This is a genomic window from Carnobacterium iners (assembly GCF_900177385.1).
Taxonomy (GTDB): domain Bacteria; phylum Bacillota; class Bacilli; order Lactobacillales; family Carnobacteriaceae; genus Carnobacterium_A; species Carnobacterium_A iners.
On sequence record NZ_FXBJ01000002.1, the window covers coordinates 173,015 to 403,700 of the forward strand.

The 230,686-nt window shown below is 34.5% G+C and carries 216 protein-coding genes, 1 tRNA gene, 1 other RNA gene, 8 pseudogenes, 1 riboswitch and 1 other annotated feature (2 of these 228 cut by a window edge); of the genes and pseudogenes, 45 read left to right on the forward strand and 181 right to left on the reverse strand.

Annotated elements, in window-relative coordinates:
* Positions 1–148: the 3' end of an MATE family efflux transporter gene (locus tag B9Y54_RS00995; RefSeq protein WP_085558573.1), read on the forward strand. 1,172 nt of this gene lie to the left of the window's left edge; 148 of the gene's 1,320 nt are visible here — the last part of the coding sequence; the start codon falls outside the window, past its left edge; its stop codon occupies positions 146–148.
* Between the two features lie 183 nt (positions 149–331).
* Here B9Y54_RS00995 and B9Y54_RS01000 read toward each other — a convergent pair whose 3' ends face one another.
* The 8 genes from B9Y54_RS01000 to sufC all read right to left on the reverse strand — a co-directional run bounded on the left by B9Y54_RS01000 (position 332) and on the right by sufC (position 8,634).
* Positions 332–1,321 (reverse strand): tRNA dihydrouridine synthase, encoded by a 990-nt coding sequence (locus tag B9Y54_RS01000; protein WP_085558574.1) that lies wholly within the window; start codon positions 1,319–1,321, stop codon positions 332–334.
* Between the two features lie 236 nt (positions 1,322–1,557).
* Entirely contained in the window at positions 1,558–2,286 is a 729-nt protein-coding gene (locus tag B9Y54_RS01005; RefSeq protein ID WP_085558575.1) for an HIRAN domain-containing protein, read from the reverse strand.
* Positions 2,280–3,137, reverse strand: coding sequence for a HipA domain-containing protein (locus B9Y54_RS01010; RefSeq protein WP_085558576.1), 858 nt, complete (start codon positions 3,135–3,137; stop codon positions 2,280–2,282). The genes B9Y54_RS01005 and B9Y54_RS01010 overlap by 7 nt, the downstream gene beginning before the upstream one ends.
* Positions 3,138–3,466: 329 nt before the next feature.
* Positions 3,467–4,861, reverse strand: coding sequence for a Fe-S cluster assembly protein SufB (gene sufB / locus B9Y54_RS01015; RefSeq protein ID WP_085558577.1), 1,395 nt, complete (start codon positions 4,859–4,861; stop codon positions 3,467–3,469).
* Positions 4,862–4,880: 19 nt separating this feature from the next.
* Positions 4,881–5,339: a Fe-S cluster assembly sulfur transfer protein SufU gene (gene sufU / locus B9Y54_RS01020; protein WP_085558578.1), complete on the reverse strand. Its 459-nt coding sequence runs from the start codon at positions 5,337–5,339 to the stop codon at positions 4,881–4,883.
* Entirely contained in the window at positions 5,326–6,561 is a 1,236-nt protein-coding gene (locus B9Y54_RS01025) for a cysteine desulfurase (RefSeq protein ID WP_090005120.1), read from the reverse strand. Before B9Y54_RS01025 ends, sufU begins: the two co-directional genes overlap by 14 nt.
* Positions 6,561–7,847 (reverse strand): Fe-S cluster assembly protein SufD, encoded by a 1,287-nt coding sequence (gene sufD, locus B9Y54_RS01030; RefSeq protein WP_085558580.1) that lies wholly within the window; start codon positions 7,845–7,847, stop codon positions 6,561–6,563. The genes B9Y54_RS01025 and sufD overlap by 1 nt, the downstream gene beginning before the upstream one ends.
* Positions 7,848–7,860: 13 nt before the next feature.
* Complete coding sequence (sufC, locus tag B9Y54_RS01035; RefSeq protein ID WP_085558581.1) at positions 7,861–8,634, reverse strand: Fe-S cluster assembly ATPase SufC; 774 nt, start codon at positions 8,632–8,634, stop codon at positions 7,861–7,863.
* Positions 8,635–8,854: 220 nt separating this feature from the next.
* Here sufC and B9Y54_RS01040 point away from each other — a divergent pair, with 220 nt between their 5' ends.
* Entirely contained in the window at positions 8,855–9,583 is a 729-nt protein-coding gene (locus tag B9Y54_RS01040) for a gamma-glutamyl-gamma-aminobutyrate hydrolase family protein (protein WP_085558582.1), read from the forward strand.
* A gap of 110 nt (positions 9,584–9,693) precedes the next feature.
* Here the strand turns inward: B9Y54_RS01040 and B9Y54_RS01045 are convergent, their stop codons facing one another.
* The 12 genes from B9Y54_RS01045 to B9Y54_RS01100 all read right to left on the reverse strand — a co-directional run bounded on the left by B9Y54_RS01045 (position 9,694) and on the right by B9Y54_RS01100 (position 19,653).
* Positions 9,694–10,521 carry a MetQ/NlpA family ABC transporter substrate-binding protein gene (locus B9Y54_RS01045; RefSeq protein ID WP_085558583.1) on the reverse strand — a complete coding sequence of 276 codons (828 nt, stop codon included), beginning with the start codon at positions 10,519–10,521 and terminating at the stop codon, positions 9,694–9,696.
* Positions 10,522–10,580: 59 nt separating this feature from the next.
* Positions 10,581–11,285 (reverse strand): methionine ABC transporter permease, encoded by a 705-nt coding sequence (locus tag B9Y54_RS01050; protein ID WP_085558584.1) that lies wholly within the window; start codon positions 11,283–11,285, stop codon positions 10,581–10,583.
* Positions 11,269–12,309, reverse strand: coding sequence for a methionine ABC transporter ATP-binding protein (locus B9Y54_RS01055; protein ID WP_085558585.1), 1,041 nt, complete (start codon positions 12,307–12,309; stop codon positions 11,269–11,271). The genes B9Y54_RS01050 and B9Y54_RS01055 overlap by 17 nt, the downstream gene beginning before the upstream one ends.
* Positions 12,310–12,381: 72 nt before the next feature.
* Positions 12,382–12,646: a binding site (T-box leader), on the reverse strand.
* Positions 12,647–12,700: 54 nt separating this feature from the next.
* On the reverse strand, positions 12,701–13,060 hold the full coding sequence (locus B9Y54_RS01060) for a glycine cleavage system H family protein (protein ID WP_085558586.1): 360 nt from the start codon (positions 13,058–13,060) through the stop codon (positions 12,701–12,703).
* 14 nt (positions 13,061–13,074) lie between these two features.
* Entirely contained in the window at positions 13,075–13,431 is a 357-nt protein-coding gene (locus tag B9Y54_RS01065) for an arsenate reductase family protein (protein WP_085558587.1), read from the reverse strand.
* Positions 13,432–13,477: 46 nt separating this feature from the next.
* On the reverse strand, positions 13,478–14,650 hold the full coding sequence (locus tag B9Y54_RS01070; protein ID WP_085558588.1) for an FtsW/RodA/SpoVE family cell cycle protein: 1,173 nt from the start codon (positions 14,648–14,650) through the stop codon (positions 13,478–13,480).
* Between the two features lie 142 nt (positions 14,651–14,792).
* A complete protein-coding gene (locus B9Y54_RS01075; protein WP_085558589.1) occupies positions 14,793–15,797 on the reverse strand; it encodes a YihY/virulence factor BrkB family protein in 1,005 nt (334 codons plus the stop codon).
* Between the two features lie 53 nt (positions 15,798–15,850).
* Positions 15,851–16,081: a DUF2969 family protein gene (locus tag B9Y54_RS01080; RefSeq protein ID WP_085558590.1), complete on the reverse strand. Its 231-nt coding sequence runs from the start codon at positions 16,079–16,081 to the stop codon at positions 15,851–15,853.
* 175 nt (positions 16,082–16,256) lie between these two features.
* The gene (gene deoC, locus B9Y54_RS01085) at positions 16,257–16,904 is read right to left on the reverse strand and encodes a deoxyribose-phosphate aldolase (RefSeq protein ID WP_085558591.1); all 648 of its coding nucleotides are present in this window, start codon (positions 16,902–16,904) and stop codon (positions 16,257–16,259) included.
* Positions 16,905–17,054: 150 nt separating this feature from the next.
* Entirely contained in the window at positions 17,055–17,984 is a 930-nt protein-coding gene (locus B9Y54_RS01090; protein ID WP_085558592.1) for a sugar-binding transcriptional regulator, read from the reverse strand.
* Positions 17,985–18,142: 158 nt separating this feature from the next.
* Entirely contained in the window at positions 18,143–19,258 is a 1,116-nt protein-coding gene (gene ald, locus B9Y54_RS01095) for an alanine dehydrogenase (protein WP_085558593.1), read from the reverse strand.
* Positions 19,259–19,455: 197 nt separating this feature from the next.
* Positions 19,456–19,653 carry a YwbE family protein gene (locus B9Y54_RS01100; protein ID WP_085558594.1) on the reverse strand — a complete coding sequence of 66 codons (198 nt, stop codon included), beginning with the start codon at positions 19,651–19,653 and terminating at the stop codon, positions 19,456–19,458.
* A 220-nt stretch (positions 19,654–19,873) separates the two neighbouring features.
* On the opposite strand from B9Y54_RS01100, the gene B9Y54_RS01105 reads away from it, so the two are divergent.
* Together B9Y54_RS01105 and B9Y54_RS01110 are read left to right on the forward strand one after the other, a co-directional pair.
* The gene (locus B9Y54_RS01105) at positions 19,874–20,848 is read left to right on the forward strand and encodes an acyltransferase family protein (RefSeq protein WP_085558595.1); all 975 of its coding nucleotides are present in this window, start codon (positions 19,874–19,876) and stop codon (positions 20,846–20,848) included.
* Positions 20,849–20,937: 89 nt separating this feature from the next.
* A complete protein-coding gene (locus tag B9Y54_RS01110; protein ID WP_085558596.1) occupies positions 20,938–21,540 on the forward strand; it encodes a nitroreductase family protein in 603 nt (200 codons plus the stop codon).
* Between the two features lie 103 nt (positions 21,541–21,643).
* Here the strand turns inward: B9Y54_RS01110 and B9Y54_RS01115 are convergent, their stop codons facing one another.
* Positions 21,644–23,284, reverse strand: a complete 1,641-nt coding sequence (locus B9Y54_RS01115) for a PucR family transcriptional regulator (RefSeq protein WP_085558597.1) — start codon at positions 23,282–23,284, stop codon at positions 21,644–21,646.
* A 204-nt stretch (positions 23,285–23,488) separates the two neighbouring features.
* Here B9Y54_RS01115 and B9Y54_RS12615 point away from each other — a divergent pair, with 204 nt between their 5' ends.
* Positions 23,489–23,830 carry a pyridoxal-phosphate-dependent aminotransferase family protein gene (locus B9Y54_RS12615; protein ID WP_234987770.1) on the forward strand — a complete coding sequence of 114 codons (342 nt, stop codon included), beginning with the start codon at positions 23,489–23,491 and terminating at the stop codon, positions 23,828–23,830.
* Between the two features lie 341 nt (positions 23,831–24,171).
* Here the strand turns inward: B9Y54_RS12615 and B9Y54_RS01125 are convergent, their stop codons facing one another.
* The 7 genes from B9Y54_RS01125 to srtB form a co-directional block, all read right to left on the reverse strand.
* Positions 24,172–24,906, reverse strand: coding sequence for an NAD-dependent protein deacylase (locus tag B9Y54_RS01125; RefSeq protein WP_085558598.1), 735 nt, complete (start codon positions 24,904–24,906; stop codon positions 24,172–24,174).
* A 172-nt stretch (positions 24,907–25,078) separates the two neighbouring features.
* On the reverse strand, positions 25,079–25,855 hold the full coding sequence (locus B9Y54_RS01130; RefSeq protein WP_085558599.1) for a hypothetical protein: 777 nt from the start codon (positions 25,853–25,855) through the stop codon (positions 25,079–25,081).
* 146 nt (positions 25,856–26,001) lie between these two features.
* Positions 26,002–26,364 (reverse strand): DUF1475 family protein, encoded by a 363-nt coding sequence (locus tag B9Y54_RS01135; RefSeq protein ID WP_085558600.1) that lies wholly within the window; start codon positions 26,362–26,364, stop codon positions 26,002–26,004.
* A 90-nt stretch (positions 26,365–26,454) separates the two neighbouring features.
* Positions 26,455–27,246, reverse strand: a complete 792-nt coding sequence (locus B9Y54_RS01140) for a GDSL-type esterase/lipase family protein (RefSeq protein ID WP_085558601.1) — start codon at positions 27,244–27,246, stop codon at positions 26,455–26,457.
* A gap of 23 nt (positions 27,247–27,269) precedes the next feature.
* Positions 27,270–28,271 carry an ABC transporter permease gene (locus tag B9Y54_RS01145; RefSeq protein WP_085558602.1) on the reverse strand — a complete coding sequence of 334 codons (1,002 nt, stop codon included), beginning with the start codon at positions 28,269–28,271 and terminating at the stop codon, positions 27,270–27,272.
* 12 nt (positions 28,272–28,283) lie between these two features.
* The gene (locus B9Y54_RS01150) at positions 28,284–29,195 is read right to left on the reverse strand and encodes an ABC transporter ATP-binding protein (protein ID WP_085558603.1); all 912 of its coding nucleotides are present in this window, start codon (positions 29,193–29,195) and stop codon (positions 28,284–28,286) included.
* A 133-nt stretch (positions 29,196–29,328) separates the two neighbouring features.
* Positions 29,329–30,078, reverse strand: a complete 750-nt coding sequence (gene srtB, locus B9Y54_RS01155; RefSeq protein WP_159446032.1) for a class B sortase — start codon at positions 30,076–30,078, stop codon at positions 29,329–29,331.
* A 132-nt stretch (positions 30,079–30,210) separates the two neighbouring features.
* Here srtB and B9Y54_RS01160 point away from each other — a divergent pair, with 132 nt between their 5' ends.
* Complete coding sequence (locus B9Y54_RS01160; protein ID WP_085558605.1) at positions 30,211–30,846, forward strand: fasciclin domain-containing protein; 636 nt, start codon at positions 30,211–30,213, stop codon at positions 30,844–30,846.
* Between the two features lie 209 nt (positions 30,847–31,055).
* Here the strand turns inward: B9Y54_RS01160 and ssrA are convergent.
* The 29 genes and pseudogenes from ssrA to clpP form a co-directional block, all read right to left on the reverse strand.
* Positions 31,056–31,422: a transfer-messenger RNA gene (gene ssrA / locus B9Y54_RS01165) on the reverse strand.
* A gap of 270 nt (positions 31,423–31,692) precedes the next feature.
* Positions 31,693–33,102 (reverse strand): ISLre2 family transposase, encoded by a 1,410-nt coding sequence (locus B9Y54_RS01170; protein WP_085558606.1) that lies wholly within the window; start codon positions 33,100–33,102, stop codon positions 31,693–31,695.
* 425 nt (positions 33,103–33,527) lie between these two features.
* Positions 33,528–34,811, reverse strand: coding sequence for an MFS transporter (locus B9Y54_RS01175; RefSeq protein WP_085558607.1), 1,284 nt, complete (start codon positions 34,809–34,811; stop codon positions 33,528–33,530).
* Between the two features lie 111 nt (positions 34,812–34,922).
* Positions 34,923–35,977, reverse strand: a pseudogene (allD, locus tag B9Y54_RS01180) (ureidoglycolate dehydrogenase).
* Positions 35,978–36,435: 458 nt separating this feature from the next.
* Positions 36,436–37,719: a group II intron reverse transcriptase/maturase gene (gene ltrA, locus B9Y54_RS01185; protein WP_085558608.1), complete on the reverse strand. Its 1,284-nt coding sequence runs from the start codon at positions 37,717–37,719 to the stop codon at positions 36,436–36,438.
* A 642-nt stretch (positions 37,720–38,361) separates the two neighbouring features.
* Entirely contained in the window at positions 38,362–39,138 is a 777-nt protein-coding gene (locus B9Y54_RS01195) for a Cof-type HAD-IIB family hydrolase (protein WP_085558610.1), read from the reverse strand.
* A gap of 33 nt (positions 39,139–39,171) precedes the next feature.
* Positions 39,172–39,846: a histidine phosphatase family protein gene (locus B9Y54_RS01200; RefSeq protein ID WP_085558611.1), complete on the reverse strand. Its 675-nt coding sequence runs from the start codon at positions 39,844–39,846 to the stop codon at positions 39,172–39,174.
* A gap of 106 nt (positions 39,847–39,952) precedes the next feature.
* Positions 39,953–41,932 carry a fructose-1,6-bisphosphatase gene (locus B9Y54_RS01205; protein ID WP_085558612.1) on the reverse strand — a complete coding sequence of 660 codons (1,980 nt, stop codon included), beginning with the start codon at positions 41,930–41,932 and terminating at the stop codon, positions 39,953–39,955.
* A gap of 155 nt (positions 41,933–42,087) precedes the next feature.
* Positions 42,088–42,561: a glutathione peroxidase gene (locus B9Y54_RS01210; protein WP_085558613.1), complete on the reverse strand. Its 474-nt coding sequence runs from the start codon at positions 42,559–42,561 to the stop codon at positions 42,088–42,090.
* A gap of 148 nt (positions 42,562–42,709) precedes the next feature.
* Positions 42,710–43,168 (reverse strand): SsrA-binding protein SmpB, encoded by a 459-nt coding sequence (gene smpB / locus B9Y54_RS01215; RefSeq protein WP_085558614.1) that lies wholly within the window; start codon positions 43,166–43,168, stop codon positions 42,710–42,712.
* A 20-nt stretch (positions 43,169–43,188) separates the two neighbouring features.
* Positions 43,189–45,591, reverse strand: coding sequence for a ribonuclease R (gene rnr / locus B9Y54_RS01220; protein ID WP_085558615.1), 2,403 nt, complete (start codon positions 45,589–45,591; stop codon positions 43,189–43,191).
* 5 nt (positions 45,592–45,596) lie between these two features.
* Entirely contained in the window at positions 45,597–46,352 is a 756-nt protein-coding gene (locus B9Y54_RS01225) for an alpha/beta hydrolase (protein WP_085558616.1), read from the reverse strand.
* A 209-nt stretch (positions 46,353–46,561) separates the two neighbouring features.
* Positions 46,562–47,485, reverse strand: coding sequence for an Mn/Fe ABC transporter substrate-binding lipoprotein EfaA (gene efaA, locus B9Y54_RS01230; protein ID WP_085558617.1), 924 nt, complete (start codon positions 47,483–47,485; stop codon positions 46,562–46,564).
* Positions 47,482–48,327: a metal ABC transporter permease gene (locus B9Y54_RS01235; protein WP_085558618.1), complete on the reverse strand. Its 846-nt coding sequence runs from the start codon at positions 48,325–48,327 to the stop codon at positions 47,482–47,484. Before B9Y54_RS01235 ends, efaA begins: the two co-directional genes overlap by 4 nt.
* A complete protein-coding gene (locus B9Y54_RS01240; RefSeq protein WP_085558619.1) occupies positions 48,327–49,061 on the reverse strand; it encodes a metal ABC transporter ATP-binding protein in 735 nt (244 codons plus the stop codon). The genes B9Y54_RS01235 and B9Y54_RS01240 overlap by 1 nt, the downstream gene beginning before the upstream one ends.
* 376 nt (positions 49,062–49,437) lie before the next feature.
* The gene (gene secG, locus B9Y54_RS01245) at positions 49,438–49,674 is read right to left on the reverse strand and encodes a preprotein translocase subunit SecG (protein WP_085558620.1); all 237 of its coding nucleotides are present in this window, start codon (positions 49,672–49,674) and stop codon (positions 49,438–49,440) included.
* Between the two features lie 205 nt (positions 49,675–49,879).
* Positions 49,880–50,392, reverse strand: coding sequence for a mannose/fructose/sorbose PTS transporter subunit IIB (locus B9Y54_RS01250; protein ID WP_085558621.1), 513 nt, complete (start codon positions 50,390–50,392; stop codon positions 49,880–49,882).
* 140 nt (positions 50,393–50,532) lie between these two features.
* Positions 50,533–53,366: pseudogene (locus tag B9Y54_RS01255) on the reverse strand (sigma-54-dependent transcriptional regulator).
* Positions 53,367–53,504: 138 nt separating this feature from the next.
* On the reverse strand, positions 53,505–54,362 hold the full coding sequence (locus B9Y54_RS12420; RefSeq protein ID WP_085558622.1) for a hypothetical protein: 858 nt from the start codon (positions 54,360–54,362) through the stop codon (positions 53,505–53,507).
* A 26-nt stretch (positions 54,363–54,388) separates the two neighbouring features.
* Positions 54,389–54,895 carry a DUF4145 domain-containing protein gene (locus B9Y54_RS01265; protein WP_159446033.1) on the reverse strand — a complete coding sequence of 169 codons (507 nt, stop codon included), beginning with the start codon at positions 54,893–54,895 and terminating at the stop codon, positions 54,389–54,391.
* Positions 54,896–55,077: 182 nt separating this feature from the next.
* Positions 55,078–56,373: a phosphopyruvate hydratase gene (gene eno, locus B9Y54_RS01270; protein WP_085558624.1), complete on the reverse strand. Its 1,296-nt coding sequence runs from the start codon at positions 56,371–56,373 to the stop codon at positions 55,078–55,080.
* A 301-nt stretch (positions 56,374–56,674) separates the two neighbouring features.
* A complete protein-coding gene (gpmI, locus tag B9Y54_RS01275) occupies positions 56,675–58,207 on the reverse strand; it encodes a 2,3-bisphosphoglycerate-independent phosphoglycerate mutase (RefSeq protein WP_085558625.1) in 1,533 nt (510 codons plus the stop codon).
* Positions 58,207–58,962, reverse strand: coding sequence for a triose-phosphate isomerase (gene tpiA, locus B9Y54_RS01280; RefSeq protein WP_085558626.1), 756 nt, complete (start codon positions 58,960–58,962; stop codon positions 58,207–58,209). Before tpiA ends, gpmI begins: the two co-directional genes overlap by 1 nt.
* Before the next feature lie 36 nt (positions 58,963–58,998).
* On the reverse strand, positions 58,999–60,183 hold the full coding sequence (locus B9Y54_RS01285) for a phosphoglycerate kinase (protein ID WP_085558627.1): 1,185 nt from the start codon (positions 60,181–60,183) through the stop codon (positions 58,999–59,001).
* Between the two features lie 87 nt (positions 60,184–60,270).
* A complete protein-coding gene (gap, locus tag B9Y54_RS01290) occupies positions 60,271–61,278 on the reverse strand; it encodes a type I glyceraldehyde-3-phosphate dehydrogenase (protein ID WP_085558628.1) in 1,008 nt (335 codons plus the stop codon).
* 39 nt (positions 61,279–61,317) lie between these two features.
* Complete coding sequence (locus tag B9Y54_RS01295; RefSeq protein ID WP_085558629.1) at positions 61,318–62,355, reverse strand: sugar-binding transcriptional regulator; 1,038 nt, start codon at positions 62,353–62,355, stop codon at positions 61,318–61,320.
* A gap of 349 nt (positions 62,356–62,704) precedes the next feature.
* Positions 62,705–63,490 carry a heliorhodopsin HeR gene (heR, locus tag B9Y54_RS01300; RefSeq protein ID WP_085558630.1) on the reverse strand — a complete coding sequence of 262 codons (786 nt, stop codon included), beginning with the start codon at positions 63,488–63,490 and terminating at the stop codon, positions 62,705–62,707.
* Positions 63,491–63,688: 198 nt separating this feature from the next.
* Positions 63,689–64,231, reverse strand: coding sequence for a thioredoxin domain-containing protein (locus B9Y54_RS01305; protein WP_085558631.1), 543 nt, complete (start codon positions 64,229–64,231; stop codon positions 63,689–63,691).
* Positions 64,232–64,385: 154 nt separating this feature from the next.
* Positions 64,386–64,982 (reverse strand): ATP-dependent Clp endopeptidase proteolytic subunit ClpP, encoded by a 597-nt coding sequence (clpP, locus tag B9Y54_RS01310; protein ID WP_085558632.1) that lies wholly within the window; start codon positions 64,980–64,982, stop codon positions 64,386–64,388.
* Between the two features lie 196 nt (positions 64,983–65,178).
* On the opposite strand from clpP, the gene B9Y54_RS01315 reads away from it, so the two are divergent.
* Positions 65,179–65,499, forward strand: a complete 321-nt coding sequence (locus B9Y54_RS01315; protein WP_085558633.1) for a DUF898 family protein — start codon at positions 65,179–65,181, stop codon at positions 65,497–65,499.
* Positions 65,500–65,531: 32 nt separating this feature from the next.
* Here B9Y54_RS01315 and B9Y54_RS12425 read toward each other — a convergent pair whose 3' ends face one another.
* Positions 65,532–66,044, reverse strand: coding sequence for a CPBP family intramembrane glutamic endopeptidase (locus B9Y54_RS12425; RefSeq protein ID WP_200805342.1), 513 nt, complete (start codon positions 66,042–66,044; stop codon positions 65,532–65,534).
* Positions 66,045–66,608: 564 nt separating this feature from the next.
* Positions 66,609–66,680: transfer RNA gene (locus tag B9Y54_RS01325), tRNA-Arg, on the reverse strand.
* 164 nt (positions 66,681–66,844) lie between these two features.
* On the opposite strand from B9Y54_RS01325, the gene rpoN reads away from it, so the two are divergent.
* Entirely contained in the window at positions 66,845–68,197 is a 1,353-nt protein-coding gene (rpoN, locus tag B9Y54_RS01330; protein WP_085558634.1) for an RNA polymerase factor sigma-54, read from the forward strand.
* A gap of 91 nt (positions 68,198–68,288) precedes the next feature.
* Here rpoN and whiA read toward each other — a convergent pair whose 3' ends face one another.
* From whiA to B9Y54_RS01475, 28 genes and pseudogenes are all read right to left on the reverse strand, one after another.
* Positions 68,289–69,233 carry a DNA-binding protein WhiA gene (gene whiA, locus B9Y54_RS01335; protein ID WP_085558635.1) on the reverse strand — a complete coding sequence of 315 codons (945 nt, stop codon included), beginning with the start codon at positions 69,231–69,233 and terminating at the stop codon, positions 68,289–68,291.
* Positions 69,234–69,270: 37 nt separating this feature from the next.
* The gene (locus B9Y54_RS01340; RefSeq protein WP_420836103.1) at positions 69,271–70,287 is read right to left on the reverse strand and encodes a gluconeogenesis factor YvcK family protein; all 1,017 of its coding nucleotides are present in this window, start codon (positions 70,285–70,287) and stop codon (positions 69,271–69,273) included.
* Positions 70,281–71,171 carry an RNase adapter RapZ gene (gene rapZ / locus B9Y54_RS01345; protein WP_085558637.1) on the reverse strand — a complete coding sequence of 297 codons (891 nt, stop codon included), beginning with the start codon at positions 71,169–71,171 and terminating at the stop codon, positions 70,281–70,283. Before rapZ ends, B9Y54_RS01340 begins: the two co-directional genes overlap by 7 nt.
* Before the next feature lie 151 nt (positions 71,172–71,322).
* Positions 71,323–73,050: a phospho-sugar mutase gene (locus tag B9Y54_RS01350; RefSeq protein ID WP_085558638.1), complete on the reverse strand. Its 1,728-nt coding sequence runs from the start codon at positions 73,048–73,050 to the stop codon at positions 71,323–71,325.
* A gap of 158 nt (positions 73,051–73,208) precedes the next feature.
* Positions 73,209–74,168: a thioredoxin-disulfide reductase gene (gene trxB, locus B9Y54_RS01355; RefSeq protein ID WP_085558639.1), complete on the reverse strand. Its 960-nt coding sequence runs from the start codon at positions 74,166–74,168 to the stop codon at positions 73,209–73,211.
* Between the two features lie 103 nt (positions 74,169–74,271).
* The gene (locus tag B9Y54_RS01360; RefSeq protein ID WP_085558640.1) at positions 74,272–74,703 is read right to left on the reverse strand and encodes a tetratricopeptide repeat protein; all 432 of its coding nucleotides are present in this window, start codon (positions 74,701–74,703) and stop codon (positions 74,272–74,274) included.
* A gap of 177 nt (positions 74,704–74,880) precedes the next feature.
* Entirely contained in the window at positions 74,881–75,783 is a 903-nt protein-coding gene (galU, locus tag B9Y54_RS01365; RefSeq protein WP_085558641.1) for a UTP--glucose-1-phosphate uridylyltransferase GalU, read from the reverse strand.
* A 45-nt stretch (positions 75,784–75,828) separates the two neighbouring features.
* The gene (locus B9Y54_RS01370; RefSeq protein ID WP_085558642.1) at positions 75,829–76,833 is read right to left on the reverse strand and encodes an NAD(P)H-dependent glycerol-3-phosphate dehydrogenase; all 1,005 of its coding nucleotides are present in this window, start codon (positions 76,831–76,833) and stop codon (positions 75,829–75,831) included.
* Positions 76,834–76,916: 83 nt separating this feature from the next.
* Positions 76,917–77,774, reverse strand: a complete 858-nt coding sequence (gene lgt, locus B9Y54_RS01375; protein ID WP_085558643.1) for a prolipoprotein diacylglyceryl transferase — start codon at positions 77,772–77,774, stop codon at positions 76,917–76,919.
* 16 nt (positions 77,775–77,790) lie between these two features.
* Complete coding sequence (gene hprK / locus B9Y54_RS01380) at positions 77,791–78,726, reverse strand: HPr(Ser) kinase/phosphatase (protein WP_085558644.1); 936 nt, start codon at positions 78,724–78,726, stop codon at positions 77,791–77,793.
* Between the two features lie 241 nt (positions 78,727–78,967).
* Positions 78,968–79,321, reverse strand: a complete 354-nt coding sequence (locus tag B9Y54_RS01385) for a phage holin family protein (protein ID WP_085558645.1) — start codon at positions 79,319–79,321, stop codon at positions 78,968–78,970.
* Positions 79,321–79,629 carry a PspC domain-containing protein gene (locus B9Y54_RS01390; RefSeq protein ID WP_085558646.1) on the reverse strand — a complete coding sequence of 103 codons (309 nt, stop codon included), beginning with the start codon at positions 79,627–79,629 and terminating at the stop codon, positions 79,321–79,323. Before B9Y54_RS01390 ends, B9Y54_RS01385 begins: the two co-directional genes overlap by 1 nt.
* Before the next feature lie 53 nt (positions 79,630–79,682).
* Complete coding sequence (gene liaX, locus B9Y54_RS01395; RefSeq protein ID WP_085558647.1) at positions 79,683–81,251, reverse strand: daptomycin-sensing surface protein LiaX; 1,569 nt, start codon at positions 81,249–81,251, stop codon at positions 79,683–79,685.
* A gap of 276 nt (positions 81,252–81,527) precedes the next feature.
* Entirely contained in the window at positions 81,528–84,383 is a 2,856-nt protein-coding gene (gene uvrA, locus B9Y54_RS01400; protein WP_085558648.1) for an excinuclease ABC subunit UvrA, read from the reverse strand.
* A gap of 158 nt (positions 84,384–84,541) precedes the next feature.
* A complete protein-coding gene (locus B9Y54_RS01405; RefSeq protein WP_085558649.1) occupies positions 84,542–85,174 on the reverse strand; it encodes an HD domain-containing protein in 633 nt (210 codons plus the stop codon).
* A gap of 104 nt (positions 85,175–85,278) precedes the next feature.
* Entirely contained in the window at positions 85,279–85,590 is a 312-nt protein-coding gene (locus B9Y54_RS01410) for an ArsR/SmtB family transcription factor (RefSeq protein WP_085558650.1), read from the reverse strand.
* A gap of 166 nt (positions 85,591–85,756) precedes the next feature.
* Positions 85,757–86,443 carry a phosphate signaling complex protein PhoU gene (gene phoU / locus B9Y54_RS01415; protein ID WP_085558651.1) on the reverse strand — a complete coding sequence of 229 codons (687 nt, stop codon included), beginning with the start codon at positions 86,441–86,443 and terminating at the stop codon, positions 85,757–85,759.
* A 49-nt stretch (positions 86,444–86,492) separates the two neighbouring features.
* Positions 86,493–87,257, reverse strand: coding sequence for a phosphate ABC transporter ATP-binding protein PstB (gene pstB / locus B9Y54_RS01420; RefSeq protein WP_085558652.1), 765 nt, complete (start codon positions 87,255–87,257; stop codon positions 86,493–86,495).
* 11 nt (positions 87,258–87,268) lie between these two features.
* A complete protein-coding gene (gene pstB / locus B9Y54_RS01425) occupies positions 87,269–88,075 on the reverse strand; it encodes a phosphate ABC transporter ATP-binding protein PstB (protein ID WP_085558653.1) in 807 nt (268 codons plus the stop codon).
* 40 nt (positions 88,076–88,115) lie between these two features.
* The gene (gene pstA / locus B9Y54_RS01430; RefSeq protein WP_085558654.1) at positions 88,116–89,000 is read right to left on the reverse strand and encodes a phosphate ABC transporter permease PstA; all 885 of its coding nucleotides are present in this window, start codon (positions 88,998–89,000) and stop codon (positions 88,116–88,118) included.
* Between the two features lies 1 nt (position 89,001).
* Positions 89,002–89,922 carry a phosphate ABC transporter permease subunit PstC gene (gene pstC, locus B9Y54_RS01435; RefSeq protein ID WP_085558655.1) on the reverse strand — a complete coding sequence of 307 codons (921 nt, stop codon included), beginning with the start codon at positions 89,920–89,922 and terminating at the stop codon, positions 89,002–89,004.
* An 86-nt stretch (positions 89,923–90,008) separates the two neighbouring features.
* Positions 90,009–90,899 carry a phosphate ABC transporter substrate-binding protein PstS family protein gene (locus tag B9Y54_RS01440; protein ID WP_085558656.1) on the reverse strand — a complete coding sequence of 297 codons (891 nt, stop codon included), beginning with the start codon at positions 90,897–90,899 and terminating at the stop codon, positions 90,009–90,011.
* A 423-nt stretch (positions 90,900–91,322) separates the two neighbouring features.
* A complete protein-coding gene (locus tag B9Y54_RS01450) occupies positions 91,323–91,601 on the reverse strand; it encodes a transposase (protein ID WP_159446035.1) in 279 nt (92 codons plus the stop codon).
* Positions 91,602–91,722: 121 nt separating this feature from the next.
* Complete coding sequence (gene tnpB, locus B9Y54_RS13235; RefSeq protein WP_234987772.1) at positions 91,723–91,953, reverse strand: transposase; 231 nt, start codon at positions 91,951–91,953, stop codon at positions 91,723–91,725.
* Positions 91,954–92,363: 410 nt separating this feature from the next.
* Positions 92,364–94,142 carry a two-component system histidine kinase PnpS gene (gene pnpS / locus B9Y54_RS01465; RefSeq protein ID WP_085558659.1) on the reverse strand — a complete coding sequence of 593 codons (1,779 nt, stop codon included), beginning with the start codon at positions 94,140–94,142 and terminating at the stop codon, positions 92,364–92,366.
* Positions 94,139–94,381 (reverse strand): annotated as a pseudogene (locus B9Y54_RS13100) (winged helix-turn-helix domain-containing protein); the annotation flags it as partial. The pseudogene B9Y54_RS13100 and the gene pnpS, both read right to left, overlap by 4 nt.
* A 113-nt stretch (positions 94,382–94,494) precedes the next feature.
* A pseudogene (locus B9Y54_RS13105) lies at positions 94,495–94,861 on the reverse strand (response regulator transcription factor); the annotation flags it as partial.
* Between the two features lie 49 nt (positions 94,862–94,910).
* A complete protein-coding gene (locus tag B9Y54_RS01475; RefSeq protein WP_085558661.1) occupies positions 94,911–96,089 on the reverse strand; it encodes a PDZ domain-containing protein in 1,179 nt (392 codons plus the stop codon).
* Between the two features lie 216 nt (positions 96,090–96,305).
* Here B9Y54_RS01475 and B9Y54_RS01480 point away from each other — a divergent pair, with 216 nt between their 5' ends.
* The gene (locus B9Y54_RS01480) at positions 96,306–97,412 is read left to right on the forward strand and encodes an IS4 family transposase (protein WP_085558662.1); all 1,107 of its coding nucleotides are present in this window, start codon (positions 96,306–96,308) and stop codon (positions 97,410–97,412) included.
* A 368-nt stretch (positions 97,413–97,780) separates the two neighbouring features.
* Here B9Y54_RS01480 and B9Y54_RS01485 read toward each other — a convergent pair whose 3' ends face one another.
* The 9 genes from B9Y54_RS01485 to B9Y54_RS01525 form a co-directional block, all read right to left on the reverse strand.
* The gene (locus tag B9Y54_RS01485) at positions 97,781–98,938 is read right to left on the reverse strand and encodes a C40 family peptidase (protein ID WP_085558663.1); all 1,158 of its coding nucleotides are present in this window, start codon (positions 98,936–98,938) and stop codon (positions 97,781–97,783) included.
* A 35-nt stretch (positions 98,939–98,973) separates the two neighbouring features.
* On the reverse strand, positions 98,974–99,861 hold the full coding sequence (gene ftsX / locus B9Y54_RS01490; protein WP_085558664.1) for a permease-like cell division protein FtsX: 888 nt from the start codon (positions 99,859–99,861) through the stop codon (positions 98,974–98,976).
* The gene (gene ftsE, locus B9Y54_RS01495; RefSeq protein ID WP_085560472.1) at positions 99,851–100,537 is read right to left on the reverse strand and encodes a cell division ATP-binding protein FtsE; all 687 of its coding nucleotides are present in this window, start codon (positions 100,535–100,537) and stop codon (positions 99,851–99,853) included. Before ftsE ends, ftsX begins: the two co-directional genes overlap by 11 nt.
* Before the next feature lie 413 nt (positions 100,538–100,950).
* A protein-coding gene (prfB, locus tag B9Y54_RS01500) for a peptide chain release factor 2 (RefSeq protein ID WP_143062521.1) occupies positions 100,951–102,061 on the reverse strand; the annotation gives its coding sequence in 2 pieces (ribosomal slippage) (positions 100,951–102,000 and positions 102,002–102,061; 1,110 coding nt in all).
* 86 nt (positions 102,062–102,147) lie between these two features.
* Positions 102,148–104,673 carry a preprotein translocase subunit SecA gene (secA, locus tag B9Y54_RS01505; protein WP_085558666.1) on the reverse strand — a complete coding sequence of 842 codons (2,526 nt, stop codon included), beginning with the start codon at positions 104,671–104,673 and terminating at the stop codon, positions 102,148–102,150.
* A gap of 360 nt (positions 104,674–105,033) precedes the next feature.
* Positions 105,034–105,594, reverse strand: coding sequence for a ribosome hibernation-promoting factor, HPF/YfiA family (hpf, locus tag B9Y54_RS01510; protein WP_085558667.1), 561 nt, complete (start codon positions 105,592–105,594; stop codon positions 105,034–105,036).
* Between the two features lie 134 nt (positions 105,595–105,728).
* Positions 105,729–106,430, reverse strand: a complete 702-nt coding sequence (locus tag B9Y54_RS01515) for a ComF family protein (protein ID WP_085558668.1) — start codon at positions 106,428–106,430, stop codon at positions 105,729–105,731.
* Positions 106,424–107,770, reverse strand: a complete 1,347-nt coding sequence (locus B9Y54_RS01520; RefSeq protein ID WP_085558669.1) for an ATP-dependent helicase ComFA — start codon at positions 107,768–107,770, stop codon at positions 106,424–106,426. The genes B9Y54_RS01515 and B9Y54_RS01520 overlap by 7 nt, the downstream gene beginning before the upstream one ends.
* A gap of 74 nt (positions 107,771–107,844) precedes the next feature.
* The gene (locus B9Y54_RS01525; protein WP_085558670.1) at positions 107,845–108,720 is read right to left on the reverse strand and encodes a DegV family protein; all 876 of its coding nucleotides are present in this window, start codon (positions 108,718–108,720) and stop codon (positions 107,845–107,847) included.
* A gap of 262 nt (positions 108,721–108,982) precedes the next feature.
* Between B9Y54_RS01525 and B9Y54_RS01530 the strand changes: the two genes are divergently transcribed.
* The 3 genes from B9Y54_RS01530 to B9Y54_RS01540 all read left to right on the forward strand — a co-directional run bounded on the left by B9Y54_RS01530 (position 108,983) and on the right by B9Y54_RS01540 (position 112,472).
* A complete protein-coding gene (locus tag B9Y54_RS01530; protein ID WP_090005185.1) occupies positions 108,983–109,621 on the forward strand; it encodes a YigZ family protein in 639 nt (212 codons plus the stop codon).
* Positions 109,622–109,767: 146 nt separating this feature from the next.
* Positions 109,768–111,177, forward strand: coding sequence for an ISLre2 family transposase (locus B9Y54_RS01535; protein WP_085558672.1), 1,410 nt, complete (start codon positions 109,768–109,770; stop codon positions 111,175–111,177).
* Positions 111,178–111,425: 248 nt separating this feature from the next.
* Positions 111,426–112,472: an LCP family protein gene (locus B9Y54_RS01540; protein ID WP_234987775.1), complete on the forward strand. Its 1,047-nt coding sequence runs from the start codon at positions 111,426–111,428 to the stop codon at positions 112,470–112,472.
* 47 nt (positions 112,473–112,519) lie between these two features.
* Here B9Y54_RS01540 and B9Y54_RS01545 read toward each other — a convergent pair whose 3' ends face one another.
* Positions 112,520–113,599 carry a glycosyltransferase family 4 protein gene (locus tag B9Y54_RS01545; RefSeq protein ID WP_338061327.1) on the reverse strand — a complete coding sequence of 360 codons (1,080 nt, stop codon included), beginning with the start codon at positions 113,597–113,599 and terminating at the stop codon, positions 112,520–112,522.
* Between the two features lie 137 nt (positions 113,600–113,736).
* On the opposite strand from B9Y54_RS01545, the gene B9Y54_RS01550 reads away from it, so the two are divergent.
* The gene (locus B9Y54_RS01550; protein ID WP_085558675.1) at positions 113,737–114,765 is read left to right on the forward strand and encodes an LCP family glycopolymer transferase; all 1,029 of its coding nucleotides are present in this window, start codon (positions 113,737–113,739) and stop codon (positions 114,763–114,765) included.
* Between the two features lie 69 nt (positions 114,766–114,834).
* On the opposite strand, the gene B9Y54_RS01555 is transcribed toward B9Y54_RS01550, so the two are convergent.
* The 8 genes from B9Y54_RS01555 to B9Y54_RS01590 all read right to left on the reverse strand — a co-directional run bounded on the left by B9Y54_RS01555 (position 114,835) and on the right by B9Y54_RS01590 (position 124,536).
* Positions 114,835–115,548: a GntR family transcriptional regulator gene (locus B9Y54_RS01555; RefSeq protein WP_085558676.1), complete on the reverse strand. Its 714-nt coding sequence runs from the start codon at positions 115,546–115,548 to the stop codon at positions 114,835–114,837.
* Between the two features lie 16 nt (positions 115,549–115,564).
* Complete coding sequence (locus tag B9Y54_RS01560) at positions 115,565–116,263, reverse strand: glucosamine-6-phosphate deaminase (protein ID WP_085558677.1); 699 nt, start codon at positions 116,261–116,263, stop codon at positions 115,565–115,567.
* A gap of 22 nt (positions 116,264–116,285) precedes the next feature.
* On the reverse strand, positions 116,286–117,416 hold the full coding sequence (gene nagA, locus B9Y54_RS01565; RefSeq protein ID WP_085558678.1) for an N-acetylglucosamine-6-phosphate deacetylase: 1,131 nt from the start codon (positions 117,414–117,416) through the stop codon (positions 116,286–116,288).
* 55 nt (positions 117,417–117,471) lie between these two features.
* On the reverse strand, positions 117,472–119,391 hold the full coding sequence (locus B9Y54_RS01570; protein ID WP_085558679.1) for an LTA synthase family protein: 1,920 nt from the start codon (positions 119,389–119,391) through the stop codon (positions 117,472–117,474).
* 39 nt (positions 119,392–119,430) lie between these two features.
* Positions 119,431–120,384, reverse strand: a complete 954-nt coding sequence (locus tag B9Y54_RS01575) for a glycosyltransferase family 2 protein (protein WP_085558680.1) — start codon at positions 120,382–120,384, stop codon at positions 119,431–119,433.
* A 39-nt stretch (positions 120,385–120,423) separates the two neighbouring features.
* On the reverse strand, positions 120,424–121,251 hold the full coding sequence (gene nadE, locus B9Y54_RS01580; protein ID WP_085558681.1) for an ammonia-dependent NAD(+) synthetase: 828 nt from the start codon (positions 121,249–121,251) through the stop codon (positions 120,424–120,426).
* Positions 121,252–121,489: 238 nt separating this feature from the next.
* Complete coding sequence (locus B9Y54_RS01585; RefSeq protein ID WP_085558682.1) at positions 121,490–122,899, reverse strand: ISLre2 family transposase; 1,410 nt, start codon at positions 122,897–122,899, stop codon at positions 121,490–121,492.
* Between the two features lie 179 nt (positions 122,900–123,078).
* Positions 123,079–124,536, reverse strand: a complete 1,458-nt coding sequence (locus B9Y54_RS01590) for a nicotinate phosphoribosyltransferase (RefSeq protein WP_085558683.1) — start codon at positions 124,534–124,536, stop codon at positions 123,079–123,081.
* Positions 124,537–124,807: 271 nt separating this feature from the next.
* On the opposite strand from B9Y54_RS01590, the gene B9Y54_RS01595 reads away from it, so the two are divergent.
* Entirely contained in the window at positions 124,808–125,386 is a 579-nt protein-coding gene (locus B9Y54_RS01595; RefSeq protein ID WP_085558684.1) for an NADPH-dependent FMN reductase, read from the forward strand.
* Positions 125,387–125,401: 15 nt separating this feature from the next.
* Positions 125,402–125,647 (forward strand): hypothetical protein, encoded by a 246-nt coding sequence (locus tag B9Y54_RS01600; protein WP_085558685.1) that lies wholly within the window; start codon positions 125,402–125,404, stop codon positions 125,645–125,647.
* Positions 125,648–125,705: 58 nt separating this feature from the next.
* Here the strand turns inward: B9Y54_RS01600 and B9Y54_RS12625 are convergent, their stop codons facing one another.
* Positions 125,706–126,647, reverse strand: coding sequence for an IS3 family transposase (locus tag B9Y54_RS12625; protein ID WP_338061328.1), 942 nt, complete (start codon positions 126,645–126,647; stop codon positions 125,706–125,708).
* A complete protein-coding gene (locus tag B9Y54_RS12630) occupies positions 126,560–127,144 on the reverse strand; it encodes a helix-turn-helix domain-containing protein (protein WP_234987777.1) in 585 nt (194 codons plus the stop codon). Before B9Y54_RS12630 ends, B9Y54_RS12625 begins: the two co-directional genes overlap by 88 nt.
* Here B9Y54_RS12630 and B9Y54_RS01610 point away from each other — a divergent pair.
* A complete protein-coding gene (locus B9Y54_RS01610; RefSeq protein WP_085558686.1) occupies positions 127,138–127,386 on the forward strand; it encodes a hypothetical protein in 249 nt (82 codons plus the stop codon). The genes B9Y54_RS12630 and B9Y54_RS01610 overlap by 7 nt on opposite strands.
* A 74-nt stretch (positions 127,387–127,460) precedes the next feature.
* Here B9Y54_RS01610 and B9Y54_RS01615 read toward each other — a convergent pair whose 3' ends face one another.
* Complete coding sequence (locus B9Y54_RS01615; protein ID WP_085558687.1) at positions 127,461–128,006, reverse strand: hypothetical protein; 546 nt, start codon at positions 128,004–128,006, stop codon at positions 127,461–127,463.
* 397 nt (positions 128,007–128,403) lie between these two features.
* On the opposite strand from B9Y54_RS01615, the gene B9Y54_RS12430 reads away from it, so the two are divergent.
* Positions 128,404–128,586 (forward strand): hypothetical protein, encoded by a 183-nt coding sequence (locus B9Y54_RS12430; protein ID WP_200805343.1) that lies wholly within the window; start codon positions 128,404–128,406, stop codon positions 128,584–128,586.
* Positions 128,587–128,945: 359 nt separating this feature from the next.
* On the opposite strand, the gene B9Y54_RS01625 is transcribed toward B9Y54_RS12430, so the two are convergent.
* From B9Y54_RS01625 to groES, 5 genes are all read right to left on the reverse strand, one after another.
* Positions 128,946–132,035, reverse strand: coding sequence for a type I restriction endonuclease subunit R (locus B9Y54_RS01625; RefSeq protein ID WP_085558688.1), 3,090 nt, complete (start codon positions 132,033–132,035; stop codon positions 128,946–128,948).
* Between the two features lie 14 nt (positions 132,036–132,049).
* The gene (locus B9Y54_RS01630) at positions 132,050–133,312 is read right to left on the reverse strand and encodes a restriction endonuclease subunit S (protein ID WP_085558689.1); all 1,263 of its coding nucleotides are present in this window, start codon (positions 133,310–133,312) and stop codon (positions 132,050–132,052) included.
* Positions 133,309–135,876, reverse strand: coding sequence for a type I restriction-modification system subunit M (locus tag B9Y54_RS01635; protein WP_085558690.1), 2,568 nt, complete (start codon positions 135,874–135,876; stop codon positions 133,309–133,311). Before B9Y54_RS01635 ends, B9Y54_RS01630 begins: the two co-directional genes overlap by 4 nt.
* 329 nt (positions 135,877–136,205) lie before the next feature.
* A complete protein-coding gene (gene groL / locus B9Y54_RS01640) occupies positions 136,206–137,828 on the reverse strand; it encodes a chaperonin GroEL (RefSeq protein ID WP_085558691.1) in 1,623 nt (540 codons plus the stop codon).
* A 377-nt stretch (positions 137,829–138,205) separates the two neighbouring features.
* Positions 138,206–138,490, reverse strand: coding sequence for a co-chaperone GroES (gene groES / locus B9Y54_RS01645; protein WP_085558692.1), 285 nt, complete (start codon positions 138,488–138,490; stop codon positions 138,206–138,208).
* Positions 138,491–138,826: 336 nt separating this feature from the next.
* Here groES and B9Y54_RS01650 point away from each other — a divergent pair, with 336 nt between their 5' ends.
* Together B9Y54_RS01650 and B9Y54_RS01655 are read left to right on the forward strand one after the other, a co-directional pair.
* Entirely contained in the window at positions 138,827–139,480 is a 654-nt protein-coding gene (locus B9Y54_RS01650) for a CPBP family intramembrane glutamic endopeptidase (RefSeq protein WP_085558693.1), read from the forward strand.
* Positions 139,481–139,517: 37 nt separating this feature from the next.
* Positions 139,518–139,724, forward strand: a complete 207-nt coding sequence (locus tag B9Y54_RS01655; protein ID WP_085558694.1) for a DUF4305 domain-containing protein — start codon at positions 139,518–139,520, stop codon at positions 139,722–139,724.
* 14 nt (positions 139,725–139,738) lie between these two features.
* On the opposite strand, the gene B9Y54_RS01660 is transcribed toward B9Y54_RS01655, so the two are convergent.
* Positions 139,739–140,395 carry a redox-sensing transcriptional repressor Rex gene (locus tag B9Y54_RS01660; RefSeq protein ID WP_085558695.1) on the reverse strand — a complete coding sequence of 219 codons (657 nt, stop codon included), beginning with the start codon at positions 140,393–140,395 and terminating at the stop codon, positions 139,739–139,741.
* A 290-nt stretch (positions 140,396–140,685) separates the two neighbouring features.
* Here B9Y54_RS01660 and B9Y54_RS01665 point away from each other — a divergent pair, with 290 nt between their 5' ends.
* Entirely contained in the window at positions 140,686–142,638 is a 1,953-nt protein-coding gene (locus B9Y54_RS01665; RefSeq protein ID WP_085558696.1) for an ABC-F family ATP-binding cassette domain-containing protein, read from the forward strand.
* Between the two features lie 41 nt (positions 142,639–142,679).
* Here the strand turns inward: B9Y54_RS01665 and tsaD are convergent, their stop codons facing one another.
* The 4 genes from tsaD to tsaB are packed head-to-tail and all read right to left on the reverse strand — an operon-like array spanning position 142,680 to position 145,530.
* On the reverse strand, positions 142,680–143,714 hold the full coding sequence (gene tsaD, locus B9Y54_RS01670) for a tRNA (adenosine(37)-N6)-threonylcarbamoyltransferase complex transferase subunit TsaD (protein WP_085558697.1): 1,035 nt from the start codon (positions 143,712–143,714) through the stop codon (positions 142,680–142,682).
* Between the two features lie 38 nt (positions 143,715–143,752).
* The gene (gene rimI, locus B9Y54_RS01675) at positions 143,753–144,229 is read right to left on the reverse strand and encodes a ribosomal protein S18-alanine N-acetyltransferase (RefSeq protein WP_085558698.1); all 477 of its coding nucleotides are present in this window, start codon (positions 144,227–144,229) and stop codon (positions 143,753–143,755) included.
* A gap of 7 nt (positions 144,230–144,236) precedes the next feature.
* The gene (gene rimI / locus B9Y54_RS01680; RefSeq protein WP_085558699.1) at positions 144,237–144,821 is read right to left on the reverse strand and encodes a ribosomal protein S18-alanine N-acetyltransferase; all 585 of its coding nucleotides are present in this window, start codon (positions 144,819–144,821) and stop codon (positions 144,237–144,239) included.
* Entirely contained in the window at positions 144,808–145,530 is a 723-nt protein-coding gene (tsaB, locus tag B9Y54_RS01685) for a tRNA (adenosine(37)-N6)-threonylcarbamoyltransferase complex dimerization subunit type 1 TsaB (protein ID WP_085558700.1), read from the reverse strand. Before tsaB ends, rimI (B9Y54_RS01680) begins: the two co-directional genes overlap by 14 nt.
* A 556-nt stretch (positions 145,531–146,086) precedes the next feature.
* On the opposite strand from tsaB, the gene B9Y54_RS01690 reads away from it, so the two are divergent.
* Complete coding sequence (locus tag B9Y54_RS01690; RefSeq protein ID WP_085558701.1) at positions 146,087–146,281, forward strand: CsbD family protein; 195 nt, start codon at positions 146,087–146,089, stop codon at positions 146,279–146,281.
* Between the two features lie 150 nt (positions 146,282–146,431).
* On the opposite strand, the gene B9Y54_RS01695 is transcribed toward B9Y54_RS01690, so the two are convergent.
* The 11 genes from B9Y54_RS01695 to pepF form a co-directional block, all read right to left on the reverse strand.
* Entirely contained in the window at positions 146,432–147,376 is a 945-nt protein-coding gene (locus tag B9Y54_RS01695; RefSeq protein WP_234987779.1) for an RluA family pseudouridine synthase, read from the reverse strand.
* Positions 147,377–147,558: 182 nt separating this feature from the next.
* Positions 147,559–148,551, reverse strand: a complete 993-nt coding sequence (locus B9Y54_RS01700; protein ID WP_085558702.1) for a LacI family DNA-binding transcriptional regulator — start codon at positions 148,549–148,551, stop codon at positions 147,559–147,561.
* A 25-nt stretch (positions 148,552–148,576) separates the two neighbouring features.
* The gene (locus B9Y54_RS01705; protein WP_085558703.1) at positions 148,577–149,635 is read right to left on the reverse strand and encodes an aldose epimerase family protein; all 1,059 of its coding nucleotides are present in this window, start codon (positions 149,633–149,635) and stop codon (positions 148,577–148,579) included.
* A 25-nt stretch (positions 149,636–149,660) separates the two neighbouring features.
* Positions 149,661–151,157, reverse strand: a complete 1,497-nt coding sequence (gene galT / locus B9Y54_RS01710; RefSeq protein WP_256205865.1) for a UDP-glucose--hexose-1-phosphate uridylyltransferase — start codon at positions 151,155–151,157, stop codon at positions 149,661–149,663.
* Positions 151,158–151,289: 132 nt separating this feature from the next.
* Entirely contained in the window at positions 151,290–152,453 is a 1,164-nt protein-coding gene (locus B9Y54_RS01715) for a galactokinase (protein WP_085558704.1), read from the reverse strand.
* A 208-nt stretch (positions 152,454–152,661) separates the two neighbouring features.
* Positions 152,662–153,267: a beta-galactosidase trimerization domain-containing protein gene (locus B9Y54_RS12990; RefSeq protein ID WP_276526129.1), complete on the reverse strand. Its 606-nt coding sequence runs from the start codon at positions 153,265–153,267 to the stop codon at positions 152,662–152,664.
* Between the two features lie 48 nt (positions 153,268–153,315).
* Positions 153,316–153,519, reverse strand: a complete 204-nt coding sequence (locus tag B9Y54_RS12995) for a hypothetical protein (RefSeq protein ID WP_276526128.1) — start codon at positions 153,517–153,519, stop codon at positions 153,316–153,318.
* A gap of 343 nt (positions 153,520–153,862) precedes the next feature.
* A complete protein-coding gene (locus B9Y54_RS13000) occupies positions 153,863–153,937 on the reverse strand; it encodes a hypothetical protein (RefSeq protein ID WP_276526130.1) in 75 nt (24 codons plus the stop codon).
* 113 nt (positions 153,938–154,050) lie between these two features.
* Complete coding sequence (locus B9Y54_RS13005) at positions 154,051–154,197, reverse strand: beta-galactosidase (protein WP_276526127.1); 147 nt, start codon at positions 154,195–154,197, stop codon at positions 154,051–154,053.
* Between the two features lie 369 nt (positions 154,198–154,566).
* Positions 154,567–155,250 (reverse strand): CAP domain-containing protein, encoded by a 684-nt coding sequence (locus B9Y54_RS01725; RefSeq protein ID WP_085558705.1) that lies wholly within the window; start codon positions 155,248–155,250, stop codon positions 154,567–154,569.
* A gap of 106 nt (positions 155,251–155,356) precedes the next feature.
* The gene (gene pepF, locus B9Y54_RS01730) at positions 155,357–157,168 is read right to left on the reverse strand and encodes an oligoendopeptidase F (protein WP_085558706.1); all 1,812 of its coding nucleotides are present in this window, start codon (positions 157,166–157,168) and stop codon (positions 155,357–155,359) included.
* A gap of 171 nt (positions 157,169–157,339) precedes the next feature.
* Between pepF and B9Y54_RS12635 the strand changes: the two are divergent.
* Positions 157,340–157,549 (forward strand): annotated as a pseudogene (locus B9Y54_RS12635) (transposase); the annotation flags it as partial.
* Between the two features lie 330 nt (positions 157,550–157,879).
* Complete coding sequence (locus tag B9Y54_RS01745; RefSeq protein ID WP_085558708.1) at positions 157,880–158,170, forward strand: hypothetical protein; 291 nt, start codon at positions 157,880–157,882, stop codon at positions 158,168–158,170.
* Between the two features lie 89 nt (positions 158,171–158,259).
* Here the strand turns inward: B9Y54_RS01745 and B9Y54_RS01750 are convergent, their stop codons facing one another.
* The 5 genes and pseudogenes from B9Y54_RS01750 to B9Y54_RS01775 all read right to left on the reverse strand — a co-directional run bounded on the left by B9Y54_RS01750 (position 158,260) and on the right by B9Y54_RS01775 (position 163,718).
* Complete coding sequence (locus B9Y54_RS01750; RefSeq protein ID WP_085558709.1) at positions 158,260–158,958, reverse strand: bacteriorhodopsin; 699 nt, start codon at positions 158,956–158,958, stop codon at positions 158,260–158,262.
* Positions 158,959–159,600: 642 nt separating this feature from the next.
* Positions 159,601–159,762: pseudogene (locus tag B9Y54_RS13110) on the reverse strand (transposase); the annotation flags it as partial.
* Positions 159,763–160,033: 271 nt separating this feature from the next.
* Positions 160,034–160,348, reverse strand: a complete 315-nt coding sequence (locus B9Y54_RS01760; RefSeq protein ID WP_085558711.1) for a hypothetical protein — start codon at positions 160,346–160,348, stop codon at positions 160,034–160,036.
* Between the two features lie 340 nt (positions 160,349–160,688).
* Positions 160,689–162,074 (reverse strand): annotated as a pseudogene (locus tag B9Y54_RS12640) (ISLre2 family transposase).
* Positions 162,075–162,308: 234 nt separating this feature from the next.
* Positions 162,309–163,718, reverse strand: a complete 1,410-nt coding sequence (locus B9Y54_RS01775; protein ID WP_085558714.1) for an ISLre2 family transposase — start codon at positions 163,716–163,718, stop codon at positions 162,309–162,311.
* Positions 163,719–164,014: 296 nt separating this feature from the next.
* On the opposite strand from B9Y54_RS01775, the gene B9Y54_RS01780 reads away from it, so the two are divergent.
* Complete coding sequence (locus B9Y54_RS01780) at positions 164,015–164,341, forward strand: hypothetical protein (protein WP_085558715.1); 327 nt, start codon at positions 164,015–164,017, stop codon at positions 164,339–164,341.
* 591 nt (positions 164,342–164,932) lie between these two features.
* Here B9Y54_RS01780 and B9Y54_RS01785 read toward each other — a convergent pair.
* The 4 genes from B9Y54_RS01785 to B9Y54_RS01800 form a co-directional block, all read right to left on the reverse strand.
* Positions 164,933–165,775 (reverse strand): DUF368 domain-containing protein, encoded by an 843-nt coding sequence (locus B9Y54_RS01785; RefSeq protein ID WP_085558716.1) that lies wholly within the window; start codon positions 165,773–165,775, stop codon positions 164,933–164,935.
* A 694-nt stretch (positions 165,776–166,469) separates the two neighbouring features.
* Positions 166,470–166,679, reverse strand: a complete 210-nt coding sequence (locus B9Y54_RS01790; RefSeq protein WP_085558717.1) for a hypothetical protein — start codon at positions 166,677–166,679, stop codon at positions 166,470–166,472.
* A 69-nt stretch (positions 166,680–166,748) separates the two neighbouring features.
* Positions 166,749–168,467 (reverse strand): hypothetical protein, encoded by a 1,719-nt coding sequence (locus tag B9Y54_RS01795; protein WP_085558718.1) that lies wholly within the window; start codon positions 168,465–168,467, stop codon positions 166,749–166,751.
* Between the two features lie 113 nt (positions 168,468–168,580).
* A complete protein-coding gene (locus tag B9Y54_RS01800) occupies positions 168,581–169,534 on the reverse strand; it encodes a glycosyltransferase family 2 protein (RefSeq protein WP_085558719.1) in 954 nt (317 codons plus the stop codon).
* Positions 169,535–169,921: 387 nt separating this feature from the next.
* Here B9Y54_RS01800 and B9Y54_RS01805 point away from each other — a divergent pair, with 387 nt between their 5' ends.
* Both B9Y54_RS01805 and B9Y54_RS01810 read left to right on the forward strand, forming a co-directional pair.
* Positions 169,922–170,494: a PepSY domain-containing protein gene (locus B9Y54_RS01805; protein ID WP_085558720.1), complete on the forward strand. Its 573-nt coding sequence runs from the start codon at positions 169,922–169,924 to the stop codon at positions 170,492–170,494.
* A 473-nt stretch (positions 170,495–170,967) separates the two neighbouring features.
* A complete protein-coding gene (locus B9Y54_RS01810; RefSeq protein WP_085558721.1) occupies positions 170,968–171,177 on the forward strand; it encodes a hypothetical protein in 210 nt (69 codons plus the stop codon).
* A 612-nt stretch (positions 171,178–171,789) separates the two neighbouring features.
* On the opposite strand, the gene B9Y54_RS01815 is transcribed toward B9Y54_RS01810, so the two are convergent.
* The gene (locus tag B9Y54_RS01815; RefSeq protein ID WP_085558722.1) at positions 171,790–172,029 is read right to left on the reverse strand and encodes a hypothetical protein; all 240 of its coding nucleotides are present in this window, start codon (positions 172,027–172,029) and stop codon (positions 171,790–171,792) included.
* Between the two features lie 588 nt (positions 172,030–172,617).
* On the opposite strand from B9Y54_RS01815, the gene B9Y54_RS12645 reads away from it, so the two are divergent.
* Both B9Y54_RS12645 and B9Y54_RS12650 read left to right on the forward strand, forming a co-directional pair.
* Complete coding sequence (locus B9Y54_RS12645) at positions 172,618–173,202, forward strand: helix-turn-helix domain-containing protein (RefSeq protein ID WP_234987777.1); 585 nt, start codon at positions 172,618–172,620, stop codon at positions 173,200–173,202.
* The gene (locus tag B9Y54_RS12650) at positions 173,172–174,056 is read left to right on the forward strand and encodes an IS3 family transposase (RefSeq protein WP_234987927.1); all 885 of its coding nucleotides are present in this window, start codon (positions 173,172–173,174) and stop codon (positions 174,054–174,056) included. Before B9Y54_RS12645 ends, B9Y54_RS12650 begins: the two co-directional genes overlap by 31 nt.
* A 114-nt stretch (positions 174,057–174,170) precedes the next feature.
* Here B9Y54_RS12650 and B9Y54_RS01825 read toward each other — a convergent pair whose 3' ends face one another.
* The 8 genes from B9Y54_RS01825 to B9Y54_RS01855 form a co-directional block, all read right to left on the reverse strand.
* Positions 174,171–174,584: a hypothetical protein gene (locus tag B9Y54_RS01825; protein WP_085558723.1), complete on the reverse strand. Its 414-nt coding sequence runs from the start codon at positions 174,582–174,584 to the stop codon at positions 174,171–174,173.
* Positions 174,585–174,753: 169 nt separating this feature from the next.
* Complete coding sequence (locus tag B9Y54_RS01830; protein ID WP_085558724.1) at positions 174,754–174,954, reverse strand: hypothetical protein; 201 nt, start codon at positions 174,952–174,954, stop codon at positions 174,754–174,756.
* Positions 174,955–174,982: 28 nt separating this feature from the next.
* The gene (locus B9Y54_RS12255) at positions 174,983–175,153 is read right to left on the reverse strand and encodes a hypothetical protein (protein ID WP_159446037.1); all 171 of its coding nucleotides are present in this window, start codon (positions 175,151–175,153) and stop codon (positions 174,983–174,985) included.
* 195 nt (positions 175,154–175,348) lie between these two features.
* Positions 175,349–175,696, reverse strand: a complete 348-nt coding sequence (locus tag B9Y54_RS01835; RefSeq protein ID WP_085558725.1) for a hypothetical protein — start codon at positions 175,694–175,696, stop codon at positions 175,349–175,351.
* A gap of 597 nt (positions 175,697–176,293) precedes the next feature.
* A complete protein-coding gene (locus B9Y54_RS01840) occupies positions 176,294–176,713 on the reverse strand; it encodes a helix-turn-helix domain-containing protein (RefSeq protein WP_085558726.1) in 420 nt (139 codons plus the stop codon).
* A 232-nt stretch (positions 176,714–176,945) separates the two neighbouring features.
* The gene (locus B9Y54_RS01845) at positions 176,946–177,476 is read right to left on the reverse strand and encodes a GNAT family N-acetyltransferase (protein WP_085558727.1); all 531 of its coding nucleotides are present in this window, start codon (positions 177,474–177,476) and stop codon (positions 176,946–176,948) included.
* Between the two features lie 140 nt (positions 177,477–177,616).
* Positions 177,617–178,231: a DUF2812 domain-containing protein gene (locus B9Y54_RS01850; RefSeq protein ID WP_085558728.1), complete on the reverse strand. Its 615-nt coding sequence runs from the start codon at positions 178,229–178,231 to the stop codon at positions 177,617–177,619.
* Positions 178,232–178,233: 2 nt separating this feature from the next.
* Positions 178,234–178,557 carry a PadR family transcriptional regulator gene (locus B9Y54_RS01855; RefSeq protein WP_085558729.1) on the reverse strand — a complete coding sequence of 108 codons (324 nt, stop codon included), beginning with the start codon at positions 178,555–178,557 and terminating at the stop codon, positions 178,234–178,236.
* Between the two features lie 501 nt (positions 178,558–179,058).
* Here B9Y54_RS01855 and B9Y54_RS01860 point away from each other — a divergent pair.
* The 8 genes from B9Y54_RS01860 (at position 179,059) to B9Y54_RS01895 (ending at position 186,496) form a co-directional block, all read left to right on the forward strand.
* Entirely contained in the window at positions 179,059–180,378 is a 1,320-nt protein-coding gene (locus B9Y54_RS01860; RefSeq protein WP_085558730.1) for an IS1380 family transposase, read from the forward strand.
* 465 nt (positions 180,379–180,843) lie between these two features.
* Positions 180,844–181,041, forward strand: a complete 198-nt coding sequence (locus B9Y54_RS01865) for a helix-turn-helix transcriptional regulator (protein ID WP_085558731.1) — start codon at positions 180,844–180,846, stop codon at positions 181,039–181,041.
* Between the two features lie 2 nt (positions 181,042–181,043).
* Positions 181,044–181,487 carry a hypothetical protein gene (locus tag B9Y54_RS01870; protein WP_085558732.1) on the forward strand — a complete coding sequence of 148 codons (444 nt, stop codon included), beginning with the start codon at positions 181,044–181,046 and terminating at the stop codon, positions 181,485–181,487.
* A gap of 151 nt (positions 181,488–181,638) precedes the next feature.
* Positions 181,639–182,765 (forward strand): IS3 family transposase gene (locus B9Y54_RS01875; RefSeq protein WP_090005180.1). Its coding sequence is split into 2 segments (ribosomal slippage): positions 181,639–181,888 and positions 181,888–182,765, totalling 1,128 coding nucleotides; the frame shifts between segments, so codons are not numbered across the junction.
* A 226-nt stretch (positions 182,766–182,991) separates the two neighbouring features.
* A complete protein-coding gene (locus B9Y54_RS01880; protein WP_085558733.1) occupies positions 182,992–183,420 on the forward strand; it encodes a helix-turn-helix domain-containing protein in 429 nt (142 codons plus the stop codon).
* Between the two features lie 309 nt (positions 183,421–183,729).
* Positions 183,730–183,996: a hypothetical protein gene (locus tag B9Y54_RS01885; RefSeq protein WP_085558734.1), complete on the forward strand. Its 267-nt coding sequence runs from the start codon at positions 183,730–183,732 to the stop codon at positions 183,994–183,996.
* A gap of 327 nt (positions 183,997–184,323) precedes the next feature.
* A complete protein-coding gene (locus B9Y54_RS01890) occupies positions 184,324–185,223 on the forward strand; it encodes an ABC transporter ATP-binding protein (protein WP_085558735.1) in 900 nt (299 codons plus the stop codon).
* The gene (locus B9Y54_RS01895) at positions 185,216–186,496 is read left to right on the forward strand and encodes an ABC transporter permease (RefSeq protein ID WP_085558736.1); all 1,281 of its coding nucleotides are present in this window, start codon (positions 185,216–185,218) and stop codon (positions 186,494–186,496) included. The genes B9Y54_RS01890 and B9Y54_RS01895 overlap by 8 nt, the downstream gene beginning before the upstream one ends.
* 148 nt (positions 186,497–186,644) lie before the next feature.
* On the opposite strand, the gene B9Y54_RS01900 is transcribed toward B9Y54_RS01895, so the two are convergent.
* Positions 186,645–186,974 carry a hypothetical protein gene (locus tag B9Y54_RS01900; RefSeq protein ID WP_085558737.1) on the reverse strand — a complete coding sequence of 110 codons (330 nt, stop codon included), beginning with the start codon at positions 186,972–186,974 and terminating at the stop codon, positions 186,645–186,647.
* A 461-nt stretch (positions 186,975–187,435) separates the two neighbouring features.
* On the opposite strand from B9Y54_RS01900, the gene B9Y54_RS01905 reads away from it, so the two are divergent.
* Entirely contained in the window at positions 187,436–187,741 is a 306-nt protein-coding gene (locus tag B9Y54_RS01905; protein WP_085558738.1) for a peptidylprolyl isomerase PrsA, read from the forward strand.
* A gap of 397 nt (positions 187,742–188,138) precedes the next feature.
* Here B9Y54_RS01905 and B9Y54_RS01910 read toward each other — a convergent pair whose 3' ends face one another.
* From B9Y54_RS01910 to B9Y54_RS01925, 4 genes are all read right to left on the reverse strand, one after another.
* A complete protein-coding gene (locus B9Y54_RS01910; protein WP_085558739.1) occupies positions 188,139–189,269 on the reverse strand; it encodes an ABC transporter permease in 1,131 nt (376 codons plus the stop codon).
* The gene (locus B9Y54_RS01915; protein WP_159446038.1) at positions 189,266–189,964 is read right to left on the reverse strand and encodes an ABC transporter ATP-binding protein; all 699 of its coding nucleotides are present in this window, start codon (positions 189,962–189,964) and stop codon (positions 189,266–189,268) included. The genes B9Y54_RS01910 and B9Y54_RS01915 overlap by 4 nt, the downstream gene beginning before the upstream one ends.
* A 96-nt stretch (positions 189,965–190,060) precedes the next feature.
* Positions 190,061–190,558 carry a helix-turn-helix domain-containing protein gene (locus B9Y54_RS01920; RefSeq protein WP_085558741.1) on the reverse strand — a complete coding sequence of 166 codons (498 nt, stop codon included), beginning with the start codon at positions 190,556–190,558 and terminating at the stop codon, positions 190,061–190,063.
* 89 nt (positions 190,559–190,647) lie between these two features.
* Complete coding sequence (locus tag B9Y54_RS01925) at positions 190,648–190,851, reverse strand: helix-turn-helix domain-containing protein (RefSeq protein ID WP_085558742.1); 204 nt, start codon at positions 190,849–190,851, stop codon at positions 190,648–190,650.
* 450 nt (positions 190,852–191,301) lie between these two features.
* Here B9Y54_RS01925 and B9Y54_RS12435 point away from each other — a divergent pair, with 450 nt between their 5' ends.
* Positions 191,302–191,445, forward strand: coding sequence for a hypothetical protein (locus tag B9Y54_RS12435; protein WP_177173761.1), 144 nt, complete (start codon positions 191,302–191,304; stop codon positions 191,443–191,445).
* A gap of 747 nt (positions 191,446–192,192) precedes the next feature.
* On the opposite strand, the gene B9Y54_RS01930 is transcribed toward B9Y54_RS12435, so the two are convergent.
* Positions 192,193–192,924 carry a DUF975 family protein gene (locus B9Y54_RS01930; RefSeq protein ID WP_420836107.1) on the reverse strand — a complete coding sequence of 244 codons (732 nt, stop codon included), beginning with the start codon at positions 192,922–192,924 and terminating at the stop codon, positions 192,193–192,195.
* 248 nt (positions 192,925–193,172) lie between these two features.
* Between B9Y54_RS01930 and B9Y54_RS01935 the strand changes: the two genes are divergently transcribed.
* Positions 193,173–194,363 carry an MFS transporter gene (locus B9Y54_RS01935; protein ID WP_085558744.1) on the forward strand — a complete coding sequence of 397 codons (1,191 nt, stop codon included), beginning with the start codon at positions 193,173–193,175 and terminating at the stop codon, positions 194,361–194,363.
* A 93-nt stretch (positions 194,364–194,456) separates the two neighbouring features.
* Here the strand turns inward: B9Y54_RS01935 and B9Y54_RS12655 are convergent, their stop codons facing one another.
* Positions 194,457–195,398, reverse strand: coding sequence for an IS3 family transposase (locus B9Y54_RS12655; RefSeq protein WP_338061328.1), 942 nt, complete (start codon positions 195,396–195,398; stop codon positions 194,457–194,459).
* Positions 195,311–195,895 carry a helix-turn-helix domain-containing protein gene (locus tag B9Y54_RS12660; protein ID WP_234987777.1) on the reverse strand — a complete coding sequence of 195 codons (585 nt, stop codon included), beginning with the start codon at positions 195,893–195,895 and terminating at the stop codon, positions 195,311–195,313. The genes B9Y54_RS12655 and B9Y54_RS12660 overlap by 88 nt, the downstream gene beginning before the upstream one ends.
* A gap of 81 nt (positions 195,896–195,976) precedes the next feature.
* Between B9Y54_RS12660 and B9Y54_RS01945 the strand changes: the two are divergent.
* A pseudogene (locus B9Y54_RS01945) lies at positions 195,977–196,663 on the forward strand (YjjG family noncanonical pyrimidine nucleotidase).
* Positions 196,664–197,060: 397 nt separating this feature from the next.
* A complete protein-coding gene (locus tag B9Y54_RS01950) occupies positions 197,061–197,435 on the forward strand; it encodes a hypothetical protein (protein WP_085558745.1) in 375 nt (124 codons plus the stop codon).
* On the opposite strand, the gene B9Y54_RS01955 is transcribed toward B9Y54_RS01950, so the two are convergent.
* Together B9Y54_RS01955 and B9Y54_RS01960 are read right to left on the reverse strand one after the other, a co-directional pair.
* Entirely contained in the window at positions 197,432–198,736 is a 1,305-nt protein-coding gene (locus tag B9Y54_RS01955; RefSeq protein WP_234987780.1) for a Y-family DNA polymerase, read from the reverse strand. The genes B9Y54_RS01950 and B9Y54_RS01955 overlap by 4 nt on opposite strands.
* 143 nt (positions 198,737–198,879) lie before the next feature.
* Positions 198,880–199,800, reverse strand: a complete 921-nt coding sequence (locus B9Y54_RS01960) for a 1-phosphofructokinase family hexose kinase (protein WP_085558746.1) — start codon at positions 199,798–199,800, stop codon at positions 198,880–198,882.
* Positions 199,801–200,203: 403 nt separating this feature from the next.
* Between B9Y54_RS01960 and glmS the strand changes: the two genes are divergently transcribed.
* Entirely contained in the window at positions 200,204–202,012 is a 1,809-nt protein-coding gene (glmS, locus tag B9Y54_RS01965) for a glutamine--fructose-6-phosphate transaminase (isomerizing) (RefSeq protein ID WP_085558747.1), read from the forward strand.
* Positions 202,013–202,611: 599 nt separating this feature from the next.
* Here glmS and B9Y54_RS01970 read toward each other — a convergent pair.
* From B9Y54_RS01970 to B9Y54_RS02015, 10 genes are all read right to left on the reverse strand, one after another.
* A complete protein-coding gene (locus tag B9Y54_RS01970) occupies positions 202,612–204,339 on the reverse strand; it encodes a Na+/H+ antiporter NhaC family protein (protein WP_085558748.1) in 1,728 nt (575 codons plus the stop codon).
* A 108-nt stretch (positions 204,340–204,447) separates the two neighbouring features.
* A riboswitch (Lysine riboswitch) is annotated at positions 204,448–204,630 on the reverse strand.
* Between the two features lie 108 nt (positions 204,631–204,738).
* Complete coding sequence (locus tag B9Y54_RS01975) at positions 204,739–204,984, reverse strand: type 1 periplasmic-binding domain-containing protein (protein ID WP_085558749.1); 246 nt, start codon at positions 204,982–204,984, stop codon at positions 204,739–204,741.
* Positions 204,985–205,052: 68 nt separating this feature from the next.
* The gene (locus B9Y54_RS01980; protein WP_159446039.1) at positions 205,053–205,295 is read right to left on the reverse strand and encodes a type 1 periplasmic-binding domain-containing protein; all 243 of its coding nucleotides are present in this window, start codon (positions 205,293–205,295) and stop codon (positions 205,053–205,055) included.
* Positions 205,296–205,387: 92 nt separating this feature from the next.
* Positions 205,388–205,498 (reverse strand): LacI family DNA-binding transcriptional regulator, encoded by a 111-nt coding sequence (locus B9Y54_RS13115; protein WP_159446040.1) that lies wholly within the window; start codon positions 205,496–205,498, stop codon positions 205,388–205,390.
* 891 nt (positions 205,499–206,389) lie between these two features.
* The gene (locus B9Y54_RS01990; protein ID WP_085558752.1) at positions 206,390–207,676 is read right to left on the reverse strand and encodes a hypothetical protein; all 1,287 of its coding nucleotides are present in this window, start codon (positions 207,674–207,676) and stop codon (positions 206,390–206,392) included.
* A 448-nt stretch (positions 207,677–208,124) separates the two neighbouring features.
* Positions 208,125–208,352 (reverse strand): hypothetical protein, encoded by a 228-nt coding sequence (locus B9Y54_RS01995; protein WP_085558753.1) that lies wholly within the window; start codon positions 208,350–208,352, stop codon positions 208,125–208,127.
* A gap of 18 nt (positions 208,353–208,370) precedes the next feature.
* Positions 208,371–208,958, reverse strand: coding sequence for an isochorismatase family protein (locus tag B9Y54_RS02000; RefSeq protein ID WP_085558754.1), 588 nt, complete (start codon positions 208,956–208,958; stop codon positions 208,371–208,373).
* Between the two features lie 294 nt (positions 208,959–209,252).
* Positions 209,253–209,486 (reverse strand): hypothetical protein, encoded by a 234-nt coding sequence (locus tag B9Y54_RS02005; protein ID WP_085558755.1) that lies wholly within the window; start codon positions 209,484–209,486, stop codon positions 209,253–209,255.
* Positions 209,487–210,111: 625 nt separating this feature from the next.
* Positions 210,112–210,354: a hypothetical protein gene (locus tag B9Y54_RS02010; RefSeq protein WP_085558756.1), complete on the reverse strand. Its 243-nt coding sequence runs from the start codon at positions 210,352–210,354 to the stop codon at positions 210,112–210,114.
* Positions 210,355–210,442: 88 nt separating this feature from the next.
* Positions 210,443–211,318 carry a DUF6671 family protein gene (locus tag B9Y54_RS02015; RefSeq protein ID WP_085558757.1) on the reverse strand — a complete coding sequence of 292 codons (876 nt, stop codon included), beginning with the start codon at positions 211,316–211,318 and terminating at the stop codon, positions 210,443–210,445.
* A 1,085-nt stretch (positions 211,319–212,403) separates the two neighbouring features.
* Between B9Y54_RS02015 and B9Y54_RS12440 the strand changes: the two genes are divergently transcribed.
* Positions 212,404–212,610, forward strand: a complete 207-nt coding sequence (locus B9Y54_RS12440) for a GNAT family N-acetyltransferase (protein ID WP_234987928.1) — start codon at positions 212,404–212,406, stop codon at positions 212,608–212,610.
* A gap of 314 nt (positions 212,611–212,924) precedes the next feature.
* On the opposite strand, the gene B9Y54_RS02025 is transcribed toward B9Y54_RS12440, so the two are convergent.
* Both B9Y54_RS02025 and B9Y54_RS02030 read right to left on the reverse strand, forming a co-directional pair.
* Positions 212,925–213,914 (reverse strand): metal ABC transporter substrate-binding protein, encoded by a 990-nt coding sequence (locus B9Y54_RS02025; RefSeq protein WP_085558758.1) that lies wholly within the window; start codon positions 213,912–213,914, stop codon positions 212,925–212,927.
* A 162-nt stretch (positions 213,915–214,076) separates the two neighbouring features.
* Positions 214,077–214,592 (reverse strand): methylated-DNA--[protein]-cysteine S-methyltransferase, encoded by a 516-nt coding sequence (locus tag B9Y54_RS02030; protein WP_085558759.1) that lies wholly within the window; start codon positions 214,590–214,592, stop codon positions 214,077–214,079.
* A 124-nt stretch (positions 214,593–214,716) separates the two neighbouring features.
* Between B9Y54_RS02030 and B9Y54_RS02035 the strand changes: the two genes are divergently transcribed.
* The gene (locus B9Y54_RS02035; protein WP_085558760.1) at positions 214,717–215,700 is read left to right on the forward strand and encodes a biotin--[acetyl-CoA-carboxylase] ligase; all 984 of its coding nucleotides are present in this window, start codon (positions 214,717–214,719) and stop codon (positions 215,698–215,700) included.
* 16 nt (positions 215,701–215,716) lie between these two features.
* The gene (locus B9Y54_RS02040; RefSeq protein ID WP_234987781.1) at positions 215,717–216,244 is read left to right on the forward strand and encodes a biotin transporter BioY; all 528 of its coding nucleotides are present in this window, start codon (positions 215,717–215,719) and stop codon (positions 216,242–216,244) included.
* Between the two features lie 121 nt (positions 216,245–216,365).
* On the opposite strand, the gene B9Y54_RS02045 is transcribed toward B9Y54_RS02040, so the two are convergent.
* From B9Y54_RS02045 to B9Y54_RS02105, 12 genes are all read right to left on the reverse strand, one after another.
* Complete coding sequence (locus B9Y54_RS02045; protein ID WP_085558761.1) at positions 216,366–217,577, reverse strand: amidohydrolase; 1,212 nt, start codon at positions 217,575–217,577, stop codon at positions 216,366–216,368.
* Positions 217,578–217,811: 234 nt separating this feature from the next.
* Positions 217,812–220,268 carry a heavy metal translocating P-type ATPase gene (locus B9Y54_RS02050; protein WP_085558762.1) on the reverse strand — a complete coding sequence of 819 codons (2,457 nt, stop codon included), beginning with the start codon at positions 220,266–220,268 and terminating at the stop codon, positions 217,812–217,814.
* Positions 220,269–220,292: 24 nt separating this feature from the next.
* Entirely contained in the window at positions 220,293–220,733 is a 441-nt protein-coding gene (locus B9Y54_RS02055; RefSeq protein WP_085558763.1) for a CopY/TcrY family copper transport repressor, read from the reverse strand.
* A 178-nt stretch (positions 220,734–220,911) separates the two neighbouring features.
* Positions 220,912–222,195: a group II intron reverse transcriptase/maturase gene (gene ltrA / locus B9Y54_RS02060; RefSeq protein ID WP_085558764.1), complete on the reverse strand. Its 1,284-nt coding sequence runs from the start codon at positions 222,193–222,195 to the stop codon at positions 220,912–220,914.
* 532 nt (positions 222,196–222,727) lie between these two features.
* Positions 222,728–223,819, reverse strand: coding sequence for a S66 family peptidase (locus tag B9Y54_RS02070; RefSeq protein WP_085558766.1), 1,092 nt, complete (start codon positions 223,817–223,819; stop codon positions 222,728–222,730).
* Positions 223,820–223,837: 18 nt separating this feature from the next.
* Positions 223,838–224,962, reverse strand: a complete 1,125-nt coding sequence (locus tag B9Y54_RS02075) for an NADH-dependent flavin oxidoreductase (RefSeq protein ID WP_085558767.1) — start codon at positions 224,960–224,962, stop codon at positions 223,838–223,840.
* A 90-nt stretch (positions 224,963–225,052) separates the two neighbouring features.
* Complete coding sequence (locus tag B9Y54_RS02080) at positions 225,053–225,799, reverse strand: peptide transporter (RefSeq protein ID WP_234987783.1); 747 nt, start codon at positions 225,797–225,799, stop codon at positions 225,053–225,055.
* A gap of 253 nt (positions 225,800–226,052) precedes the next feature.
* Positions 226,053–226,847 carry an ABC transporter permease family protein gene (locus B9Y54_RS02085; RefSeq protein ID WP_234987785.1) on the reverse strand — a complete coding sequence of 265 codons (795 nt, stop codon included), beginning with the start codon at positions 226,845–226,847 and terminating at the stop codon, positions 226,053–226,055.
* Between the two features lie 152 nt (positions 226,848–226,999).
* Positions 227,000–227,452, reverse strand: a complete 453-nt coding sequence (locus B9Y54_RS02090; RefSeq protein WP_085558768.1) for a threonine/serine exporter family protein — start codon at positions 227,450–227,452, stop codon at positions 227,000–227,002.
* Entirely contained in the window at positions 227,449–228,213 is a 765-nt protein-coding gene (locus tag B9Y54_RS02095; protein ID WP_085558769.1) for a threonine/serine exporter family protein, read from the reverse strand. Before B9Y54_RS02095 ends, B9Y54_RS02090 begins: the two co-directional genes overlap by 4 nt.
* A gap of 217 nt (positions 228,214–228,430) precedes the next feature.
* On the reverse strand, positions 228,431–229,786 hold the full coding sequence (gene glmM / locus B9Y54_RS02100; RefSeq protein WP_085558770.1) for a phosphoglucosamine mutase: 1,356 nt from the start codon (positions 229,784–229,786) through the stop codon (positions 228,431–228,433).
* A gap of 98 nt (positions 229,787–229,884) precedes the next feature.
* Positions 229,885–230,686 carry the 3' portion of a CdaR family protein gene (locus B9Y54_RS02105; RefSeq protein WP_085558771.1) on the reverse strand. Its footprint extends 338 nt past the window's final position, so 802 of the gene's 1,140 nt are visible here — the last part of the coding sequence; the start codon falls outside the window, past its right edge — the gene reads right to left on this strand; the stop codon is at positions 229,885–229,887.

Consider the following 230,686-nt stretch of genomic DNA (forward strand, 5'->3'; position numbering starts at 1 on the left):
TATTGTTCCTATCGTTCTAGTCGCGAGTTATTTTTGGACTATGACAGGTGTGTGGTTTGCATTTGTACTAACAGAATTGATTGTAACTGGGATAGTTATTTATTTAGATCGATTGAAAAATAAGTCAACCGTTAATCAAAAGAACTAAAAAATCAAAGAGATTTTAGTTCTTCTATAAGAAAAAAATAAATTCACCAATTACATTATTTCAACTATTTTAAAAAAGTATGGATATAAATTTTTGTATCCTTTATAAATCACCTCAAATGTGGCTTATATTGTTATACAAAAAAACCGAAGAAAATCAATATGATTTTCTTCGGTTTTTTTACTAATTTAATATTTTTTCGTTCTCCACAAGATACTTAGCTTCAAATTCGTCCAACAGGGCATGAACTTCAGCTGTTGTTTGAGTTTCCATTAATTGAACTCTTAAAGCACTTGCTCCTTTAAATTCACGGATGTAGATTTTAAAAAAGCGTCGCAGTGGCTTAAAAATACGTGTATCCGTTTCTGAAAACTGATCAAACAGATCTAAGTGCGTTCTGAATAAATCTAGCAATTCCTTTGGTCCATGCTCTCTTGGTTCTTTTTCAAAAGCAAATGGATTATGAAAAATTCCTCGTCCAATCATCACGCCATCAATCCCGTAACTTTCAGCTAGTTCCATGCCTGTTTTATAATCAGGAATGTCGCCATTAATCGTTATCAACGTCTGCGGTGCAATCTCATCACGTAGTTTTTTTATTTCTGGAATCAATTCCCAGTGCGCATCTACCTTACTCATCTCTCTTTTAGTGCGCAAGTGAATAGATAGATTAGCAATATCTTGTTTCAATAGATGAGTCAGCCAAGATTTGTATTCATCTACACTAGCCGCTCCTAATCTAGTCTTAACACTTACTGGAAGACCGCCTGCTTTGGCTGCTTCAATCAATTCCGCTGCAACTTCTGTCCGAAGAATCAATCCTGATCCTCTGCCATGTTTGAAAACATTAGGTACTGGGCAACCCATATTCAAATCTAGTCCACGAAATCCTAGTTCTGCCATACCAATACTCATCTCTCTGAAGAACTCAGGTTTATCTCCCCAGATATGAGCAACCATTGGCTGTTCGTCTTCTGTAAACGTTAAACGTCCACGGACACTTTCTTTACCTTCCGGGTGACAGTAACTTTCACTATTCGTAAACTCAGTAAAAAAAACATCGGGTTTTGCGGCTTTAGCAACGACATGGCGAAATACTACATCCGTCACATCTTCCATAGGTGCTAATACAAAAAATGGTCGCGGCAATTCTTGCCAAAAATTATCTTTCATTTTAAAATCCTTTCACATGACAAATTAAAAAAGCAGAATAAAATCTGCTTCTTATCTATTAATCTTTTGTTTTTATTTTAATTATCATAACAGAATAATGTAGTTTAATCTACAACTTTTTGGAAAGGTCAAGACCCTCTTGATTATGATTAGAAGCATATTTACTTGTTAATGAAAGTTAGCATAGTTGTCTATATTTTTAGTACCTGTAATAAAATTATTAACTTCAATTTATTTCAGCAATTTAATAAAACTTTTTCATGATAATCAGATAAAATCTTTTCATTCGCTAATCCTTTTATGAAAACTTTAACTTTATAATGAGATGGTGAATCTTCATTGAATTGGAATGTTAAATCATAATTCAATTTCTCCATTAAAATAGACTTAATAAAACTGGAATAAAAAGCGGGAACATATCCAATCTTATTTTTATTGTTTTTCAAAATATATACAGCATCTTGATCAAATTCATTATTTTCTTCAACTTCAAGTACTAGCTGATCCGATTGGCTTAATTTTTCTTTCTCTCCATGATATCTCCAGCCTCTAACAAAGAAGTCTAATTTAAACTGATGATTTGTATCATCAAATTGGATTGGCTGTACAAATTCATACAAATCTGAATTGACTGCACCTCCAGTAAGGCTTAACAAATCAAAGTCAGTACTGGTACCATTAATACCTAAATCACTTAAAACACTAACATAATCTTTTCTTTTCCTATCAGGTAGCCTTCTTGAAAAAGCGCTAAAAAGACTTTCAGAAAGATAAGTTTTATCAACATCTGGAAAGGTTGGGTGCAATCTATAGCCGTTTTCTAAAGCTTCTTCTAAACCTTTATTTATAGAATCAGTTTCATAGAAAAAAGAATATACTCCATCGGGATCTAAAGTCAAATTACCAATGTGAAACCAACTTCTAGTATTCACATCTTGCCATAAAAGGCACAGTTTATTTAACATAGTTTTTCTCCTCTCTCTAGCAAATTACTAATCGTTGAAATACGATAAATTATTAATTTGCTGACCAATTTTTTCCTTTCATTTGTCATTATATCTATTGGTATATCTTTGATACTCCTATATATTATATCATACGTACATTCTCTATACCTAGAAAAACACTTTCTGAAAAGCATTTCATTGTCTTTTATTAAAAATTTAAGTAATTCTTCAGATTTAGGTTTTCTCTTTCCATCTACAGTAAAAATTGATTTAGACTTATTTGTATATGCTTCAAAACGTTTCTTATCATTAAATAAATCTTTAACAGAAGCATCATCATATCCATTAAACATAGAAGATCCACAATCATATATTGGAGCCATAATTTTATTGTTTATTCTAGCTTTGCTTTCTAAAATTCCCCAATTTTCACAATGGCGATCTTGGTTAGCAATTAGATAATCAAATATACACATTGATACAAAATCATACTCTAAGCGAAAGCTTCGAACAATCTGTATAGCCGAATCTATTGTATAAGTCAGCAAGTTACCTATATCAAAATCTGGGCCAAAATAATCAACAGACTCTATATAATCAAAGTTACTGTACTTTTGTAAAAAAGATTTACTAATAATACCTTGACTATTATTATATATAGCAAATTCTGTTTTGGGCATATTAAGGTAAAAAACATTTGTACCTATTTTGTATGAAGCAACTTCTGCGTACATCTCCCCCACTATCTTTGGCTCTTTAAATAACCACTTGCTCTTATTTTCACATTTAGATTCAATTAACCATTTTTTCTCTCTTGTCCCTGTAGTCCAAGCTTCGTCTATCTCCCAATCAGAAACATCAATTATCAAATAAACCCCACCTCAAAAACAGTTTCTATGATACTAAATATATCATAGATAAAGACATAAATCATAATTCCCCATTAAATATATTTATACTATGCCAACATTTTTCTAGCTTGCATCAGTCTCTGGTAATAAAGCGTTTGGTCATATTTACAATAGTAATCTCAACTTTTAAGAGACGTAGTAAATTTTTCTTCTTTCATTTAGTTTAACATATTGAAATTTACTCCCTGAAAAAGATCTTGCTAGTTATAGAATTCTTTACTTTCTGAAAAAAATATAAAAAACGTAAAAAAGCTAAAAGTATTGACTAGTCAATACTTTTAGCTTTTTTACCCTACTGACCCTTCCATTTCATATGCAATCAATCGATTCAATTCTACTGCATACTCCATTGGCAATTCTTTAGAAAATGGTTCAACAAAGCCCATGATGATCATTTCGGTAGCTCGTTCTTCGGTTAAGCCACGACTCATCAAGTAATACAATTGCTCTTCTGATATTTTAGATACTTTAGCTTCGTGTTCTAATGACACATTGCCGTTGTGGATTTCATTATAAGGAATCGTATCTGATTTAGACAAGTCATCCATGATAATCGTATCGCATTCGATATGCGAAATCGATCCACCTGAGTTTTTACCAAAGGTCACTTGACCACGGTAGTTGACTTCGCCACCATCGTGCGCAATCGATTTTGAGACAATCGAACTAGAGGTGTTTGGTGCATTGTGAATCATCTTTGCACCAGTATCTTGGTTTTGCCCAGCGCCTGCCATCGCAATCGACAACATTGTCCCACGTGCACCATTCCCATTCAGAAAAACACTCGGGTACTTCATCGTTGTTTTCGCACCTAGGTTGCCATCGATCCATTCCATCGTACCCCCTGCATCGACTGTTGCTCTTTTGGTTACCAAGTTATACACGTTATCAGACCAGTTTTGAATCGTCGTATAGCGACAATACGCGTCCTTTTTAACGACAATCTCAACTACGGCTGCGTGTAAACTGCTAGAAGAAAACGTCGGAGCCGTACAGCCCTCAACATAATGAATACTGGCTCCTTCGTCGACAACGATTAACGTACGTTCGAATTGACCCATCGCTTCATCGTTGATTCTAAAATACATTTGTAATGGCACATCACAACGAACGCCTTTTGGCACATAAATAAACGTTCCACCTGACCAAGTTGCTGAGTTTAAAGCCGCTAATTTGTTGTCTGTTGGTGGTACAACCGTCGCAAAGTGTTCTTTAAAGATGTCGGCATATTCTTTTAAGGCCGTATCGGTATCGATAAAAACAATGCCCATTTTTTCGAATTCTTCTTTCATGTTATGGTACACCACTTCTGATTCGAATTGTGCACCCGCACCGGCTAAATACTTGCGTTCAGCTTCAGGAATCCCTAATCGTTCAAAGGTTTCTTTGATTTTTTCGGGTACATCTTCCCAATCACGTTCAGGTTTGTTGCTTGATTTTTTATAGTAGGTGATATTATCAAAATCAATACCGGATAAATCAGCGCCCCAAGTCGGCAGCTTTTGGCTTTGGTAGCGTTTGAAAGATTTTAATCGAAAATCAAGCATCCATTCTGGCTCTTCTTTACGAGCGGAGATGTCTCGAATAATCGCTTCTGAAATGCCCTTTCCGGTTGTATAAACCGACTCGATATCATCATGAAAACCATATTGGTACTCTTGTGTCTCTGGTACTTTACTCATCACTCAAACACCCCTTTCGTTAATCTCTCTCATTCATTTTAATTTCATTGGTTATAGCTAAGGCTTTTTCTAGACCTTTCCAGGCTAATGTTGCACAACGGATGCGGGCTGGAAATTTCACAACGCCACTCAAAATCGCTGCATCGCCTAAGTCATCCAAATTCCCTGGCTCTTTTCCTTGCACCAATAAAGAAAATTGGTCAACTAAAGCAAGTGCTTCTTTTGGCGTTTTACCTAGAACCACGTCAGTCATCATACTCGCACTAGCGGTACTAATCGTGCAGCCACTACCCGAAAAGCGAATCGCTTCAATTCGGTTATCGGCTAAATTTAATTGCAACTCAATCACATCCCCACACGTTGGATTGTTCATCTCAACTTGGTTGGTGGCATCTTCTAATGTGCCATGGTGATGCGGATGGCTAGAATGGTCTAAAATCACTTGTCGGTATAATTGATCTAATCTAGTTAAGGCCATAATTGAAAAACTCCTTTGCGGCTAAAATCGCTTTAACTAAGCTGTCACAATCGTCTTTAGTATTATATAGATAAATACTGGCTCGAGCGGTTGAAGACGCTCCTAGTTGCCTCATTAGCGGTTGAGTGCAATGATGGCCTGCTCGTACAGCAATTCCTTGCATATCTAACGCGGTTGCTAAGTCATGTGGGTGAAGATCGTCTACATTAAACGTTACTACCCCTGTGCGTATGCTATCATCTGTTGGTCCATAAACAACTAGACCAGGAATCGCACGTAGTTTCGGCAATAAATAAGTCACCAACTCAATTTCATAAGCATGAATCTTTTCCATACCTAATTGATTCAAATAATCGATTGCTGCAGCTAAACCGATTGCTCCGGCAATATTAGGTGTGCCAGCTTCAAATTTCCATGGCAACTCAGTCCAGGTACTTTCTTGATCATAAACAAAGTCAATCATTTCGCCACCATATTCAACTGGTTCCATGGCTTCTAGTAACGCACGTTTGCCGTATAAGACCCCAATACCGGTTGGTCCTAGCATTTTATGCCCACTAAAAGCATAGAAATCAACATCCAATTTAACGACATCAACGGCCATATGTGGCACAGCTTGTGCACCATCAACGACCATCACAGCTCCAACGCTATGAGCTAGTTGGGTCAGTTCGGCAATCGGATTAATACTGCCTAAGACATTTGAAACGTGTGTTAAGGCAACAATCTTCGTTTTATTGGTGATTTGTTCTTTTGCACTAGTTAAATCTAGTTGCCCATCTTTTGTTAACTCAATGTATTTTAGGGTGGCTTTCTTCTTTCTAGCCAGTTGTTGCCAAGGCACAATGTTCGAATGGTGCTCCATATAAGAAATCACAATTTCATCGCCTTCATTCACATTGGCTTCGCCATAACTTTTAGCGACCCAATTCAAACTAGTCGTCGCTCCTCTAGTAAACAACACTTCAGCGGTTTCTTTCGCATGGATAAATACTCGAACCGTTTCGCGGGCTGCTTCATATTGACTGGTAGCTCGTTCAGCCAACGTATGCACGCCACGGTGAACATTAGCATTAGCTGTTTTGTAATAGGTTTCAATGGCAGTTAAGACCGCTGTTGGCTTTTGACTGGTCGCAGCACTATCCAGATAAATTAAGGGTTCATCGTTCACCACTTGATTTAAAATTGGAAAATCTTTTTTTACCTCTTCACCTTGGAACATCATTTTAATAACTTCCCTTCAATCGTTTCCACTAAGCCATCACGAATTGTTTTTACTGGAATGGCAGCAATCACAGAACCTAAAAAGCCTCGCGTAACTAGACGTTCAGCGACATCTTTAGGAATGCCACGACTCATCAAGTAATACATTTCCTCTGGATCTAAACGCCCTACACTAGCTGCATGTCCAGCTGTTACGTCATTTTCGTCAATTAAAAGAATCGGATTCGCATCGCCACGCGCTTTATCTGACAGCATCAAAATGCGGCTTTCTTGTTGCGCATCGGCGCCTTTTGCGCCTTTAATAATATGTCCGATGCCGTTAAAGGTTAACGTCGCTTTTTCTAAGATGACACCATGTTGTAAAATATGACCAACAGAATGTCTGCCAAAGTTCGTCACACGTGTATCAATGGCTTGAATTTGTTTGCCCATACTAATGGCGACCACTTTTACTTCACTATGAGACCCTTCACCAATTAAATCAGAATCAAAGTCCGCAATTACATCGCCTTCGTTCATCACGCCAATTGCCCATTCAATGCGAGAATTGCCTAATAAATGACCGCGACGGTTGAAGTAAGTAGTCGTCTCTTTACCTAATTCATCTACTGCTGAAAATTTCACTTTAGCGCCTGGTTTAGTAATGACTTCTGCTACAATATTGGCGGCGTTTTTTTGGTCGCCGATTGTTTGGTATTTTTCAACATAGGTAAACTCACTATTGGTATCCGCATAAATCAACACGTGCTTGATTAAACTGTTAGTCTCTTTACTATTTTGCACGAATAAAGCTTCTAGCGGTTCTGTAATAACCACGTTTTTTGGTACATATAAAAAGATTCCACTGGTCATAAACGCCGCATGAAAAGCCGTTAGCTTGTCTTCATCTGGTTTAACCGCTAGTTGCATATACGCCGCTTCTACTAGTTCAGAGTGTTCTTCCATCGCTGTAAAAATATCTGTAAAGATAACCCCTTGTTCAATCAATTCCATCGGTAATTGTTCAAAAGCCGTTTGTATCCCGACTTGAACAATACGGGGAGCATCTGATTCTTCTGTTAAAAAGTCATTGGCTAAGAAAACCGGTTCTTCAACAAGGTTGAAATCTGGCACTTGCAAAAGTGGCCAGCGATTGTAGTGTACGCGTTCAATAATAGGCAAGTCTAATGAAGAAATCTTTTCTAAAGCCGCTAAACGCAACTTTAGCATCCAAGTTGGCTCGTTTTTCATCATAGAAAATATCCGGACGTCGCCAAGAGTCTCTTTAAAATCTAGTTCTTTCATATTGATTCCCTCCTTAGTCTTCATCTAATTCAAACTCAATACCCAATTCATCCCGAATGCCTTTATACCCTTCTGCTTCTAGACGTTTAGCTAGTTCTACTCCACCAGTTTTCACAATAATCCCATTCATCATCACGTGAACCACATCGGGCGTCACGTAATTTAATAAGCGCTGGTAATGGGTAATAATCAGTGCGCCAAATGACTCCCCGCGCATTGCGTTGATGCCTTTAGAAACCACTTTTAAGGCATCAATATCTAATCCTGAATCGATTTCATCTAGAATCGCAAATGTTGGTTCAATCATCATCATCTGTAAAATTTCATTACGCTTTTTCTCGCCACCAGAAAAGCCTTCATTTAAATAACGTTCAGCCATTTCTTCAGCCATATCTAAGACGTCCATTTTTTCATCCATTTTACGGATAAATTGCATAACCGGGATTTTATTGTCATCATCACGACGAGCATTAATCGCTGCTCTCATAAATTCTGCATTGGTGATACCGGCAATTTCACTTGGGTATTGCACCCCTAAAAATAAACCAGCTCTTGCCCGTTCATCAACGGCCATTTCTAAAACATTTTCGCCATCTAATAAAATTTCGCCTTTTGTTATCGTAAAACTAGGGTGTCCCATAATTGCCGCGGCTAACGTTGATTTACCCGTTCCGTTTGGCCCCATGATTGCGTGAATTTCATTGGTTTTTATCGTTAAGTCAACGCCTTTTAGTATTTCTTTATCTTCAATAGAAACATGTAAATTTTTAACTTCTAAAATAGCCATTATCAAAACTCCTTTATTCGCTTTATTTTATCTATCGTCTTTATCCCATTCTACTCCATTTTATCTGAACTATCATCCATACACAATAAAGTTCCAAGCAAACACCTTACTTTTTCTAACAAAATAAGGTAAACTAACTAAATAACCGCCTAAACAGTGCGGATTTTTTCAAAACAGATACTCCAATTATTTCCTTGAAATGAGAAAGAAGGTTGAACAGATGAACAAACCACTTATTGGTATTCCTGGAAATATTTTACGTGGACTTAACGAAACCAATGGACTGCCGATTACGTACACGCCACAAGGTTTTGTAGAGAGTATTCAAGCTGCAAAAGGCGTTCCTTTTGTTTTTCCAATTAGCTCACCAGAAGATGCTTCTTATTATATTGACCAAATCGACGGCTTATTATTGGCTGGTGGACAAGATGTTTCGCCTTCATTATCAGGCGAAGAACCTCATTTAAAATTAGAAGCTACTGAACCTGCTCGTGATACATTTGAAATGGCTTTGATAAAAGAAACACTCGCTCAGCACAAACCAATCTTAGCTATCTGCCGTGGGATGCAATTATTGAATGTTATGTATGGAGGGACACTTTACCAAGATTTATCTGATTACAAAGAACTGAGCGTTCAACATATCCAACAAACCTATTTTAATACAGGCTCTCACAGTGTGACGCTCAATCCAGAAAGTCAACTAGGTCAGATTTTCGGGTCAACTTATTTGGTTAATTCTTACCATCACCAAGCAATCAAAGAATTAGCAGACTCTTTTCAAGCCGTTGCTTGGAGCAAAGACAACTTAGTTGAAGGTTTTGAGTCAACAGATACAGAGCAAAGTATCGTGGCCGTCCAATGGCATCCTGAATTAATGTTAAAAGAAGATACTAAGATGCAGCGTATATTTACAGACTTTGTTAAAAAGGCGTCCGTTTCTTATTAAAATAAAAAATAGGCTAGTAAAACGATTTACTGTAGCGATTTCTTAAAAGTACATTTTAAGAGATTCATGCTACCGCTCGTTTACTAGCCTATTTTTTAATGGATTAACCTTTACTCTTTAACGGGTACAACTGCACCGTCCCATTCTTTGATAACGTAATCTTGCACTTCTTTTGATTTCAATACATCTACTAATTTTTTAATAGCTGGATTTTTAGCATCTTCTGAACGAACTGCTACAATATTTGCATACGGAGAACTGGTGCTTTCCAATGCTACTGAATCTTTAATTGGGTTAATATCTTGATCAACGGCAAAGTTTGAGTTGATTGCTACTAAATCGCCTTCTTCTTGTTGATACAGCGTTGTCATCAAAGCTGGATCGTTTTCGTATTCAAACTTCAAGTTTTTTGTGTTTTTATCGATATCATCAAAGGTAGCCGTCGTTGGTTCAACACCCTCTTTTAATGTAACCAATCCTTCATCTGCTAAGATACTAATGATACGACCCCAGTCAGATTGAACATTGCTTGTTAAAACCGTTGCGCCTTCTTTTAAATCAGCTAGGTTCTCATATTTTTTAGAGTACAAACCAAGTGGCTCAATGTGAATGGCACCAGCATCAACAAAATCAAAATCATTTTCAGCGACTGCGCTAGCAAAGAACGGGCGATGTTGGAAATAGTTGGCATCTAAGTCGCCTTCGTCTAAAGCAACGTTAGGCACAATGTAATCATTGTAAGTCGTGATATCTAAAGCTATGCCTTCTTTTTCTAAAAGGGGTTTAGCAAATTCTAGTATCTCTGCGTGAGGCACATTGCTAGCCCCAATTTTTATGACCGTTTCTTCACTTTCTTTTGCTGCATCATTCCCACATGCTGCTAGTGTTAAAGATAATCCTAAAGTTAAAATAGCTCCGTATACGATTGATTTTTTCATAATCTTTCTCCCCTTTTTCATTTTTATTTTTTTATAAGTCCTAATCCCTATCGGTATACTTATCGTTTATCGATTCGCTTAACAGCTCTATCGCCAATAAATTGAATGGTAAAAACGATGACTAAAATAATTAATGTTGCTGCTAACGTTACAGCTGGCTGATTTCTTTGGAAGCCGTCTAAGTAAGCTAGATTACCTAAGCCACCGGCACCAATGACTCCCGCCATCGCTGTATATCCAACTAATGAGATGGTTGTAACGGTCAAACCAGAAACAATAGATGGTAAACTTTCTGGAATGAGAACTTTGTAAATGATTTCCCATTTACTGGCTCCCATTGCTTCAGCCGCTTCAATCACGCCTTTATCTATTTCGCGAAACCCTATTTCAACTAATCGAGCATAGAATGGTGCCGAAGAAATAATTAACGCCGGTAAAGCAGCAATCGGGCCTATAATGGATCCAACTAATACTTTTGTGAAGGGCATGATCAAAACGATTAAAATAATAAACGGAATAGAACGAAAAACGTTTACCAAGAAAGCTACGATACTATAAAGCACTTTAGCATCTAGCGTTTCTTTACCGTTTGTTTCATATAATAGCAAACCAAGTAAGAGCCCTAATAAAAAGACAATGATAACTGAACCAATGGTCATTCCTAACGTTTGTCCGGTCGCTTTTTGCATCTTATCCCACTGAATATCTGAAAAGTCGATATATTGGTCTAGTATATTAGCTCCTAGTTTAAGACTCGACAACATGTTCAATCACCTCAACTCCTACTTTCATTTGGTCAAGTTGTTCAATTGCTTGCGAAATACTTAAAGGATCGCCCGTTAACTGAACATATAAAGAACCAATCGAACCTTTTTTAGCTTGTTGGATATTTCCTTGGATAATATTTAATTCTACGTTGTATTCACGTACAATTCTTGAAATAACTGGCATTCTAACTTGTTCTTCTTCAAATACAAGATGAATCAATTTGCCTTCTGGGTACTCTACTAGCATTTCTTCTAACACATCATCTGTCTCACCGCTATCTGGATTAGCGTCTTGACGGATAAATCGTTTTGTAATATCTTGTTGAGGTTTTTTAAAGACTTCTAATACTTCGCCTGATTCGACTACTCTTCCATCATCCATCACAGCGACTTTGTTGCAAATTTTTCTAACAACATGCATTTCGTGAGTAATTAAGACAATTGTTAAATTTAAACGTTTGTTAATAGCTACTAATAAATCTAGCACTTCATCGGTTGTTTGAGGGTCTAGCGCGCTTGTTGCTTCATCGCAAAGCAATAAGGTTGGTTCGTTAGCTAAAGCTCTAGCAATTCCTACACGTTGTTTTTGACCACCTGACAACTGAGACGGATAGGCTTGTTCTTTTCCTTCGAGTCCAACTAAACCTAATAATTCTTTGGCTTTAGCTTGTCGTTTAGCTTTGGGTATACCCGCAATTTCTAGCGGAAATAAAACATTTTCCATCACCGTTCTAGACCAGAGTAAGTTAAAGTGTTGAAAAATCATCCCAATTTTTTGGCGTTCTTTTCTTAAGTTTTTACCTTTTAATTCTGAAATGACATGACCATCAACGGTTACGGTTCCTTTTGTTGGAATTTCAAGTCCATTGAACATGCGAACCAAAGTACTTTTTCCTGCTCCAGAGTACCCAACAATGCCATAAATCTCACCGTCTTCAATCGATAAATCAACATGATTTACGGCTGTTAGAGTGCCTTCTTTTGTTTGGAATACTTTTTTTATATTCTTTAATTCGATCATTTATGATACCCCTCTCTAACTTATTAGGTAAATAAAAAAAACTCTCGCCCCTATATTAAGTCACCTACTTAATATAAGGACGAAAGTCATTGCTTTCGTGTTACCACCTTAATTCGTTAATTTATCACTAAATTAACCTCATCCAGTACTTAAGCTCATTGCAGCTAGTTATACTGTGGCACGTTATCGGGTGCTACCGGGATAAGCTTATGCAGATGCATTCACTCACTCTTAGCTCAAAGACCATCTTCGGTTCTACTCCCACTACCTCTTTTCAGCAAACGAGGCTCTCTAAAAATGTTTGTATGGAACGTACTCTTCTTATCATCGCTTTTGTTATGATATTGTCAATATTCTAACAGATGGTTTTTGTGCTGTCAACAATAATCGATTAATCGATTGTATCTGATAACGTATTAAAAACTGTTTCGTCTACGTCCGTTAATTCGACAATCCAATTGAATTCTTTATCCACACTATTTAATTTCTCGGGTTCATCTGCTAATGCTTTATGGTAAGAAACAACCTTTCCCGCAAGTGGAGACGTCAACTCAGTCACAGCTTTAGCACCTTCTAAATCAATTAAGGTCTCGTTTTGTTCTACTCTAGTCACATGAGAAAGGACCTCAATAAACATCACTTCACCTAGATCATCTTGCCCTTTTTCAGACAATCCAATCCGATAATTATTACCTGTTTTCAAAATCCATAACCCGTTTTCACTATACTTCATTTCTTGTACTTCCACCATGCTATTTTTCTCCTTTACTTTAGCCATTCTTTTTCGAAGTCTTCTTCGTTAAAGCCAAGCGTAATCTTACTACCGTCAGTTATTAATGGGCGTTTGATAAGCATACCGTCTGTTGATAATATTTCGGCTGCTGCTTCTATTGTCATATCTGATAAGTGGTCTTTTAAATTTAATTCACGGTACCGATTGCCTTTTCCGTTAAAAAAGCGACTAACGGGTAAATCAGATGCCGTCATCCACGCTATTAATTGTTCTTTTGAAGGAGGTTGTGCAATCATATCAATTGTCTGAAACTCAATTGCATTATTTTTTAACCATTTTCTACCTTTACGACAAGTTGAACACAATTTGTGTTCATAGAAATTTAACATCGTTAGTTGCTCCTCTACTTTTTCATTTCATTCTTTATTCTTCAACTTAAAATTCACTTTCATCTTCTGAGAACATATAGCTACGGTAATGATACCTCATTGACATTACTAAACCAACACCCATCATGTTTCCTAATAAAGCTGTCCCACCTTGCGAAATAAAGGGAAGTGGAATACCCGTTAAAGGCAACATCCCGATACCCATCCCGATATTTTCTAACACATGAAATAAAATCATCATAATCACACCTGTAGAAATATACGTATAAAACTCATTTTTTGTATCAAAACAAATACGGACCATTTGGTAAATCAATAAAAAATAAATAAAAATTAACGCTGTACTACCAATAAAGCCAAAATTTTCACCAATTGTCGAAAAAATCATATCAGATTCTCGCACAGGCACATATACTTCTGATACGCCAAATCCTTTACCAAAAACTTTACCTGAACCAATTGCTTTCATACTTTGAATCAACTGATAAGATGCATCGGCAGAATCTTGGTACGGATTAAGCCAAGAATCAATTCGAGCAAATTGATACGGTTTAAAACCAAAATTCAATAAAATCTCACGATTATTAGCAACGATAAACAATAGCCCTCCACCGGCGCCGGCTGTTGCAGCAAAAATGGGCAAGATAATTTTCCAAGTTATACCAGACATTAAAATAATCCCACCGATAATAGCCATAAAAACTAATGTTGTTCCTAAATCATTTTGCATTAGAATTAAGCCTAGTGGAATAATAGAAGTAAGTAATATTTTGCCTATCAATAGAAAATCTGCTTGTACAAAATGCTTCTCGTATTCACTATTGTGTTGCGTTACGACGCGTGCCAGCATTAAAATAAAAGCAATTTTCATGATTTCTGAAGGCTGAAAGGTTATCGGTCCAAATTTGAACCAACTTTTTGCTCCGGTAAAAGCTTCTGTCTGTCGATCATAAAAGAATAAGACTAAAACCAAGAGCAACAATCCTACTCCATAAGCAATCGGTGCTAGTTTCCATAGTTGCTCAGAATCAAACTGCATAGTAATAATAATCGCAATCGTTCCAATAATGTACCAAAGGACCTGCATAATCGTCGTTCGTATTCCTTTGCCTTCGATTAAGTAGGTAGTAGAAAAGAGAGTGGCTATACTGATAATGGATAATAATAGAATAGATAAAATGATACCGTAATCTATTTTTGATTCTTTCGTCTCATTCATACGTCAAAAATTCTCCTTGTCTGTTCATTCAACTAGTTAATCAATCTTTTTAGTTACTCATTCATTATATAAGAAATCAGCCACAAAAAAAAGGGGAGCAGGATAAACTCCAACTCCATTTTTTAAAATCATTGACTCTTTATCACAGTTCTATCTTCTCTTCATCTTTTTCTTGTTGTTGAACTATTTTGACCTTTACTAATTTTCCACGTTGTTTATTTGCTGAGTTCATCAGGCTATCTTCTTTTGTTTTCCCTTCTTCTTCGTCTTCTTTTTCTTTTTTGTATTCAGCGACTGTTTGGTCATTTTTATATTGGAAATAAATGACATTGATCAACGCACCTAATAAAAAGACAATAGCAGATAAATACAGCCACAGCATCAGAATAATGAATACTCCAAACGCCCCACTACCAGATGCCGCACCTCCAGCAACGGATACATAAAACGAAAATCCTTGCGATAAGACTAACCAGCCTAATGCAGAAAATATAGCACCAGGAATAGCATACTTGAAGGCTATTCCATGATTTGGTAGTAACGAATAAATCAATACTAGAACCACTAATAAAACAACTGATAGAATCAGCCATCTAAAACTGAGGATATCTTGAATTAACGTTAACTTAATATCAAAAAAATCTTCGATAAAACTCAGAATTTGCTCACCAAAGACAAAGGCAAACATGGTAACTCCTACCGCTCCAACAATAGCTAAATTAATAAGAAAAGAAACGACTCGAACAATGATAAAATTTGTTCTCTTTTCTACACCGTATACTTCATTTAACACCAATTGAGTGGCATTGAACGCTTTACTTGCTGACCATAAAGATGTGATTAAACCAATGGAAATCACCCCACCACGTGTCTGACTTAAAAAGCCTAGCAACATCGGCTGAACGATACGATAGATATCTGCTGGTAAAGCCGTTTCTAGATAAGGCAGTATGTCTGTTGCGCTAATTGGTAAAAAAGGGATGATATTCGCGACAACTAATAGAATAGGCGCAATTGAGAGTAAAATAAAATAAGCTAATTGTGCTGAATTAGGCGAAACTTGCGCTCTTTCCCAGTTTGGTTTTATCATTTCCAACCACGCTTTTGCTTTTGCTTTGAAAGAAGCCTCTTTTGGAATTGCTGTCACTGAACACCACACCTTTCTTGATTTGATTTTTAATCTTTAATGATTCTTTATTTTTATAGTTGGTGTAAATTATAATCCATTAACAGTTGATTGATGCCATCATCAATGGTTCTTGCTTTTGATTCAACACCAGCATTTGTAATGACGGTTACAGACTTGCCTTCTTCTTGTTGGATCAAGCCGATTAGTCGCTCCCCTGCTGATAGCGATAACTCTACAAAACCCTCTTTATTATTCGTTGTTTCTTTTATTTCTACTTCAATTTTTTTATTCCCTTTTGTCATAAATAAGCTCCTTTTAGTTGATTTCTCTTTTTCAGTATACCTTATTCTACTTAATTTTTCACTTCTCATCCATTACGGAAAATCAAAAAAACTGTGACACCCATCGCTAGATAAGTATCTCAGTTCTTTAAACTTCCTTAGTTAATGAAGCCCAATTATTTTTCAACCTATTATCCTATTCAGAAACGATTGCTACACCAGCACTTGCACCAATTCTTGTTGCTCCTGCTTTAACCATTGCTTCTAAATCAGCTTTTGAATGAATTCCGCCAGATGCTTTAACGCCAATTTTTTCTCCAACTGTTTTTCTCATTAATGTGATGTCTTCTTTTGTTGCTCCACCTGTTGAAAAACCAGTAGAAGTCTTCACGTAGTCTGTACCAGCTTTTACAGCTAGTTCACAAGCGCGTACTTTTTCTTCGTCTGTTAATAAGCACGTTTCAATAATAACTTTTACCAACGCTTTTCCCTTAGCCGCTTCAACCACTTTTTGAATATCGTTTAACACTTGATCGTCTTCATTAGATTTTAATGCGCCAATATTGATAACCATATCTACTTCAGTTGCGCCATTATTGATTGCATCTGTTGTTTCGTATACTTTTACATCCGTGGTATTTGCGCCTAATGGGAAACCAATAACGGTACACACATCAACCTCTGATCCCTTTAATTGTTTAGCTGCTTCTGCTACCCATGTTGGATTAACACAAACAGAATAGAAACCATATTCCTTAGCTTCTGCTGTTAATTTTAGGATTTCTTTTTTTGTTACGCCTGGTTTTAAAGCTGTGTGGTCGATTAGATTAGCTAGTTTATTCATTTGTTTTCCTCCTAATTTTTAAATCATTTTATTTAGTCGTCTTTCTTGAACATATGACCATTCGTTTATGAAATTACGTTCATTTACCAATAACCTCATTATATCTTAAATGCGACCAAATGTAAACGTTCCTATCGCAGGTTAGTTGGTTCATTCGTGTGGTTCATTCCACTTAAGAAGTTCTTTTGCAGTAAACTGATCAATCATTAAAATATTAGCATACTTTCCTTTTAGAGCCCCGTCGATAGCAGCTAATTTTCTATGTCCACCTGCTACTAGGATTGATTTTTCTTTATACCTTAGCTCTTCTAAATCAATCCCCATTGTACGACTGTTGATTTCTTGATCACTTATTTCCCCTTTTGCATCAAAAAAACGTGAACAAATATCACCAACTGCTTGTTTTTTTAAGCGCATCTTTTCATTTTCATCAAAATACCCTAATCTAAATAATAAAGCATTTTCACGTACCGTTCCTACTGTGAACAAGGCTACTGTTGCTTGTTTGCCCTTTTCAATGATGTAACGCATGTGTCGATCTTTTTCTACTAGTTTTTTAGTCGTAACATGATCAAATATAACTGGCAACAATAAATGTAACGGAGTTGTTTGAAAAGCAGCAGAGAATAGAGAAATGGTTTCATTAGCATACGTTTGAACATCCGAATGGCTTATCCCTCCTTTTAACTGCACAACTTCTACTCCGCTAACTTTTTTTGGCGTTAATTTTCTAGCGATTTCGTACATAGTCGTTCCCCAACTGACTCCTAAAATCGTCCCTTCTACAATGACTTCTTCTAGGTACTTTGCTGCAAAATGAGACAAATGCGCTGTAATCGTTTCGTAATAAGATTCTGGCGAAAAGATAACATGCACTTCTGCTAGCGAGTATTTTTCTTTTAGCGCTGCTTCTAAATGAGCCAAATCAAAAAAAGGGTCCACTATTTTTATTTGAACGTATCCTTTGTCTTTAGCCCTTTTTAATAAACGAGAAACTGTTGGTCTCGATATACCAAATTTTGTGCCAATCTCTTGTTGGCTATAGTCTGATTGATAATATAACTTAGCCACTTCAATCATTAGCTGTTCTTTTGACTCATTTTCTATACTAACCCTCCTCTCATGATTTCTTTTTATTCATTATAACGGATTTTATAAATTTGTGGAATAGGGGTCAGTTGAACCCATTCTCAGCAAAAAAGCTAAACCTATAATAGGCTTAGCTTTTTTTAGACTTATTATTTTTTAAAGAATGTACTTGCTTCAACAAATTCCATGTCTAAAGATTCAGCAACTTCTTTTTTCGTTACTTTATGGTTCATAACGTTTATTCCACCGTATACAGTAGGATTTTCTTGTGCTGCTAATTCAACACCTTTTCCGGCAATTTCTATTGCATAAGGGACTGTAACGTTCGTTAAAGCCATTGTCGATGTCTTTGAAACAGCGCCCGGCATATTTGCAACAGCATAGTGAAGCACACCATGACGTGTGTAAACAGGATTATCATGAGTCGTTACTTTATCAGCTGTTTCAATAATTCCGCCTTGATCGACTGCGATATCCACAATAACTGATCCAGCTTCCATTGTTTTAACCATTTCTTCTGTTACTAGTGTTGGTGCTTTAGAACCAGGGATCAATACAGCGCCGATAACTAAATCCGCTGTTTTAACTTGCTCTGCGATATTAAATTCATTTGACATTAATGTTGTAACTGAATTACCAAAGATATTGCCTAGGTCAGCTAGACGAGTAGGGTTTACATCTAAAATCGTTACATCAGCACCAAGGCCGACTGCCATTTTAGCTGCGTGCATTCCCGAAACGCCACCACCGATAATAACAACATTACCCGTTGAAACACCTGGTGTTCCACCCAATAACAGGCCTTTTCCGCCATGAGTATTTTCTAAGAATTGTGCCCCGATTTGAACAGCCATACGTCCAGCTACTTGACTCATTGGTGTTAATAGTGGCAATACGCCGTCTTTAGCCATTGTTTCATAACCAATTGCTGTTACGCCTGATTCAACTAATTTATCTGTTAATTCTTTAGCTGCTGCTAAATGTAGGTAAGTGAACAGAATTAAACCTTCACGGAAATAAACATATTCTTCAGGTAGAGGTTCTTTTACTTTAATAACCATCTCAGCTGCCCAAATATCTGCAGCACTTTTTAACATTTTTGCTCCTGCATCCACAAAAGCTTCGTCAGTGAAACCTGCTGTTTTCCCAGCTAACTCTTCAACAAAAACTTCATGTCCTGCTTCTACTAGGCCGTGAACTCCTGCTGGTGAAATAGCCACCCGATTTTCGTTGTTTTTGATTTCTTTAGGTATACCGATTTTCATAACAATTTTCCTCCTATTGGAAATACACTGAACTCAATTCGAACAGCTTTGTCTATCATTATACCGTTTAAATGGTTAAATGTGAAATGAAAGCCTCAATGATTTTTTGTGAAAAAGCTTTTAATCTCCTTGGTTAAAGCATCTAAAGATTTTTTTTTTTTTTGAAATAAGCTTAATGACTCCCTATATGAACTTAATTATTCTATAATTTTCTGTACTCTTCCGACTTGATCGTTTTCTTTTAACATCACTTTTATTCCATGAGGATGTTGTGCACTATTTGTCAAAATTCGCTTAACATGACCTCTCGTTAAAGTACCTGTTCGTTGGTCTTTTTTTAAGACAATATCAACTAATAAATCTAGTTTTATATTCGCTCTTTTCTTTCCGTCCATTTTTATTTCACTCCTCATTTTTATTGTTCTTATTTTTATTGTACCATAGTTATTTTTGTGTTTAAATTCTTGCTTTTATTTTACTTTCATCCTTTTTTTGTTCTTAATTACCCACTGTATTTTTTTCTTTTCATTTCTTTTTTTCCCCTTATTTTTATTTGCCTATTGAATTACTTTTCAAATAAGTTAAGATGTCTCATAAGAGAGAGGAGGACTAACTTTGGTATATAATCGAACAATTGACGTTATGAAAGGACTGGCGATTCTTTTTGTTATTTTTATCCATAGTTTAACAAATCAAACGGTACTAGATATCGGTGGACCTTTTTATATTCTGCAAGCCGTTCCTTTATTTCTTGTTATCGCAGGATTCAACAATACGATGTCCTATGAACGACATCATTCTGAAACGCTCATCGATTTATACCAACCGATTTTACTTTTAAAAAAATTAAATCGCATTCTATTGCCAGCAGTGCTAGCTTATTTGTTTCAACTAGTGATTGGTCCGTTTATTGGAGAAGAAGCTTCTATTTTCTTTTATTTGTTCGGTCGAGGTGGATTTGGCGGGTTTTTTATTTCCATTATGATTCAACTTATTTTCTTTTTGCCTTTTCTTTATTATCTTGCTAAAAGAAACCATCATCTTATGTTATTAATCAGTTTCTTAGTAAATTTAGGTTTTGAATTAGCTAGTGATATTCTAGACTTACCCCCATTTTTATATCGTTTATTTTTCTTTCGTTATCTATTCGCGATTGCTTTAGGTATTTGGTTTTACTTTATTCAACAAGATAAAAAAGCTTTAACTATCATTAAAATAGGTGCTTTTTTAAGCATTCTCTATCTTATCTTAGTTCATTATTTTGACTATAATGGATCTTTTTATTCATTCGATACTGCATGGAGAGGTCAAAATCCTCTAACTTTTTTCTATCCTTTATTCTTATTTCATTTAGGACTTACCTATCTGCCTAAGTTGAGATGGAATATCCTTTATGAAGGATTAGCGTGTTTAGGAAAACAGTCTTATCATATCTTTATTGTTCAAATGGTTTACTTTTGGGTTATTGCTTCCTATATTGATAAAACCCAATCCATATTAGTAATTGATTTAGCGAGTTGCTTAATAATTGGGAGTGCCTATTATCATCTCGAAAAATTTTATTTTCGTCATAAAAAACATTTGCGCTAGACTGTTACTACTAAGAGCTTAGATAGTTGCCTACTAAAAGAAAGCTGTTATACTAATTAGGTAAGTTCATCTAAGGAGGAATACAGTTTATGAATAATCAATACATTGATTTATTAAAAGAACGTCGCTCCATTTATGCGCTAGGTAAAAAGGTTTCCTTATCTAACGAACAAATCATGGAATTAGTCAAAAAAGCAATCAAAGAAAGCCCCTCTTCATTCAATTCACAAACTTCACGTGCAATTGTTTTGTTTGGAGACTCTCACGAAACGTTATGGGATTTAACGGAAGCTGCTTTGAAAGAAGTCATTCCTGAAAGACAAGATTTTGCTCCAACAGTTGGAAAATTAAATTCTTTTCGCGCTGGATATGGAACGATTTTATTCTTTGAAGAAATGAGCATTGTTAAAAATCTACAAGAACGATTTGCACTGTATGCCGATAACTTCCCAGTTTGGTCAGAACAAGCTTCTGGTATAGCGCAACACTCTGTCTGGACTACATTAGCAATCGAAAATATCGGCGCTAGCTTACAACACTATAACCCATTGATTGATGATGCTGTTCGCTCAGAATGGAACTTGTCTGCTAACTGGAAGTTACGTGCACAAATGCCATTTGGCTCCATTGAAGCACCTGCTCAAGATAAAGAATACATGAACGATGACGAGCGCGTTCTTTCATTTAATTAATTATCATGTAAAGAGCCAAACACTAGCTAATTAAAGTTAGTGCTTGGCTCTTTTTTTATTGTTTTTTTATATCAATGTATCCTTTTACTTAACTTGTAGAGTTCTAATTTGCAGTAGCATTATCTGAAAGTTCTAGAGCTAGTCTAAGTTTTAAAGATAAGTTTGGATTGTTAATAGGTGTTTCATAAATTTCTTCACATTTAATAATTCGATATTTAACGGTATTGCGATGAATAAATAATAACTTGGCCGTTAATGTAATATCGCATTGAGATTCTAAGTAAACTTTTAATGTTTTTCTTAGTTCTTTATCCATTTCACTAATTGGAAAAGCTAGTTTTTTCAAAGTTGTAACACAAAAATGCTCTACCTGTGCTATAGGTGTGTGTTCAATTAATTGATTAAAGCCTTTTGTTTGATAATAATGGACAATTTCAAGAGAATCAGTATTTAAAATAGTTTTACACGTTTCTAGTGCTTCTTGGTAAGAAAAATAAATAGAATTTATCTCGTTCACATCATTGCCAATTGAAAAATGAAGTGCAATAGGTAATTTATCTTTCAACTGATGATGGATAAGACAAAGCTTATTTTTTAGTTCGGATTCAGATTTTTGTAAAAGAATGCCATAATAAATAGTATCTTTAATTGGAAATAATAAGGCCTCTTCAAAATGATTGGCTACTTGCTTTTCCAACCATTCGTAGGTTAAGTGGTATTGATCTATTTCGAGCTCGTTACTGATTGTATTCAATTCTCTGTTTTCAAAATGAACAATAATAATTTTATAAGTGGTTGACTGAACTAGGCCATAATCTTTTCCATAATCTAACCAATTAATCGCTGTTTTCTTATTTTGATTTTCCTTTTTTATTAATTGAGAAAAAAAGGTTTCCCTCAATTGTAACTTGCTTTCTGTTATTTTCAAATTCTTATAAAGAGTGTGTAAAAGAACCGTATTGGCTTGTTCTATAGCAAACTGAGAAAAAGGATAAGGAATCTGATCAGCTTTGAAAATAACTAGTAAATAAGGGAAATAAGCATTTATCTGAATTGGAAAGACAGAAACAAGTAACTGATTGTCATTGTCTATTTCAAAAAGAAAAGTCGATTCTTTATTTGTATCCCGGATTTTTTTCAAATGAGGCGTCAGTTGTTGATGATTATAATTAGCAAAACTCAAGTGTTGTTGAAAATGCTTTGATTCAGCAATAATTTCTGTAAAAGGATTAACCATCATAACTGGCCGTTTTAAAATCATACCTAAATGACTAATCAATATTTTTAGGTCTGCTCCTTTAATCATCAAGTTAGAAAATTTCTTTTGAATATCCAGTGCGTAATACAATTTATCAGTTTGCTGATCCCAAACATAAGAAAGCAATTGATGAGAAATTCTTCCTAATCCCACAGTGCTTGGTATTTGTAGCAACGGGAAATTTAAATTATCCGCAAAGGTAATCACTTCTTCATCTAATTCACTAATAAATCTTCCTAATTTAATTCCAAGTCCAGCCACTGGTAATTCATTTAGCGATTGAATAAACGCACATAGCTTTTTGGGTTCACCTTTAAAGGCCATCGCTGTCGTTAATAACAACGTATGTTTTGACAAATACGAAGCAACGTCAGGTGCCTCAGAAATTTCAATTGTATAGACTTCTCTAGATAAATCTGCTTGTTTATTTAGAACTTGAATACTAGAAAAACTTGGTAATTCTAGTATTGTTTTAAGAGCCGTCATTTATTTCCCCCCATGCTTAAATACAATTAGATAAGATACGGTAACTTATCATTGATTATTTTTTGGATATTTTTTACTAAAGATAATGTGGGCTTTAGTTATTTTAGATAATGATAGCAATACTTACTGTACCATACACTAGTAGATAAAGAATTCAAATCATAAAAATAAAAGAAAGAGTTATCTATTCCAAAAAGAATTATTATGACTCCAGGACCTGTTGAAATAAGTCCTCGTGTTTTAAGACCCATGAGTATGCCTATTTCAGGACAATATGCCCCTGTATTTAGAGACATTATGGATGATGTCTCAGAATTATTGAAAAATGTGTTTAGAACAAAAAATATAACTATCTTTTCCATAAATGGAACAGCACGCTCAGGAATCGAGGCTGCCATGTTGGGGTTAGTCGAAGAGGGCGATTGGGTATTAATTCCAGCTTTTGGACGATTTTCTTATTTGCTAGTCGAATTTGCTAAGCGTGCGGGAGTAAATGTAAGATGCTCGAAAAAGACTGGGGAAAAACGTCTGAACCCAGCGAAGTGATTGCTGATAATAAAGAGTATCAACCGTAAATTGTGTAGAAGTCCCTGAAGGAGTCGATGAAGCTGCGGTACGTTCTACCTTACTAACCGATTTTGGTGTTGAGGTAGCAGGTTCGTTCAGACCTCTTGTAGGCAAAGCTTGGCGTATTTGCAACATAGTCTATAATAGCCGCAAGGAGAATGTTTTATTAACATTTAGCGGCCTTAGAAGCCTCACTAATTGTCAGCAACGCGCAAATCAACATTGGTAAAGTTGTCCTTGCTGCAATAGCTGTGTAACATTAAAATTGATACTATTTAAAGACAAAAGGCAAAAAAAAAGACCAAATAGATCTTTTTTCTTTAAATAGATAACTTCTTAAACGTCTTCCCAACCGATTCTTGAATAACCAAATCGATTGGTAAATCAATTGTTAAAGGTGTTTTATTGATGACAATGACTCGTTTGCCTGTAAAGTAATGAATTAAATTCTTAGCCGGATGAACGGTCAAAGATGTCCCTGCAATAATAAGCAAATCAGAACTAGCTATCAGTTCTTTTGCTCTTTCTAGAACTTCTGGCTTAATATTTTCACCAAATAAAACGACATCTGCTCGTATGATGCCGTTATCAATTGGACATCGGGGAATATTTTGTTCATCTTTTTGAATCTCTTTAGGCCCATATTCACGGCCGCATACCATACAATGAAAATGGCGATTATTGCCATGCAATTCAACAACTAACTTACTTCCAGCCGTTTGATGTAATCGGTCAACATTTTGTGTAATAATGCGGACATCTTTTGGTTTGTTTTCTAATGCAGCTAAATAAAGATGAGCAGCATTAGGTTCAGGTTTTATCCACTTCTTGTTTTTATTTGGTTGATTGAAAAACTTTTCGGGGTAATTTATCAAATAACGTTTGCTCATGACTCTTCTAGGATCTAACTTTTGCCTCTCCAGTTCAGTATAAGCCCCGTCATCAGAACGATAATCCGGTAGTCCACTTTCCGTCGATACTCCTGCTCCACCGAAAAAAGTAATGTGCTCAGCTTCGTTAATAAATTGTTGCAGCGTTCCTATCGGATCAGTCATTTCTCTTCCTCCATCTTAAATAGTAAAAATGCATGAAACTAAACGAGAGAGTAGGCTACCCACTTTCTTCAAGTCTACATGCATTTTTTCTTTCTTTATCTTTTCTTATAATTTATGTCTATATTGGTTTATTTCATCTTTACTAAGTCAACTCTTTAAACCTAAGAATAGTTTAGTCTCTCTTTATCAGCTTATATCCAATGAAGTAAATGGCTACTCCTACTATCACTGATAGATAGATAATTAGATTGTTTATCGCCAATTGGCTAAATAAAATTAACAATAGGATTATCGCGCTAAACAAGAATTGACTTGCTAGTAGTTCGTATCTTTTTACGGGGTTACCTTTATCGTCTTCAACTTTTTCTTTTGATAAAAACCAAAATAATACAAAAGATAGTCCCAATACAACAAGGCTAAATACATTAACAAGGCTTAAATAATCTGCCCTATTAAAAGTTAAATACCCCATAAAAAAGGTCTCTATTATAAATAATCCCAAACTAATTCCACTAGCTAGTAGAACTTTCTTACTTTTTTGTCTATTTATTAGAATTAAAGCCATTGCTAAGACGTAAACGAGTAAATAAATACTATTTTCATTATTAAAAGATAAATAGATACTAAGTCCTAACACCGAAAACAAATCAAAAAAGGTTTGGCTTTCGCCTGTTATGCCATTTACTATTCTCATAAGTAAAATAATCCAAAAGATTACTAAAAGTTGAATAGTTTCATAGTAAAATAAATTTAAACCAGAAAACGCAGCCGCTAGAAATGCTGAATAATCATGTTTGGGATCAAGTTCTCTAGAAAGTGACCAAGTTAAAAATACTCCACTTCCTACGTAGAGTCCTGATGAAATCTTTCCTATTAAAATCCAGCCTATAGCCGCTACGACTAATGACATGATTGCTATTAGCTGATTGGTTCTGTAATTGAAATCCATGTTTCTTCCTAATGTAAAAATAAAATCACTCCTTAATAAATCGATTATTCCCCAATTCTAGCTCATTGATAAAGAAAAGACTTTTTTATTTATTTGCTAAAATTATTTGTTTTTTCTATACTACTTTTACATCGCAAATTAAACAGTTATTTTTTTGTATTAGCCCATTTTTCGGTTATCATTTCTCTTTTGTTTCCCAAGAAAAATTTCGCCCAATCGCCATCGGCTTTATATAAATTAAATAAGATATACAAACTTGCCGTTAAGAATCCAAATAGTCCCATTAAAACGATCAACACACCAATTACTAATGGATTTTTTTCTCTAAATACAATCCATGTTGAAAAAATTAAGATTCCTGCAAAAAGATCAACTAAAGACATAATTCCCCAATTGTTGCTTAATAATGCTGGACCTTCTATTGAAAAATCACCATTTATAAAGACATTTCCCAAAGACAAAATCATTGCTAGTGCACACAAGTAATAAACAAATTTAATATATTTCATATTCTCTTTCCTTTCTAGCCCTTTACATAAGACCATTTGCTTAACGTTATAGGCAACTCTCTTACATTCTATCCTAAATTGCTATTCTTTTCATTTATTTATTATTTTATTAAGCACTTCTGCTATGACTTGATAACCCAATCCACTTGGATGAAATTCATCTATAGAAAGATAATCATCTAAATGATATTCAAATAATTCATACGTTGGTATATAAGCAAATTTAACATCTGAATTTACAATCACACGTGTTTCATAGTTCCATTCTAAAAGAAATATCGCTTTTTCTGGTTCTTCTTCGCTATAAGGATTATACAGTCCTATAAACGCTAATTGTGCGTCAGGATTGATTGTTCTAATTTCTTTTGTTATTGCTGCTAAATTTTCTTTGTAGCTTTTAAGTGCTTCCTCAAAAGCAAGAGTTAACGTTACACTATCCTCATATTCTAAGCGATTTAAATCATTTCCCCCAATAGAAAGAATGATCAAATTAGCGCCTAAAATACTCGCATTGTTCTCTCCGCTTTTAATAGATTTTACTAAGTCTGCACTTTCATAGCCAGGTATAGAACTATTTTTAACAGCTTTTTTTTCTTGCCCTTCTTTAGCGATTAAATCTAAGTATCTTCCTCCTATACCTAGTTCTTCTTCGTCTCCTATTCCAAATCCTATAGAATCGCCAAGAATAAGGATTTCAGAAGAGTCTGTTGGTATTTCATCACTTTCTTCAGGTAAACTTTGCATACTTTCCATTGGTTTTTCTGTTTGGTTTTCTTCTTCACTTTTGCTGACATTTACTGAGGCAACGAATCCCCCTATAAAAATAATCGATAAAGCTAACGAACTAACTAATATTAGTGGCCAAATGACTTTTTTAAACATACTGATTCTCCTTAATAGTCGATTTAAACGAGGACATCTTTGTGGTTAAATACAATGAAACTAATGATTAACGACAATAAGGCCCAGGCACTTAGTATCAGAACAGAAAAGTTTAAGCTCATCCCTTCAATAAGTTGATAAGATCCGGTTAAATAGCGCGTAAGATCTAAGTTTGTTACAAAGAAATATTTCACTAACTCCCATTCAGATAAGAAAAACTGTAGAAACTGACCACCAATTAAAGAGGCCATCAATATCCCTATCGCTGATGAGCTGTTATCAACTACAACCGATATCAATAGTGTGATGGACGCTACTACTGTAGACACAAACCATAATAAGGAATAAATCAATAACGTGTATTGGAATCGAGAGATTAGTATCGTTGAATTTGCATTTAACTCACCATTAACTAAACTAAAACCTGTCACGATGGGCTCACTAAAGCCCCACTGTTGAAAAAACAAATAGGAGATTAAAGTAGATAAAACGCCAATGATAAAAACTAAAAGTGTAGTCATCATGATAAGTGCAATATACTTACTCAATAATATTTTCCATCTAGGAACGGCTCTTGTGAGTAAGATCTTGATTGTTTTATTGGAAAATTCACTTGAAACTAAATCTGCGGCTAGAATAACAACTAAAAGAGGAATAAAGAGGATGATGCCTTGTTCAACAAATTGAACATTGAATTTAGAGGCCGTTGGAGTAATAGGGTTAATATCATTTTCGATAAAATAAGTTAATTGCTGAATTTCTCTATCGACAGATAATCTAACTTCCTTTGGGATAAATTCATTAGTACTGCGTTCTTCAAGATCATCAAGCCTTTGAGTAGTCAAACTTCTCCAATCATATTCCGCCCCGCCAGATTCTGCTTCAAATTTTTGGATATTCTGATCATAAGAATATTTTTGACCGTAGGCAAGTAAACTGATAAAAATTAAAAGTAAAAGAACAATTAGAATCATTTTTTTCTTTAGTAAAATTTTTGTTATCTCGTTTTGGACTAACGAAATCATATTATCACACCTTTACCCAATTTTATGTCTGTCTGTAAGTGTCAAAAAGAGATCTTCTAACGTTCTCTTTTTATTTTCAACATACTTAATCTCAAAACCTAGATCAAATAATGTTTTATTTATTTTTAAGAGCTTTTCTAAATCAACTAGCGCTGTTAATTTAGTTGCATTAATCGTTGAATCAACATCAAATCTTTTTTTAAGAACTAACTGGGCTTTTTCAGGATTATCTATTGTCCAAACAACTTCGCCAGTTGATAAAACTTCATCGATTGAGGTATTTCTAATAATCGTTCCGTTATTTATGATACTAACTCGGTCACACATCAATTGAACTTCACTAATTAAATGTGAAGAAATTAATACTGCAATACCTTTTTCTTTAGCTAATTTTTTTACGATTTCCCTAAACTCATGGATTCCTTGAGGATCAAGTCCATTCGTCGGTTCATCTAAAATTAATAAATTAGGTTTATGAATCAAAGCTTGGGCTAGGCCAACTCTTTGTTTCATTCCCATAGAATAGATAGCTACTTTATCATGGATACGTTCTCCCATACCAACTAATTCTACAGCTTCATCAATATCTTTTTTAGTCACATTTTTTGACATACTACCCAGTAATTCAAGATTTTTATAGCCACTCATATAGTCATAAAGATCAGGACCTTCTATAATACACCCTACATTAGACATCGCTTTTACAAAGTCTTTCTCAATAGAATGTCCGCAGATTGTTATCTCTCCTGAAGTCGGTTTTAATAAACCTACTATCATTCTTAAGGTCGTCGTTTTTCCAGAGCCATTTGGTCCTAAAAAAGCTAAGATTTCACCTTGTTTAATATCAAGATTAATCTCTTTTATAATTTGATTTTTCTTAATTTTTTTTGCTAAATTAGAAACCTTTAATACCGATATGTCCATAATAAGCCTCTTTTCAAAAATAATTTTATTTACATAATAAAGATTAGCCTAGAAGACAGCAGTATTTCCAAGTGTTACTATTAAGAATAAAAACGTGCAAACATATTGAGTGAAATAAGTCAGGATGATTAACCTACTCCGTTATTTCAACTGCATGAATAAAAAGTCTACCATCATTAACGTCATAATTACAAGTAACTAGCGTCAGTATATTATCTTCTGCAGAAACTGGCGTATCTAATGAGAAAATAGACTCATTTTTTAGCGTATCAATAAAATTGCTGAATTCATTGTCTTCAAATGTGACATTAATAAAATCAACGTTTGCATCAGAAGGATGTACTGAAAAAATTTTATATGTTCGTTTTGTAAATGGGTCACTAAAAATAAATTCAGAATGTTCAGATAAAAAATCTTCTGAAAGATAACGATCTAAATCTTTAAACATCTGTCCGTATTTAGCATAATGTCCATAAAGAATTGTATGTTTATCTAGACCCATACCAGCATTTCGATAATCCATAAAAATCGTACCTAAAACATCTTCTTCTTTGTAGAAATTATGCTTCAAATAATAGTCATTATCCTCTCCTCGTACAACTGGATAATCAATAGCTGTATCGGCAATGTTTAACCAACCCATGTAATCAGGATTAAGATCATAATATTTCGCAGCTTCATTTCTTACAAATAATCGGTTTTCTTCAGTAATTTTAGTAGTAGCCATTGTCTTTTTGACTTCTTTATCATTAGCAGTTGTTTGAACCAAAGCACTCTCTGGTACTTTAACGTCTTTGCGTTGAGCGGATACTACGTTGTAATAATAGAAGATTTGTACTAAAAGTAGGCTGGATAAAATCATGAGTCCATACTTTTTTTTCATATAGGTTCCTCCATTTTTTTTTTTTATTTTTGAGTTCATTTATTTTGACAGCGGTTTCGTCATAATGGTATTGTAACTTATGTAGACAGAGATAACAAAATATAAACACTGTCACAGAAGGAGATGGAAAAAATGAACAAGATTTCGAAGATTGCATTTTCTCTTGTCACTCTATTGTTACTATCGCCAATTTTTGCCGCAACTGCTAACGCAGCAGAACCTACAGAAGATGTAGTAGGTATCGCCCTCAGTAACCCTGATTTCAGTATCCTTGTCTCAGCCCTCCAAAAAGCAGAACTTGTTGACACCCTTAAAGGAGACGGCCCCTTCACTGTATTTGCACCAACTAATGCTGCATTCGAAAAATTATTAATGGAATTAGATATTACGGCAGACGAATTATTAGCACAACCTGATTTAGCAAAAGTTCTTACTTACCATGTAGTTTCTGGAAAAGTACTTGCTGGTGATTTAACTGATGGAATGACAGCACCAACAGTAAATGGTGAAGAATTAACATTTGATCTTTCAGCAGATCCAATGGTTAACAAATCTATGATTACTACAACAGATATCGAAGCAACAAATGGTGTCGTTCACGTTATTGATACGGTCTTAGTACCTTCAAACTTTGCATTACAAGAAGTTGCAATGGAAGAAGAGACGGTCGCAAAAACAGGCATTGAAAGCAACACAGCACTTCTTGTAGCTATGCTAGTTACAGCTAGTGCAATTGGCTTCGTAGTTTTCAAAAAGAAACAAGCATAAGTTAATTATTAAATAAATTTGTATCATTCATCTGATTATTAAAAAGCCTTCTAGAAAACTGTTTGTTTTCTAGAAGGCTTTTTTTATATATGAAATTCTATTTATCATAATGAGTTCTTATTTGGTAGACGTGAGATAAAAAAATAAGCCGTTAAAACGTGTTAAAGATGCTTTCGCATTAACGTTTTAACGACCTTATTTAATGAATAATATGGAGACGGCGGGAGTCGAACCCGCGTCCAAATATATCGGCACCTAGATGTCTACGCTCATAGTTATGTTACTTAAAGTTTCGCTTTGTATCAGCCACACAACCGGCATCATACTTTGCTAGTCTGATGATCTCTTCTAAAACTTGCAGACGGAAAGTTTTAGCGTATCCCACTAATTATAGGACCCTTGCTCGAGCACATGGGTGATGCCGAGAGGATCTACACTAAGCTGTTATTACGCAGCTAAAGCGTAAGAGTTATTATTGTTTTTAGCAGTTATTTTAACTGTAACGTTTTAACGTAGACGTAACCTACGAAGCGCAACCCAAGCTCGACCTATACCTGTCGAATCCGTAACGCCCCCGAATGGGAAGTGTATACAGAGAATGTAAAGTTACTTCTTGAATCCATTACTGATTAACTCTCACTGGTTAGTATAACATAAATTTAATTAAGTTGAAATAAAAACTACTAGATAGTTTGTGTCAAGTTTTTCTCGAGCGTCCTATTACCATGCTAGTTTAGACGTTTTATTCTTGTACACTCATCAGCTACCGCACGGCTACGCCGCTTGCTGGCCCATCTTTTGGGAGAAGGTTCCTAAAACCAGGAACCTTCTCCCAAAAGACAGGAATTAACGAAAACTTTTAATTAATTGTCCTATTGCTGATGAACGGGAGGCATATAACGGAATAGTCCCATTTTTTGCCCCGACTGACTGCCGTGTTTTCTCATGCAATAACGACGATAAACGAACCGTTTGGTTTAACTTACGTTGATTTCTCGCACTTCTATTTTGTTGGTGAAGATAGGCTTCACGCAAGGTGTGATTAAACATCCCTTGTTTTACCTTTACCATAGCTTCGCAACCTTCTGCGCTCCAATGCATTCCTCGCTTTTTCATACGAAAAGAGATACGTCGTTGATTGGACTCCATTGCGCCTAAACCTCTTGCGTCCTTCTGCGCTTGTTCTACTTTTTCGCGCCAATCGAAAATTCGATCCCAATTTCGTACTACATAGGTTCGAAATGTAGTCAGTTTTTCCACTGCAGAAGTTTCATCTAGCGTACTTTCATACGTATCCAACCAAATAGTTAACTGATCTAAATCATGCGTCTTTAATGCTTGTTTGACCTGCTGTTTAAAAATGGTAGTTTTCACGCCAAATGCACGGTTTAACCCTTGAAAAACATGATAAGAGTCTAGCTGATTTAAAACAGGGTAGTTCGATTGAGAAAAAGCTTCTTGGAATTTGTCTGCGGTATACCCTTGTCCGCCGTCACTATTTGTAATGATTTGAGCTTGTTGTAAGGCATAATGATTCGCTGTAAAGGCTTGAATCTCTGCCCAAAAACCAGCGGTTTTTTTAGTCGTCATAATGGCTTTGGGTTCCTTTAAAGAGACGCGTTTTCCATTTTTATTCCAGCCTTCATAAAGGATGGCATGACGAACTTCTAAGCTCTTTTTCTTTTTTGTCCCACGGACAAAAACTCCATCAGCCTCGGCATAAAGATAGTCTACCTTTTTTCCTTCCGGCAACTCAGCTGATTCTTCTAGTTCCAATACGCTCTCTTCATCTTCACGTGCTTGTGCGGATCCAACGCGTTTGAGAAGACTACCGACTGTTTGATGACTAATCGTAACAGCTGTCCATTCATTTAACATATCTGCAGTATCTCTATAAGTAACTTTACTCGCCAACTCTGCCACTTTTACTTCTACTAATGGACTATGGCGTTGATATTTCCGAATACCTAGCCAGTCATCTAGCGGATAATGATTTTGACTCTCTTGATCTATCATCAAGGTACGACAATAACGAACAGACCCAAAAATAAACTGAACGGTTTTCCAATCTTCTCGTTTCACTTTCCAACCTTCCTCTTGTTTCTGCTCTTTGATTACCTGATTGAGATGAGTGAAGACATCTCCTACTAATTCAGCGAATACTTCATACATACAGACTTGAATAGCTTCTTCTGTCTCTATTAAATTGCTTGAATCCTTTATTATTTGGTAAACCTTTGATATAATCTTATTCATAAGAAGGCCTCTTTCATTTATGTATTTGCCGCTCAAGCATACATTTATGATAGAACGTCTTCTTTCTTTTTGCTAGTAAAAAATAATAGTATCTCGAGAACTATTTTACACATACTACTAGATAGATACTTGCATTCTTTTCTTTTGATAAAATAAGTGATAAAGATTTAAAAACGATAAAAGATAGTAGCTATAGAATAGCTTAAAATTTATTTATCTACTTATTATAAAAATGACACATCTTTATTTATAAATTTCCCAATAATTTCTTTTGGCTCATTGTCAGGATCAAGAAAAAAATAACTCACCTGTTCAAATAAATAGATAATACAGTCTATCTACCTTTCTTAACAGAAGAAAATAAAAGATGAAAGATAAAAACCCTCATAAAAAAAGGGCTTTTATCTTTAAATTAATTTAACTTTTTAATTAAAAGCAGCGACTTCATCTTCTTTAACGAAGCTAAAGACAATCATTCCGATTACTAGTAGTGCAGCAGCTAGGTAGAAACCTAATTGCATTGAACCAAATTGGTCTGTAATCCAACCTGTTAAGAAAGGAGCAATAATTGAACTAGACATTCCGATAAAGTTATAAGCACTTAAAGCAGTAGATAAAGAACCTTTTGGTGCATTTTTAGCAACGAAAGCTACTAAAATAGGGTCTAATGCTAATTTACCAGTTAAACCATAAGCAATTAAAGCTACGATTAATAGTGTACGGTTTTCTACAAAAGCGATAGCAAAAATAGAAACCATTGCTACAGGAACTAACGTATAAACAAATATTTTTGTACGTTTGTATTTATCTGATAAACGAGCAAATAATAATGCTCCAGGGATAGAAGCCCAAGGAACTAAAGAAGAAATAAAACCAACGCTTGTTCCTTCAAATCCACGTTCAACTTGTAAAAATTGTGGCAACCATGTTAATACTACAAAGAATCCGTAAAGCGAAGTAAAACATAAAACAAATGTTAGTACAAGATTACGATTTCTAAAGATAGCGCCTAAGGATACTTTTTTAACAACTTCAGCAGGATCGTTGTCGCCAGCTGTATCATCAGCAGCTTTTTGATCTTCTGGACGAACAACTTTTTCTTTTAGAAGAAAAAAGAATAATAAACCTACGATAACAGTTGGAATTGCCATAATTTTAAATGGTAATGTCCAGTGCTCTCCATTTTCTAAAACTAATTTACTTGAAATTAAGAATCCGGCAGAAGTACCTAACGCCATACCGCTATTAATGATAGCATTTCCAAGTGTTAGGTTCTTTGTTGGAATTGCTTCAGTTGATAAGGCATATTGTGGACCGTAGTATGAACCTTGGCCTACACCTGTAAGAGCTCTAAAAATCATGAACATACCGAAACCTGAAACGATCCCACTAAATAAAGTTGCGATTCCCATAAAAACAAAACCGATAGCAATAACCATTTTTCTACCATACTTATCGCCTATTACTCCAAATGGAATTTGCGTAATTGCGTAAGTTAAGAAAAACACACTACTAACTAAGCCTAATTGTGCATTACTTAAATCAAATTCTTTAGCAATTTGCGGCATGATAGGATTTAAGATTGTTCTATCTGCATACATTAATACCCATCCGAAGAAGAAAAGGGCTACTGTTTTCCACCAATATTTGTCTGATACATAAGTTGCCCCATTAACTACTCTGGGCTTTGTTTTAGTTAATTGTTCCATTTCTTAATTCCTCCATATCTATGGTCTTGCTTAAAATAATTGCGTCTATCTATTTATCTATAAAAAGTTTATTTGGTACTATAAATCGAATAATCAAAAAAAATTTACCCGTTATCTTTCACTAAATGCATATGCTTTATCGTAATTATCAAAATGAATGGTCTCGCTTTTCAAATAACCATAAATTTCTTTAACAATAGGAATGCCATCTTCTGAATATTTTTCAGCAACAATATTCGACATCTTGTTCGGATAAAGAACTCGATCAAAACCTTTAGCTGGTTTAACCCGTATCTAGCTCTTCTACCATTTTGTTGATATTTTTTTAAAATTCTGGTAAATCAGTGAAAACTTGAATTGATTAAAATATGCAACTGTCCTAAATTACTACCAGCTGTAATATCCGTGTACATAGAAGAAACATTTTCACCAAATTGTAGTCCTAATAATGTACCAGATAAAATATCGACCATTATCATTAGCTCATAACCTTTTGGTCCGGCAATTGGCAATTGTCCTTTAACATTATGTGGGTCTGTTGTTGGTGCTCTATTTTCATCGACTGCCCAAGTAGTTGGGATATCTACGTTACGTGATCGTGCATCTAAGGTTTCCCCCTAAGCTTGAATCGTTGTTGCCATATCAAAAAAACTGGCTTATGCTTTGCTCTAGGTGCAGCAAGTACAACCGGATTTGCTTCGAAATAAGGTTCTGCGCCACCAAATGGAACGACCATTGGACCTGATTGACAAACAGATAAAGAGATTAGATTTTGTTCAACTGCTTGTTCTACAAAATGCGCCATTGTACCGCTATGACAAATTTGATGGACACCAACAACTCCAATATCCGTCTCTTTAGCCAACTTTATACCTTCTTTTAAGGCTTCATTCGCAGTTACGTGTCCTACACCATTATCTACTTCAAAAACTCCCGTACTTGGACCTATTTGATTGAATTTAAATTTAGGAGTAAGATTAATGCCACCTTTTGAGATTCGTTCAGCGTAGTAATCTACACGAACTGCTCCGTGGGAATGAATCCCATGTGTATCTGAAAAAACGAGTGTCTCTGCAACTCCATTAGCGTGTTCTTTAGAAAGTCCCGCTTTTTTCAAGTTTAGCTTAAATCAATTGATGTAAGTCTTTTTCTGTTACCTTAACCATCTCTAACTCAGCCATTAATTAGCCTACTTTCCATTTAATTTTTAGATTGTAGCTCTAGTTTTCTGACCAGACGTAGCATAATTACTCATAGCAACTAAATTTTTTCTGCTACTAGTGGTAAAAAAGAGTGTATAAAGTTCTATCTTTTTGCTTGACTTCTCTTTTTTTATTCCTCCTTTTGTTCAATCTTATTGAGATAAGCTATTTTTATTTTTCGAATTATTTTGCATATCCTTTATTGTAAGCACTTTTCAGCCTAATTGCATTGTGCAAATAAGCTAAATCATCAGAACGTTATTTGTTCTATTTAAACAAGTACTCGCTGAGTTGTGCCTCTTATTCTTATAGCAAAGAGTAATATTTCGTGTAGAATACACAATCGAGTAGGAGGAGCCTCACGGCTCCGACCTCTCACACCACCGTACGTACCGTTCGGTATACGGCGGTTCCATTTTATACTAAACATGTATTTTATCGTAATGCTCTACACAAGAGACTAGGCCAAATTGGGCAAGTCTCTTGTTTGTGATAGTCGTTGTTAAAATCCAAGAATAGGCAATACGTACGACACCCTTACTAGTGTGACTATTTTTATAGGCACTGTATTTGTCCATCCCTAATTTTATTAAGTTCTTTCGCCGATTCTTAGCTGTTTTCCATTTATGCCAAATACACATTCTGAGACGGACTCTCAAATGAGAGTCAATTTTCTTTAAAATGCTTTTCATTGAACCTATTTTATAGTAGTTTATCCACCCTCGAATCACTTGATTCAGTCGTTCCACTTGATATTTCGTATCAATACTCCAATTCTTACGTGTAAGTACTTTAAGTTTATATCGAAAGTTTTCTACTGAGATTTTATGTGGTTTCGCTTGATAGGTTTTCTTATTAAAATCTCGGTAAAAACCGAATCCTAAAAATTTCATTTCTGGATTATTTGGCTTCGTAATCTTAGATTTTGTACTATTGACAATCAATCCTAACTTTTCTTCGATAAATTTTGTAACGGAACGCATCACTCTTCTCGCTGACATTTCACTCTTAACCATAATGATACAATCATCAGCGTAACGAACGAAACGGAGGTTTCGTTTTTCCAGTTCCTTATCAAGTTCATTAAGCATGATATTGCTCAATAGCGGTGAAAGGTTCCCTCCTTGCGGAGTTCCAATGCTAGTATCTTGAATAATCCCATTAACTTGTACTCCACTGACAAGAAATTTACGAATCAGCGAAATTACATCTCCATCGGAGATTGTTCTAGAGACTAAATTCATCAATCGGTCATGTTGCACCGTATCAAAGAAACGTTCAAGATCGATATCAACAATCCAGTCATATCCTTCATTGAAGTACACTAACGCCTGATTAATCGCCATTTCAGCTTGACGGTTTGGTCGAAAACCGTAACTATAGTTACTAAAACCTTTATCGAATAAGGGAGTCAATACTTGTGCAATGGCTTGTTGAATCATACGGTCTTTAACTGTCGGGATTCCTAGTAAACGAACATCACCATTTGGTTTAGGAATCTCCACTCGAAGAACGGGTGAGGTTTGGTAGTTTCTTTGACGAATCTGAGCCATAACTTCTTCTTTGTTTCGAAGAAAATATATTCCTAGCTCGTCAATTGTCATGCCATCCACACCTGCGACACCTTTATTTCGTCTTACTTGTTCGAATGCTACAGTCAAATTCTCTTTATCTAAGATACGCTCAAGGATTTTTCTTTCATACATGTTTGTTATTTCCTTTCCTTCTCGTGAAGTCGGTATCCACTTTCTCGTCTTTTGACCAGCGGTCTATTTCCTCTTCCAATATTGATTTCCATAACGATAAAACGGTTCAGCCCTTCGCTCTGTCTAACTTTCACTAGCTGTCTTCACTACTACGGCTTCTGCTGACTTCTCCTGTCTCAGGCTTGTATCACTACAAGTTTTTGAAATAAGAACAGAAGACCTCCCCAGTTAAGGTGCGAACTCTTTCTCTCCATCTATCTGCCATATCTACATCACACGATTGATACATTAGCTATTGGACTTCAGCTTCTTTTGCAACCTTATCCTCGTGCACTGCCTCCTATATGATTTCTGTTCGTCAGACCAGAGATTTGCCTCGAGCTTCCTTCAGATTCCACCTCACGGTGGACACCCTTGCTTTTAGCTACATGCTTACCGCTAATCGGTCGCACTCAGGACTTTCACCTGTTAGAGTTTGCCCATGCTGGGCGAACAAAAAAAGGAGTAAAAAAATTACTCCAGTAGATAAACAGTTATTTTTAATTTTTTCTAATTCGTAAAAATATCCAGCTAACTACTTTTACTATCAGATTTTTTTGGCCTATGTTAAAGTACTTCTCTCTCTTTTGAATCGCAAGAACTCTAAATTAAATCAAAATAGGATAACCCTTCAATTATGCCACCTTTAGTATTTTCAGAAGTAACGTAACTAGCTTGTTCCTTCAAAGCAGGTAATCCATTGGCCATAACAATACTAAAATCGACGTGTTCAAGCATTTCAACATCATTTGACCCATCTCCAAATGCATAGGTAGTAAGGTGCTCTAAGTCCGTTTTCTTCATTAATTCTTTAATACCCGTAGCTTTAGAATTTCCTTTTGGGATAGTATCTATACTATAGGGCGTATTACGATAAAAAGATAATTCTGGAAATTGTTCTCTAAAATAAACATCTTCTATTGTATTTGTACTCAGAATTAGCGCCATTAGTATTTCTTCTGTTAAATGCAAAGAATGATCTATTAATGAAATAGGTGCATGAATAAACGCGTATGCTTCTTTTAAGGCAGTTGTTTGCCTAGTCGCTCGGATTTTATTCGCTGTGTAAAATGACAAAGCAAAATCTCGTTCTTGCGTAGCTTGTTTTAAACGCACAAGTGTATCCGTAGAAATACTACTACGGTATACTTCTTTTCCTTGATACACAATATATTGACCATTGAGAGCAATAAAAGAGTCAATGGTCGTTGACTCTAAAATAAATTGAATTTCTAGCGGGCTGCGACCTGTTGCGATAAAAGGGATATGTCCATTAGCTTGCATTTGCTCGAATGCCTTTACTACTTCAGGTTCAATTTTTGATTCCCTATTTAATAACGTACCGTCTAAATCAAAAAATACAAATGATTTTGGATTCACGTTTGTTGTCTCCTTTAAGATTTATGTGCTCTTTTATAAATCTCTGAAATGATCTACTTGGTTATAACTTTCTAAATGATAAAGGCCATCATAATAGCTTACTTTTGATACACTCGCATTCAATAGTGGCTGTGGAGCAACTAGCTCAGGGACTAACCCATTTAACATATAACGTATCGTATTGCCATGTGCTACAACTAATACCGTATCGCCAGTATCGCGATGTGTTTTGATTAACTCGATTAATCCTTTTTCAATCCGAGTCCAAAATTCAAGATAATTTTCAGCATGGTGATAAGGATCTGCTTTTTTTGTTGCATTCATTTGTTCAGGTACAGTAGCCTTTGACCACAGATCGCCAACTGTTGGATAGCCCATCACTTCATTAATACTAGCCCAGACCTCATCAACACCTTGAGCTTCAAATGAACCAAAGAATACTTCTCTAAACTCAGGCATAGCATGAACGATTAGATCATCAGCATCCTTGTTCTCTTCTAAAATAATACCAGCTGTTTCAATTGTCCGACTGAGGTCGCTAGAGTATACGGCATCAAATTTAACATTTGCTAAACCTTTCCCGCTTCTACGAACGTCTTCACTTCCTTTTTCAGTCAACTGAATGTTGCTCCACCCTTGCATTCTTCTATATAAATTCAGATAAGTTTCACCATGTCGAACAAAATAAAATGTGCATCCTTTACTCAAAAAAATCTCCTCCAGTTACTTACCATTTTCATGTTTTTTACATGTTATCATCTTCTATTGTACCAAAAACAACCACCTAGTGAACCTATTCAGTGAGTTTTGTCATTTAAGGTTTCTTTTTAATTTTTTGAAGAATTTCTCCTTCATAATAAGCCGTCAATAAAATCTTCAAATCTTTTACCTGTTCTGTCAAACGTCTACCGGTATCTGTTTCTCTCACTTTTTTGCGTTCCATCTCACGGTCGACAACTCGTCTTGTGGACACAATATCAAATTCATCTTCGATAGCGTGTTTAACCGAAGTAAATGGCTGATGAGAAACTAGTTGCATGCCAAATGAGTTATAGAGTAAAGTATAGCCTGCTAGACCCGTTGTATGTTGGTAGGCTTTAGAGAAACCACCATCTATAACAATCATGCGTCCTTCTGCTTTAATCGGATCTTCTCCCCGTTTTTCTTTTACCGGTGTGTGACCATTAATAATGTGTCCTTTAGTAGAATCTAAACCAAATTCATTTAATATATTTTCACATGTTGTGACATCATTACGCAAATTGTAATAAGGGTTTTTCTTTTCTTCATGGGTTTCTTTATCTTCAATATAATAGCGTTCAAACGTTGTCATTTGTTTTTTACCAAAAAGGGAAGATGATGCACCAGTCCATAAATACCAGATAATATCCAAATGTTTTTCTTTATTTTCTTTGTCTCTCGTCAAATAGCCCTTACGGAGTACTTCTTCAAATTTATCTAATAAAGCTTTACCACTATAGGTATTTTTCCGAATTTTAAATGACATAAAGCTTCCATCTTCATTCAAAGGGACACACCCATGAAACAATAAATTATCATTGTAGGTTAAATACATACTGCCTTTATTGTATAAATATGAAATATGTTTTTGAAGTCGCTCACTTGTTTTGAATGCATAGATTAATCTTTCTACAATACTTTCTTCTTCTTTGGTCAATTGATAGGGATTTTCTGGATCAATTGTCGGAAAATACGTATTCGTTAGTGGGTATATTTTCCTATTTATCGAAATCGTACCTTTTTCATAGTCAATTTTATCTAAAAGCATTCGATCATCCATCTTAAAATTTGGTTGCCTCTTAATAATGGCGCCTTCTAATTTAAATTGGATAATTGCAATAGCTTGGTGCATTTTTGTTATTTGCCTAATTTCTTCTTCAAAAAAATCAATTTCTTCTTTATCAATTTTTGGATAAAATCCTTCCGTTACTTCTTGCGTATATGTCATCTCTGCAAAAGTTAATAACTGTCGAAGTGAAATACCGTACGCATCTTCAATAATTTCAAGATTATTGTAACGAGCTGATATTCTGAGTACGTTCGCAATACAAACTGCTGAGCCACTAGCTGCTCCCATCCACAAAATATCGTGGTTCCCCCATTGTATATCGACAGAATGATGATCCATTAAGGTATCAATAATTTTATCAGGATAAGGACCTCTATCGTAAATATCTCCTACGACATGCAAATGATCTACGACTAAGCGTTGAATAAGATAAGAAATAGCTGTGATAAACTGTGGAGCTCGATCCAACGAGAGGATACTTTGAATAATTTCATTGTAATAATCTTCTTTATTAGGAAAACTAGTATCTTTAGATAACAACTCTTCAATGATATAAGCAAACTCAACAGGCAAAGCTTTTCTAACTTTCGAGCTGGTATATTTTGAAGCTACGTAGACACACAGTTCAATTAAACGGGATAAAGTCAGACGATACCACTCATCCATCTCTTGGGTTTCATCTATTGTTTCGCTTAAATTTTTTATTTTCTCTTCAGGGTAATAAATTAACGTCGCTAATGTATTTCTATCTTTTGTACTTAAGCGTTCACTAAAAACCTCATTAATCTTCTCCTTAATATTTCCTGATCCATTGCGTAAAACATGCTGAAATGCATCGTATTCTCCATGAATATCACTCAAAAAATGCTCTGTTCCTTTTGGTAAGTTCATGATGGCTTCTAAGTTAATGATTTCTGTTGTTGTTTCTCCGATTGTCGGGTATTCTTTAGCTAATAAATCTAAGTATTTATTTTTACTACTCATCATCATTCTCCTTTTAGATTTCTATGTATACCAGTTCATCTTATCATAAATCAACTGACTAAAACTAACCAGTTTAATCTTTTAAAAAAAGACACAAAACAACATTTAAAAGGCTGTTTTATATCTTTTGTTCAACTTAATAAATTATTTTGATCTTATTCAACATTCAAAATTGCTATAATTGAATCCTCTATTTTTTCAGGTTTAGTCATCGAACCAAATCGTTTAACAATTTCACCATCTTTACCAACAAGAAATTTAGTGAAGTTCCATTTAATTATTTTGTTGCCCGTTTGTTCAACCAAATACTTATATAAGGGACTAGCATCATTTCCATTAACTTTTATCTTTTCATGTAAAGGAAAAGATACATTGTAGGTCATCTGACAATGATCTGCAATTTCCTCGTTGGATAAAGGTTCTTGATTCATAAATTGGTTAGATGGAAAGCCTAACACAGTAAATCCAAGGTCATTGTATTTTTTATATAACTCTTCTAATCCTTCAAACTGAGGAGCAAAACCACACTTACTGGCCGTATTAACTATTAATAAAGGCTTGCCTTGATACTTACTAAGTGATACCTCTTCTCCGCCGATTTCTGTAACTGAATAATCATAAACTGACATAAGAACCCTTCTTTCTTTTATTACCTACTAAGTATACCAAACAGAAAATAAAAACACTCTCATAAAGCACTTTTAAAGTAGCCTTATTTTATAAAAAAATAGCCTAAACATCGTTACATGTCCAGACTACTTATCTTTTGATTCTATTTTATCTTTCTCTCAATGATCTTGCTAAATCACGTTTTTGGTCTTTACGTTTCAAATCTTCTCGTTTATCGTAATTTTTCTTCCCTTTTGCTACGCCAATCAACACTTTCGCATAGCCGTCTTTAAGATAAACTTTCAAAGGAACAAGTGTGTTTCCGCTCCCTTTCATTTCATTTTCTAGACGAGCTATTTGTTTTTTATGCATCAGCAATTTTCTCGTACGTAAAGGGTCGTGATTAAATTGATTGCCTTGTTCATAGGGGCTAATATGAACATTGTGTAAAAATATCTCTCCGTTACGAACTCGTGCAAAACCATCTTTTAAATTTATTCTAGCTGCTCTGATAGATTTTATTTCAGTCCCTTTTAAAACAATTCCAGCTTCAACTGTATCTAAAATAGTATAATCAAATCGTGCTTTTCTATTTTGAGCCAGCAGTTTCCCTTCTCCTTTTGGCATTTTTTTGCCTCCCTACTTGCTTAACTACGTTTCTTTTTAGGTTTGCCTTTTTTGGCAACATCTTTATAAAATGGTTTATTTTTCTTTTTATCAGTAGAATTAGTATTTTTACTATCTTTAGCTGGATAGCTTGTTTTTTTATTTAGTGGTCCTTTAGATTGTTTCTGTCTATCTGGTTTACGGTTTCCTGATTTCTTTTTATCTTTATCATCACTTTTTTTCAATTGTGTAAAAGAATCTGCTTTTGGTGCATCAGGATCTGGTATCAATTCAAAGTCAATTTCACGCGTTTCAGGGTTTGCTTTCGTTACTTTAATTTTGACTTTTTGGCCAATACGATAAACAACGCCTGTACGCTCTCCAACTAACAGCAGTTGTTCTTCAACATAGTTGTAATAGTCATCTTTCATATTAGAAATATGAACAAGACCTTCAACGGTATTTGGCAATTCAATGAATAAGCCAAATCTCAATACTGAACCAATAATTCCTGTAAATGTTTCGCCAACTTTGTCGACCATATATTCCGTTTTCTTCAATGCATCTGTTTCTCTTTCAGCATCTACGGCACGGCGTTCCATTTTAGAACTTTGAATCGCAATTTCGGGAAGAAGACTATTCCACTTATCTTTTTGATCTGATTCTGTACCATTTTCACTGTATGAACGAATCAAACGGTGTAAAATTAAATCAGGGTAACGTCTAATCGGTGACGTAAAGTGAGAATAATAATCAGCAGCTAGGCCGTAATGACCCAAGGGTTCAACATCGTATTTGGCTTGCTTCATACTACGCAACAGCATAGTTGAAATAACCGTTTCTTCAGGTTTACCTGCTACGCTTCTCAAAACTTTTTGCAGGCTTTTTGGTGAGATATTTTCACTTAGTCCTTTTACAGAAATACCAAAGGCAGTAACGAATTCCATAAATTTTTGCATCCGATCGCTATCTGGTTGTTCATGCACACGGTAAATCATTGGAACTTTTAGACGCGTGAAATGTTCTGACACTGTTTCGTTGGCCGCAAGCATGAAAGATTCTATGATGCGCTCGCCAATGCCTCTTTCGCGTAAAACAATATCTAACGGATGTCCTTGTGAATCAACAATGATTTTAGCTTCTGGAGATTCAAAATCAATCGCACCACGTGTTTTTCTACTGGCTTCTAGAATTTTATGCAAGTCAGCCATATTTTCAAACATCGGAATTAAATCTGCGTTTTCTTTACGCACTGCCTCATCTGTATCCATAATAATTTGATTAACTTGTGTATAACTCATGCGGCGATAAGAACGAATCACACTTTGGAAGACATCATGATTCACAACTTTACCGGTTGAATCTATTTCCATCTCACAACTCATTGCTAAGCGGTCTTCATTTGGATTCAAAGAACAAATACCATTTGATAAACGGTGTGGCAGCATAGGAATCACTCGATCGGTTAAGTAAACACTAGTAGCACGATCAAATGCCTCTTTATCTAACGGGCTGTCCTCGGTTACGTAATAAGAAACATCTGCAATATGAACACCTAATTTAAAATGGCCATTTGCTAATTTTTTAACGGTTACCGCATCATCTAAATCTTTAGCGTCTTCTCCATCGATTGTAACAACTATTTCATCACGTAAGTCACGGCGATTTTCCATATCTTTTTCAGTTATCTTGTCGGGCACTTCATTGGCTTGAGCCATCACTTCTTCTGGAAACTCGATTTGAATACCATGTTTATAGACAATCGTTAAAATATCAATGCCTGGATCATTTTTGTGTCCAACGATAGATTTAACAATACCTTGCATACTTCTCGGAAACTCTTTATCTGGATACAAAGTTAGCTCAACTAAAACAATCGCTCCATCAACTGGTTTAATGCCTTTTTCTTCAATAAATACTCTAAAATCAGTTAACTTTTTATCTTTTGGTTCAATGTAGCCATATAATCCAGTCTCATCAACGCCTTCTTGGGTATAAGCAAAGAACTCTCCAACTAATTGAGTGAATTTACGTTCGATAATCGCTTTAACACGGCCTTCAGCACCTTTATCAAACCACGGTTCTGCTGGGCGAGTAATTTCTATTGTCACAATATCTCCATCTAATGCAAAATTCGTTTGATTGTTAGGAATATAAATATCATTTTCTTCATCTTCAATCGATACAAACCCAAAACCGCGATCACTTGCTCGAAAAATACCAGATAAAACACCTGCTTTTTCAGCTAGTTTAAACTCGCCTTTTTTATTAAGAAAAACCGTTCCTTCACGCTCTATATCAGCTAAAGTTGAAACGAGCATTTTAAAATCAACCGAACTAGTCAGCTTCATTCCTTCACTTAATTCTTTTACTTTAAAAGCCATTTGATCTTGTTCGTTCATATATACCAAGATAGCCTCTTTTATTGTTTGATTATTTTTCATTCATTTTACTCTCCATTCCAATTTAAATCAGATAGGAAAAATAATACATCCTTTTCTAACTCTCTTCTGTCTACACCTACTGTGATGACATGTGTACTATTTTCATACCATTTAAAATCTATTTTTGCATGTATCAGTTTTTCTTTAAATTGCACCGCTATTTGCGGGTTGATTAATTCATCTTGGCCAGACTGAGCAATAAATATAGGCTTTATTATTTCTTGATAAGCTGGTTGCATCTCAGAAACCATTTCAGAAATTTCAGCTAATTGTTGATTAAGCTTTTCTTCAACTAACACCATCCGAGAGTCTATACCTTCGTTTGTTTGTCCCGCTTGCTTTTTCACATGCCTAACATATCGTAAAAAAGCTGGTCTCAAATTGCTTTCTTCATCATTTATTGTTGGCGAACTAAATGTTCCACTCGCTAAAATAGATTCTGATGTCATCATCTTGGTTGCTATGACCCCACCTAATGATAGACCAAAGACTGCAACGTATTGGTATCCTTTTCCAGCTAAAAATTGTAAGGCATCTTTTGCATCTTGAATCCAGTCTGCAGTAGTCGCTGTCAAGATATCTTCTGGATCAAGTGTACCATGTCCTTTAAACATCGGTGCATATACTGTATAGTTTTCTTTTTCTAAAGCGCGCCCCATCATTCTAACATCATTTGGACTACCTGTATAAGCATGCATCAATAAAACTGCTTTAGGCCCTTTTTCAAAAAAAAACGGTTGCGGCAGTATTTGTTTGGCCATCGTGAAAATCTCCCCCTGTGATATTTCCTATTACTTTCTATTTTACTTTATATTTACCTATTTTCATACCCATACACTACCGAAACATCTATTTACTCCTGACTTCTATCTATTATTCTTATTTTTTTTAATCTAAATAAAAAACTAATGCAATAAAACCATATAAATGGTCCCATCACATTAGTTTTCTCTCAAATCTTACAATCATTTTATTTATTTAGACCTTCGTGAATTTTTGTTAGATTCCATTCCATCATATCATAGTAACTGTCTCCATTTTCTCCTTCTTTTGCAACGGAATCAGTAAAAAGCGTTTCATAAATTGGAACTCCTGTTTCTTTTGAAACACTTTGCATGCTCCGGTTATCAACACTTGTTTCTACAAATAATGATGGGACCTTGCTCTCTCTAATAGTATCAATGATTGTACTCATTTGTTCTGGTGTTCCTTGGCTATCTGTATTGATTTCCCAGATATAATCACCAGTCACCCCATAAGCGGCTGAGAAGTACTTAAAGGCACCTTCACTAGTAACCAATAATTTTTGATCTTCAGGGATATCTTCAAATTCTTTTTTTGCTTTAGTATCTAATGCTGTTAATTTTTCAATATAGGCATCTGAATTGTTTTGATAGTCTGCTTTATTATCTGGATCTTTTTCCATCAAAACTTCAGTAATATTTTTAACGTACTGAATGCCGTTACTAATATCTAACCACGCATGAGGATCTTGTTCAGATTCTTGCCCCGCAGAAGTTAGAAACATTGGCTGAACTCCTTCGCTTGTAGAAAAATAATCTTCTCCTTCAATTTTCTTAGACGTTTCCATCAAGTTAACAAACCAGCCATCTCCACCAGTTTCCAAGTTCAAACCATTATAAAAAATAACGTCTGAATCTGTTGATTTTTCAATATCTGCAGGAAGTACTTCGTACTGATGGGGGTCTGTACCGACTGGAACAATACTGTGTAACTCAATATTATCGCCTGCTACATTTTTAATCATATCCGCTAAGATAGAGTTTGTCGCGACAACTTGTAGTTTGCCACTTTCTACTGCTTCGTCATTTCCACAAGCTGCTATGAAAACTACCAACGTTAATAAAGCTAAAATTAATTTTATTTTTTTCATTTTATAGCCTTCCTTCTCTTAATAAGTAAATTTTGTTTTGGTGAAAATAAGAATGCAATAATAAAGAATATAGTTGTTGTCAAGACGATCGCAGCACCTGAAGCTAAATTATATGAATAGCTTAAGAATAGGCCAACAACCGAACTGATTACACCGATTGTAGAAGCAATTAAAATCATAACAGATAGTCTATTTGATAATAAATAAGCTGTTGCTGCAGGTGTAATTAACATCGCTACCACTAAAATAGTACCAACTGTCTGTAAAGCTGAAACAGCTACTAGTGTAAGTAATAGCATTAATGTGTAATGGATAACTTGCGTTTTCAATCCATAAGCTTGTGACATCACTGGGTCAAACGAACTAACAAGTAGTTCTTTATAAAAAACAATCACAAATAAAATAACAATGATAGCAATAATCACAGTAATAATCATATCGCTTTGTGTTATAGCTAAGACGTTACCGAATAAAATATGGTATAAATCGGTTGAACTTTTTGCAAAAGAAATCGCAATAATACCGGCTGCAAAAAAGGAACTGAAGACAATTCCGATAGCGGTATCGCTTTTTAATTTACTGTGCTGAGTAACTAAGGCAATCATTACTGCCGCAAATAAACCGAATACCGTTGCTCCAATAAAGTAGTTTACTCCTACAATATATGAAACAGCTACACCAGGAAGGACCGCATGTGATATCGCATCCCCCATTAATGACATCCCTCTTAAAATGATGAAGCACCCAATCACTCCTGATACGACTCCAATAACGATTGACGTAAATAACGCATTTTGTAAAAATTGATACTTTGTTAAGCCTTCTATAAAGTTAGCAATCATTAATCATTGACCCCCTTGATCATTAAGTCTCCCATAGAATCCCCATAGGCTGCTTTGATATTTGCAGTTGTAAATGATTTAGAAATAGGACCATAACTAATCAATTCTTGATTTAAAATAATTAAATCATCAAAATAAGTTGTTACTTTACTTAAGTCATGGTGAACAACAACAATCGTTTTGCCTTCATCTCTTAATTTTTTAAGTAAATCAATAATCACTTTTTCACTATTCATATCAATACCAACAAATGGTTCGTCTAAAAAAATAATATCAGCTTCTTGAGCTAGAGCACGTGCAATAAAGACCCGTTGCAATTGTCCACCAGATAGTTCACCAATTTGACGATTTCCAAATTCTTCCATTTTAACTTGCTTAAGACTTTCTATTACTTTTTGCTTTTCTTTTTCTTTCGGACGATGAAAAAGACCAAGTTTAGGAAATGTTCCTAATAAAACTGTTTCACTTACTTTTATAGGAAAAGTTAAATCAATGGTATTTCTTTGTTCCACATATGCAATGTTTTTCCTCACATTATTTAAAGGTTGATTATTCACGGTTGTCACACCAGAATTTTTTTTAACTAAATCCATCATGCCTTTAATTAGTGTTGATTTTCCGGCTCCATTAGGTCCGATGATTCCAGTTATAGCTTTTTCTCTAATTGTGAGCGATACGTCAGAAAGTGCTGGTTCATCTTGGTAAGTAACGGTTAAATTTTTTAATTCAATCATGTTGTAACGACCTCTCTTTTTGTTCAGTTAATTATTTATAAGTTCAGAAAAAAATTAAGGTGTGCCTAAACCTCGTTTAAAGTATAACTAAATAGAGTAGTTTTAGCAACCTTTTTTGTTTAAATAATCGATAATTCTTACTAATTATAGCTACCACATCCCTAATTCAAATGGGATTCGACTTGTAAGCGGATACTTTTTTATCAATATACTAATTGCTTATCCATTGAATTTCTTATGTATTTTTATTTATTTTTCAAAAAAATAAAAAGGCTTAGTAACAGATTATTTTCAATCTACTACCAAGACCTTTTTTAATTTTATTTTTTTAAATAAAAAATTACCCACGATTTACTGGGTAACTTGACGTATTTATTTAACCAACTGATAAATAAGCCAATAGTAGTGCTATTACAAAAAAGGCAATTCCTAAAACAACGGTTACTCGTTGTAAAACAGCTTCAAAACCGCGTGCTTTTTGTTTGCCGAATAATTGTTCTGCTCCACCAGTAAACGCGCTAGCTGCATTATTTGTTTTAGTCGGTTGCATCACAATCACAATGATAAGTAGAACTGATACTATAAGTTCAGCAATTAAAAATGTATCGTACACGTTTAATGCCCTCCTGTCTAACGTTTCTCTTGCAACTTACTTTAACATAATGAACACTAAATTACCAGAAGAGTTTAGCCGTTCATCCTATTTAAAATAGAATGAACGGCTTTCTTAAATCTGGCCCAACGAATCTATCTCCTACTCAACTTTATTTGACTTGTATCTTTTTCTACTGTTTATTCTAGTACAGGATTCTAATTAATTAATTGTTTTTGAATTCACAGCATATTTTCTTTTTTAAAAGATCCATCATATGAGTTTTGCTATCAGATACAACTTTTCTAATTTCTAATTCAATTCCTTGTTTATTTAAATAATTAAAATCTTCAATATCTTTTGCGTTTACAGCAACAGCATTTGTAATCATTTTTTTTCCAGCAGAAAAACTCATTCCTCCAATATTAACAGAAGGAATTTTAACCCCACCTTCTACAACTCTTTTTACATCATGTGGATTTGTGAATAATAACATTGCTTTAAAAACATCAAATTGTGGATCTTGATAAATAGCAATCATCTTATCTATTGTTATGACATTAGCCGTCCCACCGGGAGGTGCTGCATGTTTTAATAGCGTTTTTCTTAATGTATCTTTTGCAACTTCATCACTTATCACTAATATACGATTAATTTTCAGCGTTTTTGTCCAAACTGTTGCCACTTGACCATGAATCAAACGATCATCAATTCGTACTAAACGAATATCCATTACCATAATCAACCATCCTTATCTTTAGTCCATTGAATTACTCACCATGGACGACACTCTTTTTAGCGTTATTAAGAAGTTTAGTCACTGGGTGAAAAATAGACAGTTCTAAATGACTCGAATCATTTAGAACGTCTATTTTACCTTTACTCTTCTAATTGTTTATCAAAGATTTTTAAAATATAAAAAATTTCTGAGTCAGGAATAACAAGATTTAATTTTGTTTTCACCATTGCGTTTGCTTCTAGTACAGCATCAAGGTAAAGATTATCTTCTTGATATTCTTCTTGTAAGGAAAGTGTATCATTTAGTAGTACCCGTTCAAGCACACCAGCTATATGCATAATTAGCCCTATCTTTAGACTATTGCAAAATGATTGTTTCCTATTTACTTCTATTATTTCGCTGTATTCCCACAGAATAGAAATTAGTTTCTTAGGATTTAAAAACGTAAAGTACGTTCCTAGATAGTCTTCACACAATTCTTTCGTATCTATCGACTCAACTAAACTTAATTCCTCGTCTTGACTATCTAAGACCACTTGCTTAATCCGTTCTTTTCCAAAAGATTGAAACAGTTCTTCCAAGGAAAGGTGAGGAACTTGAATCGTAGGCTTACTTACTCCAGCAGTAGCTAAGATGTGGTACTTTTCTGCTATCTTCTTGACCGTTGAATCCATATCTAATAAAGAGATAGAAATCACTTCAATGTCTTCATCTATAAATGTCGCTAGTAATTCTTCAACACGTTGTTTAATGATAACCGCAGTACCTTCTCCAGTCGAACAAATCGTAATAATGGCTTTAGGCTGATAGGTTTTTATTGTTACATCATCCTCTTTAGAAGAATGAGGATACTCTAAAAAATTGCTGTATCCTCTAAAATTTTTGAGTGTATCATAAATCTCATCTAATGAACTATCCATTAATGATATTTTTCTAGCCGCTTCTAATACAACTGGTGTTGTAACCATATCTATCGTTTTGATAGGAACATCCATTTCTCGCATTAACTTATTGCCAAAAGTCGTTAACGAACCCATATCTACTAACAATAAGACACCATTGCCTTCATTGACACGTTGGACAGCCTCTTGTACCATGCTGTAAACACGATGAGGAGACATCTCTAATGGCATATCTACTGCAACAATATTTTGGACATTTAATAACTTTGTCACGACTTGAACCATACTTGTTGCTGTACTTCTCCCATGAGCAGCTACAATAATTCCTACTTGGCCAATTAAATTTTGCTCTCTTAAAGAAACCAATAACATCGTCAAGTACCAACATTCTACTTCAGGAACGATAATCTGATATTTCGTTTTGATATGATCTTTGATCATCAACGCAACTGAGTACTCTTTTTTATAACTAGAAATCAAGTTTTCTAGTTCTTTATTTGTTTTAGTTTGTACAACGCCTTCTTTAGAACGCTTAATAAAGGAACTCAAATGCAAGCTCATCGCATATAAGAAATTATCTTTAAAATGATAATTTAAATACTCTTCTGCCATAGCACGAATTTCTTTCGTTAAAGTAATAATTTCTTGATCAACGATATCCTTTAAACTTTTTTCATTATCAAAATTTAATTTATTGGTTTTGTAAAATGACTTTAAATGCAAGTTAATATCTGTTGTAATAAAATTTTCGATATTTTCTGCATTTACACCTTCCGCTTTCAATAAAGCTGCTTTGTCTCCTATAATTTCATATAAATTAAAAGGTAGTTCATAAGCATCTTTTTCTAAAATATAAACAGAATTATCCGGTTGTAAAATCAATCTAGGCTCTAAGTAATTAGAAATTTCATTTAACTCTTCACGATGTTTGGCTAGATTAATCAAACCATCTTGAATAATAGGGGTCAAGTCATCCATCACAATTAAAACTTCATTATGATTATCCATACTATTTAAGAAGCCTTTGGCACAAGCTAATTGAACATTTGATTTTAACTGACCGACGTTTCCATAAGTCACACTACCTAATAAAGCTTTTACAACATTCTCATCTACTACAATACGCTTGTTGATTCTTTTAGCTTCAATAGATAAAAGTAATTTTACTAATTGGACACGTTCCTTGGCTGGACGATCATTAAACGAAGGAAGTTGAATAGTTATCGGTATACGACGGACAAAGGTTTTTAATAACGCAGAGTCAGGATCTTCTGTTGTGGCACAAATAATACGAACATTAGCTGTTAGGCGCTCTTCGGTATCGCCCATTCGTTGGAACGTTCCGTTATCCATAAAATAAAAGAGCATTTCTTGACCTTCTGGTGGTAGGCGATGAATTTCATCTAAGAACAACATATTTTTATCTGCTTTAACAAGCAAACCATCTTTGTCTTCGGTTGCTCCTGTATAAGATCCCTTAGCATGCCCGAATAAATGCGACATTAATAATTGTGGGTTCTGAGAATAATCAGCACAGTTAAAAATAATCATAGATTTAGTTTGGTCAATAACGCTTTTTGACTGAGAATATTCATACATTGCATTCGCAAAAAATGTTTTCCCTGAACCAGTGGGACCGATTATCAGGCTATTTAGCCCTTTAGGCGGATAAAATATTGCTGCTTTTGCTTGTTCCATCTGGTTTTTTAAACTACCATTTGAGCCAATCATATAATCGAATAAAGTCTTATCTGATTTATTTTTTATTTTTTTTATAGATTTATCTTTTTTTTCGTCAACCAACGTACGTTCTTTATAAGATTTTACTTTTGTAGTTAATGGTTTCCAAACTAAACAAGTCTTATCTACATATCTGACAGGTCGACCACTAATTTTTATTATTTTTCTTCCCGAACTAATTCATTTAGTTCCTTACTAACATTGTTACGAATAATATCTAACTCTTCCGCAATTTCGAGAGTCGTTAAACCATTGCCAAATTCGATTTCTTCTTTAGTTAACCGTTCTGTATTTTTTTTAACATAGTGATAAATCAAATCTTTGCGCTTCATCTATTCACCGCCTTTTTCTATTATCCATACGAGTATACCACATTATAAATTCATACACTATTTTAATAGTGTATGAATAAAAAAACCTTCGTTGTTCGGAATGAGTCCGCCAATAAAGATTCTTTAAGTTCGTTCCTATCACTTACTAAACTTTACTCTTTTATTTAATAATTTAGCTTGTAGTTTAGTAGCATTTGCAAAATTACTCAATGCTTTTCTTTGAATCTCATCTAGTAATTCATAATCAATGGTTATGATTTTCTTTGATAAAAAAGCATACTGTTCATTAATATCAGAACTTGCTTCACTAAGTTTATCTCTGAACAGTATTATTTCCGGAGTTACTCGTTTTAGATTCTTAATTTCTTTAAGTATGTTGTCTATCTTTTTTTTAATTTCTAAGGTCATTTTTTCATTCTTTTTTTTAGTGCCTTTTCCAATCATATACGCCCCAGCCCCACCGACAGCCCAACCTATTGGTCCTGTTAGCCCAACAACTAAAGAACCCAATCCTATTCCACCACCGCCAGCTACTAGTGCTCCGCCACCAAGCCAAGCTAAAGCTGCGTTAGTTGCTGCTGCTCCAGATAATGCGCTGATAGCTGTTCCTGTAGAAGCAACACCAAAAGTAGTGGCTGAAGCCATTAAAATATTAGCTCCTAATACTCCAACAACTGCTCCCGTACCCGTAACTGCAGCTGCAGATTTGATTACCTTTTCATCTATTTTCTTTATCTCTTTTTCTAACGTTTGTAGCTCAAATGTAAAATCTTTTAAACTTGATTCTGTAGATTCAATAGTGATACTAATTTCATCAGGAGTGTTTCTAAATAAATTATAATAATTAACACACCTTAAAATAGTATGATACAATTTTTGTTTATTTTCATAAATTTCTTGAGCAATTAAATTAACCTCTTCTACTACTATTTCATACTGTTCAACAGTTTTATAGTGTAATTTCTCATAAATCACTCGCTCTTCTTTTCCTAACATGATTAAAAGCACCTCCCTTTAGTCTATTATGTTCTAAAAAATGAATCACATTCTGCTATTTCAGTATAATTAAATTCACAATCTTCGATTGAAACAGCTTTTAGTTTAAGGTAATCCGTTAGTCCATCTTCTTTAACATAAGGAGCTTGTATTTTGATACCAGTCTTTTGATCATACCACCACTTTGTAAATTCAAAAAAATCAGATAATGTATCTTCTAATTCTAACTTAGTAATTATGTGGTCTTCATGTTTAGCTTTGTTCCCTTTTCTTCTTAAACGATGCATCGTATCTACAATAGACGAATCTAGCTCCATTCTCTTAGGAATTTCATTGATAGCGCAATACAATTTATTGTAATTTTCCTTTTCGAATGCTTCTATCTTAAAAACAAATTGCTTAAGCATTTTTTCTAATAGGCTTATTGCCTCTCTAGTTTGTAAGGAATAGTTATTTGGGTGTATCTCCATTTCTCTAATACTTTTAAATAAGTCAGGAAATGCCTCTTTTAAAAAGATATAATTTGAATCCACGTTCTCACTACCTTTCAAATTTACTCCTGATAAAGTTAGTATATCATACAATCAGTGGGCTAAATACATAATAAAAAAACCTTCGTTGTTCGGAATGGGTCCGACCAACAAAGGTTTCATTTTTTTGCTTTTTAGTTTGTAAATAGACGTTAAATGGGTTAACTTCTATTTACTTAAATCGCTTATTTTTTTAAGTTGTAGAAAGCTTTTAGTCCACCATAAACAGCTAGGTCGCCTAATTGATCTTCAATACGTAACAATTGGTTGTATTTTGCAATACGGTCTGTACGTGAAAGTGATCCAGTTTTAATTTGACCAGCATTTGTTGCAACAGCGATATCAGCAATTGTTGAATCTTCTGTTTCACCAGAACGGTGAGAAACTACTGCTGTATAACCAGCTTTTTTAGCCATTTCAATAGCATCAAATGTTTCAGTTAATGTACCGATTTGGTTAACTTTGATAAGGATTGAGTTTGAAACGCCCATCTCAATTGCTTTAGCTAATTTTTCAGGGTTTGTAACAAAGATATCATCTCCAACGATTTGAACTTTATCGCCTAAAACATCCGTTAATTTCTTAGTTCCTTCCCAGTCATTTTCATCTAAGCCATCTTCAATAGAGATGATTGGGTATTTAGCAACTAAGTCTTCATAAATTTTGATCATTTCGTCAGCTGTTTTTTCACCTTCGCCTGAATCTGCTAAGTCATAAACACCTTTGTCTTTGTTGTAGAATTCTGAAGAAGCAGCATCCATAGCAAGAACAATATCTTCACCAGGTTTGTAGCCAGCTTTTTTGATTGCTTCGATAATAACTTCAAAGCCTTCTTCGTTTGATTTCAAGTTAGGAGCAAATCCACCCTCGTCACCAACAGAAGTTGCTAAACCTTTTTCTTTTAAGATACCAGCTAATGCATGGAAAACTTCTGCTCCCATACGTAGAGCTTCTTTAAATGTTGGCGCTCCCACAGGCATAATCATGAACTCTTGGAAGTCAATACTGTTGTTAGCATGTGATCCACCATTAATAATGTTCATCATTGGTGTTGGCAATGTTTTAGCATTAAATCCACCTAAATATTGGTATAAAGGAAGGTCTAAGAAATCAGCAGCAGCGCGTGCAACGGCAATAGAAACACCTAAAATAGCATTTGCTCCCAATTTTTCTTTGTTTGGTGTGCCATCTAATTCAATCATTGTTTTATCGATTGCCATTTGATCGCGTACGTCAAATCCTAAGATAGCTTCTGAAATAATGTTATTTACATTATCAACGGCTTTAGTAACACCTTTGCCAAGGTAACGATTTTTGTCTCCATCACGTAATTCGATTGCTTCGTGCTCACCAGTTGATGCGCCTGAAGGAACCATTCCACGGCCAAATGCTCCGCTTTCTGTGTAAACTTCTACTTCGATTGTTGGGTTTCCTCGTGAATCTAGTACTTCGCGAGCTAAAATATCTGTAATAAATGGCATTTATATTACTCTCCTTTGAGTTTCAATATTTTTGACCTAGGACGTTATTGTCCATGGCTTCATTCTAATTATATTTTACCTAAGATGCAATGATTTTCAATCGATTCTGCCTATTCATTATTTTCTATAAATTATCTGATTCAACTTCATACTTTATCCTCAACAGGATCTGCAGGCTCTTGTTAATTTTACTCATATAAAATCTACCGTGAATCATTTTTTTACGTTGATTTGCGCAAATCAACAGATAAAACAATAGAATAGGTTTCATCAGTTTCTATTTTACATCAAAACTAACAAATTATGGGTTAATTATTAAACTTTCTCCAGTCATTTCTACTGGTTTTTCAATGTTTAATAAATCTAGCATTGTTGGAGCAATATCTGCTAATCTTCCGCCCTCACGTAATGTAACACCTTTTTTCGTTACAATTACGGGTACAGGTACCGTTGTATGAGCAGTGTGTGGATTTCCTTCTGGAGTAAGCATTGTATCTGCATTACCATGATCTGCAAAGATAATAGCATAGCCGCCTTTAGCAACGATGGCATCAACAATACGTCCTAGATTTTCATCCACTGCTTCAATTGCTTTAATTGTTGGTTCTAGCATGCCTGAGTGACCTACCATGTCTGGATTAGCAAAGTTCAAGATGATTGCATCAGATTGGTCTGCTTCAATATCAGCCACTAATGCATCTGTCACTTCGTAAGCACTCATTTCAGGTTTCAAGTCATACGTTTCTACTTTAGGGGAAGGAATTAAAATGCGGTTTTCTCCCGGGAACTCTTCATTACGACCACCATTCATAAAGAATGTAACATGTGGGTATTTTTCTGTCTCTGCAATACGCAATTGTTTCAAACCTTTGTCAGAAAGAACTTCTCCAATTACATTGTTCATTGGAATTGGTGCAAATGCAACTTCAGCTTTGATGCTTGGGTTGTATAAAGTCATTGTAACAAATTTAACATTTTGAGCTCTAACGCCACGTTCAAAGTGTTCCCACTCGTCATTTGTGAAAGCATTAGATAATTGGATAGCACGATCTGGTCGGAAGTTGAAAAAGATGATAGCGTCGTTACTTTTTACATTTGCTACGGGCTTGCCGTCTTTTTCAATCACTGTTGGAAGAACAAACTCATCAAATTTCTCTGATGCATAGCTTGTTTGAACAGCTTCCATCGCACTAGTTGCTTTAACACCTTCGCCATGAGCGATAGCATTGTAAGCTTTTTCGACACGTTCCCAGCGCTTATCTCTATCCATTGCATAAAAGCGTCCGGAAACTGTTGCAATTTCACCTGCTCCAATTTCTTGCATGGCTTTTTCTAATTGCTCTACGTAGCCAATTCCTGAATTAGGCGCTACATCGCGTCCATCAAGAAAAGCATGAACGTAAATATTGCGTACGCCTTTTTCTTTTGCTGTTTTGATTAAAGAAATCAAGTGGTTGATGTGACTATGCACACCACCGTCAGACAATAATCCAAATAAATGTAAATCAGATTGGTTTTCAATCGTATGATTCATCGCTCCACTTAAAACTGGATTTACTTGGAAATCACCATCTTCGATTGCCTTATCAATACGAGTTAAGCTTTGGTAAACAATGCGTCCAGCACCAATATTGGTATGTCCAACTTCTGAATTCCCCATTTGGCCTGCTGGAAGACCTACGTCTAGACCAGAAGCTTTTAATTGATTGTGAGGATAAATATCCATGTAGCGATCAAAATTAGGTTTTTTAGCTTGCGCTACCGCATTACCCATGACTTCGTTACGCCATCCAAGTCCATCAAGAATAATGATGGCTACTGGTGATTTTTTCATTATTTAATTGCCCCCAATAATGCTAAGAAAGAATCTGGTTCTAAGCTAGCTCCACCGACTAGTGCTCCATCAATATCTGATTGAGCCATGTATTCAGCGATATTTTCAGGTTTCACACTGCCACCGTATTGGATACGGACTGCTTCAGCTGCTTCTTTAGAAACTTCTTTAGCGATCGTTTCGCGAATAACAGAACATGTATCATTTGCATCTTTAGATGTAGATGATTTACCTGTTCCAATTGCCCAGATAGGCTCGTAAGCAAGAACAGATTTAGCAACTTGCTCCTTTGTTAAACCAGCAATTGCTGCTACGATTTGTTGGCTTACCCATTCATTTGTTTGTCCAGCTTTACGTTGTTCTAACGTTTCACCACAACAAATAATTGGTGTCATACCATTGTTGAAAATAGCATGAGCTTTTTTGTTAACGTCTTCGTTTGTTTCATGGAAATACTCACGACGTTCTGAGTGTCCGATGATCACATAGTCTACTCCGATATCATTTAATGCTGCTGGACTTGTCTCTCCAGTAAAAGCACCTGAATTTTCGAAATAAGCATTTTGAGCTGCAATTCTTAATTCTGTGCCTTTAGCAGCATTTACTAATTCATGTAAAAATAAAGTAGGAGCTCCAATAACAGAGTCCACTTTTTCTGCTGAAGAAATGTTTGACTTAACTGCTTCAACAAATGCTAAAGCTTCTGAAGCTGTTTTATTTAATTTCCAGTTGCCAGCTATAATTGGTTTACGCATAAAAAATAACTTCCTTTCATCTAGCTAAAAACTATCTTATTTGTTAGAGATTGATGATACTCCTGGTAATTCTTTGCCCTCAAGATATTCAAGAGATGCTCCGCCACCAGTAGAAATATGAGTGAATTGATCAGCAAAACCAAGTTCCATAGCTGCTGCTGCAGAATCTCCGCCACCAATAATTGTTGTTGCATCTGTTAAGTTTGCAATAGCTTCACACACACCAATTGTACCGTTAGCAAAGTTTGTCATTTCAAATACGCCCATTGGTCCGTTCCATACAACTGTTTTAGCACCTTGTAATTCTTTAGTGAATAATTCAATTGTTTTTGGCCCAATGTCTAGTCCCATTTGATCATTTGGAATTGCTTCATGAACTTCATTAGCAACATCATTACTAAACTCAGGAGCTGTGATTGAGTCAACCGGCAAAATTAATTTGTCGCCGCCTTTTTCAATAAGAGTCTTAGCTAATTCAATTTTATCTTCCTCAACTAATGACTTACCGATTTCAATTCCTTTAGCAGCGTAGAATGTATAAGTCATTCCTCCACCAATAAGAACTTTATCCGCTTTATCTAATAAGTTTTCAATAACTCCAATTTTATCACTAACTTTTGCGCCGCCTAAAATAGCAATAAAAGGACGTTGTGGTTCATCAACTGCACCACCGATAAACTTGATTTCTTTATCCATTAAGAACCCAGCAGCTGTTTCAAGATTAGAAGCAACTCCAACGTTTGAAGCATGTGTTCTGTGGGCTGTACCGAATGCATCGTTGACGAATACGTCACCTAGGCTAGCCCAGTACTTACCAAGTTCAGCGTCGTTTTTGCTTTCTTTCTTGCCATCAATGTCTTCAAAACGAGTGTTTTCGAATAATAAGACTTCGCCATTTGCTAATGAAGCAACAGCATCTTCTAATTCTTTGCCACGAGTTTCAGGTACGAAGGTTACTTCTTTACCTAATAATTCGCTCAAACGCTCTGCAATAGGACGCAATGTTTTATCTGCTTTGTCTTCTTCTGTTTTCACTTTACCTAAATGAGAGAAAAGAATAACTTTTCCACCTTGTTCAATAATGTATTGAATCGTTGGTAAAGCAGCTTGGATACGGTTATCATTCGTGATTTTACCGTCTTTCATTGGCACGTTGAAATCAGCACGGACCAGTACTTTTTTATCTTTTAATTCTAAATCTGTTACAACTTTTTTTACCATTGAGATCCTCCTCAATTCTACTAATTTATTCAAAAATAAAAACAGGGAAGCGCGCAGCTCCCCCGCTTATCAAAACGTCTTTATTAATTATTTGCTCAATTTAGCGAAATACTCTAACGTACGAATTAATTGTGCAGTATATGACATTTCATTGTCATACCAAGAAACAGTTTTAACTAATTGCTTGTCTCCAACGGTCATAACTTTTGTTTGAGTTGCATCATATAATGAACCAAATGTCATGCCTAAAACGTCTGAAGAAACGATTGGGTCTTCAGTGTAACCATAAGACTCGTTTGATGCTGCTTTCATAGCTGCGTCAACTTCTTCAACTGTTACAGTTTTTTCTAAAACAGTGATTAATTCTGTTAATGAACCAGCCGGTACAGGCACACGTTGCGCTGCTCCATCTAATTTACCTTTTAATTCAGGAATAACTAAACCAATTGCTTTAGCAGCTCCAGTTGTATTAGGAACGATGTTAGCTGCTGCTGCACGAGCACGACGGAAGTCGCCACCAGCGTGTGGAGCATCTAATGTATTTTGGTCACCTGTATAAGCGTGAATTGTAGTCATTAAACCTTGAACAATTCCATATTTGTCATTTAGTACTTGAGCCATAGGTGCTAAACAGTTCGTTGTACATGAAGCTCCAGAAATAACTGTTTCAGAACCGTCAAGAATTTCGTGGTTTACATTGTAAACGATTGTTTTCATGTCGCCTGATGCAGGTGCAGAGATTACAACTTTTTTAGCTCCTGCTTTTAAGTGTAATTCAGCTTTTTCTTGAGAATTGAAGAAGCCAGTACATTCTAAAACGATTTCTACGCCTAATTCTCCCCATGGAAGTTCTTCAGGGTTACGGTTGCTTAAAACTTTTACGTCTTTGCCGTTAACATTGAATGCGCCATCTTTAACTTCAACTTCACCATTGAAACGTCCTTGTGTTGTATCATATTTCAACAAGTGAGCCAACATGTTTGCATCTGTTAAATCGTTGATTGCTACTACTTCCATACCTTCTACTTCTTGAATGCGACGGAATGCAAGACGACCAATACGTCCAAAACCATTAATACCTACTTTAACTGTCATAACTAAATTTCCTCCTTTAGGAATCGTAAAAAATTTATTTTAAAGGGTTATCCCTCTTAAAATCTGATTGGCGGCACCTTCGTCTGTGATTAACCACGTTTGGGAAGGTACATTTTTCATATGTGCTTCAATCGCCTTGGCTTTAGAATTTCCTCCTGCAACTGCGATCACACTTGGTATTCGTGTAAGATCTTTTGATTGCATACCAATACGTGGGATTTTATAAACAACTTCCCCATTCTGGTTATAGAATTCTCCGAAAGCTTCACCAACTGCTGCTTTGTTTTTAATCAGAGCTAGAACTTCTTTGCTCATACCTCTGCGCTTTGCCATATGTGTTGCATCTCCAATACTATAGAGAACACAGTTAGCTTGTTCCACCAGATCTAGCGTTTTTTTGATCTCTGGTTCTTTTAAGAGCGGCTTGTACGTTTCTTCGCTCACTTGTTCTGGTACATATAAAACACGGTTTTTCCCACCAGTTCTCTTAGCCATCTGTGCACTAACAGCGTTAGCTTGGATTTCTACTGACTCACCTAGTCCACCTCTAGCTGGTACAAACAATAATTTACGGTGGTAGGAAAGACTTCCATCCATATGATTCGCAACTTCTGCCATTGTTGTTCCGCCCATAACAGCAATGATGTTCATTCCTTCAGGTAATAATACCTTCAACGAATCCATTGTTGCGCGTCCTAACTCATCTTGAACCTTGGGCTGCTCCTCAACATTTCCAGAAACAATTACACAATGTTCTATCTTAAAATAGGTGGCTAATTGATTTTCTTTCTCTCGCATCCCCAATAATTGGCCCATTATCTGATCTAAATCATGGTATACACTTTCTCCACTTACGGTTAGCTGCATGCCTACTTTAGATGTTTTAATTAAGCCCTGTCTTTTCAATGCGTCTACTTCAGTTCTTAGTACACGCTCAGTAATATCCATTTTGTCGGCCAGCACTCTACGCCCAATAGGACCTAGTAAATAAACATTGCGCAAAATTTGATACCGTCTCCTCAGCGTATCCATAATGTCCGGTGTAACTTTTTCTACGATAGACAATATATCCTGCATGAGTTCCCTCTTTCTCAGTGGGTCAATTAACGACCACGTGAGTCGCCGGGCGACCCTTGTTGACTAAAAAAACAAGAGATTTAAGTGAAACAAGACATTCAGTTAACTGTATGCTCTACTCTTGTTTTCCACTGCAGTCTAAAAATGTGCACTGCTTTTATTCCTTACTTCTACCATTATATCATCTAGTCTTTTTAGTTTCAAGCTTTAAGGGGCAAACCAAGGAATATTATTCGCATTTTTTTACCTCACTCTAAAGAATGAATAGTAACAATATTGTTTGAATAAAAATAAAACCGCTCAGCAGACATCGTCTATTGAGTGGTTTTATTTTTATTATTTTAGACTCTTAACCAGGCTGCATAACTCCTGCAAACGCTAACCATGCTAATACAGATTTAGCAACTAAACTTAAAATGATGTAGGCACGTTCTCCATAAAGATAATTTTTCCAGGGACCGACTTTTTTATACTGTAAAATCATATTTACTGGAAACAGATTAAAGAAAACAAAATAGGTTCCTGCTAAAGCATAAACGAACCAAGGAACTTCTGATGGATCAGCATTTCCGAATGCGTACAATAAAATAACTATCCATGGAACGAAACCGGCAATTGTTCCAAAAATAAACGACTTCCAATCTGTTGACTTTCTGTAGTAAGTCATTTCCTCCATGACTAAACCGAATAGATTCATCGTGGCATTAAGAACAAACATTAAAATAAGTGATCCAATGTCATATACACCAAACAACATCGCTATTAAAATAATCATTAATGACGAACTAATCGCATATTCATACCATCTAAAGCGATTCATATTTCTTTCTAAATCTTTATTGTATATTTTATTTCCCCAAGGCGTCACAATAATAAAATGTGCTAGTGCAGAGATAAATAAAAATAAAGAGACCATTATCCCGAATGGAGCACTAAAAAGTTCTTTTTCTTCAGTTAACAATCTCATCTGAGTTGTATCAAATGTAAGGAAATAAGAGCGAATAGGAATCTTAAAATCAGCAATTCGATCAATAAAAATAGCAAATCCAAGCATTAAGCTCCCTTGGACTAAATGCAATAACCCCATAATAATGTTAAATCTTTTTAACGATTTGAAATCTATTACTTTAGCCATTAAAACCACCCCTTTTTTTAGTTAAACTAGAAATTTCATTTTGCTATTCTAGTTTACTATATTTCTTCTTTGTACACGCTTATTATACGCTTTTTCTATAAATATAACTATTTATATGCTTAGTTATTTAAAATTCTTGTCTTCTTTTTCATAACTAATGAGGTTATTTAGCTTGTATTTATTGATTAACCTATCCGATTATTTATTAGCTGAATTTAATTCATTCTCAATTAAGATCTGCAGTTCATCTACTGTAATATGTTCATCAAAAACTTCATCCCCGATAAAAACTGATGGAACTAACTCTACGTTAGCTCGAACGGCTTCTTCAATAATACTAGCTATTTCTTTTTCATTTGGCTGTATCGTTAAACCGCGTTTTTCTTCAACGTAAGCTGCAATTTCATCCATACTGTTTAAGTTGCCCCATTCGCCTTGTTTCTCATAAAAGTAATCTATTTCTTTTAAAGCGACTTCAGGAGTAGAGTAATCTAGATAACGATGAACGACGTTTCCTTTTCTCAAATGAGGTGTCTCCTTATTATAATGCTTAATGATTCGTTGCACTTTTCCTTCTTCTACATATTTAGCCAAGAGCTCCTTCGAATCATCATGCCATTTCTTACAAAAAGGACAACTTACGTTAATAAATTCAATAACTTTAACTGGTGCGTTAGCGTCTCCAATTTTCAATCCATAAACAGTCTCTACTTCTTTTGCTTTTATTTTGCTAGTATCCATTATAAAATCCCCTTTACTCTTTAGTACTTCACAGTATAAAGAAAATTTGACACAAGTGTTACCATTTTGAATTATCTTCTTAAAATTGATTTTATTTCTTTTCGCAAAACGAAAGAAGATGAGGCTTGTTGTCTCCCCATCTTCTCTATTATTCTTATCCTTTTAAATCTGCACTGTTTTCCATAATTTCGTCAATCAATCCGTATGCCTTAGAATCTTCAGCCGACATGTAGTTATCGCGATCTGTATCGCGTTCAATAACTTCAATCGGTTGTCCAGTACGCTCAGATAAAATTTGGTTTAAACGTGCTCGTGTTTTCAAAATATGACGTGCAGCAATTTCAATTTCTGTCGCTTGTCCTTGTGCTCCACCAAGTGGTTGGTGAATCATTACTTCAGCATTTGGTAATGCATAACGTTTCCCTTTAGTTCCAGCTGTTAATAAGAAGCTTCCCATTGAAGCAGCCATTCCCATTGCGATTGTTTGAACATCTGCTTTAATAAAGTTCATTGTATCGTAAATAGCAAATCCAGCTGTTACGCTTCCTCCTGGAGAGTTAATATAAATATAAATATCTTTTTCAGGGTCTTGTGCATCTAAGAATAATAGTTGAGCGATTACTGAGTTTGCTACATCATCATTGATTTCTCCACTTAACATAATGATACGATCTTTTAATAGACGAGAATAGATGTCGTATGCACGCTCACCTCTTGATGATTGTTCTATTACTGTAGGGATTAAATTCATAACTTGTTTCCTCCTTAAAATGGTATTCTTTTGTATTGTAACATAAACTTGTTTCAGTCTTGCTATTTTGTATTTTACTCTTTTGGTCAACTAAGGTCAAATAATAGAATTAGTTCATAAAAAAGTAGCGTTATTAATTATTATGGGTACAATTAAAGCACACTCACGTGAACTAATTAGTGAAAGGAGATTAAACATGGAGACGAGAAAAAATACTAACTCTTATTTTGACGGAGGATTACTTAGTTTTATCGGATGGAATCTTCTAGGATTAACTGTCACTGTACTTACATTAGGGATTTGCTATCCTTGGGCATTATGTATGGTTTATGGTTGGAAAATCAATCATACTGTTATAGAAGGAAAAAGAATGAAGTTTGTCGGTTCAGCAGTTGGATTATTTGGGCATTGGATTAAGTGGGTGTTATTGTCTATCGTTACTTTAGGTATCTATAGTTTTTGGGTTTCTATCAAACTAGAGGACTGGAAAGTAAGAAACACACTATTTTTAAATTAAATAAAATAGATTATTTCATTGGACTTGCTTATTTATAGCAAGTCTCTTTTATTTTTTTCTATAAACATTGTACGATTATAGAGTAATCCTAAAATGACAGATACGATTAGTTCGATGATAAAAACTAAAAATACTTTCCAATTTAAATTTAGTTGTAAATAGCCTTCGCTGCTTATGTAAACAGCTAACCCAATACATCCATTGAACCATGCATGACTTAAAATACAGAGAAATAAGTTTTTTGTGTATTTATAAATTGTCGTAAATGTGAAAGATAAAATCACTCCTAAAAATAAATATAATCCAAATGGTATGGCACTTTGTGGAGTCCCCTTTATTGCCCATAATGGTAGATGCCATATACTCCAAATAATCCCAACAATTATAACAGATGGAAAATAACTAACTATTTTTTCTAATTTAGGTTGTAAATACCCACGCCAACCTAATTCCTCAAGTCCACCTCCAATAATAAAAATTGGAAAGTTAAGGAGCATATAAAAAATGAATATTGACTCCTTTATCCCAAACGCAATCCAAACCATAAAGAAACGTCAAATGATATAAAATCCAAATATTAACCACGATTTTCTATCTATTTTCCTGTCAAAAATGAATTTTAAAAAAGATTTTTTGTTAGACTCTTTATTGAACGTTTGATAAATGATATAAGAGCTAAAGGCAGGTCCTAACCCACCAATTAACATGGGGATATAAAACAAAGGTTCACCGTACCAAAGAGCATTAAAATATCTATTGCTATAATAATAATTAGCCAAGACAACCAAGTTATAGAAAAAGTATATAGTAGAAAAAGTCCAATTTTCTTTAGCGAATGATTTGTTTGTTCCATATTTTAGCACTCCTTTAACTACTCGCGATTCCTTACAACTATTTTCTAGATTATAGTAAAATTCCATACGTAAAAGGTGCCTATTTTCAAATTCCACTATGTTTTTCTAACTATCCATTGATTAGTTAGATTAATAAAAATAAAAAAGCACCTACTGCCATAGAAGATGAAAAACTTCGACAATAGATGTTTTTATGGGAATTAGATAGTATAATTAAAAAAAACTGTTAAATCAGTATTTATACGTCTTAATAAATGCCTCCTGAGGGAATCGAACCCCCATCTCAAGAACCGGAATCTTACGTGCTATCCATTACACCAAGGAGACAAATTAACCAAGCCTAACCAATTCATTTTAGCTGATATCTCGTTAAAAAACAAGGGCTTTAGCTAACCTATTCTTTTTCCAACTCTGACATTAGATAAAAAATACACTCATTCTTTGTGTTACAATACTAGTATACCTACAATCTTATCAAAGGAGGCCGCTACATGAATTTTGAACAATCTTTTTCTCAACAACAAAATCAAGTTCAAAAAATGGCCATGACACAACAACTCCAACAATCTATCCAAATGTTACAATACAATCAAGAAGATTTATTGAATTTCTTAAACCAAAAAGCTTTAGGAAACCCTTTAATTGAAGTAAGTGTTCCTCAAGAGCGACTAATTGAAAATTTCCCAACTACTATTGCCTATAATCCGGACGATGATGAAACGAATTATATGAATCAAATTCCCGATACCTACTTGTCTTTATTTGAATACATTTATGAACAAATCCATTTAACCATGCGTGATACCCGGTTAAGGGAATTAGTTATCTGGCTAAGTGAATATTTAGATACTAATGGCTATTTAACCATTACCTTAGAAGAAGCTGAACGGTTAACAAAAGCTCAACCTCTTCAAATTCTTGATGCACTTGTTTTACTCCAACAGTTAGAACCAGGTGGTGTTGGAGCTAGAAATTTACAAGAGTGCCTAATGCTTCAAACAGAACGCCATGAAGATGCGCCAAATATGGCTTATATTATTTTAGAAGAAGAATTTGATCTTTTCACAAATCGCAAGTGGAAGGAAATTACCAGAAAATTAGATGTCTCATTAAATGAAATACAACGCATCTTTGATTTCATTCAAACACTAACTCCTTATCCAGGTGCATTGTTTAATGGAGAAAAAGAACAATTTCTTAAACCAGATCTTTTTGTTGAAGTAGATTCTAAAGAACTAAAAGTGATTTCTGTTAAATCCGGACTGCCTGTTATTGCATTTCAATCTTCTTACTACGAAGATATGATACAAGTAAAAGATAAAGATGTTACTCACTTTATTAAAGAAAAACAAGCTGAATATGACTGGCTCCAACGCAGTCTTACACAAAGAGGCGATACGATTTTACGTGTTGGAACAGCTATTGTAAAAAAACAAAAAGGATTCTTTATTTTACCAGATCATCCTGTCCAACCCTTGACATTGAAAGATATCGCAACTGAACTCGAGATACATGAATCAACAGTTAGTCGTTCAATTAATGATAAATATTTAGAAACAACTTTTGGTATTTTTGAATTGAAACATTTTTTTACGAATGCATTAAATGTCCTAGCAACAGAGGAATCAACCTCAGAACAGTCTGAATTAGTTTCTACGAATGAAGTTAAAAAGAAATTAATATATTTTATCGATTCTGAAAACAAGCGAAAACCTTTATCCGATCAAAAGTTAACTGAACTACTAGCAAAAGACGGAGTCGAAATATCTCGCAGAACAGTTGCTAAATATCGTGAAGCTCTTTTAATTCCAACCTCTCTTAAACGAAAACGCTTTGAAGAGTAACAAGCTTTTTTAAAACAACATAAATACCTACAATCTGAGTATCCTACACAGTTCGTGGGTATTTTTTGCTCTTTAAAGTTTAAAGTAAGCATTAATGACTTGCAGTAGGTTGGTTTCTTAATTTTTCTGCTATCTCATTTAATCTGCGTAAACGGTGATTAATACCTGACTTGCTGATTTGACCGCTGGGAATCATTTCTCCTAGTTCCTTTAAAGAAACTTCAGGAGACTGAAGCCTTGCTAAAGCAATTTCTTGTAATTTAGCAGGCAGTTTGTCTAATCCCATGACATCATCAATGTACTTGATGCTTTCTATTTGCTTACTAGCTGCATCAATTACTTTATTTAAATTAGCGTTCTCACAATTTACTAAACGATTAACAGAGTTTCGCATATCTCGAACAATTCGCACGTCTTCAAATTTCAGCATCCCACTCGTCGCGCCTATGAGCGCCAGAAAATCAGCTATCTTTTCACCCTCTTTTAAATAAGTAATGAATCCATTGCGTCTTTCTAATGTTCGAGCATTCATATCAAAATAATTCATCATTTGACAGATATCATCATTGTGCTCGGTATAATTAGAATAAATTTCTAAATGGTACCGGCTAGTCTCTGGATTATTAACTGATCCACCGGCTAAAAAAGATCCTCTCAAATAAGAACGCATTTTTTGAGAGTTCGTCATAATCTCTTCCGGAACATGGCTGTGTATAATCATCCCATCCATAATAGATAAATCAGATAAAACTGTTTGTGTTCCTCTTTTTAGTCTTACAACGTAAACATTGTTTTTCTTTAATTTCATTTTTCGTCGAACTAGCAATTCACTTTCAACAGAAAAATGATCTTTCAGCAAAATATAAATTCTTCTTGCGATTGCCGCATTCTCTGTTTGGATATTTAATACAAATTTTTTATTTACTAAACTAACTGTTCCATTCATTCGAATTAACGCTGCTAGTTCAGCTCTAGCATGCTCGCGATGAACTTCTAATTGAGTTAACTCTTTTTTAACTTCTGAAGCATAAGACAACTATATCCGCCTCCTTTAACTTTCATTAGCAAATTCGTTAAGCTTTGGCATAGCGAATACGATTTGTTTCATAAGCTAATTTAAATAATTCTTCTACTACTTTTTCCCCATCGTGAAAAACTCCTTCGTCTCTGAATAAGAGAAAATTATCCGAAATAACACGTGGGATTTCTTTAGATAAGCCAGTAAAATTATGTGAAACTTGTACTAAGTACTCTTCGTATTTTACATAATTCACATAGTCTTTAGGGACGTGTTCAGTATTAACCAATACGGTATCTATGAACCTTTTCCCTAAATGTTTGTGCAGCACATCCACATGGTCTGAGTCTGTAAAGTTTTCTGTTTCGCCTAACTGAGTCATGATATTACAAATATAAACAACTTCAGCTTTCGTATCTACGACAGCTTGCCCCAAATCACCAATCATTAAATTAGGTAAAATACTTGTAAATAAACTACCTGGACCTAATACGACCATATCTGCTTCTTGGATAGCTTTTAAGACCTCTCTAGAAGCTTTTACTTGGTGATTATCTTCATTGGCCGTAACAAAAACTCTTTCAATTTTTTTACTTACTTTTGCAATTTTAGATTCTCCAACAATTTTTGATCCATCTTCAAAAATAGCATGCAAAAGTAAGGGCTCTTCTGCTGCCGGATAAACATGCCCATCAACACCCATCATTTCTGCTAAAGTTTGAATCGCTTCAAAAATATTGCCCTCCATTTCTGCCATAGCAGCAATAATTAAATTCCCAATAGAATGACCCGCTAAAAAATTATCTTTTGTATCAAAACGGTACTGAAAGATATCCTTATGCTGTTGAGGCATGTTGGAAAGTGATAATAAAACATTTCTAATATCTCCTGGAGGAACAACATTTGCATAATGGCGCAATGAACCACTACTGCCACCATCGTCTGCAACAGTTACGATTGCTGTGACATCTGCTTGTTTTGCTTTTAGTCCTTGTAAAATGACAGGTAAACCGGTCCCGCCACCTATTACTACTATTTTAGGTTTTCTTCCTTTTTTTTCATTCATCATGATCGATTGACCGTTTCTTTTACCTTATCTTTATCGCGATGAGTAATGTGAACCGGATACCCATCCGTTGTAATTTTTTGTCCAATTCGTTCTGTGAGAGCTACCGAACGGTGCTTTCCACCTGTACACCCAATCGCAATAGTGACATTATTTTTTCCTTCTTTTTTATAGCCCGGTAAAATAATATCTAGCAATTCAGTAAATTTGCGGTAAAAAATTTCAGTTTCAGGCTGTTTCATAACGTATTCATACACAGGCTTATCCACACCTGTTAAAGGTCTCAAATTATCAACATAATGAGGATTTGGTAAAAATCGAACATCCATTACTACATCTGCATCGATAGGCAAACCATATTTAAATCCAAATGAAACCAATTCAATACGGAATAAGTCTGCTCCAGCTTTTTTATTAAACGTTGTTTGGATTTCTTCCCTTAATTCACGTGGGCTCAAGTAACTCGTGTTAATAACTTTTTGAGCACGTCCTTTGATTTCATTAAGCAATTCACGTTCTTTTTTAATTCCTTCTATCACTCGATCATTCATTGCTAAAGGATGAGTTCTTCTTGTTTCTTTGTAACGAGAGACAAGCTCTTCATCGTCTGCTTCTAAAAATAAAATTTTAGTTGTAATAAAAGTAGTATTATCCATTCCTTCTAGTGCAGTAATAATTTCATCAAAAAATGCACGTGAACGTAAGTCAATGACTAACGCAATTTTAGTTAATTTTCCAGATTCTCTGACTAATTCCCAAAACTTAGGCAATAAGCTAGGAGGCATATTATCTACGCAAAAATAACCCATGTCTTCAAAACTTTGCATGGCTACTGTCTTACCTGCGCCACTCATCCCTGTGATAATTACTAATTCTAAATTTTCTACCATTATTGGCACTCTCCTTTGAGTTCTCATTCTGCGAGCACTCTTATTATTATAACATTCCGGGTGTGTCATGTATAGCTAAGTTTCTTTTTGAATCTTTACTAATAGTCAAAAGCCATAATGAGCGATTGAACTCATTATGGCTTTCTTAAACTTAGTTTTTTACTACAATAGCAATTGTTGCTTCAAAATCTGCTAGCTTTCTTTTTACTTCGCTAGCAGAAGTCGCAAAAGATCCAATATAAAATTTTATTTTTGGTTCCGTTCCTGATGGTCGAATCGCTATCCAACTACCGTCAACCATTTTGTATTTCAATACATTAGATGAAGGCATATTGATTGTTTCTTTTTTTCCACCTCTATAGATACGTTCTCTTGTTTCAAAATCTTCAACATATTCTACACCAATTCCAGCAAATTCTCTTGGTGTCTCTTTTCTAAACTTAGCAATTAAGTCTTTTATTTTTTCAGCGCCTTCAATGCCATCCATTGTCATAGAGATTGTTTTCTCCTGATAGTGACCAAATTCATAGTAGATATCTTGAAGACCGTCATAAAGTGTTTTATCTTGTTCTTTATAAAAAGCGGCAACTTCAGCAATCAAAACAAGAGCTTGAATCGCATCTTTATCGCGGACAAATGGTTTCACTAAGTAACCATAACTTTCTTCAAAGCCAAATAAGAACTTTTGACTTTTGTCCGTTTCATATTGTTTAATTTTTTCTGCAATGAATTTGAACCCAGTCAAAACATTGACCATTTTCATTCCAAATTGTTCTGCAATCGCTGTTGGTAACTCACTGGATACAATCGATTTCAATACAACTCCGTTATCCGCTAATGTCCCTTTTTCTCTTTGAGTTGTTAATAAATAATGAAGCATTAAACTAGCAATTTGGTTACCTGTTAGCACTTCATAATTGCCAACGGTTGTTTTAACGGCTATTCCTAAACGGTCAGCATCTGGATCAGTCGCAACTAAAAGGTCAGCATCTATTTCTTTTCCTAAACGAAGAGCGTATTCAAACGCAGCTGGATCTTCAGGATTCGGCGATTTTACCGTAGAAAAATCAGGATCTGCAATAGCTTGTTCTGGAACAACGGTGATGCCTTTAAATCCTGCATTTGCTAATGCGCATTCCCCTAACATCTGACCTGTACCATGTAAAGGTGTAAAGACAAGTTTCATCTTATCGCTCATTCGCTTAATCAACTCAGTATCAATCGTAACCGATTTGACTTGCTCAAGATACAGTTGATCCATCTCTTCACCTAAAATAGTTAAAAGTCCTTTAGAGTTAAGATCAGCTTCTGAAATGACGTCAACAGTTAAACTATTTTTAACATTTCTTACATATGATGTTAAAGCATCAGCTTCTTTTGGAGGCATTTGTCCACCATCTTCGCCATATACTTTGTATCCATTGTAAGATGCTGGATTGTGGCTAGCTGTAATCATGATTCCGGCATACGCATTTAACTGACGAACTGCAAATGATAATTCTGGCGTAGGACGTAAACTTTCAAAAACAAACGAAGGAATATTATGAGCGCCCAATGTTTTTGCAGCTTCCATAGCAAATTCTGGAGACTGGTGTCTTGAATCATAAGCAATCGCGACACCACGTTTTTTAATGTCTTCTCCTAAGCTATCCATAAACAATGCTAAGCCTTCTGTTGCTTGACGGATTGTATAGGGATTCATACGATTAATTCCTACACCTATTTTTCCACGCATTCCAGCAGTACCAAATTCTAGAGGAGCATAAAAAGCGTCTTCTAACTTATGCTTATCTTCTTTTAAAGTAAGTAATTCAGCTTTTAATGTTTCGTCTAGCGATTCATAATTATTCCAAATTTCATAGGTTTGTTCCCAAGTCATATTTAATCATCCTTTACTATTTGATAGAAAACGTTTAAATTACTTTTTTTAAGTATACCATTTATCTTATTTTCTTTCATTAAAATTACATCACAAAAAAAGTAAGAGACCAGTGAATAATTCACTAGTTTCTTACTTTTTTTATTCATTTATTCACCTTATTTAACGGTTTCTGCTTCTAACGTTTCATTGAGTCTTTCAATATAATGGAAAACATTGTCTCCAGCTAAGCTACCATCTCCAACAGCTGTTGCAATTTGGCGCAATGGTGTTAAACGGACATCACCAATTGCAAAAACCCCAGGAATCGCTGTCTCCATTCGCTCGTTTGTTTTAATCCAACCTTCATCATCTGTAATACCTAACTCTCTAAATTGAGTTGAATTTGGTAAAATACCAACGTAAATAAAAACACCATCTGCAGGGGCATCGCTGAACTCGCCTGTTAGCGTATCTTTTAATTTTACTCCAGTCACTTTCATATCGTCACCGAAAATAGTCTCAACAGTCGCGTTCCAGATAAAATCTATTTTTTTATTTTTAAATGCTCGTTCTTGTAATATTTTTTGTGCTCTTAGTTCGTCACGTCGGTGAACAATTGTTACTTTTTCAGCGAATTGAGTTAAATACGTTCCTTCTTCTACGGCTGCATCGCCACCGCCAATTACCATTAAGTGCTTGTTTTTGAAAAAGGCACCATCACAAACTGCACAATAAGAAACGCCTCGGCCGTTATATTGATCTTCTCCATCTGCTCCTAATTTACGGTGTTCAGCACCTGTTGCAATCACAATTGCTTTTGCTTTGTATTCTTTTTTACCTGAGATTACTGTTTTGTATTCTCGACCATCGATGATTTCTTTGATATCGCCATAGATATGCTCTGCTCCAAAACGTTTAGCTCCTTGGTACATGTTTTCAGAAAGTTCAGGTCCTTTAATACTACTAAACCCTGAGTAGTTTTCTACTTCAGCGGTATTCATCATTTGCCCACCTGGTACTCCGCGTTCTATCATTAATGTGCTTAAGTTTGAACGTGAAGCGTATAGAGCTGCTGTTAGACCACCGGGGCCAGCTCCTATAATAATTACGTCATATATTTTTTCTGTTATTTCCATAGTATATCTCCTTTAAATTCAGTCAATTTATCACTTATTCCTTTATTCTACACTGTATAATAAAAAACTTCCATCTATTTGCTTACTAAATGGAAGTTGATTTTTAATAGTCTTTTATTTCAATTTCAATAACTTGCTTCAACGATTCTGCTTCCTCAGAAAAATCACCATCTGGTTCCATTTCTAAGTACTGGATAACTAATTCCAATGATTTTTCTAACTCATCTAAAAATGCATAATTATTGGCTTGGAAGTAGTAAGCTTCAGGAAAAATATCTCCGTCACTATGAATTAACTCCTCTAAAATTTCCATTGATTCACTAAATTCACCTGTTTGTTGATGACAAATAGCTAACTGGCAAAGAGCGAAAATTCTTTCTTCCTCAGTTTTACTTAGCGTACTTGCACGTAAGAGGTACTCTTTAGCCTTTGTCATATCATTTTTTTGAAAAGCGTTAATTCCTCTTTGAAAATAAAAGTCACTAGTTGGGATAAATGGGATAATGGTTGCTTTTTCATTTTCCATATCTGACATTTGGCTTCCTCCTCTTCATTACACTTTATTTTGATAAGCAAGTATAGCACATAGACACTTAATTTCATATACCTGTCTATTCTTAATTTTAAATAACTAGTTACAATAAAAAAAGCGTTCCATCGCACCACCTAGTAAGGTGAGCGACTTCTCGCTAATACTATTGCCATGAACCAATTAGTTATCTTTTTCTTTTTTATCTTCTTCTTCAAGCTTTTGGCCCATTTCAATAATGTATTCACGCAATGCATCTTTTACTTCATCGTGTTTTAAGCCATATTGAATACTGGTTTTCAAGAAACCAAATTTATCGCCAACGTCAAATCGCTGTCCTTTAAACTCATGCGCAAAAACACGTTGCGTTTTATTTAACGTATCAATAGCGTCGGTTAATTGAATTTCTCCACCTGCACCTGGCTCTTGTTTTTCCAAAATATCGAAAATTTCAGGAGTCAGTAAGTAACGTCCAATAATAGCTAAGTCACTTGGTGCATCCTCTGGTTTAGGTTTCTCAACAAAACTACGAACGTTATAAGTTGTTTCATCTACTTGTCCTTCAGGATCAATAATACCATATTTAGATGTGTCTTCATGCGGAACTTTCATTACTGCAATGTTAGAAGCATGCGTTTTATCGTATCCATTAATAAGTTGTTTCGTTAAAGGTACTTCATCTTCCATCAAATCGTCTCCGAGCATCACAACAAATGGTTCATTTCCAATAAAGGCTTTTGCTTGTAAAACAGCATGACCCAAGCCTTTTGGATAAGACTGACGAACAAAAAACAAGTTCAAACCAGTTGTTTCTTCCACTAATTCTAAAAGGGCTAGTTTATCTTTGGCTCTCAAATTTTCTTCTAACTCTGGGTTTGAATCAAAGTGATCTTCAATCGGACGTTTGCTTTTGCCTGTTACAATCAAAATATCTTCAATTCCTGAATTAATGGCTTCTTCTACAATAAATTGAATCGTTGGTTTGTCAACGATTGGCAACATTTCTTTTGCCATTGCTTTTGTAGCGGGTAAGAAACGAGTTCCTAACCCTGCAGCTGGAATGACGGCTTTACGAACTTTTTGCATGTCTATTTTCCTCCTATGCTTTACTCTTTAATCAACCTAGTTTTATTAGCTTTCAGATTTCCCAACACGCTTCATTAAGGAATCTACGGCCTCTTTAACGTTCGCATGATTATATAGTACGTCATAAATTGCTGCAGTAATCGGCATCTCTATACCTCTTTCTTTTGCCAATTCATAGACTGCTTTAGTCGTTGTTATCCCCTCAGCAACCATATCCATATGCGCTAGAGTTTCCTTTACCGTCATACCTTTTCCTAAAAAGTTACCGGCTTGCCAATTTCGTGAATGTACGCTTGTACACGTTACAATCAAGTCGCCAACTCCGCTTAGGCCAATAAAGGTTAGTGGATTGGCTCCAAAAGCTACCCCTAGACGACTAATTTCTGCTAGACCTCTAGTCATTAAGGCCGCTTTAGCATTGTCTCCATAACCTAAACCATGAAGAGCTCCTGCTCCAAGTGCAATAATATTTTTTAATGCTGCTCCAAGCTCTACTCCAATAATATCTTTGTTTGTATAAACTCTAAAATAGTCATTCATAAATAATTGTTGCACGAATGTAGCAGATTCTAAATTAGGTGATGCTGCAGTAATGGTGGTTAAGTCTTTAACAGCTACTTCTTCTGCATGGCTAGGTCCAGATAAAACAACTACTGCTTTGCGTTTATCTGCAGAAATTTCTTCTTCTAAAACAACGGAAATACGCTTATGTGTTTCTTGTTCTAATCCTTTGCTTGCATGAATGATTATAACTGACTTTTTCAAGGTAGCTTCCACCTTCTTAGCTACCTCGCGAATGGCTTTTGTTGGAACAACAAATAAAACAGCATCAACCGAATCTAAAACTTCTGTTAAATCGGTAAAAGCTTTTATATTTTTTGAAAGAACCACTTCTGGTAAATAATGTTTATTTGTATGAAATTGATTGATTTCATCGACTTGCTCCTGGCTGTGACTCCATAAACGAACTTCGTGTCCATTTTCTTCGAGAACCATTGACAAGGACGTACCCCATGAACCAGCACCTAATAGTGCAATCTTATTCAACATATTATTTCATCACTCCTTATTCCTATTTCCATATCATTATTTTCTTTTTTAGTTACAAGATATTTTAGCTATACTAGTAGATTTTAATTTAGTTTTATTATCTCTTTTTCTTCATTTTTACTTAGTCCATCTAAATAATAAGGTACCGGTGGATAATCTCTTCTTCTCATTACCCAGATAATTAGTGCACCCACGAATAAAATAACCGATAACACTTGAGATACACGCAACCAATCCAGTAGCATTAAACTATCTGTTCGTAGACCTTCGATAAAGAAACGTCCTAATGAGTACCATAAGACATACGTTAACGTTACCTCACCACGGCGCAATAATGATTTACGGTTTCGCACTAAGATAATCACTATAAATCCAGCTAAACTCCACAGTGACTCGTAAAGAAATGTCGGTTGATAATACGTTCCATTGATATTCATTTGATTGATAATAAAGTCAGGTAAATAAAGATTCTCTAAGAAAGTTCTTGTTACTTCTCCACCATGTGCTTCTTGATTAATAAAGTTGCCCCAACGCCCAATCGCTTGTGCTAATAAGACATTTGGAACAAGCACATCTAGCATCAACCAAATAGGGATACCGTGCTTTTTAGTATACCAATAAATCGTTAGACCTCCTGCAATCAAGCCACCATAAATAGCAATTCCACCATTCCAAATAGCTATAATTTCACCTGGATTTTGCAAATAATAATCTAATTTAAAGATGACATAGTATAAGCGTGCTCCGATAAATGCTATTGGTAATGCCCAAAGAGCCATATCGATAATATGATCTCCTTCAATCCCACGTTTTTTTGCTTCACGGGTACTTAAAAATAGCGCTGCAAAAATAGCAGAAGCAATAATAACGCCGTACCAATGAACGTCAAGTGGTCCTAATGAAAATGCAATTGGATTAATTGCACTGAATAAAAAATTCATTTTTTAATCTCCTTTTTTAAGCTTCTTCAGAATTAGTTTTTATTAATTTTTCGAGGTTTCTTTCAAATGTTTCAGTTGCATTGTATCCCATTTGTTTAGCTCTATGGTTCATTGCAGCTGCTTCAATAATAACCGCTAAATTCCGTCCTGTTTTAACTGGGATGGAAATCAGTGGAACATCTACATTTGAGATTCTTCTTTTTCCGTCAGCAGACCCTAAACGATCAAACTTAGTATTTTTATCCCATAACTCTAAATTAACGATTAAATTAACGATTTTACTTAAGCGAATAGCTCCTACACCGAATAAGTTAACAACATCGATGATGCCCACTCCACGAATTTCAAGTAAATTACGTAAAATTTCAGGTGGTTCACCTATTAAGCGATTTTCTCCAACAACGTGAAGTTCAACCCGGTCATCTGCTACTAAACGGTGGCCTCTTTGAATCAGTTCTAAAGCTGTTTCACTTTTCCCGACACCACTATCACCAGTAATAATGACACCCATTCCATAAATATCAATCAGCACACCATGAACAGACTCTCGTTCAGCTAGTCGCTCTTCTAAAAAATTTGTAACATTACTAGCTAGAAGTGTCGTTGCATACGATGATGATAATAATGGAATTTCTTTTTCAGTCGTTGCTTGAATCAATTCTACTGGCAACTCCATGTTACGAGAGACTAGAAATGCAGGTGTTTCTGGTTGACACATCCGACGAAAAACCATTAGACGTTCATCGCTAGACATCCGCTCTGAAAACGAAATTTCTGTTCTACCAAATAATTGTAGACGTTCTTTTGGATAATAATTAAAGTATCCAGTTAATTCTAACCCTGGTCTTGAAAGATCCGTTGTTTGAATGGTTCTATTCAAAAATCCCTCTCCGTTATGTACAACTAATTCTAGAGAGTCCACTAATTCTTTTACTGTTACACTGTTAGTCATACGCTATTCTCCTCTAAGCTCCATTTTGCTGGTTGCTCTTATTTATCGTTAATTGGTTTTTCCAAAAAATTGCTTCCACTTTCTATTTTACCATTTTAAGCTAGGCTAATAAAGAGAATCACACATTTTTCACATAAATCTCCCAGCAAATGATTGAAATTGACTAGTTATCTATCTATTTCCAAAAAAACGGTATGCATCGACTCATCCGTCTGATGCATACCGTTAAAATTAGTTTGAATTACCAACTATTCATTCTTACTCTATTCGTAATAAACGTATTTACTAACGATAGAATTATTGCAACTACTATCGTTGTTCCAAACGTTCCAAATTGAAATCCCGAACCAATAATTAGAGAAGTTAAACTTAGCATGCTCGCATTAATAATAATACTGAACAGTCCTAAAGTCAGTATCGTTATTGGCAAAGATAAAAGAATCAAAAGTGGTTTGACCGCTATATTCAATACCGACAAAACTAAACTTGCCGCTAATGCAATCCAAATATTCGCTACGTAAAAAGAATTTTGGAAAAAGCCTGATAAAGCTAAGAAAGTCAGCGCATTAATGACAATGAGTTGCCAATATTTCACTAGAAATCACTCCAATCGTTGTTTGCTTTTTTCTTGTCTTCACTTACCTTTTCTGCTTCTTTACGGGGTCTGTTCTCATTTTTTTTTTCGTTAAACGAGTGGTGCCAGTCAGATTTAGCTGAACCCGGAGCTTCCGGTATCACTAACGCTAAGATAACATATAAAATGATCGGTGAACCTACTCCAAAAACAATCGCAATAGCATAGATAATACGTAAGAAGCTAGGATCAAAATCAAAGTATTCTGCAATTCCACCTAAAACACCGCTAATAACTCGATTATTTTTTGATTTTGTAATTTTTTTCAATTTCTATTCACCCCTTCACTACCGTTTATTTATTTAATAACTAATGATTCGTTTCATTCACTCGTTTCGTTATCTTTCAAGAAAATATATCCAGTCGTCGTACTAACATTTAGTGCAACAGGATTGCTTTCGTTGTATCTTCTGAATTCAAGTAATTGATTGGTGCGATCTTTTTTCTCTTTAATTGTTTCTGTATTTTTCATTCGATTTTGGATACTACCTAGATTACTTTTTGCATTTCCTTCAATACTTATTTCTTTTGGAACAGAGACTTTAATTGCGCCATTGACAGAAGTAGCTTCCAGATGTTGCACATCTGTATTTAAGACCGTCAGTTTAACCGTACCATTGACGGTGGATAAATCAACACCATTAAAACTTCCTTTTGCTACAATTCCACCGTTGATGCTATTAACAATTAAATCTCTTACGTTACTATCTAAAATAGAAACTTTTCCATTTACGCCTTCTGTCTCAATCATAGTCGCTGTTACTTTTTCAAAACCAATATCACCATTTGTACACTTGATATAAATATCTTTGCCTTCGAACGCTTCTATCTTAACAGTTCCATTTAACAACTTAATCGCTGTATGATCATAGACTCTTTCAGGCAAGTAAAAAATCATATCGCATCGAACGCGTTTATTTGGAATATGGAATAAGATTTTTTCATCTGTTACGTCGATTGTACTGCGTTTTAAGAATGCTTCAAAAGGTGTATCTGAATCAATTTTTCCATAAATTTTAATTTCTGATTCAACTTTAATGTCTTGACCTTCCCAAGTTTTAAAAACCACATCACCATTAGCTACTTTCACATCAATGATTGATGCCATTGAATCTGGATAATTAAATTCATGTGTGAATTTTGTAGAAGCTATACCAGGCATGCGTACATTAACATCTTTCCAGTCCATATTTTCCATTACTGAAGAAAATGTATTCTTCATTAACTTACCAAATTGGTTTCCTGCTTCTGTCATTTTTTCGCCGACCTGATTCATTCTTTCATTAGCTGTATCTTTCCAATCATCTGGAATTTCAAATTTTTCAATAAGTTGTTTCTTTTGAGATCCCCATTGTTTTTGTTTGACAACACGCAATTGGTCCATCAATTTTACACGATCTTCTTCAAGATCTACTAATTGAGCTTCGTGTTCTTCAATTTCATGACTCAATTGTTTTAATTCTGGCTCTTTTTCACTATCTAATGCATCTAAATCTTCTAGCGTTTCTAATACGCTGAGCTTTTCTTTTGCTCTGCTTAACTGTTCTTTAACTTCTACAATTTCGCTATTTTTTTCATCTAATTGAACAGAATAAGTTGATGCTTCATTAGCAAGTTTTTCTAGTATTGCTTCTAATTGTTCTTTATCTTTCTTTTGTTCTTCTTTAAGCTCATCATGTTTTTCTTGTTTTGTATCTTCATCATTTGTTTCTTCAACAGGTGAAGACTCCATAGGTTCTTTTACAAAGGATTGGTTTTGGGCTGCTGTTTGATCTCTTTTGACGGCTTCTTTACCATCTTTTTTCGCACTGCTTTCCAGTAAGACGAGAGCTTCTTCCGTTGAAATAATTCCTTGTTTTACTAATTCTAAGATTCTTTCTCTTTCTTTCATGATACTATCCCTCCTTGGAATATTCCATCTATCTAGTGAGTGTTTGCCAACGCGTTAATTGTTCGTCGTTCTTATCTATAACCCTATTATGCTTTACTTGATACATTTTGTCATAGGACTTTAGAACGATTTTCACATGGTTACTTAGACTGAATCTCCTTAAATTGTATCCATCTTCATTTTAACACGAACATTAAAACAGAGGTAGTAAAACACTAGCAGACAAAAAAGCAGACCTCTTTTAAAGGTCTGCTTTTTTAGTATTCTCTATCGACTTTACTCAATAGACGCTTTAATCGTACGATTTTTGTCTCTTTTCAATATTTTCTTTAAATAGTGTCCTGTGTAACTCGCTTTTACTTTTGCAACTTTTTCTGGTTTACCTGTAGCTAAAATGGTTCCGCCACCTGCTCCACCTTCAGGACCTAAATCAATGATATAATCAGCTGTTTTTATCACATCTAAATTATGTTCAATCACTAAAACAGTATTACCCGTTTCGACTAAACGATTTAGCACTTGTAATAAACGAGCGATGTCTTCTGTATGAAGACCAGTCGTCGGCTCATCTAAAATATAGAAATTCTTTCCATCAGATCGCTTGTGAAGTTCACTAGCTAATTTCATTCGTTGGGCTTCTCCACCAGATAATGTTGTTGCTGGTTGACCTAATGTTACGTATCCTAGTCCCACATCAATAATGGTTTGTAGTTTACGATGAATTTTTGGAATATGTTTAAAAAAGATAACCGCTTCTTCAATTGTCATTCCTAACACATCTGAAATGTTTTTCCCTTTGTAACGAACTTCTAGTGTTTCTGAATTGTATCGTGTACCATGACAAATCTCACAAGGAACATAGACATCTGGTAGAAAATACATTTCTACTTTTAGTATCCCATCTCCTCTGCAAGCCTCACAGCGTCCACCTTTTACATTAAAACTAAAGCGCCCTTTTTTATATCCTCTAATTTTCGCTTCATTTGTTGAAGCAAATAAATCACGGATATCATCAAATACACTGGTATAGGTTGCTGGATTGCTTCTCGGAGTTCTTCCAATCGGACTTTGATCTATACTTATTATTTTTTCTAATTTTTCATGGCCAGTCATTTTTTTGAATTTCCCTGGTTTTTGTTTAGAGCGATTCAGTTCACGAGATAAGGCTTTTTTCAAAATTGAATTAACCAACGTACTCTTACCAGAACCTGATACACCTGTTACTGCTACAAATCGTCCTAATGGAAAATCTACGGTTAGATTTTTCAAATTATTTTCAGCTGCTCCTGTAATGCGAATCGCACCTTTATCTTCATCACGACGAGTTTTGGGTAGGGGAATAAATTTCTTGCCAGATAAATAAGCTCCTGTTAGTGATTTCTCATTTTTTGACACTTCTTCTGGGGTACCAAAGGCTACTACTTCGCCACCTTTTTCGCCAGCACCCGGTCCAATATCAATTAAGTAATCTGCTGCAAGCATGGTATCTTCATCGTGTTCCACTACAATCAATGTATTACCTAAATCGCGCATTTTTTTCAATGAGTCAATTAAGCGGTTATTATCCCTTTGGTGTAAACCGATTGAAGGTTCATCTAAAATATATAAGACACCAGATAAATTAGACCCAATTTGAGTAGCCAAGCGAATTCTTTGTGCTTCTCCACCGGATAGCGTACCCGACATCCGACTTAATGTCAGGTAGTTTAAACCTACATTACTCAAAAAGTTTAAGCGGTCACGGACTTCTTTTAAGATTGGTTTAGCAATCATGCTTTCTTGTTCTGAAAGAGTGAGATCTCCAAAGAAATCAAGTGCTACTTCTATTGGATAATTATTTACTTCACCAATATCTTTATTGCCTACTTTTACAGATAAAGCTTGGCGATTTAAACGTTTACCTTTACAAGTCTGACAGCTTAATTCTGTCATATAAAGACGCATTTGATCTCTTGTAAAATCACTATTTGTCTCTTTGTAACGTCTATCAATGTTGCGAATAATTCCTTCAAAGGGAAGGTCAACATCTCTAATTCCACCAAAATCATTTTTGTAATGAAAATGAAACAGTTCATCATTTGATCCTTCTAAAATAAATCGTTGCTCTTTTTCTGTTAATTTTTCAAATGGCGTATCTAAATCAATCTCAAATGCTTGGCAAGCTTGTTCTAATAACTGTGGATAATAATTAGAACTGATTGGTTTCCAGGGCGCAATCGCACCTTCTCTTAGGGTCAGAGACTTTTCTGGAATAACCAAGTCCATATCTACTTCTAATTTTATTCCTAGACCATCACAATCTCCACAAGCTCCAAAAGGCGCATTAAAAGAAAACAGACGGGGCTCTAGTTCTCCAACAGTGAAGCCACAATAAGGGCAGGCATAATGCTCACTAAATAAGACTTCTTCTTGATCTAATACATCCGCAATAGCATAGCCTTCTGCTAATCGAAGTGCGGCTTCAAAGGAATCAAATAAACGAGAACGAATACCTTCTTTAATAACGATTCGATCAATCACGATATCAATATCATGTTTTTTATTTTTTTCTAATTCAATCTCGTCTGAAATGTCGTAGATTTCTTTATCCACACGCAAGCGGACATAACCTTCACTTTTTATTTTTTCAAATATTTTTTTATGTTGTCCCTTTTTCCCAACAACAATCGGTGCTAGAATTTGAATCCTCGTTTTCTCAGGATATTCAAGTACCCGATCGACCATCTGCTCAACCGTCTGACTTGTAATCTCTGTTCCATCATTAGGGCAGATTGGATGACCCACTCGAGCATACAAGAGGCGGAGATAATCATTAATCTCCGTAACTGTTCCAACCGTTGAACGTGGGTTTTTACTTGTCGTTTTTTGATCAATGGAGATAGCTGGACTTAACCCATCAATACTATCGACATCTGGTTTATCCATCTGACCTAAAAATTGACGAGCGTATGCCGATAAACTTTCTACATATCGCCTTTGTCCTTCTGCGTATAAGGTATCAAAAGCTAGTGAACTTTTCCCTGAACCAGACAATCCCGTTATCACAACTAATTTGTCTCGGGGAATAGTAACGTCAATATTTTTTAAATTATGTGAACGAGCGCCATGGATTTCAATTTTATCATTTCGCATATAGTTTCTTCCTTTACGATGGATTTTAATCGTTTTTTATTTAACTCTCCTAATGTACCGCAAGTAACAAAAAATAGGATAGCAAAATGCCTCCTATCATTTATTTCTTTATTCTATTGTACCACAACTTCCTACTCAAACGAACATTTGTTCCGTTTTTATTCATTCACTATTCGTTGCGATATATTTTGAAGTTGTGTTTGATTCGTAAAATCTCCACTTAATAAATCAGGCAATATATCTGATAAAAAGTACTGGACACTGCTCAAATGACTGAATCTTAAAATAGTTTTTAATGATTCTTCATAAATTTCAGCAAAAATATTTTCTGGATTGCCTTTTTGAATTTCTCCAAATGACTCGTATAAAAGATCTACTTTATCAGCAACAGATAAAATTTGCCCTTCAAGGGTTTCATCTTTTCCCTCTTTTAATCGCTTAGAATAAATAGCTTGAAATTCTTTAGGCATTTCATTTCGAATGAAGTTCTCTGTCATTGACTCTTCTACATCCCCAAGCATTTCTCTTAATTGAGGTGTAGCGTATTTAACCGGCGTTTTGATGTCTCCGATAAAAAGCTCTGAATAATCATGATTTAAAGCTTTCTCATAAAGCGAACGCCAGTTTACTGTGTTGCCTTGTTGTTCTTCTACTGTTCCTAAAAGTTGTGCGATTTTTGTTACTTTAAAAGAATGGGCAGCAACCGAGTGCTCTTCATATTTAAATTTACCCGGACAACGAATAATACTCTCTAAATCACTTAGACTTTTGATATATTGGTGCATTCCCATTAGCGCTCATCCTTTTCTATTTAAATTTTAATTATCCTAACACAAACAATGATTGAAAGCAAAACGTACTTTATTCTATTTGAAAACCACTAAAAAAATTAGTCTTATTTTTCTTCATTAATATGAATAATGCCTTGCTCTAAAATACTGTAAACATGATTATCCATCTGACTATACAACATTGCTTTTCCTTTTCGTTTTGCTTTTACTAAGCGAGCCATTTTCAATACTTTTAACTGATGGGAAACAGCTGATTGTTCCATGTTCATAACTTTAGCTATTGTCCCAACATTTAATTCTTGGTTCTCTAAAAGATACAAAATAGAAATCCGCGTTGGATCACTAATAATTTTAAATAGCTTACTGACTTGTTGGATGGTCTTTTCGTCTAATAACAGCGAATCCTGTTCACTCATAGCTCGTCTTCCACTCCTTATCGAATAAGTTACCGGCTTATTCCTCTCCTTTATTTTAACATATCTCTTTCAATTCTTACGTCGATATACTTTATATTAAACTAAAAAACTATTGCTTAAGCTACCTCTGATGAGAATAACGTTAACCAATAGTTTTCTTTTAGCTTTATGCTTTTGGAAAAGAATCATTTTTATTGTGTGTATTTAATTCGGCCATTTTACCTGTATCTAAATAAATAATCCATTCAGAGATATTTGTTACGTAATCGCCTATTCGCTCGATAAAACCAGCAACCAACATATAATCTGTTGCTCCTAAAACAATTTCTGGATCATTTTTCATTTGACGAATACAAGCTTTATAGATTTTTTTGAAATCATGATCTACATCGATATCTTTTAAGGCCACTTTTTTTGCTTTAGTAACGTCTGAAGCAACATAAGCCTGCAAGACATCTTGAACCATTATTTTAACTTTTTCAGACATTTCGGCAATTTGAGCTTCTATTTCGTAGTCTCTTTTATTACCTTTTACTCGAATCGTTGATTTTGCGATACTAACCGCATGATCTCCCATTCTTTCTAAATCTGAACTTGCCTTCATGATGGTAACAATTTTTCGTAAATCTGTTGTAACAGGTTGTTGCAAAGCAATCAATTCAAAACATTTATTTTCTAAGTCTGCTTCATCTTTATTGATGGCAATATCGCCAGCAATGACTTCCTTTGCTAGTGCTTTATCGTGATTGACAAAAGCTTTTACGGACTTATAGATTGCCTCGTTTACAGCTTTTCCCATCTGGAAAAAATGAATATGCAAGTCGTTAAGGTCTTCTTCAAATACACGTCTCACTAACTATCACTCCTATTGTTTTATCGTCGCCTTTTATTATACCTAACTTTTACCCAAAACGTCCAGAAATATAATCTTCTGTTTCTTTTCTTTGAGGATTTGTAAAGATTTGTCTGGTTTCACCGTGTTCTATCAAGTGTCCATCTAAGAAAAAAGCTGTTTTATCTGAAATACGTGAAGCTTGCTGCATATTGTGCGTCACAATAATCATCGTATAATCCTCTTTTAACTCTAACAACATCCGTTCGATTTTACCACTAGAAACGGGATCCAACGCACTCGTTGGTTCATCTAACAAGATTATTGCTGGTTCAACGGCTAAAACTCTCGCAATACAGACCCGCTGTTGTTGCCCACCAGAAAGTGCCAATGCACTCTTTGACAACTTATCTTTAACATCTTCCCATACTGCTGCTTTTTTCAAACTCGCTTCTACTATTTCTGCAATTTTAGTTTTATCTTTCATTCCTGCAATTCTTAATCCATAAGCGACATTTTCAAAAATGGAAAATGGGAAAGGATTTGGTTGTTGAAAAACCATTCCAATTTTCTTTCTTAGCTCTACTGTGTCCATCTTAGGACTGTAAATATCTTTATTCTCAAAGCTTACATTTCCCGTTACGGTTACATTTGGAATCAATTCATTCATCCGGTTTAACGTTCTTAAATAAGTTGATTTACCACATCCACTAGGACCAATCAAAGCGGTAATTTCATTGGGTAAGAAATTCAATGAAACACCTTTTATTGCCTCTTTTTCCCCATAATACAAATGAACATCTTTCGTTTCAATAATATGGTTTCCACTCGTCATTTAATTTCCTCCTAGCCAAAGTTACCTGACACGTAGTCCTCGGTCGATTGTATTTTTGGTCGTGTAAATACTTTTCTTGTTTCATCGTATTCAATGACATTTCCTAAATAAAAGAAGGCCGTATAGTCACTAATTCGAGAGGCTTGTTGCATGTTGTGTGTCACGATAATAATCGAGTATTTTTCTTTTAGTTGTAGCAATGTATCTTCTACTTGACTTGTAGAAATTGGATCCAATGCACTCGCAGGCTCATCAAGTAGCAAGACATCTGGCTTCAAAGCAATCGCACGAGCAATACATAAACGTTGCTGTTGACCACCTGATAAAGCAAGCGCATTTTTATGCAAATCATCTTTTACTTGTTCCCACAAAGCAGCTTGTTTTAAGCTTGTTTCCACCGCTTCATCTAATGCGCTTTTATCCTTAATTCCATGACGTTTTAAAGCGAAACTAATATTATCGTAAATTGATTTACTAAAGGGATTAGGACTTTGAAAAACCATCCCGATATTCTTTCTCATTTCATATACATCTGTTTCAGGTGTATTGACATCTTTGCCATGATATAGGATTTCTCCTGTTACTCTAGCAATTTGAATTTCGTCATTCATCCGATTTAACGAGCGTAAATAAGTCGACTTACCACAACCACTAGGGCCGATTAAAGAAGTTATTTTATTTTCTTCAAATTCCAATGATACACCTTTTATAGCTTCATTTTTCCCATACCAGACATGTAAGTCCTTGGTAGATAAATTAACCGGTATATCAGATTTCATTTTAATGATATTTGTTTCAAGGCCTACTTGTTCTGACATTTTTTATCCTCCTTGACCATTCTCAATCATAGATTATCACTTAACCTGCTGTAATTTTTTTCTGCAGTTTATTTCCTAAGTAACGAGCTCCCAAATTAAACAATAATACAGAAATGATAAGGACTGCTGAGGCACCAGCTGAAACTTGTGCACCGTCTGGCATGACACCCTCGCTATTAATTTTCCAAATATGAACCGCTAATGTTTCAGCTGGACGCATCACATTCAAAGGGCTGGAGATAGACAATGGATTCCAGTTTGTAAAATCCAATGCAGGTGCACTCTGACCTGCTGTATATATCAAGGCAGCAGCTTCACCAAAGATTCGACCGGCAGCTAAAATCATACCTGTCAATATTCCAGGTAGCGCAGCCGGTAAAACGATTAGGTTGACTGTTTCCCAACGGGACAAACCTAATGCTAATCCAGCTTCTCGCTGCTTTGAGGATATAGCTCTAAGTGAATCTTCAATCGTTCTTGTCAAAAGAGGCAGGTTAAATAAAGTCAGCGCCATCGCACCTGAAAGAATAGAAAAACCCAGTCCCCATTGCAAAACAAATATTAAGAACCCAAATAATCCAACAACAACTGAAGGCAGTGAACTTAGCACTTCAATAATGGTACGAATAAAATCTGTAAATAGATTCTTTTTTGCATATTCAGATAAATAAATAGCTGCTCCTAGAGAAATAGGCGTACTAATCAACATTGTTAAAATAAGCAAGTAAAATGAGTTATATAACTGAAAAACAATTCCGCCGCCTGGTTGAAAAGATTTAGAAGGCGTTGTTAAAAACTCCCAAGAAATTTGAGGGATTCCACGCCATAAAATAAAGGCTAACAAGCTGAATAAAATTAAAACAATCACTCCAGCCATCGTGTATAAAACCCCGACAGCAATTTTATCTATCTTTTTGGCATTCATATTAGTTCATAGCCCCTTTCTTTCCAATCCAACGAGTTAAAATATTAAAGAATAAAGCCATCACTAACAAAATCAAAGCCAACGACCAAAGAACATCATTTTGAAGTGTTCCCATTACTGTATTCCCCATATTCATCGTTAGAATACTCGTTAACGTTGAGGCTGGTGTAATCAAACTAGTTGGCATTAATGCCGCATTTCCAATAACCATTTGAACAGCTAAAGCTTCTCCAAATGCACGAGCCATTCCAAAAACAACCGCTGTTAACAATCCTGGCGTTGCGCTTCTCAAAACCACCTTATAAATCGTTTGCCACCTTGTTGCTCCTAAAGCCAGTGAAGCTTCTCGGTAATAGCGTGGAACAGACTTTAATGTATCTACGGACATACTTGTAACTGTTGGTAAAATCATGACAAACAATACAATTGCTGCAGAAATTATTCCAAATCCACTTCCGCCAAATGTATTACGCATAAAGGGAACAACTACTGATAGCCCAATAAAACCATAAACAACAGAAGGAATACCTACCAACAATTCAATAACTGGCTGTAAGATTTTTTTACCAACGGTTGGTGAGATTTCCGTCATAAAAATAGCAGCTCCAATCGCAAAAGGAGTCGCTACTGCTGCTGCTAATAACGTTACGATGAACGATCCAGCAATCATAGGTAGCGCGCCTGTCAACGGTTCCCCATTTTCTCCAAGACTACTAGGATTCCAAACCGTACCGGTTAGGAAATTCCATAATGAAACACCGTCTTTAGTAAAAGTAGATATCCCTTTACTTGCAACAAAATATAAAATAGATAATACAACAAAAACAATAAATGCAATACATAAAAAACTAATCGTCTTTCCTATCTTTTCAAGTCTACTCTTACCGGAATGTTCAGCTAGTTTTTTTTGAATTTCTTCCAAAAGAAGCCCTCCTTTTATTCTTTCTTTCCTTACTGATGAAAAAACACCGCTTCTGTAAATTGTTTTCTTTTCAACTTTTTTAAGTTTTAATCAGATTCTTGTTTAGTTTCTTTAAGAACTTCAGTCGTATTACCTTTTGCATCTCTTTCAAATTCCATTTTATTCGTCGGAATGTATCCAAGTGCCCCTATTAGTGTGTCTTGCACCTCGTCAGATAAAATGTACTCTAAAAAATCTTTTGTTAAGCCTGTTGGTTCTCCATTTGTATACATGTGTCCATAAGACCATATAATCCAGTTATTTTTTTTGACGTTTTCATCCGTAGGCTTGACTCCATCAATGGATAAGGTTTTAACCGTATCATCTACATATGAAAAAGCGACATAACTGATAGTACCTGGAGTACTTGCAACAATTTGTCGGACTGTTCCACTTGATTCTTGTTCTTGAGTAATGATGCTTTTTGTTCCTTCTGGAATAACCCAATGGTCAAAAGTAACACGTGTACCACTCCCTGATGAGCGATTTAATACTGTGATTTTTAAATCCTTGCCGCCCAATTCTTTCCAATTTGTAATTTCTCCAGTAAAAATTTTACCCAAATTTTCTAAACTGATATCTTTTATTCCTACTTCTGGTGTAACAATTGGAGTGATTCCAACGACTGCTACGCGGTGATCTACTAATTTCGACACATCTATTTCACTTTTTTCTTCTGCAAAAATGTCGGAATTGCCTATATCTACAGCATCAGCAGCTATTTGTCCTAGCCCTGTACCACTTCCTCCGCCTTGTACATTGATAAATTTACCAAAATTTTCAGATCCATATTGCTCGCCTGCCACTTCGACTAGTGGTTGTAAGGCAGAAGAACCTACAGCAGTAATGGACTCTTCACCTTCGAGCGGGCTACAAGCTGATAATAAAATAGCTGAAATGAACACAATTACTAGTTTGTCGTACCGATTAAATTTCATGATTTGCCTCCTAGGTAATAATATAATCCCTACATCTACTCATCATAACTTATTTTTGTAAAAGTTTGCCAGTTTAATTGTAAATTTTATGTAAATAAAGGCTCGAATCTGATTTTATCTTAGCGCTTTTATTTTTAAAGCACAAAGATAAGACTATTTAACTAAATAGTTCCTTTAATTTTTATTATTTTTTGATAATAAAAAACCTGCTTATTGCTTGAGAAGGACTACTCACTCAAGTAATAAAAAGGTTTTGGTTAACTAGGGCGTGTTTGAAAACTATTTTATTAAGAGAAAAATAGCAGCGACATAAATAAAGGCTAAGTACGACGTTGCGAGTTTATCGTAACAAGTCACAATGGGGCGGAAATTTTTCAACTTATTAAAAAAATACTCCATCAAATGACGCTCTTTATACAGCCATCAATCAACAGTCCAAGGTTTTCTCGTCTTTTTCTTTGGTGGAATGATGTAGATTGCGTCGTAATCACCAACATAAGTCCGAATAGCTAATGAGCCGTAAGCACGATCACCAATGATGTTACTGCCCTTTATCGTAACAGGATCAAGCACTCCAAGCGCGTGAACACTATCATGGAGATTGCCACCAGATAGTTGAAAATACAGCGGATTCCCTAAGCCATCAACGACAACATAGATTTTTATTGTGTGCTCACCACTGCTTTTACCAATGTGTTGCAAGATGCCAGAAATTAGCCCCCTTTTTTTGCACTAGCACTTTGTTGATGTGCTGTTACGACGGTTGAATCGATACCTAAATTTTCGTAATCGGCCTCACTATTCAAAGTTATAAAAAGAGTTTCTAGTAAATTCGTATCGCGTCATAAACAAAAGTGGCTATAAACTGTTTCCCAAGATCCGTAACATTCTCTTGGCAAGCCGCGCCATGTGGCCCCACTTCTAGCGATCCACAAAATAGAAATACAGCATCCTCATAGATATTCATATCATACTCTTCGACGATTGTTGCAACCAAGCCATCAATTTGTCGACACATATCCGTTTTCCCACAACCAATAAATACGTTCTTCACCTTGGTGAGATCAGTAACTTTCATGAGCACTCAACTCCGATAGGATAATACGAAAAGATTCTTCTTTAATCTCTTCTTATAGAAATAATTCTGTTCGGGAGAACTTAATACGAGCGACTAATATAGAGGGAGAAGCTTTTGGCTTGAAGAGTTGGGTAGTTGTAGCTTTTGAATTGTTTGCTAATATCACTGGGACAATGTCTTATTTTGCTTTCATTAATAAAACCTCCTGTAAAACTTAAATTGGTTTAAGTTTATCAAGAGGCTATGTATTTTCAAAGGTACCTTTCTATTAGGCGCTTACGTTCTTTCTTTGTGTAAAGTTTGTGTAGTACTTTGTAAAGGAGTTGAAAAGCTGTAGATACAAAAAAACTAAGAAGAAGTGATAAATCACTTTTCCTTAATTTTTTTTATAGATGACGTAGCGGGAATATTAGTGCGAAAGTGGTTCCTAAACCAACTTTACTTTCTACTGTGATTTTTCCATTAGAGTTTTCAACTAAATATTTCACAATAGATAATCCTAATCCCGTTCCGCCTGAATTACGACTTCTGCCTTTATCTACACGGTAAAAGCGTTCAAATATACGATTGATTTCATCTTCCGGAATACCCATTCCATTATCGCTAATAGTAATCATAGCCTTATTTTTGTTTTTTTTAACTGTTACATCTATGGTTCCACCAGGTTTAGTATAAATAACAGCATTATCAACTAGATTCGCTAGAATTTGTTTCAACCGATTTTTATCTCCTTCGATTTTAACACTGTCTTCTTCAAATAAATTCATCGTAATTTTTTTTTGTTCTGCTTTTTGGTTCATTAATTTAAATGTAGACAAAACTGCCTCTTTAACAACCACTTCTTCAAAAGAAATTGGCACTTGCCTTTGTTCCAGTTTAGATAATTCTAATATATCATTTACTAATAGATTTAATCGCGTACTTTCTTCCAACATAATTTCTAGAAACTGTTTCAAAATTACTTTATCTTCCATAGCTCCATCTAGCAAAGTTTCTGAAAATCCCTTTAACGCTGTGATTGGAGTTCTTAACTCATGAGAAGCATTAGTGACGAAATCGGTTCGAACTTTTTCTAAACGTCTTATTTCTGTAATGTCATACAACAATACGATGAGATTCATATCCTCTTTAGTCTTTCCTGCTATCGGAACAACGTTCGCATCAACTATTCGCTCACTAGGAAAATAAAAATAAATTTCTTTGTTTTGTATTTCTTTTTTCCGATAAGCTTTTTCAATTAAATAACTTAACCCATAGCTTTTTGTTGCTTCAGCATAGGATTTACCGATTAATTTGTTGCTATCCATATCAAAAATCTGGCACATTGCAGGATTAACTATCTGGATATTCCGATGTTCATCCAGCTGCATAACACCAATTACTAAATGATTAATCAATTCATTAATTCGTTCTTTATTTTGATCAATTTCTTGCATTTGATCGTCCAAACTCTCCGCTAATTCATTAATCGTTTGACCAAGTTTATTTATTTCGCCGTAACCATTTCCACTAAAGCGCACTTCATAATGGTTATCAGATAATTTCTTCGCTACATTCATTACTTCCTCAATCGGTTTAGCAATATATTTGGCTATTAAAAATGTAATCCCGGCAGTTAGCAATAACGCCAAAAAGATAAACATCACGATAGACTGCATAATTTGACCATTTAACTGGTTCACTTCTTCCGAAGGCTTAGCTAAACGAAGTACACCTATTAATTGCCCTGATTGACTTAAAACTGGCTGTGCAACATAGTAAAGTCTCTTTTTAGTACTTTCACTCGTGCGTGAATCCGTCCCTTGTGATTCTCCTTTTATAATAGCCTGTATTTCTTTACGGTTAGAATGGTTCTCTAGTGATACATAATTGTCTATTTTAGAATCGTAAATGACTGTTCCATTTAAATCGATTAATGTAATGCGTTGGTTCGTGTATTCTTTTACTTTTATAGCTTCTTCTTTTAAATCAGAAAAGGCAGCTTTATCTTTAGCTAGACCATCAAAATTACTTAACACAAGTTTAGATTGTTCTAATAAATCTTCTTGTTGGTTCTCATTAACATAATTTTGCATCAACTGGGTTGAAAAAAAAACGACACAACTTCCAAAGATAATAAATAAAACCATAAAAATAGCTAATACTTGCGTTTGCATCTTTTTCATCGTTTTGGAACCTCAAATTTATAACCAAATCCTCTTACTGTACGAATATAATTCGGTTTTTTAGTATCTAATTCTATTTTTTCTCTAATATGACTAATATGAGCATCTACAATTCTTGTCTCTCCTATATAATCAAAATTCCAAATAGCGTTTAACAATTGTTCACGACTTAAAACACGATTTAATCGTTTTGACATGTACAGTAACAATTCAAACTCTTTCGGGGTTAACTCAATCTCTTTTTCGCGAACAATTACTTTATATTGACTAGGAAAAATACAAATCTCTCCAATTATAATTTTCTCGTTGTTGTCTTCTTTTTCTTTGTTTTTACTCTTATCTATAGCTATCTCTGGTTGAATACGGCGCATGATAGCCTTCATTCTCGCTAACACTTCTCTTGGGCTAAATGGTTTTGTCATGTAGTCATCTGCGCCTAGTTCTAGCCCTATGATTTTATCTAGTTCATCATCTTTAGCTGTCAGAATCATAATGGGTGTATCATTTTTTTCTTGACGCAACTTTTTACAAACTTCCATACCATCCATTGAAGGCATCATTAAATCTAAAAGGATAAAATCATATTCGTTTGCTAAGGCTAAATTATATCCTATTAATCCATCTAACGCTGTCTGTACCTGATAACCCTCTTTTTCTAAATTAAAAGTCAATAGAGTTAATATCGATTGTTCATCATCAACGATTAAAACCTTCTTCATAATTTTCCTCCACCTAATAAGTACAAATTTTTAATCTTATTTTATCGGTTTATAGTAATACTACACCAATTTCATGTGGTGAGTCTGCATAAAGAGCCGTCTCAGTCAATCTTAACTCTCCATCTGGTCCCTTTACTTTTAAGTGACAATATACGCTATTTTTTGATAAAGCTTGATAAAAATCATCTTCTGTTTCTAATTTTTGATTATTACAAGAGACAATTGTATCTCCTACTAGTATCTTCATCTTTTCAGCTGGTGTATCAGGACGAACGGCAATCACTTTAACTCCATCGTTTGCAGCTCCAAATAAAAATGTCCAATTGTTTTCGCGGCGGCGATGGCGATATAAAACAAGGAAACCACCTAAGAGTAATAAAAGCAGTCCTGCAATTCCTGCATAGACAGTCCAAATAGAACCAACAGCTAGCAGTGTCGTTAAACCTACTAAGATTGAAAAGTCTCTAACTAACAAGCTTACAGCCTCTTTAGGAAGCTGTGTGTTGACTGTTATACGCATACCTATTAAAACTGGTAATAAGAAAAAAGAATACTGTTGATTTCCAAGAGCAAATACCGGCCACCAATCAAATAATGCACCAAAACTTTCACCTGGAATAATCATTAGCAAGGGCACAAACCAAAAAGGTTTAACTTGGTAGTAAGCTATTTTTTTACCACGCTTTGTCTGTAAGAACCAAGGAGTTAATTTTTTATCGGCTTGTTTTTTAATCACAATTAGTGAAGTGCTAACTAAAAAGACGGTTATAAAAAGTACATTTGTCACTAAATGAGCATTAACCCATTGTGCTTGCTCAAAAGGCTGATACCATCCTTTAGGTAAAAAAGTTAAAGGAGTTTCAATTCTAAGTGTTTTTATTCCGAGTATAATTAACGTCGCTAAAGGAAAGGTAAATAGTGGACTAATAAATCGGTAACCACCAATTAACAATACAATAGCTACCAATTCGTAGATGATAATCCAATCCATTGTGATAGGAATACCGATTATACTAATTAACAGAGAGCCTATCAAACCAGTAATTAGGCCAAATAGTATATAGTTTTTCAATTCATATAGTTCTTTATAGATAGCTACTCGATGACTTAGCCTCTCATTTTTAATTCTTTTGTAACTTGTCATAATTGCTATAATTAATCCTACTAAAAATACTGGTTGAATAAAGAATACAAGTAAAGCTATTAAAAAATTTATAGTTAGTTGCATACACACTTTCATCCTCTCAACTTCAATTTTTTTTAAAGGTTGGTTATCTCCTAAGAGTTTATTCTATTACTTTAAAATTATTGTATAAAATCTTCACTAGTGTTGCATGAAACATTGTATGTTTCACAAATTTGTTTATATTATTCCAATATGCAAAAAAGTCCTTTATACTGAACTCAGATGACTCATCCAAGACCAATAAAAAGGACCCAACACATGGATAAGTATAAAACAAATTCTGCTTTTAATAAATGGTTTTCTTCCATTAAGCTAAATCTTTTACCAAGCCCTATTCAAAAAAAGATTGTTGACTTTGATAAATACCATAAGAAACTTAGTTTCTTCCAAGCTCTTCAACTTTTTCTTCATGGAATCAATGACGAAAAAGAAAGTCTTAGAGAGATGGATGCGGCTTTTGTTTCGAAAGAACTTCAAAAAGAAATGGATATGACTAGTATCAGTTATTCTCAGCTCTCTAGAACTCTCTCAAAAATAGATTCAGAGATTCTTTTAGCCATTTTTAGTCAGCTAGTTAGTCAGGCTAAAAATAAAAGGCCCGTAACGAAACGAAATAGTCTCTACCTAATTGATTCTTCGACGTTTTCACTTAACCAAAACCTTTATCAATGGGCTGATTTTCGTAAAACAAAATCAGGAGTTAAGCTTCACTTAAAACTCTGCTTTATGGATAATGAACATCTTTACCCAGATGAATTTACACTGACTAACGCCGTCGAGCACGATACAAATCAGTTAGAAGTATTGGTTAATCAACCTGAAGCGACTTATGTGTTTGATCGCGGTTACCTTGATTTTGAACGATTAGATACGATGCACTCGCAGGGCTACTTCTTTGTGACAAGAATCAAAAAGAATACAAAAGTTCATGTTTTAGAACCATTAGTAGCTTCCAAGAGTGAGTCCGTTATCAGCGACCAAATGGTCGCATTAGGTGCTCAGAACCATCTAACGTCCAGATTTCGTTTAGAAACCGTTCAAGATAAAAAGGGGAAAACTCTCCAGTTTATTACCAATCGTTTTGACTGCTCCTCTACTGACATTGCAGAAATGTGCAAAGCACGTTGGCAAATAGAGCTGTTCTTCAAGCATATTAAACAACATATGACGATTAAAAAGTTTTTTTCGAGAAGTGAAAAAGGGGTTGTCAATCAGCTGATTTTAGCCATGATTGCCAGTTTATTAACCTATTTGATTAAGTTAAAAACAAAAAGTAACCAGTCTGTTTTCCAAATCAAACGATTTTTTCGTTATCTGTTATTTCAACCGGCAGAAGAATGGTTTAATCTTTTGATACCGACTTAGATCCTTAAAGAAAGGGTGTCCGTTGGTAATGGAATCAGTTGAATAAGCAAAATTTTCTGGAAATAGTCATCTTTTGCGTAAGCACTCCCTTTTTTTGCCTTTTTTCAGAAAAACAAGAAATGAGGTCAAATTAAGCTATGTTTATGCAACACTAGTGAAAATCTTGTTAAATAAGATTCACTTTCTTATAGCGTACCTATTTTAAGGACAAATGTAAATTAGAAATGGTATTTTTTTTACATTATTGAGAAATAAGCTTATTAACAGAAAAAACTTGAGATAAAAACACTTTAAAAGTGCTTTTTATCTCAAGTTTTTTGGTCGCATTTAGGGACGACAGTTTAGTTTTTGATTAGAAAAAATAGTAACTAGTTTACTCGACCATATCCAACAACATATTTCCCCCAATAGTATTCATTAATTTGGGCTACGGCTACGCCAGAAGAAGATTGTGCTCCGATAAAACTACCATTACCTAAGTAAATAGCAACGTGATCAATGCTTCCTGTTTGATTAAAGAATACTAAATCACCAGGTTTAGCTTCTGATTGAGAAATTTTTGTTGATGCAGAATATTGTGCACTTGCTGTACGCGGTAAGCTAACTCCAACGGAACCAAATGCATACTGAGTAAAACCAGAACAGTCAAAACCTGCAGTTGTTGATCCACCATATAAATAAGGTGTTCCTTGAACGCCGAATGCTGCTCCTTGAACGCTTCCCCATGAGTTACTTGAAGCTGGTGGAAGAGATACTGTTGCTTTGCTTTCTGTTGCTGTTTCTGCTTTCTCTGCTACTACACTCGTATTTATAACTGCAGCATTTTTAACTTGATCAAGTTCTCTTGCTGCTTTTTCAGCAGCTTCTTTTGTTGCTAATAGTTGTTTTTTTTCATTTTCAACTACTGATTTTTCAGCTGCGATTGTTGCAACTACAGCTTCTTTTTCTAATTGTTGTTGCATTAAATCTGTTTTAGCTGATTCTAATTTAGCAGCTAAAATTGTTTGGTTTTTTAAAGTTTCTTCATTTTCAGCTTGTTTTTTTGCAACTAGCTCTTTATCTTCTGCTTGTTGTTTAACTAAACTTTGATTAGCAGAAACAATTTTAGAAACAACCTCTACACGTCCTAAAACATCTGAAAAAGATTCAGATGTTAATAAAAAATCAGCATAGTTTTGAGTATCGCCGGTTACTTGAATGATACGAGCTTGTTCAGCTAATTTTTCTTTGCGTTCAGTAATAGCCGTATTAAGCTCTTCTATTTGTTGGTTTAACTCTTTTAATGTTTTTTGAGTTGCCTTCATTTCAGTCATTAATGAGGCAGCATTTGCTTCATTTTTAGCAATATTGCCTGTAATTTTTAATAATTCATTTGTGATAGATCCATTTTTACTCTCAAGCTTTTCAATCTTTTCATTTACCGTAGTGAGATTATTGCCAATCTCTGCGCTTGCTGATAAGGGTGCTAAGCAAGTTGTTGCACCTATTGTTGCTGTCAAAAAAAGAGTTAATAATTTTTTATTCAATTTTCTTTCCTCCGTTTTCCCTAAATGCTATTTTTTTATACTTTTAAAAATCTTCTAATTGAAATAGATGACCCTAAAGCTCCGATTACTATGCCTATAGCTAACATTGCACTGCCAATTTGGAATAAGAATGGAGAGGGTGTTAATAATGCGAAATAGGTTCCTGATAAATAAGTTGTTCCGATATCATAAATGGTTACGTAAAGGAAACTAATAAAAGCGACTGGTATGAATGATCCTATAAAACCAATCATTGCTCCTTCAATTAAAAATGGCCATCTGATGAACCAGTTTGTTGCTCCAACTAACTTCATGATTTCAATTTCTGTTTTACGAGACATAATCGTGATTCGAATCGTATTAGATATTAGAAATACAGCTGTTAAGACTAGCGCCCCGATAATAACAACTCCTACATTTCTAACCGTACTCATCGTTTTAAATAAGTTATCTGCTGTTGCTCCGCCATAATTTACTTTTGCCACATTCTCTAATGTTTCAGATGTTTTAGCAACAGCTGCAGTGCTTTCAGGTGAATCCGCATTTACAATAAATACATCATATAATGGGTTATCGTCGCCTTGGAAAAGATTAAATTCATTCCCGTAACTTCCGACGACTTGTTTCAATTCATTTTCTCTACTAGAAAACTCAACTTTATCAACCGTTTTTAATGCGTTTAGCTCAGTTTCTAATTTTTTTTGTCCCTTATCGTCAGCAGCTAAGTCAATGTAAACCCGAACACTCACGTCATTTTCAATATCCGTAGCTAATTTACTCACATTCATTAACATGGCTACAAAAGATCCAACTAGTAATAAGGTTACGGCTACTGCACTAATAGCTGCAAGTGACATCCAACCGTTTCTTTTTAAACTTTTCAAACTTTCAATCAAGTGTCTTTTTAATGTTCTAACCTTCATATCCGTATTCTCCTTCCAATTGATCGCGGACAATGCGCCCATTCTCAACCGCAAGTACACGGTGTTTAACGACATTTACGATTTGGCTATTATGAGTCGCCATAATAACTGTTGTTCCCTGTGTGTTAATTTGTTCTAAAATAGCCATAATTTCCATTGATGTATCCGGATCTAAGTTTCCAGTTGGTTCATCAGCAATCAATACACGAGGCATATTAGCAATTGCTCTAGCGATTGCTATCCGCTGTTGTTCTCCGCCAGATAGTTCGTTTGGAAACATTCTTATTTTATGTTTTAAACTAACTAAGTCCAATACTTCTAAAACACGTTTTTTAATTACTTTAGGGTTTTTTTCTACTACTTCCATTGCATAAGCAATGTTTTCATATACGGTCATTCTTGGTAATAATTTAAAATCTTGAAAAACTACACCAACATGCCGTCTTAAATATGGAATGTCTTTATCTTTCATATTTACTAAATCAAATTCTCCAACTTTAATTGTACCTTTTGTTGCTATTTCTTCTCGGTAAATCATTTTAATGAACGTCGATTTACCAGCTCCACTTGGGCCAACGACATAAACAAAATCACCTTGTTCAATACGAACGTTTAATCCGTTAACTGCTGTGATACCGTTCGGATATTTTTTGTAGACATTTAACATTTCAATCATCATATCACCTAACTTTTTTTAATTTTCTTATTTGAAGTTTTTTGTCTGTTTTCACTAATTGTTTTCGGATAAGGAACTATTTTTTATAAAGGGAATGTATGAAAGACTTTCTGTCATCTAATCCTTACTCATTATAGCACCCATGAAAATAATGTCTGTTGTAGTTTGTTTACAAATGCATTTCACTCCGTCACATTTCTGTAATGAACGGTATTATTTAAAATCAAATGATATCTTTTCTTCTAATTCACCATTACCGTTTCACATCGACTAAAAAAAAGGGAATTAACTTGTTATTCATCTAGATAAATAGTATTTTTATGGGTTTAAGATTTTTAATCTGTTTCCATTTCTACAAAAAAAAATCTGTCAACAGTAAAAGTTTGACAGAAATTTGACAGAATTCAATTAATTTAGTTATCTGGTGTTAAAGTACTTCTTAAATAGGCTTGGATAAACGAATCAATGTCTCCATCCATCACATTTGTAACATTGCCTGATTCATAATTTGTGCGATGATCTTTGACCATCGTATAAGGATGGAAAACATAGGATCTAATCTGAGATCCCCAGCCTATTTCTTTTTGTTCTCCTCTTATTTCAGCCATTTCTTGTTCTTTCTTTTTGATGTCTAATTGATGCAACTTAGCCTTTAACATACCCATCGCTTGATCTCTATTTTTCATTTGCGAACGTTGCGCTTGACTGGCGACAACAATCCCTGTTGGAGTGTGCGTAATTCGAATAGCCGAGTCTGTTTTGTTGATATGCTGTCCACCAGCTCCACTTGCTCGATAAGTATCTACTCTCAAATCATCTGAATTGATTTCAATATTAATATCTCCTTCTATTTCTGGAATAACATCGATAGAAACAAACGACGTATGACGGCGCCCAGCTGAATCAAACGGTGAAATACGAACTAAACGATGAACCCCTTTTTCAGCTTTTAAATAACCATAGGCATTATGGCCTTTAATTAATAACGTCACACTTTTTATTCCGGCTTCGTCACCAGCCTGGTAATCAAGAGTCTCAACTTTAAACCCTTTTTTATCAGCCCAACGCGTGTACATACGCAATAACATACTGCCCCAATCTTGTGATTCCGTTCCACCAGCTCCTGGGTGTAACTCAATAATTGCATTGTTCTTATCATAGGGTTCACTCAATAGCATATCTAATTCATACTGTTCAAGTGTCTGAAAGAAAATCTTACTATCATTTTCTAATTCTTCTTCTAAATCTGGATCGTTTTCTTCTTTAACCATATCAAGCATGAGCTCTAGTTCTTCCTGTTTATCTTCTAATTGTTTAAAGCTTGTATAGGTTTCTTTCAGCGTATTCGCTTCATTAATCAAGGCCTGCGCTTTTTGTGCATCATCCCAAAAAGTAGGATTTGTCATTTGATAATCGTATTCAGCAATGTTTTGTTCCATGCTCTCTAAGTCAAAGAGACCTCCTGAAACCGGCAATCTTTTCTTTCACTGCTTCTACTTTATTTCTAATGTCACTTATTTCCATTCTTATTACCCCTTATCAAAATAATTTAGTGAGAAAAACACGATTTGCTAATCAAATCGTGTTTTTCTCTTTTTCAACTTTTAGTTTTAAGCTTGTCCATGACAATTTTTGTATTTTTTGCCGCTGCCACATGGACATGGATCGTTACGACCTACTTTTGTTCCATCAGCAGATACTGGTTTTTTCTTTGCTTCTTTAACAACTTCACCGTCACCCGCTGAACGAGCTGTCGTACCTTTAGCTACCTGTTCTCTTTGTAAATTTTGACGAATTTGAGACTTCATCAATAATCTAGTCACATCGTAATCAATGGCTGCGATCATTTCTTCAAATAATCTAAATCCTTCTGTTTGGTATTCAACCAACGGATTTGATTGACCATACGCTACTAAACCGATACCTTGACGTAATTGATCCATTGTATCAATATGATCTGTCCACTTGCTGTCTACTACTCGTAAAATAACCACTTTTTCAAATTCTAATACTTGCTCTGTTCCATTTAATTGTTGCTCTTTTTCAGTGTAAATTTCTTTTGCCGCATCTAGTAAAATAGTTTGAATTTCAATGGCCGATTTATTTTCTAGATCAACTAAACTCAAATCATCTGGATGAACAACTGCCGAATGAGCAAAATCTAAAATATTTTGGAGACTCCACTCTTCTTTAAGTCCTTGCGTATGTAGTTGGACCATACGGTTAATAGCACGTGCCATCATCGGAATCGTTACTTTTTTCAATGATTCTTGTTCCATGATCACTTCTAAGCGTTGTTTGTACATAATTTCGCGCTGTTCGCGCATAACGTCATCGTACTGTAAGACGTTCTTACGTGTATCATAGTTATTTCCTTCAACGCGTTTTTGAGCGGATTCAACTTGGCGCGAAATCATTTTACTTTGGATAACAGCATCTTCATCTTGGACTTTCAAACGCTCAAGGACTGCTTGAATTCTTTCTGAGCCAAATCGTCTCATTAAGTCATCTTCTAAAGAAAGATAGAATTGTGTCACACCTGGATCTCCTTGACGTCCTGCACGTCCACGTAACTGATTATCAATACGTCTTGACTCATGACGCTCCGTACCAATAACACAAAGTCCACCAGCCTCAATAACCCCAGCGCCTAATTTAATATCGGTTCCACGTCCAGCCATATTAGTTGCAATAGTAATCGAACCTTTTTGTCCAGCATTCGTTATGATTTCTGCTTCTTTAAAGTGATTTTTAGCATTTAGTACTTCATGTTTAATTTTTGCTTGCTTCAACAAACCAGATAATAATTCTGAAGTTTCAACAGCGACTGTTCCGACCAATATAGGTTGTCCAGTAGCGTGTCGTTCTTTGATTTCTTCAACAACTGCTTCGAACTTACTAATTAATGTAGGATACAACAAGTCTGGACGGTCATCACGAACTAATGGTTTATTCGTTGGAATCGCTACAACGCTAATGTTGTAGATTTCACGGAACTCTTCTTCTTCTGTCTTCGCTGTTCCGGTCATTCCTGCTAATTTCTTATACATTCTAAAGAAGTTTTGGAATGTAATATTTGCCATAGTTTTTGATTCGTTTTGAATTGTGACGCCTTCTTTAGCTTCAATTGCTTGATGTAAGCCATCTGAATAGCGACGACCATCCATGATACGTCCCGTAAATTGGTCAACAATCATCACCTTATCGTCTTGAATAACGTAATCAATATCGAACAACATAATATAATTTGCACGTAAAGCTTGATCCAAGTGATGAGTTAAGGCTTGATTTTCTACATCATACAAGTTCTCTACACGGAAAGTTTTTTCAGCTTTTTCCATTCCTACTTCAGTAAGTACAACGGTTTTTGACTGAACATCAATAGTATAGTCTTCTTCTTCTTTTAATCCTTTAACAAAGAAGTCTGTACGCGTATAAAGAGTCGTAGACTTTTCAGCTTGTCCAGAAATAATCAAAGGTGTCCTAGCTTCATCGATTAAAATAGAGTCGACTTCATCGACAATAGCGTAATGCAAGGGTCTTTGTACCATCTGTTCTTTATAAACAACCATATTATCTCTTAGATAATCAAAACCCATTTCATTGTTAGTGCTGTACATAACGTCAGCCAAGTAGGCTTCGCGTTTTTCTTCAGCTGTTTTTGAGTTCAAGTTTAATCCAACGGTTAGTCCTAACCATTGATACAATTCGCCCATTTCAACAGCATCTCGACTAGCCAAGTATTCATTGACCGTTACGACGTGTACGCCTTCACCAGTTAAGGCATTTAAATAAACCGGCATTGTAGCAGTTAACGTTTTACCTTCACCTGTTTTCATTTCAGGGATATTGCCGCGATGTAACGTCACACCACCCATTAACTGAACGTGGTAAGGGTATAACCCAAGGACACGTTTTGCTGCTTCACGAACAACCGCAAAAGCCTCAGGTAATAAGTCATCTAATGTTTTACCATTTTGATAACTTAGCCGAAATTCTAGTGTTTTTGCTTTTAATTCTTCATCAGATAACGCTGCCATCTGATCTGCAAATATCTCAATCTGATCAGCTACTTTACTTAAGCTCTTAAGTTCTTTTTTATCATTCTCAATTAAACTACGTAAAAAATTTGCCATTTACTTTTCTCCTCTTTTAACACTGTTTTCTCGTTTCTTTTTCTATCTTTATTTTTTTAGTAGTATTTTTTTCTATTCTAATAATAGCCGTTTAAACTCTTCTATTAGCTTTTTTTAATGTCCTTGTTAATTCTATCATTACTTATTCACAAATGAAACCTTTTTATATTGAAAACGCACCTCTCTTTTTATATTGAAAACGCACCTCTCATGAGGATTTATCTTATAAATAAAAATTTATTTACTTCTATTAAATTTTCACTATGTACGTTTTCTATTTTTCAATCTAAATAAAAATAAATCTTGTAAGAAACTTTTTAAGTTTCTTACAAGATTTATTAGATAAAACTCTTATTCATTCTAATTTAAATCTGTTTCGATTAAACCATATTTTCCATCTTTACGAGTATAGACAATGCTAGTTCCATTCGTTTCAGCATCTTCGAAGATAAAGAAGTTGTGACCTAACATATTCATCTGTAAAACAGCTTCTTCACTATCCATTGGTTTCAGTGACAAACGCTTTGTTCTGACAATGTTGATATCATTCTCAAGCTCATCTTCAAGATTTTCATCTAATAACTCTCCAGCTGGGACACGCATCTCAAAACCTTTTTCACGTGACTTACGGTTAATCTTGGTTTTGTATTTACGCATTTGTCTTTCTAGTTTATCAACGACTAGATCTACACTTCCATATAAATCAGGTGAGGTTTCTTCCGCACGTAATACAAGATAAGGAAGCGGGATTGTTACCTCCACTTTCGCAGTTTTATCTGAATACGTTTTTAGGTTAACATGTGCTGTAGATTCAGGCACATCTGTAAAGTAACGTTCAATTTTGCCTACTTTTTTCTCGACATAACTACGAATTGCTGCTGTTACCTCAATATTTTCACCACGGACATTATATTTAAACATAAACACTCTCCCCTTTCATCTGATTGTGTATCAGAATCGGCAACACCAGTTGGACCACTCAACTGGTGATTTGCTTAATTCAATTATATAGGATAGCGCTTTAATTAACAAACAAAATTAATTATATTTTCCTTTTATCTAGCAATTGAGAACGTTTCAATCGTTGCAACACCTATTTGCTGCAATAGCTCAGCTGCATGAAATAACGTACGTCCAGTTGTATAGACATCATCTATTAAAATAATTTGTTGATTCTTTAGCTGACTGCAGTAGTTCTCATCTAACTTAAAAGGCTGTTTGGATTCCATACGTTCTTTGCGATTTTTGCTTGATTGCTTTTCTCCTGTTCCTACATGAATTAAGGCTGGGTGAAATGGAATACCAGCAGATGCTAGCAACTCTTCTACTTGATTAAATCCACGTAATTTCATACTCGTTTGACTGATAGGAATCGGAATATACTGTTTATTTTTTTGGTTTTTCATATTAAAGTACTCCGTCAGTTCTTGATTGAATAACTTAGCTAGTCGATAATCGCCTTTGTATTTAAAGTTTTCTAACCACTCTTTTAAAAAAAGATTGTATTGAAATAACGCAGTATGACTGAACGCATACTTCGGGTATAGCTGTTTCCACTTGACACAGTCAAGACACGAGTCGTTTTCGTCTTGTTTTATTCGACAACAACCAAGACAAGTAGGTTCATTCGCTAATCTTACTAACTTTGAATGACACATTTGACAACGATTGGCTGATACTATCTTCTTAAAATACACGATATCTGTTAAAAGCATTTTTTCAGTTTCTTGTTTGCCACAGCATAAACAAGTTAGCATCTTCCAACCAGTCCCCTTTCCATTGCTAAGCGATTCATTTTTTTGATTTGGTGAACGGACCCCTTTAGTGCTCTTGTTTTTCCATAATAAAAAAATAAGACAGCTCCATTTGGAAAATCTTTATGTCGTCCTGCTCTACCAGCAATCTGAACTAAAGCAGACTCTGTAAATGTCCGATCTTCTGCTCCTAAAACAATGACATCAATATCCTTAAAGGTCACGCCTCTTTCTAAAATAGTCGTTGTTAGAAGGAAATCGTATTTTTCTTGACGCATTCCTATAATTTTTTCTTTTCTTTCTAGGTCTTGTGCGTATACGGTCGTAAAAACCGAATCAGGAAAACAGTGTTCTAGTTGTCGAGCTAGTTTTTGCATTAAGATAATATTAGGTAAAAAAATAAGCGCCCTTCTTTTTTTATCCAAACTCTTTTTTAAATAATCAAAGAAAACACTAATTTTTTTCTGTTGATTGATTTTCTTTTGCCAATCCCCGCACCAGATTAATTTAGGCTCAGGTAATCGATAACCATGATAACGTGCAGGAAGCATAGTCGCATTCAACTTTTTTTGTTGAATCGCTCGTTGCATCTTTTTATTAGGTGTAGCAGATAAAAAAATGAGTGCACCTTGTTTTTTCTTAGCTTTTTTAGCGGCATATTGTAACGCTTGGTCTACATCAAATGGAAAGGCATCAATTTCATCGATGATTAACACATCAAAAGCTTGATTAAATCTTAACAACTGATGAGTTGTCGCAATAACCAGTTGCGTATAACAATAGGATTCATCAGAGCCACCATATAAAACAGCTAATGAAACCTGTTCAAAAGCATTTTTTAAACGTGGAGCTAATTCCAAACAAACATCAACACGTGGGGAAGCAATACAAACTCTTTTCTTAGCTTGTAAGGCTAGCTCTATTCCTTTGAAGATCATCTCTGTTTTCCCCGCACCTGCGACAGCCCAAATTAACCGTTCTCCACCCATTTTTATTGTTTCTACAATAGCTATTGATGCTTCTTTTTGTTGTTTTGACAATTCACCTTCCCAAGTTAGTACGGGTTCCTTTAGAGAAGCGAAACGGTTTTGCTCTTTAGCTGTGTATAAGATGCTGCAGCGTTTAATTTTGCCCATCTGCAAACAATTGACGCAATAATAACACTCTTTTCCACAAGTACAAGGAGCGATTTGCCTTTTTTTGCGGTCGCTTGTTCCGCAGCGACTACATTGAAGTTGTCCATTTACTTTTTTAAACCCTTCGATTTGAGTAATAGTTGAATCTTTTTCTAAGGGGGCTGTTAACTCTCCTATTAAAACTTCCCGTCCACTTATTTCTAGCACAACAACTTCTCCTCCCTTTTTTTCTATTTACAAATTAATTGTACGCAAAAAAACAATAAAGCCATTTATCTGCTTTATTGTTTGCTTAAAATTGTTTCTATCTTTGTTTGGTCTTCTACCCAAGTCATTCCTAGTGCTCCCTTGCCTAAGTGTGTACCAATGACTGGGCCAAAATAACTAGTTTCAAATCTCACCGTTGGATAATCTTCTCTCAATTGTTCTTCCCAGTTCGCTGCTTGCTCTTTTGCATTGCATTGAATGATAGTTGCCACAATTGGATAACCTTTCGATAAATCCTCTGCTAAAAGGTGTTCAATACGCTTCAATGCTTTTTTTGTTGTTCTAATTTTTTCAAAGACAACAATTTGTTTGTTTTCAAAAAATAAAATTGGTTTGATTTTTAACAATGAACCAATAACTGCTGAGCCATTGGACAGTCGTCCACCCCGTACTAAGTGATTCAAATCATCAACTAAGAAATAAGCTTTTATTGTTTTACGCATATTGGATAAAACTTGAAAGATTTCTTCAACTGTATAGCCATTCTTAGCAAGCCTGGCAGCCTCTAAAACGTAATAACCTTGTGCAGCACAACTTAGTTCAGAATCAAATGGATAAACAGTAATTGTTTTCATCATATCCCCTACACTCACTATATTAGCGTACGTACCACTAATTCCACTCGATAAGTGAATGCTTATAATAACGTCATACTCTTTTGCGAGCTCATTAAACAATGTGATAATTTGCCCAGTGGTTGGCTGAGAACTAGTCGGTAAAGCTTCCATATCGGTTATTTTTTCAAAAAATTCTTCATTTCCAATTTCAATCTCTTCTAAGTAAGCAGTATTATCCATGATAACTGAAAGTGGTAACATATAGATTGAATTTTGTTCATATTGTTTTTCAGTCAGATACGACGTACTGTCTGTAACGATTGCAATTTTCAATTTTATACCACACGCCTTTTCCTTATTCTCTTTTCTATGTAAGGATAGAGTATAACACAATCTTAGTGACCTAAAGGAAAAATTTTAAAATTTAAGAGAATGTTCACAATAGCTAGTTTTCATAACGATTAGTAGTACTATACTGAACGATACAAAAAGGTTCGTTCTTGTTGATTCTGATGACTCACGGTAAACTAAGTGAATACAAGTCATTTACTGATTTAACTGGATGCTACACTAACTAATAAAAGGAGAAATGATGATGCTCAAACACTATTACACAATTGCAAGAGACGGAGTTGTTGAAACGGAAATAAAAAAATCACGCTTTATCTGTCACTTGAAAAGAGTAGCCAATGAAGCAGAAGCACAAGAATACATACAATTAATTAAAAAAGAGCACTGGAAGGCCAATCATAATTGTGTTGCCTACTTAATCGGCGATCAAAACGATATCCAACGTGCTTATGATGATGGTGAACCTAGTGGAACAGCTGGAGTACCCATGCTTGAAGTCCTAAAAAAACAAGAACTTAAGTATGTCATTGCAGTGGTTACTCGTTATTTTGGTGGAATAAAATTAGGAGCAGGCGGACTGATTCGCGCTTATGGAAAGTCCGTCAGCACAGCTTTAGATGAAATTGGTCTGGTTTCAAGAGCTTTACAGGTTCAAATAACTGTAACCGCTAGTTATCCGGCTTCTGGAAAATTAGAAAATAATCTTAAAGAATCTCCATATACACTTCTAGATATTCTTTACACAGAAAATGTTGCCTTTATTTGTTCAGTTGATGAAGAAAAAGTTAAAGCCTTCAAAAAAGAACTAACAAATTGGTTAAACGGACAAGTTCAGTTCGAAGAAGGTGAGAAAAGTTACCAAGAATCAAAACAGTTAAGTTAAAACAAAGCTTAAGAAAATCTTATATTTTTAGTACGTGTAAAATAGTTCTCGAGAGGATATTATCTTTTTACTAGCAAAAATAAAGAAGGCATTCTATCATAAATGTATGCTTACGCGGCAAATACATAAATGGAAAAGGCCTTCTTATGGATAACATTATATCAAAATTATACGAAATAATAAAGGAATCAAGCGATTTAATTGCTACAGAAGAATCTATTCAGCTTTATATGTATGAAGTATTTACGGAATTATTAGGAGATATATTTATACACGTAAACCAAACGATTAAGGAACAAAAGCAACAAGAAGGATGGAAAGTAAAGCGAGAAGATTGGAAAACAGTCCAATTTATTTTTGGGCCTGTCCGTTACCGTCGTACTTTAATGGCAGATCAAGAGAATCAAAATCATTATCCATTAGATGAGTGGTTGGGGATTAGAAAATACCAACGTCATAGTCCACTCGTAGAAGTCAAAGTAGCAGAGTTAGCCAGTAAGTGTACCTATCGGGACACCGCTGAAACACTGAAAGAATGGACAGCAGTAGCGATGAGCCATCAAACAGTAGGCAGCCTCCTTAAACGAGTGGGAGAAGCACAAGCGCGTGAAGACGAAGAAATGGTGATTGAGCTAGAAGAGTCAGCAGCGTTACCAGAAGGAAAAAAAGTCGATTATTTCTATGCCGAAGCAGATGGTGTATTTGTCCGTGGGACAACAAAGAAAAAAAGTTTAGAGGTTCATCATGCACTTGTTTATGAAGGCTGGCAGAAAAATGGAAAGAGAGTCTCCTTGAAGGAGCCTAAAGCCATTATGACGACTAAAAAGACGGCTGGTTTTTGGGCAGAAGTACAAGCTTTTACAGCGACTCATTACGCGTTACAACACGCTCAAATCATTACCAATAGCGATGGTGGACCAGGCTATACCGCAGATAAATTCCAAGAAACTTTTTCGCAGTCGAATTATCCCGTGTTGAATCAATTAGACGCTTATCACATCTTTCAAGGCCTGAACCGTGCTTTTGGTGTACAAAGTAATCTCTTTAAACAGAACATTCATCAAGCGCTTAAAAAACATGATTTAGAGGCCCTAACGATCTGGTTGGACACTTATGAAAGTACCTTAGAAGAAACACAAGCAGTAGAAAAACTGACTAGTTTTCGAACTTATCTTTTAAGAAATTGGGATCGGATTTTTGATTGGCGAGAAAAAGTAGAACAAGTACCGAAGGATGCCAGAGGTTTAGGCGCAATGGAATCGAATCAACGCCATATTTCTTATCGGATGAAAAAACGTGGAATGCATTGGAGCGAAGTCGGTTGTGAAGCCATGGTGAAAGTGAAACAAGGGATCTTAAATCAAACGTTACGTAAAGCATATCTTCACCAGCAAACTAGAAGTACAAGACAACAACGTAAGGTGAAACAAACCGTTCGTGTATCGTCTTTAATGCATCAAAAGACGCGTCAGTCAGTTGGGGCAAAGAAAGGAACGATTCCGTTGTATGCCCCTCATTCTTCAGCAATGGGGCAGTTAATTAAAAGTTTTCGATAATTCCTGTCTGTTTGGGGAAGGTTCCATTTTTTTGGAACGTTCTCCAAACAGATGGGCCAGCAAACGGCAAAGCCGTGCGGTAGCAGATAGGTGTACAAAAGTAGAACGCCAAACTAGCCTAGTAATAGGACGACCGAGAAAAACTTGACACAAACTATTTTTAAAGTAACTGTTACTATGCTCTTTATTATGATAAAATGACTAAGAACTTTTCAACAAATTACTTTAGGAGTTATAGGAGAATTATTTTGAAAAACAAAAAATACACACAGTTAAATACCCGTCGCTCTTCTAGAAAAAAGAAATCTAAAATTATTTTATGGTTATTAGTACCACTAATGGTCATCATCTTAGTCGCAACTGTTTATTTCGCTAAGTTATATGCAACAGCTCAAAAAGCCGTTGACTTGTCTTACCATACTCTTGAACGAGAAAAGAAAATTGAAATTAATCCCTTAAATGAAACAACCTCTATTTTACTAATGGGAATTGACGATAATAAAAGTCGAGATATAGGCAGTGCTCGAGCAGATTCTTTAATTTATCTGACTATTGATCCAAACGAACATACTGTTAACATGGTTAGTATTCCTCGTGATACTTATACAACTATTATTTATGAAGAACAACTGTATGAAAAGGATAAAATTAATTCTGCTTATTCCAAAGGGGAAGAACAAGCTACGATAGAATCTGTGGAGAATCTTCTAAATGTTCCTATCCATTATTATGTAACCTTTAACTTTGATGCTTTCCTAGAAATTATTGATGCGTTAGGTGGCATAGAAGTAGATGTTCCCATTACATTCTCTGAACAAAATGCAGAAGGAATGATGGATCAAATCTATCTTGAAAAAGGTTTGCAAACCCTTAACGGTGAAGAAGCTTTAGCTTTAGCTAGGACCAGAAAAATTGACAATGATGTCAAGCGCGGAGAAAGGCAACAATTGCTCATCCAGGCGATTACTAAAAAAGCTTTAAAAGTTGGGTCAATCGCAAAATATTCTGACGCGATTACAGCTGTTGGTGAAAATATGCGGACCGATATTCGCTTCAAAGATATGTTAGGTATTGCTCAAACAGGACTTGATGGAAAATATGAATTTGAAAGTTACGTTTTTGATTGGACTGATTTCGAGTTAAATGGTGCTAGCATGGTCGAAGTTTATCCAGATAGTTTAGATTTTATTAGTCACCGATTAAGAGTGTCATTAGGACTAGACGCTACTGATGAACGTGATGAACCAGACTATACTTTCCAAACAAATAGCTTATCTAATTATTACAGCAACTAATAAAAAACACCAAATGCTCTTTTTTTAAAAGAGCATTTGGTGTTTTTTTATTCTTTTTTATTTAGATTTTTTGCAAACTTTCTTATCCTGTTTAAAAAGGGTTTACTATCCTTACCGACTAATCCAATCGATTCAACAAATAATTCCAAACCAAAAAGTGAGCCGATCGTTAAGAAAACTGATCCCCACAAGGTAGAGACTGGATACATTAGCGCAATAACTGAAAAAATCGCTGCTAAACAATAAATAGCTAGAACTGTTTGACGATGAGTTAGGCCTAAAGCCATCATTTGATGGTGTAAATGCATTTTATCAGCACTTGATATGGGCTTTTTGTTTAGGTAGCGCCTAATCATAGCATAGACTGTGTCTGTGATCGGAATACCCAAAATGACAACCGGAATAATCAATGTAATCAACGTTGCATTCTTAAGGCCTTGCAAAGACATGACAGCAATCATAAATCCTAAAAATAGTGCACCTGTATCTCCTAAAAAGATTCGAGCTGGAAAAAAATTATAAGGTAAAAACCCTGCTAAAGCAGCAACTAGAACAAAAATCATAATCGATACTACAGCATTTTCAACGGTTAAGAAAAAATAACCAATAATTCCCATCGTTGTCAAAGCAATCATAGATACACCAGTTGCTAGTCCATCTAATCCATCGATTAGATTCACTGCATTTGTAATTGCTAAAATCCAAATTACAGTAACGGGTAAACTAAAAACACCAATTGTCCATATGCCTATAAAAGGGAGCGTAATACTATCTAATCTGATATCCGCCACAAAATAAATAATCAAGGCTGCTAAAGTTATCCCAACCATTTTCATTTTTGGAGTCAATTCTATTAAGTCGTCAATCACACCCGTCAATAATACAACTGTAGCTCCTAAAAAAATAGGCATAACTTGCCAAAAAGGAATTGGCAATAGAAAGAAAAGAGAAAAAAAGAAAGAAATATAAATAGCTAATCCACCTAAAGTTGGAACCTCTTTTAGATTTACTCTTCTTTCACCAGGTTCATCAACTGCTCTGATTTTCAAGGCAAATTTTCTGACCAAAGGAGTCAGTATTAAAGAAAAAATGGCGGTTGCTATACAAGTAAGAATAACGATAAACATATCATACATAAAATAAAAACCTACCTCTAATTCCTATTTAAGTTTAATTATACAAAGTTAAACGTGGTAATACAATTGCATTATAACAGGTAATCCACTACACTAATAGAAAACCTTATAGATATAGGAGATAATTTATGCCATTAAATCATTTAAACGAGCAAATAAAGACGAAAAAACGAAAAAAAACAATCATCCTCCTCTTAGTTATGTTCATCTTAGCAGGCTTTGTCTATGTAACGTATCTTTTACTTTCAGCGAATAGTTTTTTAAATACTATTCAAGGAACTAAACTACCTGAAACTACTTTGAATGTTGATGAAAAAATTGTACTGACGAATAAGGACCCTTTCTCCGTCTTACTTCTAGGTGTTGATAAACGACCAGGGGATGTGGGACGTTCTGATTCTATCATGGTTGCTACAATTAATCCAGAAACTAATGATGTCCGATTGCTTTCCATTCCTCGTGATACCCGCGTTACTTTACCAAGTGGAAAGATTGATAAAATTAATGCCAGTTATGCGTATGGCGGTATTCCACTAACCGTTGAAACAGTTGAAAATCTTTTACAAATCCCAATCCATTATTATGCTCAAATCAATATGCAAGGTCTTGTTGTGTTAGTTGATGCTTTGGAAGGCATTACCGTCAACTCTCCTTTAGAGTTTGACGTTCAAGATATTAACGATGTTGAAGGAAACATTCATATTGACAAAGGTATCCAAGAACTAAATGGCAATCAAGCTCTAGGCTATGCACGAATGAGATATGAAGACCCGCAAGGCGATTGGGGAAGACAAAAGCGCCAACGCGAAGTCGTTAATGAAATTATAGATGAAACGATTTCACTCAAAAGTTTAACCAACTTCAGTACTATTTTTAGAGCAGTCGGACCAAATGTTGAAACAAACTTTAGTAGCCGCGACTTATGGGCTATTGCAACCAATTACGCTAATGCTGCTGACCACGTTGAAACCTTGCAACTAGAAGGCCAAGAAGCCTACGAGTACTTCCCTTCCTATGGGCAAGATGTCTTTGTCTGGCAAACGGATGACGTTAAACTTGCTGAGTTGCAGCAAGAACTTCAAACACATTTAAGTTTAGAGCAAGATACTCAAACGGATTCAACTGATTTAGATTCTAGTTCGGATAATCTTCGTTAGCGGTCTTTCCTTTAGCGGCAAAAAGCCAGTCAACAGATCTGTTGATTGGCTTTTTTGTCATTTCATTTATTACTGATTTTTTTCAAGATAGAATTCAAAGCGTTCACCTGAATATTGTGTTCTAACGTATTCAAATGGCTTACCTTCTGTTGTGTAACTAATTTGTTTTAATCTTAAAATAGCATCGCCACGTTTAATCGCTAAATAATCAGCAATCTTTTCCGATGCAGGCATAGCTGAAATCGTTTGTTCTGCTTTCCCTACATGTAGTCCTATTTCATTTTCTAAGGCTTTATAAAGTGAACGAGTAATCTCTATTTTAGTTAAATGTCCGATGATGTCGTATGGAATCGTCGCTACTTCAAAGCAGATGGGAACCCCATCTGCGTAACGAATTCGTTCCATACGTAAAACCAGCGTTTCTTCAGGTAAATTTAATTTTTCAGCTTCACTTAAACTAGCCGGCTTCACGTGGTATGAAATCGTCTTACTTGTTGGCGTTTTGCCTTGCGACAACATGATATCTGTAAAACTAGCAACTCCAGCCATTGATTCTTGAACTTTTTTACTAGATACATAGGTACCAGAACCTACTTTTCGTTCTAAAATCCCTTCATCTACTAATGTTTGAACAGCCTGTCTTAGTGTCATTCGACTAACATTGAATTTAAGGGCAAGATCTCTTTCAGAGGGAATCCGATCGCCAATTTCCCAGACACCTTCTTCAATATCCTTGCGTAATTGATTGTGAATTTGAATGTAGATTGGTGTTTCCTTTCCCATTGTTTCCCTCCTATCGTTAAAGTAATTTAGCTGCTGCTTCATCCAAAATGACTACTACATTTGGGTGCTTTTGTAATGCACTTGCAGGTACGTCAGTCGTCATAGGACCATTAAGTGTATTCTTAATGGCTTCTGCTTTTTCTTCACCAAATGCCATTAAGATAATCTTTTTAGCAGATAAAATACTTTTTATTCCCATTGAATAAGCAAAACGTGGTACTTCTTCTGCTGTTTCAAAATTACGTTTATTTGATTCGATTGTTGATTCAGTTAAGGCTACCTTACGCGTTGTTGAATCAAACGGTGTTCCTGGTTCATTAAAACCAATATGACCATTTGTTCCAATTCCTAATATTTGGATATCAATAGGATGCTCTTCAATAATCTTATCGTAACGAGCTGGTTCAGTTGCTTCGTTTGCTAAGCCATCAGGAACAAATGTCTCTTTAAACGGTTTTTTTGCAAAAAGTTGTTCGTGCATAAAATAATGGTAGCTTTGGTTATTGTCTGCAGATAAGCCAAAGTACTCATCTAAATTAATAGCAGTCATAGCTGTAAAATCTAAGTCGCTTTCAGTCATTTCATTATATAAAGCTATTGGTGTGCTTCCAGTTGCTAATCCTAAAACTTTAGCATCTTGTTGCATGCCTTCTTTAATTAATTCAAATGCTTTCTTGCCGCCTTCAATAGGACTTTTCACAATGATTGTTTCCACACATTTAACCACCTTTTGCTTATTATTTAATTATTTCACCAAAACTAATTGTTCCCTCAAGATCTAACTCTTGACTGAAAAGAACCATATCTGCATCTTTTCCTATTTCAAGTGTACCTTTTTTTGTTAAGCCAAATTCTTTTGCTTGGTTAACAGAACTCATCTTAACCGCATCTGCAATTCCACAATCCGTAAAGGCCATCATATTTTTAAATGCATCTTGGAACTCTAGGACACTTCCAGCTAATGTACCATCTACTAGTCGAGCTTGTTTGTCTTTAACAAGCACTTTTTGACCGCCTAGTTCGCTTTCGCCATCAGGCATGCCCTTGGCACGCATTGAATCTGTAATCAACTCAATATGATCTGCTCCAAGAATTTGGTAAGCAATATTAACCATATCTGGTGCAATGTGGTACCCGTCAACTATCATCTCTGAGTACAATTTTGCTAAAAAGGCATGACCCGTAACACCTGGTTCACGGTGATGTAAGCCCCTTTGAGCATTATATAAATGAGTAATGTGTGAAGCTTTAGAATCCATTAATTGTGCACGAGTCGCATTACTGTGACCAACAGATAAGACAATATTATTATCGATACAGTATTTTTCAAAGGCCGTTGCATCACTTGTTTCAGGTGCATACGTGACTAAACGAATTCTGCCACCACTCAAGTCATTCCATTTGCGCATCATTTCTACGTCTGGAATTTCAATGTACTCTTCTGGTTGAGCTCCTTTAAAGACGACCGATACAAAAGGTCCTTCAAGATGAATCCCCTGAATAACAGGATTTACTTCAGCAGCTTTCTTGATCGCTACCATTGCCTGTTCAATGTTCTCATAGGATTGAGTCATCGTTGTTGCAAAATAAGAGGTAATCCCTTCTTTTTGCATTTTATGAACCATTTGATTGATTTCTTCTGCATTGCCATCCATACTATCCCAACTGTAGCCACCATGACTGTGCACATCAATGAAACCAGGAACAATTATTTTGCCTGAGACGTCGACGATGGTATCTTCTTCTTTTTCTTCAAAGTCTTTCGTTTCACCAATGGCTAAAATCGTTCTACCATAGCGGATGAACCCAGATTCAATTTCTTCTTTACCAGTATAAATTGTTGCATTTATCAATACAGTTGTTTTCATTCTATTCTCTCCTTTATTCTATTCTCTTACTATTATAAATGGTCTATACCATATGTCAATACTCTTTACTTACTTGAAAAAAATCAGCCTTTTTACTTTGCTTATTGCCAATAGTAATGTCGTATTGGAGCAGATCATACTCTTTGAGAAGATCGTTTGTTTCTTGAGATAATTCTTCCCTGTTCAACTTAGCTTCTTGTTTTCCCGCTTCAAGATATGTCCCTTTTTCAAATGCAGGTAAACTAGCTTCAAGCGTCATTAGGAAAGCATAATAAGGCGAGACCGGACTGTCAGCTAGCGCTAAGACATGATTCATAAAGTAGATTGGACTAATCGTTCCTATCGATTCTTGTTTTTCTTTTTCAGTAGAAAAAATCAGTAACGGTGTTTGGTGCATCGTTACTCTTCCATTGGCCTCTACCACTTCTTCACCATAAAACCCTGGTAAATGATCGCCCCAAAAAACAACAATTGTTTCCTCTTTTTGTTTGATTAATGCTGTTAGAAAATAATCGAGTGACTCATCACTGTAGGTTAATCCTTGGAAATAATGAGCTGCTTCACTATCATCAGCTGTTCCCTTAGCAGTAAACGTTGTTTCTGGATAAAAATTTGCATAAGGCATATGATTTTGCATCGAAACTAAATGAACAAAATCGGTTTCTTTTGTCGCTTTTATTTGTTTTACTATTTCTTGATACGCCGCATCGTCAGAGATATAAGGATTATTTGCTACTGTTTTATTATAAGTCATTGTCTCTTCGTCTAGGAACCGATCAAAGCCTAACTCTTCATATACCTGTTTGCGCTTATACATTGACGTATTGTACGGATGGATAGCCGTAGTAGAATAACCCGCTTCTTTAAAATAAGAAACAGCTGAAGGGAAATCATTCATCAAAGAAGGAATTTGTGTGTACGGCGTACTTAAATTCGGGGCAAAAGGCTCCATAGATAAACCAGTCAAAGCTTCAAATTCAATATTAGCTGTTCCACCGCCATAGCCTTCTGATAAAACTTCTCCGCTTTTGTGTCTTTCCATTCGTTCTCGAAGGATTGGCATCGGGTCTCTAGAGACCTCTACCCCTTTTAATTTTGTCGGATCTGAAAAACTTTCACTCATCACATAGATGACGTTCGTATCTTTTAATGGATTGTTTCGTGTCCTATTTATTTCTGTTGCTTTTTTTGTATACTTCTTTAGCAATTGGTCAACTTTTTCTGTGGTATAACTTTCTGGTTTTTCCATTGGCTTAACATTTAAGTTGTATAAAAATCCTCCGACAAACCCATTATTGTAATAATTCATTTTTTGACTATAAGGAATCCAGTAAGCATGATTATCATAAGCCGCTTTAACTATATTTCCTGGGTGATTAAACGAATAGATATAAACTAAAGACAAACTAGACAAAACAAATAACCCTATTCGTAGTCCTTTCATTTGTTTTTGACGGATTTTCCGCTTTTTTTCTTTGCGGTTTCTTTTGATAAACCAAAATACTCCCAAAGAAAGAACTAAAAAAATAGTAAAAATAACGACAGACAGTCTACCGTTCATCATTTTTAGTATAGACGGCAAGCTTGTAATCATGGATAAATCAGAAGGATACATTGGTTCTTCACGAAACAGCATCTTTTGTTGCGTTATAATTCCCAATATCATTGAAAGGATAATTAATAGAAACCCTGCAATAAGCCGATTTCCAATTAAAGAACTGAACCAGATATAAAGAATCATCAAGACTCCCGTTCCTAAGAGAAACAACGACGTGTGCCACTCCACCATAAATAACCAAGCTACTTCTAGGTTAAATTGATTTTGAAAAACCTGCAATAAAAAGTTAGCCACAACTGCTACTAAGAATCCACTGACGATTGTTTGACTTAATTCTTTGACTATTTGTTTGAAAGGATTAGAATGCAAAGAAGAACGCCTTGTCTGATTCAACTGCCAGCGAGAATCTTTTTTCATTTTTTCTAACCTCCTCTTTTTTAGAACTATCCGGTTGCATTAATTATTTTCTTCATTCGTTTGATTGGTTTCTTTCAAAATATACAGTGGTCGTTTTTTCGTTTCTAAATAGGTTTTACCTAAATACTTACCTACTATTCCCAAACAAAACAACTGAAGACCTCCGATAGCTAAAAATATCGTCACGAGTGATGGCCATCCTGCTGTCGGGTCACCAAAAATCAATGATCGTATAACAATAAAAATTAGAAACAATATCGAAATAAAAAAAGAAAAGATACCAATAAAAGAAGCAAACATTAACGGTAAATCAGAAAAGTTAATCACTGCATCTAATGAATAATTAACTAACCCCCAAAAAGACCAAGATGTTTCTCCTGCTACGCGCTCTTTATTTTTATAAGGTAGATAATAGGTCTCAAAACCGACCCAACTGAAGATGCCTTTTGAAAATCGATTAACTTCACTAACGGAGAGAACCGCTTCAACCATTCTCCTCGTCATTAAACGATAATCTCTTGCGCCATCTACAAATTCAGTCTCTGATATTCGATTCATCCATTTATAAAATTGTTTTGCAAAAAAAGAACGCAGAAGTGGCTCACCATTTCGTGTAGTCCGTTTTGTCCCAATACAATCATAGGCCTTTGTCCTTAATAAAGATAACATCTCAGGCAATAATTCAGGGGGATCTTGTAAATCTGCATCCATTACTGCAACGTAATCGCCTGTTGCGTGTTGCAATCCAGCATAAAATGCTGCTTCTTTGCCAAAATTTCTAGAAAATGATAAATAGCGTACTCGTTTTTCATCTTTTTTAGCTAATTCTTTTATCACTGCTAATGTCTGGTCTTTAGAGCCATCATCAATAAAAATGTATTCGATGTCTGCTTGCTCAAGCTTTTTCCGAATGCTCTCTAATTCTTCATAAAAAAAGGGTAAGACCGCTTCTTCGTTAAAACAAGGAACAACTATTGAAATCCGTTCTATCATCACGACGTTCCCCCTATCTATCCGAAAAAAAGATAGTGTTTATTTCCAAAAGTCATCAAAAGGTGTAATCGGTAAATGACGTTTGTGTTGCGTTTTAAGATACCAATCTTCTATTTGTTTTGCAGCCTTGTCGTCAATCGTTTTCCCTTCAAGGTAATCATCAATTTCTTCATACGTAACGCCTAAGGCTACTTCATCTGGTAAACCTGGGTTATTTTCTTCTAAATCAGCAGTTGGAACTTTAACATACAAGTGTTCTGGTGCACCTAATTCTTTCAACAAGGCTCCTCCTTGTCTTTTATTCAAACGAACTAGCGGATTAATATCTGTACCACCGTCACCAAATTTAGTAAAAAACCCTGTTACTGCTTCAGCTGCATGATCTGTTCCTATCACTGCTCCTTGATACATACCCGCAACAGCATATTGGGCAATCATCCGTTGCCGAGCTTTAACATTACCTTTTACGAAATCACTTATCGAGATATCTGTTTCTTCTAGAGCCTGAACCATGGCATCAACGCTTGATTTAATATTGACTCGTACGCTCTCATCTGCGCCCATAAAGGTTATGGCATCAATAGCATCTTTTTCATCTGCTTGTTCCCCATAAGGCAAGCGAATGGCAATAAAACGATAAGCTACATCGCCCGTTTCTTCACGCAATTCTGTCATCGCCATTTGAGCTAATTTTCCACTAAGTGTTGAGTCTTGTCCACCACTAATCCCCAATACCAATGCCTTTAAAAAAGGATACCTAAGCATGTAGGCTTTTAAAAAATCAACACTTCGTCTAATTTCAAGTACGACATCAATTTCAGGAGCAACATAAAGCTCTTTAATGATTTTATTTTGCAAGTTTTGCATTGTTTTTCACTCTCATTTCGAAGTATTTTTTATTATTTCAGTATATCATAGTTCAATCTTCAGCTCTATTTTTTCAAATGATAGTTTGTGTCAAGTTTTTCTCGGTCGTCCTATTACTAGGCTAGTTTGGCGTTCTACTTTTGTACACCTATCTGCTACCGCACGGCTTTGCCGTTTGCTGGCCCATCTGTTTGGAGAACGTTCCAAAAAAATGGAACCTTCCCCAAACAGACAGGAATTATCGAAAACTTTTAATTAACTGCCCCATTGCTGAAGAATGAGGGGCATACAACGGAATCGTTCCTTTCTTTGCCCCAACTGACTGACGCGTCTTTTGATGCATTAAAGACGATACACGAACGGTTTGTTTCACCTTACGTTGTTGTCTTGTACTTCTAGTTTGCTGGTGAAGATATGTTTCACGTAACGTTTGATTTAAGATCCCTTGTTTCACTTTCACCATGGCTTCACAACCGACTTCGCTCCAATGCATTCCACGTTTTTTCATCCGATAAGAAATATGGCGTTGATTCGATTCCATTGCGCCTAAACCTCTGGCATCCTTCGGTACTTGTTCTACTTTTTCTCGCCAATCAAAAATCCGATCCCAATTTCTTAAAAGATAAGTTCGAAAACTAGTCAGTTTTTCTACTGCTTGTGTTTCTTCTAAGGTACTTTCATAAGTGTCCAACCAGATCGTTAGGGCCTCTAAATCATGTTTTTTAAGCGCTTGATGAATGTTCTGTTTAAAGAGATTACTTTGTACACCAAAAGCACGGTTCAGGCCTTGAAAGATGTGATAAGCGTCTAATTGATTCAACACGGGATAATTCGACTGCGAAAAAGTTTCTTGGAATTTATCTGCGGTATAGCCTGGTCCACCATCGCTATTGGTAATGATTTGAGCGTGTTGTAACGCGTAATGAGTCGCTGTAAAAGCTTGTACTTCTGCCCAAAAACCAGCCGTCTTTTTAGTCGTCATAATGGCTTTAGGCTCCTTCAAGGAGACTCTCTTTCCATTTTTCTGCCAGCCTTCATAAACAAGTGCATGATGAACCTCTAAACTTTTTTTCTTTGTTGTCCCACGGACAAATACACCATCTGCTTCGGCATAGAAATAATCGACTTTTTTTCCTTCTGGTAACGCTGCTGACTCTTCTAGCTCAATCACCATTTCTTCGTCTTCACGCGCTTGTGCTTCTCCCACTCGTTTAAGGAGGCTGCCTACTGTTTGATGGCTCATCGCTACTGCTGTCCATTCTTTCAGTGTTTCAGCGGTGTCCCGATAGGTACACTTACTGGCTAACTCTGCTACTTTGACTTCTACGAGTGGACTATGACGTTGGTATTTTCTAATCCCCAACCACTCATCTAATGGATAATGATTTTGATTCTCTTGATCTGCCATTAAAGTACGACGGTAACGGACAGGCCCAAAAATAAATTGGACTGTTTTCCAATCTTCTCGCTTTACTTTCCATCCTTCTTGTTGCTTTTGTTCCTTAATCGTTTGGTTTACGTGTATAAATATATCTCCTAATAATTCCGTAAATACTTCATACATATAAAGCTGAATAGATTCTTCTGTAGCAATTAAATCGCTTGATTCCTTTATTATTTCGTATAATTTTGATATAATGTTATCCATAAGAAGGCCTCTTCCATTTATGTATTTGCCGCGTAAGCATACATTTATGATAGAATGCCTTCTTTATTTTTGCTAGTAAAAAGATAATATCCTCTCGAGAACTATTTTACACGTACAAATGATAAAGACAAAAAAAGCCCCTTAAAAAAGGACTCTTCTTTTAGCTCTAGCAAACTACTTTATTCTGCAATGTGCTTTTTTATCGCTTTAATAGAATTCATTTTATGATCGTAAGCCGTTTGTGATAAATCAACCGGATAGGATTCTGGATTTAAATTACGCTTATACTCTTCCCATAATGAATTTAAACTTTTCACAGCATATATTTTAATCATCCCAAGTGTTGGCATCTTATAGCTCAACTGGCCATTTACAAAAATATCGACCAATAAAGGGCGAGCTGTGAAATTCGTGACGGTCTTATTGATATAGGTATGAACAGGATGGAACATAAACAGTTCTTTTTCTTGATCTGGTTTTTCATCCCAAAGAGTAATGTAATCCCCTTCAGATTTCCCATCATTGTTGCTTGTAATCCGCCAAACTTGTTTTTTACCGGGTGTGGAGACTTTTTCTACGTTACTTGACAGTTTCATAGTATCAACCATTTCTCCGTTTTCATCTTCGATTGAAACTAATTTGTAAACAGCACCTAGAGCAGGTTGATCATAAGCGGTAATCAGTTTTGTTCCTACTCCCCAGACATCAATTTTAGCACCTTGCATTTTTAAGTTCAAAATCGTTTTCTCATCTAAATCATTTGACGCATAAATTTTAGCTTCTGGAAATCCTGCCTCGTCTAATTGTTGACGAACTTTTTTTGAAATATAAGCCATATCTCCGCTATCTAAACGAATCCCTAAGAAATTAATTTTATCGCCCATTTCTTTTGCTACTTTTATGGCATTTGGCACACCAGATTTTAAGGTATCATACGTATCTACTAAAAAGACACAATCTTTATGGGTCGTAGCGTAGGCTTTAAAAGCTTTATAATCATCTCGATAGACTTGAATAAGTGAATGCGCGTGTGTACCACTCGCCGGAATATCAAAGATTTTAGCTGCACGAACATTGCTCGTTGCATCACAACCACCAATATAAGCCGCTCTCGTTCCCCAAATAGCCGCGTCCATTTCTTGCGCTCTTCTTGAGCCAAATTCTAATACTAATTCATTGCCCACTACTGATTTAAGTAAGGAAGCTTTTGTGGCAATCAATGTCTGGTAATTGACGATATTTAAAATAGCTGTCTCAACAAACTGGCAGTCTAATAATGGTCCTTCTACTTGAATAATAGGCTCATTAGCAAAAACAACTTCTCCTTCAACCATTGATCGTATCGTTCCTCTAAACTTGAAGTCTTTTAGATACCCTAAAAAATCTTCAGGATAGTGACCAACTTCTCTTAGGTACTGGATATCCGTTTCTGAAAAAGTTAACTGTTGAATATACGATATCACTCGTTCTAAGCCTGCAAAAACAGCATACCCGCTTTCAAAAGGGTTACTTCTAAAGTAACATTCGAATATTGCGTTATTATCTGCTTTTCCCTGTTCCCAATACGTCTGCATCATATTGATTTGATACAAATCCGTATGCAATGCTAAACTATCATCTGGATAGACTTTGTTCATCCTATTCGCTCCCGACTAACTAATTTACGTTACTTTTTTCATCTCTTATCATACCACAAATATTAAAAATCAGTTTTCATGATGGCATTTTCTTAGCAAATAAATAGAATTTCTCGTTTATCAAATAGTGGTCGGTAAAAAAGAAAAGTATCAAATAATAACTAACTCAACCCTTTTAATTGAAACTTAACTGATTATCACGTAAGTTGGGTTTAGAGAAAGATAAAACTACTGTATAATAAAGAAAGAGTCACTAAAAGGAGGAACGATTATGCTAAAAATTGGAATCATTACTGGAAGTACCCGTCCCAATCGTAAGAGTCTTAAAATCGCTGAGGAACTTAAAAAGTGGGCTGATAAACGTGAAGATGCTTTATATGAAGTAGTCGATATTGCTGATTATAATCTTCCCATGTACAACGAACCCATTGCTGCTCTTTATAGTCAAGATTATCAAACTCCTGAAGCCATTCCTTGGGCCGAAAAGATAAACTCCCTTGATGGCTTTATTTTTGTTGTTCCCGAATACAATCATGGTCTTCCTTCAGCATTAAAAAATGCGATCGATTATCTTTGCCATGAATACGGCAATAAAGTTGCTGGATCCGTTACTTACGGTTCTCAAGGCGGCATTCGTGCTGGAGAAGTCTTACGTCTTGTTTTAGGTGGTTTACACGTTGCGGTCATCAGTACGAGTTTAGCGCTATCTATCTTGACTGATTTCGATTCCGAAGATAATTTCATCCCGGAAGAGATCCATCAAACGATTTTCAATAAATTATTGGATCGTTTACTTGCATGGGGTGAACCCTTAAAGGTCTTGCGTGATAACGAACCAACACATAAATAAAAGGACTGATTTAAGATGAAAAAACTATTATTCGCAACAACCCTGTCGATTATCGGCTCAACTCTAATGGGTTGTGGCCAAACAGCAAGCAATGAAGCTGAATCTTCTTCTCAAGCAACTAGCTCGAGCAAACAACAAAAAGAAACGAATGAATACAGTGGAACGGTAAAAGAAGACGGGTCAAAAGAAGAACAGCAACTGCTTTTAAGTAACCTCAAACAAACAAAAGAAAAAGACTCATCCCTTTCTTTTGATGTATAGTGACCCCAAAAAGTTGGACTTTATTTAGAGTAGAGAAATCTACTCTATTTTTTTGCTTTTAAGCTACTAGAGAAGGAGAGAAATGATGTTCCCGATAATGAACTGGGCTCATCCAATTTAACTTCTCTTTTATGCGATCGTGATTATAATAGTGAATATATTTGATGATTTCTTGTTCCAGCTCTCTATAACTATGAAAAACATTTCCATAATACATTTCCTGTTTTAGTAGTCCAAAGAAATTTTCTATTGGAGAATTATCAAGACAATTCCCTTTTCTAGACATACTTTGGAATATATTATCTTTTCTCAGCTCAGCGCCGTAGGCCTTCATTTGGTATGCCCAACCCTGATCAGAATGGAAAGTTCGTCTAAATGGACACTTTTCAGTTGCTTTAATAGCATCGGCTAAAGCCTCCATAATAGTGATACCATTCGGTTGTTTTGTGATTTTATAGCTGACTATCTCCTTATTATACATGTCCATAAAAGGATCAAGGTATAATTTTTTTATCTGCAGATTCCCAGATGGATCATTTTCGTAATACTTAAATTCTGTTGTATCCGTCGTTATCTTTTGATAGGGGATAGTTGTATCAAATCTGCGGCTGATACGATTAGGAGTAACTTTTCCAACCGTTCCTTTGTAGGAGCTATACTTACGTGATTTACGAGAAAAAGAAGTAACTTGTAAGTTTAGTTCCTGCATAATGCGTTGAATTCTCTTTTTATTTACAACGAAACCACGATTTCTTAATTCTGCCTTTATACGACGGTAACCGTAATCTTTGTGTTGGTCCCGTATTTCTAATATAAGTTGCTTTAACTCTGTATCTGGATCCTTCTGTTTAAAACGTTTTTGCCAATACATGTAGGTTGATTTAGGATAATCAATAGTCATTAAGATATCTTTTAATTGGAATTTTTCTCGGAGTCTGTAGATAATTTTTGCAGTTGGTTCGTTTGATTTTGGTTTTCCTCGGTCTGCAGACTCCGCAATTCTTTTAAAAAAGCATTTTGAATTTCTAAAGATAATACTTGATTCTCAAGCTCTTTGATCCGTTCTGAATTTTTATCAGTAGATTTAATAGGGCTGTTTTTATTTAGTTGGTTAGTGTTTTTATTTTTCATTTTAGCCGGACGTCCCTTCGGTTTTGAGAGTCCTTCAATGCCTTCGGCATGAAATGCCCTTACCCAATTAGCGATTAAGGATGGGTTGTTTATCTTGAGCTTCAATGCAAGCTGCTGATAGGATATCTCAGTAGTTAGATACAACTCTATCGTATCTATCTTGAATTGAACAGAATAATGATTGTCTTTTTTACTTCTGATTAGCCCATCCTCACCGAATTGTCTATAATTAGCGACCCATATTTTGAGTTGGGATCCACTTTTTCCTGGGATACCATATTTTTTAGCCAAAAACTTGTATCCACCAGCTCCATCTAAATAACTCTTAACAACCGTTAGCTTAAATTCGAAACTATATTTTGCCATACAAAAACCCCCTAAGTTTAGATTTTCCAGGTCTAACTTTCGGGGGTCGGCTCAATGAAGTCATTCTTTTAGCAGAAGGCGTTTTTATTCTTGATGAAAAAACTCAAGAAAAACGACTAATTGAAGAGATAAAGGCTGGTACAACGGTTAAAGTTTTATTGGTATCTGAACCAGTCACAACTCGTTCGTTGCCACCACAAATTCCAGGAAATAGCATTGCCCAAATTTTAATGAGTGAATGATACTAAACCAAAAAGCGTTGAATCCCCTTAATGGGATTCAGCGCTTTTTGGTCAGGCTCAAACAGAATTTTTTACTAGTTTTTGTCTTTTAATCGTTTTTTGATTTTTACTATTAAGATTTTTATCATTAAAAATAGGAGGAGTAGGAAAGATCCCAAAACCATGTTCCATTTTATAAAGGTTGCTACTGGTGTTAGTGTTTGGATGATGCCAGACTCTAAGGGATACCTTGCCATTACAATTGTTGCTCCGATATTCTCTAAAAGATCAAAAAATGCCGCCATGATTGGAAGGAATACTAGGTATCTCATTCGCTTGTTTCCTGGGATGTACTCTACTAATTTGATTGTCCACACAACTAAAAACAACGTATAAACAACTGGCCAAACTAAATCAAACGTCCACCTTAATAAAATGTACGTTTTTCTGCCTCCTTCGCCATAACTCTCGGCTAAATCATATAACTGTGAACCCGAGTAAAGGAATGATTGATCTGGCGATTCCGATTGTCCGATGGCTTCGCTTGAATAACTAGCTATCTGTGGCAGAACAAAAGATAAGAATAAGAGAAATACGACTGATGCTCCTATAACCCACTTCCATTGAATTTTCGTTTTCATTTTACTCCTCCTACTTTTTAATTTAGTTAGTAATATCGTTTACTAAAATTATTTCTGCATTCAACTTATTTAATGAACGATTTCCCTATAATCATACCACGATGAGGTTTCGTTACAAGAAAAGGCATACTAATAAAAGCTAAATGATTGTAACGATAGAAAAAATTCTAGTCCACTTTATCTTTTTGTATTGAAGATTAAATTTAGACTAAGGTAATCTGGATGGTACAATGGATATATACCGACTAACGCTCCTAAAGAAAAATATAAAATGAAGTAAGTTGTAAAGAGCTCTTTCCTAGAAAACAGTTCTATTAGTTACTGATGGAAAAGGCTCACCAAAAGTAATGTACAAAAAGTAAATGAAGACTCATTCAACTAAGAAAGGGTGTTTTACATGGGGTCCATTATAGAAATTATAGGTATTTTATTGCCTTTATTAATTGTAGGTGGGATCGCTTTATTTGTCATCACTAGACTTAAAAAGAAATCTAAACAAGGAACGTTGGGTAAGAAAAAAACAAAAAAAGATCAAATTTTATTGGATAGCCTAATTCCTTTAGGACCATTGGCTGTCTGATTGGATTAGTTTTCAGTCTGTTCTTTCCATTTCAATTATCCTTTATCCTTACTTTTGGAGCTGCGTTTGGTTTATTAGCAGGCTATTTTGCTTATGATTATTATGGCAATAAAGAATAAGGAACCTGTTAATATAAAGCGTATAGTCTTTTCATCTTTCCTAGTAACTAGCATGAATACATCAATTGAAAGATAAAAAATAAAAGAATCCCTCTGAGTAGAGTGTAGCCCATAAGAAATTCTTTTATTCTAATCATTTTTTTAGTAGGATAACCCTTTAAAACACTCGCAGAAAAAATGCGAGTGTTTCAGTAATCTTAAGTCGTAATAAAGGTAACCGATACTGGTCCAAATTTTGTTTTATAATTTGAATTTTGTTTTAATTTGCGGAACAGTCTTTATGAGATAGGGTGTCAATGCAAAGTTGTGCATCAGTTGATTGCTTCCTTGTTTTTTAGTTGCAGAAGAAAAATCCAAACTTCCTATTAAGTCATCAATAAACGGAATATCTTTTGGCGAAGTGAGTGAATAAGCCTCTACAGATTTTTCAAAAACCTCACCGTCTACTCCCCACTCTTTTGCAACTCCGTAAATAAAGGTTTTCTTTTTATCATTCTTCCACTCTTCAAACGCTCGATCAAAATTAATCTCACTTGAAATCTTTCCAGCTTCTAATTCTTCCACGACAAACTCTTTCAATAATTTCGCTTGTTCATTTTCACCAAGATTACTCAATTCTTCAATTTGTTGGTAAATAATACGCAGCGTTTCCGTATCAACAATTTGTCTCCCGTTAGTTGAAATTGTTTTAGAACCAATTAAATTCAAGATATGATTGGCATCAATGACTTGTGTCCCTGCTAATTTCGTTTTTCCTGCTAGCATCGGAACTGGTGGAGGTAAGGGCAAATCTCCCCCTTCTTCAACTAACAAGTTGCGATAGGCACCAATGTAATAGAACCACGTTCGTTCATCCATTCCAAACGCCTCATCATTCCATTGATACTCATAATATTGTTCAACTAGGTTAAATTGTTCTGAAGCCTCTTTATACGCTTGTACGAATAATTTATTTGTCTCTTCTAACGGTTGGATGGCTTGCCAATTTGTTGGGTCAGGCAATACCTCTTTCATATCAATCAGTAAGAGTTTAAATTTTTCACTTGCTGTTAAATAAGGCTCAACAATCGCTTTACTACTCGTCCCACCACTACCATAGAGTTTTAAAGCGACATTAACCATTTCTTCAGTGATTTTAGGGTATTGAAAATTAATAATTGTTCCAAATTCTTTCGTTGAACCGTAGATCCGATTCGTTCTCGAATAAGCTTGAATCAATCCATGCAGTCCCAACGAGCGATCAACATAAAGGGTGTTCAACAGTTTAGAGTTATAACCTGTTAATAATTGATCTGCCACAATAACAAGGTCAATATTTTTAGGGTTACGGCCACTTCCTCCTTTAGCTGCTCGTTCAATAACATCTTCAAAATAGGCTTCTTCTCCACGTTTTTGATCGCCAACTACAAACTCAATACCAGTAAACAAGCCGTACTCTTTGAACATGTTTTCAATGATCGCTGGATCCATCCGTTCTGCTTCATTGGTCGTACCGAAACTAAATGTCATTACGATATTCAATTGGCTATCTTTTTCTTTCATTTGTTTTTTAAATTCGTCAAAATAAGCCATCACACGTTTTTTATAGGCAACAGTTAAAATCGCATTGAATGTTCGATCTTGAGATTGAGCATCCCACTGGGCCAAAATTTCTTCTACTACTCGTGGGATGTGCATGTCATCATGATACACTAACAGACTTTCTTCTTTTGCTGCTTTTTCAACTTCTAAATCAGTTAATTCTTGTACTTGTCTTTCTATTGTTCTTTCTTCGGTTTCTGGATGCTCTTCTTTTAGCAGATCGATTAACTGTTCTCTCAAGTCTTCGTAACTACTAAATTCACCAGTGTTGATATAATCAACGTGAAAGCCTAAAACGTTTTTATCAGCAATCGCTTCTTCAATCGTATATCGATGAACCAGTGGACCAAATAATTTTTCTGTTGTATCAATGACTTCACTTTTTTGATTTATTTTTCCTTTAGCTTGATTTTCATCAAACAGTGGCGTTCCTGTGTAGCCAAAAAATAAACTATTCGCACCAAAATAATCTTTAATGGTCCCCATCATTTGTCCCATTGTTGTCCGATGTGCTTCGTCAATAATAAATACGATTCGCTTATCGGCTAAATGAGTATCATCTGCCTCAATCAAATCCTTCACTAAACTATTTAGCTTGAATGTGGTTGTGACAACGATACCGCTATTGGATGAATGCATTATTTTACGTAGTCCGTAAGTATGTTTTGTCCCATCGACAGAAACCGATTCATAAGCCGCGTAAGCTTTAAAATCCTCGCTTGTCCGGCTATCTAACTCACGACGATCTAAAAGAAAGACGACTTTATCAAAGCCCGCTCGTGTCGAAAGAAAGAGGGCCGTTTTAAAACTCGTAATCGTTTTTCCTGAACCGGTTGTATGCCACACGAAACCACCATGAGGAATTCGTTCTTCATTATCCCAGCCAAACGCTGCTCCTTCAACGGCTTGTAAGGCATGAACTTGATAAGAACGCATGAGCATATGTCGCCGGTCTTCTTCCTCTTTTGCTTGATCAATAACTAAATAATCTCCGACCATTTGATGCGCCATTGGAATCATCAAAAATTGACCAATAACTTCTTCCCAATTGTTAACCGGGATATTGTCTTGATCTGCCCAGTGGAATAAAAAGCTCGGGTTAAAATCAAGAACCGTTTTAGGTGTAGCAAAATAACGAGTGGCTACTTCAGAAGTAATGACCATCATTTGTGAAAAGGCCATGAAATTCTTCGTATATTCTCCCTCTTTGTAATACCGTTCAAATTGACTAAAGGCTTCATCCAAGGTTCTATCTGCACGCTTTTGTTCAATATTAATAAGCGGTAACCCATTGATTAGTAAAACTATATCAAAACGGTTGCCATTGGGAGTTGCTACTTCTCTTGCGATACGGTAGCTGGAATCTCCGCCACTTACTTGTGCCTTTTTGAAGATAGTGAGCGTAATTTGTTCTCTTGTCACGCGTGCATCCGCATCTCGGTAAATACCATCTATTTTACCTTTAGATCCTTCCATCGCCAATAATTTCGCTGCTTCAAAACTATTGGCAATTTTATCCACTTGAGCCATCACTTGGCTAAATTCATTGTCCGTTAAAGGAATACCTTCCAGTTGATCCACGTTAATCCGATTTAATTCACTACGCCAATGATTGATTAAGTCTTTGGTCGTTACTTTTAGTTTTGTTCCATCTAATTCTTCAGGCGATTCCCATTTAAATCGGTGCAATCTTTCTACAAAACGGTCTTGAAAGCCTGCTTCTGATACATTTTTCGGTGCATTACTCATTTCATCCCACCTTTTTACACAAACATTTCTTGTAAATAAGCCTGCTTCATTGCTTTTAGTTTATCTAGTTTTTGTTGTTGGTTCGTGATTTTATCGTCTAGTTTTTTGAAGAACTCACCTATTGCTTGTTGTTCTTCGAATATTGGTACGAATATAGGCATTTCACCTAAAGTTTTTCCAGATATTTCCAAAAAAGTAGATCCCGATGCTTTACTAATTGCATATGATTTAATCAAATATCCCATTGAATAAATGAAATAAGTATCAATTTCACTTTTCAAAATGATAGATTGAAATCCCTGATTTGTAGAAGCCGAATTCTTTAGTATCGCCATACTACCAATTCCAGCTCTACTAGTAAATAAAATTGTTTTATTTGCTGGGAGTATCTTTGCAGAACTTTTTTCAAGTCCAATTTCAGTAATCTTTCTAACGCTACTATCAACATAAATTTCATTTCCAATTTCAGTAGGTGAATACCAATCGATGTTCCCATTCCAAAACTCTTCTTTATTAGAGCTAGGTGTACCACCACCTACTATTTCGGAAATATCTTTTAACTTGCTTTCAATCCATTTCTCTTTAAATCCTGGAAACCTTCTTTTTGGTACTGGTTTATCCTCAGCTGGGAACATTTCAACAAGATAAGCAGATTTCAAAGCTTTTTTTTTTTCTAACTTATGCTGTTCGAGAGAAATCATTTGATCTAAGTGCTTAAAAAACTCACCAATTTTTTGTTGTTCCCTATAATTTGGGAGGTAAGATGATAAATTTCCTAATGTTACGAGTCCAATTCGTTTTCTAGTTGTTCCAGTTGAATTTTGCAAAGCCTTTTTCCTAAATCTTAAATCGTTGATTAATGTTAATATAAAATACGTGTGATAATTTTGTGTATTTACTTTTAACCTGATCCCATCTGAAGACATTAAGTATTTCGTATAGTTTCCAGGTATAATTGCTGCTCTTGCCAATGGTTCGGCCATTTTAGCAATAATTATTTCTTCTGGATAAATTAAATTTGATGAAAGTGTTTTAGCTTTTGATTCAGAGGTATATATTTTATACTTATCTAAAAAAATACCGTCTCCAATGTTTTGAAGTTGAATTATTCTAACGCCTTTTTTCGTGTAATCCTCTGACTTTAAATCAGAACCAAAAGGCCCACCTGTATATGAATACTTATGATTTTTATCTCGAAAATCTTTTAATATTCTTTCTTCCCATTTCTTATTAAATTCTTCAAATCTTCTATTCGGAACTAATTTTTTCTTATTCAAGACTCATTCACCACCAATTGCTGCATCATCTCTTCTAACTCTTGCTCTAATTGGTTTCCTTCTTCTTCCAATGTAGTTAGCGTATCAGAATAACGATTTTGTAGTTGTTCTAATACGGCTAATTCTTCGGTTAAAGGATTTTCAACTAAGCGCATCACTTTAGAAACCAGAGAACCAAACCACTTTTCATACATAAGATTATCAATTTCTTCATTCGTTAACGTTTCGATACGTGATTCAGTTGCTTCTTTTAATTCTTGGTTTAATTTCTTTACTTCACGACTTAAATTCGTTTTTCCGTTTAATAAGTCTTCAACTTTTTTCAATAACGTATAGTCTGTATTTCCTTTTGTAGCTTCTTTTAATAACGAGCGAATTAAACCAATTGTGAAAGCATCTTCTTTATCGTTCAACACCTCACTCAACGCACTTTCTTCGTCACTATCTTCCACTTTTGCTGCTTCGACTAAATCCATTAATTCCGCTTCAACTTCAGAAAGTCCTGCTTCTTTTTCTTCTATTGTAACAACATCTTCAGAAAATAACTGTTTTTTGATTAAGTCATTCGATACGATACTGCCTATCCAACCGTCTTGTTCTTCTCGTTTTTTCTTGCCTGTGCCTTTCGTTACCATTAATGGTACTCGAGTGCGACCAGCAGTATAGAAATCAGTCAAAGCAATAATCTCTGCATCTTCAGTTAATTTTTCTTTCCAGATTTCAGCAATAATTTGGTAACCATCGTATTCATTTATGTGCTTGAACGCTAATAGTAATTCCTTAATCTCTAGCAACATCGCATCACGAAGTTCAGTAACCCCATTTACGTCATCGATTGTTTTTAATAGTTCCCAATACTTATCTAGATAAACTTTTAATTGTTGCTCAACTGCTTTTGATTTTTGACTAACATGATCATCATTCAACACTTTTTTTGTTAATGCCTCTATTGGTTCTGTTAGTTCAACATATCCACTACGAACTTCTTTCAGCGCTTGCTTGATAATCGTTGGAACAGATTCTTGTAATACCTTTAATTCTGTAATATTTTTAGAAGGAATTCCCCCATATAAGTGTGCATCTACATCATGTGAAACTTCTCCATCAATTGTTTCAATGTAACGTGGAATATTTAAGTTGTAGTCATTTTCTATAATTTCATCTCTCGTTGCCAAGTGGCTATAACCGACTTCTTCACTACTCGTCGCGTAAGCATCTACGATTTTAGCAATATCTTTTTCTTGTAAAACGTTTTGCTTCCCCTCTTTTACAAATGTTTTAGAAGCATCAATCATCAATACAGGTGCGCCAAGTGGGCGATCTTTCTTCAAAATAAGTACTGTAACTGGAATACCTGTATTTGTAAATAATTTGTCTGGAAGACCAATGATGGTATCAATATAATTCTTCGCTAATAATCGTTTACGTATTTCGCCTTCTGATCCTCCTCTGAATAACACCCCATGAGGCAAGACAATCGCCATTGTTCCTTGTTGACCTAAGTGGAACAGTCCATGTAAAAGAAAGGCATAGTCCCCTTTTGAATCAGGCGGTAGAACTCCTGCGACTTCAAACCGTGGATCACTGATTTTTAAATTTGATTTATTCCAATTCTTTACTGAGTATGGCGGATTCATTACGACTGCATCGAATTGTACACCATCATTAGGACGCTGTGGGTCTTCTGGCCAATCTTCTGCAAGTGTATCGCCATTGCTAATCGTCATTTTCTCTGGGCGTACACCATGAAGCAAGAGATTCATTCTAGTTAAGTTATAGGTTGCTGTATTTTTTTCTTGGCCATAATACGCTAATCTTTTCTTCTCATCTTCTGATAAGTATTTGCTCACCGTTAATAAAAGTGAGCCTGAACCAACTGTTGGGTCATAAATCGATTTAATTGATTTTGTTTTAGCAACAATTTGGGCCATAACTTCACTTACTTGTGGTGGAGTATAGAATTCCCCTGCTTTCTTTCCAGACTCCATTGCAAATTGCCCAATTAGATATTCATACGCATTCCCTAATACGTCTCCTTTTTGCAAGGCAACCATGTTCAAATCAGCAAAGAGTAAAACCAATTCTTTTATATTTTTATTTCGTTCATTTAAGTTGCTGCCTAAAGCCGTATCTGTCAAGTCAAGAGTAGAACTTGAGAATAATCCTTTAAAGTCATCTGAATCACCTGTTATAGCGATTGTTCTCTCGAAATTATTCAAACTATCAGTTACTTTTTGAACTTCAAATTCACCTGTACGAATAGCGCTAATCCACGTTTGGTATAAGTGTTCTGGTAAAACATAATACCCAAGAACATCAGAAATCATCTTTACAAGTTGATCTCCATATTGTTGGTAGTTTTCATGATAAGCTTCAATCACTTCTTTTTCGGTCTGTTGTTTCATACCGCTCGTCATTCTAAATGTATCGATTGTTTTATCGCTTAAAAATTTGTAGAACATGAGTCCCAACATATAATCTTTGTATCGACTGGCATCCATTGACCCTCGTAACTCATTGGCACCGTCCCATAATCTTCTTTTTATTTCATCTGATGTAATCATATTTATTCCTCCGTATGTATCCAACAACCGTTGGTGCGTATTTTCTTTCTTAATTAGTGAGATAAGATGAATTGGTTTCTTTCACTCTAAACCAGTCTAGTTTAGTTCTTTAGCGCTTACTTTCTTACCATTATTAGAGTGAATTACGTACTATTTTTTTATTATAACCTACTCAATCTTACCATAATCACTAGTCTAAAATCTTCTATAAAAAAATAAGATCACTATACAAGAAAAAAAGACCTTTCGTAAGTTAATAAACTTACGAAAAGTCTTTTCTAGTAGCTATTTTACAATTTAATTCTTTGGTGCCAAAGAGTTAATTCTTCTTACATCATGCCGCCCATTCCTTGATCCATTCCCATTCCAGCTGGTGCATCTGGCATTGGTTGGTTAGCGACAACAGCTTCTGTTGTTAATAACAGTGCTGCAATACTTGCTGCGTTTTGTAACGCTGAACGAGTAACTTTAGTTGGATCAACAATTCCAGCTTCAATCATATTGACCCATTCATTTGTTGCGGCATTGAACCCAATACCCATTTCAACTTGTTTCATTTTTTCAACGACAACAGCGCCTTCTAAACCAGCGTTTGTTACGATTTGACGGATAGGCTCTTCTAGAGCGCGCAACACGATTTTTATACCAGTAGCGACGTCTCCTTCTTCTTCAAGCTCGGCAACTTTTGCTTGAACATTGATGAAGGCTGTTCCTCCGCCAGATACGATTCCTTCTTCTACTGCTGCACGAGCTGCATTTAAGGCATCTTCAATTCTAAGTTTACGCTCTCTTAATTCTGTTTCTGTTGCTGCTCCAACTTTAATAACAGCTACTCCGCCTGAAAGTTTAGCAAGACGTTCTTGTAACTTTTCGCGATCAAAATCAGATGTTGTTTCAGCAGCTTGGGCTTTCAATAAAGAAACACGTTGCATGATAGTCTCTGAAGAACCTGCTCCTTCAACAATTGTCGTTGAATCTTTTGTGACAACAATTTTAGCTGCATGTCCTAATTCATTGATGCTTGTGTCTTTCAATTCAAGTCCTAAATCTTCTGTAATAACTGTTCCACCGGTTAAAATAGCCAAATCTTCTAGCATCGCTTTACGGCGATCACCAAATCCTGGCGCTTTTACAGCTACAACGTTGAACGTGCCACGTAATTTATTTAATACTAGCGTTGGTAATGCTTCACCATCAACATCGTCTGCAATAATTAAAAGTGGACGACCTTGTTGCAAGATTTGTTCTAATAAAGGCAAGACATCTTGGATGTTTGAGATTTTTTTATCCGTAATTAAGATATATGGATTCTCCAAAACAGCTTCCATTTTATCGTTGTCGGTTACCATGTATTGTGACAAGTAACCGCGGTCAAATTGCATCCCTTCAACAACGTCTAATTCAGTTTCAATCCCTTTAGACTCTTCAATTGTGATGACGCCATCTTTACCGACTTTTTCCATTGCGTCTGCAACCAATTGTCCAACTTCACTGTCTCCAGATGAGATTGCGGCAATTTGTGCGATTGATTCTTTGGTTTCTACTTTTTTAGAAATAGCTATTAATTGTTCTACAGCTACTTTTGTTGCGATTTCAATTCCGCGACGAATGCCCACTGGGTTTGCTCCAGCTGTGACGTTCTTCATACCTTCACGAACGATTGCTTGCGTTAACACAGTAGCGGTTGTTGTTCCGTCACCAGCAATATCGTTTGTTTTTGAAGCCACTTCAACGACTAGTTTGGCTCCCATATTTTCAAAATGATCTTCTAGTTCGATTTCTTTTGCAATGGTTACGCCATCGTTTGTGATTAATGGTGAGCCGTATGCTTTTTCAAGTACGACGTTTCTTCCTTTGGGTCCTAATGTTACTTTGACAGTATCTGCTAAAATATCCACACCACGTAACATTGCTGCACGAGCGTCTTCTGAAAATTTAATATCTTTTGCCATTTCTACTTCACCTCATTCGTTTAGTTGTGTTGCTTTTAGTTGTTTATCTTCATTTTTGAATAGAACCGCATGAAACAGCTTTTCTCTCGGCATGTTTCAATCAGAACTCTAAAAAGGTGGACAAGTTAAAGAATGAAAGCAGTCCGTTTATCCACTAATCAGTCTACATGGACAAGTCTGACGTTAGTCAGTTGCTACTTGTCCATTTTTATTTTTTTTAGACAAGTCTAATGTGAACTATCCTATACTTGTCTGTTTTTATATTCATTTAGACAAGTCAGAGAGAAATCTTTTAAACTTGTCCATTATTGTGTAACCTAAGATGAATTAACTTCAAAATTTTTATTACTCGATTAATAACACATTATTCGTTTATTTTACTCAACGATTGCGATAATATCGCGCTCATTCAAGACAAGAAATTCTTTGCTGTCGTATTTAACTTCTGTACCTGTATATTTTTCAAATAAAATGGTATCGCCAACTTTTACTGATAAGTCAACTTTTGTTCCGTTTTCTAGTATGCGTCCTTCACCTACTGCAATGATTGAACCTGTCTGAGGTTTTTCTTGCGCTGAACCCGGCAAAACAATCCCGCTGACAGTCTTTTCTTCTTCCTTTGCGACTTCAATAATGACACGCTCTCCTAATGGTTTTAACACGTAAATCCCTCCATTTTTTCTTATCCTATTTCCTGTTTAGCACTCTTATTAGAAGAGTGCTAAACCACTCTTTTATAATAAGCAACTTCACTCTTAATTGCAAGCCTTTTAACTCTTTGAGAATAAAAATTTCTTTATTTTATGTTGAAATCTCTCATTTTCTAGAAATGAAATCAGATATTACTCTACCTCTTTGGATGTATCTTATGTTATACTGGCAAATGAAACTTATTTGATTATCGAGAAACCTTAGTTCTTTTCTCAATAAATAAGCAAATACCAAGAATTTAAATAAAGAAGTTTGTTGCTTCTAAAAAAGAAGGTTTAACATCAGTTATGAAAAAAAGAATAAAAGAAACACCTATTTCTATTCTATTAACTTACATCGTAGCTCAATTCTTGCCCGTTTTAATTTTAGCTATAGCTCCTAAAACCTATCAAACAGAAGCCTTAATTTATGGCTCTATTTTTTCTTTTACTGCAGGTGCGCTAGTTATGCTGGTGCTAAATCGAAAGTCAACGATTAGGAACAGTCTAACGTTAAGTACTTCGGCCCCTTGGAAAGAAGTTGTGATGTGGGGATTAATTGGAACACTGATGGCTTTTGCTGCTCAGTTTATCGCAACGCTCATTGAATCACAATTACTAGGCTTAACGATGGAGTCCGCCAACACACAAAATCTTTTATTAACAATTAGTAAATACCCTTATTACCTCATTATTGTTTCTATTATGGCACCTATTATGGAAGAATTTGTTTTTAGAAAAGTTATTTTCGGCTTTTTTTACGACTTAACGGGTGTTGTAGGCGCAGCTGTAATCAGTTCTTTATTATTTGCTTTTATCCATGCAGATAGCCATATTTTACTTTATTCGTCAATGGGATTTGTTTTTTCTTATCTTTATGTCAAAACAAAGAATATTGCTACGCCAATTATTGCACACGTTCTAATGAATACCAGCGTCGTTTTACTCAATTTATTCCAGTAATAAACAAGGTTAGTAGAGAAAGGAATTTCAACTGTCTATGAATAGCAAAAATTTTATCTTACAAATTGTTTTTAATTACATTATGTCTATTGTCTTCATCTGGTTTACGATTAACTCTGTAGGCACTGAAGGCTGGGGACTTTTCCCAGTTTTATTTGTTCTATTTGCTACCAGCGATTTTGTGCGTGCATCTAAATTATTAGAAATTTATTTGCAAATAAAAAAAGGCGATAAACCCGAATAGGTTTATCGCCTTTTTTATTCTTCTTCTAATTTTGGTTCTTCTTTTTTATAATGATCCAAGAAATAAATCAAGGTTTGCAATTCATTCGTTAAATCAACATTTTGTACACGCATGTCATCTGGTACAGTGATGCGAATAGGTGTAAAGTTCATAATTCCTTTTACACCAGCTTTTTGTAATTCATTCGCTGTTTCTTGGGCAACTTTAGTCGGTACTGTTAAAATAACGATTTCGATTTGTTGGATTTTAAGTTGTTCAATCATATCGCTCATTGGATAAACAGGGACGCCACTTAATATTTTCCCAATCAAGTCTTCATTGATATCAAAAGCTGCACTAATTCTCATATTATTGCTTTGATGGAAATTATAGTTTAATAAAGCATGTCCCAAGTTACCCACACCAACTAAGGCGACATTGGTTAATCGATCTTGTTTCAATGTTTTACTAAAAAAGTTCATCAAATTTTCTACATCATAACCGTATCCTCTTTTCCCTAGAGCTCCGAAATAAGAAAAATCACGTCGAATGGTTGCACTATCGACTTTTACTGCTTCGCTTAATTCTGTTGAAGAAATACGGTCTTTACCTGCATCATGCAAAAAACGCAAATAGCGGTAATAAATAGGTAAGCGCTTTGCTGTTGCTTTTGGTACTTTTGGTTTATTCATCTTGTTCCTCCGTTATATTTTATCATTAACTTTCGCTTTAATGTTTTCACAAGTATATACTAACAAATGGAATTTCACAAACTTTTCAGCTCAACGTTCTTATTATAGCATTTTTTCTGAATAAATATAGTCTATTTTCTTAACTGGCTTTGCTGTTTCTCTCACTATGTCTCATTATAAAGCACTAAAAAAACTTGCTTGTGAAGTGTTTTTTTTATTTACTGGAGTAATATCAGAACCTACAGTTATATGATAAACTAGAGTGGAGAATAATGAAATGAGGAAATAAAATGATTTTATTACAAGTTCAACACGTCGCTCGTTATTTTGGAGCTGATGTCTTATTTGAAAATACTTATTTAGAGATTCAAGAAAATTCAAGAATTGCTTTAGTTGGCCGAAACGGTGCTGGGAAATCCACTCTATTAAAAATGATTGCTGGAATTGAGCAACCTGATGCTGGACAAATCATTAAAAGCAAACAAGTAACCATTGGATATCTTGCACAAAACACTGGTTTACATTCAAATGATTCCATCTGGAATGAAATGTTAACGGTTTTTGAACCCGTTATTCAACTAGAAAAAGAGATGCGAAAGATTGAATTGCAACTTGGCGACCTTGAACTTTTAGCTGACGAAGCCTTATATCAAAAAACATTAGAACGCTACGACCAGTTACAGCACGATTTTAAGTTAGCTAATGGCTTTGGTTATGAAGCAGAAATCCGTTCTGTTTTACATGGTTTTCGTTTTTATGAAGAAGATTATCAAAAAAACATTCGCCAATTATCTGGTGGACAAAAAACACGGTTAGCTTTGGCAAAATTATTATTAGAAAAAAGAGATTTACTGATTTTGGATGAGCCGACTAATCACTTAGATATCGAAACTCTTAACTGGTTAGAAAACTATTTACAAGCTTACCAAGGAGCTTTACTCATTGTTTCGCACGATCGTTATTTTTTAGATAAAGTCGTCAACGAAGTTTATGAAATCAGCCGCCAAAAAATGGTACATTATAAAGGCAACTATTCTAAATATCTTGACTTAAAAGCGGCTAATCTTGAACAAGAATGGAAAGAATACGAGAAACAACAAACTGAAATCTCAAAACTAGAAGATTTTGTTAACCGTAACTTAGTACGAGCTTCCACTACTAAGCGTGCGCAAAGCCGGCGTAAACAGCTAGAAAAAATGGACCGGATAGATCGTCCTCAAGGTGATGAAAAGTCTGCTCACTTTCGTTTTCAAACAGAAAAAGAAAGTGGAAATGTCATTTTATCTTTAAGAAACGCAGCGATTGGTTATGAAGATCAGATTTTGTCTTCGCCTATTGAGTTAGATATTCGTAAATATGACTCTATTGCTTTGGTTGGACCAAATGGTATCGGAAAATCTACTTTATTAAAGTCGTTAATTGATGATTTACCTTTAATCCAAGGAGAAAAACAAATTGGGACAAATGTCGATTTAGGCTATTATGATCAAGAGCAAGCCAATTTGAATTCTAGAAAAACCGTCTTAGGTGAGTTATGGGACAGTCATCCGACGACTCCCGAAAAAGATATCCGCAGTATCTTGGGCAGCTTTTTATTTTCTGGCGATGATGTTGAAAAATCCGTTACTAACTTAAGCGGTGGAGAAAAAGCTCGATTGGCGCTAGCAAAATTGTCTATGAATCGTGACAATTTCTTAGTCCTTGATGAACCCACCAACCATTTAGACATCGATAGCAAAGAAGTATTAGAAAATGCTTTAATTGATTTTGATGGAACACTTTTATTTGTTTCACATGACCGTTACTTTATCAATCGATTAGCTACTTCAATCGTTGAACTGTCGCCAGATGGTAGCACGCTTTATCTTGGTGATTATGATTATTACGTTCAAAAAAAAGCCGAACAAGAAGAATTAAAATTATTAGCTCTAGAAGAACAAGAAAAAAATATGCTTATTCTTGAACCTGTTGCAACAAGTAAGAATCACCGCGAAATAGATAAAGAAACACAAAAGAAAGCTAGACAGCTTTCGCGTCAAATTGAAGCGTTAGAAACGAAGATGGCTGAAATTGAAGAACAAGTTGAGGAAATAGAAGTCCAATTAATTGATCCTGAGGTATTTGGTAATCATGTTAAAGTTCAAGAAATAAATGTGCAATTGACTAAATTAAATACAGAAAATGATGTATTAGCAACTGAATGGGAAGAAAAAAGTATCGCTTTAGAAGAATTAGAAAACTAAAAAACACGACTGGATTTTTTAAAATCCAGTCGTGTTTTTAGTTAACTCTCGTCATAATGGTCAAAAGAAAGTCCAGGTTGTGCATTTAAGTCGTATCCACTGAACTCTTCTCGCTTGAATTTAATATAAGCAGCTGCACCAATCATTGCTGCATTGTCGCCACATAAAGCAAGTGGCGGAATAAGTAATGCCACGTCTGTAAGTTCTTCTTTGACAGCTTTAGTCAAAGCACTTCTTAATCCTTTATTGGCTGCAACACCACCAGCCATCACTAATTGCTTGATTTCTAATTCTCTAGCTGCGCGAAGTGTTTTACTGACCAATACGTCTATCACACTTGCTTGGAAACTAGCTGCTAGATTTTCAGGATTCAATTGTTCCCCTTTTTGCTCTGCGTTGTGAACCATATTAATAAAAGAACTTTTTAACCCACTGAAACTAAAATCATAGGTATCATCTTTTAACATAGCACGTGGGAAATGATAAGTATCTTGACCTTCATGCGCCATCTCATCGATTCGTTTCCCACCAGGATATGGCAAACCTAATACACGGCCGACTTTATCATAAGCTTCGCCAGCTGCGTCATCACGTGTTTCGCCGATGATTTTGAAATCGCCATCTTCTTGCATGTAAACTAGTTCTGTATGTCCACCACTAACAACTAATGCCAATAATGGAAAAATTAGCGGCTGTACTAATTGATTCGCATAGATATGACCTGCCATATGGTTAACCGCAATCAACGGTAAGTTATGTGCAAAAGCTAATACTTTGGCAGCATTAACACCAATCAACAAAGCCCCTACTAAACCTGGACCATTAGTTACCGCGATAGCCGCTAAATCACTGTATGTGACTTCTGCTTCTATCATAGCTTCTTCTATACATTGTGTTATTTGTTCCACATGATGACGGCTAGCAATCTCAGGGACTACTCCACCAAAGCGCATATGGCTTTTAATCTGTGATGCGATAATATTAGATAATAGCAAATGCCCATCTTGAACGATGGCAACGCTGGTCTCATCGCAACTTGTTTCAATCGCTAAAATTAAATTTCGTTTAGACTCCATGCCTTCACTCTTTCTCTTTTACATTTTTATTCTTTAATTTATTCCATGTATTGCATTACAATCGCATCTTCAATTGGATTATGGTAATAATTTTTACGGATGTCAACTTTAACTAAACCAATTTTTTGATAAAGCAGTCGCGCTGCTTGATTGGATGAGCGAACTTCTAAAAAGAGTTGCCTCATTCCTTGCTCTTTTAAATAAGCTAAACAGGCAAACATTAAATCCGTTGCAATCCCTTGTTGTTGGTATTCTTTTCGTACACCGAAATTAGTGATTTCTGCTTCTCCTAAAAAATGCCTATAACCGATAAATCCAATAATTTCTTCCTCTTTCATAGCTAAACCATATCCTGCTAAAGGTGTTTCTAAATCTGTTTGAAAGCTTCCAATTGTCCAAGGCGAGCCATTAGAGTAACTATTTTCTGCACTGTCATAAAGTTCTTGACTCGTTATCGTTGTGCTTTCTGGAAAAATAATCTCAATCTTTCTCTTTATACCATTACATGAACTCATATTTTCCTCACATTCTTAAAAGTGGTAAACGCATCTCTAACGCATCTTCATGATCGCCAGCATAGTACCCTTTTTTTATTCCAACTTTTTTAAATCCTATTTTTAAATACAGTTTTTGTGCTCGTTTATTTGAGACTCTTACTTCCAAACTGACTTTATCCATCTTTTGTTGTACGGCTAAATAAATGACTTTTTTTATTAACAAGTAAGCTATCCCATTTCTTCGTTTTACTGGAACAACGGCAATATTTGTGATGTGTGACTCACCATCAACAAACCACGTTCCGATAAACGCTACAGCTTCTTTTTCATCTCTAACAATCAAGTATAAGGCCCTTTTATTATGTGTTATCTCTCTTCTTAAAGCTCCTTCACCCCAGGGAGTCGTTCCATTGTAGCTCAATTTCTGAATACGCAAAATATCGGCAATATCATCTTCTATCGCGATCCTTAATTCAACGAACTGTCCATCATCCAGTTCAACCATTGACTTTGGAAACTGGACTTTTTCAGCTAAAGTACTTTTTTGCAGTCTATTACTTTTACTGATACGAGCTTTTTGTCTATCAAACCACTCTTTAAATCTTTTCAATATAAGACTCCTCCAGCTGATCTGGGTGTTCTTTACGCCAATTTTCCTCCGCCTCTGCTAACTTTAAGTAATGAGGCAGCAGTGTGTAAACATCTACAGGTTTTTTCTTTAGTCCCAATAAACCGACAACACTTCCCTTAGGCAAATGGTTTTTCAAAGAAGCGGCTACTACTCGATCTCCTAATACCTGCTCGAAAGTCTGTTGGTGCAAAACTCGATCTTCTCCAATTAATTCAATCGTACCGGATAATTTTTTTAAATGACTAGCCCATTTTTCTGCCGAAACATGTGTATCTGGCTCAATTTGAACCAATTCTCCAACTTCCCATCTATACAGACCCGTATAAATGTTGCCCCGTCTTGCGTCAAATAAAGGAACCAAGTAATGAGTTGATTCTTCGCAGTTACCCGCTAGAATAGCTAAACTTGAGACACCCGTAATTTCTTTTCCTAATGTCCAAGCTAATGTTTTAGCAATCGTTACTCCGATGCGTAATCCCGTATAAGATCCAGGACCTTGCGCAACTACTATACGATCTAAATCAGCCGGCTTCCAACCAACTTCCGCTATCAATCCAGCAATGGCAGGCATTAAACGTTGGCTATGGTTGCCTTTTATATTTGTTGTTAGCTCTCCAATAATTTTTTGATTCTCTAAAACAGCGACGCTCATCGCTTGATTGGAAGCGTCAATGGCTAATAATTTCATCTCTAAACGACTCCGTTCTCTTTCTATTTCATATGGGTAAATGTATCTCTTTATTTTAGCACACATCCTTTGAAAAATTAAGTAGCCTAGAAAGGAAGACTACCGTATTCTATTTTTCAAACGTGTAAGAAAACTAGTCCGTTCTAAAGAGACAAATCAGCTCGAAAGACAGTGAACTCAGCGCTGATTCAGTTGGAATGGACAAGTCAGACACTTTTCAGAACCGACTCGTCCACTCGTGTGCATTTTGGACAAGTTAAACAGATAATGGCGCTCGCTTGTCTGTTTACAACCTAAAAAGGACAAGTTCAAGAAAAGTTTTACTCTACTTGTCTCTTTTCTCGAACAAGATAGATTTTTCTAATCTAGGTGACAGATATAAGACATTAAACTAATTTGCTTAAAAAAGCTTATTGTTTGATTTTTTTAAAAAATCAGGTATTATTTGGTTATAGAAGTCGTTCACATTTTAGACGCAATTCAATTTATTCTTTTAAAGAAAAGTTGCGTAGCAATGACTACTATACAACAAATTATTTAATAGGAGGATGATCGTATGACGGACAAAGATAATGGAATGAAAGATAAATTAAAAGGTACGAAAGACAAGGCCGTTGGTTCAGCTAAAGACGCCTATGGTGATGCAACAAATGATTTATCTAAACAAGCAGAAGGCAAAGCGCAAAAAGCTAAAGGCGAAGTCGAGAAAAAAGTCGGAGAAGTTAAAGAAGACCATAACAATCGCAACTAATTTTATCATTTATCGAGAGTGCTACGTTGTAGCACTCTCTTTTTCATATGAAATTTAACCTTGCTAAATAAACTATTTTATATAAGATTCTTTTAAAAAAAGCTAAGCACTCTTTTTTAAAAGAATGCTTAGCTTTTTTTATTCTACTTCTTATTTTGAATGAACTGAAAATACTTTTGGTACTTTAGCTTTAAAACTGACCAACTCACCGGTTGTAGGATGAATGAGCGCTAATGTTGTTGCATGTAATCCAAGACGTTTTAATGGACTAATAGTAGAACCATACTTTTTATCGCCTACAACTGGATGGCCAATTTCTTCCATGTGTACTCGAATTTGATTTTTCCGGCCTGTTTCAAGTTGAATTTCTAATAACGTAAAGGCATCATTCGATTTAATCTTCTTGTAATGCGTGATAGCTCGCTTTCCACCATTGTCAAACGGGCTAGAGAAAACATGCATAGATTTATTTTCAGTCAACCAAGAATCAATTGTTCCTTCGTCTTTTGTTATAACTCCTTCGACTAATGCTGTATAGATTCTCTCCTTAACACTGTCTGACCAGTTTTCTTGTAAGGCTAATTTTACTTCTTCACTTTTTGCAAAAAGCATCACGCCTGAAGTATCTCTATCTAAACGATGAACTACAAAAACTCGATTTTTCTTGTTGTCTTCTTTAACATACGTGGTTACTTGACGATAAGCTGTTAAATCATGTTCATTTTTAGAAGCCATAGAAAGCATACCCGCTTCTTTATTGATAACAATAATATCTTTGTCTTCAAAAAGAATACTCACCCCAACTAAAGCTTTTTCTTTAATCGCTTCTTTATTAGAAACAATGGATACTTTTTGTCCTGGAGATAAAGGGTAATTATGCTGTTTAATATTTTTCCCATCAACCCACACTTGACCTCTTGTTAAAACTGATTTTATAGAATTGCGACTATTTTTAACTTTTTCTTCTATTAAAAAATCTAACATCTCTATTGGTTCTTTAACGGTATACTCAGTCGCTTTTGTTGTGTCCTTGTATTGGAATGATTTTTTCTCTATTCTTTTTTTATTAGTTGGTTTAGGATTTCTTTTTACCACGTGCTCACTCTCTTTCGTGTTTGATTCATATTTTATTAAGACTAACGGTACTTTTATCCGTGTGTTCCTTCTCTTGCACAGTATAACGGAAAAAGACAAAAAAATAACCTAAAAACTGAATCTACTCTCTACACGAGTGAATTCAGTTTTTAAGATTAATGTCTAATCGAACAATAAAAAGCTTAAGAAGTACTTCCTCGTAAAATTAAATCCGTTGATAAGGTAATTTTTTTAGCTACTTGTCGCTCAGAATCTATTCGATCCATCAACAAGTCAAAACCTACTTCTCCCATTAACTCGGTATAAACCTTAACCGTACTTAACGTTGGGTAAACGTATTTAGCTACACTAATATCATTAAAACCAATAACTTCAACTTTTTCCGGCACTGAAATTCCAGCTTCTTGCAACGCGCGAAGTGCACCAATCGCTAAAGCATCGTTTGCAACAAAGAAAGCCGTTGGCAAATCTTCTCCTAATTCATGAATGGCTTCTTTCATGAGTTGATAACCCGATGTTACATTGAATTTTCCTATGAAAAAGAATTTCCCATGATACAATTCTTTTTGGCGTAAATACGATTCAACTAAGATAGACCGTTTATCCGGAGGGGTCTGTGTCTCTTTTGCATAATGTTCTTGTCCGCCAATAAAACCAATTTGTTGATGATTTTTTCCAGTCAAATAATCCATAACAGAATAGACTGCTTGCTCAAAATCAACGACTACTGAGTCCAGTTTTTGACCCAATAAATCGAAATCAATAAAACAAATATTTTTAGTCCATAATACAAGTTGCTTTATTTGAGTATTGCTAAATTTCCCAATAGCAACAATGCCTTCAATATCTTGTTTCGGTTCAAAAAGGCTATCTTGAAAATAACGTTCAATTCCATAGCCCTCTTCTTCGGCGCGCTTTTCTACACCCAAACGAATCGATAAGTAATACAAGTCATCTAGTTCTTCTTTTTCTGTATACCATTGAACAATCGCAATTTTACCTGTTTTCTTGCCTTTTTTCTTTTGGTATTTAGTATACTCTAATGCTTCTGCTGCTTCAAAAATTCTTTTTTTAGTGTCATCGCCTACAGATAATGTCTCATCGTAATTCAATACGCGAGATACAGTGGCACTTGAAACATTCGCTTTTTCAGCAATGTCTTTAATCGTGGCCATTCTTTATTTCTTCCTTTCTTTTTTTCTACAAGATAAGATCAAATTGATAAATTGTTTCTGAGTAGAATTTCTCATCTGGTTTTAGAATGATATTGCCAAAATTACCATGATGAATCGCATCTGGTAGTACTTGTGTTTCTAACGCGACACCAGAGTAAGGACGAACATTCTGTCCATCGATTTCATATAATCCTTCAGCCCAATTGTTCAAATACACAACAACTGCTTCCCGGTCTGTATAAAAACGAACCCGTCTTTTGCTAGTAGCATCCGTGATTTGTCCGTTAGCTTCCCCAACTTTAACCTGATTTAAAATGAAAGGGTGGTCGTATCCTCGATTGCTAACCGTTTGTGGATGGGCACTTTTTACTCCTGTTTTTAAAGGCATAGCTTGTCTAAAATCAAATGGCGAATCAGTTACATCTAATAATTGGCCTATCGGTACAGAATCGCTTTCTAATGGAGCATAAAAGTCACTATTTAATTGCATATGATGCTCTAGAATACCATTTACATGGTTTCCTGACAAGTTAAAATAAACATGATTGGTTGGATTAAAAAGCGTTGTCTTATCGGTTGTGGCCGTGTATTGGATTTTGCATTCATTTGCTTGAGTTAGGAGATACTTTACTTGGACAGTTAGATTGCCAGGGTACCCATTTTCATTGTCTGGACTTAGGTAAGTAAAGGTCAATGAACTTTCATCACTATCAGACTCTGCTTCCACCTGAGCTTCCCAGAAACGTGAATCAAAAGCTGGGCTGCCACCATGATGATGGTTCACACCTTCATTAATCGTTAATTGGACCGGTTTACCGTCTAGTTCAAAAGCCCCATTGGCAATTCTACCCGCTACCCGACCTATGGTTGCACCATAATAAGGTCGATAGGTAACATAAGGTTCAACGGAATCAAATCCTAATGTAATGTTCTCTATTTTCCCATCTTTATCTGGCGTTTTAATTGCTGTCAATGTTGCACCATAGTCCATTGCAGACACTTGTATACCCTGACTATTTTCTAATGTGTATTCATAAACTGGTCTGCCTTCTACTTCTCCAAAAAGACGCTTGCTTGCTTTCATTTATCCTTCCTCCTTTTCTTTATCTTTATTGAATCGTTTGAATGAAGGACTTAAATGCCGCTTGACCTTCATCTGTTTGTTTGTAAACCCCAGCGTCTTCTAAAACGCGCAAGAACACTTCGCCTACTGCTTTGTCGATTATCTCTTTTACGTTATCTGTCATAGGTTTTGTTTGTGCTTTTATTTCTATTGCCCATTCTCTATGACTTTCTGCCATGTTGTTTTCTTGGTTCAACAAATAACGCTCAACTTCTTTTAACTCTGCTTTTAAGCGTGGTGGTAAGATAGCTAGACCCATTACTTCAATTAAGCCAATATTTTCTTTTTTAATGTGTTGCACGTCAGCATGAGGATGGAAAATACCATCAGGAAATTCAGCTGTTACTCGATTATTTCGCAAGACTAAATCTAATTCGAACTTATCGCCGTTCATTCGTGCTATTGGAGTAACCGTATTATGAGAAACGTTATCCGTTTGCGCTACGATTGCAACCGTTGGATCTGAGTAACCACGCCATTCTTCAAGAATAAGCGTTGCTGCATCAATCATTTCTACTTTATTCGAACCCTTCAAACGAATAACAGACATTGGCCAATGAACTAATCCTGCTTCAATGGATGGAAATCCTTTTAAGTCAAATGAGTGGGTAATCTTTGCTTGTTCCATAGCAAACGTGTGTCTTCCGCCTTGATAATGATCATGGGTTAAAATAGAGCCACCTACAATCGGAAGGTCAGCGTTAGAACCCACAAAATAATGAGGAAATTGTTCAACAATACCCAATAATTTTTCAAATGTTGCTTTTTCTAGTTTCATTGGCTTGTGTTCTTGTGATAAAAAAATGCAATGTTCATCATAATACGCATAAGGAGAATACTGTAGTCCCCATCCTTCACCATTTAAAGGCATCCTGACAATCCGATGGTTGCTTCTTGCCGGATGATTAAGGTGTCCAGCATAGCCCTCATTCTCCATACACAACAAGCACGTTGGGTAATTCGTAGTCGTTGATTGTTTGGCTAAAGCAATTTGTTTTGGGTCTTTTTCTGGTTTAGATAAATTAATCGTAATTTCTAGTGGTCCAAACGGACTTTGCGAAATAAAATGACTATTTTTTGCAATTTGTCTTGTTTTGATGTAGTCATTAGCTTGGCTTAACTGATAAAAATAATCCGTTGCCTGTTTCGGACTAATCGCATAGTGCGACCAGAACTGTCGGTTAACTTCTGATGTTAAAGGAGTTACTAAATTCATTATTTCCGCTTCTAATACCTCGCGCTCTGTTTGTAGATCTGAAATGTTGCCTGATTCTACCGCACAATCAATTAGTTGATCTAATAATTCCAAACGTTCAGAAAGGTGTTTAGAAGCTTTTAGTGTTGGGTCAAAATCAATTTTACCTAATAATTGCAATAACTGGTTAGTCTTTAGAATTTTATCTAATGAGTCAATTTCTTTTTTTTGACAGCCGATTTCAATGAAATCTATCATCAGTTGATTTACATTTTCTATTGTATTCACCTAATACCACCTTTTGTCGTTTATAGTAAACGCCATTTTCGTATTTTTATTCTACTTGTACGCCAATAATGTTCACTAGATGTCGGATACTAACCTCATCAAGTGAACACAACGAGCTTATTTCAGTACTCTTTATAATACTTTTGCGCCGTCGCTAATACTTGCAATATAAAACTCAGCTGGATAGCCGATTTCTGCTTCATATCGTTTACCAACGTTTTCAATAAATGGGTCAATTTGATCATTAGCTACTATCGCAAGTGAGCAACCACCAAAGCCAGCTCCAGTCATTCGTGCTCCGATAACTCCTGGTTGATCCCAAGCAGCTTGGACCAATGTATCTAATTCAACGCCCGTCACTTCATAGTTGTCTCTCAAAGAGATATGCGAAGCATTCATTAACAATCCAAATTCTTTTAAATCACCTGATTTTAGTGCTTTTGCTGCTTTAATTGTCCGTTGATTTTCGGTAACCGCGTGTCTTGCACGCTTTTTAATCGTTTGATTCGATAATTGGTTTTCATATGTTTCAAACGTTGCTTCATCTAATTCACCTAATGAAGCAACAGGAACAAATCTTTGTAACTCTTCTAATGCCTGCTCACATTCACTACGTCTTGAATTGTAGTCAGATGTTGCTAGTTCACGACGTTTTTTTGTATTCATAATTACAATCTTATGGTCGCCAAGTTCAACTGGAATCAATTCGTACTCTAACGTGTTGCAATCAAGTAGTATGGCTTTATCTTCTGCTCCCATACCAACAGCAAATTGATCCATAATACCAGAGTTTACTCCAATAAATTCATTTTCTACCTTTTTACCAGTTTTAATTAAGTCAAGACGAGTTAACTCTAAGTCAAACAAGTCTTCTAAGATAATTCCCATTAGCAATTCAATTGAAGCGGATGAAGATAAGCCAGCACCATTAGGAATAGTGCCATAAATTGCTGCGTCAATTCCCGTTGAAATATCGTGTCCTGCTTCTTTTAAATAATTCAATACACCTTTAGGATAATTAGTCCATTTATCTTCCTCACGATAAGTTAAGTCAGATAAATCAAAAGAAATGACGCCTAAATCTGGAAAGTTTTCAGAATATAAGTTTACTGTCGTATCTTCTCTTTTAGCTGCAACTCCATAAGTTCCTAACGTAATAGCACAAGGAAAAACGTTCCCTCCATTGTAATCAGTGTGCTCGCCAATTAAGTTGATTCGTCCTGGAGCGAAAAACGCTTTCAATTCTTTGTCACCAAACAGTTCTACAAACTTTTCCTTCAGGCCTTTTAATTCCATCATTAGTCTCCTCTTATTCGTATTGTTTCTTCTATTTTATTTCTTAAAGTAAAATAAATCAAGTAAATTTTAGTAAAATTATAAAAAAAGGCCATCCTAACTTTAATCTACTTGAAAATAAGTCCTATTTTTTAATTAATTTTATATTTTAAAGCAGCTGTTACTACTTCTACAGTATACTTTTCTAGCGTCACTTCTCCAGCTAATTCTACTTTATTGAGCGTATCCCAAACAGATTGATCAAAGCAAACACTTGATTTTCTTCCGTAAAGTTCATCACAAAAAAACTATCTTCTGTTTCAGACTGTCTGGCTTGGACAGAAACACCTTTTTCATGCTGAACAGATATGACCGGCGCTAGTCTCAGTTCTTTTATTATTTCTCCATAAAAATCACTATGGAAAGATTGTTCTAATCTACCACGAATAAAATAGGTTTTACCTTTTTCAAAAGAATGACTTGTAATAGCCGGTGTATGAGCATAGAAGTCTTCTCGGTATTCGTCTCTAAACTCTGCTTGCTTTACTTCTAATAGAGACGTGTGTTCTTTCTCACCATAACGCACTTTATTGCGATTAAATGGGTAAAGCGTATCTGCTTCTACCAAATTTATTCCAAAGATATCTTGTAAATCTTGTGGCCAACCACCTAAGTTCGCTAGATTATGCTCATCCACTATTCCTGTCATATAAGTACAAACTACCGGTCCACCATTTGCTACAAATTCTTTTAAACATGAAATAATCTCTAGACTTAACAAAAACATCATCGGTATAGCCAATAGCTTATAAGAAGAAAAGTCTTGATCTTTCATCATCACATCGACTGGAATATCTTTTTCCCAGAAAGTGCGGTAATATTCTTATACCCTTTGAATGTAGCGTTTTGTTTCTAATCCGTAGCTCCATGCATCATTTAGGTCCCGATTATTTTCCCAGTCATATAAAATGGCTACATCTGCTGATCTAATTGTTCCTGCAACAGCTGAAAGGCTCTCTAATATTTCCCCGACTTCTGCTACATCTTTAAAGACTCGATTTTCTGGGCTGTTGTCATGGTATGCCATTGCATCATGGAATTCTTCAAAAGAGCCACGGGATTTACGCCATTGAAAAGCACCTAATATCTAATCCTTGATAAGGAATAAGATCATCTGTATCTACCGTAAAATTAGTAGTAATCGGTATCTTAGGCGTTCGTTATCGTAAAGAAACCAGTTCGATTTGGTAAAAATCAATTATTTGATTGGTAACAAACCTACGCTAATCTAGGTTCAATCCATGAACCGCATCTTCTCCTATTGGGAATGGCAATTGAATTTGTGACCAACTGTTTAAAGTATGACTTCAAAAAGGACTTCACCGAGCTTCATTCAAGGTCGTTAAATCATTGTTATAGGTTTCTTTTAACTAGTCTTTGAATGCTGCTTGACACAAATCACAATGGTACTCCCCACTATATTCATTAGAAACATGCCACCTCAATAAGGCTAGATGATTGCCATAACGCTCTGCTAATAACCGATTAATGTGTTATGTTTTTTCTAGATAAACGGATGAACTAAAGCAATGATTGTGACGCGCACCTTGAAGGTGTTTTAATCGCAGCTCATTAGTACACAATACTTCCGCATGTTTTGGGACAACCAAGCAGGCCTTGCTCCACTTAGAGTTGCTAAGATAACATTGCCACTATTTTGGTGAATGGTTTCAAATATGTTATTTAACCAGTCAGATATGTACACACTTTCTTCAGATTCCAACGCACTCTAAGTAAAGATACCGACAGTCTTCATATGCGCAAATCCCGTTAATTTTAAGTCCTCTGCTAAAATAGCGGGTCGATTTAACCATTAATCAGGATTGTAGTCTCCACCATGTAACAGAGTTCTAGCTATCGTCACTTGTTTTTTTCACGACTTTTTATATTGATTTACTCCTTTTCTATGTATACTTATCTTTTATCTTTTTTAAAATCGCTTACTACGCGAAATATACCACAATCTATTCGTCTAGTGAAATTCAACTCTCTTTTTAAGTAAAAAAATTTACTAAATAAAAAAACTTGCTTATATCTCTATTTTCATAGGAATATAAACAAGTTAAAATGAGTTTTAATTCGCCATAGGTGTGCCAAAAAGTTGAACGGCGTAAATATTTTCTCCATCAAAAGAAACGCCAATACCCACTTCTTTAAAGTCTTTATGAATCATATTTTCATAATGTCCTGGGCTATCTACCCAACCATCAGACAATAACTCCGCCATTCCTGTTTCATCTAGATAATTTGTAGCCATTCCTAGATTTTCACCAGCTAGTTGATAAACATACTGATATTCTGCTTCTTCAAGAATAGTAAACGTATCCCTACCATCTGGTCTAGTATGGGAAAAAGATTCTTCTGTTTCTTTAGCCCGTTTTCGAGCTGCTTTTTTTAATTGAGCATTTGGTGTTAATTCAGGTAAGTTTTTTTCACAACGAACTTGATTTAATAAGTCAAAAATACTATCTTCTAGCAGTTGATAATCAATTGTAGCTGTTTTTTCGTTAATCTCCACTTCTGGTTCAGCTACGGCTACCGATTCTTGTAATTGACTTTCAGGAGTCGGGTTCACTTTTTTTAAAGAACCTTCCCCTTCTATAATGGATTTGTTTGATTCAGGATTAGGAATTTTTTCTACAGTATCAGAAAGGGTATCTCCGACCCAAGTGCCTTGTAATACATCTGTCTTACCTAACCAAAAACCTATTATCAATGCTACGATTATTAATAGTATAGAAGAAAAAAACCGTTTCATACGCCATCCCCTCTCAATTTAAATCAGTTTAACAAGTTTTGTTAAGAAATAAAAGAGGTTTATCCACTTTTTTATAGTTTCTCTCTAATCACACTAGTCGTTTTATTTAACGTTTAATTTCTTTACTTAAAGCGATAATTCTATCTACTGAACTAGCTAAATAGTTGATCGTATCATCTAATGGTTTTGTTGTTGTAATATCTACTCCTGCGACTAAAGCTGCTTTTGCAGGTTCGTATTGATCGCCTAGTGCTAAAAATTCTAGCCACTCTCGAATAGCCGGCTGTCCTTCTTTTTTAATCCGCAAGAAAGCTTGTGTTGCAATCGTTAATCCTGCTGAATACGTATAAGAATAAAGTCCCATGTAATAATGACTTTGACGCATCCAGGTTAGTTCCGCACCAGGATTTATTTCAACGGCATCGCCCCAGAATTTAGTTAAGACAGCTTTTTTAATCTCGCTCAGTTTAGCTGCATCAAAACTTTTCCCAGCATCCACTAATTGATAAACGTCTCTTTGGTAAGCTGCTTCCAATAAATGCGTAATAAAGTTGTGGAAATACGTATTTGTCAGCATATTTGTTAAAGCAAACCGTTCTTTTCGGGCATCTGTACTTTTTCGTTTTAATAAATCAGTTAATAACAATTCGTTGAAGGTAGATGGTGCTTCAATTAAGTAGAGCGATGGCTCTTCACCTAAAATAGAGTTGGCACCTGCAGATAATATTGCTTGTCCGGCATGACCAAATTCATGAATCAAAGTATACACATCAGACAGTTGATTTGTCCAAGACATTAGAACATAAGGATGCTTACCATAGGGATTGGTGCAAAAACCACCTGTTGATTTCCCTTTGTTTTGAACAAAATCTACCCAACGTTCTGGGTAAGATTTTAAAATAAGGTCTACATAATCTTGACCCAAAACACTTAAGGCTTCGGCGACTAATTCTTTAGACTCTTCAACGGTTACATTTAGCGAATACGTTGAATCTAAGTCTATTTTCAGATCAGCATACGTCATTTTATCTAGCTTATTTTCTTCTTTAACATGTGTAATGTATTTTTGCATAATCGGAGCCAGATTATTCATGATGGTATCGATTTGACGATTATACAACCCACGGTCTACTTCTTGATCAAATAACAAGTAATCAAAAATTGAATCAAAACCTCGCATTGTAGCTAATGTTTTTTCTTTTTGTACTTGTGTGTAATACGTTTCTGCCACTACATTTTGATAATCTGCTAAAACGACTGAAAACTTATCAAAAGCTGCACGGCGAATAGCTGTATCACCATGATACATGTAGTATTCTTCATAGGAAACAAAACTTAGTGGATACTCTTTACCGTCAACAGTAAAACTACCAAAGTCCATGTCTGCTAAGCGAGCCTGTTCATAAATAGACTCAGGCGCGTTTAATACTGGGCCTAATTGGGCTAGTGCTTTTTCTACTGAGGGATCTAATTGAATACTCTTTTTTTCTTTAATGTGTCGAATATAGGCAGCAAAGGATGGTTCTACTTGTACAACTTGCTGGAGAATGTCTGAATCATTTGCGATTAGTTCAGAATCAAAGAATGATAATTTAGTATCTATCTCTGCTAACAAGTTATTCACAAAACGAGAAAGCTCTGTATTAGCTGGATTTGTAATATCTGCTGCTTCTGGTAAAAAAGCATAATGATTGATTAAAGAAGCTGATTGCATAATTTTTTCGTAATCTTTTAAACCTAATCCAATAATCGCAGCATTAACCAATTGCTCCTCATAATCGCTACAAAATTTATCTGTTGCTGCTTTCATTTCTTCGATAGCCTTATAAAAATCTTCGGTTGTTTCGTAAAGAGCGGTTAAGTCCCATGTTAATTCTTCAAGAACATCTGCTCGATTTTTTAATTTTTCTTGTCCCATTCTTAATCGCTCCTTTTTATTTTTTTCATTATTGTTCCTATTTATTTTGTACTATTTTCTGCTTAAGTATACCATTAAAATAAAAAATACTAAAAATAGACTAGGGTGTGTTTGAAAACTGACTACTAACCTAATTTCTAGTATAATAAAAGAAAAACAGGAGTGAACATCATGAGTATCGAATGGTATAAATTAACTGATGAGCAATGGAATCAAATGAAAAATCTCTTTCCACCGTATCGCACTGGTAGACCGCCAAAAAACAATCGCATCATGTTCAATGCTATTTTATGAATCGCTAGAAGTGGCGCCGCATGGCGCGACCTACCTAAAGAACGTTATGGATCATGGGATACCGTTTACTGTCGGTTTTGCTTATGGCGCGATACGGATTGAAACTAGTTGCTAAAAAGAGGAGCAGTCGACCTAGCTGAAAATATCCTCTACACTCTTTTATACGTAAGATAGATAAAGTGAGAATACTTATAGGCATCAAACTAGAATCTAAAGTAATGATTCATTATTATAAATTAGCGACATGGACTTTGCTTTCACTCTAATCCTTAATTTCCAAAAATTTAACTAAAGAAGCTATTAGTTTCTAGTAGAACAGAAAAAATAACTTCTCTATTTCTTTCTGTTAGGCATACTTAATCTATTGAGAGTATTAAAAATCTAGTCTGTAAAATTAAAAAGGAGGAATCTGATATTTTGAGTATTAAAAAAAATTATTTCGTCCTAGCTACCCTAAATTTTTTATTTTGGGGAACGTACTTTATTTATCTAACTGTTCCTATCTATTTTGGGTATTATCCAATTGGAATTGCTCAACTTATTTTATTACTTATTGCTTTATTCTTTTTAGTACTCCATACAAAGGACTTTATTTTTATTGCTTATAAAAAAATTAAATTATCTTCTATTTTATTACTTATAGCCTATATTCCTTCTATCCTTTTTATGGTTTATGCCGTTTTTGTCTGGTACGCTTTTATGCCATAAAAAATACACCCTAAATAGTCAGATTTTTTCTCTAACTTTTAGGGTGCAATACAGGATGGGTTCTTTAACTCTTTTTCAGTATTTTATACTTATTTTTGTTTACTACTTTTCTGCTCAAGACTTCGTAGGCCTTTGAGATCTAAGACACTAAAACCTACTTTAGAAAAAATAGGTAGAAGGATGAAAGCTATAATATCAAAAGATTCTGATACTATCCCTAGACCAGAGGGACCTAATAGCCAAACTGTCGGATAGCCAATCCAAAAAAGAGACAGATACAATGCTGTATTTTTATAATGACTATGAAGCTTTGAGTCACTTTCTTTTGCAATATTCATCAACGGTACCCAAACAATATAAAAAATGATGATTAGAGCAACTACTCCAATAGAATACCAGATATATTTCGCAGCGTTCTCTGAAAAACTTGCTATCAATCCAGAAACAATCATGATTACATCTAAAAATACGAGAGATAAAATCATAGAAATATTCTTTTTAGTATAGTACATTGCTGTAAGCGCCAACGCTACAAGCAATAGCGGTGTTGTAAATACCCAGTCTAAGTATCTTGCAAAGTAGACTGTTCTTTCAGACGTTTCTAAAAATCCTTGTCCTATAGCAATAGAAAAATAGGCTAGTGCTGACCATACTGGTATGAAAATTGCAATCATGTATTCATATTTTGGAACACCTTTAGGATTTCTACTTTGATTATAAAAGTAAAGAGCCCCTACGAGCATTACCAAGACATAAAACCAATGGATTTGTATAATAAAATCATTCATGAAATCACCCTCTCTTTAAATTGAGTAGCGCTTACAAAAATTAACGGTTTTTTATACATTTTGGCAAGCCAATTTTGGTGAGCGAATCTAGAAATGAGTTTGTGTCAGAATTTCTTTTACTTAACTCATTATAATTTATTTTAAAATCAATATCAAAAATAAGGTCCTGCTATCCTAAAAAAAAATTGCTGTTTTATAAATATTTTTATCGAAATATATATATTTTTTGAATCATCTGCTTTACTGTGGCTATCTATTTAATCGTTAGATCCTTTCATTCAAACCACCTTGATAATATTGAAGAATCTTTATAAGCAAATAATATTTAACTTTGACGATTGAAAGAATTATAGCTTAAATCTAAATAATTCACCTTTTTTGTTATATTGGCAACTAGCTGGCTATTTTTTAGTCATTCTAAAAAATAAGATTGCTCTAATTATTTATCCTGTTATTCTCTCATGTGAATTCGGTTGCAATTAAATATACAAGAAAGCTAGCCGATTTAAAAATAAAGAGGGGAAACGATATGAAGAAGGATCCTGTGATCTACCATGAAGTCCGTAATGATGAAGAATTATTGGAGACCTTATGCAAGAGAGAATTCTATATTCTTATCAGTGATACTTATATTTGCTCACATTATTCTCTACTTAGTTTATAGTTGATTTCGTTATGTAAAGTTAAAGAAAATAAACTCGTAAATTTTGCACGTTCAACTAAGTCACGATCTGAAAGATTATAGATAGACTTCAATAAAAGATACTTGAATGATTGGATAGGGTCTATTGCCTTGCGACCATTATCTAAGTAATATCTTCACGCTAATTCTTCATGAACAAACTAAAATCAACCAATTCATTCATTTCTCGTAAAAATGATCCTTAAGGCTCAACTGATCATATAAACTCAAATACGGACTGACAATAAGTGATTTTTGAAAGTTAAGCATATCCGTTCCTCGATGGCTTTATTTTCTTTATTATATCCACTTTTTCAGCAGCCTCCTAAGAACAGCGGTTACTTTCCTAAATAAAGGTTTTTTATATCTTAAAAAACTATTTTTATCTCAGTTTTATAAATATTTTTTTCGTCTTTTTCCAGCTGCGAAAAAAACTTTTTCTTCTTCTCTTTTTCCAATAGCAACAATCTCGGTAATTTCTATCTGTTGATCTTTTGTCGGTTTAAAAATGAAACAAATCCCTAATTTTTGATTTTTTAGTTCTTTAAAGTCAGCTAATTTTGAATAAGTGGTATTTCCAAGATCTTTTCCAATTTCAGATTCTCTAGTTCTTAACCGTTCTTCAGCAGTATTTACCCGTTGTTTTAATGTCCCGTCCAACTTTTTGCAGTCTTTTTCTGCTTCTTTCCAAAAGAATACCTTAGCCATTAATAAAACAAATCTTCATCAGACAAAGCAGAAAATGGGTTGTGTTCGTTGGTTCGAGGATGACATGAGCAGGGATTAAATTACCTGGTCCTGCAGAGACCCGATTATTTATCATTTTCTACTATCCGTGTGTTTATTTACAAGAATATAGGCATTTGGGTTTGTGTCAAGTTTTTCTCGGTCGTCGATAGTGTCAACTTATTGTTGGAAAAAAATAATGATACCTGGTTAAAGTAGTTTACTCCGTTTATGCAATGCCTACCGCACTTCGTTTGCTTCATCTGATAAATAAATAAAAGAAAATTTCTTTTACTTATTTATCAGATCCATTTGAAAACCTTTATTTTCCTCGTAAACCTTTTAATATAATACTTAATGGTGTTTTTTTACTTTGCGTCAATGCAGGAAGATTACCAGATACACTTTGGAATTGTTGGCCATATTTTCGATTGACTCGTTTATCTAATTTTTCAATCGTTGTTCGATGAGTATAATCTTTTCTTTCCTTTTCTAGACCCTCTTTTATATCGCCTCCATTAAGCGTATAAGCTCTTAGCTTGGCAATGTGTTCCGCGCCTGTTAGGCTCCAACCTAAGGGCCTAGAACTTAATCGTGCAGATAGAACATGGCTCACGTGACCTTCGGCACTGCATCCAAAATAATCTGGATTCTTTCGATTTTGAATAGCCGTCCAGTGTCTAAAAATATACCTTTTAGACTCTAATAAAGCCATCCTTTCAGAATCGTTTAACTCATCATCTAATCGTGTTTGATAAAATAAGTGAAGGAGATCTTTTTGACCTTTTACTATCCATCCGTAGAGGATGGAAAACCACTCTTGGTGACCCACGCAGGCTTTTTTAATGTACTTTATTAAATGGAAACTATCTAGGATAAATGTACTATTTGGAATGATTTTAGCTCCTGCTTTAATCCAGGGAGCGCCATCTCCAGAAAGATAAATGTGTTTTACTTTCTCTAAATCATACGCTTCATCAAGATAGTCTAACACTGAGAACCATCATTCTTCATTATTTGGGTAAAGCCCAGTAAAGTAACGTTTCCCTTCCAATTCTATTCGCTTAGCTGTACCAACCACTTGTTTGCGACCTTCATAAACATACACAAGTTTCATAAACCGATTTTTACCATCTTGATAGGCAACGTGGTCTTCATCTGCTTCAATATATAAAACATCCACTATTTTTTTCTGTGAAAGAATAGCGACCTCAGTAGGTTCTAATAGATGTTTATGAACGACGTTCATGACGGATGTGCGGCTACGAATAGAAATAGTCTTAAAACTATCGATTGTTTTTTGATAGGATAAATCTTTCACTCTTTCTAAAATCTCAGCTTCTAATCCTAAGTCCATACGACTATGAGGAGCTAAGTCTAAATGATCGTCTACTAGATAGGTAAACTGACCACTTTGCTTATTTTTATAGTACGTCCGTTTTAGGACGACGTCTCCCATAGTAGTAGAAAGTCTTTTCTCATCATTCTTCCGTTGAACATGCCAGGCTTTTTTTCTTCCTGGATAGTATTTTAGAGAATCATCTAAGTTTTCAATGAAGTCTTCTACTAAAGCAATACCAATTTGATTCATCGATTCTTGGACGTCAGAAATAAGATTATGGAAAACCAATTCTTTCTTTTGTGTTAAATCTAAATTTTTTACCATTGTTTCACTGATTTTTTCAACTGCATACTGTATAATGTCCATTAAGGAACAACTCCTGTTCTATGTTTTTAGTGGTAAAAACAGTTTAACACAGGAGTTGTTTCTTTTTTTTAGTTTCCAACAATTATTTTACACTAACTCGGTCGTCCTATTACTAGGCTAGTTTGGCGTTCTACTTTTGTACACCTATCTGCTACCGCACGGCTTTGCCGTTTGCTGGCCCATCTGTTTGGAGAACGTTCCAAAAAAATGGAACCTTCCCCAAACAGACAGGAATTATCGAAAACTTTTAATTAACTGCCCCATTGCTGAAGAATGAGGGGCATACAACGGAATCGTTCCTTTCTTTGCCCCAACTGACTGACGCGTCTTTTGATGCATTAAAGACGATACACGAACGGTTTGTTTCACCTTACGTTGTTGTCTTGTACTTCTAGTTTGCTGGTGAAGATATGCTTCACGTAACGTTTGATTTAAGATCCCTTGTTTCACTTTCACCATGGCTTCACAACCGACTTCGCTCCAATGCATTCCACGTTTTTTCATCCGATAAGAAATATGGCGTTGATTCGATTCCATTGCGCCTAAACCTCTGGCATCCTTCGGTACTTGTTCTACTTTTTCTCGCCAATCAAAAATCCGATCCCAATTTCTTAAAAGATAAGTTCGAAAACTAGTCAGTTTTTCTACTGCTTGTGTTTCTTCTAAGGTACTTTCATAAGTGTCCAACCAGATCGTTAGGGCCTCTAAATCATGTTTTTTAAGCGCTTGATGAATGTTCTGTTTAAAGAGATTACTTTGTACACCAAAAGCACGGTTCAGGCCTTGAAAGATGTGATAAGCGTCTAATTGATTCAACACGGGATAATTCGACTGCGAAAAAGTTTCTTGGAATTTATCTGCGGTATAGCCTGGTCCACCATCGCTATTGGTAATGATTTGAGCGTGTTGTAACGCGTAATGAGTCGCCGTAAAAGCCTGTACTTCTGCCCAAAAACCAGCCGTCTTTTTAGTCGTCATAATGGCTTTAGGCTCCTTCAAGGAGACTCTCTTTCCATTTTTCTGCCAGCCTTCATAAACAAGTGCATGATGAACCTCTAAACTTTTTTTCTTTGTTGTCCCACGGACAAATACACCATCTGCTTCGGCATAGAAATAATCGACTTTTTTTCCTTCTGGTAACGCTGCTGACTCTTCTAGCTCAATCACCATTTCTTCGTCTTCACGCGCTTGTGCTTCTCCCACTCGTTTAAGGAGGCTGCCTACTGTTTGATGGCTCATCGCTACTGCTGTCCATTCTTTCAGTGTTTCAGCGGTGTCCCGATAGGTACACTTACTGGCTAACTCTGCTACTTTGACTTCTACGAGCGGACTATGACGTTGGTATTTTCGAATCCCCAACCACTCATCTAATGGATAATGATTTTGATTCTCTTGATCTGCCATTAAAGTACGACGGTAACGGACAGGCCCAAAAATAAATTGGACTGTTTTCCAATCTTCTCGCTTTACTTTCCATCCTTCTTGTTGCTTTTGTTCCTTAATCGTTTGGTTTATGTGTATAAATATATCTCCTAATAATTCCGTAAATACTTCATACATATAAAGCTGAATAGATTCTTCTGTAGCAATTAAATCGCTTGATTCCTTTATTATTTCGTATAATTTTGATATAATGTTATCCATAAGAAGGCCTCTTCCATTTATGTATTTGCCGCGTAAGCATACATTTATGATAGAACGCCTTCTTTATTTTTGTTAGTAAAAAGATAATATCCTCTCGAGAACTATTTTACACGTACGGCATTTGGAAGCGTACTTATACAGCACTTTCAAGCCTTGAAATTCCTTATATTTCATTTCCTTTTATTAAACAAAATGAAATAATGAATTTAAACAATAATATCAGGTGTTTTATTCGTGTTTTTATTTGTTTTCTGTTATTTTTAATAGAGAAATAATAAAAAGGAGATGTGTCGTTTATGGAAAGAAGCTCACGCAATTTATTAGTCGGTTTAGGTGCTGCAGTAGTAGTTGGATCTGTTGTTTTATCTATATCAAATAAAGCTATGGCTAAAATAGAAGTATCTGCTAATCGTCAAAAAGCGAAGAATTTTGTTAAAGATAGATTAAAAGGCAATAAAAAAGCTTTAGATGTTGTAGAAAAGCTATCTGATGAACAGATAACAAACTTATCAAAAGTTGTTGATAAAGTTAGTGATTTAAAAGGACGAGTTGGACCTCATACGAGTCACTTAAAAAAGGTAACAAACAAGTTCAAAGATAAAGTAAAAGGAAAAAAACGTTAATTAAAATAAGCAGTCTGACATACAGCGCTTTGAGTTTACTTTTTGGAGTACGTTCTAGAATGGAGATTTAGATATGCGAAAGAGGTCGGGATAAAAAGTCCCAGCCTCTTATTTTAATATGACATTATTTCTTATGTAACTTTCAACTTTTATTAGTTGCAATAATTATTAATAGTTCGTTTCAAATACATGAAATTGGATAGAATCGCATATCGTGGACCTTGATTTATCGAGGTTCTTTTTAGTCTTAAAATTTCAGTAATGTATAAACCACTATACTTTACATCGTAAAATATGGTCTATTCGAGGCTAAAACAGTCTGTCCTCTCTGCTCCTTTTTTCGCCTTTGGGCTGAAAAGGTTCGTCGTGAACAGGCACGAAAAACGTCGGAATCCCTGCCTCTTTTTTTCGGGCAAAAAAACTCCTTTGCCTTTTTGGCAGGGGACTTTCCTTAAAATAGAGAAAAAAAGCAAGGTGCCTATCCAAAAGATTGTGTTGTGAGGCTACTAGGCGGCGATTTAAAATTCGAAGAAACTCAAAAACATTTAAATTAAAAGGAGACCCCGTCTTTTGAAGGGCTCTCCTTTTAATTTAATTTTCAGGTTTATATTTTAACTCCAACTTGCTCATCCACAATCCTAATATCAACCCTACGAAAAAAAGCATGATTGAAAAAAAAAATTCAATAGCAGATAACGCTGCGAATGCTTGCTGAGAAGGAAGTATGATAAGCGTAGAAGCGATAACAACACCTAATATAAAGTGGAATATTATTGCGTAATACAAATTCATCAAATAATTAACCAATTTTGATAAGGATATAATACATAACAGTCCACCGATTGCTACTGGGATAAGAATCGAAAAATCCAGCCTGCTGATTCCTTTAGTTAAAGGTTCATACAAGTTCATATAGATAAGAAAGTTAGAAGAACTTAAACCAGGTATAATGAGTCCCGAAGCGAAAATAACTCCAACTATAACCCACGTGAGCGGGGTTTTAGAAACTTCGACGTCAAGGAACAGGTTTGCCGAGACCAATAAAAAGAAGAACACGGTTGCGGTAAAAATGGTTATAAGTAAGTGTTTACCACTACGCCCGTATTTTCCGGCTTGTCGGTACAATAAAGGGACTGTACCAAAAATACACCCCATAAAAAAAAGTAAAATATAAACGGGATGAGTTCTAAGTAAGGATTCAATAGGATAGGCGAGGACAAATACGCCAAATATTCCTCCCAAACCAACAGGCAATAAGTATACTATTTTATTTCTAAATTCTTTTCTGAAGTTTGATAGGAAGCTTATAATCTCCTCATAGATCCCAAAAATCGCTGCTAATGCACCTCCACTAACCCCAGGCAATATTGCTCCGGATCCAATAAAGATTCCTTTAACAAATCTTATAATCCAGTTTACTAATACATTATTCAAATCAGTTACCTCCGTTTTGTTTCAATACTAAATAATATAGTACCGCCATTATATAATCAAGATAAAGTTCATATAATTATCTGAAAAAAATCATATTGAAAATAAAAAGTTAAAAAAGAGTATAAAGATCCCTTGGTCAAATAGATATGTATCTATTTCTATCTTTTAACATTTCTAATCGTACCCAATACCTGAAATGTCATAAAATCGTATGTCTAGAATGTTATTGGATCGAGCTTATCTTTGCTACAATAAAGATAGCAAACTTTATAGAATTTCTCATATTTTTGTATATAAATTACAATGAATCGAGGTCATTTTCATGTTAGAGTTGTTTTTTTTACATTAGGGATACTTAGTTCAGTTTTTTGTGTTATTGCTTTTAATAATTTGCAAAAATTAGATAAAAAAGATGAAAAAAATTAATTACGCAATAGATACATGAAATGACACAAAATTGTGTGTCAGGAACCTTGATTTAAAGATATTCTTTTTTTCTCTAGGATTTCAGTGAAATGTGGTTTCTACGAGACTAAAAACAGTCGGTTCTCTTGCGCCTTTTTTCGCCTTTAGGCTGAAAAGGTTCGTCGTAAACAGGCACGAAAAACGTCGGAATCCCTGCTTCTTCTTTTCGAGCAAAACAAAAAAATTCCCTTTTTGGCAGGGGACTTTCTTAGAACAAAATAGTTACTTTTTATTTTTTTAAAGAAGGCTTTTTAAAGAAGGTTCTATAAATGGCTAATCTAATTATTAGTACAAAAACAGTATCAAAAATAAAATCATGAACTGCAGGAGGGATATCAAATAAAAGTTTAACAACAAAAATTACAATGACTGCTGTAAGAGCTCCAAGAATCGGACGAGAAATTAATTTAGGTATTTTATTATCGCTATAATTTTTCATGATGTCCTCCATTTTCTCTGATTTTTAAATAAACCCAAAATCGAATAAGAAATGAATCTAATAAATTGATTAACATTTATTAATTTTTTTAACCAGGTTCAAAATTTTATAGACCGCATAGGATACCCAAGTAATTACTGTAATAAGTAATATACTTGAAAAATATTTTGTTTTCCCATAAGAAATGGTCATAACGTTTCTACCCTTTTCATCTTTTACTATAGGAGTTCCAATAGAAGTTAACTGCATATCATTTGCAGTTAACTTCTTGGTATTATAAAAAATATTTGTATTTTGATAGACAATTATAGGAATATTACGCTCTTCTAAAGATTCACCTTCCCAGCTGATGATTATGGAATTTTTTTCTATATTTTTTTTATATTTTTTATTTTCATCAAGAATATATTTTTCATATTCAACATATTTATTTGAATCATCGTGAAAATAAATGGGTAGATAGTCAGGTGTGGATTTCTGAACAAGCTCAAGACTTAAAGATTTATCTCTATTAAAAAAAGACTGTTTCAGTAAATCTGGACTATCAGTAAACAAAAACTGGTGCCTAGAAGCTAAGACAGGTTCATTTGATTTCCATCTAAAGGATACAAAAATAGTCATAAGTAATACTTGAATCAATGACAAAACGAGTATTGATTTAAGCCAAGTTTTTTTCTCAGAAGATAAAAAGGAGGTATTTAAATTTTTTGCAAAAGATAGTAACAATAGTACCGTAAATGGAACAAAAAACCGAAAAGGAAATTGAATGAAATCAACACCCAATAAACGGTTTGTTGATAAAAACTTCCATGGTATTGCATTAGTTGTGAGCAAGAAGAATAAGAAAATCAAAAAAGACGTTGCTTTATCAAATACATCATACGATTTCCACATTTTATTGTCATAACAGACTTTTAACACAATAATTAAAAACAAAGGAAAAGGACTAAATAACCAATGATAACTATTTGCCGTTATTGTATTTAGGTAAATTGTTTTATTAATAAATGGTGGATTGAGAGTATTTCCTTCGTGAATAGTTAATATGCTATACCAAATATTTAAAGTAAGAAGTAAATAAAATAGAACAGCACAAAAAAGAGAAAATAAAAGTTTTATTTTGTTTATATTCTTTTTAAAAAATAAAACCACAAAGTAAGCAAAGTAAATCAAGACAACAACTAGCGCAGTAAATAGGTGTATTTGTGTCATCAAAGCAACAAAAAATCCAACTTCAAGAAAATTAAATGTATTATTTTTTTTGAACTGAATAATTGGTAATAGACAAAGTGGAAGAAAAGCAGCGCCCCAACCTGAAAATCCTTGTCTAATAATCCAGTATTGAACAGAAAACGTGGTCATGAATAAGATACTACTAAATAAGCTAATCTCTTTTTTAATAGAACTTATTCTTAGAAATAAGTACATACTTAAGCCCGCAACTAAGTATAAAATGAAATTCGATAATACTTGGTATGCAAACCATGAGGGGCTGATCAAAACGAGTAAACCTTGAAAATAAGCCATCATAGGGCCGTAAAGAGCATTTACAATTCTACCAGATTGCTGAAAGCCATACATGTGAATAAAATATTGGAAATTTCCATTTCTTATTTGAGAAGCCGTGTCATAAAATCTATTAAAATGAAATATTGAATCAGATCCAATAATCATAGTTTCCATAATTACTTGTGGTGCTATCAGTAAAGTAGCAATTATAATTATGATTCCCACATTTATTGGAAACGTATATTTATTTTTTTCTGGGCTAATTTTAATTACCTCCAAATAGCGATATTAAAAACGAACTATTTTTTACTTGCTTCCCTTAGATAGAGTATATAAATTACTGTAAATATATGTGCAAAACATGCTTACTTTTAGAAATAAAGAATAGCCCACTAATTACTTGGGTCGTTTTCTTCTTTAATAATAAAAAGAGGTCTTTTCTTTGTTTCTAGAAACATTTTCCCAAGGTATTTCCCTAAAATGCCCAAACAAAACAATTGAATTCCTCCAATTGTTAGTATTAAACAGACCAGTGAAGGCCACCCCGAAGTAGGGTCTTTAAAAATGATTGTTCGAATAATAATAAAAAGAGCAAATACAAGCGAAAAGAGAAACGATGAAAACCCAACAAAACTTGCTATAGACAATGGAATACCTGAATACGCTACAATTCCATCAATAGAGTATTTGAACAATTGCCAAAAAGACCAAGATATTTGACCGGCAGCACGTTCTATATTTTCGTATTCTAAATAGTAGGTATTAAAACCAACCCAACTAAAAATTCCCTTTGAAAAACGGTTATATTCTGTAACCGAGAGGATAGCGTCAACCATTTGACGCGTCATCATTTGGAAATCCCTTGCCCCATCGACTATTTCTGTATCTGATATACGATTAATTAGTCTATAAAATTGTCGTACAAATAAAGATCGTATATATAGCTCACCTTCACGTGAGCTTCTGCGTGTAGCTACGCAGTCAATTTCTTCGTTAGTATTTTGTAAGGTATCTAGCATTTTGGGCAGCAAACTAGGAGGACCTTGTAAATCCGCGTCCATTACAGCTATATACTTACCTTTTGCATGTTGTAATCCAGCATAAAGAGCAGCTTCCTTACCAAAGTTTCGTGAAAATGATATGTAATTCACTGTATTGGGATAGGTGTTAGAAAGATTTCTCAGAATAGTGAGTGTTTTATCTTTCAAACTATCATTAACAAAAATATACTCAATAGATACTGAAGTTAGCTGCTCACATTCTTTTTGTGCTGTTTCAAAAAAAATAGGTAAAACTCCTTCCTCATTGTAGCAAGGTACGATGATAGATAATAAATTATTTTTCAAATTTTTTACACTCTTTTATTAATTATTTAAGCAATGCATACCATCTCACATACTATTCTTTTTAACTGCTCATTTATACCTTATCCTAAAAAAACGTAAAACTCAATTATTCTAATATCCACACTACAAACAGATTGTTTTGAATAATCACAAATAAACGCTATACTTACCCGTCCATTATTATTTGATCTATGAATTTCTATAAAATCGTGTATATGACCCCTTATTCAGTCAAGGTTCTTTTTTATCATTTTATTCCTTCTTTTTTAGTGAATAGATCATTTTTTTAACTATTTCTAAAATAATCCGTCTTAAAAAAAGATGAAATTATATTAAGTTTTCGGTTAATTTGTTATTATAGAAACATAATAAGGAGGAGGTTATACTATGTTAACAAAAATAAGCTTAATCAGTGGGAGTGTTGTAATGCTTTTAGCTGCATGTGGCGGCACAGAAGCACCCACGAATAATTCGATAATGACGGAATCAGATAATTCTAATTCTATATCAAAAAACTTTGAGGGGGAAAGTTTTTCAATAACGTACGAACAAGCAGTTGCTGATTTCCAAGGCGCGTATCCAAATGCAGCTATTTCTTCAATTGATTTTGATAAGGATTTTGGCAACTACACATATGAAATCAGCGGTTTCAATGATACTCAAGAAATCGACTGGGAAGTAAATGCTGAAAACGGAGAAGAAACAAAAAATAATACAGAAAAGAAAGACTTAGATTATGATGACCAAGAATTGATGGTGGATGAGTTAATGGTTATAGATGAATTGATTGACAAATCTAAGAAAGAAGCTCCAAATGCTGCTCTCGTTTCTTGGAATCTAGAAGCAGATGAGGAGACAAATACGCCCTTATTTACAGGAGAATTTAAAGAAGGAAATAACGAAGTAAATATCCATTTGAATGCTGAAACTGGTGAGTTTTTATCTGTTGAAAATGATTGAATAATTCAAATTGTAGGCCTTTTACTTTAGGTTTTGCAGTTTTTTTACTAGGTTCGATAAATGAAAATAGTTTAGTCAATCTTTCCTGAATAACTCAGCATTAATTGGTTTTTTAAGTTCAAAAGAAGTCGCTTCGTTAACAGCAAAGAAACAAGGAAACGCAAGTCATAACCGTAAAGGGGCTTAAAAGGCTTGTTTCGTTAAGAATGAAAGAAGTAAAGATCTTACTTCGTTCGTACAGAGCAAGCCCTACATATCCAAGTCCGTTTTAAATAGGGAAAACAAGCTCTTTTAACCAGTTTAAGTCTCGACACGCAACTACAGGTCTGCTCTGATTAGAACGTTAAAAACGGCTTAAATGGACGAATAAGGAATGTTTAAACAAAAGAATGACTCTGTTTTTTAATTAGGCTATTCTAACGTTAGTTTGAAGAACGAAAGACTAGCTAACTAAACATAAAAGGAGTGAGTAGATGTTTTTCCCTACAAATGTGGTTGTTGCCTTAATAGCCGCTCTTATTTATATTTTTATAGCGTTTAAGATACCTGGTAAATATAAAACTGTTTTTCGTTTCTATTCGATTTTTATTCAGGTTCTCTTTATTATTTTTTTAATTGTTATGCCTTTATTTATGATCACTGCACAAGCACGTCCTATTTTTCTGTTCTTTCATGCGGACTAGATATTTTTTACTTTTTATTATCTTTTCCGCTACTCAGTTTAGTGGTTTATTACACAAGCAAATGGTTCATGAATGTAGAAGGTTTTCCAAAAATCGTGAAATACTTCGTCCTTTTAATTATTCTTATTTTTTTAATCGCACTAACACTAATGGGGTACGTTTTATTTATTTTTACTCACTATGGATTCGCTCCGTAAGTTAAAATCCATTTAAAATTTAATTATTTTTTTAGTTTATCTTTTCTTTTTCTTTCAAAATAAATTGAAACACTGTTTATTAAAATAGAGTCATTGGACTCTTTAAGCTGTAAAAGTATGAGTACATTTTTTATTTTTGATACGTGATCCTAATTTTAAAATAGAAAGCTATGTTAGGCAGGCAACGGGGTATGTGACTACTTACCCCGAAACGTTGTTTTGACGGGATAGGAAGTTTTCTATAACCCTACTCCCTTTTCAAATTTATTTTTTCAAAATAAGTTAGAAAAAGGAGTGTCGCCTTGCTCGATTTTTTAAAAGCAAACCAAAATAAAGAGATAAAACTCTCTGCTTTACATCTTTTATTTTGGTTTTATTATTAATTTTTACTTTTATTTTTTTTGATTTGTTTATATTAACTTTTTTTTTCAACTTTTTCTACAACTCTATGTTTTTTAATTATATATTTTATCTCATTATCTGAAAGTGAATCTAGATCATACAGTTCAATTTTTTCTATAAGATGATCTAAAAATATTGGAATGGTATCTATTGTTTCATAATCAAAAATAACTAATATTTCTTTAATTTCGGATATTAATGTTTTTAAATGATTTGCCTTCTCGTAACTCTTGTATTTCCTAAGGCTTTTCATTTCTTCTTCTAATATTTTTATAAGTAATTTTAATGCTTCACGTAGCTCAAACTCTTCGCGAGCTTTTACTTTATCCTTATCTCTTTTTATTTCAGCTAAGATATTTAATATGTTTGTAACAATAACCGAGATAGATACAGTCTAGACAAATAAGGCTATAAAAGATAAAAGTAAATATACGCTTACTGGCGGCTGGAAGTAATGTAAATATGTATGTATGCTAGTAGCAAACAAGATGAAAAGAGCTGCCGTAAGAACAGATTTTCTATATTTAACCCAATTTTTGTCTTTAAGTAGACACTCTTAAAAAAATTTGGATTAAAAATAACGAATTTTTTTAATTTATAGTTTCTCCTTACAATAATTAATTATAGTTTTAAATACATATAATCGTGTATCACGAACCTTTATTTATTTTAGGATTCTAACAAAATATAACCTACTATACTTCACATCGTAAAGTGTGGTCTTTGCAAGGCTAAAAACCGTCTGTCCTTTCTGCTCTTTTTTCGTGCAAAACAAAAACCCCCTTTGTGAGCCGACCCCCGAAAGTTAGACCTGGAAAATCTAAACTTAGGGGGTTTTTGTATGGCAAAATATAGTTTCGAATTTAAGCTAACGGTTGTTAAGAGTTATTTAGATGGAGCTGGTGGATACAAGTTTTTGGCTAAAAAATATGGTATCCCAGGAAAAAGTGGATCCCAACTCAAAATATGGGTCGCTAATTATAGACAATTCGGTGAGGATGGGCTAATCAGAAGTAAAAAAGACAATCATTATTCTGTTCAATTCAAGATAGATACGATAGAGTTGTATCTAACTACTGAGATATCCTATCAGCAGCTTGCATTGAAGCTCAAGATAAACAACCCATCCTTAATCGCTAATTGGGTAAGGGCATTTCATGCCGAAGGCATTGAAGGACTCTCAAAACCGAAGGGACGTCCGGCTAAAATGAAAAATAAAAACACTAACCAACTAAATAAAAACAGCCCTATTAAATCTACTGATAAAAATTCAGAACGGATCAAAGAGCTTGAGAATCAAGTATTATCTTTAGAAATTCAAAATGCTTTTTTAAAAGAATTGCGGAGTCTGCAGACCGAGGAAAACCAAAATCAAACGAACCAACTGCAAAAATTATCTACAGACTCCGAGAAAAATTCCAATTAAAAGATATCTTAATGACTATTGATTATCCTAAATCAACCTACATGTATTGGCAAAAACGTTTTAAACAGAAGGATCCAGATACAGAGTTAAAGCAACTTATATTAGAAATACGGGACCAACACAAAGATTACGGTTACCGTCGTATAAAGGCAGAATTAAGAAATCGTGGTTTCGTTGTAAATAAAAAGAGAATTCAACGCATTATGCAGGAACTAAACTTACAAGTTACTTCTTTTTCTCGTAAATCACGTAAGTATAGCTCCTACAAAGGAACGGTTGGAAAAGTTACTCCTAATCGTATCAGCCGCAGATTTGATACAACTATCCCCTATCAAAAGATAACGACGGATACAACAGAATTTAAGTATTACGAAAATGATCCATCTGGGAATCTGCAGATAAAAAAATTATACCTTGATCCTTTTATGGACATGTATAATAAGGAGATAGTCAGCTATAAAATCACAAAACAACCGAATGGTATCACTATTATGGAGGCTTTAGCCGATGCTATTAAAGCAACTGAAAAGTGTCCATTTAGACGAACTTTCCATTCTGATCAGGGTTGGGCATACCAAATGAAGGCCTACGGCGCTGAGCTGAGAAAAGATAATATATTCCAAAGTATGTCTAGAAAAGGGAATTGTCTTGATAATTCTCCAATAGAAAATTTCTTTGGACTACTAAAACAGGAAATGTATTATGGAAATGTTTTTCATAGTTATAGAGAGCTGGAACAAGAAATCATCAAATATATTCACTATTATAATCACGATCGCATAAAAGAGAAGTTAAATTGGATGAGCCCAGTTCATTATCGGGAACATCATTTCTCTCCTTCTCTAGTAGCTTAAAAGCAAAAAAATAGAGTAGATTTCTCTACTCTAAATAAAGTCCAACTTTTTGGGGTCACTATATTGCCTTTTGGCAGGGGGGTTTTTGTTTTTAAGTTTACTTTTATATGCAGATTAAGGAGCGAAACCGTAAAAAGTTAAGATAGAAAGGACATATCCTAGAGCAATTATTCCTGTCAATGTAATGATAGCTCCAATAATTATCACATATTTCAAAAAAACTAAATAGATATCTGCGTTCATTATTAATTTCTTAAACAGCAGTATCAAAACTACTCCCAAAGGGATAAATAATAAAAAATACAATATAGATAAACCATTATAGTAAATGTTTATTCCTTGATTAGGCAAAGATGTTTTGAAAAACATAGAAAAACCTAATAGGAATGCAATAAAGATTAAATTGACTACAACAGAGTATAGACGAAATTTCTTTTTGTATTTACTAGATAATTTAATATTGAAAGAAATTAAATTATGTACTGCAGAAATTATTACTGCAACTACGATATTTGATGGAAACTGCATATAGATCCTCCTTATCATAGAAAAATTTAACTACGAAAATCAATTAGTGAATATCTATTCACTCAATTGATTTGTTGTTTAAAGGCTAACAGATATATGAAATTAGATAAAATCACGTATCGTGGACCTTGCTTTATCGAGGTTCTTTTTTTACGCTTTTTCTTAAAACCTAGTCTCTTAGATTTTTAAGAATAATTTGTTTTTTGTGAACAGCTTTATTAGCATTATAAAGATTAAGTAAAAAGCTCAAAAACCAAACAAAACTTGCCAAACGAGCTAATAATCCGTCTTGGAAAATAAAGGCTAAAGCTAAGATAAAGTTGAGTAAAGCAATGTAGAAAAAAGGTTGTTTAAAAATAGCTTTCTTCACGGAGTACCTCCTGGATTATGTTACATGATTAATCATGTTTTATGTAGTTGTTTTTTTCATCATAAAAAAAATATAAAACGAGTAAAGCTACTATAAAACCTCCAATAATAAAATCAGATGGTCCATTTATAAAGAATTGGACTAATCCCGAAAACAAACCAAAAATTAAAGCTTGATAAGGTTTCTTCATTTTTATCATGTTTAGCCTCTTTTCTTCTAGTTAGTAAATCTAACCAGTTTAATCGACACGTTTAAACGACTGCGGAAACTCAATCAGCTCAATACCTGCTAACTGTCGATTTTGGGTAGACTTAATTTAAGCACTATGGAAATAACTAACTTACAATAAAATAGATGACTTTATTTTTATATTTACTAACTCTTTAAAAAAATATTAGTATGAAACTTTTTTTAAAAGGCTACTCAAATGGGTGCAAAATAAAATCGGATTTAAGTATAAAAGAAGCGCTAGAATTAATGTCCATTCAATTGCTACTGTACGGACAATAAACATACTAATAACCGCAAATAAAATATCTAAACTACAGCTTAAATAAACTGACGATTTTAGAACTGTTTGTTTTTCTTTAGGTAACTCTTCAAATCCATTAAAACCTAATGGAATAAAAGTCCAATCTTGAATAATCTTTGAATAGTAATGACCTTTAGATATTTTAATCATAGCGATTAATTTAATCAAAATAAAAAAAGACATAAAGGCAATTAATATGTAATACTTCATAAAAAAACTCCTTTCAAATCTATTCTTTATTATGACATAAATTATTTCATTAAAGCATCTCAACACATGAAATGATGTAAAATTATGTATCAAGGATGTTGTTGAATCAAGTGTTAGAATCACTACCGGTAGGACGTACCCTATTGATAGCTTATTATTTATTTCTAAACTTATTTAAATCAAATAATGAGCGAGGTGCTAAAATAAAACCTACTACAGAATAGATTAATGTTAAATCGTAATAAGTATTTTTAAGCTTAAAACTATCGAACATAAAATATAAAAAACTATTAAAATTATAGCATCTTGTAAGATTCTTTTTTTAAATTCATTTTTTGATTTTGTCATAATAAAACTCCTTTTCTTTCTCTTTCAGGTTAACACATACATGAAATGACACAAAATCGTGTATACGGACCCTTCAAAAACAGGGTTTTTTTTCACCTTGAAAGTAAAAAGCAGAGCACAAAACATACCTAATCTCTTTTATATTCATTATTTAATCGCTTTTTTGAGCTTGTTATAATTAAAATTAAGACAAACTCATTTATAAATATTTTGTACTAAAAAATGCATTTTAAACTCATAATTTATGATTTACTTGGAATGTAAATTTGATTTAGTATTTTTAACCACGCGAAATACTAACATCTGGAATGTTATGAAACTTACTAAGGAGATTAGTATAATCCATCCCGTATCATTATTAGAAGACATAGTTGTAGCAAAAATAATAAAAGAAAAGACTGCTAAAATGATAAGTTTCTTTCTATTATCATCTTTAGGATTTTTATCATTAGAAGTTGAAAGATCTTCTATAAATTGAGTTTTTACTAATTTATCTAATGAAACATCAAATAATTCACTTAATTTAATTAACGTATCCATTTCAGGATAACCGTTACCAGACTCCCATTTTGAAACAGCTTGTCGTGAGACATCTAATAATTCGGCGAGTTCTTCTTGAGTTAGTCGTTTATTACTTCTTAATGTTCTTAAATTATCAGAAAAAGTCATTTTTTCACCTCAACTACATTTTAGATGACCCTTAATAGGAATACTACAAATCTCTGATTGCTTTTTAGCAACTTTAAGTTGCATACGTCTAATATTTCTCAGTTTTATGTAATTCTTATTATAAAAAAACTCCTATTACTAGTTACAAACACCCCTCACGTTTTTATATATGAAATGAGATAGATTCATGTATCCATAACCTTGTCTTAACAAGGTTCTTTTTATTTATCAATTAACTTTTTAAAGAGGAATAAAGAGTGAAATTTATTCTTGCCATGACACATTCATTTTCATATTTTCCTTTTCTTATCGCTGCAAACCGTTTAAGTCCTTCTTTTTCGAATCCAAATTTCTCATATAGGTATATGGCGTTCTTATTGTCCTCGAATACAGTCAGTTCGAGTCTCACAAGCATTAACCAATTATCTGCTATGTCTATAAGTGCGGCTATTAGAGCAGTACCAACACCTTTACTTTGGTAGTCTTTATGAATCATTATGCCTATAGTCCCACAATGTCGTCTACGATGATTACCATTCACAAATAATCCAGCAGTTCCTATAATTAGTTCTTCATTACTCTCGAGCTTTGAAATAGCAACAAACTGGTGTTGATTAGCATCCATGTTAACAACAAAATCTTCATTCTGTTGTATTCTCTCTGACGGTAGCCCAGAAATGTTTTCGAAGACTCCTGGCATACGTCTCAATTTATTTAATCCTTCAGCATCGCCACTTTTGATTGGTCTAATATAAAACTCCATATGCGTTCCTCCTAAAAAGATTATAATATATATTTATCAAATACAAAATTATTACCGTTTAGTCATTTTATTATACAACTTTTTCTCTTTCAAAATATAGTAATTAATTTTATTTTTTTATTGAATTGATCAATTATTGTTTAATCGTTTAAGAGAGCATTTTTATAATGATAATGAGCTTTGACAGCAAAAATAATATACAAAAGAACTAAAGTAGGAATGATCAGCCAACTAAATCCCCTCCCTATCGCAAAAGGTGTTTCAAATAAAAATGCTTTCCAAAAAGAGGATCCTGAAAGGTCCCATAGTCCGGGAGTAAGATACAATGATTTTGGATTTAATAGTGTTTGGAAGTCAACTATTTTAGTTAGATATAGGGATATTAATATCACCAAATAACTCATTGCTAAAGACGCCCATACGCGGGCCATTCTTTGATACCTTTCAGCCTTAGAAAAGTTATCAGAAAAGATATCTGCGCTAGCACTCTTTTCTATTTTTTTGAAATATTGTTTTCCTGATGTTTTACTACCTGGAATATGTTCCCATCCGCTATCTTTAAAAAGGGTCTTATAGTCCTGAAAATCTTTTTTTGATTTAAACGTACGGTAATCAATTTTTATAGTAGAAGAATGCGCTTTTTCACGAAATTTATAATCCGCTTTTTTGTCATATAATTCCCAGCCTTCGTTGGACTGCTCATTTAACCATTTCTCTTCTTTATCAAGATTAAAAAAGAATTTAAATTTTTTCATACTCATACACCTTCCTGAGTCAAATTTTCTCCAGTAATAGCGACTATGTGTTTCATTCTTTTACAATCAAGAAGTAGGATGTTTTTTCCTTCTTGTGTAATGATGTAAACTTTACGCCTCTTATCTACACTCTCAACCGGCTTAATAAATTTCAATTTTAGTAGGTTTTCAATCGCTCCGTACAATGTTCCTGCGGCCATTTTCACTTCATCATTACTCAATTCTTCAACCTTTTGCATAATTAAATACCCATGTGCGGGTTCAAATAAAGATAAAAGAATATAATAAACGGTTTCTGTAAGGGGGAGATTTTTATTTCTTTTCATTTAGTTCATTCCCTTCTCAAAATAGAATATAAAAAATAAACAGTTCAACTATATACTTATATTGTATACAGTCGAACTGTGTAAGTCAATTATTTAATTTAGAATAAAGATAAGTAGCTAATAGTCATTAAAAAAAATACGTGAAATTAGATAAAGTCATGTATGTAGAACCTTGTTAAACCAAGAGTTTTTTTACCTCTTGTAACTAGTAAAACGTATGGATTTAATGTATGGTAACCTCTATTTTGGGTACATCCTATTTTAAGCAAAAGGTTTAAGGTAATAAAGCAATTACGATACTAGAAATTAAATCAAATATAGATTCGATTAATTTTTTAGTAGAATACCTGAATAATTCATAGCTTTTCTAAAAATACTAATCGATGTTGATTTTACAGCGTTTAAACTAATTTGCTTTATCACCCATTAGGTGATGAAAAAAGAACCCCTTTCTGCTATGGTTATATCATCACAACCAACCAATAGAAAGGGGTTCTCTCAATGATTACTTTACAAGAAAAAGCAATGAAATTCAATAACCATTTATATGTCTCTCATACAGGTGGTCGTTTATCGAGTGATTCAGGATTAATTTTAGTTGATGAATTAATGGATACTTTTCATTTTGAAGAATTGTCAAAAAAACTCACTTCATATAATGAAAATCGTCGTTATTGGAAACACACTAACCATAAAATTTTAAAACAACTAATTCTTCAACTAATTGCTGGCTATAAAGCTGATTCGTCTGCGACTATCTTACAGTATGATCCAGTATTACAAACTCTGTCACAAGAAGAGTGTTTGGCTTCTCAACCGACTATCTCTCGGTTTCTTGATCGCATTACAGACCAAACGATTAATGATTTACAAACCTTTAATCAAACATTAATTGACCAAGCGAGATTTGTTCGCAATGATATGAATATGATTATTGATTTGGATTCTACACACTCTGATACCTTCGGTATTCAGGAACAAACAGATTATAATGCCCACTATCGAACAAACGGTTATCATCCATTAGTCGCATTCGATGGATTAACGGGCGATTTTTTAAAAGCTAAACTTCGTTCAGGAAATCAATACACGTCTAAAGGAGTTAAAGAGTTTCTTGAACCGTTATTAGATCATTATAATCAAGCAGTCCCTACGACAGATATTTTAGTGCGTGGAGATAGTGGATTTGCAACACCTGATATTTATGAGTTATGCGAAGAATATGGGTCAAACTTTGTCATTCGCCTAAAACATAATAATAATTTATACCGATTAGCAGAAGAGTTTGTGTATTACGACGATAATTATCCTTGGAATGAAAAAGAAGAATACTATTATTCCGTTTCCTATCAAGCAGCGTCTTGGTCTAAACCGCGTAGAGTATGCATTCAATCCATTCGAGAAATGGGTGAATTACTTTTCAAGCATACGTTTATTGTCACAAATTTTTCAGAAAATATTTCATCAAAACAAGTTTTTAAGACGTATAAAAAGCGTGGTGCTATGGAAAACTACATTAAAGAAGCAAAAAATGGTTTCTATTTTGATAAGACAGATAGCCCTAAATTTATTGAAAATCATGCACGTATGATGATAAGTGTCCTTGCATACAACCTAATCAATTTTTTGCGTACAACTTGTTTTGATAAAAATTATAAAGGACTTCAAATTAATACGATTCGTCTTCGCTTATTCAAAGTAGCTGGCAAACTAGTGAGTACTGCGAGAGAAATGTATCTAAAAATTTCTAGTTCGCATGTTTATCAAGCGGAGTTTTATGCCGTCTTTAATCGAATCCAAAGGATTCGGCATTATATTTAAAAACTCCTTAATTTTTTTTAAAAAAACCAATCAAAACCAAGGACCAACTATGCCCAAAATTCGTAATTTCTTAATGAGAAACCAATAAATAAATGAATTAAGTACCAAAAAGTAAAACTATTAAACGTTAATTTGAAAAAAATTTGAAAAAAGTGTGTTAATTGATTAAAAACAACAAAAAATTAAAGGTATGAATTATTCAGGGAATAAGTTAGTTTTTAAACATATTTTTAAAAACTCCTTTCTTTTTATACTTATAGATACATAAAATTGGATAGAGTCTTGTTCTAGCAGGAGTAGTTTTTATTGAATTACACGATAATTTTAGCCTTTTAAACTTTTTAATAGTTATGATCACAGCAGAATAAAAAAATCTGCTAACTCATTTTAAAGTATTGCATCTGTTTATGTGTATGATATACTTTACTTATTGCAATCTATGTTTGTCGTATATGGAGGAATAATATGGCTAAGAATTTAAGATTAAAGGCAGAACGAGCAAAGAAGGATATGTCTCAACAGCAGCTGGCAGATGCTGTTAACGTTACCCGACAAACAATTAGCGCTATTGAAAGAGGAGATTACAATCCGACAATCAATTTGTGTAGAGAGATTTGTAAAGAATTTAATCTAACATTAAACGATTTATTTTGGGAGGAATAAAAATGAAACAATATGATGAATACCAGAAATTAATGCGATATAAGTATGGCTATTATTCATTTATTTATTTAATTAGTCTACTTGGATTAAATTATCTACTTGGTCTATTTTTTAATTTACAATGGGGCGCAACCAAGGAGACAGAGATGTTGATTATAATGTTTGTAGTCGTCATCTTTTTTACGAATATAAGTGTCTATCACAATGCCTATTTTCGTAAAAAAGATGACAAAAAAGTCTACTCTTGGCTACTTTTGATTGTAGGATTGTTCAGCTTATATACAACTTATCAAACTTTTTTAATTATGCTTGAAGAAATAATGATAAATGGAAAAATAAATGAAGGCGCTACTCGATTTCTTTCAGGATCTCTGCTCGTATCTATTCCCATTACTTACTTTATAAAAAATAAAATAGATAAAAAAATAGAGATAAAAGAACAATAGTATATTTAGTGAAGTAACGATACATGAAATGAGATGAAATCATGTATCGTGGACTTTTATTTATCGAGGTGGATAGGTTACACTTTACTGGACAATAAAGATAAGGTCTCTACTATTAGAATCAATAGAAACTAAAAAGGAGATTTTTATTATGACCAGAAGACAAAGAAGAACCTATACAGATGAATTTAAGAAACAAATTGTTTTACTTCATAATACTGGGAAATCTAGAAAAGAAATATTGTCCGAATATGACTTAACGCCTTCGGCCTTCGATAAATGGACTAGACAAGATACGAATTCAGGATCATTTAAAGAAAAAGACAATAAAACCGTTGAAGAACTTGAGCTAGAAAAGTTGAGAAAAAGAAATGCACAACTAGAAATGGAAAATGATATTTTAAAGCAAGCGGCGCTGATATTTGGACGAAAGTCCTAGTTATTAAACATAATGCTCATCTTTATTCCATATCAGCGATGTGCCTAGTCCTAGAGCTTCCAAGAAGTACCTATTACTATTATTTAGAGAAAGACCTAGAAAGACAACAGGATCCTTGTACTCAAGCTGTTGTAGACATTTCCCATAACAGTCGGAGGAACTATGGAACTAGAAAAATTAAAGTTGAACTTTCAAAAGGAAACATCCTATTATCAAGACGTAGAATTGGAAGAATCATGAAAGATAATGGATTAGTATCTTCTTATACAATTGCTCAGTTTAAACCACAAAAGACACCAACAAATGAAGCGAAGATCCGTAACCAGTTGAACCGCGAATTCAATCAAACTGAGCCTTTACGAGTGGTCGTGAGCGACTTAACTTATGTCCGAGTTGATAATCAATGGAACTATGTTTGCTTATTTGCAGACTTATTTAATCGAGAAATTATTGGCTACAGCGCAGGTGGCCGAAAGGATGCTGCTTTAGTTTATCAAGCACTTTCAATCATACAATGTGATTTAACAAAAATTAAGTTATTCCATACCGACCGCGGGAATGAATTTGATAATGGTTTGATTGATGATGTTCTTGATGCTTTTTCTATCCAGCGCTCTTTGAGTAATAAAGGAACACCTTATGATAATGCAGTAGCAGAAGCGCTATTTAAAGTCTTTAAAACAGAATTTGTTAAAAAGAAAAGCTTTCCAGATTTATTGAGCTTACAATCTGGTCTAATGGACTACGTCCATTGGTATAATACCATTCGCATACACGGAACCCTCGGATATCTAACGCCGCATGATTATAAAACGAGACACCTTATAAAAACTGTCTAATAAAGTGTTGCCAATCCAAGGTTCTTTTTTCTCTTTCGGAGTCCAATAGGATCTCTGCGAGACTAAAAATTCTCCTCTATTTTTGACGGGAGGCTTTTAATAATCAAATATAACAGTGAAATAGCTGCAATGTAACATACTCTTAGAGCAACTATGGCATGACTATAAAGACCTTTGATAGTATAGGTTATAATTATTTATTATAATAAAAATGAAAGGAGATCATATGGAATTACAAACGATATTAAAACAAAAAAGAAATGAACTTCAACTAACACAGGAAGAAGTTGCAGAAAAAATTCATGTCTCACGACAAACAATCTCGAACTGGGAAAATGGACGTAACCTTCCTGATCTCAGTAGCCTTATTTTAATTAGTGAGATATATGCTGTTTCTTTAGACGAATTAATTAAAGGAGCCCCTAAAATGGTCAAGCAATTAGATAAAAAAATAAAAAAAGGACACTATTTTATTGGTGTATCTATCTTAAGTAGCTTATTTATTGCATTAACTCTTTCTTATTTAGTCAGTCCAGGTGAACTTAGTGCAGCAATTTTATTTTTCGGAACAATTATTATCGTTTTTTTGTTAGCTCTTCTTTTAATGTTAATGGGAATACTATCCATACTAAAAACTGTACAAGACAATCGTTAAGGGTAGTCTTTTACAGTTTTCGGTGATTTATAAATAGACTAAGAGTTTTTTAAAGGGTATAGAATTATTTGTTCTTTGTTTTTTTATGATTATTATAACTCTTACAAAAAATAAACAAAAAATATAAAAAATAAGATTAAAAAATTAACTAAGTATTTTTTATTTCGATAAAATCTCCTCTTAAAAAGACTACTGTAAAAAATATTTTGTTAACTAGGTGTTCACATAGCTAGTTTTCTAGCTGAAAAATCAGAAAAATGATTGCTATATAAATATTTAAACTTAATTATAAAGTAGGTGCAATTCTATATGATAGAAGCTTTTTTAGATGTTATAACAGCTATATTCTTTGACTTTTTTTTAGATTATTTAAAAAATGACAAAAAAAGTAAAGTGGTTAGATTAATAGTAGTTACGTTTATTTTCCCCCTACCTATTTTATTAGTAATCATTTCCTTTCAAAAAATTATGGATATTAATCAAATATGGCTTTATGCAGTGATTTTTTTAGTTGTCATTTACTTTTTATACCTTATCTTTAAGTATATAAAGGGTGTTTTTGTAGGTTTTAAATAAAATGAAAAGATAATTATAATATGACATAAAATCGTGTATCAAACACATGAAACTGCCTATAAATATATATCTAGAGCCTGGTTGAATAAAGGTTCTTTTTTTTCGTTTTTATCCATTTTTGCTTTTCTCTTCCTTTTTTCTAGCTAGTAACTTTAAATGAGCAAATCGATAGTGAAAGATCAATCAGATCAACACCTGTTAACTGTCAATTTTGAGTGGATCCGATTTGGATTATTAAAATACTAGACTTATTTTACTTTATTTATCACTAGTGTTAGAATTTAAGAGATAATTTATGTTATGAACTATGCTTAAGGAGGAGAACATATGCTTAAAGTAAGAAACTTAACGAAAACATTTGGTGACTTAACAGCAGTTGATTCTGTTGATTTTATGATTCCTGGAGGGACTATTTTAGGATTAATTGGCCAAAATGGATCTGGAAAAACAACGACCTTTCGTCTCATCCTTGATTTACTGCATCCAGATGAAGGAAAAGTTCTTTGGAATAATAAGCCGCTAAGTAGATCAGAATATAATCAAGTAGGCTACTTACCAGAGGAAAGAGGGTTATACCCTAAAGTTACTATTGAAAAGCAATTAATTTATTTTGCTCAATTAAGAGGTAAAAGTAAAAAAGATATTGAACCTCATATAGATGAATGGATGGAGAAATTTAAAGTTAAAGGCAAGAAAACAGATAAAGTTAAGACTTTATCAAAAGGAAATCAACAGAAAATCCAACTTATATCTACACTGATTCATGACCCAAAACTGATTATTCTCGATGAACCATTCAGTGGTCTTGATCCAGTAAATGCTGATTTACTTGAAAAAGGGATCATGGAAGCAAAAGAACGAGGTGCTAGTATTATTTTTTCTAGTCACAATATGAATAACGTAGAGGATTTATGCGACCACTTAGTTATGTTACGAGATGGAAAAATTGTTTTAAACGGAACTGTTCATAATATAAGAGAACAATTCGGACGAACAAAATTGTATTTAGAAACTCCTCTAGAAAAAACAGTTTTAGAAGCTATGCCAGGAGTAAAAGAAGTAAAACAAACAGGCAACCAAACTTATACCTTATCACTGACTTCCCCTGAATATGGAAAAGATATTTTTCAACGTGTTACTCAAAATGGGTACATCACAACTTTTGATCAACAACCACCAACACTAGAAGAAATCTTCAAAATGAAAGCTGGTGATAAGAATGAATAAGTTCTGGGTTATTTTAAAGGAATCTTATCGAAAAAACGTCCAATCTGTTGGCTTTATTGTTATGATTCTTGCTCCTTTAATTATTATAGGCATCGGACTAGGGATAGGCTATTTTGTTAGCAATGCTGAAGATGACTCTTTACCTATTGCTGTCATTACCGAAAACGAACAGGTACAAGCCTTGCTCTCTTCTAAAGAAACAGGTCTTAAAATAGACAAAGATATCCAGTCGATAGCAAAGGCAAAAAAAGCGTTAGGAAATGAAGAGATTGAAGGCTATGCAACTATTCAAGTGAAAGATAACTTTGTTGAAGCTGAATATGTAAGCGCGGATATCCAAGGTACACCAAACGCAGAACTACTCAGGTCTTTACTAACTAGCTACCAAACACAGTTAAAAGGAAAAGAATTAGCTCTTTCCCAGCAAGAAATTGAAGCACTAACGTCTCCTATTCAATTCTCTGAATCTATCGTTACAATCAAAGAAGGCATGATAAAGACCGAAGATGATTCAGAAATACCCGGGTCGCTTGTTAGAAATGGAGCTGCTTATCTGATTAGTATCGCTATTTTCATTTTTATTACAACTTATTCATCGATTATTGCACAAGAAATTGCCTCAGAAAAAGGGACTCGGATTATGGAAGTTATTCTTTCCAGTGTCTCTAGTACAACTCACTTTTTTGGAAAGCTCATTGGAATTTTACTTGTCTGTCTGACACAAATTTTATTATACGTCATTATAGGTATTATCGCTTTTATACAATTAAGGAAAATTGATTTTGTAAAAGATGTGCTTTCTATTATTGATTTAAGCCAACTTACCGGTTCCTTTATCGGAATTTCTATTGCATTATTTTTAGTAGGTATTTTTCTTTACGTTGTTCTTGCTGCTTTCTTTGGGTCGCTTGTGACAAAAATAGAAGATGTCAACAAAGCCGTTTCCCCCGTTGCTTTTATTGCAGTAGCAGGATTTTACGGTGGTATGTTTGCTTTTGTTAATCCTGATCATTTAATTGTAGAAATTTTATCTTTCGTTCCTTTATTTACACCCTTTATCATGCCTTTTAGAATTGCAGCAGATAATATTTCTTCAACGGGTATTGCTATTTCATTAGTCGCAACACTTTCGTTTACCGTTTTAACAACTTGGATTTCCTTGCTCCTTTATCGTTCAAACGTCCTTGTTTACTCCAATACAAATTTATTTAGAACAATTAAACGTTCTTGGAGTATTTTTAAAAGCGAACGCAACTCAACTTCTAAAGATTAAACTAAATTATTCTCAACGGACAATCAATCTATTTTACAAAAAAGCCCACCTAATTATTAGTTAGGTGGGCTTTTCTTATGACTCTTTTCATTATGCCTTGAATGAGCATTATTTAACGTCAATAATAAGTTTAGTAATTAGATTCATATCAGTTAGTTGGTTCTATCTTTCCATTTGAAACTAGACTAATAATATTTAAACCAATTGTTACAACGAGAAGAATTGCTGCAACCCAATTTAACGTACCGATTGTATCCATAAGAGCAGGTAAATCATTTATTTCAACTAGATAATTGTTATAAGATAATTGAAACCATAAAGCAATTGCGCAAGCTCCCATACTCAATAAAATCATTGTTGAATGGTTGTTCGCTTTTTTCTTACGCTGCATAATACTAACAACAGGAATGATCCAAGCAGTCAAACCTAGTACTAAGCTACCCACATTGAGCCAAAAGTAATCAAATGAACTAAACATATAAATCTCCTTCCAAAACTTTTTATTATGTACATGGTTAATAAAGCTTTCCTAAACTACATCATAACTTAAAAACCTTAAAAAAGAATAAACGAGTCTTTCTTTTTTTATTCCTCAAATGAACAGTTACATGTAAACAAATAAGTGCGTTACTTTGCAATTAAAAAATGAGATAATAAAGTCAAATTCATTACAAATAACTGTTATTATTTTAAAGAAAGAAATAAAAAGATAATGATCACAATAAGACGAAATACGGGTTGAATAGGTAGTTGCGGAAAAATTTTATTAAAAGTAAATGAAAAAAATCGGGAAATTAAATAAAATCGGGAAATAAATCTTACTATTTAAAACGATTATACCTATTTGAAAGCAACAGGCTTTGGTATGAAAAGAAATAAAATAAAAGTAAAAGATCAAGATAGTGTTCAGAATAATTAAAAGAACTGGGGAAGAAAAACGTGAAAAAGAAAATGATTTTTGTTTGTTTTTTATTGATTGGTTTCATTACGATAGGAGCTTGTTCCACAAAAGATACAGATGATTCAAACATTGCATCTATCAAAACAGTTTTAAACAAAGCTCTAACCGCACCTAATGAAGAACTTGTTGACGCATTATTAAAACCTATCGAGCAATTGCAATCAGGAGACGACGTTACGGAGTCAACTATTTCAGATGCTACAAATGAGATAGACGTCCTCTTAAAAGATGCTTACGGAGAGTATTTTACAGATTATAGGTATGAAAAATTTGTCATTCAATAGTCCATTCCTTCAAGCTACTCACTATATGCAGACGGTTCGGGTTATCAAATAACTGTCAAAACTATTGAAGTTACCAAAGACAAAGATCACGCTAACCGATATTCTTTTAAGGCGACACTTGACTGCATTACAAACGAAGATGAAGTAACTAAAATTGTTGCTACTGGGCGAGTTAAATTTAAAGATGGAAAAATAGCTTTCTTAGATATTAATGATGATAAAGGCTTACTGGAAGAAATGTCTGCTAAAATAATTAAAGTAGGCTATTAATCGAAAAGTAATTAGCTACCTTTTTTATTACGTATAACTGAGCTTTGGATGGATAAATTAAAGTAGTTCAGATTTTTTCGCTAACTTCATTATCGAAAGAGTATCTTTGTCTTGATTTACTTAAGGATTAAACTCGACCTTTCTTTTTTATAATCAGCCCTGATGCTAATAAACATAAAACAGAATAACTCAGCAAACAAATTAAGCCATTAGTAAAATTAATCTGCCCATTTATGCTAGGAGAAAATGAGTCACCATAGGTTAGTACTTTTGATAAGTCGAAATATGAAAAAGGAAGAAAATGAGCTATATTCGCAATAGTTGATTCTGCTGTAAAAAGTGGTGAACTAGGCAACATAATGATCATTAAAAGAATGACGGTCTGAACCAAAAAAGAATGAGTAAATCTTGAAATAAGAATAGATAAGCTTGAAATAAAGGTATAAATAGCCACTAACAAAATAGAAACTTGACTTAAAAATTGTCCAGTCGTCAGTATACTTACCGTTAACCCATCTTTTGAAATAGGAATGGGATAATTTAAAGAACCTATCCCATTTCTAAAGCTAAGTATAAAAATAGCTAACCCTACCGAAAATATAAAGTATGAAAAAGCGAATAGGACAGAAACAATTAGTTTTGAGAGAATCATTTTTTCAAAAGAAATAGGCGTCATATTGACAAAATCTCTTGTTCCATGAACTTTTTCATCAGTATGAATTCTTGAAAAAATTAATACCGGGAAAATTAAAATCATTGTAAAAGGAACAAGTATTTGAAAATCATTTGAGATAAAATTTATAGCTGGTACAGATGAATCGAAATTAACAGTCGCTACTAAATTATTAGCAACTAAATGTTCTAACTTAGCCACTGTCTTGCGTTGTTCAATGAGGGGAGTTCCAGAAAGAGATCCACTTTCTATTTGCTCTAGTATTTTTTTTTCATAGGCTAATTCAGTTTTTGAGATTTCATCTGATTGTTTTGAAGATAAAGCAGCATAAAATGCTTCTAGCAAAACTAGTCGCTCCTCTTCATCTTTTATCGCCAGCGGTACATCAAACTCTTTCATTTGTTCTATTCCTTCTCGTGTTTGTACTATTTGATCACTTATTTCTATTAATTTACTTGCTTGTGTATCTATTTTTCTGAAATCCATTACAGGGGATAGAAAAATAAATAAAATAAGTAAAAATAAACCTAAATACATTCGGTCATAACTAATCTTTTTAAAATCAAATAAGAGTTGTTGTTTCATAATAAACTCTCCTGTCCAAATAACTGATCGTAAACGACTTCTGAAGAAAGAGATTCTTTTTCAAAATCCAATAAGTAGTCTATTTTTTTATTTTTCAAAAAAAGTACCTTATCAGATATGTTATCTACATTAGATAAGATATGAGATGAAAAAAGAATGAGTTTTTGTTTGTTTTTTAGTTTTATCAGTTGTTCACTTATATTTTTCATATTTGTTGGATCTAAACCATTCATCGGTTCGTCAAGTAAAATAACATCTGCATCACTGACAATGCACATCGCGATTAGTATTTGTTGCTTCATCCCTAATGATAATTTTTTTATTGGCCTATTAACATATTCTTTAATCGCTAAATCTTTTATCACTTGCTCAACACTCACCGAGGAATGCCAAATAGCTTTCACATAATTAAGATGGTCTATTCCTTTAAGGTTAGAATAAAGTGTGTGATTACTTTCTACAAAGTAAAGAGTCTTGTAGTAAGCTTGTCTGTTATTAACAACGGTCAAGCCATTAATAAAAACCTCTCCCGAATCAGGACGAATAAGACCAGCTATCGTTCTAAGAAGGGTAGTCTTGCCTGCTCCGTTAGGGGCAACTAACCCGATTATCTCAGAGGAATTCAATTCAAAATCTAGCTTTTCTAAGATTATTTTTTTACCATAATTTACGGAGATGTTTTTTATCGTTAACACTTTTTCCCCTCCTTTTGAGATACGTTATATTATGAATACTATTTTTTAAATTATCTTGAAACAATTAATCCAACCACTATTTGAGCAACTTATTTATTAGCCTAAGTATTCCACGGTAGTCGTTCCCCAACTAAAAATATCACTTAAAATACCGTATCCCATAAATAGATTATAAGCAATCCCGCAAATACTTGCTAAATAAACTATTTTATATAGACTGTTCGTCTGTTTATTCCTAGCTATTAGAAAAGAAGCTACTATCAAACCAATAGGCGTAATCAAAAAAGAAATAAGCGCAACGGCTAATAATATTAATCCTTCATCTTTCTCACCTTTACTCTGAATAAAAGTTAGTTTCTGATAATATTCTTCAATTTTAAGTTCATTTTTAAGTACTTCGTTTTCCTTTAATAACTCATCTGTAGAAATTTCGTAATAGTCGCTCAACTTCACTAAATTATCTAAGTCTGGATAACTATTGCCATTTTCCCATTTTGAAATAGATTGCCTAGAAATTTGTAAATGATCAGCTACATCTCCTTGCGAATAACCTCTATTCATTCTACTTTCTTTTAGTCTTTCTCCTAATACCATTTATTCTCCTCCTCATCGCTAATCATTTTTCCTAATAGACAGATTCTATCTTTTAGTTATTGTAATATTAACCGTTAGAGTTAATTTTTTTATTCTTTACTTCCTTTTAACAACTCATCTATAGAAATCTCGTACAAATCGCTTAATTTCACTAAATTGGTTAGATCTGGCGAACTACTATTATTTTCCCATTTCGAAATAGATTGTCTAGAAATTTTAAGATAATTAGCTACATCTCCTTGCGAATACTTTTTATTGATTCTACCTTCTCTTAACTTATCTCCTAATACCATGTCTTCCACTCCCACTTTTCTTTCTTTTATTTATCCTATCAAAAGTAGCAAGAATTCACTATCAACCATTGGTTGCCTTTTAGCAACTAATGGTTGACAGATGAGAGAAATCATCACATTCGTGTCAGTAACTTTCAAAAAAAGTTTCTTTAACTATAAAAACAAATAGGAGCTGGTAAATATTTTTTAAACTATATTTGAGATAAAGCGTTCACAATTTAATACCCGATAGTAAATTTGAAAAAGTCTAATCTACTAAAAAGTTGGACGCATTAAGGAATAAGGGGATCCGCAACTAATGGTTGCTAAGATGTAAACTATTGCGTTCTAGTCTTTCTCGTCATAATAACGGATACTATGAATAGAAAGATACAACCACTCATTAATAAATTATTATTAGAATTTATTTCTCGTTTCTTATGCTAACTAAAAATTTATGGAGGTTTTTTGATGAATAGAGTTTCTTTATTTAAAATTTTTTCTGCTATTATTTTTAGCTTGGCTGTTTTTACACTGATGATTCAAAAAATTATCATCGGTTATGCTTTAGTTATTCTAGGTTATTATCTTCTAAGAAAATCAGATGAAACATAATGTTATCTTCTTAATCTATTTTACTTTTACCTAATAGGCAACTATTTTTTCTATTTGATTAGCGATTCTAATATCATTACAGATCAAACTTAAAGCCATTATCAAAAATAATTTAGTCTATTTCCTTCTTACTTAATATCCTTGTCTACCCTTTATTACGTACTTATTAATTTAGAATCGGTAGCGTTAACTTCATTTAAAAAGATAATTTAGAAATACGATTAGCTAAAAAGGGGGAGCAAAGAGGCTTATTTTCTAACTATCAAGAACAGCTTTAGTCGTTTTAGTTGGACTTGACTAATAATTTCCTCGTTGTCTATCACCACTTACTAGAGCCCCAGAAAATAGGATTACAAGAACCGTTAAAGCTACAGCAGAAAAATTAGCTATCTTAAAAAAATTACGTTTATGAAAAAAGTTCCTGGATAATTAAAGAGAATGATGAAGATCCTGGAAAAATTAACATTAGGTTTTTCAATCCATTTTATTCCTCTCTCATTTAACTTATTTTCTCTAGTATACTATTTAATTCATTCACATTCTTGCTATTTAAAAATTAAATATATCGCGTTTTATTTAATCTTTTATAGAGTTTTTACTTTTTATTTTTTGTCTTAGCCGTTCTTAAATTTATCTAGTTAGTTTTTTTGTAAAAAATAAAAAAGATAATTCCTATTCAATATAGGAATCATCTTCTCGTCGTTTATTTTTAATCATTCTATCTCATTACGCTTTTATTTTTTAAAATTAAAAGACTTCAACAGATTCATCATAACCATCATTTTCAGTTAGATTTTTATAAAATGCTGCAAGAGTAGCATTCATGTATGGGTTTAACCATATAAATCCGATACCGAAAGATAAAACACTTAAAATACCCCAACCAATAAAGCTTAATTGTAGGACAAAGTATTCCCACTTATGTCCGTCCATCATTTTTCTGCTTTCTGTAATGCAACCAAGAGCGGATACTTTTTCATCTTCAGAAAAACTTTTTCTATCTTTAAAAATAAAATAAGCTTGAGAATAAGAAAAAGTCTTTATAATTCCTGGTACGACAAGCAATAGTGTCCATAATATAGTGAAAATTGCTGTGAAGATATAAACAAGTAACGTTCCTAGAAAGTATTTTTTTGTAAATACTTGAAACGCTTGTTTAAATGGTCGGATTTGCATTTCTGGATTTCTTAACCAGTCTAAAAAAGTATACGAAATACCAATGGTCAAAAATGCAGAGACAATTCCCGTAATTGTAGAGCCAGAACCAGAATTATCCGCAGGTGGTGCGTAACTCGCAGGCTCTATCATTAACTCTTTAATCAGAACTGCTAGGACACTCAAAGAGATGGCCATTACAATAATTGTTAATAAAACAGGAATCATATTTAATAAAATTGCATCTTTCCATCTTCCGCTTAGTAACTCTTTTGCTTCTGCTTTTAACTCTCTTCTATTTTTATATCTTCCCAAAAAAATCATTCCCCTCAGCTATCTATTTCATTGACTAGACCCTTCATCTAATAATTATACTACAGATAAAAGTGTTTTTAAATCGGTTTTAGTTTTTGTTCTAAAAAAAAGAACAGCTTTTATTATAAAACCCCTCATCTCTCATCTAATAAACAAAGTTAACTATTTTTTCGTATGGTATACTATAAAATAGTTAACTTTGTTACATACATAGGCTTATACATTCTTCTTAATTTAATACGAAAGGAATCATTAAATTGACTAAATCATCGAGTTTAAGCTTACGTTATTCTAGTTTACAAGGGATTTACTGGATGTGCTTTTGTGCTGTATACGGATTTGCTTCTGTCTTTTTATTAGAGAAAAATTTCGAAAATCAAGGCATTGGGTTTATTTTAGCAGCAGCAAATATTCTTTCCGTTATTCTACAGCCAACGTTAGGTTCTTTCATTGACCGTTTAGATAAACTAACCTTAAAATTTGTTATCTCATCGATTACTATCGCAACACTACTACTATTAATCCTACTATCTTTTTTATCTAGCTTTGTACTATTGGATGCTTTTCTTTATACGTTGATTGTTTCATTAACATTAACCTTACAACCTTTAATCAATTCTTTAGCTTTTGAGCATATTAATGCAGGAGCAGCTCTTAATTATGGTTTAACTAGAGGAGTGGGTTCCCTTAGTTTTGGTATCACTTCATTTTTTTTAGGACAACTATTAAGCCGTTATGACGCTAGAATTCTTCCAATTATCTGCTTGGGACTCTTTTTCTTATTATTGATATTAATTTTAAGTTTTCCTAGTCTAACTCATGAGCATTCCTCTTCAACTGTACCTGTCTACCCTAATAAGAAATTACCTGTTCAAGAAAACACATTCACCTTTATTAAAAAATATAATCGTTTTGGGATACTTTTAATCGGAATTGCCTTTCTTTTTCTTTTTCATACCATCGTGAATACCTATCTTGTTCAAATCGTCAAGAGTCTAGGTGGGGACGATAGTGATTTTGGCTTAGCTCTTACTATTGCGACCGTTTGTGAATTGCCAGCTATGCTAGGCTTTGGTTATTTACAACAGAAATTTAAAAGTGGTAAGATGTTAATATTCGCAGGAATCTTTTTCGTTATCCGTAGCTTTGCCTTTTTATTTTCTACTTCTCTTTGGATGCTAGTTATTGCTCAATTACTTCAGGGACTAGCTTTTGCTGTCTACACTCCTGCTATTTCTTATTATGTAAATAAGTTAATGAGCAACTATGATAAAATTAAAGGACAAACCTTTGTTGTAGGCGCAGCAACACTCGGCAGTGTTTTTGGTAGTATTATTGCCGGCGGATTATTGGACTCTGCAGGTATAACAGTCATGTTGTCTGTCGGTAGTCTCGCAGCTTTCATAGGCAGTATACTCATTATTTTTTCTGTTCGTACCGATATTTAATTAAGAAAGAAGGAATCTGCAACTATGAAATATAGTGACCCCAAAAAGTTGGACTTTATTTAGAGTAGAGAAATCTACTCTATTTTTTTGCTTTTAAGCTACTAGAGAAGGAGAGAAATGATGTTCCCGATAATGAACTGGGCTCATCCAATTTAACTTCTCTTTTATGCGATCGTGATTATAATAGTGAATATATTTGATGATTTCTTGTTCCAGCTCTCTATAACTATGAAAAACATTTCCATAATACATTTCCTGTTTTAGTAGTCCAAAGAAATTTTCTATTGGAGAATTATCAAGACAATTCCCTTTTCTAGACATACTTTGGAATATATTATCTTTTCTCAGCTCAGCGCCGTAGGCCTTCATTTGGTATGCCCAACCCTGATCAGAATGGAAAGTTCGTCTAAATGGACACTTTTCAGTTGCTTTAATAGCATCGGCTAAAGCCTCCATAATAGTGATACCATTCGGTTGTTTTGTGATTTTATAGCTGACTATCTCCTTATTATACATGTCCATAAAAGGATCAAGGTATAATTTTTTTATCTGCAGATTCCCAGATGGATCATTTTCGTAATACTTAAATTCTGTTGTATCCGTCGTTATCTTTTGATAGGGGATAGTTGTATCAAATCTGCGGCTGATACGATTAGGAGTAACTTTTCCAACCGTTCCTTTGTAGGAGCTATACTTACGTGATTTACGAGAAAAAGAAGTAACTTGTAAGTTTAGTTCCTGCATAATGCGTTGAATTCTCTTTTTATTTACAACGAAACCACGATTTCTTAATTCTGCCTTTATACGACGGTAACCGTAATCTTTGTGTTGGTCCCGTATTTCTAATATAAGTTGCTTTAACTCTGTATCTGGATCCTTCTGTTTAAAACGTTTTTGCCAATACATGTAGGTTGATTTAGGATAATCAATAGTCATTAAGATATCTTTTAATTGGAATTTTTCTCGGAGTCTGTAGATAATTTTTGCAGTTGGTTCGTTTGATTTTGGTTTTCCTCGGTCTGCAGACTCCGCAATTCTTTTAAAAAAGCATTTTGAATTTCTAAAGATAATACTTGATTCTCAAGCTCTTTGATCCGTTCTGAATTTTTATCAGTAGATTTAATAGGGCTGTTTTTATTTAGTTGGTTAGTGTTTTTATTTTTCATTTTAGCCGGACGTCCCTTCGGTTTTGAGAGTCCTTCAATGCCTTCGGCATGAAATGCCCTTACCCAATTAGCGATTAAGGATGGGTTGTTTATCTTGAGCTTCAATGCAAGCTGCTGATAGGATATCTCAGTAGTTAGATACAACTCTATCGTATCTATCTTGAATTGAACAGAATAATGATTGTCTTTTTTACTTCTGATTAGCCCATCCTCACCGAATTGTCTATAATTAGCGACCCATATTTTGAGTTGGGATCCACTTTTTCCTGGGATACCATATTTTTTAGCCAAAAACTTGTATCCACCAGCTCCATCTAAATAACTCTTAACAACCGTTAGCTTAAATTCGAAACTATATTTTGCCATACAAAAACCCCCTAAGTTTAGATTTTCCAGGTCTAACTTTCGGGGGTCGGCTCAAAACACTACCATTTTTTATTATTCGATATTGATAATACCATTTTAGATTTTAACGCTACAGAAAAATTAGCTTTGACTTTCTTATTTGAACAACAAGGCATCACTTTAACAGATAAAATTAAAAAGAGTTATGAATAAATTAATCAATCCTTGTGGCAAGCCTTTGAAAGAAATGAAATCGATCGGAATGCTATTTTTACTTCACGTTTTCCGTTATTATTTAAAGAATTAGATGTCGCTATTGATGGTCTAATATTCGAAAAAAATTATCGACACCTTTTAAATAAAGGCGACGACTTAATTGATGGCAGCCTAGGATTATTAAAAGAATTAAGTTTAAATCACTCCATTTATGCGGTGACGAATGGAATTTCAAAGACACAATACCAAAGAATGGAATCAGCTAATCTGTTGCCGTTATTCAAAGATATCTTTGTATCCGAAGATACTGGTTATCAAAAGCCTATGCAAGGTTATTTTGATTATGTTTTTGAACGCATTCCTAATTTTTCAATTCAGCAATCTTTAATTATCGGAGATTCATTGAGTTCGGACATTCTTGGAGGAAAAACAGTCGGAATGGATACTTGTTGGTTTAATCCGAATTCAAAACCTGTTAATCCTTTGATTCAACCTACTTATCAAATTAAAAAACTTGATCAACTACATGATATTGTTAGTAAAGAAAAGCTATTACCTAAAAATACCTTTTAATCGGTATTTTAAGTAAGACTTTTTACTTTGCCAACTCATTTCTTTAAAAAATAGGTGCAACTAACGATACCCTCCTCAATCGTACATTGCTCTAAATACTATTTAAAAAAAAGAGAACCTTCCGTTTACTAGCTTCACTTTCAGCTAGCTCAAATTGATTATTTTCGTCTACGATTCTTCCGTCTAAGCCGATTGCTAAGTTCAATACAACTTTACTTACTTGCTAACTCCTTAATAAAAACTGTATTTTCTATCTAATACTGCATTCAATTGACTGACCTTTTTGATTTTGTGGATAAGCATGTGGATAACTTTTTTGGACTATTAGCTATTTCTCCTGTACAAAAAGAACGTTTGTTCGTATAATAAGAGATAGAACTAAAAAGGAGAGAAAATAATGAAGATGAGTGGACATGAGTATAACGATCGGAAAATGGCTAAGTGGCAAGGTTTCGTCTTATCTGATCACGCTGAGTTATTACAAAAATCAGATGAACTTAAAAATAAATACAACTTATCAAAAGAAAAACAAAGTCCAGAAATTATTTCAGAAATTATTTTTCAAGCCTTCTTAACAAAAAAGCAACTCGTTCTCCAAATGGAATTTCTTGTAAATGGCTTATATGAAGATGACCTCATTGGGATTGTCGTTGGTCAGGAAGAAAATAATCTTTATCTTCAAACTTATTCTGAACTTATCATTATTGATAGTGCTTTGATTCGCCATGCAGAAATAACCGAAGCAAAAAAGTGGTGGGACGAATCTTTTTAGCCCTTATGTCCACCAACTAGTCCATTTCTTTTGATAGCTGTTGCACCGGAAGTTAAACTGCTAGCATGCACTAAAGAAGTGTATCCGTACTTATTGCGAACTAAATCAATAATTTGATCAATCTTTTCTTTTCGGATAGTCTGTTCTGCTGGCTCAAATAAATCTAATTGTAAATCTGTCTTAGCTTGTATTTTTCCACAGCTAATAGAAATTTGTCTCACTGGTTCTTGTTGGTAATAAGCTCTAAATAAATATAAGCAAGTCTCCGTTATTTTTTTACTAGCCGCTGTTGGAAAAACTTTTAGTTGATGACTGAATCCTTTCTCACCAGTTTCCTTTGAAAAGCCAATCGTTAAGTGAACTACTTGGGTCTCAACATCATGGCTTCGAAGACGAGCAGCTACTTGTTCAGCCATTTCTTTGATAACTACTTCAATTTCTGCTTGCTGAATATAATCTCGATCTAAAATTTGGCTTTTTCCATAAGACTTAGACGTTGTCTGATACTTTTCTGATAGAATGCTTCGATCAATTCCATGAGCATGATAAAAAAGTTGTTCTCCTATTACTCCTTGAACTCGTTTCAAAGCAGATACATTGTATTGAGATAATTGATAAACAGAATCAATACCTAATTTAACTAAATTCTTTGCTGTCTTATCACCTACACCCCACATTTCTGTAATAGGATGAATACGCCAAATTGTTTTCCCAACATCTTCATAATGCCAATCAGCTATAAAATTCGGACTATCTTTTGCTTCATTGTCTAGTGCTAATTTAGCCAATAAAGGATTATCACCTATTCCAATTGCCGTTACTAAATGTAATCTTTGCCAAATCTCTTGTTGGATTTTCACTGCAATTTCTTTTGTTGTACCAAATAGTGCATGAGAAGAGGTTACATCTAAAAAAGATTCATCAATGCTGTAAATATGTAAATCTTCACTTGAGATAAATTCTTGAAAAATATCATTTATCATTAAGTTTACTTTTAAATATAAACTCATTCTTGGCTCAACAATTTGAATTTTTGAATTTTTTGGAATTTCATAGCGTCGTGAACCGGTCTTAATACCATATTCTTCCTTTACTTTTGGGGAAGCAGCTAAGACTAAACCACCTTCTTGCTCAGGTTTACTCATAACCACTATATACGACTTTAATGGATGAATACCCCTTTTAACAGATTCAACAGACGCAAAAAAAGACTTTACATCAATACATAAGATATCTCTTCGAGGCTCATTTGAATAATTCAATTGAATCATATCCATCGCTCCTTTTTCTTCATTAGACAACGTTCATTCTCTCTAATTATACAAACGTATGTTCGCATAGTAAAGAGAATGTTTTTGGATAAGTTTAAATAAGATCTGTTTCCAGATTAAAAGAATCGTTTAATGATGCTAGTTTAAGTTTGTTTTCATTACCGTATTGAATCCTATAATTTTTTAACCGTTACTTTTTTTTGTAAAATTCTTGCTTCTTTAACACTGAAAGTTGTACTGTCATTGTGTTGAACTTTACTTGCTGCGCAAGCACTTGCAAAGGACAGACACTCAGTTAATGGCTTGCCCAGCGATAAACCAGATAAAAAAGATCCTACGAAACAATCACCAGCTCCTGTATCATTCACTGCTGCAACTTTAGGGGTTGTCACTTGATAAAAATCTCCTGCATGACTACAAATACTTCCTTCGCTTCCTTGAGAAACAATAATATATTCGACCTTTTTAGCTAGCTCTTTTAAGTTATCTAGTAGATTATTTTTTGAAGAAATGAGTTCTTGGATTTCAAAACGATTAGGCTTAATAAAATTGACTTCCAGCTCTACTGCTTTTTTCAAAGCTTCTCCTGATAAGTCACACGCAATAAAGCAACCAATTTTTTTTAATTGGCTTAATAATTCTGCTAAATCTCGTAACTCATATCCAAGTGGTAATGAACCAGCAATCAATACGATATCTGTTGCGTTCACTTTTCTTTCTATCTGTTCATTTAACGACTCTTTATCATAGTTTGTTACTCGAAAGCCTTTTTCTGTTATTAAGATACTTCCACTAACACCTGTCTCTAAGATAACGTAACTTTCTCTCGTAGATTTACCGTAGACGTCAACTAAATCATGATTAATCCCTTTTTCTGTTAGAATTTTTTCTAACTTACCTTTGTTTGTCGTTCCACAAAAACCAAGAGCCTGATTTTTTATCTCTAATTGACTCATTGCATAGGAACCATGATGCCCTTTGCCTCCTAGATCATACGTAATTTCTTGAAGGCGATTATTTTTCCCTTTTATTAATGTATCTTCAAGAAATAATAAGCGATCAATCGCTGGATTTAACGTAATAGTGTAAATCATTTTTTTATCTCCTTTCTTGGACTCCTTATTTCGTTTATTGTATCATTTTGAAAATAGACTCACACTCATTTACCTTTAACGAGTCTACTAACTAACTACTTTTCAGTAAATTCATCCATACCGTAAAGTATCTTTTTTATCTATTATACGATAATTGGTATCTCTATTAAAAAACGATTAAAAATATATACCAATATTACTGATATTAAGAAAACAGTTGACTTAACATCTAATTAGTCCTATTATTATCCTGTTATCGAAAAAATAGAAAAAACTATTGTATATACCAATTTGACATATCATTTTTTGGTATATACAAATCTATGGTGTAGTCGCTATTTTTTACAACTAGTTATTAGATTTATCAATCAAAAGTCAATTAAATAGAAAGAAGGATAAATAAATGTGTGGAATTGTAGCTTATATTGGTAACAAGAATGCTAAATCTATTTTATTACAAGGATTAGAAAAATTAGAATATCGAGGTTATGACTCTTCTGGTATTTTTGTAGTAGATGAACATAAAAATGGTCATCTATTTAAAGAAAAAGGAAGAATTGCTGATTTAAAAAAAATCATTGAAACAGATACATTCTGCACTTCAGGAATTGGGCATACGCGTTGGGCAACTCATGGTCGTCCAAGTGTCAAAAATGCTCATCCACATCAGGATAGTGAAAATCGATTCACTATTGTGCATAATGGTGTTATTGAAAATTTTCAAGAACTTAAAGATACTTACTTAGCAGATATTTCTTTAACAAGTGATACAGACACTGAAATCATCGTTCAACTTATCTCGTACTTTGTTAAAAAGGAACAGACTAATACGTTCGAAGCTTTTAAAAAAACTATTTCTAAATTAAAAGGCTCTTATGCTTTAGCTTTAATTGATAGCAATCAACCTGATATTATTTATGCTGCTAAAAATAAAAGTCCTTTATTAATTGGAAAAGGAGAAAGTTTTAGTGCTGTATGTAGCGATGCTATGGCTATGGTTCAAGAAACAAATCAATTTATTGAATTGATGGATGGTGAATTGGTTACATTAACTCGCGATGAAATTAAAATAGAAACTCAAGATGGAACTGTTATTCATCGTACTCCTTATACGGCAGAAATTAATCTGGGTGATTTAGACTTAGGAACTTACCCTTATTACATGGCAAAAGAAATAGATGAACAACCAGCTGTTCTTCGAAAAATTATTCAAGCTTACCAAAATGAGCAAGGTCAGTTCGAATTAGATAAAACCATTATTTCTAGTATAGAAAATAGCGACCGCATATACATTGTTGCTTGCGGGACAAGTTATAATGCAGGTTGGGTTGGAAAGCAATTATTAGAAACAATAGCACACATTCCAACTGAGGTTCATTTAGCAAGTGAATTTGGCTATAATATGCCTATTTTAACCAAAAAACCATTCTTTATTTTCTTATCACAAAGTGGTGAAACCGCTGATAGTAGGCAAGTTTTAGTTAAGATTAATGCTATGGGTTTCCCTTCATTAACCTTAACTAACGTAGCTGGATCTACGTTATCTAGAGAAGCTGATTTCACGTTATTACTTCATGCCGGCCCTGAAATTGCTGTCGCATCAACAAAAGCTTATACTGCTCAAATCACTGTTTTAACAGCTTTATCTGAAACTATCGCAAGAGAAAATGGCGTTGCTGGAGATGGCAACATGGCCCATGAACTTGGAATTGTGGCCACAGGAATGGAAAGGATTCTTTCTGAAAAAACAGCTATTGAACAGCTCGCAACAGATTTTCTAAGTACCAGTCGCAATGCTTTTTATATTGGACGAGGGATAGACTATTACGTTGTTATGGAAGCTGCACTAAAATTAAAAGAAGTCTCTTACGTTCAAACAGAAGGGTTTGCTGCTGGAGAATTAAAACACGGCACAATTGCTCTAATAGAAGAAAATACTCCTGTAATAGCAATAATTACGAATAAAGCAACTGCTGGTCATACAAGAGGAAATGTTCAAGAAGTAAGTGCTCGTGGAGCCCATACATTAGTTATCGCCATGGAAGGATTAGAACAGCAAAACGACCAAATCGTCCTACCAGAAGTTCATCCATTGCTTACTCCATTAGTCAGCGTAGTGCCAACCCAATTGTTAGCTTACTACACTAGTCTACACCGTGGCAATGACGTCGATAAACCTAGAAATTTAGCCAAGAGTGTTACAGTAGAATAAAAAATAAAACTAATCCTATACTCAGTAACCAGAAAACAAAACTATGATAAATACTAAAAAAGAGCAAAACAATTAAACTTGTTTTGCTCTTTTTTAGTATTTAAATTAAGATTGATAAAAATAACTTCATTATTTTTAATCCCTCTACGTTTCACTATTTCTAGCTTTAATTGCAATACAGTAATATCGGAATTTTTTTTGCCATCAAAAATCATATTCCTATGCACACTCTATAAGTGTTCAATTAGAGAGTTGTTTTCTGCATAATCTTTATTCCATAGTCACTCTTCGTAAACTAGTAAGACAAATACATTGGGTATTTCTTCTACTTTTCCCATTTGTTTATCAATTAATATCTATCAGTTAAAGCCCTCATTGAAAAATATCGTATAGTAAGAATTCGGCTTATTGCCAGCAGCTCTTGATAAAACGCAATTTTTTTAGGTATCATTTTAAAAGCTTTTTTTCTTTCATTTGCTACCTTTATTTCCCTTTAAAACTTTTACCACGTAATCGTACTACAACTGCAATAGATGCAGTTTTTCGTAAATATATTAAAAAATCTCTTCCCAATAAAACAGGAAGAGATTTTTGATCATTTAATTTTCCTTAACAGATTCTTTTACCGCAACTTCATCTACTCGTGTACCAAAGAAATAAACAACTCCAACTGTAACAAGTAAAGCTACTGGCATGACAATCCAGATGGATAAGCCTAAACCGACAGGGATAAAACCAAACAAAACGGAAATTAAACCAACTACTAATGCATACAATAGCTGAGTCTTAACGTGATCTAGATGATCTACGCCAGCTCCCATGGAAGATAAAATAGTTGTGTCAGAAATCGGTGAGCAATGGTCCCCAAAGATAGCTCCTGTCAAAACAGCTCCTGAAGTCATAATAACAAACTCTGGATCTGGTGATAAAGCTGCCGCTAATGGAATCGCTAAAGGCATCAAGATACCCATTGTGCCATAAGATGTTCCTGTCGCAAACGATGTAACAGCTCCTAAAACAAAAATAATTGAGGGCAATAAAAATATCGGCATGGAATCAGATAATAATGAAACTAAAAATTCTGCCGTACCTAACTCACCAATAACGGTACTTAACGACCAAGCCAATAATAAAATAGCTCCTGTAATGATTAAGGATTTCATCCCATTAATCCAAACCGCTACCGATTCTGTCCACGTGAAAGCTTTTTGATGGACACCCATTGCCATTGCTACCAAACTTGCTAATAAGGCTGCTTGAAATAAGACAATACTTGCATCAGATGCACCAAAAGCTTCTTGAATAGCTAAAAAGGATATCGGACTATTCTCTAATAGAGCAATCGTTGCACTTTCTCCACTTTCCATAATAGTATTGTATCCGTTAAAATAAAATCCAATAAATGCTGCAATAATCAACGTACCAATTGGAATAATCATGTTCCAAATGGATAGCTTAACTCCTTCTGCAGGCTCCATATCTTCTAATTCTTTTGATGTTTCTAAAGTGAAGTCCTCAAATTCATTTTCTTTATTTTTTCGGGCTTTCTTTTCTACTGTTAACATTGGACCAAATTCTCTTAATAATAAAGCAGTTGCTAAAACAAAAGCCAGCATTAAAAAATTATAAAATCGATAAGGTAAGGTTTGGATAAAAATACCATAAGCGTTTACCGATTGGCCAATAGCTTCATAACCATCTTTTATCAATCCTACTTCATACCCTACCCATGTAGAAATCAAAGCGATTCCTGCAATCGGTGCAGCTGTTGCATCCACGACAAAAGCTAGCTTTTCGCGTGAAACGTGTCTCTCATCTGTAACAGGTCGCATAACTGGTCCTACAATCAATGAATTAGCATAATCATCAAAAAACATTAATACTCCTAAAATCCAAGTGATCACTTGAGCACTTCTAGGTCCTTTAGCTTTATTTGACAGAGCAGCTGCTACAGCTTTAGCTCCTCCTATTTTAGTCATTAGCGCAATCAATCCACCAATAGTTAGCACTTGTAAAATAATACCAGCATTCCAAGGATCAGACAGCGATGTTAAAACATAATCTACTACACTTAAAAAGGCTTGAACAAAAGCAACGAGGAAATTTTGATTAGCTAAATGGAGTACAAATGCTCCCGAGAAAACTCCTATAAAAAGAGAGATAATGACATCTTTCGTTATAAACGCTAGTATTATAGCAACTACTGGAGGAACTAACGTGAATAAGCCATAATTAACTTCTGTCCCATTTCCTCCATCAAAATCTGCATTAACGGCTAATACTAACACTAATACTATTGCCGCTATGAACCCAATTTTCTTCTTCATTATCAACTTCCTCTCTCTAAATTAAATAAAAAAACACTAAAAAGATACCTTGAGTCTATCCAACTCAAGGTATCTTTTTAGTGTTTTTAACCACAAAAAGGAATCCCCTTTGTTGATAGTCCTCCATAAGAATCAAATAATTGATTTTCATGACAGTCTTGAATATATTTTATTCAAAACCAGCAACTACTAGCTTGGCTCCACTAGTCACTTCGGCGATTTTTCCTTTTCGCTAACCCTTTGCCTCTTCTGGGTTAGCGTACTTTTAAAAATCGCACCTCTATCTGTCTATTTAGTTACGTTATTATCTATCTATTCATTCTATACTATTTAACAAAAGAATTCAGCATATCTGTTTGTTTTTTTATTTTTTTTCTGAATTTAACTTTATTTAACGATTTATGAAATAGAATCAAACGAGCTTCTAATAATCGTATAGGGAAAATTTTTTTCCATTTCTCCACTTACTACTAATTGAAAAGCCGCACTCCCTATTTCTTTCAACTGAAAATCTACTATTGTAAAAGATAAGAATCCACTAATAGCAAGGTTTTCCTGACAAATAAATAACAACTGTTTTAAGCGATGATCTTTGGCGTACTTATAAATCCCACTAGCAACACAATCACTATTTATTACAATCACATCAAATTCTTAGTCACTTTCAAAGAAATAATCCGCTTTTTTTCCATCTTCCGTTGTTGAGGAATCGCCTAATCTTGTGTATTCGCACAGCAAATACTCGGACTATATTTCGTATGTTTTTCGATTTCTGCTAGCGAGTTACTCTTAGAAGCTAATATTAGCGCTTCGAATCTCTTAGTCTTCAATTGTTCAAAGTAGCTTTTTTCTATTTCAGACTCATAGTTAGTAGGCAAAAGTGTCATTGAATAGCCGATTTCAAATGCCGACTCAATTATCCCGCTGATGATTTTTTCGAAATAAAAGTAATTCACATTAAGGATAATAACCTCAATATTTTTTGATACTCCTAGAATCAAGTCTCTTGCTTAGCTATTAGGGCCATAGTCCAGTTGTTCAATAACAGCTAAAACAGGCTGTTTTTTTCTTCTGATACATGTGGATGATGAATCAATACTCTAGACACTGTCGTTACTGAACAGTTTGAAAGTCTTGCTACTTCTTCAATATTGGCCACGCTTTTATCTCCTTTTGAAATAAAAAGGAAAAACCCTATTTTTAGACTTGTTAGTTTAAACGAAAGAAGAGCTTCAATAAAAAAATTAACTTATTGCCTTTTATTACTATTCTATTTATTAATCAGCTGGGAACAGATTGTTTAAAGCAATAGCTGCTATTGAAGTTATCCTAATGAGAGAACTAAGTGATAAATCGTTCAGTATCTTCTAAAGCCGTCTGTGTATCTTTATCGCAATAATAATCAGGATTTTGTTCTAAGTCACCCATAACAATTTTCCCAACTAATCCCCGTTGTCGTTCCAGGTGCTATCTTTAAGCTTTAATTCTAATAGGAAGGTATAGTTATTTAGCCATTTGTATAATGGGATATCTAGCACTGCTCTCCTTTGTCCCCATTGAAGCGCATGGATATGTATATCAATAAATCTGGGTAACAAGTACTGACCTTCGGCTAATTCTACTAGGTTATTTAACGCTTTTGCTTCCTAAAAAAATAAGTTATATTATTCATCTGAAGGAGCTAGACGTTTTTTTATCATTCCTTTCCATCGATACAGTAAAGATAATCTTCCATCACTTCAATTTTTTGAACAGCGATACTAGAAAAGCCTGTTCCTTTTATAATCTTAACCATTATATTCATCCAAGTCACTTTTATTCGTATTTTCCAACTAATACTTTATTATAAATGAAAAAAAAGAACAAATCAAAATAAAAATGACTAATAATGATATAAAAATTATTATCTTTCGCTTTTTTATTTATCTGCTTTTATCACTAAATTATTAATTTTTAGTTGAAAATAGATATTTTTTGACTGTAACGTAAATAACAAATAGTAAAAAACGAATAAGACTATGCGTCTAATCCGTTTTTCCACTATTCGTTATTAATACTTATACAAAAATCCTGACATCGTAATTGTCCCTACTAAAATAATTGTCACTAAAATAGCAAAATCACTCTCTTCAACCGTTTCTTTCTCTGGAGAACGGTCTGTACGTGTTTCTATTTCTAATGATTCAGATTCTGACGGAACAGTTGTAGCCTCTACTATTGAACTTTGTGAAGCAGGAACTTCAACGAGCTTGTCTTCTTTTATAGAAGGCTTTGGCGACTTATCTTCAATCATTGGTTGTTCTACATCACGTTTATCTTTTGGCTTAGTATCCAATTCGGACTCTTCAGCTTCTGCTTGTTCTTTTTCAGGCAACATTATTTTTTCGATAGAAATAAAAACACCTTCATTATCTGTTAATGTAAAGATAATTGAACCTCCAACAGGAATAGCAGAAAATAATTGCCCGTCAAATGTAAATTCCCCATCCTTATCTGAACGAAATTCAGCAAGTACTTGGTCTAAAAAAGACACTTCTATCTTAGCAAGCAGAATAGTCTTTCCTTTATAGGTCTTCCTCTCTTGATACAGATCAGGTAATATTGTATTTTCACTTATTTCAGCAGCTCTCATTTCCCATTCTAACGTAGGCTTTAAAATCATTTTTTCTAATACAGTCACCATCCCATTAGACACAAAGACAAACTTGAGAACCTCTCCTTCATCTCGTTCTACTGAGCTTTCATCAAATTCCCAGTTGAAGGCACCAGTAATATGATCTGAATAAATAGGCTTCGTTAACTCTTTATCTTTAATCAAATAAATTGCTGCATTTAGAGCTGTTTTACCACTAACTCGTCTTGTATCGACATGAATATCAGATAATGTTGTGGCTTTTTTAAATTCTTTTTCTTCTAGTGTCTCATCTTGCGAAATGATAATTTCTTTTCCAATCTCTTTCTCTAAAACAATTTTTTCACTTTGTTCTTCATAGCCTACTGTTTCATTTCCACTAACAAAGAAAATGAGACTGTCTCCAGCTTTAATTTTATATTGGCTAAAATCAATAACGTATTTACCACTAGAGGAAATAGGAATTTCTATTCTTTCTTCTTTATTTTCAACACTAAATGATATCGTTAATTCTGGAGCTATCTTGCCATTATAAATCAACGTATTTTCATATATATTCGCTATTTCAAAGGGTTCATTTTGGATTAGCTCATTTTCTTGTTTTACTCGACTACTATCTTGTGCGTAGGCTGCTGGAGCCGGGCTGATAAATAAAAGTAAGCCTACTAGACTAAGTAGCCAATAATAACTCGTTATTTTTTTCATTTTCTAATCCTTTCTCGCTTATCCGTAAAGTAAAAAGCAGGATTTACTATTTAGAATCACCCAGGCTTTTATTGTCTTATTTTATAAACCAAAGATGGTTGCTTACGACAATTATTAGTCTACCATAAAAAACTGGCCAATTTAACCACACATTAGACAAAAAGATACCGATTTAATTAGGGTTAAGTTTAGCCATAATCTCACTTTGAATCAGCTACTAGTAGGATTTGGTACTTTTAGTTAGTGTAACTGTAACTTATAGAACATTTTTTTCTTTCATAAAGTACCTATTCGGTTTTATTTGTTCAGTAACATAATTTTATCATTGAGAATGCCGTAAAAAAAGAATCCTTTATTTAAAGGATTCTAAGTGTACGATTTCACCTCGTTTGATGTATCAGTTCTGCTATTTACAGGCATTATTTCTCTATTTATTAATGCTGTTTTATCAAGAATTAAAACCAAATAGAATAACCCCTAACGCAAATAAAATTGTCGCTAAAATAAGCATAATCCCTAAAATAAGGCTAAGAAACTTTGCTGCTTTATTTTTATAGTTCATTTTAATCCCACTTGTTAACAAAACTAATCCTAAAATAAAAAGTACTAATAAGGCAACTAAAATCATCATTTTTAAAGGGAATCTTCCATTCGTAAATTGATCAATAATTTCCATAACAATTCCTTTCTATTTTTAGTTTTCAAAGTGTACAACGTTGATCCCAGCTGCAACCATCTCAATCAAGGCGCCCTCGCCATCACTGACAGCAGCAGTAAGACTGGCGATAACTGACACTTTTAATCCAGCGGTCAACGCATCCAGAGCAGTAGCCTTGACACAGTAATCAGTAGCAATTCCAACAATATCAACCTCTATGATGTCGAACAATCGGAGTGTGTCTTCTAAAGAAACACCGGTCTCTTCAATCACTCCTTGAAAACCACTATAGTCCGGGCGACCCATCCCCTTGACGATATGACGATCAATAGTTTTACGAATCCTTGCATCAGCACACTCCACACCCTCAGTTCCTTGAACACAGTGAACTGGCCATGTGTCTATGAAATCAGGCTCAGCAGATGGTGTTGCGAAGTGCCCACCGTTATCATTATTAGCCTCATGAAAGTCTCTAGTACCAATAACCATCGAGTAATCTTCAGAGAATCGATCAATATAGCTAACAACGTTCTTGGCTACTTCACGTCCTCCAGTCACACTGAGAGCGCCACCTTCGCAGAAATCATTCTGCACATCAACAACAATCAAAGCCTTCTTATTCATAATCTTTACCTCCTAATCATTTCTTAAAAAATTTCCAACTTTTAAAAGAGCTTACGACCATAAACCTATTTTCTTCTTATAAAAAGTGTTTGTCTTAAAATCACGATTACTTATCAAAAATAAAAAATATCTCGTTGCATTCACAGCTTAAAGATTTTGATTGCACCATTTTAACAAGTATTAGAAAGAGAGGACTTACGCGAAAAAAATCAAAATAACTGACTGTTTCCATACGATTCCATGCATTAGATAACGTTTTTTTCATGCAACTCTACTTATTGATTTAATCTACATTTAAATAGTTAAAAATGTTATTATACCTAACACTGCGCTTAAAATAATTAAAATCTGGGTAACTAAAGAAATGAGTGCTAGTGGTTTAATCCAACTGCTATAATTTTTCATATTGGAGTTAGTTAATATGTATATTGAAAATCCTATTCCTATAAGCGGTACTATGTAAGATAATATTACAAAAATAATAACTTTTACAGATTCTTGATCCGCACTTCCCTTATTTTTTCCCATCTAAAATCCTCCTTATTAATAAAAAACTCTCTCTTTGTGAACTTACCATTCGCGGTATACTTGTCAAGGTAAGTGAATAAGGTTTCCATGTATATTTATTATATCTAAAAATTATTATTCCCTTTCCTTAAAAAAGAAGCCTGGTCAAATAGGGTTTGAGATATCCTACTTTATATTACATCATTTCATCTATCTTCTATTTTCTTCATGCTTACTTAATTTATTAAATAATCTCACTAGTGTTGCATAAACATAGAATGATTGGCCTAATTTTTTATTTTTCTGGAAAAAGGCAAAAAAAGGGAGTGCTTATGCAAAAGATGACTATTTCCAGAAAGATTTGCTTATTCAACTGATTCCATTACCGACTGACAACCCTTCTTTAAGGATCTAAGTAGGTATCAAAAAGTTAAGCTATTCTTCTGCCGGTTGAAATAACAGATAACGAAAAAATCGTTTGATTTGGAAAACAGACTGTTTACTTTTTTTTCATCTTAATCAAATAGGTTAATAAACTGGCAATCATGGCTAAAACCAATTGATTGACAACCCCTTTTTCACTTCTCGAAAAAAATTTTTTAATCGTCATATGTCGTTTAATATGCTTGAAGAACAGCTCTATTTGCTAACGTGATTGATGCATTTCTGCAATGTCAGTAGGGGAGCAGTCAAAATGATTTGCAATAAACTGGAGAGTTTTCCTCTTTTTATTTTGAACGGTTACTAAACGAAATCTGGACGTTAGATGGTTCTGAGCACCTAATGCGACCATTTGGCCGCTAAGAGTATACTCGCTTATGGAAGCCGCTACTGTTTCTAAAACACGAACTTGTGTATTGTCACAAAGAAGTAGCCCCTGCCAGTGCATCGTATCTAACCTTTTAAAATTAAGGTATCTACGATCAAACACGTAAATTTCTGGGATTCATCTCTTATAGAAAAAAACCTATCTTAATTCAAGGATTGCAATGCTGACAGTTGCCCGGATCTGCTTGTTCTATCCCGTCAGGATAATTTCTTTCTTCATTATAGCCACACCTACCGCAGCTGTAACGATACGACAATGTCAATTCAGTAGGATAATTGCACCATTTACACGGTAGTCCTTTTTTTCTGTCCGTTATTTTATATCCAGGCCACTGACAGCTCGGGCATAGACACACTATATTTTTTAAAAGATCTCTGGTCGCAGCCTCGATATTTTTCATACGCTTTGGATTGTATGACGCTCTCATATCTGTTGCTATGAAAATTTCATTATTAATTGATTTCTCTAAAGCATATGCAACTGCCTTTTCCAAGTCTTCTTTTATTGTAATTCCTTTGATCATTTCGCCTAAATCCTTTGAATGCTCACTTAATTTTACTACTATACCTGTTTTGGGAAAACCAGCGGATAGAGAAAATTCGTAGGCTTCAGTGAAACTTTTTACTACCTTTTGTTTGAAATCAGTTTCAGTAGTCATTGCAATCCCACTGATTTCAATACCATTCTCTTTATCAATTAACATTACAATTTCACGGTTAAAAGGAATAAAAGGCACAAAAGGATGAGGACCAAATGTTCCTTCACTGGCGATAGCCAAGGTCCCGCTGTATAACGCCATAGCGCCTTCAGCTTTGCGTCGTGCCGCTTCAAACTGATCTCCCGTTCGTTCGACATCGCCAGTAAACGTACCAAATTTATCCGAATCAAACCCTTCTGGTACTATAGTTTTAATCCCCAGCTCTTTCTCCAATAGAGGTGAAATGACTTCTTCTTTTTTGTGCATCGTTGCTAGGATAGCTATCCTGTTTTGAAACAGCGACTGCACGACTTCTTCTTGGCTCATCATCCATGCTCCTTTTTTCGTTCATCATAAACATTTATGTTTTAATAATGTTTTAAAACTTTTATTTTATATTCCTATACTATAACAGGCTGATATTTTAAAATCCAGTTATTCATTCAGTATCAAATTTTCTCTTGCAACATATAAGCTATCATCTTTTTTATAACTAATAATAAACTCCTTTAATTCTTTTGGTAAATAAATTTCAGTTCCTACTTTTAGATGGTTAGATTCTAAGTCATTTTCGGGACAACTGTATCGAGTCACTTTTTTTAAACAAGATAACTCTTATCCACTTATAAAGATTCTTTATAAGGTTTACTCGTTAAAACATACGTAGTCCCTGAAAAAATCGCTGAACTAAGAATTTTAACCTGATTCGATTTACTTATAAAGAAATTTGCTAATAAAAAGATAACTATTACTGATAGGAGTAAAGATAGTCTTTTTTTCAGAAATGACACCTCCATTGAAATTTAAAATAACTATACCTTTGATTTAAATAAAAAGATATACTATTTCCAAATTCTTGTGAGCTATATGAATAATGCATTTATGCCTAATCTCATAATTAGTATCTCTAGTCTTTTAAAAAAGAGAGTCCATAAAAAAAGGTAGATAAGAATTTTTATTCTACTCGAAAAAAATAGGCAGTCACTCCGGTATTTTTGTCCTGTTCATGACGCTTTTTATAAGCCTAAAGGACGGGAAATACAAAAGGAAAGTAGATGCTTGCATCGTAGAGTCTATCCAAAATTTATTTTGACATAATAAACTATGCTAGATTCTAACTGGTATTTACTCCGTTTTATGAAGTATAAAAGTTTAGGTTGATTGTAACAAATAAAAAGGAAATAATAATCAACGATGATTGTAACCCTTAGTCAAGATAAAAAAGTAAATAAAGAATTTTGTCCTAACAGGATTCTGGGTACATAACTTCATCCGATTTTATGTATCCTTATAAAAGAATAGGAGAGTACAATATAGAAATTAGAATAGCAAGTGATTTAGACTATCCCGCTTTAAGTCATCTATACTTAGAGTCAAGACGTAAAAATTTTTACTAGACAAATATAGTGCTAATGAGTCTAGAAGATTTTGATAAGCATACTACAGAAGGATTTAATATTGTAGAAGAAGATAATGATAAAATTCTTGGTTTTACTTCTTTAGATTCACCAGATAATTTTATACATAATTTATTTGTCCTCCCTGATGTTTCAGGTAAAGATATTGGCCGTCAGCTCGTTCATGCCTCTATACAACGAATGACTAAGCATCAAAATTAAAATGTGTTTCTAAAAATCAGAAAGCGATGGATTTTTACGAAAAGAATGGTTGGGAAAAAGTTGTTGAAGAAGGTAAACTAAAAGAAAAGCATTGGGTTATGGTGTATGAATAGACTATCGAATTAAGTTTTCCAGAATAATCTATCTAAAAAGTTTTTTTATGACAAGGAGTAATCTTATGAATAAATAATAACAAAAGAAATTAATCTAACTTCGTAAATCAGTTTTAAAAATTGTCTAGTTGAAATCTACCTAAATAAATAGACCACTAGAAGTTAATTAAAAACTACCTTCTAGTGGTCTATTTACTTTTCTTATTGTATACTTTTTTTCAATGACTCAAGATTATTTTTCATCACTTGGATATAGTCAACTCCAGCATCTTGTTCTTTTTGTGAAACTCCTTCTATTGGATCTAAAACAGCTAATTCTATATCCGCTTCTGCTGCTAGCGTCTCTGCTATTTTTGAAGAAGCATTATTTTCAAAATAAATGTAGCGAACATTATTTTTTTTGGCGTAGTTCGATAATTCAGCTAGTTTAGCTGGACTTGGTTCTGTTTCAGAAGACAGACCTGATATTGAAACTTGAGTTAAGTTGTACTGTTTGGCTAAATAAGCAAATGCTGCATGTTGTGTAACGAACGTTCTATTTTCAGCATTTTCAAATGCTGCTTTAAACTCTTGATCTAACTCTTCTAATTCTTGATTGTATTTTTCAGCATTCTTTTGGTAAAGTGCAGCATTCTCTTTATCTGCTTTTGCTAATCCCATTTGAATATTTTTTACTTCCGCTTGAGCTAATACTGGATTCAACCAAACGTGAGGATCAATAGCATGTTCGTGTCCTTCTTCAGCATGCTCGTGTCCTTCTTCAGCATGTTCGTGTCCTTCTTCAGCATGCTCTTCAATTTTTGTTTTTTCTATAAATTCTATTCCTTCACTTGCATTTATGACTGTTACTTTAGTCGTATCAATCGCTTCGAGTGTACTAGGTACCCAAGTTTCCATTTCATCACTATTATAAATAAAAACATCTGCATCTTGAATAGAAGCAACAACTTTTGCACTAGGCTCGAAACCATGTGACTCTGTTCCTGCTGGAATTAACATCGAAATTTCCGCATTATCTTGCACAATATTTTTTGTGAAGTCATACATTGGGTAAAAAGTTGTTACAATTTTTAATGTTTTTCCTTCTTCGCTATTTTTTTTTACTTTAGAATCTGTGTTTCCACAAGCACTTAATAAGAGTAAAAACATTACTCCTAATACTGGTACAACTAATCGTATATTCTTCTTCATAAGTTACTTCAACTCCTATTTTTTTAAGATGATAGCTATCATCTTCTGGTTACAAAACGTAAATGTTACGTTTTAAAGGATACCCTATTTTTAATATTATTGCAACTTGTTTTTAGGAAACAATTAAAAATTACAGAAAAATAACTTTATAACAGTCTTTTTTTATTTTAATTTCTCTAACGCTAATAATTCAGCTTTCATATTTATTGGGCCACGATAACTTGATAACTGGCCGTTTTTGTGAACAACTCGATGACAAGGAACAATAATTAATAAAGGATTTTTCCCAATAGCTGTCCCTACAGCTCGAGAGGAACGAGGGTTGCCCATTTTTTCTGCTAATTCCCCGTAAGTTAACTTTCCTCCATAAGGAATTTTCATTAGTTCTGCCCAGACTTTTTCTTGAAAGAGCGTTCCTCTTACATCTACTTGTAAATTAAAATTTGTTCTTTCACCCTTGAAGTATTCTTCTAATTGTTCGGCACAATAAGCTATTTTATCCAGATCGTTTTTCGCTACACTAGTAGAATCTATTTTTTTTAGCCACTCATTTAATTCTGTTTCCCCGCCATTTAAAGAGCCCACAAAACAGATTCCTTTCTCTGTTGTAGCAATATAAAGTGGCCACTTTTGATTGGATAATTTCCCATAGTAGATCTGTTTCGTTTCTTTAACCATAACTACCTTCTCCTTTATCTTTCATCATTTAATTGTCTTTTGAAAAACACTCATTGTTACCTTAAATAAAAAAACAGTTGACAATTGCTCGGAATTTATTTAGACTCAGCAATGAGGTGATGACATGTCAACAAAAAATCAATTATTGACAATCTTAGAACAACAAAAAGGACAAACTATTTCTGGTCAAGAACTAGCTGATCGTATAAACGTTTCGCGTACTTCTATCTGGAAGGCTGTTTCTACTTTACGAAAAGAAGGCTACCTTATTGAAGCAACGACAAATAAAGGCTATTGTCTTCCTGTAGAATCTGATTTATTATCAAGTGAAGCTATTCGACCACTACTCGCTTCTGAATTAAAAAACCAGCCTTTTTATCTCTTCAAAGCTATTGAATCAACCAATCAAGAAGCGAAAAAAATCGCTATTGAGCACCCCTCAAAACCTAGTATTGTTCTTTCTGAAGAACAACTAAAAGGCAAAGGACGCTTGGGTCGATTCTTTTATTCACCCGCTAAAACAGGCATCTATATGAGTTTAATTTTAAAGCCAAATCTGACGACTACAGATGCAACATTAGTTACAACAGCAGCAGCCGTTGCAGTTTGTTTAGCTATTGAAAAATTAACAGACAAAAAACCTAAAATTAAATGGGTAAACGATATTTACTTGGGTGACTATAAAATTGCCGGTATCCTAACCGAAGCCGTGACTAATTTTGAAAACGGTACAATTGATACGATTATCCTAGGAATAGGATTAAACTTTCGAACACCCATTGAAGACTTTCCGACAGAATTAGAATCTATTGCCGGTAGTTTATTATCTAAGAATACCGGCAAACTAACACGCAATGAACTCATTGCAGAAATAATCACTCAATTCTATCAAATTTATCAAGCTATTGGGAAAAGAAATTTTCTAAAAGATTACAAAGAACGTTGTTTCGTCTTTGGAAAAATCATTCATTTTAAACAGGGCAAACAAGAATTTGATGCTATTCCAGTTGATATTGATCAACAAGGCGGATTAGTTGTAAGAATGCAAGATGGTCAGCACCAAACATTATCTTATGGTGAAATTACGATTCAACGTCCATTTAATTAAAAAGGAGTACACTAATATGAAATTAAGCACACGAGATATCACTTATTGTAGCATCATGGCTGCATTAACTTTAATAAGCGGATTTCTCACTATCCCGCTTGGACCTATTCCGTTAACGATACAGACGTTAGTTGTTTTATTAACTGGCTTACTTTTATCTAAAAGAAACGCCTTAATCTCTCAAGGAATCCATCTCCTTTTAGCTTTACTAATAGGCGGATTTCAAGCCTTACTTAGCCCTAGTTTTGGATTTATTTTTGGATTCGCAGCTGGTGCTTACGTTATTGCCTTTATTATAGAAAGATACGGTTTTACTATTAAACTAACCACACTAGCTGTTTTCATCGGTTCTGTCGTTATCTATTCAATTGGTTTACCCTACATGACAGTTATTTTAAATAGTTACTTAGGAGGAAATTTCTCCATCGTCCAAATTTTGCAAATGGGACTGATTGTCTTTATTCCAGGAGATATTGTCAAAGCCATCCTCGCTGTGGTTATCGGCTTACGTCTACGAGGGAAAGTAGCCCGCTCTCAATCGTAAATGGATAAAATTTCTTATCTCATTTTTAATGGTCATAAAAATCAAAAAATTATCCTGTCTATTCTATTCGTACTCTAGTAGTACAAATTAAATAGACAGGATTTAGTTCTTTTAATCGTACTTAATTAAACTTTCCTGAAACAAGCTCTCCTTTGAACATAACCACTCTTTCTGGGCAAACACGAGCAACTAAATGAGCCGCACTTACTGCTTTTGTAAATAAAACATTCGCTTTATCTCCTACTTTGGGCCATCTTTTCATACCGCTCGCATCTAATGGCGTTACTCCATTAGAAACTAACGAGTAAGCTTGCGAGAGTGACTTTTCATCTTTCATCGAAAAGACCTCCGCAGCACGGCTTACCCTTTCAATTAAATCTCCAGTTCCAAATGGACTCCAGTGATCATTGATATTATCATTTACTACTCGTACCTTCACTCCATTCTTTTGAAGTAAGAAAACAGGCAAGACCGTTGTATCAATCGGAATCGTTGTATTGATTCCAATATCCAATTCAGCTAATCGCTTTGCAATTTTTTTAATAGTTACCTCATCTGTATCTGCCAAAGCAAGTGCATGACTAATTTGTACCATGCCTTCTAAATGATATTTTTGGGTATAATCTATGATTCGATTAATCTCAAATAATCCTAATGTTCCTCGGTCATGTAAATGAAAATCGACTTCTCGATGATAATGACCAGCTAGTTTAAAAGTTGTGTGGAGTGATTTTTCTATATCTACGTCAATTGTTGCTGGATCTAACCCGCCTAAAATCAAGTTGCTATCGCTAGTTAAAGCACTCCTCAAAAGACCTTGATCTTGGGTAATCAGTGTCCCATGTTGTGGGAAAGCAACTATTTCATAGTCCAAACGGTGCTTATTCTTTTCTAAAACTTCTTTGACACATTCTAAATTATCTAATCCTATAACTGAATCGATGTTTGTTTGAACCCTTAAAAAAGTAGCACCGTTGCCACAAATTAAATCAATTAATGCTTGCGCTTTTTTTGGTGTTCCAGAAAGAAAATCTCTTAAAAATTCTTTTTCTTCTTGAATTCGCTCTGCTACTCCAGAGGCTGGTACAACAGCTTGCCATTCTCCACCAAAGTGGCCTTTATCTAAATGAATATGATTGTCTTGTAAAGACGGCAAAGCTAAATATCCTTTTGCATCAATAATATCTGTTTGATTTTCGGGAATTTTTTTAGAAATCTTCTTAAATTCTCCATTTTCTACTTCTAATGCAAATACCTCTGTAGTGGTAACAAACTTATTGAAACTAACTTCTTTGTAACCTGTCTCTAAACAAACGTTCTTTATCCAAACCATCTGTATCGTCCCCTTTTTTATTTTCACTCTTTAAAGCGTTCTTATTATTTTATTATGAACTTTTTAATTAAACTCTTATCGACTCTTTAGTATACTGCTACCATACACTACAAAAAGAAAACATGCCCACTTATTTGCATTAATTAAGTCCTACTTTTCACTTATTTAACCCTTTAAAAAATCAAAAAACGACTCCCTTCTTTTAAAAAAAGAGTCGTTTTTAGATTTTCATTTTTAGATTAATTTTGGCTTAAATCGCTTTAATCTTAAAGCATTTAACAAAACTGATACAGAACTAAAACTCATTGCTGCTCCAGCAAGCATAGGATTTAATAACGGTCCTCCTAAGAGATAAAGAACACCCATTGCTACAGGAATACCCAGTATGTTGTATGCAAAAGCCCAAAATAAGTTTTCTTTTATATTTTTAATCGTTGCTTTACTCAATTCAATAGCTGTTGGTACATCCATTAAATCACTTCTCATTAAAACAATATCCGCAGATTCAATTGCAATATCTGTTCCTGAACCAATCGCAATTCCAATATCTGCTTGTGCTAAAGCAGGAGCATCATTAATACCGTCTCCTACCATCGCAACTTTTTTTCCTTCAGACTGAAGCATTTTTACTTCGTTTGCTTTTTCTTCTGGTAAAACTTCACTTAATACCCGTTCGATCCCTACTTGTTTCGCAATCGCTTGGGCTGTTCGTTTATTATCGCCAGTGATCATCACAACTTCCAGTCCCATTTGATTTAATCGCTCAATCGCTTTAACACTACTTTCTTTAATAGTATCTGCAACTGCAATAATTCCTGCTAATTGACCATCAACCGCAATATACATTGGCGTTTTGCCTTCACTTGCTAACGAGTCAGAAGTCGTTGCTAAGGTTCCTAATGAAATAGCACGCTCATCCATCAATTTTTTATTGCCTAATAAGATTCTTTGCCCATCTATCATTCCTTCTATCCCATGACCAGGAATAGCATTAAATTCATGCATTTTTGCTAATGTTACTTTTTTAGTTTCTGCCTCAAGAACAATAGCCGCTCCTAGTGGGTGCTCTGAACCTTTTTCAGCAGATGCTGCTAATAGCAGTAACTTTTCTTTTGAAAAATCAGCACTTGTAACAATATCGGTTACTTTTGGTTTTCCTTGTGTAATCGTTCCTGTTTTATCAAATATAACTGTTTCGACTTGGTGAGTGGTCTCTAGAGCAACACCACTTTTAATTAATACTCCATGCTCTGCGCCTTTTCCAGTCCCAACCATAATCGCTGTTGGTGTTGCTAAGCCCAATGCACACGGACATGCGATAATCAATACTGAAATGACAATCGTTAACACAAAAACACCTGATTGTCCTGAAACATACCAGCTCAAACCAGCTATCAAAGCTAACGCAATAACAATAGGAACAAAATACCCAGAAATCGTATCAGCTAATTTAGCAATCGGTGCTTTTGATCCTTGTGCATCTTCTACTAATTTAATAATCTGTGATAAAGTCGTATCTTTACCAACCTTTGTTGCTTTGTATTGAATCGTTCCGTTTTGATTCATGCTACCAGAAATAATTGTATCTCCAATAGTTTTTTCAATAGGCATACTTTCTCCAGTCAACATTGCTTCATCAACTGAAGTCATTCCTTCTATAATTATTCCATCAACTGGCATTTTCTCACCAGGCTTAACAACTAAATTGTCTCCAACTTGAACTTCTTCAATAGCTAATTCAATTTCTTTCCCATCTCTCATAACCCGGGCAGTTTTAGGTGCTAGCCCCATCAATTTTTTAATCGCCTCAGACGTTTTCCCCATTGATAAAGCCTCAACGTATTTTCCAAGTGTAATCAAGGTTAAAATAACGGCAGCTGATTCGTAATACAATTCCATCGCATAAGTCGTATTACCTAAAAAGACAGCGATAGTTGCTCCTAAACTAAAAATAAAAGCTGCACTAGTTCCAAGAGCTACTAGTGAATCCATATTCGGATGCCCTTTAAATAAAGCTTTAAATCCAATAGTAAAAAAATTCCTGCCTAAAATTACAACTGGAATAGTCAAAACAAGTTGAGTAATGACGAATATAACTGGATTTATTGCTGGATTTAGAAACTCGGGTAGTGGAGCTCCTAACATATGGCCCATAGAAATATACAATAAAGGGACTGTAAATAGAGCCGAAATCCAGAATCGTTTCCAAAGACTACTAATGTAACGAGCTTTTTTATCTTGCTCTTCTTCAGATTTCATTGCCGCATCTACTTCTTCACTTGCTTTATACCCCGTATCACTGACTGTTTTGATAATATCTGCCACTGATACAATTTTTGGATCGTATTGAACGTGTAATTTTTCGGTTGCTAAATTTACGTTAGCTGTTGAAACTCCTAATTGCTTTCCAACTGCCTTTTCCACCGTTTGCGCGCAAGAGGCACAAGTCATTCCTTCTATAACAAATGATTTCTGAACGTCCAAACTATTCGCTTGATACCCAGCATCTGCTACAGCAGATAAAATATCTTTATCCGTTATTTTTGATTGATCGTAATCAACAGTTAACTTTTCAGTTGCTAAATTGACTGTCGAATTTTGAACACCAGGTAATTTTTTAACGGCCTTTTCTATTGTTTGCGCACAAGATGCACAATGCATGCCCTCAATCGTAAATGTTTTATTCTTCATTCTTTTTCCTCCTCGATTCGACTTCTATTCCTTGCAGCAATCACATTGACCTTTAGTGCAATTACATGCTATCTCATTTACAGCTTGTTTCTTTTTCTGTTCTAAAACTTCTGTCAATAATAAAATATCATCATGGCTCAATGTTGCCTCTGCTAATATATTTACTATTGTTTTCCCAATTTTTTTATTACAAATATGAGAAAATACATCTAGTGTTACTTTTTTCACACTTTCTTCTTCCGTAACAGTAGGTGTATAAATGAACTTATTGCCTACTGCTTGTGTTGCTAATAGATTTTTTTCAACTAACCGGCCTATTAGTGTCTTAATTGTTGTTGGTTTCCAACCCATTTTATCTTGTAAAACGCTTATAATTTCTTTGCTTGAAGCAGATTTTGCTGTCCAAATGACCCGCATAATTTCCCACTCTGCATCGGTAATGGCTAGTTTTAATTTAGCTGTCATAGCTACTCCTCTTTTCATCTACGTTTGTAATCTTGTATTAAGTTTACAACTGTAATCAATTCTTGTCAAGTGAATTCTCTACCTGATTCAAGCCAATAATCGAGTAGGAGGAGCCTCACGGCTCCGACCTCTCACACCACCGTACGTACCGTTCGGTATACGGCGGTTCCATTTTATACTAAACATGTATTTTATTGTAATGCTCTACACAAGAGACTAAGCCAAATTGGGCAAGTCTCTTGTTTGTGATAGTCGTTGTTAAAATCCAAGAATAGGCAATACGTACGACACCCTTACTAGTGTGACTATTTTTATAGGCACTGTATTTGTCCATCCCTAATTTTATTAAGTTCTTTCGCCGATTCTTAGCTGTTTTCCATTTATGCCAAATACACATTCTAAGACGGACTCTCAAATGAGAGTCAATTTTCTTTAAAATGCTTTTCATTGAACCTATTTTATAGTAGTTTATCCACCCTCGAATCACTTGATTCAGTCGTTCCACTTGATATTTCGTATCAATACTCCAATTCTTACGTGTAAGTACTTTAAGTTTATATCGAAAGTTTTCTACTGAGATTTTATGTGGTTTCGCTTGATAGGTTTTCTTATTAAAATCTCGGTAAAAACCGAATCCTAAAAATTTCATTTCTGGATTATTTGGCTTCGTAATCTTAGATTTTGTACTATTGACAATCAATCCTAACTTTTCTTCGATAAATTTTGTAACGTAACGCATCACTCTCCTCGCTGACATTTCACTCTTAACCATAATGATACAATCATCAGCGTAACGAACGAAACGGAGGTTTCGTTTTTCCAGTTCCTTATCAAGTTCATTAAGTATGATATTGCTCAATAGCGGTGAAAGGTTCCCTCCTTGCGGAGTTCCAATGCTAGTATCTTGAATAATCCCATTAACTTGTACTCCACTGACAAGAAATTTACGAATCAGCGAAATTACATCTCCATCGGAGATTGTTCTAGAGACTAAATTCATCAATCGGTCATGTTGCACCGTATCAAAGAAACGTTCTAGATCGATATCAACAATCCAGTCATATCCTTCATTGAAGTACACTAACGGCTGATTAATCGCCATTTCAGCTTGCCGGTTTGGTCGAAAACCGTAACTATAGTTACTAAAACCTTTATCGAATAAGGGAGTCAATACTTGTGCAATGGCTTGTTGAATCATACGGTCTTCAACTGTCGGGATTCCTAGTAAACGAACACCACCATTTGGTTTAGGAATCTCCACTCGAAGAACGGGTGAGGTTTGGTAGTTTCTTTGACGAATCTGAGCCATAACTTCTTCTTTGTTTTGAAGAAAATATATTCCTAGCTCATCAATTGTCATGCCATCCACACCTGCGACACCTTTATTTCGTCTTACTTGTTCGAATGCTACAGTCAAATTCTCTTTATCTAAGATACGCTCAAGGATTTTCCTTTCATACATGTTTGTTATTTCCTTTCCTTCTCGTGAAGTCGGTATCCACTTTCTCGTCTTTTGACCAGCGGTCTATTTCCTCTTCCAATATTGATTTCCATAACGATAAAACGGTTCAGCCCTTCGCTCTGTCTAACTTTCACTAGCTGTCTTCACTACTACGGCTTCTGCTGACTTCTCCTGTCTCAGGCTTGTATCACTACAAGTTTTTGAAATAAGAACAGAAGACCTCCCCAGTTAAGGTGCGAACTCTTTCTCTCCATCTATCTGCCATATCTACATCACACGATTGATACATTAGCTATTGGACTTCAGCTTCTTTTGCAACCTTATCCTCGTGCACTGCCTCCTATATGATTTCTGTTCGTCAGACCAGAGATTTGCCTCGAGCTTCCTTCAGATTCCACCTCACGGTGAACACCCTTGCTTTTAGCTATATGCTTACCGCTAATCGGTCGCACTCAGGACTTTCACCTGTTAGAGTTTGCCCATGCTGGGCGAACAAAAAAGGATTGAGACAAACGTCTCAATCCTTTTCAGTCTATTCGTTAGTAGTATTTGATTGAAAGTAAGATTCATCAAAAATAATTTTTTTAGACACCATTTCAACTGTTGCTCTAATACCATAAGGTAAAGCACAACGTGGATAAGCATGCCCAAAATTAACATTATACAAAATTGGCAATGACTGATGATTTATAATCTTTTTATAAATTTCTTTGTACTCCTCATAATACTGTTCATCTTGTGGCTTACCAACTAACACGCCATTAATAACAGAAAATATTCCTGTACGTTTTAAAGTCAGTAGCAACTGCTCTAATTGTTTTGGAGTTGGCTTTTCTTCACTTGTCTCAAGAAATAAAATTTTATCTTTCCATTGCTCTAAGGAAGGATACAAGGAATACTGTTGATTTATCAAACCTTTATCTGAATATCTTTCACTTGACAACAAATCTGATAAACTTTCTAAACAACCTCCTAGTAATGTTCCTGAGAAAGAGCCTGTTCCTTGTAAAATTTCGTATCCCCTTTTTTCTAGATGTTGAACTCGATGAGTCCCAATTGTTTGTTTGGAAAAATCTCTTCGCTCTTCATACCAATAGTCACTTGAAACAAGCTCTTTTTGTTCAAAACCCTCAAAATAAGAATGTATCGTATCTTCAGTATAAGGAAGCAAATTGTCTGCTAGTTCAGCTAGGTCATTAATGAAGTTAGGTCCATAAAACGATGTCATTCCTAATTGATAAAATAGTAAATGATTGATTGTTGTATCAGAAAACCCTGTAAATAATTTAGGATTCTTTTGTACATTTCGAATAAATTCTTTATCTTCAAGTAAATAAGGAACTATACGGTAAGTATCGTCACCTCCTATCGCGCAAAAAATTCCTTTAATCGTTGAGTCTTTAAAGGCGTCTTTTAAGTCTTGTGCTCTAGCTTCAGGATGATTTTTTAAATAGTCTAAGCCTTTGAGAGTATTAGGCATGAAAACTGGTTTAAGACCCATAGATTTTAACCGTTTTTTTCCAAGCTCTAATTGATGAGAGCAAAAATCTTCCCCCAATATACCGCTAGAAAGACTTAAAACAGCAACGCAATCGCCTTTTTTTAAAGCAGTCGGTTTAATCAAACACTGTCGCCTCCTAATTTATTTTTTAGCTATCGGAATCCAACCGGGTTTACTTGATATATACTCCCACATTTCGTCTGGAATCATTAAATCAGTTCTATTTTGAGGATCAATTTCTACTCGAATTGCTTGTTCTTTTCCTTCTTTAACTTTCTTGATCCAATCAGGCTCAACAATTAATTCACGGCCAATAGCAACCAAAGGTATCCCCAACTCTAACGCCTCTACGGCATCACTCGGTGTTTGAATTAGTCCTACTCCTATAATGGGTACCTCTAGCCCTATTTTTTCTTGGATCAGTTGAATAACGGGTTTTCCTAGCGCTTTCTCTCGCGTAGACTGTTGCATCATACTCCCAACCGAAACATGGATATAATCTAAGTTTTGATCTTTTAGCTTGGTTAACAATTGGAATGTATCCTCTAATGTGATACCCGGCTCTTCCATCTCTTCAGGTGAAATACGATAACCTAGAATAAAAGGCTTATCTGCATATGTTTGAATAGCTTCTTTTGCTGCTTCTACTACTGCAAGTGGAAAATTCATCCGTTTTTCAAGCGTTCCACCCCAATGGTCTTCTCTGCGATTTGAATGGGGAGAAAAAAATTGTTGAATTAAGTAAGTATTTGCACCATGTAGTTCAACACCATCAAAACCAGCTTGAATGGCTCTTCTCGTTGCTTGTCCAAATGCTTTCACTAAATCATGGACTTGTTCATCAGATAACGCTCTTGGCACTTCTGCAGTCTCTCTTAGTGCTGGTATTGCGCTTGCACTGACCGGTTGTTCTCCTCTTAACGTAGTACTCGTTCCCATTCGTCCCGCATGAAAAATTTGTAAAATTGCTTTAGAACCAGTATGTTGAATAGTCTTTGCTAATTTTGACAAACTTTCAATACGGTTATCGGATGCTGCACTAAATGACCCTGCAAACTTTCCGTTTTCCATCACTTGCGCACAAGAAGTGATCACTACACCAATACCAGTCGCTCTACGTTTGTAATAATTGTGTTCATCTGTCGTTATCATTCCATTTTCAAAAGCTGAATTAGTCGTCATTGGTGCCATTACGATACGGTTATCAATCGTTACACCTGATGGAAAAGTAAACGGTTCAAATAAATTACTATATTTTGGGTTCATCATTATCCTCCTGATTTTTAATAAGTAACTAGCTTAGTCCATGATACTGCAAAGCAACTCTTTTTTAAAGAAAATAATCTTTCATTTCTTTCATTTACTGATCTTCGATACGACAAATACATGAATCAATTTGAATAGAATACTCATAATTAAGTAAGGTAATAACAATAAAAACAGAAAATTAATAACCATTAATTGTGGCTTAAATTCAGCAGGCATTATTTGCGTATTTCTGAGTCCTGTTAACAATCCGCCAGTATTAAACTGAATTTCAATAAAAAGCATCACAGTAATCATCTCTAAATAGATAAATTTTATAATTCTTTCTAAAAATGGAAATAAATTAGGAATAACATAAGAAAAAAAGAGTTTAAACTTAGAGTAGCCAAGTGATTGCGCGAAAATAAAATAATTAGATTGATAACTATCTTTAATATAGGGTGTCATGTATTTGATTAAAAAAATAAGTGGATAAATACTTACAATAAATAATGGCACTACGACTGCAGGTTCTCTAGGTGTTCCTACTGTTTTAAACAGATAAATAGACGTTGCCTTATAAATCATCACGCTAAACCAATGGATAGAAAGGACAACCCCAACAACAGGTAAGCTCTCACTATCTTCTAAATAATCTATCATTTTTTTGATAGTTCTATTTTTAAATTTTGGAAAGAAGTAAGTATAAAAAACCAATAAGAATAGTGTTATACTTAGGCTCATACCTATTATTTCAAATGTATAACTGCCGTTGATCTGTTGATAAGTTGTGGATAAATCTAAAAAGTTCGCATATGTAAACAATTGTTCCATTGTTTCTATAGAGGTGTTCCACAATAAATCATTACCCCTCATACTCAGTGGCAATGAATAACTCAGACAAACCAATAAAATAATTCCTAATAACACCAGAATAAATGAAACAAATTGTTTTATAGTTCTAATAAAGACGTTGATTTTTCATTCCTCCCCCTAAAGCTCTTTTGATTGCATTAAGTAAAAGTATCAAACCACTATAAAACATAAGTGGAATCAATACCGTCCAAGGAGTACTAACTAGACGGTTAATATTCTGGCCTATCAGTCCACTTCATTCGTTAGATAATGTTACGGTATATTGAGTACTTACGTCTAACTTCATAACCAGAGAACCCTCTAAATATAACTTAAAATAGGCTAAGTAAATAAATAAAGATAAGTTTTGCGTTAAAATTTTAACTAGCAAATTCAATGTAAGTTCCTTCAATTGTGGCTTAAAAGAATACCGAACCAACCTAAACTTAGAACGGCCCAAACTTTGACTAGCATCAGCAAAATCTTGCTTCAAAAGATAGGTCAATTCATCATGATAGAGTTTAACCAAACTAGGTAAACCAACAAGAAATAGAATAAGTAGTTGAATCAACAAGAATGTTAAATTCACGGCTGGTTGAACGTTGTCTGCACTAAATAGTAACGTATGGTAATAAGGTCCGATTAACAACAACAACAAAAACGGTTTTGGAATTAATGCAAACAGCTTATCGAAATAGGATACAATTGGCATCAGTAAAGTTTTTCCTAATTTATAAATAGTTAAGGTACTTAAAAACAAGCTTATTAAAATTTGAAACACACTTAAGAATAGGCCAATAAAAAAAGTATATTTAAATCCTTGAATAACTTTAGCCAAGATTGTAAATCCTAGAATATCCGTGCCAAATGGTCTGACTTCTAATGGTGAAAAAGGCGGATAAGCTAATTCTCCGTTTATTATTGCCTTATCTACCCGAATGATAAAAAACTTTGATAATAAAGGTTCATATAAAAAACTAAGCAACAAGAAACTCAATAAAATTGAGCACAATACCCATAAAGTTCTATTCCTATATTTTTGTTTTGACATTTTAGAGAATATCCTCCTTTTCTCCATCTTTTAATCCGACGCTTTTAATCCGATAAACAGAAAAAAATAGAGAAATATCTCTCTCTATTTTTTCTTATATTACTCTATCATAGATTTATTTTATCGCTAAGCTTTCCTAATTCAATAAACATTCACTGACTCGCTTGTGCTTTACTTTTTTTAAAATTCTGGCTTTTCTTTAATACTTTAAAAACTGTATCAATTGTAAAAATAGCTAAAGCAATCATTCCAGCAATTTGAATGGTTATGATCAAATGTCCTTGGGCTAAACTTGTATGACCTTTTATAAATTCATAAACCGCTAAATACATCCCTGATCCAGGAAACAATGGGAAAAATCCTGGTAAAAAGAAAATAGTTACTGGAACTTTAAAGATACGAGAAAAAATATGGGACTCCGTAGAAATAACTAGACCGGAAATATACGTAGCTGGGACGGGTCCAAATGCTTTAAGAAAAAGTAAGTAAACAAACCATCCTGAAGCCCCAACGAAAGCTGCTGGTAAAATAAACTTTTTGGGCGATTCTAAAATAATGGTTGCCGCTGCAACGGCAAAAAAAGCTCCTAAAATCTGACTAATCAAACTAGTCCACCTCCAATAATAACTAAACCAATAGCTACACCTATAGCGATGGATAAAGCAACTACAAAGGCTTCTAGTGCTTTCGCACCACCAGAAGTATAATCACCTTGTAATGTATCTCTTATCGCATTCGTGATAGCTGTTCCTGGCACTAAGGGCATAATTGTACTTGTAATAACTAAATTCATGTTGAGTGTCGGGAAAAGAAACAGCTGCATTAAACCTGCACCAATTGAAATAACCGCAGAGGATACAACATTACGTACAAATGGACCCATACCTAGTCGTTTTTCTCCTTTTAACACTAGCGCTAACAAGGCTCCGTTAACACCTGCAGCTACCATTTCTAACGTTCCTCCACCTAATAACAAGGCAAATGAAGCTGCTAAAATAGACGTTGCGATATCTTTGAAGCCTTGCTTGTATTGTACTTTTCTAATATTTTGTAAAGCAGCATAGGCTTCTGGTATAGCAATTTCTCCGCTAGTTAGTTGACGCGAAATAGTATTTACTTCAGCGATATTACTCAAATTCGTCGCTATTGAATTAATTCGCTTAACAATTGTAATCGGGTCGTCAATGCTAGGATCATCTAGCGTAGCAACTAGTCCTGTAGCTATCGCAAGGGCTTCGGTCGTCTCAAAATTAGAAGTTCGTAAGATATGGTTCATTGTGTCTTCTACACGATAGGTTTCAGCATTGCTTTCTAGCATAATTTTCCCTGCTAACATGGCAATATCCATTAATGTTTTGTAATCCATTTAAGGTTTTTCACCCTTTCTGTACCACTTATTTTTTGTTATCCTAGTCTTAAATTTCAGTCTAGTATAGCATACTTTTCTTTAGCCTTTAGTAGTTCCAATGTTTTTCTTAAGTAGTTCTAACTTTAGATGCGAATCGATGCAAAAAAAGAGATGAGGCAGATTAAACGCCCACCTCATTTTTTAGTTTGCTTTGCGTATATTAATGTATTTTTATTTAATCTAATCCAATTTCAGCTATGACAACAGCAGCAATGCGGTCGACATATAAATCAACTTTTTCTTGCGTTGGTGCCTCTGCCATTACGCGTAATAACGGTTCCGTTCCGCTTGCACGAACTAAAATACGGCCATCGCCATTCATTTCTTTTTCTACTTCTTCAATCATTGCTTTTATTGCAGGAACTTCCATCGCACCGTATTTATCGCTCACTCGGATGTTAACAAGTTTTTGTGGGTAAGTGACTACTTCTTCTGCTAATTCTGATAGTTTCTTCCCTGTTTGTTTCATAACATTTAGCAATTGAATTCCTGAAAGCATACCGTCTCCAGTTGTATTGTAGTCTAAAAAAATCATATGGCCTGATTGCTCTCCACCAAAATTGTAGCCATTTTTACGCATCTCTTCTACGACGTAACGATCGCCTACTTGTGTCTGTAAAGCAGTCATATTTGCAGCCTCAACCGCTTTGTGAAAGCCTAAGTTACTCATCACTGTCGAAACAATTGTATCTTTTTTAAGACGGCCTTTTTCTAACATATGTTTTCCACAAATATACATGATTTTATCTCCATCAATGATATTGCCTAATTCATCAACAGCAATAACACGATCGGCATCTCCATCAAAAGCAAGCCCAGCATCTGCACCTTTCTCAACAACAAATTTAGCCAGACTTTCTGGATGCGTTGATCCAACACCATCATTGATGTTAAGACCATTAGGAGAAGCACCAATCACATCAAATTCTGTTTCCAAATCTGCAAATAACCGATTAATCAAAGGACTAGCGGAGCCATTTGCTCCATCTAAACAAATTTGTAATCCACTTAAATCATTAGGAATGGTCTGTTGTAGAAATTGAGTGTATTTTAATGCACCTTCTGGATAATCATCGACTGTTCCTAAACCCTGTGCGCTTGGACGAGGCAATGTATCTTCTGCTTGGTCCAATAATGCTTCAATTTCAAGTTCTGTTGAGTCTGATAACTTAAAACCATCTGACCCAAAAAATTTAATCCCATTATCAGGTGCTGGATTATGTGATGCTGAAATCATGACTCCTGCAGCAGCTCCTTGCACACGTGTTAAATAAGCAACTCCTGGTGTTGAAATGACGCCTAACTTCATTACTTCTATACCAACAGATAACAGACCAGCTATCAAAGCAGACTCTAACATCTCACCAGAAATACGCGTATCTCTTCCAACTAACACGCGTGGGTGATTCGTTCCCTGTGTATGCTGACATAGAATATATCCGCCAAACCTTCCTAATTTAAATGCTAATTCTGGTGTTAAATCTGAATTAGCTACCCCTCTAACTCCATCTGTTCCAAAATATTTTCCCATTTCATAATGCCCCTTTTCAAAGTAAGAACTTCCATAATTTTTAAAGCACTCTTTTAATCGTCACTTGAATGTAGCTCTCTATTACTTGTTTATTATTTTTACCTACTTGAGTCTAGTTTTCCTCCAGAAGTCGAGTTGCTTTCTTTTACAGCTTCATTTTCACTAGTAGAAGAGTCTATGGTTGAACTACTCGTTGATTCTGTATTCCCACTATCCATGCTGGATTCTTTAGATGATTCAGTTGAGTCTGCTTCACTAGGTTGTTGCTTCTCCTTTTTTTTCACCGTAATCCTAACATTTATTTTTTTCGGTTCAATACTAGATAATCCCTTTGCTAAAGGCAAACTAACTTCTTTAGTAGCTGTCTCGGTAAGTCCTGTAACATCTATCTCAAGTGGAAAGCTACTGAGATTACCTAACGATTCTGGCGTTCCAGTTACTGAAATTGATGTGTTTTTCTCATCTTCAATTCCTAACTCATACTCATAGTCTATTTCTGGCGTTCCTGTTTTGATTAACTTTATTGGTAATAGCTTACTATTGAGATTTACTTCTATACTAACAGTCACTTCTTTTGGATTAATAACGACATCTAATTGATTCCCATTTGCATCAAGAGCATTAACGGATACCGTTTTTTTGACATTTGTATTTGTATTTTCAGATAACGGAACAACAGTCTGTACGGAATTTATTTTTTCAATTGTAGATGCTGCACCTGAAACTTCGACTGTATCATAATCTAAAGAGGGCTTTTCTGCTAGATAACCTGTTGCCAGTTTACTTTCATCAAAAATAACTTCAATTTCAAATGTTTCTACTCGCTTCTCCCTAATTTCAATCGTAATCTCTGCTGGAGTAATCGTATAGTTCAAGTCGGAGGATAACCCCTCTGCTACT

Bases quoted from the DNA above. Each gene is read 5' to 3' on its own strand.
- B9Y54_RS01000 (WP_085558574.1), bottom strand. From the start codon at position 1,321: ATGAAAGATAATTTTTGGCAAGAATTGCCGCGACCATTTTTTGTATTA.
- B9Y54_RS01005 (WP_085558575.1), bottom strand. From the start codon at position 2,286: ATGTTAAATAAACTGTGCCTTTTATGGCAAGATGTGAATACTAGAAGT.
- sufB (WP_085558577.1), bottom strand. From the start codon at position 4,861: ATGAGTAAAGTACCAGAGACACAAGAGTACCAATATGGTTTTCATGAT.
- sufU (WP_085558578.1), bottom strand. From the start codon at position 5,339: ATGGCCTTAACTAGATTAGATCAATTATACCGACAAGTGATTTTAGAC.
- B9Y54_RS01025 (WP_090005120.1), bottom strand. From the start codon at position 6,561: ATGTTCCAAGGTGAAGAGGTAAAAAAAGATTTTCCAATTTTAAATCAA.
- sufD (WP_085558580.1), bottom strand. From the start codon at position 7,847: ATGAAAGAACTAGATTTTAAAGAGACTCTTGGCGACGTCCGGATATTT.
- sufC (WP_085558581.1), bottom strand. From the start codon at position 8,634: ATGGCTATTTTAGAAGTTAAAAATTTACATGTTTCTATTGAAGATAAA.
- B9Y54_RS01040 (WP_085558582.1), top strand. From the start codon at position 8,855: ATGAACAAACCACTTATTGGTATTCCTGGAAATATTTTACGTGGACTT.
- B9Y54_RS01045 (WP_085558583.1), bottom strand. From the start codon at position 10,521: ATGAAAAAATCAATCGTATACGGAGCTATTTTAACTTTAGGATTATCT.
- B9Y54_RS01050 (WP_085558584.1), bottom strand. From the start codon at position 11,285: ATGTTGTCGAGTCTTAAACTAGGAGCTAATATACTAGACCAATATATC.
- B9Y54_RS01055 (WP_085558585.1), bottom strand. From the start codon at position 12,309: ATGATCGAATTAAAGAATATAAAAAAAGTATTCCAAACAAAAGAAGGC.
- B9Y54_RS01060 (WP_085558586.1), bottom strand. From the start codon at position 13,060: ATGGTGGAAGTACAAGAAATGAAGTATAGTGAAAACGGGTTATGGATT.
- B9Y54_RS01065 (WP_085558587.1), bottom strand. From the start codon at position 13,431: ATGTTAAATTTCTATGAACACAAATTGTGTTCAACTTGTCGTAAAGGT.
- B9Y54_RS01070 (WP_085558588.1), bottom strand. From the start codon at position 14,650: ATGAATGAGACGAAAGAATCAAAAATAGATTACGGTATCATTTTATCT.
- B9Y54_RS01080 (WP_085558590.1), bottom strand. From the start codon at position 16,081: ATGACAAAAGGGAATAAAAAAATTGAAGTAGAAATAAAAGAAACAACG.
- deoC (WP_085558591.1), bottom strand. From the start codon at position 16,904: ATGAATAAACTAGCTAATCTAATCGACCACACAGCTTTAAAACCAGGC.
- B9Y54_RS01090 (WP_085558592.1), bottom strand. From the start codon at position 17,984: ATGATTGAAGTGGCTAAGTTATATTATCAATCAGACTATAGCCAACAA.
- ald (WP_085558593.1), bottom strand. From the start codon at position 19,258: ATGAAAATCGGTATACCTAAAGAAATCAAAAACAACGAAAATCGGGTG.
- B9Y54_RS01100 (WP_085558594.1), bottom strand. From the start codon at position 19,653: ATGGACGGAAAGAAAAGAGCGAATATAAAACTAGATTTATTAGTTGAT.
- B9Y54_RS01110 (WP_085558596.1), top strand. From the start codon at position 20,938: ATGAATAATCAATACATTGATTTATTAAAAGAACGTCGCTCCATTTAT.
- B9Y54_RS01115 (WP_085558597.1), bottom strand. From the start codon at position 23,284: ATGACGGCTCTTAAAACAATACTAGAATTACCAAGTTTTTCTAGTATT.
- B9Y54_RS12615 (WP_234987770.1), top strand. From the start codon at position 23,489: ATGACTCCAGGACCTGTTGAAATAAGTCCTCGTGTTTTAAGACCCATG.
- B9Y54_RS01125 (WP_085558598.1), bottom strand. From the start codon at position 24,906: ATGACTGATCCGATAGGAACGCTGCAACAATTTATTAACGAAGCTGAG.
- B9Y54_RS01130 (WP_085558599.1), bottom strand. From the start codon at position 25,855: ATGGATTTCAATTACAGAACCAATCAGCTAATAGCAATCATGTCATTA.
- B9Y54_RS01135 (WP_085558600.1), bottom strand. From the start codon at position 26,364: ATGAAATATATTAAATTTGTTTATTACTTGTGTGCACTAGCAATGATT.
- B9Y54_RS01140 (WP_085558601.1), bottom strand. From the start codon at position 27,246: ATGTTTAAAAAAGTCATTTGGCCACTAATATTAGTTAGTTCGTTAGCT.
- B9Y54_RS01145 (WP_085558602.1), bottom strand. From the start codon at position 28,271: ATGATTTCGTTAGTCCAAAACGAGATAACAAAAATTTTACTAAAGAAA.
- B9Y54_RS01150 (WP_085558603.1), bottom strand. From the start codon at position 29,195: ATGGACATATCGGTATTAAAGGTTTCTAATTTAGCAAAAAAAATTAAG.
- srtB (WP_159446032.1), bottom strand. From the start codon at position 30,078: ATGAAAAAAAAGTATGGACTCATGATTTTATCCAGCCTACTTTTAGTA.
- B9Y54_RS01160 (WP_085558605.1), top strand. From the start codon at position 30,211: ATGAACAAGATTTCGAAGATTGCATTTTCTCTTGTCACTCTATTGTTA.
- B9Y54_RS01170 (WP_085558606.1), bottom strand. From the start codon at position 33,102: ATGAATAAGATTATATCAAAGGTTTACCAAATAATAAAGGATTCAAGC.
- B9Y54_RS01175 (WP_085558607.1), bottom strand. From the start codon at position 34,811: ATGGAACAATTAACTAAAACAAAGCCCAGAGTAGTTAATGGGGCAACT.
- ltrA (WP_085558608.1), bottom strand. From the start codon at position 37,719: ATGTATGAAAGAAAAATCCTTGAGCGTATCTTAGATAAAGAGAATTTG.
- B9Y54_RS01205 (WP_085558612.1), bottom strand. From the start codon at position 41,932: ATGAGTAGTAAAAATAAATACTTAGATTTATTAGCTAAAGAATACCCG.
- B9Y54_RS01210 (WP_085558613.1), bottom strand. From the start codon at position 42,561: ATGTCAGTTTATGATTATTCAGTTACAGAAATCGGCGGAGAAGAGGTA.
- smpB (WP_085558614.1), bottom strand. From the start codon at position 43,168: ATGCCAAAAGGAGAAGGGAAACTGCTGGCTCAAAATAGAAAAGCACGA.
- rnr (WP_085558615.1), bottom strand. From the start codon at position 45,591: ATGAAAAATAATCAAACAATAAAAGAGGCTATCTTGGTATATATGAAC.
- B9Y54_RS01225 (WP_085558616.1), bottom strand. From the start codon at position 46,352: ATGGCCAAACAAATACTGCCGCAACCGTTTTTTTTTGAAAAAGGGCCT.
- efaA (WP_085558617.1), bottom strand. From the start codon at position 47,485: ATGAAAAAAATAAAATTAATTTTAGCTTTATTAACGTTGGTAGTTTTC.
- B9Y54_RS01235 (WP_085558618.1), bottom strand. From the start codon at position 48,327: ATGATTGCTAACTTTATAGAAGGCTTAACAAAGTATCAATTTTTACAA.
- B9Y54_RS01240 (WP_085558619.1), bottom strand. From the start codon at position 49,061: ATGATTGAATTAAAAAATTTAACCGTTACTTACCAAGATGAACCAGCA.
- B9Y54_RS01250 (WP_085558621.1), bottom strand. From the start codon at position 50,392: ATGGTAATGGATATTCGTTTAGTACGAATTGATGATCGTTTGATTCAT.
- B9Y54_RS12420 (WP_085558622.1), bottom strand. From the start codon at position 54,362: ATGTTAGGAAAAGAAGAGCGAGTGATTTATGAGAAATTACACTATAAA.
- eno (WP_085558624.1), bottom strand. From the start codon at position 56,373: ATGCCATTTATTACAGATATTTTAGCTCGCGAAGTACTAGATTCACGA.
- gpmI (WP_085558625.1), bottom strand. From the start codon at position 58,207: ATGAAAAAATCACCAGTAGCCATCATTATTCTTGATGGACTTGGATGG.
- tpiA (WP_085558626.1), bottom strand. From the start codon at position 58,962: ATGCGTAAACCAATTATAGCTGGCAACTGGAAATTAAATAAAACAGCT.
- B9Y54_RS01285 (WP_085558627.1), bottom strand. From the start codon at position 60,183: ATGGTAAAAAAAGTTGTAACAGATTTAGAATTAAAAGATAAAAAAGTA.
- gap (WP_085558628.1), bottom strand. From the start codon at position 61,278: ATGACAGTTAAAGTAGGTATTAATGGTTTTGGACGTATTGGTCGTCTT.
- B9Y54_RS01295 (WP_085558629.1), bottom strand. From the start codon at position 62,355: ATGCAGGATATATTGTCTATCGTAGAAAAAGTTACACCGGACATTATG.
- heR (WP_085558630.1), bottom strand. From the start codon at position 63,490: ATGGCTAAAGTAATAGATTTCAAATCGTTAAAAAGATTTAACATTATT.
- B9Y54_RS01305 (WP_085558631.1), bottom strand. From the start codon at position 64,231: ATGGATACTAGCAAAATAAAAGCAAAAGAAGTAGAGACTGTTTATGGA.
- clpP (WP_085558632.1), bottom strand. From the start codon at position 64,982: ATGAATTTAATCCCTACAGTAATAGAACAATCATCAAGAGGTGAGCGT.
- B9Y54_RS01315 (WP_085558633.1), top strand. From the start codon at position 65,179: ATGGAGACGAGAAAAAATACTAACTCTTATTTTGACGGAGGATTACTT.
- B9Y54_RS12425 (WP_200805342.1), bottom strand. From the start codon at position 66,044: ATGGTTTGGATTGCGTTTGGGATAAAGGAGTCAATATTCATTTTTTAT.
- rpoN (WP_085558634.1), top strand. From the start codon at position 66,845: ATGAATTTTGAACAATCTTTTTCTCAACAACAAAATCAAGTTCAAAAA.
- rapZ (WP_085558637.1), bottom strand. From the start codon at position 71,171: ATGGTAGAAAATTTAGAATTAGTAATTATCACAGGGATGAGTGGCGCA.
- B9Y54_RS01350 (WP_085558638.1), bottom strand. From the start codon at position 73,050: ATGACTTGGGAACAAACCTATGAAATTTGGAATAATTATGAATCGCTA.
- trxB (WP_085558639.1), bottom strand. From the start codon at position 74,168: ATGGAAATAACAGAAAAAATATATGACGTAATTATTATAGGAGCTGGC.
- B9Y54_RS01360 (WP_085558640.1), bottom strand. From the start codon at position 74,703: ATGTCAGATATGGAAAATGAAAAAGCAACCATTATCCCATTTATCCCA.
- galU (WP_085558641.1), bottom strand. From the start codon at position 75,783: ATGCAAAAAGTTCGTAAAGCCGTCATTCCAGCTGCAGGGTTAGGAACT.
- B9Y54_RS01370 (WP_085558642.1), bottom strand. From the start codon at position 76,833: ATGTTGAATAAGATTGCACTATTAGGTGCTGGTTCATGGGGTACGTCC.
- lgt (WP_085558643.1), bottom strand. From the start codon at position 77,774: ATGAATTTTTTATTCAGTGCAATTAATCCAATTGCATTTTCATTAGGA.
- hprK (WP_085558644.1), bottom strand. From the start codon at position 78,726: ATGACTAACAGTGTAACAGTAAAAGAATTAGTGGACTCTCTAGAATTA.
- liaX (WP_085558647.1), bottom strand. From the start codon at position 81,251: ATGAAAGAAAGAGAAAGAATCTTAGAATTAGTAAAACAAGGAATTATT.
- uvrA (WP_085558648.1), bottom strand. From the start codon at position 84,383: ATGCGAAATGATAAAATTGAAATCCATGGCGCTCGTTCACATAATTTA.
- B9Y54_RS01405 (WP_085558649.1), bottom strand. From the start codon at position 85,174: ATGGGAATGCACCAATATATCAAAAGTCTAAGTGATTTAGAGAGTATT.
- B9Y54_RS01410 (WP_085558650.1), bottom strand. From the start codon at position 85,590: ATGAGTGAACAGGATTCGCTGTTATTAGACGAAAAGACCATCCAACAA.
- pstB (WP_085558652.1), bottom strand. From the start codon at position 87,257: ATGACGAGTGGAAACCATATTATTGAAACGAAAGATGTTCATTTGTAT.
- pstB (WP_085558653.1), bottom strand. From the start codon at position 88,075: ATGTCAGAACAAGTAGGCCTTGAAACAAATATCATTAAAATGAAATCT.
- pstA (WP_085558654.1), bottom strand. From the start codon at position 89,000: ATGAATGCCAAAAAGATAGATAAAATTGCTGTCGGGGTTTTATACACG.
- B9Y54_RS01440 (WP_085558656.1), bottom strand. From the start codon at position 90,899: ATGAAATTTAATCGGTACGACAAACTAGTAATTGTGTTCATTTCAGCT.
- pnpS (WP_085558659.1), bottom strand. From the start codon at position 94,142: ATGAAAAAGATGCAAACGCAAGTATTAGCTATTTTTATGGTTTTATTT.
- B9Y54_RS01475 (WP_085558661.1), bottom strand. From the start codon at position 96,089: ATGCAACTAACTATAAATTTTTTAATAGCTTTACTTGTATTCTTTATT.
- B9Y54_RS01480 (WP_085558662.1), top strand. From the start codon at position 96,306: ATGGATAAGTATAAAACAAATTCTGCTTTTAATAAATGGTTTTCTTCC.
- ftsX (WP_085558664.1), bottom strand. From the start codon at position 99,861: ATGAAGGTTAGAACATTAAAAAGACACTTGATTGAAAGTTTGAAAAGT.
- ftsE (WP_085560472.1), bottom strand. From the start codon at position 100,537: ATGATTGAAATGTTAAATGTCTACAAAAAATATCCGAACGGTATCACA.
- secA (WP_085558666.1), bottom strand. From the start codon at position 104,673: ATGGCAAATTTTTTACGTAGTTTAATTGAGAATGATAAAAAAGAACTT.
- hpf (WP_085558667.1), bottom strand. From the start codon at position 105,594: ATGTTTAAATATAATGTCCGTGGTGAAAATATTGAGGTAACAGCAGCA.
- B9Y54_RS01515 (WP_085558668.1), bottom strand. From the start codon at position 106,430: ATGCTAACTTGTTTATGCTGTGGCAAACAAGAAACTGAAAAAATGCTT.
- B9Y54_RS01530 (WP_090005185.1), top strand. From the start codon at position 108,983: ATGCTCAAACACTATTACACAATTGCAAGAGACGGAGTTGTTGAAACG.
- B9Y54_RS01535 (WP_085558672.1), top strand. From the start codon at position 109,768: ATGGATAACATTATATCAAAATTATACGAAATAATAAAGGAATCAAGC.
- B9Y54_RS01545 (WP_338061327.1), bottom strand. From the start codon at position 113,599: ATGTTTATCGTTATTCTTACTTGTATAGCAACCGCCATTTTTTCTTTA.
- B9Y54_RS01550 (WP_085558675.1), top strand. From the start codon at position 113,737: ATGCCATTAAATCATTTAAACGAGCAAATAAAGACGAAAAAACGAAAA.
- B9Y54_RS01555 (WP_085558676.1), bottom strand. From the start codon at position 115,548: ATGGGAAAGGAAACACCAATCTACATTCAAATTCACAATCAATTACGC.
- nagA (WP_085558678.1), bottom strand. From the start codon at position 117,416: ATGAAAACAACTGTATTGATAAATGCAACAATTTATACTGGTAAAGAA.
- B9Y54_RS01570 (WP_085558679.1), bottom strand. From the start codon at position 119,391: ATGAAAAAAGATTCTCGCTGGCAGTTGAATCAGACAAGGCGTTCTTCT.
- B9Y54_RS01575 (WP_085558680.1), bottom strand. From the start codon at position 120,384: ATGATAGAACGGATTTCAATAGTTGTTCCTTGTTTTAACGAAGAAGCG.
- nadE (WP_085558681.1), bottom strand. From the start codon at position 121,251: ATGCAAAACTTGCAAAATAAAATCATTAAAGAGCTTTATGTTGCTCCT.
- B9Y54_RS01585 (WP_085558682.1), bottom strand. From the start codon at position 122,899: ATGGATAACATTATATCAAAATTATACGAAATAATAAAGGAATCAAGC.
- B9Y54_RS01590 (WP_085558683.1), bottom strand. From the start codon at position 124,536: ATGAACAAAGTCTATCCAGATGATAGTTTAGCATTGCATACGGATTTG.
- B9Y54_RS01595 (WP_085558684.1), top strand. From the start codon at position 124,808: ATGCTAAAAATTGGAATCATTACTGGAAGTACCCGTCCCAATCGTAAG.
- B9Y54_RS01600 (WP_085558685.1), top strand. From the start codon at position 125,402: ATGAAAAAACTATTATTCGCAACAACCCTGTCGATTATCGGCTCAACT.
- B9Y54_RS12630 (WP_234987777.1), bottom strand. From the start codon at position 127,144: ATGGCAAAATATAGTTTCGAATTTAAGCTAACGGTTGTTAAGAGTTAT.
- B9Y54_RS01615 (WP_085558687.1), bottom strand. From the start codon at position 128,006: ATGAAAACGAAAATTCAATGGAAGTGGGTTATAGGAGCATCAGTCGTA.
- B9Y54_RS12430 (WP_200805343.1), top strand. From the start codon at position 128,404: ATGGGGTCCATTATAGAAATTATAGGTATTTTATTGCCTTTATTAATT.
- B9Y54_RS01625 (WP_085558688.1), bottom strand. From the start codon at position 132,035: ATGAGTAATGCACCGAAAAATGTATCAGAAGCAGGCTTTCAAGACCGT.
- B9Y54_RS01635 (WP_085558690.1), bottom strand. From the start codon at position 135,876: ATGATTACATCAGATGAAATAAAAAGAAGATTATGGGACGGTGCCAAT.
- groL (WP_085558691.1), bottom strand. From the start codon at position 137,828: ATGGCAAAAGATATTAAATTTTCAGAAGACGCTCGTGCAGCAATGTTA.
- B9Y54_RS01650 (WP_085558693.1), top strand. From the start codon at position 138,827: ATGAAAAAAAGAATAAAAGAAACACCTATTTCTATTCTATTAACTTAC.
- B9Y54_RS01655 (WP_085558694.1), top strand. From the start codon at position 139,518: ATGAATAGCAAAAATTTTATCTTACAAATTGTTTTTAATTACATTATG.
- B9Y54_RS01660 (WP_085558695.1), bottom strand. From the start codon at position 140,395: ATGAATAAACCAAAAGTACCAAAAGCAACAGCAAAGCGCTTACCTATT.
- B9Y54_RS01665 (WP_085558696.1), top strand. From the start codon at position 140,686: ATGATTTTATTACAAGTTCAACACGTCGCTCGTTATTTTGGAGCTGAT.
- tsaD (WP_085558697.1), bottom strand. From the start codon at position 143,714: ATGGAGTCTAAACGAAATTTAATTTTAGCGATTGAAACAAGTTGCGAT.
- rimI (WP_085558698.1), bottom strand. From the start codon at position 144,229: ATGAGTTCATGTAATGGTATAAAGAGAAAGATTGAGATTATTTTTCCA.
- tsaB (WP_085558700.1), bottom strand. From the start codon at position 145,530: ATGAAATTATTAGCCATTGACGCTTCCAATCAAGCGATGAGCGTCGCT.
- B9Y54_RS01690 (WP_085558701.1), top strand. From the start codon at position 146,087: ATGACGGACAAAGATAATGGAATGAAAGATAAATTAAAAGGTACGAAA.
- B9Y54_RS01700 (WP_085558702.1), bottom strand. From the start codon at position 148,551: ATGGCCACGATTAAAGACATTGCTGAAAAAGCGAATGTTTCAAGTGCC.
- B9Y54_RS01705 (WP_085558703.1), bottom strand. From the start codon at position 149,635: ATGAAAGCAAGCAAGCGTCTTTTTGGAGAAGTAGAAGGCAGACCAGTT.
- B9Y54_RS01715 (WP_085558704.1), bottom strand. From the start codon at position 152,453: ATGGAATTAAAAGGCCTGAAGGAAAAGTTTGTAGAACTGTTTGGTGAC.
- B9Y54_RS12990 (WP_276526129.1), bottom strand. From the start codon at position 153,267: ATGAAAGATCAAGACTTTTCTTCTTATAAGCTATTGGCTATACCGATG.
- B9Y54_RS12995 (WP_276526128.1), bottom strand. From the start codon at position 153,519: ATGGCATACCATGACAACAGCCCAGAAAATCGAGTCTTTAAAGATGTA.
- B9Y54_RS01725 (WP_085558705.1), bottom strand. From the start codon at position 155,250: ATGAAACGGTTTTTTTCTTCTATACTATTAATAATCGTAGCATTGATA.
- pepF (WP_085558706.1), bottom strand. From the start codon at position 157,168: ATGGGACAAGAAAAATTAAAAAATCGAGCAGATGTTCTTGAAGAATTA.
- B9Y54_RS01750 (WP_085558709.1), bottom strand. From the start codon at position 158,958: ATGAATGATTTTATTATACAAATCCATTGGTTTTATGTCTTGGTAATG.
- B9Y54_RS01760 (WP_085558711.1), bottom strand. From the start codon at position 160,348: ATGGCTAAGGTATTCTTTTGGAAAGAAGCAGAAAAAGACTGCAAAAAG.
- B9Y54_RS01775 (WP_085558714.1), bottom strand. From the start codon at position 163,718: ATGGATAACATTATATCAAAATTATACGAAATAATAAAGGAATCAAGC.
- B9Y54_RS01780 (WP_085558715.1), top strand. From the start codon at position 164,015: ATGGAAAGAAGCTCACGCAATTTATTAGTCGGTTTAGGTGCTGCAGTA.
- B9Y54_RS01790 (WP_085558717.1), bottom strand. From the start codon at position 166,679: ATGAAAAATTATAGCGATAATAAAATACCTAAATTAATTTCTCGTCCG.
- B9Y54_RS01805 (WP_085558720.1), top strand. From the start codon at position 169,922: ATGTTAACAAAAATAAGCTTAATCAGTGGGAGTGTTGTAATGCTTTTA.
- B9Y54_RS01810 (WP_085558721.1), top strand. From the start codon at position 170,968: ATGTTTTTCCCTACAAATGTGGTTGTTGCCTTAATAGCCGCTCTTATT.
- B9Y54_RS01815 (WP_085558722.1), bottom strand. From the start codon at position 172,029: ATGAAAAGCCTTAGGAAATACAAGAGTTACGAGAAGGCAAATCATTTA.
- B9Y54_RS12645 (WP_234987777.1), top strand. From the start codon at position 172,618: ATGGCAAAATATAGTTTCGAATTTAAGCTAACGGTTGTTAAGAGTTAT.
- B9Y54_RS01825 (WP_085558723.1), bottom strand. From the start codon at position 174,584: ATGCAGTTTCCATCAAATATCGTAGTTGCAGTAATAATTTCTGCAGTA.
- B9Y54_RS12255 (WP_159446037.1), bottom strand. From the start codon at position 175,153: ATGATAAAAATGAAGAAACCTTATCAAGCTTTAATTTTTGGTTTGTTT.
- B9Y54_RS01835 (WP_085558725.1), bottom strand. From the start codon at position 175,696: ATGAAGTATTACATATTAATTGCCTTTATGTCTTTTTTTATTTTGATT.
- B9Y54_RS01840 (WP_085558726.1), bottom strand. From the start codon at position 176,713: ATGACTTTTTCTGATAATTTAAGAACATTAAGAAGTAATAAACGACTA.
- B9Y54_RS01845 (WP_085558727.1), bottom strand. From the start codon at position 177,476: ATGGAGTTTTATATTAGACCAATCAAAAGTGGCGATGCTGAAGGATTA.
- B9Y54_RS01850 (WP_085558728.1), bottom strand. From the start codon at position 178,231: ATGAAAAAATTTAAATTCTTTTTTAATCTTGATAAAGAAGAGAAATGG.
- B9Y54_RS01855 (WP_085558729.1), bottom strand. From the start codon at position 178,557: ATGAAAAGAAATAAAAATCTCCCCCTTACAGAAACCGTTTATTATATT.
- B9Y54_RS01860 (WP_085558730.1), top strand. From the start codon at position 179,059: ATGATTACTTTACAAGAAAAAGCAATGAAATTCAATAACCATTTATAT.
- B9Y54_RS01865 (WP_085558731.1), top strand. From the start codon at position 180,844: ATGGCTAAGAATTTAAGATTAAAGGCAGAACGAGCAAAGAAGGATATG.
- B9Y54_RS01870 (WP_085558732.1), top strand. From the start codon at position 181,044: ATGAAACAATATGATGAATACCAGAAATTAATGCGATATAAGTATGGC.
- B9Y54_RS01880 (WP_085558733.1), top strand. From the start codon at position 182,992: ATGGAATTACAAACGATATTAAAACAAAAAAGAAATGAACTTCAACTA.
- B9Y54_RS01885 (WP_085558734.1), top strand. From the start codon at position 183,730: ATGATAGAAGCTTTTTTAGATGTTATAACAGCTATATTCTTTGACTTT.
- B9Y54_RS01890 (WP_085558735.1), top strand. From the start codon at position 184,324: ATGCTTAAAGTAAGAAACTTAACGAAAACATTTGGTGACTTAACAGCA.
- B9Y54_RS01895 (WP_085558736.1), top strand. From the start codon at position 185,216: ATGAATAAGTTCTGGGTTATTTTAAAGGAATCTTATCGAAAAAACGTC.
- B9Y54_RS01900 (WP_085558737.1), bottom strand. From the start codon at position 186,974: ATGTTTAGTTCATTTGATTACTTTTGGCTCAATGTGGGTAGCTTAGTA.
- B9Y54_RS01910 (WP_085558739.1), bottom strand. From the start codon at position 189,269: ATGAAACAACAACTCTTATTTGATTTTAAAAAGATTAGTTATGACCGA.
- B9Y54_RS01920 (WP_085558741.1), bottom strand. From the start codon at position 190,558: ATGGTATTAGGAGAAAGACTAAAAGAAAGTAGAATGAATAGAGGTTAT.
- B9Y54_RS01925 (WP_085558742.1), bottom strand. From the start codon at position 190,851: ATGGTATTAGGAGATAAGTTAAGAGAAGGTAGAATCAATAAAAAGTAT.
- B9Y54_RS12435 (WP_177173761.1), top strand. From the start codon at position 191,302: ATGAATAGAGTTTCTTTATTTAAAATTTTTTCTGCTATTATTTTTAGC.
- B9Y54_RS01930 (WP_420836107.1), bottom strand. From the start codon at position 192,924: ATGATTTTTTTGGGAAGATATAAAAATAGAAGAGAGTTAAAAGCAGAA.
- B9Y54_RS12660 (WP_234987777.1), bottom strand. From the start codon at position 195,895: ATGGCAAAATATAGTTTCGAATTTAAGCTAACGGTTGTTAAGAGTTAT.
- B9Y54_RS01950 (WP_085558745.1), top strand. From the start codon at position 197,061: ATGAAGATGAGTGGACATGAGTATAACGATCGGAAAATGGCTAAGTGG.
- B9Y54_RS01960 (WP_085558746.1), bottom strand. From the start codon at position 199,800: ATGATTTACACTATTACGTTAAATCCAGCGATTGATCGCTTATTATTT.
- glmS (WP_085558747.1), top strand. From the start codon at position 200,204: ATGTGTGGAATTGTAGCTTATATTGGTAACAAGAATGCTAAATCTATT.
- B9Y54_RS01970 (WP_085558748.1), bottom strand. From the start codon at position 204,339: ATGAAGAAGAAAATTGGGTTCATAGCGGCAATAGTATTAGTGTTAGTA.
- B9Y54_RS01990 (WP_085558752.1), bottom strand. From the start codon at position 207,676: ATGAAAAAAATAACGAGTTATTATTGGCTACTTAGTCTAGTAGGCTTA.
- B9Y54_RS01995 (WP_085558753.1), bottom strand. From the start codon at position 208,352: ATGGAAATTATTGATCAATTTACGAATGGAAGATTCCCTTTAAAAATG.
- B9Y54_RS02000 (WP_085558754.1), bottom strand. From the start codon at position 208,958: ATGAATAAGAAGGCTTTGATTGTTGTTGATGTGCAGAATGATTTCTGC.
- B9Y54_RS02005 (WP_085558755.1), bottom strand. From the start codon at position 209,486: ATGGGAAAAAATAAGGGAAGTGCGGATCAAGAATCTGTAAAAGTTATT.
- B9Y54_RS02010 (WP_085558756.1), bottom strand. From the start codon at position 210,354: ATGCACTGGCAGGGGCTACTTCTTTGTGACAATACACAAGTTCGTGTT.
- B9Y54_RS02015 (WP_085558757.1), bottom strand. From the start codon at position 211,318: ATGAGCCAAGAAGAAGTCGTGCAGTCGCTGTTTCAAAACAGGATAGCT.
- B9Y54_RS12440 (WP_234987928.1), top strand. From the start codon at position 212,404: ATGAGTCTAGAAGATTTTGATAAGCATACTACAGAAGGATTTAATATT.
- B9Y54_RS02025 (WP_085558758.1), bottom strand. From the start codon at position 213,914: ATGAAGAAGAATATACGATTAGTTGTACCAGTATTAGGAGTAATGTTT.
- B9Y54_RS02030 (WP_085558759.1), bottom strand. From the start codon at position 214,592: ATGGTTAAAGAAACGAAACAGATCTACTATGGGAAATTATCCAATCAA.
- B9Y54_RS02035 (WP_085558760.1), top strand. From the start codon at position 214,717: ATGTCAACAAAAAATCAATTATTGACAATCTTAGAACAACAAAAAGGA.
- B9Y54_RS02040 (WP_234987781.1), top strand. From the start codon at position 215,717: ATGAAATTAAGCACACGAGATATCACTTATTGTAGCATCATGGCTGCA.
- B9Y54_RS02045 (WP_085558761.1), bottom strand. From the start codon at position 217,577: ATGGTTTGGATAAAGAACGTTTGTTTAGAGACAGGTTACAAAGAAGTT.
- B9Y54_RS02050 (WP_085558762.1), bottom strand. From the start codon at position 220,268: ATGAAGAATAAAACATTTACGATTGAGGGCATGCATTGTGCATCTTGT.
- B9Y54_RS02055 (WP_085558763.1), bottom strand. From the start codon at position 220,733: ATGACAGCTAAATTAAAACTAGCCATTACCGATGCAGAGTGGGAAATT.
- ltrA (WP_085558764.1), bottom strand. From the start codon at position 222,195: ATGTATGAAAGGAAAATCCTTGAGCGTATCTTAGATAAAGAGAATTTG.
- B9Y54_RS02075 (WP_085558767.1), bottom strand. From the start codon at position 224,962: ATGAACCCAAAATATAGTAATTTATTTGAACCGTTTACTTTTCCATCA.
- B9Y54_RS02085 (WP_234987785.1), bottom strand. From the start codon at position 226,847: ATGTCAAAACAAAAATATAGGAATAGAACTTTATGGGTATTGTGCTCA.
- B9Y54_RS02095 (WP_085558769.1), bottom strand. From the start codon at position 228,213: ATGGATTACAAAACATTAATGGATATTGCCATGTTAGCAGGGAAAATT.
- glmM (WP_085558770.1), bottom strand. From the start codon at position 229,786: ATGGGAAAATATTTTGGAACAGATGGAGTTAGAGGGGTAGCTAATTCA.